The following is a 226,283-nucleotide window of genomic DNA, read 5'->3' on the forward strand; positions in this document are numbered from 1 at the left end:
CGCCGCTACCTGCAGGGCATTGATCTGCCCGTGGTGCCGGTCATCGTCAACACCTTCGACCCGCCCAATCAGCCCACGCCGCGGCGATGTATCCAGCTCGGCGCCACGTTGCGCGAGTTGATCGCGGGCTATCCGGAAGACCTGCGCGTGGGGGTGCTGGCATCCGGCGGGTTGAGTCATTTTGTCGTCGACGAAGCGCTGGACGAGGGCATCATCGACGCCATCCGCCGCAAGGACACTGCCTACCTGGCCGCGCTCGACCCCAAGCAACTGCAGGCGGGCAGTTCGGAGATCCGCAACTGGCTGATTGCGGTCGAGGCAGTCAAGGACCTGGACCTCGAGTGGGTGTCTTACACGCCAGGCTACCGCAGCCCGGCCCTGACCGGCACCGGACTGTGCTTTGCCGCCTGGCGCACGCTCGATTGAGCGCCGGCCGCGCCAATCATCGAAAAGAACACGGAGAACACGGAGAACACATCATGACTCAATACGATTCCCACGTGCAGCGGCTGCGCCGGCTTGACTGCTGCGCGGTTTCCGATGCGCTCGACAAATTGCGCCTTCCCGGTGTGGTGACAGGGCTGCCGCAGCGCTCCGGCGCCGGACGCATCGCCGGACGCGCCGTTACCGTCAAGCTCGGCACCGGCGCGCCACCGGAAGGCCCGGCGCGCCATCTGGGTTGCACCGCGATCGAGGCGGCCGGTCCCGACAACGTGATCGTGGTCGAGCAGCGCAGCGGCGTCGAGGCCGGCAGCTGGGGTGGCTTACTGTCGCTGGGCGCCAAGGTGCGCGGCGTGGCTGGCGTGGTCGCCGACGGCCCGGTGCGCGATATCGACGAAGCCATCGGCTTCGACTTCCCGGTGTTCAGCCGCGGGTTGACGTCGCTGACGGCGCGTGGGCGCGTGGTCGAGAAAGGTACCAACGTGGCCGTCGAGGTAGGCCACGTGACGGTTCATGCCGGCGATTACGTGCTGGCGGACCGTAGCGCGGTGATCTTCATCTCGTCCCAGGACATCGAGCGCGTGCTCGAAACGGCGGAGGCCATCGTGCTCAAGGAAGCTGCAATGTCCAAGGCGATCCTGGCCGGGACGCCGATTGGCGAGGTCATGGGCGGCAACTACGAACACATGCTGCAGAGCTGAGGAGGAGCAGGACATCATGAGCCAGAAAGAAGACATCAACATTGAACGGGCCGGCAGGCTGGATACCGCCACACTGAGCGACGCGCTCGACAAGCTCGGGATCGCCGGGCAGTGCTACCGCATCCAGGCGCGCGGCGAAGGCTTCGCCATGGCGGGCCGCGCCTTTACGCTCCAGTACGGCCCGGCGGCCAATCCGCCCGGCACGGTGGGCGACTACATCGACGACGTGCCGCCCGGCAGCGTGCTGGTGCTGGACAACGGCGGGCGCGACAACGCCACCGTATGGGGTGACATCCTGACCGAGATCGCCCACCGCCGCGGCATCGCAGGCACGGTGATCGACGGTGTCTGCCGCGACGTGGCGCTGTGCCGCAAGCTGGGCTATCCGGTGTTCAGCAAAGGCCATTGGATGCGCACCGGTAAGGATCGCGTGCAGGTGGAAGCGACCAACGTCCCGGTCAACATCGGTGACGCGCGGGTGCAGCCCGGCGACATCGTGCGGGGTGATGCGGATGGCGTGGTGGTCATTCCACGTGAACACGAGGCCGCGGTGCTGGATACCGCCGAAGCGGTGGAGCGCGCCGAGGAATCGATCCGCGAGGCTGTGCGTGGTGGCATGCGCCTCGACGAGGCGCGCCGGCAGTTCCGTTATCACCAACTGCAGACCAAGGGAGCCTGAGCATGAAGGAACACGACGCCGCGTCCACCACGCGGACAGCATTCGAGCGGGTGGCGCCGGCGCTGGTGGAGGCGGCGCGTGCGCTGCCGACCGCCACGCTGCATGAGGCCGGCGGCAAGGCCGGGGCCCTGCCGAGTGCCATCAAGCCGGTGGCCCCGTCCTTCCGGCTGAGCGGCCCGGCCCTGACCGTGCACTCACCGGGCGGCGACAACCTGTGGCTGCACCGCGCGCTGGAGATCGCCCGGCCCGGCGATGTGCTGGTGGTACATGCCAGCGGCGTCTTCGAGCATGGTTACTGGGGCGAGATCATGACTACCGCCGCCAAGGTGAAAGGCCTCGGCGGCCTGGTCATCGACGGCTGCGTGCGCGATGGTGTGCTGCTCGAGGAAATCGGTTTTCCGGTGTTCGCGCGTGGCTTGTGCATCCGCGGGACCGGCAAGGACTATGGCGCCATCGGCTGGCTCAATGAGCCGGTGCTGATCGGCGATGTGAGCGTGGCCGCGGGCGACCTGGTGGTCGGCGATGCCGATGGCGTAGTCGTGCTGGCGCGCGAGCGTGCCGAGGCAGTGGTGGCGAAGGCGCGCCAGCGCGAACTGGACGAGGCGGCCATCCTCGCGCGCGTGCAGGCGGGTGAGTCGACCATGCAGATTTATGGCTTTCACTGATTCCACCGACGGCGGACAAAGATGACGACGGACTCTCCCCGCGGCCTGCCGCCGCAGCTCGACATCGATGGTGCGATCGCCACCATCACCCTGCGCCGACCTGATGTGGCCAACCGCCTCGAACTGTCGGATCTCGAACAGCTGCGCCAGCAGCTCGCTGAGGTCGATGCCGCGCCTGGCGTGCTGGTGCTGCGATTGCGCGGCACGGGACGCCATTTCTGCAGCGGCTTCAATATCGGGGAGGTCGGCGGCAGCGAGGCCGGTGCGCGCTTCGAGGCGCTCGCTGCGGCGCTGGAGGCGGCCCGCCCTGTGACGATTGCCATACTCAACGGCGGTGTCTACGGCGGGGCGACCGATCTCGCGCTGGCCTGCGATTTCCGCCTCGGAGCACCAGGCTGCGAGATGTTTGTGCCGGCGGCTCGGCTCGGCCTGCTGTTCTACCGTGGGGGGCTCGAGCGCTATGTGTCCCGCCTGGGGCTTGGCATGGCCAAGCGAGTGCTGCTCGCCGCCGACAAGCTCGACGCGCAGCAGATGCTGGACTGCGGCTTCCTCGACAAGCTCCTGCCCGATAGCGCGGCGCTGGAAGCCGAGGCCGGGCGCCTTGGCGGGGAACTGGCCGGCATGGCACCGCTGGCGTTGCTGGGCATGAAAAAACACTTGAATCGCATCGCGGCCGGCCAGCTCGATGCGGGGGACATCGCACGGGATATCGCGCTGGCGGACGCCTCGGAGGATCTGGCCGAGGGCGCGCAGGCTTGGCGGGAAAGGCGCGCGCCGCGTTTTCACGGCCGCTGAAACCGATGGCGGGAGATTGGATATGAATCGGGAAGGTATCGGCCAGGACGGCTATTTCAAGCGATTGCAGCGCGGCGATGCGGCACCGCCGCCCGTGGCGACGCTGCTGGGCGGGAAGATCGGGACGGTGGATCTGGAGGCGGGCGCGCTCACCTCCGCCTACCAGGCGACGGAATCCTTCCTCAACCCGGCAGGCCAGGTTCAGGGGGGCATGCTGAGCGCCATGCTGGACGACGTGACGGCGATGCTGGTGACCGCCACGCTCGGGGAAGGCGAGGCCTGCGCCACCCTGAACCTGAACGTGACCTTCTTGCGCGCGGCGCAGGCGGGGCCTCTGCAGGGGCGTGCCACACTTGTACGCCGCGGCAGGGATATCTGTAACGTCGCCGGCGAGTTGCTGCAGGAGGGCCGCGTGGTGGCGTCGGCCGTCGCGACCTGCATGATCGTGCGCGGCGGCGATAGCCGTCGCGCGGCAGCGGCGTGAACGGTCGTCAAGAGCCTACGCCCGCCGGGGCGCGGGCCCACGTGCGCCGGGACGTGCGCAACACGACGCGCCGTGCGCTGTTGGCCGCGCGGAAGCTTGCCGCCTCCGCGCCGGTGACTGATGCGGCGGCGCTGTCGGGCTTGTTCGATGCCTGGATGGCGGCGGCCGACGGGCGGGGCCGACTGGTTTGCATGGCGTCGGCGGTGGAACTCGGCCTGCCCGTGGTGCGCTATCTGGCACCGTGCCGGCAGGCGGTCGCTGACGTGGATGACACGGCGCTACGGGCGCTGTTCTGGGCTGCCTGCCGGCGCTTGCAGGATACTTTGCAGGCCGCCGGGTGAGCGAAGCAACGCGCGTGGGTGGCAAGAGTGGTTCCGTCGGCAACGGCAGCAGACCGGCGCCTGGCGTTGGAAGAATGCAAGGAGACAAGGAAATGAAAGAACTGGCCGGGGTGGTGGCGGGTACAAGATCGTCGAAGCGCGGCCTGTACTCCACGTGGTTTCTGTTGCTGCTGACCCTCATCTATGCGTCGAGCTTCGTCGACCGCATCTTCCTGTCGGTGGTAGGGCAGGCCGTCAAGCTGGAGATGAACCTGTCGGATGCCGAGTTGGGCGTGCTCGGCGGGCTGGCGTTCTCGGTCTTCTACTCAGCATTGGGCATTCCCATGGCGCGCCTCGCCGAGCGCTACAGCCGCGTCATGCTCATTTCCCTCTCGATCGCGGCCTGGTCGGCCATGACCGCCCTGTGCGGCACCGCCGGGGGGTTCTGGCACTTGCTCGTTTACCGGCTGGGGGTCGGCATCGGCGAGGCCGGCAGCACCCCGACCGCTCATGCGCTGATTGCCGACCAGTTCCCAGAGGGGAGACGGGCGACGGCGCTGGCTTTGTACGCCTTCGGTCCGCCTATCGGTGTTCTGGCAGGGGCGATAGGCGGTGGTTGGGCGGCGCAGCACTTCGGCTGGCGCCACGCTTTTTTCGCCGTAGGCCTGCCGGGGATCGCGCTCGCCGTCCTCGCCTGGTTGACGCTGCGTGAACCTCGGCATGCGCAGGTCGACGCCGCACCACCCACTGCAGTTCCTCCGTTGCGCAGCGTGGTCCATCTGTTGATGTCGAGCCGCACCTTCGTGCAGATGCTGCTCGGCACCGTGATCGGCGCATTTGCGCAATATGGCATCAACCTGTTCCTGCCGGTCTATCTCGCTCGTGTCTACGGCATGGGGCTGGCTCAGGCCGGCATGGTATTCGGTCTGATCGTCGGGGTCGGCGGTATTGCTGGCAATGCGCTGGGCGGATATCTCTCCGATGCGCTGGGCGCGCGCGACAAGCGATGGTATGCCTGGGTACCGGCCATCGGGACGCTGCTCGGATTCCCCTTGGCCGCGATGGCGTTCACCCTGTCCGACTGGCGTCTGGCGGTGCCCCTGCTGCTGGGCTGCACCATCATGTTGAACGTGTGGAACGGGCCGACCTTCTCGATCGTGCAGGGGCTGGTGACGCCGCGTATGCGCGCGACCGCATCGGCCTTCGTGTTCCTGTTGATGAACCTGGTCGGGCAAGGCCTGGGCCCGACCACCGTCGGACTGCTGAGCGACCGCTTTGCCGCCAGCCTGGTCAAGGGAGGGGGCTACCAGGCCACTTGCCACGCCAGTGCGGCCGGGGCACAGGGACACGCTGCGGCGGGGGCGGTGTCTCAGGCTTGCACACAGGCTGCTGCCAGCGGCCTGCGCTACGCCTTGCTGCTTATGAGCGTCGTCCTTGTCTGGTCCGCATGGCACTACTTTTCAGCGGCGCGCCACATCGATCGCCGCTGAACGCCGCACCCGCCGGACCGGCAGTTCGGCGCGGTCCCGCAAGCGCTCGGCGATGCGCTCCCGCTCCCGTGTGGCCGTTCCGGGAAACTCAGCGAACGGCTTACGCTTCGACCACGGGGTTGGCCGGCTTGCGCCCGCGCCGGGCGCGCGGGCGCTCCGCAGCGGCAGTCGTCGTGGCTGCTGCCATGCCCGATGCTGTCTCCCCCTCCAGGTAGCTGGAGGGGAGCATCGAGAGGAACTCCGAGAAGCCCGTGGTGCCAATGGGGGCGTGATGCAGCATGGCTTCCTGCGCCGCGGCTTCGTCGCCGCGCAGAATGGCGTCGACCAGCGTCTGGTGCTCGCCCAGCACGCGCTGGCGCTGTGCCTGGGAGCCGAAGATCTTGGGCCGGTAGCGCTGCATTAGCCGCCGCATGCTCTTGATCTGTTCCGACAGGTATTCGTTGCGGCTGGCGTCGTAAATCAACTCGTGAAATGCCGCGTTGGCCTTGCCGAACTGCTTGCCGTCGTCCGCTGCGGACGCTTGCTCACACGACCGGGCCAGCGCCTGGAGTTCGGCGCGCTGGGAGTCATCCATCCGACGGGCCGCGAACTTGGCCGCGATGGCCTCGAGTTCGGCAAGGAGCTCCAGGGTTTCGCGCAATTGGGGGATGGAGAGGCGAGAGACGAATACTCCGACTCGCGGAGCAATCCTGACAAGATTCTGGACAGCCAGTTGCTGCAGCGCCTCCCGGACCGGGGTCCGCGACACGCTGAATCGTTCTGCCAGCGTGCGCTCGTCCAGAAGCGCGCCGGGCGGGAAGGCCCCGCTCTCGATCTCGGCCTGAATAGTGCTCTTGATTTCACTTGCCATGCTCGGCTTTTTCGACAAGGTCATTGAGTGCTATGCCAGTGATGTCGTTGATGGGCATTTCGCCGTATGCACGGCCGGGTTCGAGTATACCAAATCAATCTTTTGGCATTCACCGCCAGGCAGGATGGCGCGGTGAGCGGCGCAGATCCGCTACCCTGACGGCCCATGTGGCGTATTGCCTCGGATTGCGCGCACGCCCGGCCCGGGCCGCCCCGGGCGGTCTCCCAGGCAGGCTTTGCTGGCGGCGGAAGCGGTTCGATCGGTGCCCACCATCCGTCGTCGGTGATCGGCTTGCCCATCCCCTCTGTCCTGTTCTCACAACGGATGAGGTTAACAGGTCCGCAGGCCCGCAGGCCCGCCTTGCAGGTTCGCCTTGAGTACCCAGCAACTCTTTTTGAAACGGCTTCCTGGTTCTCCACGAATTCAAGACTCAGGACACTAGCGCCCTGTATCGCGATGTCGTCGACATGCGTCGATCAGGTAGGCGCGCGGCGCGCGCCTTGGCTACAATGGCGACCCGTCGCGGCGCAGGGGCGGAGGCCGGCGCGGCCGCTGCACCGGATTGGCGCATGACGGCATGTCCGGTGCGCTCCGGGCGCGCCCGCCGACCGCGGACAGCCGCGCACCGCCATTGGCCGGCGCTCGGCCATGCCCGCCTCTCACTCCGAACCCGCCTGCAGGCGCGATCCCATGGAAAGCATCGTCATCGAGATCTTCTACCGCCTGTCGACGGCATTCTTCTGGCCGGTGGCGGTGGCGCTGCTGGTGTTGTTCGCGCTGTCGCTGGCCGACCTCGGCGCGCTGCTGGTGCAGGCGCGGCGGCGCGCGCACACCGCCGCCACCGACCTGCCGGCGGTGGCGAACGCGCTGGCGGCGCGCTTGCCGGCGCCCGGCAGCGGCCGCTCGGCCAGCCTCGACGACGTCGCGCTGTCTCCCTCGCTGGCACGCTTCTGGGCCCTGCTGCAGCAACGGCTGGCCCAGCTCGATTCGCACGAGCACCTCGACCTGTGGCTGGACGAGACGCTGCAGCGCGAGGAGATCCGCATCGCCAACCGCCTCGACCTGTCGCGCACCCTGGTGCGCATCGCGCCCATGCTGGGGCTGGCCGGCACCATCATCCCGCTCGGGCCGGCGCTGCAGTCGCTGCTGTCGGGCGACATGGGCAGCATGGTCAGCCATCTGGTGGTCGGCTTCGGCGCCGTCGTGTGCGGGCTGGTGCTGGGTGGCATCGCCTACGTGCTGACGCTGACGCGCGAGCGCTGGGCACGCGCCGACCTGAAGGAGATGGAGAACCTCAGCGAACTGGTGCTGCGGGCCCTGCCGGCCGGCGCGGGGGCGGCCGCCTGATGGCGCGGCCGCTGCAACGCCGCTTCGTGCGGCGCCGCCGCGTGCTGGGCGAGCTGACTTCCATCCACCGCGAGGATCCGCTGGCCGGCGTCGCCAACCTGTTCGACGCCTCCATCGTCTTTGCCGTGGGCCTGATGGTGGCGCTGATGCAGGCCTTCAGCCTCGCCCAGCTGTTCAACCCCGAGGCGCAGTTCACCCTGGTCCAGCGCGACCCCCGCACCGGCGAACTGCATTTGACCGAGAAGAACCGCAAGGAGATCAAGGTCAGCCGCATCACGCCCGAGCAGAAGGCGGGCGAGGGCACGCGGCTGGGCGTGGCGTACCGCCTGCCCGACGGCAGCGTGGTGTACGTGCCCGAGGCCGGCGCTTCGCCTGCCGCCGCCGCCTCTGCCGCCGCCGCGCCGCTGCAGGCGGCACCTGCCGGCCCGCGCTGAACCGTGCCGCAGGGGCTTCCTCCATACCGCCATCCTGCGGCCGGCCCGGGCCGGTGGCTGGCATGGCTGGCCTGCCTGCTCTGGCTGGCGTGGCTGCCCGCCGCCTTCGCGGCGCCGGTGCGCGTGCTGGTGGTGACACCGAACACTCACCTGCTGCCCGCCGCCCTGGCGGCCTTCCAGCGCGCCCATGGCGGGCAGGTGGCCAGCCTTGACTTCACTACCGAGGCACCGGACGCGGCCCGCCTGCAGGCGGCCGACGTGGTCTACACCTATTACGCGCCGGTCGACGTGCTGCGCCGCATGGCGGACGGCGTGCGGCGCGCGCGCCAGCGTGGCGCGCTGGTGCTGGCGGCGCCGGCGCAGAGCGCGCAGGCCGCCTGGGGCATCGAACTGGACAGCGCCGCCGGCACGGCCGCGCAGGCGTACTGGGAGGCCGGCGGCAGCGACAACCTGGCGGGCTTCCTGGCTTATGTGGCGGCCGCGCGCCAGCCGCCGGGCGCGGCAGCCGCGCTGGTGGTGCCGCCGGTGCGGCCGGCGCCGGCGGCGGGTATCTATCACCCGCGCGCACCGGGACCGTTCGACAGCCTCGATGCCTACCTGCGCTGGTACCGCCAGGCGGGTCCGGGGCCGGGCGCGCCGCTGGTGGGCATCGCCTTCTATGCCACCAACTTCCGCCAGGGCGACCTGGCCCAGATCGACACCCTGGTCGACGCGCTCGAACGCGCCGGCATCGGCGCCGTGCCGGTGTTCGGCTGGCCGCTGTCCAGCCTCGACCGCTGGCTCGCGCAGGACGGCCGCACGCCGCTGCGCCTGCTGCTGGCGCTCAACCTGACCATCAGCCGCGACCCGGACAAGGCCTGGCTGGAGCGCCAGGGCCTGCACACGCTCAACCTGATCGCCACGCGCGACAGCCGGGCGGCCTGGCAGGCCGACGTGCGCGGCATCGCCGGCGAACGCTTGCCGATGCTGCTGAATACGCCGGAGCGCAACGGCGCCAGCGAACCCATCCTGTTCTCCACCCAGGAGGAGGTGGGCGGGGCCCGCGCCAGCGCCGCCGTGCCCGAGCGCGTCGACGCGGCGGTGGCGCGCGTGCGGCGCTGGCTGGCGCTGCAGGACAAGCCCGCGGCGGACAAGCACATCGCCATCCTGTACTACAACAACCCGCCCGGGCGCGGCAATATCGGCGCCAGTTACCTGGCCACGCTGCCTTCCCTGCGCGCCATCCTGCAACGCCTGCACGAGGCCGGCTACGACAGTGGCGACAACCTGCCGGACACGGCGACGCTGACCGCGCTGCTGGAGGCGAGCGGGCGCAATGTCGAGACGTGGTCGCCCGGCGAGCTGGCGCGCATGCAGGGGCAGGGCCGGCTCACGGTGCTGCCGCTGGCACAGTACCGCGCCTGGTTCGCGCAACTGCCGCCGGCCTTCCGCGCCGCGGTGCTGCGCGCCTGGGGGCCGCCCGAACGCAACCCGCTGATGCTGGCGGACGACGGGCGGGGCGGGCTGGGCTTCGTCATCCCGGGGGTGCGCTTCGGCAAGCTTTTCCTCGGCCCGCAGCCGCTGCGCTCCACCTTCGAACGGGCGATGGACACCACCCACGATACGGTGACGCCGCCGCCGCACTCCTATATCGCCGCCTATCTCTGGTACCGCCATGCCTTCGGTGCGGATGCGATGGTGCACGTGGGCCGCCACGGCACGCTGGAGTGGCTGCCGGGCAAGCAGGTGGCGCAGGCGGGCGATGACAGCGCGGAAGTGCTGCTGGGCGACCTGCCCAATGCCTACTACTACATCCAGGATGGCGGTGGCGAGGCGATCCAGGCCAAGCGGCGCGGCGCGGCGGTGCTGGTGAGCCACCTGGCGCCGTTGCTGGCCCGCGCCGGCTGGCCTGCGGCGCTGGCCGGGCTGGACCAGGCCATCGAGCAGGAGGAGGCGACCCGCGAGACCTCGCCGGAGCTGGCGCGGGTGTACCGCGAGCAGGCGCTGGCGCAGGTGCGCGCGCTCGGGCTCGAGCGCCAGCTCGGACTCGGCAGCGAGGCGCCCTGGGAGGAGATCGAGCCCGCCGTCCATGCCTTCCTGCACCGTGTCGAGGCGGAGCCGATTCCGCTCGGCATCCACGCGCTCGGCGAGCTGCCGGACGAGGCCGCGCAGCGCGATGGACTGGCCACCATGCTGGCCGGACGCTTCAGCAGCCAGGAAGCCGAGGCCATCGGGCCGTCCGCCTTCGCGCGCTGGGCGGCCGACCTGGTGGCCGGGCGCGAGCCGGCGGCACCGGCCGAGGCAGTGCCGCCGCCGCTGGAAGCCAAGGCCGCCGAGGCCTTGGCGGCGGGCCGGCAGTGGCTGGCCGCGCTGCGCGCTTCGCCGCGCGACGAACTCGACGGGCTGGTCACGGTGCTGTCGGGACGCTACCTGCCCAGCGCGCCGCTGGGCGATCCGGTGCGCACGCCGCAGAGCCTGCCGAGCGGGCGCAACCTGCACGCCTTCGATGGCGCCCTGATTCCCACCCCCGCCGCGTGGGAACTGGGCAAGACGCTGGCGGGGCAGACCCTGGGGCGCTACCAGCGCGAACATGGCAGGCTGCCGGAGTCGGTCTCGATGGTGCTGTGGTACGGCGAGACCGAGCGCCACCAGGGCGCGCTGGAAAGCGAGGCGCTCTACCTGATGGGAGTGGAGCCGGTGTGGAATGCGCGCGGCGTGGTCGACGACGTGCGCCTGATCCCCGACGCCGAACTGGGGCGGCCGCGCGTCAACGTGCTGTTCACCATCTCCGGCATCTACCGCGACGGCTTCGGCGACAAGGTCGCCCTGCTCGACAAGGCGGCGCGCCTGGCCGCCGCCGCCGGCGACAACGCGCTGAGCCGGCACGACCGGGCCGTGACGGCCGCTCTGCTTGCCGCCGGCACCGAGGCCGGCCTGGCCGGCAGCCTGGCGCGCGCGCGGGTGTTCGCCGCCAAGCCCGGCAACTATGCCATCGGCGTGTCGCAGATGGTGGAGCAGAGCCGCGACACCGAGGCGCCCGATGCGGTGGCGGCGCAGTACCTGCGCTACATGAACTTCGCCTATTCGGCCGAGGGCTGGGGCACCAGCGCGCCGCAGGCGCTGGCCAGCCACCTCAAGGACAACCAGGCGGTGCTGTTTTCGCGCGCCAGCACCTTGTACGGCGCGCTCGACAACGACGACACCTACCAGTACGCGGGCGGGCTGGCAGCCGCCACCCGCGCCGCCGGCGGGCAGGCGCCGGCCTTCTGGCTGCACAACCTGCGCACGGCCGGCGAGGCGCGCACCCTCGATGCCCGCGCCTGGCTGGCCACCGAGCTGAACGCGCGCAACTGGAACCCGAAGTGGATCGCCGCCATGCAGGCCTCCGGCTATGCCGGCGCGCGCGAGATGTTCAAGGAGATCGAGCACCTGTACGGCTTCCAGGCGGCCACGCCGGAACAGATGTCGGGCCAGTTCTGGCAGCGCACCTATGACGTCTACGTGGCCGACAGCGAAGGCCTGGGCATGGAGGCCTTCTTCCGCGCCAGCAATCCGCACGCCCAGCAGTGGATCCTGTCGCGGCTGCTGGAAGTCGACCGCCAGGGCAGCTACCGCTTCAGCGCGGCGCAGCGCGCCGACATGGTGCGCCGCTATGTGGCATCGGTGGCGCGCGACGGGCTCTCGTGCTCGGCCAACACCTGCGGCAATCCGGCGCTGATGCGCTACATCGAGGGGCTCGGGCGCGCGGCGGACACCGATGCGCAGGCCATGCGCCGCTTTGCCGGTGCGCTGGCGCAGGCGACCGCGGCGGGACCTGCCGCCGCGCCCGCGGGCACCGGGGCGGCGCGGGGCGGGCAGGCCGTGCCGGCGCGGCAGGCGAGGGACACACGGCAGGCGCTGCGCCGGCAGTCCGCCGCGCCGCCGCGCTCCGCGGCGAAGGCGGCCGATCCGCCGCGGCCGGCCGCGCGCGGCACGCCGGTGCGCGGGCAGGTGATGGAGACGCGCGTGCTGCGGCTCGACGCGCCGGCCCGGCCTGTGGCCGGCGGCGCGGCAGGCGCGCTCGGCGTCGGCGCGCTGATGCTGCTGGCGATCGGCGCCGGGGCCCTGGCCGAGTGGCGGCGCGGCCGGCGCCGGCGCCCGTGAGCGGCGCGCCGCCGCGCCCATGCCGCAGGCGGGGTGGACAGTCCGCGGCGATGTCATTATTCTGGTCGCCTTCGCCGGCCGGCGGCACCCCGCGTTCCCGCGCCGCGCGCCCCTTCCCCTGATCCATTCGATCCGATCGATCCATTCCCCGCCTTCGGGCCCGTGTGTCGGCGCCCGTGGAGTCCCAGCATGCAGACCAGCAAGATCCCGGCCACCATCGTCACCGGCTTCCTCGGCAGCGGCAAGACCACGCTGCTGCGCCACATCCTCGACCATGCCGACGGCCGCCGCATCGCCGTGATCGTCAATGAGTTCGGGGAGCTCGGCATCGACGGCGAGATCCTCAAGGGCTGCGGCATCGGTTGCGACGAGTCGGGCGAGGCCAACGGCCAGCTCTACGAACTGGCCAACGGCTGCCTCTGCTGCACCGTGCAGGAAGAATTCTTCCCGGTCATGGAAGCGCTGCTGGAGCGGCGCGGCCAGATCGACCACCTGCTGATCGAGACGTCCGGCCTGGCCTTGCCGAAACCGCTGGTGCAGGCCTTCAACTGGCCGAGCATCCGCAATGCCTTCACCGTCGACGCGGTGATCACGGTGGTGGATGGCCCGGCCGCCGCCGCCGGACAGTTCGCCGCCGACCCGGGCGCAGTCGATGCCCAGCGCCGCGCCGACCCCAACCTCGACCACGAATCGCCGCTGCACGAGCTGTTCGAGGACCAGCTGGCCAGTGCCGACCTGGTCATCCTCAACAAGACCGACCTGATGGATGCGGCGCAACGCGCGGCGGTGGAGGCGCTGATCCGGCCCGAGATCCCGGCCGAGGTCAAGATCGTGCCCGCGCAGTCGGGGCGCCTCGACCTGGAACTGCTGCTGGGGCTGCAGCGCGCGTCGGAAGCCACCATCCACCTGCGCCCCGACCACCACGGCTCGGCCGGGGATGGCGATCACGCGGACCATCACCACGATGAGTTCGACTCGGTGGTGGTGGAGGCCGGCACGGTGGAGCGGGAAGCCTTGCTGGCGGCCCTGCAGGCGCTGGTGGAGGGCAATACGATCTACCGCGTCAAGGGCTTCGCGGCGCTGCCGGGCAAGCCCATGCGGCTGGTGCTGCATGGCGTGGGGCGGCGCTTCGACAGCTATTTCGACCGCGCCTGGCGCCAGGATGAGACGGCAGCCACGCGCGTGGTGCTGATCGGCGCTGACCTGGAGCGCGAAGCGCTGCAGGCCGCGCTGGATGCCGCTCTCGCCGCGTCGCCCGCGGCCCCTGTATCGTCAGCGGCCTGAGGGCACCCGCATGCACCTGCTGTCGACCCGGCCCGGCGGCTTCGTCGAGGACGGGGCCGGCGTGCTGCGCATCGAGCAGACGCCGGCGCAGATCGTCATCCTGAGCGCGGCCGATACGACACTGTCGCTGCTGGCCGGTGTCTATCCGCGCCTGGGGCCCGGCTACCCGAGCGTGCGGCTGGCCAACCAGATGTACCTGCGCCAGCCGGCCTCGCTCGACCTGTACGTCGACGAGGTGCTGCAGCACGCGCGCGTGGTGGTGGTCGACCACCTGGTCGGCGGCAGCGACTGGTCATATGGCCTGGAGCGGCTGCCCGAACTGGCGCGTGCGCGCGGCCAGTTGCTGGTGATGCTGTCGGGCGACCTGGCCGAGGACGCCAACCTCGCGCGCCGCGGCAATGCGCCGGCGGCGCTGTCGCATGCGCTCTGGCAATACCTGCGCGAGGGCGGTGCCGCCAACGCCGAGCAGTTCTACCGCTGCCTGGCCCACCACGCCTTCGGCCTGGGCGCGCCGGCGCTGCCGCCGCAGGCGCTGCCGGAGGCTGCGCTCTACCATCCGGCGCACGGCGTGGCGACCGCGGCCGACTGGCAGCGCACCTGGCGGGAGCGCGGCGTGGCCGGCGCGCCGGTGGTGGCGCTGCTGTTCTACCGCGCCCACCTGCAGGCGGGCAATACCGAGGTGTTCGAGGCCCTGGCCGAGGCCCTGCTGGCAGCCGGGCTGTGCCCGCTGCCGCTGGCGGTCACATCGCTCAAGGCACCGCTGGCGCGCGAGGTCCTGCAATACCTGTGCGCGGAACATGCGGTCGCGCTGGTGCTGAACACCACGGCCTTCTCGGTGGCCTCGCTGGATGGTGGCGCCGAGGCGGAAGCGCCGCTGGCCGGCGACGCACCGGTGCTGCAATTGATCCTGAGCGGCGGCAATCGCGAGGACTGGCTTGCCGACGAGCAGGGCCTGGGTACGCGCGACGTGGCCATGCAGGTGGCGCTGCCCGAGGTGGACGGCCGCATCATCACGCGCGCGGTCAGCTTCAAGGGCCTGGCCTGGCGCTGCCCGCACACCGAGGTGGACGTGGTGCGCTACCAGCCGGACGCCGAGCGGGTGCGTTTCGTCGCCGAGCTGGCGCGGCGCTGGTGCCGGCTGCGCAGCTTGCCCAATGCCGACAAGCGGGTGGCGCTGGTGCTGGCCAACTACCCCGCCAGCGAAGGCCGCATCGGCAACGGCGTCGGGCTGGACACGCCGGCCTCGATGGTGCGCATCCTGGCCATGCTGCGCGAGCAGGGCTACACCACCGGCGCCTTGCCCGCCGACGGCGCCGCGCTGCTGTGCGGCCTTACCGCCGGCATCACCAACGACCCCGCGCAGCACGCGCTGCGCCCCGCCTTCCAGAGCCTGGCGCTGGACGACTACGAGGCGTGGCTGGCCACCTTGCCGGAAGGCAGCCGTGCCGCCATCTCGGCGCGCTGGGGCGAACCGGCGGCCGATCCGATGGTGCGGCAGGGCCGTTTCATGATCGCGGGCGTGCGCAGCGGCCGGCTCTTCATCGGCATCCAGCCCGCGCGCGCCTACGGTGTCGACGACTACGCCAGCTACCACGATGCCGAACTGGTGCCGCCGCACGGCTACCTGGCCTTCTACTGCTGGCTGCGCCAGGTGTTCGGCTGCGATGCCGTGGTGCACGTGGGCAAGCATGGCAACCTGGAGTGGCTGCCCGGCAAGAGCGTGGCGCTGTCGCCTTCCTGCTGGCCCGATGCCATCCTCGGGCCGCTGCCCCATCTCTACCCCTTCATCGTCAACGATCCCGGCGAAGGCGCGCAGGCCAAGCGGCGCACGCAGGCCGTCATCATCGACCACCTGATGCCGCCGCTGACGCGCGCGGAGAACTATGGCCCGCTGCAGGACCTGGAACGGCTGGTGGACGAGTACTACGAAGCGCTGGCGGTCGATCCGCGGCGCGCGCGGCTGCTGCGCAAGGAGATCCTGGCGGGCATCGTCGGCCAGCAGCTGCACCGCGAGCTGGGCTTCGACGGACAGCCGGCCGCCGCCGACGAGGATGAACTGCTGCGGCGTACCGATGCCTACCTGTGCGAGCTGAAGGAGTCGCAGATCCGCGACGGCCTGCACGTCTTCGGCCAGTCGCCGCAGGGCCGCCAGCGGCGCGACACGCTGGCCGCGCTGGCGCGCTTCCCGGCCGGCGACGGCAAGGGCGCGCAGGCCGGCCTGCTGACCGCGCTGGCCGCCGACCTCGGCCTGGGCGCGGGCTTCGACCCGCTCGACGCCGATTGGGCGGCGCCGTGGCAGGGCCCGCGCCCGGCGGCCCTGCAGGCGGTCAGCGGCGAGCCATGGCGCCACCATGGCGACACGCGCGAGCGTCTCGAAGCGCTTGCGCTGGAACTGCTGGCGGGGCTCGACGCCGAGGACAGGGGCGCGCCGGCGGCGCTGCCCTGGACCGCGCAGGTGCTGGCGCGGCTGGGCGGCGACGTGCTGCCGCGCCTGGACGCCTGCGGCGAACAGGAGCTGACGCAGCTCGCGCGCGGGCTGGCCGGCCGCTTCGTGCCGCCGGGCCCGAGCGGCGCGCCGTCGCGCGGCCGTCCCGACGTGCTGCCGACGGGGCGCAACTTCTATTCCGTGGACACGCGCGCCGTGCCCACCCGCATGGCGTGGACACTGGGTTTGCGCGCCGCCGACCAGCTCATCGAACGGCATCTGCAGGAACACGGCGACTACCCGCGCGCCATCGGCCTGTCGATCTGGGGCACCGCCACCATGCGCACCGGCGGCGACGACTTCGGCCAGGCCCTGGCGCTGATGGGGGTGCGCCCGCGCTGGGCGCCGGGCAGCCACCGCGTGGTGGATTTCGAGATCCTGCCGGCCACCGTGCTGGGGCGCCCGCGCGTGGACGTCACGCTGCGCGTGTCGGGATTCTTCCGCGATGCCTTCGCCAATCTCGTCAAGCTGTTCGACGCGGCGGTACGCGCCGTGGCCGCGCTGGACGAGCCCCCCGAGGTCAATCCGCTCGGCGCGCGCGTGCGCGCCGAGCAGGCCCGCCTCGAGGCGCAGGGCCTGGACGGCGCGGAGGCGGCCGAGCGGGCGGCTTGGCGCGTGTTCAGCGCGCGCCCCGGCGGCTATGGCACCGGCCTGCAGGAACTGGTCGATGCGCGCCGCTGGCAGGACGATGCCGATCTCGCCCATGCCTACCTGCAGGCCGGCGGCTACGCCTACGGGCAGCGCGCCGACGGCATCGAGGCCCGCGCGGATTTCGGCGCGCGCCTGGCCGGGCTCGACGCCGTGGTGCAGAACCAGGACAACCGCGAGCACGACCTGCTGGATGCCAACGACTACTACCAGTTCCAGGGCGGCATGGCGGCCGCCGTGCGGCACCTCGGCGGCGCGCAGCCGGCGCTCTACCATGGCGACTTCAGCTATCCCGCGGCGCCGCGCGTGCGCACGCTGGGCGAGGAGATCGCCCGCGTGATCCGTGCGCGCGTGGTCAATCCCAAGTGGCTGGCGGGCGTGCGCCGGCACGGCTACAAGGGCGCCTTCGAGATGGCCGCCACCGTCGACTACCTGTTCGGCTACGACGCCACCACGCGCGTGGTGGCCGACCACCAGTACGCGCTGGTGGCCGACGCCTACCTCAACGATCCCGTCAACCGCGCCTTCCTGGCGCAACACAATGCGCGCGCGCTGCACGCGATCTGCGAGCGCCTGCTCGAAGCCATGCAGCGTGGCCTCTGGCAGGAGCCCGGCGCCTACCGCGCGCAGCTCGAGGCGCACCTGCTCGATGCCGAGCAGCGCCTGGAAGGAAGCTGAGTCACCATGAGCCTGCCCCAACCCTTTCCATTCAGCGCCCTGGTAGGCCAGGCGCGGCTGCAGCGCGCGCTGATGCTGGCGGCGGTCGATGCCGGCATCGGCGGCGTGCTGGTCGGCGGCCCGCGCGGCACGGCCAAGTCCACCGCCGCGCGCGCGCTCGCGGAGCTGCTGCCGCAGGGGCGCTTCGTGCCCCTGCCGCTCGGCGCCAGCGAAGAGCAACTGGTCGGCAGCCTCGACCTCGACCACGCCCTGCGCGGCGGTGAGGTGCGCTTTGCGCCCGGCCTGCTGGCGCGCGCCCACGAAGGCGTGCTGTACGTGGACGAGGTCAACCTGCTGCCCGACCACCTGGTCGACCTGCTGCTCGACGCCGCCGCCAGCGGCGTCAACGTGGTGGAGCGCGACGGGGTCTCGCACCAGCATGCGGCGCGCTTCGTGCTGGTCGGCACCATGAATCCGGAAGAGGGCGAGCTGCGACCCCAGTTGCTGGACCGCTTCGGGCTGGCGCTGATGCTGGAGAACCTCACCGACGCCGCGCAGCGCCAGGCCGTGGTCAAGGCGCGCCTGGCCTTCGATGCCGATCCGGCGGCGTTCCGCGCCGCGGTGGCGGGGCGCCAGGCGGCGCTGGTGGCGCAGATCGCGCGTGCCCGCGCAGGGCTGGCGGCGCTGCGCTTCGACGATGCCGTGCATGGGCGGGTCAGTGCCTTGTGCCTGGCGGCAGGCGTCGACGGGCTGCGCGCCGACCTCGTCATGCTGCGCGCGGCGCGCGCGCTGGCGGCTCTGCAGGGCGATGCCGCCATCTCCACGGCACATGTCGACAGCGTGGCCGAGCTGGTGCTGCATCACCGGCGCCAGGCCGGCGCGCCGGCTCCGGCCGGTGATGGGGAGGATGACGGGCAGGGTGACGGGCAGGGGAGCGGACGCGATCGCGGGCAAGACGGCCATCCGGCCGCAGCGGCCGCAGCGGCCGCAGCGGCCGCAGCGGCCGTTCCTGGCCGCCCGGCGCCAGGGCAGGGCGAAGCCCCCGCGGGCGCTGCCGGCGGCTGGCAGCCCGATCCAGAGGGCAATCCCTGGGGCGCCATGCCGCCGCCGGCCGGCGGCACGGCCGTGGCGCCGGCGGCGGTCGCGCCGGTGGCGCCCTTCACCCGCCTGAAGGACCCGGCCTACGCCAAGGACGCCCCGCCAAAAAAAGCCTGAGCCACCAGGCCGCCGACGCCGGGATCCGGCGCAGCGGCCACCGGTGGCAAGCTCCCCGCCTGCCCGCGCCCGGCATCCTGCCCGGCTCCCGCGTGCACTGGCCGCGCACGCTCGCGGCCAAGGGCACGCAGCCGCTCGCGCGCGGCCACCTGCGCTGGCGTCCAGCCGCCTCGCGCGGCGGCGTGCTGCACTGCTTCCTGCTGGACTGCTCGGCATCGATGCTGCCGGGCGAACGGCTGGCGCTGGCCAAGGGTGTGCTGCTGCGCCTGCTGGAGCGTGCCTACCAGGCACGCGCCGAGGTGGCGCTGGTGTGCTTCGGCGGCGGCAGCGCGGAAGTCCGCCTGCAGCCGGCGCGGGCCCGCCCGTGGAGCGATGCCTGGATCCGCCCCATCGCCGGCGGCGGTGGCACGCCGCTGGCGCTCGGCACGGAGCGCGCCGGCCGGTTGCTGGCACAGGCCGCGCGCCGCCATCCGGCACAGCAGCGCTGGCTGTGGCTGCTCAGCGATGGCCGCAGCAGCGAGCAGCCGGCGCGTCCGCGCTGGGCGGATGCGGTGATGGTGGTGGACTTCGAACGGCAGGCGGTGCCGCTGGGGCGCTGCCGGCGGCTGGCGGAGGATTGGGAGGGGGAGTACCTGGTGGCGGATCGGCTGATCGGCTGACCGGCTGATCGGCTGATCGGCTGATCGGCTGATCGGCTGATCGGCCGCTAGGACTGCCGCCCTGGGGTCTTGCGGCAAGTGCTTCTTAGAGCCTTTCTTGCGGGTTGACGCAGGCACCATCCAGCGCTGTTCCTGCCTCGAACCTGATAGGCTAGACCAGTCTGTAGACCAGATGAGGTCAGCATGTTTGTCGAAGTCGGTTCCTACGATGCCAAGACCAGGCTCCCCGAGTTGCTTCGGAAGGTGGAGCAAGGCGAGCGATTCACCAATGCCCAGCGTGGGCGCCCGATTGCGGATCTGGTGCCGAGCGCTGACAACGCACGCCACAGCCGTGAGGAGGCCGTGGCGGCAATGCGCTCGATGAAGCGCCTAGTCGATGTCGCTCCCGACACGCTCGAACAATGGGTCGAGGAAGGCCGCCGATGACCTTGGTGCTCGATGCCTCCATGGCCCTTGCCTGGCTGTTCCAGAGCGCGGATCCGGCCCAGGTGGCATTGGCAGAGGCGATGCGCAATGCCGGTGGCGCAGTGTTCGAATGATCGGCATGCCGATCCCGCGCGGTGGCCCGGAGTCGTGAACGCCCGGGCCGGATGTATTGACCTTCGGCATCACGGCACGATGCCCGCGTCCTGCAGCCACGCGGCCATGTCGTCCACCACCTCGGCCATGTGAGATTGTCCATCGGGCCCGCGCAAGCGGTGGTCCAGCGACGCATAGGTCTTGTAGGTGATGTTGCGCTTGCCCGCCTGATGGAGCCGGGCAACCATGGCCAGCACGGCCTCGGGGGACACGGAATCGTCGGCGCCGGCCTGGATGATCAAGGCCGGAGAGCGGCTCGCCTGCAACACGGCCAGCTGATCCGTGTCGAGCGCGTCGCGCCACCAGCGGTAGCCGTGGCCGCTGGCCGCGATTGCCGCCCGCGCCGCGGGCGTGGCGGTGCGGACATGGCGGGCGAAGGCACGCATGCCCCGCTTCGATTCGGCCTTCTCGCGCGGGGTGCCGGGCGCGCTGGCGATGCTGTGCAGCACGTCGTCGAGGAACCATCGGCCGCCGCCATTGAAGGCGATGGTGGCCGAGATGCGATCCGAGCGCGCCGCCAGCAGGTGCGCGACCACTGCCCCTTCGCTGCCGCCGAGGGCCACCACCTGGCGATAGCCGTGCCGGCGCAGCACGTCGGCGATGACGGCGTCCAGGTCCGCGGCGCGTTGTGCGAGGCTGTCGTGCCGAACATAGGCAAGCGGGCAATCCGCGCGTGCGGGATCGTCGCTGTAGGGCAGGCTGGCATCGATACCGTACTTCTCCACCGTCAGGATGTCGGCTGCCGGCATCACCCGCGCAATGTAGGCGCGGATCGCCTCGACCCGGGTCACGCTGTTGCAATCCGAGCCCTGGATCACCACCAGCAGTTGGTCCGCCTGCGCGGAGGCATCGCGCTGGTCGAGGTAGAAGCGGATCCGCGAGCCGTCCGCACGGGCCAGGTCCTGGCTCCGGTCCGCTTCCTCCGCCTGTGCCCATGCGGACTGCAGCAGGCAGGCCAGCGCGCAGGCAAGTATCCGCAGCTTGGATTTCACCGGTTCTCCCAGGGCATGGAACTGTCGTCGAAGGGGGAGACTATAGGCCGCCGCGGAGCGGGAGCCGCGGACATTGCCGCGGTTTGGGAGGTATCCCGCGTCATCTTGAGATGGTTCCGCACCATGCCGCAGGCGGCATCGCACCGGCTCCGGGAGCGGCCGCTTCCTCTCCACCTGCACGCCGGCTTTGTCATGGCACTCACCCCAGCTTCACCTCGATCTCGTCATAGCGCTGCACGCGGTACACCACCATCGAGACCAGCCAGCTCAGCACGAACACGCCGATGATCACATAGCCCAGCATGCCGAAATGTGCGTTGAGCGCGCCGACCACGTCCCACAGGCCGCCTTCCAGGCCGAGCTTGTCGGCGATCAGGCCGAGTGCTTCGATGCCGCCGATGACCACCGCGACGATCACCGAGACCAGCGTGATGGTCATGTTGTAGTAGAGCTTGCGGATCGGCTTGGTGAAGGCCCAGCCGTAGGCGCCGAGCATGAGGATGCCATCGGTGGTGTCGACCAGCGACATGCCGGCGGTGAACAGCGCCGGGAACACCATGATGGTCCAGAACGGCACGCCCTTGGCGGCTTCCGCGGCGGAGAGGCCGAACAGGGCCACCTCGGTGGCGGTGTCGAAGCCCAGGCCGAACAGCAGGCCCATCGGGAACAGGTGCCAGCTGCGGCTGGCCAGGCGGAACAGCGGGCGGAACCAGCGCGCCAGCACGCCGCGCTCGTTGAGCAGCAGGTCGAGGTCCTGGGCGCGCAGCGTCTCGCCGCGCTTGACGGCGCGGAAGGCACGCCAGACCGAGACCAGGATCAGCAGGTTGAAGAAGGCCAGCAGGAACAGGAACAGCGCCGAGACGCTGGTGCCGATCAGGCCGCCGACCGCCTTCATCTCGCCGAAATGCGATTGCAGGGCGGCCGCCGCGATGGCGATGCCGATCGACATCAGCGTGACCACGGTGGAATGGCCGAGCGAGAAGAAGAAGCCCACCGCGACCGGCCGCTTGCCTTCGGCCATCAGTTTGCGCGTGACATTGTCGATGGCCGCGATATGGTCGGCGTCGACGGCGTGGCGCAGCCCCAGCGTATAGGCCAGCACGGCGGATGCCAGCAGCACCGGGTGGTCGCGGAAGGCGGCCAGGGCCCAGATCCAGGCCCCGGCATTGGCGGCGATCAGGATCGCGTAGAGCGCCACGGTCTTGCGGCGCACGTCGGTGGCTTCGTCATTGAAGATGCTGGCGATCAGGCGGAACGGGTGGGCTGGCATGGGGCGCAGGGCAGATGCGGGGTCAGGGAGCGAAGAGACGGTGCCGAAGCGGGGCGGGCATGCCTGCCCAGGCAGGGAGGCCATGAGAAGCGCCGCGACGGCGGCGGGGTGTGCTGGGCGCGCGGGCGGCGCGCCGAAGGGGCTGGCTTGCGGTCTGTCTTCATCGTGTCGTGCCCGGGCATCCCCGCCCGGGCGTGGCAACTGGTGCCGGAAAGGACGATGAAGCCGCGGCCGTGCGCGGGGCATGCCCCGGGGCTGCCCCGCGGCAGGGCCCGGCACGACACCCGGCCGCCCGTCCGCGGCTTCGGTGGTCGAAGTCAGGCCGGTATCCGGGCTGGCAGGCGATGCGCGCGGTGGGCGCCGCGTGCGCGTGGGGGATGGCCGCCTTCCCGCGCTGGCGCGCAGTGGCTGCCGGCACCAGGCCGGCGTGGCGATCCCTTGACCTGCTTACCGTTGCGGGGGCAGCACAGGCATTGCCGCCAGCGTCCCGAGTCCGCGCATGCAAGACTCAAGCCATTGGCGTTGGCGCACCTGTTTCCCGTTTAACCCGCGCCGCTGGCGTGGCGCGGGCACCTGTCATCGTGATCGGTAAATCACGCGCATTGTAATGGCGGGTGGCGCATGCCGCCAGCGCCGTGCCACGCGCTCCGGTGCGCCATGGCGGGCCGGGCGGCGCCGGCCTTGCCGGCCATGTGTTCTTGCAGGGTGGGGCGGGCGCGGCCCGGTTCGTGTTCCCCCGAGCCGCCAAATCGTCGTTTCGGACGACGCCCGGCGCCGGGGCGCTGCCGAGAATCGTCGTAACCGGCCAGGGCCGGCAGACAGACCGCCGGCGCCAGGCCAGGCGGCGGGATCCACCAGGAGACAGGCATGCGGGCGCCCGCGGGCGCAGGACTTCGTGCGCCGGCGAACGGCGGCACGCCGTCGCGCATGCCCGCTTCCGTCTTCGGCGAGGCAGGCATCGTGACGCAAACGCATTCCACAGACCCCGGGCAGCACAGCGAGGCGGCTTCCGTGCTGGTCGAGATCGATCCGGCCGGCTATGCGGTGCTGACCCTGAACCGGCCGCAGGCGATGAACGCATTGTCGGTGGCGCTGTGCCGGGCGCTGGCCGAGGCGGTGGCGGCGCTGCGCGACGATCCGCGTGTGCGCGTGCTGATCCTGACCGGCAGCGGGCGTGCCTTCTGCGCCGGGCTGGATCTCAAGGAACTGGCGGCCGGGCGCGAACTGTCGGCCTTCGTCAGCACCAGCGATCCGGTGCGCGTGCTCGGCACCTTCCGGGGGCCGGTGATCGGTGCCATCAATGGCGCGGCCATCACCGGCGGCTTCGAGCTGGCGCTGGCCTGCGACATGCTCATCGCCTCCACCGAAGCACGCTTCGCCGACACGCACGCACGCGTGGGCATCGTGCCGGGCTGGGGTTTGTCGCAGAAGCTGAGCCGGCTGGTCGGCCTGGCCCGGGCCAAGGAGATCTCGCTGACCGGCAACTTCGTCGGCGCGCAGGAGGCGGAACGCATCGGCCTGGTCAACCGCGTGGTGGCGCCGGAGACGCTGCTGCCGGCCGCCCGGCGGCTCGCCGAAGACCTGTTGTCGGCGGTGCCGGAGATGCTGCCGGAGATGAAGCAGCTGATCGACGAGGGCTATGCGCTGCCGCTGGGCGAGGCGCTGGCGCTGGAGCGCCGGCGCTCCAGCGCGTGGAGCCAGGCCATGCCGCGCGAGGAGATCGCGCGGCGGCGCGAGGCCGTGCAGCAGCGCGGCCGCGCGCAGGCGGCGGGCGGCTGAGCGGAGGCCCTGGCGGTGGGGCCGGCAGCGCGCAGGGACGGGACGGCAGGCGATGGCAGGCGCCGGCAACAGGCGCCGCAACCAATGCAGCGGGCAACGCAACAACCACGAGGAGGAAGGCATGGCGAAGCGGAAGATGGCGGCAGTGGGCAGGTGGCTGGCGGCGGCGGGACTGGCCGGCCTGGCTTGCCTGGCGCAGGCGCAGAAGGCCTACGATACGGGCGCGAGCGACAGCGAGATCAAGATCGGCAACACGGTGCCGTACTCGGGGCCGGCATCGGCCTACGGCACGGTGGGCAAGGCGGCCGCGGCCTACTTCCGCAAGGTCAATGCCGAGGGCGGCATCAACGGGCGCAAGATCCGCTTCGTCTCGGTCGATGACGCCTACAGCCCGCCGATGACCGTGGAGCAGACCCGCAAGCTGGTCGAGCAGGAGCAGGTGCTGCTGATCTTCGCGCCGCTGGGCACGGCCAGCAATGCCGCCACGCAGAAATACCTGAACATGAAGAAGGTGCCCCAGCTCTTCGTCAGCTCGGGCGCCCACCGCTGGGGCGATCCGGAGCATTTCCCGTGGACCATGGGCTGGAACGTCAGCTACCTGACCGAAGGCCATATCTACGCCAGGCACATCCTCGCCAACCGGCCGCAGGCGAAGATCGCGATCCTGTACCAGAACGACGAGTTCGGCAAGGACATGCTGCGCGGCTTCCTCGACGGCCTCGGCGACAAGGGCAAGGCGCTGGTGGTGGCGCAGGCCAGCTACGAGCTGAGCGATCCCACGGTGGACAGCCAGATGATCAGCCTGAAGAGCTCGGGCGCCGACACGCTGGTCGACCTGTCGACGCCGAAGTTCGCCGCGCAGGCGATCCGCAAGGCGGCCGCGATCGGCTGGAAGCCGGTGCACTACCTGGCCAATGTGTCGAGCTCCGTGACCGCGGTGCTCAAGCCGGCCGGGCTGGACAATGCCAAGGACATCCTCTCGGCCGCCTTCGTGCGCGACCCCTCCGATCCGCGCTGGCAGGGCACCCGCGAGCAGGCCGACTTCGCCGCCTTCATGAAGCAGTACTACCCGGAGGGCGACGCCAGCGACGCCTTGAACGTCACCGGCTATTCGATGGCGCAGACCATGGTGCAGGTGCTCAGGCAGGCCGGTGACAACCTGACGCGCGCCAACATCATGAAGCAGGCCGCCAGCCTGGACATGACCCTGCCGATGCTCTACCCGGGCATCAAGCTCAAGACCAGCCCGACCAATTTCCACCCGCTCGCCGGCATGCAGATGGTGCGTTTCAACGGCAGCGGCTACGACCCGGTCGGCGGCGTGATCGGGCAGTAGCGCCCCCTATCACGCCTCACGCCGCCGCGCCGCCAGCAGCCATTCAAGGAGACCAGACAGTCATGGCAATCGAGTTTCCACGCTCGTGGATGAACGAAGAACTGACGATGTACCGCGACACCGTGGTGCGTTTCGTCGAGAACGAGATGGTGCCCGGCGACGAGGCGGCGCGCCAGCGCGGCCACGTCGGCCGCGAGATCTGGCGCCGGGCCGGCGAACTGGGCCTGCTGTGCGCGGACATTCCCGAGGCCTATGGTGGCGGCGGCGGCGACTTCCGCCACGAAGCGGTGTTCTACGAGGAGATGGCGCGGCGCAGCCTGACCGGCATGGCCGCCTCGGTGCACAGCATCGTCGCGCACTACCTGCTCAACCACGGCACCGAGGCGCAGAAGCAGCGCTACCTGCCGCGCATGGCGCGCGGCGAGCTGGTCGGCGCCATCGCCATGACCGAGCCGGGGGCCGGCTCCGACCTGCAGGGCGTGCGCACGCGTGCCGAGCGGCAGGGCGACGGCTATGTGATCAACGGCGCCAAGACCTTCATCACCAACGGCTACCTGGCCGGCCTGGTGCTGGTGGTGGCCAAGACCGATCCGGCGCAGAAGGCCAAGGGCATGTCCATCCTGATCGTCGAGACCGAGGACCGTCCCGGCTACCAGGTGGGCAAGGTGCTCGACAAGATCGGCCTGAAGGCGCAGGACACCTCCGAACTGTTCTTCGACAATGTGCGCGTCGGCGCCGACTGCCTGCTGGGCGGCGAAGAGGGCAAGGGCTTCTACCAGTTGATGAGCGACCTGCCGTACGAGCGCCTGATCATCGGCGTCACCGCGGCGGCGGCGATGGAGGGGGCCTACGAGGCCACGCTGCAGTACACGCGCGAGCGCGAGGCCTTCGGCCAGCCCATCGGCCAGTTCCAGAACACGCGCTTCAAGCTGGCCGAGATCGCCACCCACGTCACGGTGGCGCGGGCCTACATCGACCGCTGCGTCGAGGACATCGTCGCCGGCCGGCTCGACACGGTGGGCGCCTCGATGGCCAAGATGTGGGCCAGCGAGCTGCAGAACCGCGTGATCGACGAATGCCTGCAGCTGTTCGGCGGCTATGGCTACATGAACGAGTACCTGATCGGCCGCATGTATGTCGACGCGCGTATCCAGCGCATCTACGGCGGCACCAGCGAGATCATGAAGGAGGTGATCTCGCGCGCGCTGTAGGCCGGGCAGGCGCCGGTGCGCCGGCGCCGCGGCACAGGGTCGGCGCGGCTGCGGATCAGCGGATCAGCGGATCAATTCCAGGCGGCGCGCGATGGCCACTGCCTGGGTGCGGTTCTGCGCGTTCAGCTTGCCGTTGATATTGCGCAGGTGCGTGCGCACCGTGCTGTCGGAGACGAACAGTTTCTCGGCCAGGGCGCTGTTCGAGTAGCCCTCGGCGACCAGGGCCAGCAGGCGGATCTCCTTGGCGGTGAGCGGCTCGACCAGGGCAGGGCAGTCCGGCGGCAAGGCCGCCTCGCCGGGCCCGGCGCCGCCGCATGCCTGCGCCAGCCGCTGCAGGTAGGCCCGGAAGATCGGGTCGGCGCCGGCGCCGGCCCCTTCTTCCTGCGTCATCGCTTCCACCTGCCGCACCAGCAGGGCGGCGTCGCCCCCTTCGTCGGCGAACAGGCGCACGAAGCCTTCCGCGCAGCCGTTGCGCAGCGCGCCGGTCATGGCCGCCAGCGCGGCCGGGGCGTCGCCGGCACGGGCCAGCGCCATGGCTTGCAGGACGCGCAGCTTGAGGGCGCGGCGGAAGCGCCGGCTGCGCACGGCGGCGTCGATGCCGTCGGCCAGGCGCGGCAGCGCCGACGCGGCGCGCCCGGCGGCGACCAGCCAGCGCAGTTCGGCCATCTCATGGGTCTGGAGATCGTGCGCGGGCAGGCGCAGGCGCGCCACGCGCGCCCACAGCGCGGCATCGTTGGCACGCTCCAGTTCCTCGCGGGCGCCTTGCAGGTGGCCTTGCATGGTCAGCAGGTGGGCGCGTTCCAGCTTGGCGCTGCTGACCACGCGCGGCAACTGGCGCTGGTGGCCCAGGTACTCCAGCTCGGTCAGGCAATGGAAGGCCTGGTCGACGTCGCCGTGGTGGAAGGCGATGCGCGACAGCAGCATATAGCCCTGGATCATGTGGTCGGCGAGGCCGGCATCCCTGGCCAGCGGCAGGTAGACCTGGAGCAGGTGCCGGGCCTGGTCGAGCTCGTCGGCCTCGTAGAGGCTGGCGGCGTACAGCACGCCGGCCCAGGCATTGCCGCCGGTATGGCCCTGCGACGCCGCATGGGTCGCGCCGACGGCGATGCGGAAGCGCGCGGTGGCCTGGCGCAGCCTGCCCTCCTCGAGATCGGTCAACCCGCCGACCGACTCCGAGTACATCTTGATGAAGTGGCTGGCCGCCGCGCCCGGGCTGCTGCGCGCGGCATCGAGCAGGCGGTGCGATTCCTGGTACTCGCCCATCACCGCCGACAGGTAGGCCATGCAGTTGGACAGCACGCCCTCGGCGAAGCCCTGGCGCGCCGGCATGTGGCGCAGCGCCTCGCGGCCGAGCGCGAAGGCCTCCTCGGCCTGGTCCATCACCGCCAGCAGGAAGGGCTGCAGCGCCAGCACGTGCGGCCGCACCTCCGGGTCCGGGTCGGCGGCGCAGCCGTAGCCGTCGAGCCTGGCCTGGGCCTCGTGCGGGCCGTGCGTCAGGCACAGGGCCCAGACATGGACCACCTGCAGCAGCGGGGAGCCGGCGATGCAGGCGGGCGGGATGGCGCCGAACCAGCGCGTCAGCAGGCGCATGCGGCCGCCCTCGAGCAGGGCAATGGCGTGCCGGGCCAGCAAGCGCACCGCGTGGTCGAAGCTGCCGCCTTCGAGCGCGTGGTCGATGGCCGGCACCGGCCGGCCGTGCGCCTCGTACCAGTGCGCGGCGGCGCGGTGCAGGCGCCGGCCCTCGTCGGGCAGTTCGCGCTGGAGCTGGGCGCGCAGGAAGTCGGCGAAGAGGCTGTGGTAGCGGTAGCTCGGCGCGTCGCCTTCCATCGGCGTCAGGAAGAGGTTGTCCGCCTCCAGCCGTGCCAGCATGGCGGCGCTGTCGACACCGGGCAGCAGGTGGTCGCACAGGCCGGCGTCGAGGTGCCGCAGGATGGCGGTGCGCAGCAGGAAATCCCGCACCGGCGCCGGCTGGCGTTCCAGCACGTCTTCGGCGAGGTAGTCGGCCAGGGCCTGGTTCGAGCCCGAGAAGCGGGCGATGAAGCGGTCCCGGTCGCGGTGGTCGTCGCGCCGTTCCAGCGCCAGGGAAGCCAGCCACAGCGCGGCCGGCCAGCCCTCGGCCTTGCCGTGCAGGCGCGCCACCTCGTCGTCGGGCAGCGCGCTGTCGCGGCGGCGGTTCAGCAGTTCGGCCGTTTCCGGCAGCGAGAAGCGCAGCAGGGCGGCGTCGATCTCGAGCAACTGGCCGCGTGCCCGCAGCCGGCCCAGGCCGAGGTCGGGCAGGCCGCGCGAGCCGATCACCAGGCGTCCGCCGCGCGGCAGGCCGTCGAGGATCTCGCGCACCAGGCGCAGCACGGCGGCCTCCTGCAGGGCCTCGAAATCGTCGAGGAACACAGCGAAGGGCGCGGTGCGCGCGGCCAGGCCCGCCATGATGGCGAGCGCCATGTCGGCCGGCGAGCGCAGGCCCGCGTCCGCCATCGCGGGGGCCGCGGCGGGTGCGTCCGCCGCCATGCCGCCGACCGCGGCGGCGAGGCAGGCGAGGAAACGGGACGGGTCGTTGTCGGCGCCATCCAGGGTCAGCCATGCCGTGTCGACGCCGCTGGCTTCCAGCAGCGAGCGGCACTGCACCATGGCGGTGGTCTTGCCGAAGCCGGCCGGCGCCCGCACCAGCACCACCCTGGCGGCGCCGGCGGCGCGCACGCGTTCCCGGATCTCGCCGCGCGCCACCTGGGCGACACTGGTGGTGGGCGGGCTGAGCTTGCTGGTGAGCGGGGTACGGGACGGGTCGACCGGGCTGGGCATGGGCAGGGTGAGGGGTTCCGGGCCATCGGGAAGCACGCGGCGGCGGCCCGGCGTGCCCGAGCATACAACGAGCGCGGCGTTCGGCCACGTCGCACAGCAGCATGGCGTGGCCGGCGCTCGCGGCCAATCGTCTTAAGCGACGATGTGGCGGCGCGCGGCGCTGCCTAACATGGCAGGCATCCTGCGCGGCGTATGCCGCCCCGCCTCCGCCCCTACTGCCTGCGAGCATGAAGAACGATTCCTGGCGCCAGGACCTGGCCTCCTACCGGCTCCGCTTCGAGCTGCCCACCCGCTACGCGGATGTCGACGCCGAGCGGCACGTCAACAATGTGGCGGTGCAGACCCTCCACGCCGAGGCCCGCTCGCGGCTGCACCTGTCGGTATTCGGCTGGGAGGCGTGGCAGCCGCTGACGGCAACCGTGCGCACGCGCGCGGTGCGCACCGATTTCCTGCAGGTGACCTACTATCCGGCGCCGGTGACCTGTGGCGCCGCCCTGGTGGAGGTGGATGCATCCGGCTACACGCTGGCACTGGGGCTGTTCCAGCAGGGGCGCTGCGTCGGCGTGCAGTCGTGCCGCATCGGCGCCTGGCGCGACGGCGAATGGCGGCCACTGCCGGCGGCGGTGCGCGAAGCGATGCTGGACTTCGGCCCCGATGCGGTGATGGCGGCCGGCCTGCCGGGCGGCGCGCCGGGCCCCGGCGCAGGGGACGATGCCGATGGTGGCGGTGCCGAGGCCGGCGGCTATCCCTGCGCGGACCGGCTGACCACCCGCTTCGGCGACCTCGACGCCGATGGCATGCTGAGCGAGCTCGCGCTGGCGCGCTACTTCGAGCAGGGGCGCTCGCACCTGCTGCTGGCGCTCGGGCAGGACTGCGGCGCGGACCTGCGCCACGGGCCGGTCGGCATGCTGATCGCCAGCACCGGCGCGCGTGTGCTGCGCCAGGTGCGGCCGGGCGCCGAGATGACGCTGGCATCGGGCGTGGTGCGCATCGGCCGCACCTCGGTCGTGCTGCGTACGGCGGTGTTCCAGGGCGAGGCCTGCGTCGGCATCGCCGACAACGTGATGGTCTTCATCGCGCGCGCCGATGGCCGGCCCACGCCGGTGCCCGCCGCGCTGGCGCGGCGGCTGGAAGGCCTCGCCTGCGCCGGCCTGCCGCGCTGAACCGGCCGGCCACGGCATTTCCCCCCAAACCAAAGCGCAGCGGCGCTGCCAGGAGCTGACCAATGACGGGTCCCTTGCAAGGCTTGAAGGTCGTGGAGATGGTCGGCATCGGGCCGGCGCCGTTCTGCGCCATGATGCTGGCCGACATGGGCGCGGAGGTGATCCGCATCGACCGGCCCGGGCCGGCGGGCGAGGTGATGCCCAAGACCGCGCGCTTCGATGTGCTGGCGCGCGGGCGCCGCTCGCTCGCGCTAGACCTCAAGCGCCCGGGCGGCGCCGAGGCCGTGCTGCAGCTGGTGGCCCAGGCCGACATCCTGCTGGAGGGCTTCCGCCCGGGCGTGATGGAGCGCCTGGGGCTGGGGCCGGACGCCTGCCTGGCGCGCAATCCGCGCCTGGTCTACGGCCGCATGACGGGCTGGGGCCAGCACGGGCCGCTGGCCCAGGCGGCCGGGCACGACATCAACTACATCGCGCTGAGCGGCGCCCTGCATGCGATCGGCCACGCCGACGAGCCGCCGGTGGTGCCGCTCAACTACGTGGGCGACTTCGGCGGCGGCGCCATGATGCTGGCCTTCGGCGTGCTGTGCGCGCGCCTGGAAGCGCTGCGCAGCGGCAAGGGCCAGGTGGTCGACGCCGCCATGACCGACGGTGCGGCGCTGCTGTCGGCGATGATGTACGGCTTCAAGGCAGCCGGCAGCTGGAGCAACCAGCGCGGCGAGAACCTGCTGGATGGCGGCGCGCACTTCTACGGTACCTATGCCTGCGCCGACGGCAAGTACGTCGCCATCGGCGCCATCGAGCCGCAGTTCTATGCCGAGCTGATCCGTCTCAGCGGCATCGACGATGCCGCCTTCGCCGCGCAGCGCGACGTGAACGGCTGGCCGGTGCTCAAGCTGCGCCTCGCCGACGTGTTCAAGACCCGCACCCGCGCCGAATGGTGCGAGCTGATGGAAGGCTCCGATGTCTGCTTCGCGCCCGTGCTGGACTGGGACGAGGCGCCCGCGCATGCGCACAACCTGGCGCGCGGCACCTTCGTCGAGATCGATGGCGTGACCCAGCCGGCGCCGGCGCCGCGCTTCTCACGCACGCCGCCACCGACACCGCGCGGCCCGGCCGCGCGCGGCGGCGACAGCGAGGCGGTGCTGCGCGACTGGGGCTTCACGGCGGCCGCGGTGGCGGACCTCAAGCAGCGCGGCGTGATCTGAGCCCACGGCGTGCCGGCATGGTGCCGGCGCCGCTTGCCGTGCGACGCCCGAATCGTCGTTTCCGACGAGCCTGCGGGGGCGGGCCGCGCCAAGAATGGCAGGCATGCGTGGCCGCCGGCCGGCCGGCACCGCGCCGGTTGCCGGCCAGCGTCCGGCAGCCAACCGTCAGCGGTCGCAGGTCGCGGGTCGACGCGGCCATCCCTTCCCATCCCTCCCGGAGCGCGCGCCATGCCACCCCTGCCACAATCGCCGCAGTCCTCGCCGCCGCAGTCCTCGCCGCCGCAGGGGGCCGTTCCCCTGCTGGAAGTCGACGCGGTCTCGGTACGCTTCGGCGGCATCCAGGCGCTCGATGCGGTCTCGTTCCGCGTCGAGGCCGGGCAGATCTGCGGCCTGATCGGCCCGAACGGGGCCGGCAAGAGCACCTTGTTCAACTGCCTGTCGCGCATCTACGAGTGCGGCGGCGGTGCCATCGCCTTCGAGGGCCGGCGCGTGTCCGGCCTGCGCCGCCACCGCATGGCGGGCATCGGCATCGGCCGCACCTTCCAGAACCTGGCGCTGTTCCGCTCCATGACGGTGCGCGAGAACGTGCTGGTCGGTTGCCACAGCCGGCACCACGCGGGCTTCCTGCGCGCGCTGCTGCGCCTGCCGGGCGAGCGCGGCGTGGAGCGCGCGGCGGCCCGGCGGGCGGACGAGATCCTGCACTACCTCGGCCTGCAGGAGGTGGCCGGGCGGGTCGTGGCGGACCTGCCGTTCGGCACGCAGAAGCGCGTCGAGCTGGGCCGCGCGCTGGCCGGCGGGCCGCGCCTGCTGCTGCTCGACGAGCCGGCCTGCGGGCTCAATCATGAGGAACTGGAAAGCCTGGGTGGGCTGATCCGCGATATCCGCGACCGCCTCGGCATCACGGTGCTGCTGGTCGAGCATCACATGAGCCTGGTGATGGCGGTGTCCGACAAGGTGGTGGTGCTGAACTTCGGGCGCAAGATCGCCGAGGGCACGCCAGCGCAGGTGCGCCAGCATCCGGAAGTCATCCGCGCCTACCTGGGAGGCCAGCATGCCGCCGCTGCTTGAAGTCGAGGGCCTGCATGCCGCCTACGGCGGCACCCGCGTGCTGCACGGCATCGACCTCGCCATGCGGCCGGGCTCGGTGACGGCGCTGCTGGGCGCCAACGGTGCCGGCAAGACCACCACGCTGCGCGCGCTGTGCCAGATGATGGTGCGCACCTCGGGCTCGATCCGCATCGGCGGCGCGCGCGCCGACGGCCGCGCCACCGAGGACATCGTGCGCCTGGGCGTGGCCCACGTGCCGGACGGGCGCGGCACCTTCCTCGGCCTGAGCACGGAGGAGAACCTGCGCCTGGGCGCCTACCTGCGCCGCGACAAGGCCGGCGTGGCCGAAGACTTCGAGCGCATCTATGCCTATTTCCCGCGCCTGAAGGAGCGGCGCGCCCAGCAGGCCGGCACGCTGTCGGGCGGCGAGCAGCAGATGCTGGCGATCGGCCGCGCGCTGATGTCGCGGCCGCGGCTGCTGCTGCTCGACGAGCCGTCCTTCGGCCTGGCGCCACTGATCGTGCGCGACATCTTCGACATCATGCGCCGCATCAACCGCGAGCAGGGCGTGTCGATCCTGCTGGTCGAACAGGACGCGGCGCTGGCGCTGGACGTCGCCGATTCGGTCTACCTGCTGGAGACCGGCCGCATCGTGCTGCAGGGAACGCCGCAGGAGATCCGTGCCAACGACGCGGTGCGCCGCGTCTACCTGGGCAACTGAGCGCCCGCGCCCCCGGAGGGCGCCAGGTTCGAACCCGCGGAACCCGCCGGCATGCATCGGCGGGCCGCCAAGACCCGTCCGTGAACGGAGGAGACACGATGGATGCCTTCCTGCATCAACTGCTGTCCGGACTCGCCACCGGCAGCATCTACGCCAGCGTCGCGCTGGCGCTGGTGATGATCTACCAGTCCACCCACCACGTGAACTTCGCCCAGGGTGAAATGGCGATGTTCTCCACCTACCTGGCCTGGGCCATGATCCAGGCCGGCCTGCCTTACTGGGCGGCATTCGCCTTGACGGTGGTGCTGTCCTTCGCGCTGGGCGCGCTGGTGGAGCTGGCGGTGATCCGGCCGATGCGCTCGGCGCCGGTGCTGTCGGTGGTGGTGGTCTTCGTCGGGCTGCTGATGATTTTCCACAGCCTGGCCGGCTGGCTGTTCGGCTTCACCATCCAGCCCTTCCCCAGCCCCTTTCCCGAGAGCGCCTGGTACGGGTCCAGCTACCTGTCGCCGCACGAGGTGGGCGCCATCGTGGTGACGCTGGCGGTGATGGCGCTGTTGTTCCTGTTCTTCCGCTTCACGCCGCTCGGCCTCGCCATGCGCGCGGCGGCGCAGAATCCGCTGTCGTCGCGCCTGGTCGGCGTCAATGTGGGGCGCATGCTGATGCTGGGCTGGGGGCTGGCCGGCGCGGTCGGCGCCATCGGCGGCATGCTGGTGGCGCCGGTGGTGTTCCTCGATCCCGGCATGATGAGCGGCGTCCTGATCTACGCCTTCGCCGGGGCCCTGATCGGCGGCATCGACAACCCCGCCGGCGCGGTGCTGGGCGGCTTCATCGTCGGCGTGCTGGAGAACCTGATCGGCACCTATGTGGTAGGGACCGAGCTGAAGCTGACGGTGGCGCTGGTGCTGATCGTCGCGGTACTGATCGTGCGGCCGTCCGGGCTGCTGGGCAAGACCATCGTACTGAAGGTGTGACCATGACGTCCTTCGATCCCGCCACTGCCGCTCCCGCTGCTCCCGCTGCTCCCTCCGCTGCCGGCGCCGGGGCGCGCGTCCTGCCCTGGTGGCTGGCGCTGCTCGCCGCCGCCCTGGCCGTGCCCTTCGTCGCGCAGGGCTACGTGGTGTTCCAGGCGACCATGGTGCTGTCCTATGCCGTGGCCCTGCTCGGCCTCAACATCCTGACCGGGTACAACGGGCAGATCTCGCTCGGTCACGGTGCTTTCTATGCCATCGGCGCCTATACCTGCGCGATCCTGATGGACCGCTTCGGTGTGCCCTACTGGGCCACCTTGCCGGCGGCGGCGCTGGCCTGCCTGGTGGCAGGCTACCTGTTCGGGCTGCCGGCGCTGAAGCTGGAGGGGCTCTACCTGGCGCTGGCCACCTTCGCGCTCAGCGTGGCGATGCCGCAGCTGCTCAAGTACAAGTACCTGGAGCCCTGGACCGGTGGCGTGCAGGGCATCGTGTTGAACAAGCCGGATGCGCCGTTCGGGCTGCCGCTGACGCAGGACCAGTGGCTCTACCTGTTCGCGCTGGCGGTGGTGCTGCTGATGTTCGTGCTGGCGCGCAACCTGCTCGACAGCGGTGCCGGGCGCGCCATCGTCGCCATCCGCGAGCATCCGCTCGCGGCCGAGGGCATGGGCATCGACAACCGCCACTACAAGGCCAGCGCCTTCGCGCTGTCGGCCATGTTCACCGGGGTCGGCGGCGCCTTGTCCGCCATCGCGGTGCAGTTCGTGGCGCCCGATTCCTTCCCCATGTTCCTGTCGATCTCGCTGCTGGTGGGCGTGGTGGTGGGCGGGGTCGGCACGCTGGCGGGCGCCTGGTACGGCGCGCTCTTCATCATGTTCGTGCCGAGTGCCGCGGAAAAGGTGTCGAAGGCCGCGCCGTGGGCGATCTACGGCGCGGTGCTGATCCTGTTCGTGTTCGTGCTGCCGGGCGGCGTGGCGGGACTGGTGCGCCAGGCGCGGGCGCGCTTCGGCGCGCACTGAGGCCCTGAGTCAACGAATCGAAGACTCAGGGCGCGGACGGCCGGACGCCACACGGGGCGCCAGCACCAGGCTGAGCACGGCCAGCAGCACGCAGCCCACCCCCGCCAGCTGGATCCAGCGCAGCGGCTCGCCCAGCCAGGCGAAGGCCAGCAGCACCGCCGAGACCGGTGCCAGCGCCGTGAACAAGGCGGCTTCCGAGGCGCTGGTGCGGGCCGAGCCCGCATACCAGAGCAGGAAGCCGCAGACGGTGGGGCCGAGCGCATACCAGGCGACCGCCGCCAGGGCCGGTGCCGGCCAGCTGGCCGGCCAGGTTTCCAGGCCGGCCGGCAGCAGGCAGACCGCCAGTCCCTGCGCGCTCATCAGCGTCGACAGCGCCAGCGGCGCGACCGGCTGGCGCAGGCGCCGGTTGAGCAAAATGAACAGCCCTTCGCAGACCACCGCCGCCAGCACCAGCAGCCGGCCCGCCGGCGAGCCGCCGGTGCCGGGGGCGAAGGTGATGGCGCCGACGCCGGCGGTCGCCAGCGCGATGGCCAGCAGCAGCCTCGGGCCGGGCCGCTCGCGCAGCAGCAGCATGGCGATGGCGGCCGAGACCACCGGCAAGGTACCGATGATGACGCCGGCATCGGCGGCCGGGGTCAGCCGCAGGCCCGCGATCAGCAAGGTGGTGTAGCCGACGCTGCCGGCCGCTGCCTGCAGCCACAGCAGGGCCAGGTCGTGGCGGTCCGGACGCGGCCACGGGCTGCGGGTGAGCCGCATCAGCAGCAGGAAGCAGGGCAGGGCCATGGCGAAGCGCAGCGCGGTGGCGGTGAAGGGCGGCAGTCCGGCGGCGATGATCTTGCTGCCGGCGACGGTGCTGCCGACCATGACCATGGCAAGGGCGAGGCAGGCATGGCCGAGGGATCGTTGTGGCATCGGGTTGGCGCGGAAGGAGTGGGACAAGGCACCAGCCTAGGTCCGTGCCGGCATCGCGTCTTGAACGGAATTGCAGGTCCGCTGCAGGAAATCGGACGGTACAGCACCGCTTTTCGCAATGGACTAGTTGTGCTCAAGCGAACCCGGAGTCCGATCGATCGTCAACGCCATGACCTTGGCGTGCACCTGTTGGAGTTGCAGCGAATCGATGGTTTGCCAGCCCAATCTCGCATACAAGCTCTCATTGCGAGGCGTAAAGAGGTACATGCGGGAAAAGCCGAAGCGGCTGGCCTCGCTTGCAAGGCGCTGAGTCAGCGCGGAGGCAATTCCCTGGTTGCGAAAGGCTGGCACGACAAAGACGGAAGAGACCCAAGGCGTAAGGTGCTGGTGCGTGATCGTGCCAGGGACCAGACTGGCTGCGCCTTGCAAGCTGCCTTCTGCCGTCAAGGCGACCAGGGTCAACGGCAGCGCGTGCCGGATGGCGGTCCGCTGGACGCGCAGCAGGCGTTCTTCCATGGTTAGCTGCGGGCTGAGATAGCCAAACAATTGATGCTGCCACTCGGCTACAAGCGGAATCAGTTCGTGATGATTCTCCAGATAATCAATATGCGTCAGCAATTCTTGCGTCTCCCGATGTCATCAGTCAGATGAATCCCTGGCGGCAATCCGTGCTGCCGTGAATCGCTCGCTCATGGCCCTACCGTTGGGAGCGGACTCTACACGCGTTCCTGCTTTCGAACCAAACGCGGCCAATTGGTCAATGTTGGCGCCGGATTGCTGGAAATAGGGGCGGCAAGAGGATGACTTGGCCGGAGTTGGGCGAATTTCTGTTATCGCCCCTCGTGTGGCCATCAGTGATTCCGTATCCACGACGTGGCAGGCAGCGATGGAATTGGCTGTCAAGCCACGGATGACTTTTGGAATCCCTGCCTTACGGCTTCCGCCTCCTGACATCCGGAGCCGCCCCGGCCGCGCGGGCGAAGGCGCCGGGCGCGATGCCGAAGCAGCGTGCGAACAGGCGCGACATATGGCTCTGGTCGGCGAAGCCGGCGGCGGCCGCGGCGGCGGCCAGCGGCGTGCCCCGTGCGATCAGGCTGCGCGCGCGGTGCAGGCGGCGCTGCATCAGGTAGGCGTGCGGCGTGAGCCCGGTGGCGCGGGTGAAGCCGCGTACCACCTGGAAGCGGCTCAGGCCGCTGGCGTGTGCCAGGTCGGCCAGCGTGTGGGCCGTGGCCGGGTCGTCGTCGAGCAAGGCCTTGGCGCGCAGGATGGCGGCGAGGGCAGACGCCATGGAAGGGGGCGCGGCGGCGCTGGAGCGGGTGAGGCGGGCCAGCAGGGCGAGCAGCAGGCTGTCGCGCGCCAGCGCGGCGGTGCCGGCGCCGCCGAGGCGGTCCGCGTCGGCGGCCGTCATCCAGGCGAACAGCCGGCGGAAATCGGCGGTGGCGGCGGGGTCCGCCAGCACGGGCCGCTCGAACTCCTGCGCGCCGCCATCGCCCGCGGCGAGCACTTCCTCGCGCGCCTGGGCGACCAGTGCCGGATCGAGGTAGAGCATGCGCCAGGCACGTCCGCCGTCGCCCAGCGGCGCGCCGTCGTGGACTTCGCCCGGATTGACCGTGATGAGCTGTCCTGCCTGTGCCTCCACCATGCCGCGGCCGCTGCGCGAGCGCTGGGCGCCGCGTTCGATCACGCCGAAGCCGAATTGCTCGTGGGTGTGCCGCGCGAAGGCCAGGCGCGTGTCGGCCGCGATCGCCAGCACGCCGGGCGCGCCGCAGGGAAGGAGCAGGAACGGGCGGGTCGTCATGCTCGTCAGCCCATCTTCGACGATGCCGATGCCAATGGTGCGGGTAGCCCGGCCAGGATCTCCGCGGTGCTGCGCTGGAAGCGGTCTACCAGGAAATCCAGCAGCACCCTCACGCGGGGCGTCATATACCGATTCCGGTGGAAGACGGCATAGATGCCCGGCTCGCTTTCGACCAGGTCCGGTAACAGGACCTCGAGCGCGCCGGCACGGATGTCTGCCGCAGCGTCCCAGATCGTCTTGCGGGCAATGCCGACTCCGGCGAGTGCCCAGGTGCGTGCCAGCGCGCCATCATTGGTTTCCCACGCATTGTCCATGGCGACGGTGTGGGTCGAGCGCTTTCCTCCCGACACGAAATGAAATTCGTTCAGCGGGCCAGCGGCGGTGACCAGGACGATGAAGCGATGCCCGGCCAGGTCTGCCGGGGTGCGCGGCGTACCGTGCCTGGCCAGGTACTCGGGAGCCGCGCATAAGACCCGCCAGTTCGGCGCGAGCCGGCGTGCAATCAGCGAATCGTTCTCCGGCTTGCCAAAGCGGATGGCAAAGTCCACGTCATCGTGCAGCAGCTCAGACAGCGAGTCGGTCAGAGTCAGGGCGATTTTCAGTTCCGGCTGCGCACGGATGAAGTCGTCCAGCCACTGGTTGAGCAGATGGCGGCCGAAATCGGCCGATGCTGAAATCCGGACCTTTCCGCGCACCGCGCCCTGGCTCGCCTGGAGCGCGGCCTCGCCATCCTCGATGGCTCTCAGGGCGATGCAGCAGTGCCGGTGGTACAGCCGGCCCTCTTCGGTCAGGCGCAGTTGCCTGGTGCTGCGGTCGATCAGCCTGGTGTGAAGCGTGGCTTCCAGCTTGGCCAGCCGGGCACTGGCGGCAGCAGGCGAAAAGCCCAGCTTGCGGCCGGCAGCGGACAGGCTGCCGAGTGCCGCCGCTTCCACGAACAGGCGCATATCGCCTAGCCGATCCGTCGCCATCTTTCATTTGGATTTGAATTGGATTCAAAAATGTAGCCAATTATCAAATCCAAGTCCACCCGCCAGACTGCTGCCTTGCAACGCCGGACGAGGGGCGACAGCCGACAGCCATAGGAGGGGCAACTCTATGGACGAAATCAGCAGAACAGCAGCAGCGGATAGCGGGCGCCAGGAGGTGGCGGGCAGGCTGCCGCTGGCAGGCTTGCTGGCATTGACGATGACCAGTTTCATTGCCACGGCGAACGAGGCCGTGCCGGCCGGCTTGCTCCCACAGATTGCGCAAGGATTCCATGTCACCGAAGCCTGGGCCGGACAACTCGTGACCCTTTGCGCGCTGGGGGCAGGCGTGGCGGCCATCCCGCTGACGGCCGCCACGCGTAGATGGCGACGCCGGCAGGTCCTGTTGCTGGTGCTGGCGGCATTTTTCCTCTGCAATGCCGTCACCGCGCTGTCCTCGCATTACGTGGTGACATTGGCCGCGCGTTTTGCCGTGGGACTTGCCACCGGGCTGGCGTGGAGTCTCCTGGCAACCTATGCGCGCGCCATGGTCCCTGCCGCGATGCAAGGTCGCGCGCTTGCGGTGGCCATGGTCGGCATTCCCCTGGCCTTATCGGTCGGCGTGCCGTTGAGTGCCCGGCTCGGCGTCATGATCGGCTGGCGCAGCGTGTTCGGCATCCTGTCGGGCATGGCGCTGATACTGATGGCCTGGGCGCGCTGGACGGTTCCCGATTATCCCGGCCAGGCGGCCGACAGCCGTCTGCCCGTGCGGCAAGTGCTGGCCATCCCGGGGGTACGGCCGGTGCTGTTGGTGGTGATGGCCTGGATTCTTCCGCACTACATTCTCTACACCTATATCGCCCCCTTCCTGGCCTCGGTTGGACTGGCCCGCCATGTCGATGCCGTTCTGCTGATCTTCGGCGTCTCGGCCATGTTGGGCATCTGGCTGGTCGGCTCATTGGTTGACCGCTGGCTGCGCCTTCTGGTGCTGGCCGGGCTGGGTGCTTTTGCCTCGGTCTCGCTGCTGTTCGGCCTGGGGGGCACGGCACCTGCGGTGCTTTGCCTGGGGGTGGCGGTATGGGGGCTGAGCTTTGGCGGCGCGCCGACCTTGTTGCAGACCGCATTGGCCGACGCGGCCGGCAGTCGGGCGGACGTTGCCCAGTCGATGCTGGTGACGGTGTTCAATCTCTCGTTCGCCGGCAGCGGGATGATCGGCGGTGTACTGCTCGAGACCACGGGTGTCGCGTCCTTTCCCTGGGTGGTGCTGTTGCTCGTGAGCATCGGCCTGCTTGCGGCCTGGCGCGCCAGTTCCCATGGATTCACGGCCGGCCGGCGTCGATACGCGCTGGATTCGGCAGCTGGTGCCCGGCCATAGCGCAAGCGCTTCATTTCAATGAATCCAGACTCGGCAAACTAGCGCGCGCGTGACTCCATCAGGTCCAGCTCCCGTACCAGCCGGCGCGCGGTATGGTCGGAGATGCGGTCCTGGCGGGCCAGCGCGAAGAGAGTCTCGCGTTCCGCCCGCAGCCCCGCCAGCCGCATCTCGCGCTCGGCCCGGTCGGCCTTGCGCAACTGCTCCGGATCGGTGTCGCCCGGCACGCTGCCGTCGAGCGCCAGCCGGTGCTGGTAGAGCGAGATGACGTGGGCGGCGGCATTGGCGTAGACGTCCGCGTCGGCGGCTTCGCGCAAGGCGTGGAACTGGGCCTGCTCGATGGCGGCGATGGCCGCCTGCGCGGCCTGGCGCCGGCCCAGGTCTTCCTCCTGGCGCTCGGCCGGCTCCTCGGGAAGCTCCAGCCCGTCGAGCAGGCGCGGCAGGCCGATGCTGGCGGTCAGCAGGGAGATCAGGATCACCGCGGTGGCCAGGAACACCGCCAGGTCGCGCGCCGGGAACGGCTCGCCGGCCGGCGTCAGCAGCGGCAGGGTCAGCACGCCGGCCAGGGTGATGGCGCCGCGCACGCCGGCCAGCGCGGTGGCCACCACCAGGCGCCAGTGCGGCTTGCGCACGGCCTCGCCGCGCCGCCGTGCCGCGTACATCGTGAGCCGCAGCGAGACCCAGACCCAGGCCAGGCGCAGCAGCGCCAGCCCCGCGTTGATCGCCAGCGCGTACACGGCCAGCCACCAGGGACTGAGATGCCCGCTCTGCTCGACCGAGGCCATCGCGCCCTGGAGGATGCGCGGCAACTGCTCGCCCAGCAGCACGAACATCATGCCGTTCAAGGTGAACTGCACCGTATCCCACACGGCGGCGCGCTGCACGCGCGTGGCGGCCGTGGTGCGCCCGCGCAGCTCGACGTAGCTGGTGGTGATGCCGGCCGCCACCGCGGCCAGGATGCCCGAGGCGTGGGCGGCTTCGGCGAGCAGGTAGGCGGCGAAGGGGGTGAGCAGGCTGAGCAGGATGGAGGAGCCGCTTTCCTCGCCCACACGCGGCGCCAGCCAGCGCTGGCCGAGGCTGATCGCCAGCGTGGTGCCGGCACCGACGGCCACGCCGGCCAGGGCCAGCCAGAGGAAGGTCAGCGCGGCGCCGGCGAGCGAGAAGGTGCCGGTCAGGGCGGCCGCCACCGCGAAGCGGAAGCAGACCAGGCCCGAGGCATCGTTGAGCAGGGATTCGCCCTCCAGGATGTGCATCAGGCGCTTGGGCATGCGTGTGCGCGCGGCGATGGCCGAAACGGCCACGGGATCGGTCGGCGAGACGATCGCCGCCAGCGCGAAGGCGACCGCCAGCGGCATGGCCGGGATCATCCAGTGGATCAGGAAGCCGGCGCCGAGCACCGTGAACAGCACCAGCCCGAGCGCCAGTTCCAGCACCACGGCACGGTCCCGGGCCAGTCCGCTCTTGGGGATGCGCCAGCCGTCGAGGAACAGCAGCGGCGGCAGGAACAGCAGGAAGAAGGTGGCGGGATCCAGCGTGACGCCGGCATGGAAGACCCCGGCGATCAGCGCGCCGAGTGCGATCTGGACCAGCGGCAGGGGCAGGGGCAGGGAAAGGGGCGACAGGCGTGCCAGGTAGCCGCTGGCGACGACGGCCGCCAGCATGGCCAGGATGACTTCGATGGCGTTCAATGCGGGTCCTTGTCTAGGCTCGTCCACAAGGGGGACGCTGCGCGGCGGGCGCCGCGGTACGGCGGAAGGAAGCGGAGACAGGGCGGTGGGCCCGACGCTTCCGGCAGGTTGCGGATTATATATACATTCAAGAGTGTATGTAAGTGGCGCCGGAGCGGATGATAGGATGCCGTCACAATTTCCAGCCTCGGCGCAAGCCGCGCCAGCCACTCGCCATGACCTGCCTACCGAATGTCACGATCGCCCTGGAGACGGCCGCGCAGCCCTGCGTTGCCGGCCTGATCGATGAACTGGATGCTTACCAGAAGCCGCTCTATCCGCCCGAGAGCCACCACGGCATCGATATCGAGTCGCTGTGCCGGCCCGAGGTGCTGTTCGCAGTGGCGCGCGGCGCGCAGGGGGAGGCGGTCGGTTGCGGCGCGATCGTGCTGTGCGGCGGTGCCGGCGAGCTCAAGCGCATGTATGTGCGGCCGGGCTGGCGCGGGCAGGGGATCGCGGCGCGCCTGCTCGCCTTCCTCGAGGCGCAGGCGCTGGCGCGCGGCTGCGGCGAGTTCGTACTGGAGACCGGCGTGCGCCAGCCGGAGGCGATCGCGCTGTATGCGCGCCTGGGCTATCGGGAATGCGGACCGTTCGGCGACTACCTGCCGGATCCGCTGAGTGTGTTCATGCGCAAGGCCGCCGGCTAGCATGGCGGCGGCGCGGCTCAGAGCCGCTGGCGCGAAATGACCCAGAGGTGGAGGCCGAGGCTGGCGAGGAACAGGCCGGCGAGGTCCATCCAGTGGGGGCCGCCGCCCAGGCAAAGGGCCACGCCGGCGAGTCCGGCAGCCGCACCGGCGCCGGCACGCCACGTCGCCGGACGGCCTCGGCAATCCGGCGCGCGGGCAACGGACTGGGGCGGAGCGAGGGGTTTGGAGGCGAGGCGGTTCGGCATGGGATTCCTTGCTGTCCCGGAGCGGGGCGCCGGGACGGGCGGCGGGGAAGCGGCTGGCATCCCTGCGCCGGGTCGCCGGCCGGCTGGCGCGGCGGAACCTGGACTCGCACTGTACGGGCGGCCGGAGACAGTTCGAACGAATAAGTTCGACGATGCTTATTTGCTTTTCGCATAAAGCGCGCAGGGCCGGAAGGCAGAAGGCGCGTGCAAGTGCCGGCCGGGGCGGGCGTTGTGAGAAAATCGCCACCTCCTGCTCCGCCGCCCGCCGCCATCCACATCCCGTGCCAAGTGCGGCAATCGACGGCCACCGCCTGCTTCCTGACATGACGCCAGATCCTCTCGATGCCGCCACCGCGGGCACCGTCCCGCCCGACCTGCAGCCCGGCATGCCCTATCGCCACTACAAGGGCGGTGCCTACCGCATCGTCGGTCTCGGGCGCATCGAGGCCGACCTGTCGCAGGTGGTCGTCTACGAGGCGATGCGCGACCGCTCGCAACTGTGGGTCCGTCCGCTCGATGTGTTCTACGAGGCCGTGGAAACCGCGGGCGGGGGCGCGCCGCGTTTCGCCCCGGATTGGCCGCCCGCGCTGGACTGCCTCGACTTCCTGCCGCGCGCGACCGTGCTGCAGGCGCTGGCCTGCTATGACGCGCCTTACCGTCACTACCATGACCGCCGCCATGTGCTGGAGATGTTCGAGGCGGCCCGGGCGCGCGGTATCCGGCTCACGCCCGCCCAGGCGCTGGCGGTCCTGTTCCACGACGCGGTCTACGTGCCGGGCTGCGAGCACAACGAGGCGGCATCGGCCGCGCTGCTGCCGAGCGTGGCCACGGGCGTGGCCGCGGACATGCTGGCGCTGGCCGCGCGCATCGTGCTGGATACCCGTGCCCATGTGCCGTCGGTGGACGAGGCGGAAACGGTGCTGGACCTCGACCTGCTGCGGCTGGCCGCGCCGGCGGATGCCTTTGCCGCCCATACCGAGGCCGTCTTTGCTGAGAACCGGGCCTTGCTGGCGGCGCAGACCGGGCTGCGGGACGAGGCGCTGTACCAGGACTTCCTGCGCCGGCGCATTGCCTTCCTGCAGGCGCTGGCGCAGCGCGAACGCTTGTTCCTGACTCCGGCCTTCGCTGACTGCGAGGCGGCGGCGCGCGCGAACATCGCCGCCATGGCGGCGGCCGCGCGGCGCGCTTGAGCGTCGCCGGCGTCGCCGGCGCTGCTTAGGCACAAGGGGCAGCTACTCGTCCTGCGCGTCCTGTGCGTCCTGTGCGTCGCCGGCGGGCGGGTCGGGTGTGTAGGCGAGCAGGTCGCCAGGCTGGCAGTCCAGGACCTCGCAGATCTTTTCCAGCGTGTCGAAGCGCACGCCCTTGACCTTGCCCGACTTGAGCAGGGACAGGTTCGGCTCGGTGATGCCGATGCGTTGCGCGAGTTCACGCGACTTCATCTTCCGCTGCGCGAGCAGCACATCCAGTGTGACAAGAATGGCCATGTCGATTCAGATAAAGGCCGCGTTCTCGCGCGCGATGCGCGTGGCCTCGACCTGCGCCCAGGCGATGGCCAGCAGCAGGCCGCTCAACAGCCAGAGCAGGCCGTCTCCCAGGTAGACCAGGACGAGCCAGAAGGGTTGTTGCCCGTTGTCGACCAGCAGCAGGGCGAGCAGGGTGCGCGTCAGCGGCAGCGCGGCGCCGAAGGCGGCGACCGCCAGCGCGATACGGCGCAGGCGCATGGCGCCGGCCAGCGTGAAGATCTCGCCGCGCGCGAAAGCGGTGGACAAGCGGCCGGCCTGCCACAGCGCCGTCAGCAGCGCGGTGGCGGCCAGTGCCGACACGGCCAGGCCGGCCACGCGGAACGGCAGGTCGAGCCGCAGGGCGTACTGCGGGCCGAGATCCCCGAGGAAACCGCGCACGGCGGGACTGAGCGCGGCGGCGGACAGGCCGAGCCAGAAAGCCGGCAGGAATGCGAGCGTCAACGCGGAGGCTGCCGGTGCGAGCCAGCGCAGCCAGCGGCTGATGGCCTGCACGCGCGACAGGGCCGCGCCATCGGTGGATGCGGTGAGGAGGGGGAAGCGGTTCATGCGGGCCTCTTCGGAGGGGTTTGCATCGGAATGGAAAGTATTGTACAACAGAAAAAGATTTCTGTTTTACGATAATTTTTCAGATCGGAATCCTGATGCCACTCTCTTTTGCCATGCCATCGCTCGCTACCGTCCGCCGCCTCGCCCCGCCCGCCGCCTGCCTCTGCCTGCTGTCCGCCTGCGCGCCGATCACGCCGTCGAACCCGGATGCCGCACGGGTGCGCGTCACGCAGGTCGAACCTGGTCCATCGTGCCGCTTTCTCGGCGATGTCACCGGCAGCCAGGGCGATTTCCTGCGCGGCGCGATCACTTCCAATGCGGACCTGGAAACGGGCGCGCGCAATGACCTGAAGAACAAGGCTGCGGCGCTCGGCGGCAATGTCGTCACCCTGCTCACCCAGCGCGCCGGGCAGACCGGTTCGCGCGACAACCTGGCGCAGACTAACGTGACCCTGACCGGCAATGTGTACCACTGCCCGCCGCTATGAGTCGTCACGCTGAGACGTCACGCGCGGAGCGTGCGCCATGAAAGCTCTGCTCGCCGTGATGCTCGGCGTGCCGCGGCTGGCCGCTTGCGGGGCCGATGCGCAGGAAGCCAGGCCGGCAGCCGTGGCGCCTGTGCAGGTTCGCGCGGCGTACGGCCCGACCGGTCCGCAAGGGCCGGTTCTGCCGCGGGCCTTGCCGGCAGCCGCCACCGTGCCGGTCGCGCCCCGCGCGACAGCCGCGCCGGGACAGCGGTGAGGGCAACAGCCGGCCGGCTCAGGTGCGCTGGTAGAGGATCACGCCGTCGTCGCGCACGGTCCGGCTCGCCTCGCCGCGATGCACCAGGTGGTTCAGGCAGGCGATGCTCTCGCCGGTCGCCAGGCCCAGCAGGGCGCGGTCGGATTCGGCGATGGGCCGCGAGAACAGCGCGCCGAACACGTCGACCGCGCGGCGCGGCTCGCCCAGGACCTCGCGCAGCCGCTGCAGGCTCTTGTCCTGCCCGCGGCGCAGCTTGTCGAGGCGGGCGTGCAGGCCGCGGAAGCACTCGTTGTGCGACGGCAGCACCAGCACGTCGTCCGGCACCTGGCGCTGGATCTTGTCCAGCGAGGCGTACCAGTCGGCGATCGGGTCGGCGTCTGGCTCCATCGGGTAGACCGAGACGTTGGACGAGATGCGCGGCAGCACCTGGTCGCCGGAAATGAAGAGCTTGAGCGCCGGGCTGTAGAGGCAGGCATGCTCGGGCGAGTGGCCCATGCCGATGACGACGCGCCAGGCGTGGTCGCCGATCGTGATCTCATCGCCGTCCTGCAGGCGGCGGAAGCTGTCGGGCAGGGCGTGGATGTGCTGGCCGAAGCGGCCGAAGCGGGCGCGGTAGGCCTCCAGGGCGGTCTCGCTCCAGCCGGCGGCGCGGTAGAAGGCCACGCCGTCGGGCGGTGCCTCGCGGCCGGTGTCGGAGGTCGTCACGCGGCAGTTGAGGTATTCGAGGCGGCTCATCCACAGCCTGCAGTCGAACTTGCGTGTGAGCCAGCCGGCCATGCCGACGTGGTCGGGGTGCATGTGGGTGACGAACACGCGCGTGACCTTGTCGAGTCCGGGGACGCTGTTGCCGAGGCTGCGCCAGATGGCCACGGTCTCGTCGGTGCGCACGCCGGTGTCGACCACGGCACAGCCATCGCCGTCGGCGATCGACCACAGGTTGATGTGGTCGAGCGAATACGGCAGCGGCATGCGGATCCAGTGCACGCCGGGGGCGACTTCGAGCACGCCGCCGGGCGCGGGCGGGGCGGCGAAGGGATAGGTCAGGGCTGTCTCGGGGGTGTCCTGCGGACGGTCTTGTTTTTCTGTCACGGTGTCATGGCCCGGCGGGTGCTGCGCACGCCCGCCGGATCGGTTGGGGATGCTGCAGCTTACTGCAGAACGGCCGGGACCGGAGCGTCCGCGTGCAGGGAGGGCCCGGCGCATCGCGTCGCGGGTCCGCGCGCGAGGCGGGCGGCACGCGGCCGCCGCGGCACACCGGCCGGGGGCGGCGGCCCTGCCCCGGCCGCTCTTATAATCCCGGCTCTGCCCCGCCGGCCGCCGTGCTGGCGCTGCCCGGGCAGCTTCCGTCTCTTCTCTCGCCGATGACAGTCCAGATGAACCTTGCCGCGCGGCTCGACGCGGCGCAGCGCTTTTTCGACAGCGGCCGGCTCGATGCCGCCGCGCAGCAGCTGGAGGCCGTGCTGCAGTCCGATCCCGGCCACGGCGATGCCCTCGAGGGACTGGCCTACATCGCGCTGCGTCAGGGGCAGCCGGCCGAGGCGGCCGCCTATTTCGAGCGCGCCCTGGCAGTGCTGCCGCCCGACGCGGAACGGCTGGGCGCGGCCGGCATGGCGCACCAGGCCGCCGGCAACCACGCGCGCGCGGTGGCGCTGCTGGACCAGGCGGGCGCGCAGGGGCCGCGCCAGGCAGGCGCCCTGCACGCGGCGGCCATGTCGCTGTCGGCCCTGGGCGACCACGCCGGCGCGCTGGAGCGCCTGCGCCAGGTGGCGGCGTGGCAGCCGGGTTCCTGGGAGGTCCACTACAACATGGGACGCGCGCTCGGCCTGCTTGAGCGCTACGAGGAGGAGGCCGAGGCCTACCGGCGCGCCATCGAGCGCAAGCCCGACAGTGCCGATGCGCATGCCAACCTCGGTGTGGCGCTGGCGGAGCTGCACCGGTTCGACGAGGCGCTGCGCCTGTTCAAGAAGGCGCTGCAGCTCGACCCGAACAATGCCGGCGCGCGTGCCAACCGCGCCAGCACCAACCTGCTGCTGGGCCAGTTCGAGCATGGCTGGCGCGAGTACGAGTGGCGCTGGCGCAGCGGCGCGCAGCCGCACCACGGACTGTCCGGCGAACCCTGGCTGGGCGACAAGCCGCTGGCCGGCAAGACGCTGCTGCTGCACAGCGAGCAGGGCTTCGGCGATACGCTGCAGTTCGTGCGCTACGTCGAGCGGCTCGCCGGCAGCGGCGCCACCCTGGTGCTGCGCGTCCAGGACGCGCTGTGCACGCTGCTGGAGGGCTATGCGGGGGTGGCCGCAGTGATCGGCCGCAGCGAGCCGCTGCCGCCGTACGACTACCACTGTCCCCTGATGAGCCTGCCGCTGGCCTTGTGGAAGGCCGCGCCGCAGATTCCGGACCGCGTGCCCTACCTGCAGGCGGATCCGGCGCGGCGCGCCGAGTGGACGTCCTGGCTGGGGCCGCGCGCGCGGCCGCGCGTCGGCATCGCCTGGGCCGGCAGCGCCACCAACCTGAACGACCGCAACCGCTCGATGCGCTTGCAGGACTGGGCGCCGCTGCTGGCCGCGCCGGCCGACTTCATCGCGCTGCAGAAAGACCCCAGGCCCGGTGACCTGGCCGCCTGGCAGGAGCTGCCGGCGCTGCGCGATGCCGCGCCGGGCCTGCATGCCTTCCGCGATACCGCGGCGCTGGTCGCGGAGCTCGACCTGGTCATCTGCGTCGACACCGCGGTCGCCCACCTGGCCGGCGCGCTCGGCAAGCCGGCGTGGATCCTGCTGCCGTTCACGCCTGACTGGCGCTGGCAGCTCGCGCGCGGAGACAGCCCGTGGTATCCGGGCACGCGGCTGTTCCGCCAGCCGCGCCGCGGCGACTGGGCGCCGGTGATGGCGCAGGTGCAGGCGGCGTTGCGGGAGCGCCTGGCGGAGTCCTGAGGCAGGCCGCGGTGCCGCCTGGCGTGCCGGCGCTCAGAGCGAGGCGCCGCCGCACATCACGATCTGCTGGCCGGTGACGGCGCCGCCGAACTCGCCCAGCAGGAAGGACGCCAGCGCGGCCACCTCTTCCGGTGCGACGAAGCGCCCGATCGGCGGCAGGCGCGGCGGCGTGCCGGCGCGGCCCGGATCGCGCAGGAAGGGCGTATCGGTGGCGCCCGGGGCGATCACGTTGACGGTGATGCCGCGCGGCGCCAGTTCGGCGGCCCAGGAGCGGGCCATGCCCACCAGGGCGGCCTTGGTGGCGGCGTACTGGCTGCGCGTGGGCGCGCCGTTGGCGGTGCGGCTGCCGATCAGCAGGATGCGGCCGCCGGCGTGCATGCGCGGCGCCAGCCGGTCGGCCAGGCAGGCAGCCGCTTCGACGTGGACCCGCCACATTGCCGCGCCGTCTTCCATCGACAGCTCGCCCAGCGCTGCCGTGCGCATGAAGCCGGCCGCATGCACCACGGCATCGACGGCACCGAGGCGCTCGCAGACCTGTGCCAGGCGGGCGAGGTCGCCGACGTCGACCGCCTCGCAGGTGAGGCCCTCGATGGCCTCGGACGGCGGCGTGCGGCACAGGCCGGTGACGCGCCAGCCCTCCTGCAGCAGGCGCATGGCGATGGCGTGCCCGATCCCGGACGAGGCCCCGGTCACGATGGCATGGCGCGCCCGAGCGGGGCGGCTTGGCGTGGCAGGCATGATGGAGCGGTGCATGATGGAGCGGTACTTGCTACGTCAGACCAAGATGAAGGGAAAAGGGCAGGGCCCGCTGCCTATCCGGCGGCGCTTGGCGTCCCGGGGCCGGACTGCCCCACCGTTTCCACGCGCACATCGCCGCGCGCCTCGAACGGCGCCAGTTGCTGCGGCGTGACGTCCTGGTCGGTGATCAGGGTCCAGGGCCGTTCGATCGGGGTCCAGTGTTGCTGGCTGGCGTGGCCGACCTTGTCGGCGGTGACCAGCACGAATACGTGCGCCGACTGGCGGATCACGCATTCCTTCAGGTAGGCCTGCTCGGCCGAGGCTTCGCACAGGCCGTTGCGGGCCACCACGCCGTCGGCGCCGAGGAAGGCCTTGTCGACGCTGATGCGGCTCAGCGAGAGCTGGGCCAGCGCGCCCAGCGTGCTCATGCTGGAGGCGCGCACCTCGCCGCCGATCAGCGTCACCGGCATCCCCGCGGCGGCCAGCGCGGCCACCACCAGCAGGTTGTTGGTGACCACGCTCACCTGTTTTCCGGGCAGGTGGGGGGCCAGCGCGGCCGTGGTGGTGCCGCCGTCGAGGAAGACCGTGTCGCCGTCGGCGATATGGGCGAACGCGGCGCGGGCGATGGCCGCCTTCTGCGCCTTGCCGCTGACGCGGCGCTCCTCCAGCGGCGCCTCCGGCTCGTGCGAGCCGACCGCGGCCGCGCCGCCGTAGGTGCGCAGGATGCGGCGGTCCGAGGCCAGCGCGCGCAGGTCGCGGCGTACCGTGGCTTCCGACATGCCGAAGTGCTCGCACAGCGTGGCGACATCGTTCATGCCGTTGAGGACGGCGTTCAGCATGGCCTCGCGGCGCTTGGTGACTTTCATTGGTGGCGTTCCTGTACCCGTGACGGCGCGGCCCGGGGGGGCGGGCCGCGGCAGGGGTCCAATGTAGCAAATCCCGCCGGCGCGGCGTCCGCCGCGTGGCCGCCCGCCCGCCCGCCTGCCGCCGCGCTCGGCGCGCTCAGCCGCGCACCCAGGACTCGGCCACCGCCACGTACTTGATGCGCTGGCGGAAGTAGGTGAAGGCGATATGCAGCGTGCCGTCGGGGCCTTCCACGATGGAGGGGTAGGAGTACTCGCGGTTGCGCTGGTCGGCCGAGTTGTTGGTCATGCAGTAGCCGTCGCCGATTTCCAGGTTGCGCCGGCGGCGCCAGGTGCGCCCGCCGTCCTCGGAAATGGCCAGCGACAGCGGCGCGCGCGGCGCGCCCCAGAAGGCGGTGCCGCGTGCCGATGCCTGCTGCTCGCGCAACTCGCCGCTGTCCTCCGAATCCTCGATGTCGTCGTAGAGGGAAGCGCGCCGCTCGCTGCTGTGGGAGGCATCGCTCTCGTTGAACACCAGCGCCAGATGGCCGTTGCGCAGCGCCACGAACTGGATCGAGGAGTTGTTGTTGGGCAGCCCGGTCGGCTCAGGCGCGCTCCAGTGGCGCCCGTCGCGCGAGCGGCTGGCGTAGATGGCATCGGCCCAGCGGCTGCGGTACAGCGCCAGCAGGCTGCCATCGGCGAGCGGCTGCACGTTCATGTGGACGCAGCCGACGCTGTCGGGCACCACGTGCTCGTGCCACGTCAGGCCCTGGTCTTCGGACACCATCACGGCGCTGACGTCGTCGTTGCCGACCCAGCGCTCGCCCGGCTGGGTGCGGCACAGGAACACCGGGCAGGCCCAGGCGCCGTCGGGCAGCACGGCGATGGGCTGGCGCACGAAGGTGCCGGGGCGGTCGAACAGGGTCTCGATCGGGCCCCAGCTGCGGCCGCCGTCGTCGGAGATGCGCCGGCGCACGATGGCGGTGTTCTGGTGGCCGGAGAGCTGGGCGGTGTAGAGCAGCCAGAGGCGGCCGTCCGGCGCGGCGAACAGCACCGGGTTCTGTTCGGAGCGCGCCGGATCCTCCGACAGCTTCAGCGGCGGCGTCCAGCGCCGGCCGCCGGCCGGCAGCCGGGACAGGTAGATCGAGACGTCGGGAATGCCTTCCTGGGTGCCGCCGAACCAGGCGCACAGCAGGTCGCCGCCGGGCAGGGCGAGCAGGTTGGCGGCATGGTTCTGCACGCAGGGCGTCGGCAGGAAGGCCTCGCGGCGGCCGGCGTCGGTGCTGGCGAGGTGCACTTCGCCGTCGCTGGCGGTGAGCGCGAGGGCGGCGGCGGGCTGGACGATGGCGTTCATGGCGTGTGTCGGGTGAGGGGTTGGGTCATTGCGCGGAGCCGTTCGGGCGGGCGCCGGCGGCGGGCGCGCCCTGGGCGGCGCGGGCCGGCGCGAACAGCTTCTCGACCACCAGGACCAGCGCCGGCGTCACCAGCGCGACGTACATATTGTCGATGCCGAAGGGGTTGCCCAGCAGGTACCAGGCGGTGGTGGCCACGGCCGCCAGCACCAGGCCGGCGACGGCGCCGCGGCTGCTGCCGAAGAAGGGCAGGTAGATGCCGATCAGGGCCACGATCGAGACCGACAGGCGCAGCGCGCGGGTGAAGAAGGACAGCGCCAGGATCTGCGGTACGAACAGCACGAACACCAGCGGCACGAAGCCGACCGCCAGCGAGATCCAGCGCGTCGCGCGCAGCTCCTGCTCAGGCGTGGGGCGGTAGCGCGGCACGTAGAAGTCCTTGACGATCAGCGAGGCGATGGCCAGGGCCACGGTGCAGACGCTGACGAAGATCGAGGCCACCAGCGAGGTGGTGACCACGCCGGCCAGCAGCGGGTGCATGTGCTGCAGGAAGACCGGCAGCGCGTACAGGCTCTTGATCTCGGGGTAGAGGTACTTGGCGGCGACGCCGATGAAGCCCAGCGCGATCGAGATCGGCACGCACAGCACGGCGGCCATCAGCGAGGCCTGGCGCGCCGCCGCCGGGCTCTTGGTGGCGGAAATGGCCTGGATGATGAACTGGGTGGAGAAGATGGCGCCCGCCGAGCCGATGATCCAGGCGCCGATGGTGCCGCCGCTGAGCGCGCCGTGCCAGGTGAAGTAATGCTCGGGCATGGTCTGCACCATCGGCGCCAGGCCGCCGGTGAGGCGCCAGGCCACGGCCACCAGGATGCCGATGCCGAGCAGCTTGACGGCGCTGTGGAAGATGGTCAGGTAGGCCACGCTCTTGAGGCCGCCCCAGGCAAAGTAGATGGTGCTGATGGCGGCGGTGATCAGCGCCGCGGTGGTCAGGTCGACGTGCATCACCGTGGAGATGGCCGCCGCGCCGCTGACATAGTTGCCGACGTTCACCAGCAGCAGGGCGTAGATCATGATGGCGGAGACCACCAGCTTGGCGCCGTTGCCGTACTTGCGGGCGATGAAGCCGGAGATGGTGAACTCGCCCGAGGCATAGAGCCGCTTGGCCATGAAGAGGCCGAACAGCAGGAAGCCGATGGCCGCCGAGATCACCGACCAGGACGCGGCGATGCCCACGTTGAAGGCTTCCTGGGAGGTGCCGACGGTGGACTTGGCGCCGATGTACTCCGACATCAGCAGCACCGCCACCACCACGGCCGGCATCGAGCGGCCCGCCACCATGAACTGCTCGGAATCGCGGCTGCGCAGGCGCACGCTGGCCACGCTGGTCACCACGATGTAGACCGCCACCATGGCGATGATGAGGACGGTGTCCCCATGCGAGAAGGACGTCATCTCTGTCTCCTGGTCAGGCGCGGGAGGATTCCCGCGGGGCCGGCTTGTCGGTGCCGGCTCTGGGTGCTGCGGTGTCTGTTCTGCGTTGCGCGGGGCCGCGGCGGCCCCGGCGCGAGGGTGAGAAAGTGCGTGCGTGAGAGGGATCAGGCAGCCTGCGCCGGCCGGGCCTGCTCGCGCCGCGTGGCCAGCTCGCAGGCCTGGCGCAGCGCCTCCAGCATGCTGCGTTCGTCCGCGATGCCCTTGCCGGCGATGTCGAAGGCGGTGCCGTGGTCGACCGAGGTGCGGATCACGGGCAGGCCGACGGTGATGTTGACGCCGGCTTCGAGCCCCATCACCTTGACCGGGCCGTGGCCCTGGTCGTGGTACATCGCCACCACCACGTCGAAGTCGCCGCGGCCGGCGCGGAAGAACAGGGTGTCGGCGGGCAGCGGGCCTTCCACCTGCCAGCCGCGCGCCTGCAGCGCCTGCACCGCCGGGATGATCTTCTCTTCCTCTTCGCCGTAGCCGAACAGGCCGTTCTCGCCGGCATGCGGGTTGATGCCGCACACGCCGATGCGGGGCTGTGCGATGCCGGCGCGCACCAGCGTGGTGTGGGCGCGCTCGATGGTGCGCTGGACCAGGCCCGGCTCGATGCGGCGGATGGCATCGAGCAGGCCGATATGGGTGGTCACGTGGATCACGCGCAGGTTCGGCGCCACCAGCATCATCGACACCTCGTCGATGCCGGTCAGGTGCGCCAGCATCTCCGTGTGGCCGGGGAAGATGTGGCCGCCGGCATGCAGCGCTTCCTTGTTGAGCGGCGCGGTGCAGATGGCATCGAATTCGCCGGCCGAGGTCAGCTCGACGGTGCGCGCGATGTAGCGGTAGGCGGCGTCGCCGGCCACGGCCGACAGCTGGCCGTAGGGCAGGTCGGCGGGAATCAGGCCGAGGTCGATGCAATCGACGATGCCGGGGCGGAACACGGCATCGGCCGGCTGCGCGACGGTGCGCACTTCCAGCGCCGTGCCGGCGCGGCGGCCGGCGTCGCGCAGGCGCACGGCGTCGCCGACCACGATCGGGCGGCATTGCTCGTAGACCGCGCGATGCGACAGCGCCTTCATGATGATCTCGGGGCCGACGCCGGCGGCGTCGCCCATGGTGATGCCGATGACCGGCCGGTAGCTCGTTGCAGTCATTGCAGGGTTTCCTTGGTTCGGATGGGCGCGCGCGGCGCGTCCACGGGCGTGGCGGCGGACAGGCGCCTCCACGCGGCATGCAGGGAGCCGGGCGTGCCGAAGCCGCCCGCCTTGGTTACCACCGCCAGCGGCGCGCCGGCACGGGCAGCGTGCAGCAGCGGCATGCCGGGTTCGACCTCTTCGGCGATCCGCAGCGCCTCGATGCCGGCCGCGGCCAGCAGCGCGCGCGCCGTTTCGCCGCCGGTGGCCACCAGGGCGCCGGCCAGCGGCAGGCCGGGCGCCAGCAGCGTGGCCAGGCGCCGGCAGTGGCGCAGGCCGTCGGCCGGGTCGGCGCGGGTGGCCTGGCTGAGCGTGACGAGCACGTCGCGGCGCGCGCGCAGCGCGGCGGCGACGGCCTGGCCCAGCGGCGCGACGGCTTCGTCGGGGCCGTCGACCGGCACCTCGAACGCCAGCAGCGCGTCGCCGGCGGCGTCGCGCAGGCGGGCGGCCTGGGTATGGGAAATGCTGGACATGCTGCCGACCACGGTCAGCACGGGGCCGGGGACGATCCCGGCATCGGTGCCGGCGGCGGCTCCCGCGCCATCGTGGTCGAAGGCATCGTGGCCGTCGGTATCTTCAGCGCCTCCGTCAGCGCCTTCGCCGGCGCGGCGGTCCAGGCCGAGCGCCTGCATCAGCGCGGGCGCGAGGCCGCCGGAGCCGGCCCAGAAGGCACGCTGCAGCGCGGCCGATGCGGTGGCGATGTGCGCGAGGTCATCCTCGCCCAGCGCGTCGCAGACCACGGCCTGGATTCCTTCGGCCTGCAGCGCGGCGAAGCGGGCGGCGAGCGCCGGCCGGCCGGCGCGGATCGCCTCCAGCGGCAGCAGCGCCGTGCGCAGCCCCTGTGCGCGCAGCATCGCGCCAAGGTCGGCGCGTCCCGGGATGCCTTCATTGCGCCACACCTCGGTCTGCTCGACCGCCACGCCGTGCAGCCACTGGCGGCCATCGCGGGTGGTGCGGCCGGTGGCCGGATAGGCCGGGGCGACGATGGCCAGCCCGGCCAGCGGCACCAGGGCGGCGATCTCGGCGGCGGCGTTGCCGCGCAGCGTCGAGTCGACTTTCTTGTACAGGCGCGTGCCGGCACCGGCCAGTGCCTGCCAGGCATCGAGCTGGCGCCGGGCGGCCTCGGCCGGCGCCGCGCGGCGCGAATCGGCATCCACCGCCAGCACGTCCTGCCCGGCCGGGCAGGCGGCGCCCGCGTGCAGCAGCACGGCGCTGCGCAGGCCCAGGCGGGTGCCGGCGACGGCGCAGTCGGCGGCGCCGGACAGGTCGTCGGCGACGATCAGCAGGCGGGCGCGGATGGCGGGAGCGTTCACGGCAGCAGGCGCTGGTAGACCGCCTCGATATCGGCGAGCGACATCGGCTTGGGATTGTTGGCCATCAGGCGCGTGACCTTGGAGGCGGCCACGGCCAGTGCCGGCACGTCCGCCTCGGACACGCCGTAGCGGCGCAGGTCCTGCGGAATGCGCAGCACTTCGGTCCATTCCGCCAGGCGGGCGATCAGCGCCTGGGTGGCGGCCTGCTCGCCGGTGGCGGCGTCGGCGATGCCCAGCGTGCGCGCCACGGTGGCCAGGCGGCCGGCAATCGCGCTCGCGTTGAAGGCCATCACATGCGGCAGCAGCATGGCATTGGCGACCCCGTGCGTGATATGGAACATGCCGCCCAGCGGGTAGGCCAGTGCGTGCACGGCGGCGGTGCCGGCGGCGGTCAGGGCCAGCCCGCCGTACATCGAGCCGAGCATCATGGCCTCGCGCGCCGGCGCATCGTGGCCGTCGCGGTAGGCGGTGACGATGTTGGCGCCGATCAGCCGCATCGATTCCAGCGCGAACATATCGCTGACCGGATTGGCCTTGGTGGAAATATAGGACTCCAGCGCATGCACGAAGGCATCGACGCCGGTCGCCGCCGTGATCGGCTGCGGCAGGTCGAAGGTCAGCGCGGCGTCCAGGATCACCAGCTGCGGCAGCAGGTGGCGGCTGACGATGCCGACCTTGAGGGCCTCGTCCGGCAGCGTGACGATGGCGTTGGGGGTGACCTCGGAGCCGGTGCCCGCGGTGGTCGGCACCAGGATCATCGGCACGCCCGGGTGGGCGATGCGGTCGATGCCCAGCCAGTCGCGCAGCGGGGCGTCGTTGGTCAGGCGCACGGCGAACAGCTTGGCCGCGTCCAGCACGCTGCCGCCGCCGATGGACAGCACGGCCTGCGGCGCGAACGGCGCGATCTGCTCGCGGAACACGGTCTCGATGTTCTCGATGGTCGGCTCCGGCTCGACGCCGCGCACGACGCGCACCTCGACGTCGCGTGCCGCCAGCGCCGCGACCACGCGCGCGATGGTGCCGTTCTCTTCCATCACCGGCTGGGTGATCAGGGCCAGGCGCGCGACCGGGCGGTCGAGCAGGGCCAGCTTTTCGGGCAGCAGGTCGAGGCTGCCGGTGCCGTGCACGAGGTGCTTGACGGTCTGGAAATGGTAGGTGGTGGTCATGGCCGGATCCGGTGGCTGGGTCGGGCGCCGCGGGCTCAGCGCGCGGCGGCGGTGCGGTAGACGGACAGGGCCTCGGCCAGGCGCTCGCGGGTCTTGGCGTCGAGCGGTCGGGCCGGGGCGCGGGCGGGGCCGGCGGGCATGCCGAGCATCTCGGCGGCGGTCTTCAGCACCACCGGCATGGTGCCGAGGGCGAAGGCGTCGCGCAGCGCGCGCAGCGATTCCTGGGCCGCGCGCGCGGCGGCGATGTCGCCGGCCTGGAAGCGGTTCCAGATCGACATCACGACGCCCGGCACGGCATTGGTGGTGGCCGCCACGGCGCCGTCGCCGCCGGCGATCAGCGTCCACAGGATCATCGAGTCGGTGCCGGTGAAGACGGCGAAGTCGTCGCGGCGCAGGTTGATCAGTTGCAGCAGGCGGTCGAAGTCGCCACCGCTGTCCTTGATGCCGCGGATATTCGGTACCTCGGCGAGGCGGCGCACGGAGTCGATGGTCAGCGTTACGCCGGCCTTGGCCGGGATGGTGTAGAGCATGACCGGCAGGGAGGTGGCGGCGGCGATGGCACGGTAGTGTTCGACCAGTTCCGCCTGGGTGGCGCCGTTGAAGTAAGGGGTGATCACCGACACCGCGTCGACGCCGGTGTCCAGCATCTTGCTGTTGAGGGCGATGACGTCGCGCGTGGCATAGGCGCCGGTGCCGGCAATCACCGGCACGCGGCCGCGCGCCTGCGCCACGGTGATGCGGGCGATGCGCAGCTTCTCTTCTTCGGACAGTGCGATGAATTCGCCGTTGGTGCCGAGCACGAAGAGGGCATGGACACCGGCGTCGACCAGGCGGTCGACCAGGGTGCGCAGGCCGGCTTCGTCGACCGCTTCGTCGGGGGTCATCGGCGTGATCAGGGCGGGGATGATCCCTCGGAACGAGATGGTCATGCTTGGCTCTCCTTGCCATGCGCGCCGCCCGATGGAAGGCCGGGCGGCTTGTTGTGCGGGGCGGTCGAGGGTGGCCTCTGCCATCGATGGCAAGGTCCGCACGATCCGTTGGTTTGATCGGTTCGGTCGCGATGCGCGGCACGTTCCGATCGGTTCCGTCATTGTAGTGGATGATCTGGTTGAATCGATCATCGTTAACCCGAGTTTGATTGAAACGATCAAAATAGGGAGGGGCGATCGATCAAGCTGCCGCAATGTGCGGGAAATGCGCGTCAAAGTGGCCTGGTGACTGCGCGCACCCGGTCCGCTGCATGTCTGCCCAGACACTTCCATCGTGCCGGAGCGGTGCCTGAGGCGGCCTTCCCTGTCGCTCCGATCAATGGCCGATAATCGAACTATCCGCGCAAGACGGGCATACAAGAACCTCTGTTTTCTGTGGAAAATACTGGCCTCGCCATGCATCCGACGGATGCACGGTAATCGCACAAAGAAGGCGATTGCCGCATGGAAAGGCATAGAACACCAACTGGAGGATTCTGATCGTGTCGACACGCATCCTGCGCAAGCTCGCCCTGGCCGCGCTGGCCACCACCACCTTCCTGGCAGGCGCCGTCCACGCCGCTTATCCGGACCGTCCCATCAAGCTGGTGGTGCCGTTCACGCCCGGCGGCGTGACCGATGTGATCGGTCGCAGCATCGCCCAGCGCCTTTCCGTGGCGCTGGGGCAGCCGGTGGTGGTGGAGAACAAGCCGGGCGCCAGCGGCATCATCGCCACCGACCTCGTCGCCAAGTCCGCGCCCGACGGCTATACGCTGCTGCTGGCGGCGATCGGGCAGGGCGCGGTCAACAACCACCTGTACCGCAAGCTGCCCTACGACCCGAAGGCCGACCTGGCGCCGGTGATGCTGGTGGCCGAAGGCCATAACGTGCTGGTGGTCAACGGCGCCGGCAGTCCCTACAAGTCGGTCGCCGACCTGGTGGCCGCGGGCAAGCAGGCGCCGGGCAAGCTGACCTACGGCTCCTTCGGCAACGGCTCGTCCTCGCACCTGTCCGCGGCCACCTTCGCCGCGTCGACCCACACCGAGTTCACGCACATCCCCTACAAGGGCAGCGCGCCCGCCATGGCCGACCTGCTGGCCGGCCATACGGCTTTCATGTTCGACAGCCTGAACACGGCGCTGCCGCAGATCCGCGCCGGCAAGCTGCGCGCGCTGGCAGTGACCGGCCCGAAGCGCTCGCCGCTGCTGCCCGACGTGCCCACCATGGCCGAGGCCGGCGTGCCGGGCTACAACATCACGGCCTGGTTCGGCATCCACGTGCAGGGCAAGACCCCGGCCGCCATCGTGCAGCGCCTGAACAAGGAGCTGGTGGCCATTGCCCACGCGCCGGACCTGCGCCAGCGCTTCGCCGAGCAGGGCGTCGACCTGGTGTCCGGCAGCCCCGCCGACTACGCCGCCTTCCTCGACGCGGAAAACCGCAAGTGGGCCGCCATCGTCAAGCAGGCCAACGTCACCCTCGACTGACGCCGAGGCGCGGCAGGGCCGCCGCCTGGAGGAGGCTCTGCGCCTCCTCCGTCCGTTTCCAACACTACTTTCCGCCGCCATGCCACGCCTTCCCGCGCTCCACGGCCTTCGTGTCCTCGACCTGACCCGCGTCCTCGCGGGCCCCTGGTGCACCCAGAACCTCGCCGACCTCGGCGCCGACGTGATCAAGATCGAACATCCCGGGCGCGGCGACGACACGCGCGGCTGGGGCCCGCCCTACCTGCGCGACGGGCAGGGGGAGGACACCAGCGAGGCCGCCTACTACCTCAGCATGAACCGCAACAAGCGCTCGGTAGCGCTCGATTTCACTACGGAGTCGGGCCGTGCCCTGGTGCGCGAGATGGCGGCGTCCTGCGACATCCTGGTGGAGAACTACAAGGTCGGCGGCCTGGCCAAGTACGGCCTGGACTACGAGAGCCTGCGCGCGCTCAACCCGCGCCTGATCTACTGCTCGATCACGGGTTTCGGCCAGGACGGGCCCTATGCGGCGCGGCCGGGCTATGACTTCATGATCCAGGGCATGGGCGGGCTGATGAGCATCACCGGCGAGCGCGACGACCTGCCCGGCGGCGGACCGCAGAAGGCCGGCGTGGCCGTGGTCGACGTGATGACCGGCATGTATGCCACGGTCGCCATCCTGGCCGCCGTGCTGGAGCGCCAGCGCAGCGGCGAGGGGCAGCAGCTCGACATCGCCCTGCTCGATTGCGAGGTCGCCATGCTGGCCAACCAGCCGCTCAACTACCTGACTTCCGGCCAGGCGCCGCGCCGTGCCGGCAACGCCCACCAGAACGTGGTGCCCTACCAGGTCTTCGCCGCCAGCGACGGGCACCTGATCGTGGCGGTCGGCAACGACAGCCAGTACCGCGCCTATTGCGAGGCGATCGGGCGCGCCGAGCTCGGCACCGATGCGCGCTTCGCCACCAACAGCCAGCGCATCGTCAACCGCGACGCGCTGATCCCGGAGCTGGAAGCGGTCATGCGCACGCGTCCGCGCGATACGTGGCTGGCCGCGCTGGCCGAGGCCGGCGTGCCCAGCGGTCCCATCAACGATATCGCCCAGGTGTTCGCCGACCCGCACGTGGTGCATCGCGGCCTGGCGCGCACGCTGGCGCACCCGCTGGCCGGCACGGCGCCCACGGTGGCCAGCCCGCTGCGCCTGTCGGCCACCCCGGTGGAATACCGTAAGGCGCCGCCGCTGCTGGGCGAAGATACCGACGCGGTGCTGGCCGAGTGGCTGGGCATCGACGGCGCCGGCGTGGCCAGGCTGCGCGAGGAAGGAACCCTGCGCTAGTCCGCTACGTCGTTCGCCCCCCGCCCGGGCGGCGGCGCGTCCAGGCCGCCGGCCAGGCGCAGGGCCGGCCGGCGCGCGACATCAACCGACGCGCGCGGCAAGGTCGCCGAGGCTGGCGATGGTGTCGTGCAGTTCGGTGTGCAATTGGACCACCAGCGCGCCGGCCGGCAGGGCGCGCGCCAGCGGCGCCGCCTGGCCGGCCCACTGGGCCGCGTATTCGGCGCTGCCCTGGGCCTTGGCCGCCGCGTGCAGGGCCTTGCCGGCGTCGTAGGCGATCGGATAGTCGGGGACCGCCGGCGCTTCGGCGGCCGCGCCGAGGGCTGTCAGCCGGTTGGCGAAGCCGCGCGCCGCGCGCCCCGAGATCGCGCGCGTCAGCGTGGTGTGGCGCGGGCGCGGCACCGTCAGCGCGGTGCGATAGGCGGCGTCGGCGGCCGATTCGGGGCAGGCGACGAAGGCCGTGCCGAGCTGGGCCGCCTGCGCCCCCAGTGCCAGCACCGCGGCGATGCCCGCGCCATCCATGATGCCGCCGGCGGCGATCACCGGCAGGGCGGTCTTGCGCACCAGCAGCCGCGTCAGCGCCAATGTGCCCAGCCCCTCGTCCTCGCCTGCCGGCTGGAAGATCCCGCGATGCCCGCCGGCCTCGATGCCCTGGGCCACCACCGCGTCGATGCCGGCGGCCTCGATCTGCCGTGCCTCGTCCAGCGAGGTCGCGCTGGCGAGCAGCACGATGCCGGCCGCGTGCAGGGCGTCGATGGTCGGCTGCGGCGGCAGGCCGAAGTGGAAGCTGACCACGGCCGGCTTCTCCTCCAGCAGCATGGCCAGCATGGCGTCGTCGGCGAGGAAGCTGCGGTAGATCTCGCGCAGGCCGGCCGGCGGCACGGCGCCGTGCTCGGCGAAATGGGGGGCCAGGTAATCGAGCCAGGCCTGCTCCCGTGCCGGGTTTGCCTGCGCCGCCGCGTGGCAGAACAGGTTGACCTGGAACGGCCGGGCGGTCAGGGCGCGGGTCTCGCGGATGGCCTTGCGCGCGGCGTCGGCATCCATGGCGCCGAGGCCCAGCGAGCCGAGTCCGCCCGCCTCGGAGACCGCCGCCGCCAGCGCGGGCGTGCTGACGCCGGCCATCGGCGCCTGGATGATCGGAGTCGTGATGCCGAGCCGGGTGAGCAGGTCGCGGCGGTCGTCGGTGGGGTGGGCAGGGTGCATGGCGCGGATTCCAGGTTGACGAGTGATGGGCAGGATGGCGGCCGCTCCGCGCGCTCAGGCCGGATGGCCTGTCCTGCGCGGGCAGCCGGACGGTGGCGGTCAGCGGTCGGTCAGGTGCGCAGCAGCTCCCGCTGGAAGGCCTCGTAGGCGGAAGTGGAAAATCCCTCGCGCCTGACCAGGAAGGTATGGACGGGGCGTACCGGCACGCACTGGAGGGCCGCGGTGTGGCGCTGCAGGTCCAGCAGCGAGCGCGGCACCACGGCGACGGCGGCTCCGGCCGCGACGCTGGCGAGGATGGCGTGATAGGACGGCATCTCGCGCACCGCCAGCCGCTGCCGCAGGTCTTCACCGCCTTCGGCCAGCCACGCTTCCGCGCACAGCCGATAGGTGCAGCCGCGCGCGAAGGCGGCCAGGTGGCGCAGTGCCACGTCCTCCGGCCGGCGTACCTCCGGGTGGTCGGCCGGCAGCACCAGCACCAGGTCTTCGGTGCACAGGTAGGTGCCGGCCAGGCCTTCGCCCAGTTCGCCGACATCGATGGCGGACGGCACCGCCGTCCCCGGGTGCGCCACCACGGCGCAGTCGAGGCGGTGGGCCAGCACGGCGTCGGCGAGGAAGCGCGAGGTGCCGGTGGCGATCTCCAGCGCCACGTCGGGCCAGGCGTGGTGGTAGCGGCCGAGCGGGCGGGGCAGCAGGGTTGCCGCAGCGCTTTCCATCGATCCGACCCGCAGCGTGCCGCTGGGTGCATCGGCGCGCATCGACTGGCGCGCTTCCTCGGCCAGCGTCAGCATCTGCTCGGCATAGCCCAGCAGGCGGTGGCCCTCGGCAGTCAGGATCATGCGCTTGCTGTCGCGCTGGAACAGCGCCACGCCCAGGCTCTCTTCGAGCTGCTTGACGCGCGTGGTCACGTTTGACTGCACGCGCTCCAGCCGCTTGGCGGCACGGGTGATGCTCTGTTCACGCGCCACGGCGCGGAAGATCTCGAGTTCTGCCAGGTCCACGATGGTGCTTCTCTTTTCGTTCTCGTTATGAGAATGAATATTATTGAAGTATCGTAATAGGAGAACTTAATGTCAAGGTGGAGAAAGCAGCAGGCGCGCAGGGGATGTCGTCGTTCTGGCGGATGCCCGCCCTCTCCCCCAGCCCTTCTCCCGCGGGCGGGAGAGGGGAGTCCGGTTGCCGTCAGGCAGAGAACGCGGCGCCTCAGACCGCCGACGTGCCCGCCTGGCCGGCGGCGGCGCCGAACACCGGCGGCGCGGTGACGATCGAGGTCAGCGCCGGCTCGGCCGGCTCGAGCAGTTCGGGGCGGGGCAGCGGGCGGCGCAGCGCCGTGCTGGCGGCGAAGGCCTGTTCCATCGCGTGGGCGACACCGAGCACCTGGCGGTCGGCGCGGAAGCGGCCCACCACCTGCAGGCCGAAGGGCATGCCGGCGTGGTCCAGCCCGCAGGGCAGGCTGATGGCGGGATGGGTGGTCAGGGTGACCACGTAGGTCGGGGCCAGCCAGCGGTAGTAGTTCTCCTGCGGCTCGCCGTTGATGGTCTCGGCGTAGAGCTGGGTCCAGGGGAAGGGCGAGACCGGCGTGGTCGGGGACAGGATCACGTCGTAGTCGGCGAAGGCGGCCTGGAAGCGCTGCAGGATGCGGGTCTGCTCGGCCTGCGCCCAGGCGCTGTCGAGCAGGCTCATGCGGGCGCCCATCTCATAGTTGGCGCGCGTGTTGGGGCCGAGGCTGGCGGGGTCGCGCTCGTAGGCGGCCTGCATGCCGGCGACGAAGCTTTCGGCGCGCAGCACGTCGAAGCAGCGGTGTACCTCGCCCAGGTCTAGCGCGATCTCGTCGCAGCGGCGGAACAGGTGCCGCATGGCGTCGATCTTGGCGCGGAAGGTGCGGCGGATGTCGTCATCGACGGCGCAGGCGCCGAAGTCCTCGGTGTAGGCCACGCGCAGCGAGCCGAGGTCGACCGGCTGCGGCACCAGGAATTCGAGCGGGTCGAGAGCATAGGTGAGCGGGTCGCTGGCCGAGGGGCCGGCGCTGGCGGCCAGCTGCAGGCAGGCGTCGGCGACGGTGCGGCCCATCGGTCCGACCACCGAGATCGGGGTCCAGCCGAGCAGCTTGCGCGAGCTGGGCACGACCCCGGGCGAGGGGCGGAAGCCGACCACGCCGCACTTGGCGGCGGGAATGCGCAGCGAGCCGCCGGTGTCGGAGCCGGTGCAGACCGGCAGCATGTCGCAGGCCAGCGCGGCGGCCGAGCCGCCGGAGGAGCCGCCGGCATTCAGGTTGGGATTGAAGGGATTGCCGGTGGCGCCCCACACCACATTGCGCGAATTGGCGCCGGCGCCCATTTCCGGGATGTTGGTCTTGCCGGTGACGATGGCGCCGGCGGCGCGCAGGCGCGCCACCAGCACGTTGTCCGCGGCGGGCACGTGATCGCGGTAGAGCGCCGAGCCATAGGTGGTCAGCAGGCCGGCGGTGGCCTCGAGGTCCTTGACCCCCAGCGGCAGGCCGTGCAGCAGGCCGAGGGGCGCGCCATCCAGCACCGCGCGCTCCGCCGCGCGCGCTTCCTCGCGGGCACGTTCGTAGCAGGTGGCGGTGATGGCGTTGACGAGCGGATTGACGGCCTCGATGCGGGCGATGCAGGCCTCCAGCAGCTCGACCGGCGAGATCTGCTTGCTGCCGATCAGGCGGCGCAGTTCGATCGCGGACAGCGCGGGCAGGCTTGGGTCGGAAGACATGGAATTGGGCTCCGGAGTGTCAGGTCGGGCAAACGGTGCGGCGCGGCGCGAGGCGCCGGCCGGGGGGGGCGTCCTAGCGGCTGTGTCCGCGCGCGGCCACCGGCCACAGGCCGGCGACGGTGCCGCCGCGCACCGTTACCAGGGTCTCGTACAGGTTGAGGGTCGGATCGCAATGGCCCGGTACCAGCAGCATCTGCTCGCCCAGGGCAGGCAGCGCGTCGGCGCCGGCGCCGGCGCCGGCGGCAGGGGCCACGATGCCGTGCTCGTCGTTGGCGGCGAGATAGTCGAGGCGGCCGTCGCGGGCCCCGTCGCGCCAGGGCAGCGGCAGGCCGGAGTCGGTCGCCACGGACTTGAGGCCGGCATCGACGATCACCCTTGGCTCGGCGCGGCTGGCGGCGGCCACGCTCATCACCGTGGCGGCGAGGAAGAGGCTGTGCTCGAAGCGCAGCCCGTCGGCCGCGGCGGCGCCCTGGTTGCGCCCGTAGTCGGCATCCATGAAGACGTAGGAACCCGGCTGCAGTTCGGTGTAGACGCCGCTGGCGAGGTCGAATTCGACGCTGCCGGTGCCGCCGCCGGTGACCACTTCGCTGCGCACGCCCGCGCCCTGCAGGATGCGCAGGGCGGCGGCGGTGCGCTGGGCCGCGCGCGCCGCGGCCTCGCGCCGCTCGCCGTGGCCGCGCAGGTGCTGGATGCCGCCGTGGTAGGCCTGCAGGCCGCGGAACACCAGCTGCGGATGGCGGTCGATGGCCTCCACCAGGCGCAGCGCGGCGGTGCCGTCGGCAACGCCGCAGCGGCCCTGGCCGATGTCGATCTCGACCAGCACGCTGAGGCGGCTGCCGGCAGTGGCACAGGCCTCGGCCAGCGCCTCGACCTGGCGCGCGTCGTCGACGCAGACGCTGAGGTGGGCATGCCGAGCCAGGGCGGCCAGCAGCGCCAGCTTGGACCCGCCCACGACCTGGTTGCTGACGTGGAGGTCACGGATGCCGGCGGCGACGAAAGGGAGCGCCTCGCTGACCTTCTGGCAGCAGATCCCGACCGCGCCCCGCGCCACCTGGGCAAGCGCGATGTCGGGGCACTTGTGCGCCTTGGCATGCGGGCGCAGTTGCACGCCGGCGCGGTCGCAGGCCGACTGCATGCGTTCGAGGTTGCGCGCGAAGGCATCGAGGTCGAGCACCAGGGCGGGGGTGTCGACGGCGCGGAGCGGCTGGCCGGGCAGGGCCGGTGGCGGCAGCGCGGGCAGCGTGGGCAGCGCGGGCAGCGTTGAGGCGGTGCCGGAGGGATTCGGGGCGGTCGGAAGCGTGGTCATGGGGCAGTCTTGCGCGGCGGGGCGCGCCATGGGCGGCGGCACCGGCCATCATGCGGCGGTGCCGCCGCCGGTGTCAAACCGGGCGGCGGCGGCGCCTTGGACGGTGCCGGCGTGCCGGCGGCGGGCCATGGTGATGTTCGGTCGGCGTGGTTCTGCGGACCTTGGTCAGTCGGCGTCGGCCAGGCGGCGCCGCTCAGTCGGCATGGATCTGCGCGCGTTCGGCGATGGCGCGCATGCGCGGCAGCTCGCCGGTGATCAGCGCGGTCACGGCGGCGCCGTCGGCATAGCTGGGCTCGAAGCCGACTCCCACCAGCTTCTCGCGCGTCTCGGGATCGGCCATGGTTTCGGCCAGGGCCTTGCTCAGCCGGGCCTTGACGTCGGCAGGCAGGCCGCGCGGTGCCACCACCGCCAGCCAGGTGTCCATGTCGATGGCGGGGAAGCCGCTTTCGGCCACCGTCGGCACCTGGGGCAGCAGGCTGGAGCGCTTGGCGGTGGTCACGGCGATGGCCTTGACCTTGCCAGAGCGCACCTGCGGGATGGCGGCCGAGACGGTGTCGACGGTGAAGGGGATCTGCCCGCCGATCAGGTCGGTCATGGCCGGCGAGCTGCCGCGGTAGGGCACGTGCAGCATCTTGATGCCGAGGTCGTGCAGCAGCATCTCGCCGGCGAACTGCGCCGTGGTGCCGGTGCCGAAGGAGCCGTAGGAGTACTTGCCCGGCTGCGCCTTGACCGCCGCCACCAGTTGCTTGAGATCGTGGACGGGGACGTCGCGGTTGGCCAGCAGGATCAGGCCGGTGCGCCCGGTCAGGCCGATCGGCTCGAAGCTCTTGAGCGGGTCATAGGGCAGGCGCGGATGGATCGCCGGATTGACGGTGAAAGTGGTGCCCGAGCTGACCAGCAGCGTGTAGCCGTCAGGGGCGGCCTTGGCAACGAAGCCGGCGCCGACGATGGTGCCCGCGCCCGGGCGGTTGTCGACCACCACGGTCTGGCCCAGGCGGTCGCCCAGCTTCTTGGCGAGCAGGCGGCCGATCACGTCGGTGGCGCCACCCGGCGGGAACGGAATCACCATCTGCAGCGGGTGGCTCGGATAGGTGTCGGCCAGTGCCGCGCCGGCGGGCAGGACCAGCGTGGCGGCCGCGAGGCAGGCCGGCATCCAACCCGGATTCGACTTCGACTTCGACTTCGCTTTCATCAGTGCTCTCCTGCGTGGCAGTGGCGTGCCGCTGGGGCCCGTCCGCCTGCCGCCTGCTTCGTGGCTTCGTGGTTGGGGGGCGTGGTCGGGTCAGGCCGCTGCGAGTCGGGCTGCCTTGGCAAGGAAGCCCTGGTACTCCTCCGGCGGCACGAGCAGGCCGCCGGTGGTCCAGGCCAGGTGGGTGGCGCGTGGCAGCGCGCCGGCCAGGCCATGGTGTTCGAGGTAGGCGCGCCCGGCCGCGCTGCGGCACAGCATGTCGGGGCCGCTGAAGCCGGCCGCGGCCGAGGGCTCGATGTGCAGGCCTTCGCTGGCATCGAGCTGCGCGAGGTGGCGGAACAGGGTCGCATCGGTCACGGTGAAGACGCCCGACAGCAGCGGCGTCATCACCTGGGCGGCCAGTTGCGAGGCGCGCGGCACGGCCAGGCCGTCGGCCTCGGTGCGGTTGTCCAGGCCATAGTCGTAGACCGAGGGATGGCCTTCGCCGGCCAGCATCTGCACCAGGAAACAGGGCGAGCGGACCGGTTCGGCGAAGAAGCAGTGCACGTGCGCGCCGAACAGCTGGCGCAGGCCGAAGGCGATGCCGGCCGGTGCGCCACCGACGCCGCAGGGCAGATAGACGAACAAGGGGTGGTCGGCGTCGACCGCCACCCCGGCAGCGGCGAGCTGGTCGCGCAGGTGCAGCGCGGCGGCGCTGTAGCCCAGCAGCAAGGACAGCGAGCGCTCGTCGTCGACGAAGTAGGCGAAGGGATCGGCCGCGGCCTCGCGGCGGCCGGCGGCCACGGCCTGCTCGTAGTCGCCGGGGTGCTCGACCACGCGCACGCCGCGGCGGCGCAGCCGCTCCTGCTTCCACGGCTTGGCGTCGGACGACATATGCACCTCGGCCCGGAAGCCGAGCGCCGAGGCCATGACGCCGATGCTGAGGCCGAGGTTGCCGGTGGAACCCACCGCGACGCGGTAGCGGCCGAAGATCTCGCGCGCTGCCGGGCCGGCCAGGCGCAGGTAGTCGCTGGCGCCATCGGTACGATCGCTGCCGCCGGCGCCGGGCAGGCCGTGTTCGCGCGCCAGGCGCTCGGTGAACTCCAGCACCTCGTGGATGCCGCCGCGCGCCTTGATCGAGCCGGCCACCGGCAGGCTGTGGTCGGCCTTGAGCCAGAGCGCGCCGAGCGCCGGTTCCAGTCGCAGGGCCTGCTGCATGGCCGGCGCGCGCTGCAGGGCCGATTCGATGATGCCGCCGCTGGCCTGCAGTTCCGGGAACAGCTGTGCCAGCAGCGGGGCGAAGCGGGTGAAGCGGTCGCGGGCGGCTTCAATATCAGCCAGACTAATGTGCTCGCTGCCGGCGGCGAGCGCGGCGGGCGGCACGTCCAGGCGTGCGGGGTTGGTCCAGAGGACCGGCTCCGCAGCCCGCAGGTGGTCCGAAAGGTCCAGGGCCCTCGTGTCGGAGAGGGGGGCAGCGGCGGTGGTCGGGGTCATCTGGGAATCTGGCGTACAAACAGTCATGTCTGGCATTGTTGGCGGCGCCAGGCCCGGTGACAATCCATTTATACTGATTCGGTCATTAGTCAGACTAATTCCGATGCACGGATTTGACACATGAGTGCGATGCTCTCCTCCTCGCTGCTGAGCTGGTTGCGCTGCTTCGAGGCCGCCGCCCGCCATTGCAGCTTCACCCAGGCCGCCGGCGAGCTGTGCGTGACGCAGGGGGCGGTCAGCCAGCAGATCAAGCAGCTCGAACAGTGGCTGCAGCGCCCCCTGTTCCTGCGCACGCCGCGCGCGCTGGTGCTGACGCCGGAAGGCGAGCGGCTGCGCTTCGTGCTGCGGGAGTCCTTCCAGGCCATCGAGAGCACGCTGACGCAGTTGCGCAGGACGCGCGCGCCCGGGCCGCTGGCGCTGAGCTGCGCGCCGTCCTTCGCCATGCGCTGGCTGACGCCGCGGCTGGGCGAGTTCTTCCGCGAGCACCCCGAGGTGGGCCTGCGCGTCTACGGCGAATTCCACGCGCTCGACCGCGCGCGCATGGTGCGCGACGGCATCGATGCCGGCGTGCGCTTCGACCTGGGCGGCTACGCCGACCTCAAGGCCAGTGTCTTCCTGGAAGAATGGCTGCTGCCGGTGGCCAGCCCCGCCTTCCTTGCCGCGCACCCGCGGCTGCGCTCGCCGCGCGACCTGGAGGCCGGCTGGCTGCTGCATGACAGCAGCCCCTGGGATGGCGCCGACGAGTTCGCCGAGTGGCGCCACTGGCTGGCCGAGGCCGGCGTCACCGTGCCGGGCCTGGAACAGGGGCAGCGCTTCAACCTGTCGCAGCTGGCGGTGGGCGCGGCGCTGGCCGGCCAGGGCATCGCCATGGGCCGCTCCGCGCTGGTGCTGGAAGACATCGAGGCCGGCCGGCTGGTCGACCTGTTCGGGCTGCATGTGCGCTCGCAGGCCTCCTATGTGTTCGTCTCGGCCCACGGGCAGACCCCGGATATCGCCAAGGTCGAGGACTGGCTGGTGGGCGAAGGCGCGCGCTTCGACGCGGCCAGGGCACGCCTGCTGGCGGCGACACGGCGCTCCGGCTGAAGGGGAGCGGACCGCGCGCGAGGCTCCTCAACGGCCGGCCGTCGCCACGGGCGGGGCCGTGCTTGCGGTGTCCTTGGCGCCCCCACCATCCTCAGCATCCTTGGCGCCCGCCCCGCCCCAGCCGCCGCCGAGCGCCTTGACCAGCATCACGCTGGCCACCAGGCGCCGGCGCCGCACGGCTTCCTCGGCGCGGGCGCTGGCCAGGGCATTGCTCTCGAGCACGCTGACATCCAGGTAGGCGACCGCGCCCTTGCGGTAGCGTTCCAGTCCTTGCGCCAGGGCCAGTTCGGAAGCTTCGGTGGCGGCACGCTGGCTGGCGGCTTCTTCTCCCAGCGCCGACAGGGCGGCGAAGTTGTCCTCGACGTCCTGGAAGGCGCGCAGCACGGTGGCGCGATAGTCGGCGGCGCTGGCGTCGAAGCGGGCGCGCGCGCTGTCCGCCAGGGCGTGCCGGCGTCCGCCGTCGAACACGGTGCCGGCCAGCGCCGGCCCGAGCGCCCAGAAGCGGCTGGGCGCGCTCAGCCAGCCGGCCAGGCTGGTGCTCTCCAGGCCGAGGCCGGCGGACAGCATCAGGCTGGGGAAGAAGGCCGCGCGGGCCACGCCGACCTGCGCATTGGCAGCCGCCACACGGCGCTCGGCGGCGGCGATGTCGGGGCGCCGCCGCAGCAACTGCGAGGGCACGGCCGAGGGCAAGGGCGGCAGCGGCGGTGCCGCCGCCACCAGCGGCGCCAGCGTGAAGCGCGCCGGCGGCACGCCCAGCAGGGTGGCGATGGCGTGCTCGAGCTGGGTGCGTGTCAGCCGTACCTCGGCAAGCTGGGCCTTGGCGTTCTCCAGCTGGGCGCGCGCCTGCGCCACTTCGCCTTCGGTGGCGATGCCGCCGCGCCAGCGGTTGCCGACCAGCTCCAGTACCGTCGCGTCGCTGTCGACCGTGCGCGCCAGCAGGTCGCGCTCGCGCTCGGCAGAGCGCAGGCTGAAGTAGTCCGCCGCCAGTTCGGCCTGCAGGCTCAGGCGCATGGCGGCGACGTCATCGGCACTGGCCTCGGCGCCGGCCTGCGCGGCATCGACGCTGTTGCTGACGCGTTGCCAGAGGTCCGGCTCCCAGGTGGCGCTGAGGCCCAGCAGGTGGTCGGGCTCGGTCTTGCCGGCCAGCGAGCGGCCGACCACATTGGCCGAGACGTGGCTGCTGCCGCCGCTGGCGCCGGCGACCAGGGTGGGAAAGTAGGCGGCGCGCGCGGCGCGGGTCTGGGCGCGGGCGTCGTCGAGCAGCGCCCGGGACTTGCGCAGGGTCTGGCTGGTGGCGTCGAGCCGGGGCATCAGCGCGTCCAGGGTGGTGTCGCCATAGGCGCGCCACCATTGCGGGGACGGCGCGGCCGCAGCGTCGGCTGGCGCCGCGCCGGCTTCCTTGAAGGCCGGCGGCAGGTCGACCCCGGGCACACTGTAGGGCGGTGCGGTGGCGCACCCGGCCAGGTTGCCGAGCGCGGCGAATGCGAAGAGGGTGAACAGGGTGCGGCGGCCGCAGAGGGTGGCGCGCAAGGCCTGCGGGCGTGACGCGCGCGGGCCGCTAGGGCTAGGGGAGGCGCCCGCATGGCTGGTGCGGCGGCCTGGGGGCGAGGCTGGGAAACGGCAGGTGTCGTCTGGCATGGCGCGCAATCCCTCGTTCACTGGTCGCCGCGGCTCGCCACGAGCCGGACATGCGCGCCGGCCATCAGGCCGTCGCCCGGGTTGGCCACGACCTGTTCGCCACCCTGCAGCCCGCTGGCGATCTCGACATGCGAGCCGAAGTCGCGCCCGAGCGTGACGGGGCGCAGCTCGATCGTGCCGGCCGCACCGACCACCGCCACGCGCGGGCCCTGCGCGCGGAACAGCAGGGTGCTGGCGGGCAGGTCCCAGCCCGCCTGGGCGACCGGCGCGCTCAGATGCGCTTCGGCGTAGGCGCCGGGCAGGATGCGCCCGCCGGCGCTGGCGGCCTCCAGCTCGACACGCAGGCTGCGGGTGCCGGCATCGATGGCCCCGGCGCTGCGCGTCACCGTGGCCGCGAAGCGCTGGCCGGGGTACTGCGGCAGCGACAGCCAGGCCGGCATGCCGGGCGTGACCAGCACGCTGTCGTCCTGCGGCACCTGGATATAGATGCGCAGCTTGTCGCCGGCCGACAGGTGGAACAGCTCCTTGCCGGGGCCACCGTTGCCGCCGGCGTCGACCAGGGCGCCGGTGTCGACGTTGCGCGCTGTCACCACGCCGTCGAAGGGCGCGACGATCCGGGTGTAGGCGGCCTGCTGCGCCAGGCGCGCGACATTGGAGCGGGCCGAGGCCAGCGCGGCCGCCTTGGCCTGCATGTCGGCGCTCTTCTGGTCGGCCTCCTGCTGCGCCACCGAGCGCGAGCGCAGCAGGTCCTGCCAGCGTTCGGCGGTGCGCCGGGCCAGGTCGTAGTTGGCGGCCGCGACGGCTTCCTCGGCGCGCGCCTGGCGCAGCTGGTCGCTGATCTCGGGGGCGTCGATCTCGGCCAGCAGCTGGCCCTGGCGCACCGGCGTGCCGATATCGGCAACCCAGCGGCGCAGGTAGCCGCTGACGCGCGCATAGACCGGCGCGTCCTGGTAGGCACGGACATCGGCCGGCAGCACCAGTTCGGTCTGTGCGCTGGCGCGCCGCGGCCGCACCGTGGCCACGGCGGGCAGGCTGCCGTCGGCGCTGCTGTGCGCCAGCGCGGCGCGTGCCTGCAGGCGTGGATAGATGCCGGCCGCCAGCATGGCCGCGACCGCGGCCAGGGCCAGGCAGGCAGCCTGCCCGCGGCGTGGGCGGCGCGTGCCGGTGGCGGCCGGCGTGGCCGCCGGTGCGGCGGGCAGGGCAGGAGGCGTGGGAGGGTTGGGCGGAAGTCGGGTCATGCCTGGCCTCGGGAAGTCGGGGTCGGAGTCGGGGGGAGGTCGGGGAGCGTCGCGGCGGCCGGGCGGCGCCGCGCCAGCCAGCGGTGCAGCAGGGCGAACAGCGCGGGCACCAGCACCAGCGTGCTGACCGTGCCGGCCGCGAGGCCGCCGACCACGGCGCGGCCGAGCGGCGCGTTCTGGGCGCCGGCGGCACCGGCGCCGAGCGCCATCGGCAACATGCCGATCAGCATGGCCAGGGCGGTCATCAGGACCGGGCGGAAGCGGCCGGCGCCGGCCTGCAGCGCGGCCTCGGCGGGCGCCACGCCAGCGGCCAGGCGCTCGCGCGCCAGGCTGACCACCAGGATGCTGTTGGCGGTGGCGATGCCGATGCACATGATGGCGCCGGTCAAGGCCGGCACGCTGATGGTGGTGTGGGTGGCGAACAGCATCCAGGCCATGCCGGCCAGTGCGCCGGGCAGCCCGCCGAGGATGACCAGGGGGTCGAGCCAGGACTGGAAGTTGACCACCATCAGCAGGTAGACCAGCACCACGGCGATGGCCATGCCGGCCGCCAGTCCGGCAAAGGAAGACTGCATGGTCTGCACCTGGCCGCGCACCACCAGCTCGGAGCCGGGCGGCAGCTCGCGCCGCGCCTCGTTGACCAGGCGGCCGATGTCGTCCGCTACCGCGCCCAGATCGCGCCCGCGCACCGAGCCGAAGATATCGATGACCGGCTGCACGTTGTAGTGCGACACCACGCCCTGCTGGCTGCCGCGCACCACGCTGCCGAAGGTACCCAGCAGCGCGCCGGCGCCCGGCGCGGCGCTGCTGCCGGTCAGGCCGGGGAGGCCGGCGCCGAGCGGGATATTGTCCAGCGCCTGCAGCGAACCCATGGCGTACTGCGGCACCGACACCATCAGCGGATAGCTGACGCCGTTGCGGGGATTGAGCCAGAAGTTGGGCGTGGTCTGGCTGCTGCCGGACAGCGAGATCAGCAGGTTCTGCGCGACTTCGCGCTGCGACAGGCCGGCCTGCAGCGCGCGCGTGCGGTCGACCTGCACGGTCAGGGCGGGCTGGTCGTCGGGCTGCTGCAGGTGTACGTCGACCAGGCCGGGCACGCCGCGCAGGCGGGCGGCGAGCTTGCCGGCCAGCGCCCGGTTGGCCTCCAGCTTGTCGCCCACGACCTGGATGTCGATCGGGGCCGGCAGGCCGAAGTTGAGGATCTGGCTGATGATGTCCGCCGGCAGGAAAGAGAAGCTGATGCCGGGGAAGGCGGCCGGCAGCAGCGCGGCGAGGCGCGCGCTTTCGTGCGCGGCGGAGGCGCCGGGCTTGAGCGAGACCAGGATCTCGGCGTCGGCGCTGCCGATCGGCAGCGCCGAGTCGTAGGTCAGGTTGATGCCGCTGACCGGCAGGCCGATGTTGTCGAGGATGCCGGCCACCTGCGCGGGGCCGATGGCGGCGCGGATGCGGCCTTCGACGGCGTCGGCCAGGCGCGCCGTTTCCTCGATGCGGGTGCCGGTGCGGGCGCGCATGTGCAGGCGGATCTCGCTGCCGTCCACGGCGGGGAAGAAGTCGCGGCCGAGCCAGGGCAGCAGCGCCAGCGAGGCCAGGCAGGCGGCCAGGCACAGCGCGGCCAGGCGGCGCGGCCGCCGCAGCGCGTGGCCGAGCCAGACGGCATAGGCGTCGCGCAGCGCGCAGAAGGCCGCCTCGAAGCGCGCCTGCAGCGCGGCGCAGCGGCGCTGCCAGGCGCGTCCCGGCGCGCTGCCCTCGGCCCGCAGCAGGTAGTGCGCCAGCGTCGGCACCAGCGTGCGCGAGAAGAAATAGGAGGCCACCATGGCGAACACCACCGCTTCGGCCATCGGCACGAACAGGTAGCGCGCCACCCCGCTCAGCAGGAACATCGGCAGGAACACGATGCAGATGGCCAGCGTGGAGACCAGGGTGGGCAGGGCGATCTGCGCGGACCCTTCCAGGATGGCCGCCTCCAGCGGCTTGCCCAGCTCGCGATGGTGGGTGATGTTCTCGATCGCCACGGTGGCGTCGTCGACCAGCACGCCGACCGCCAGCGCCAGCCCGCCCAGGGTCATGATGTTGAGCGTCTGCCCGAGCGCCGACAGCGCCATCAGCGAGGCCAGCACGGACAGCGGGATCGATACCGCGATGATCAGCGTGGCGCGCCAGCTGCCGAGGAAGAGCAGGATCATGCAGGCGGTCAGGCAGGCCGCCACCAGGGCCTCGTGCAGCACGCCGTGCACCGCCGCGGTGACGAACACGGACTGGTCGGAAACCGGCTGCACGCGCAGCGCGGCCGGCAGCCCGGCGGTGATGCGCGGCAGCATGGCCTTGACCTGCGCGACGATGGACAGGGTCGAGGCATTGCCGCTCTTCTCGATCTCGAGCAGGGCGGCGCGCTTGCCGTCGCGCCGTACCACGTTGGCCTGGGGCGCGTAGCCGTCGCGCACCTGGGCCACGTCGCGCACGTAGACCACGCCGCCGGGACCGCTGCGGACCGGCAGGTCGTTGAGCGCGGCCACGGTGCCGGGGCTGCCGTTCAGGTCCACGCGGTATTCGAGCGCGCCGATCTTGGCGGTGCCCCCGGGCAGCACCAGGTTCTGGGCGTTGATGGCATTGACCACGTCGAGCGGCGACAAGCCGCGCGCCTGCAGCGCGCGCGTGTCGAGGTCCACCATCACCTGGCGTACCTTGCCGCCGTAGGGCAGCGGCACGGCGGCGCCCTGCACGGTGGCGAGCCGGGTGCGGATGAAGTTGTTGCCGAGGTCGTAGAGCTGCTGCTCCGGCAGGCTGTCGCTGGACAGCGCCAGGCGCAGGATCGGCACCGTCGACGCGCTGTAGCTGAGGATCAGCGGCGGCGTGGTGCCCGGCGGCATGTTGCGCAGCATCGACTGGGCGCCGGACGAGGTCTCGGCGATGGCGCGGTTGATGTCGGCGCCGGGATGGAAGAAGATCTTGATCACCGCGACCCCGGCCAGCGATTGCGACTCGATGTGCTCGATATCGTCGACGCTGTTGGTCAGCGAGCGCTCGTAGCCGGTCACGATGCGGTGCGCCATGTCCTCGGCCGACAGGCCGTTGTAGGTCCAGACGACGCTGACCACCGGGATGTCGATGGCGGGAAAGATGTCGGTGGGCGTGCGCATCAGCACCAGCGGGCCGGCCAGCAGCAGGCACAGCGCCAGCACGACGAAGGTGTAGGGGCGGCTCAGCGCGAGCCTGACGATCCACATGGACGGGTTCTCCGGCTGGCGGCGGGCCGGGCGCGGCGGGCGCCGCGCGCCATCCGTGCCCCGGCCCGACCGCGGGCATTGGTTCGGAGCCGATTCTAGGAAGGGGTGGGGGCCGGAAAGCCTGACGATCGCATTACAGAATTGTCATTTCCGCCCCCGGCGGGCGCCGCTATCATCGGCGCAGGCGGTGCACGGTGCACCGCCCGCGCGGTGCGCGCGACATGAGGCAGTGACGAGGCAAGCCATGAAGATCCTGGTGGTGGAGGACGAACCCAAGACGGGGGAATACCTGCGCAAGGGACTTAGCGAGTCGTCCTTCGTGGTCGACCTGGCGGTGACCGGCCGGGATGGCCTGCACCAGGCGCTGGAAGGCGACTACGACCTGGTCATCCTCGACGTGATGCTGCCCGGCCTGAGCGGCTGGGAGGTGCTCAAGGGCCTGCGCGAGCGCAAGGACACCCCGGTGCTGTTCCTGACCGCGCGCGACGAGGTGGAGGACCGCGTGCGCGGGCTGGAACTCGGCGGCGACGACTACCTGGCCAAGCCCTTCGCCTTCGTCGAGCTGCTGGCGCGGGTGCGCACGCTGCTGCGGCGCGGGCCGGTGCGCGAGGCCGAGCGCATCGAGATCGAGGACCTCGAGATCGACCTGATCCGCCACCGCGTGACACGCGCCGGCCGGCGCATCGACCTGACGCCGCGCGAGTTCTCGCTGCTGCATTTCCTCGCCCGCCGCCAGACCGAGGTGCTGAGCCGCACCCAGATCGCCTCCCATGTGTGGGACATGAACTTCGACAGCGACACCAATGTGGTCGACGTGGCGGTGCGCCGGCTGCGCGCCAAGATGGACGACGATTTCCAGCCCAAGCTGATCCACACCGTGCGCGGCATGGGCTACGTGCTGGAGAGCCGGCGGCACTGATGCGCAGCCTGTCCCTGACCACCCGCCTGGCGCTGGCCTTCGGCCTCGTCGCCGCCCTGGTGTTCGGCGGCGCCGGCACCTACCTGTACCGCGCGCTGGCGACCCAGGTGATCGAGCGCGACGATGCCGAGCTGCTGCGCAAGGCCGAGCGGGTGCGCCGCGAGGTCGCGGCGCAGGACGGCATCGACTGGCAGGAACTGCGGGGCGTGGTGTCCGGTAACGACGAGTTCGGGCTGCTGGTGCGCGATGCCGCCAGCACCACGCTGCTGCGCGCCGACGCGGCTGGCAGCGGCTCGGGCGACGGCGCATTGCCCGCCGTGCCGCCGCTGGCGGCCGACGCCATGCTCGGGGCGGCCGCCATCCGGGGCTGGACCGACGCGCGCGGCTACCCGGTGCGCGGCGTGCGCGCGCTGGCGCGCGACGGCCACGGCCGCATGCTGGACTATTTCCTCTACCAGACCGGTGCGGCGCGCGCCCAGCTCATGCGGGCCTACCGCGCCCGGCTGCTGCTGACCGGGCTGGTCGGCTCGCTGGCGGTGGCCGCGCTGGGCTACCTGGCCCTGCGCGCGGCCATGGCGCCGCTGCGCCGCATCGCGGCCGGCGCCTCCGACGTCACCGTGCGCCACCTCGCGCTGCCGCTGGATCCCGCCCGGCTGCCGCCCGAGCTGCGCGAACTGGCCGCTGCGCTGCAGCAGATGATGGACCGCCTGCGCGACGGCTTCGAACGCCTCAGCCAGTTCTCCGCCGACCTGGCCCACGACTTCCGCACACCGATCGGCAACCTGCTCGGGCAGAGCCAGGTGGCGCTGGCCAGCGAGCGCAGCGTGGAGGAATACCAGGCGCTGCTGGCCTCGAACATCGAAGAGTACGAGCGGCTCGCGCGCATGATCGAGAACATGCTGTTCCTGGCCCGCGCCGAGAACGCGCGCGTGGCGCTCAAGCCGGCCGTGCTGGACCTGGAGCGGGAACTGGCGGGCCTGGGCGACTACTTCGAGGGCCTCGCCGAGGCCGCCGGCGTGGCGCTGGCGGTCGACGGCCGGGGCCAGGTGCTGGCCGATGCGCTGCTGCTGCGCCGCGCGGTCGGCAACCTGCTGGCCAACGCGATCCGCTTCACGCCCGCCGGCGGCACCGTCACGCTGCGCGGGTACGCGGAGCGGCAGGGCAGCGCCATCTCGGTGGCCAACCCGGGCCCGGGCATCGCTTCCGAGCACCTGCCGCGCCTGTTCGACCGCTTCTTCCGCGCGGATCCGGCGCGCGCCAATTCCGGCGAGTCCTCGGGGGTGGGGCTGGCCATCGTCAAGTCCATCATGGACCTGCACGGCGGCAGCGTGGAGGCGGTCTCGCCGCCCGGCGGCATGACGGTGTTCACGCTGCACTTCCCGGCACAAGGGGAGCAGGGGTCCGCATCGCCGGGCAGTTGAAGCGGGGCACCGGACGCGGCGTGTTCCAGCCTGGCGTGGCCAAGGCCCGCTGCAGGAAGGCGGCCAGCGCGGCCGCCGCTGCGCCCATGCCAGCGGCCGGACGCGGCACGCCGAGCGGCTCGGTCGGCCTCGCCCAGATCGACTTCGCGCAGATCGACTTCGCGCAGGTCACCGCTGTCGGGCAGGTGGCCAGCCAGGCCGGCCCAGGCCGGCCAGCAGGAAGGTGACCGGTTCGCGCCGCAGCAGCAGCGAACCCGTCAGGTTGGCCGAGCGCCCGCCTGGCGCCGCGCGTAGGCCTGCAGGCCGCTGTAGGCCACGCGCAGCAGCGGCGCGTCGACACCGAGGCGCGCGCCGGTGGCGATCATGTCGCCGACGATGGCGTCGGCCTCGATGCGGCGCGCCTGGGTGGCGATATCGCGCATCATCGAGGCCGCCCAGCCCGAGCCCGGTGCCAGCAACTGCGCGCGCATGGCGGCCAGCGCCTCGGGACGCGGCACATGACCGGCGGCGCTGGCGATGGCCACGCATTCGTCGAGCAGGCGGCCTGCCGCCTCGGCGCCATGGTCGGTGCCCATGATCTCGCCGATGGTGGCGCGCAGCAGGGTGGTCACCGCCGCGCCGGCGCAGATCATCACCCATTTCTCCCAAATATCCTGGTCGATCTGCGCGGACAGCAGGCGTGTGCCGGGCGCTTGCGCGGCCAGTGCGTGGAAGCTGGCCGCGGCGGCAGCCTGGGCGTCCGCGCGGGCCCCGACCAGCAGCCGGTCGCCGGGGCTCAGGTGGCGGATGGTGCCGTCGGCGGCGAGCGTGGTGGCGATGTAGGCGACGCCGCCCAGCACGCGCGCCTTGCCGAAGGCCGCGTCGAGGCGCGGGTAGACGGCGCCGCCGTTCAGCAGCGGCAGTACCACCGTGGCCGGGCCGAGTGCCGGGGCGATGGTGGCGATGGCATCGTCGAGATCGAAAGCCTTGCAGGTCAGCAGGACCAGGTCGAAGGCATGCCCGGATTGCGCTACCTGCCCGGCCGGTACGGTCTGCACCGGGCGCGCGATGTTGCCGAGCGGGCTGTGCACGGCCAGGCCGTCGCGGGCGAGCTGGGCGGCGCGGCCGGGGCGCACGGCGAAGCGCACGTCGGCGCCGGCCGCCAGCAGGCGCGCGCCGTAGTAGCCGCCCAGTGCGCCGGCGCCGAGGACGAGGATTCTCATGGTGGATGTCTCCGTAGAGGCTGCGGTCGGGATCGGATCAGGCCAGGGCCCGGCGCCGCGTGGCCCGGGCCGGGGCGCGCGGCCTGTCCCAGCCGCCGCCGGCGATCGACCACAGGATGCAGCTGCCGTAGACCGTCATGGCGAGCGCGCCGAGGGCGAAGTAGACGGGCAGGCCGGCGCCCCAGGCCAGGGCCAGCGAACCGGCGCCGGCGAACAGCAGGAAGCGCAGCACGCCGGCCGCCAGCGGCCATTCGAGGCGGCCCGCGCCCTGGCTGGCGAAGTACAGCGAGAAGCCCATGGCGAAGAAGCCGTAGAACGGCCCGACGATATGCAGGTAGGTCGAGCCGGTCGCCAGCAGCTGTGCATCGGCACCGAACAGGCGCAGCCAGGCCTGCGGCCATAACGATGCGGCCAGCCCGACCAGTTCGGCCAGCACGAAGGCCATGGCGCCGCCGGTGATGGCGATGCGCCGCGCGCGCGCCACCTGGCCGGCGCCGATATTGGCGCCGACCAGGGCGACCATGGGCGCGCCCAGGCCGAAGGCGATCGGGATCAGCAGGTACTCCAGCCGTGCCGCGGTGGCATAGCCGGCGAGGGCGGCGGTGCCGCCGTGGCGCCCGACCTGGGCCGTGGTGACGGCGATCAGCGCATTGGTGAGGATGGGATTGAGGCAGGCCAGCGCGCCGATCGTCAGGATGCTGCGCATCGGCCGCCAGTGGAGCCGGCCGGCGGCGAGGCGCGCGGCGCAGCGCCCCGACAGGCAATACCAGCCGAGCACCGCCGTGCCCGCCGCATAGTAGGCCACCAGGGCCCAGGCGCCGCCCGCGACGCCGAGCCGCGGCAGCGGGCCGAGGCCGAAGATCAGGCACGGCGAGAGCGGGATCAGCAGCGCGGCGCCGCAGCAGATCACCAGGCCCGGCACCGTCATGTTGCCGGTGCCGCGCACCACGCTGGCCAGCGCGTTCATGGCCCACATCAGCGGCAGCCCGGCGAACAGCACGCGGCCATAGGCGCTGGCGGCGTCGAGCGCGGCGCCATGCGCGCCGAGCAGGGCGAACAGCGGACGCGCGCCCAGCCACAGCAGCAGCGAGAACAGCACGCCGATCAGCAGATTGATGGCCAGCGCATGGCGCGCCAGCTGCGCGACCAGGCCGCTGTCGCCGGCGCCGAGCGCGCGCGCCACCGCCGAGGAGATGCCGCCGCCCATGGCGCCCTGCGACATGTTCTGCATCAGCATCAGCACCGGCACCACCACCGCCACGCCGGCCAGCACGTCGGTGCCGAGCCTGGCCAGGAACCAGGTCTCGATCAGCCCGGTCGACGACTGGGCCAGCATCATCAGCATATTGGGCCAGCTCATGCGGGCCAGGGTCGGGGCGATCGGGGCTTCCAGCATGGCGCGCACGCGCGCGTCCGGCGCGCGCGGCGTGGCCGTGCCGCCAGTGCGGTTGGAATGGCTGCTCATGTTCTGTTCTCCCGCGGCGAGGGCGGCCGCGTCGTTGTCATCCGGGGCATGAAGATATTTGCATATGCACGTATGTGCCGATCCAATTTACTTGCATATGCCCGTATTGGTCAAGGTGGATTAGAATGCAGACCATGCCGCCGCGCGATCCGCGCGGCCCATCCGCCACCGGAGCGCCGCATGCGGCGCGCGGGAGGCGGGTCTGGCGCAGGGCGCCATCAGGCATCGACCCCATGCCACCAGTGCCACCAGTGCCACCAGCACATGCCATCCGCAGGGAAGAAGGAAACCGACCATGCCGTCATCGACCATCAAGGACCCGCTGGTCTGCAACGGCGCCGCGCTGCGCAAGGCGACGCGGCGCATCAGCCAGCTCTACGACGCCGCGCTGGCGCCATGTGGCCTGAGCGTGTCGCAGCGCTCCGTGCTGCTGCACATCGCACGCGGCGGCAGTCCCACCATGACCGAACTGGCGCACGCCATGGTGCTGGACCGCTCGGCGCTGGCGCGCAATATCCAGCCGCTGGAGCGCGACGGCTACCTGGTGCAGCGGCGTGACGAAGAAGACGGGCGCAGCCGGCGCGTGGAACTGACCGCGGCCGGCCGCGCCAAGCTGGCCGAGTCGAACCGGTTGTGGCGGGGCGCCCAGGACCGTTTCGAGACTGTCTACGGCAGCGAGCGGGCGGCGGCGCTGCGCGTGGCGCTGGCCGAGATCTACTCGGACGAGTTTGCGCAGGCGTTCGAGCAGGGCACGCCGTTGCCGGCGGGGCGTGGCGCGGAGGCCGCCTAGGCGGCCGCTTCGGTCAGGGGCCGCCGCGGCGGCCCCGGTCGACACCTTGGCGAGGCAAGACCCTGGTTGCGCTTCGCTCGTCGTGTCCTAATCACAAATTCGTGGACTCCGTCAGCCCTGAGTCCGTCCATAAGCCGCGCGATGCGTCGTCACCAATGCGCGCAAGGCTCCAGCCCTGCCGCGCTTTGCTCCTGGCCTCGCACGTCCGTCCATAAGCCGCGCGATGCGTCGTCACCAATGCGCGCAAGGCTCCAGCCTTGCTGCGCTTTGCTCCTGGCCTCGCACGTCTTCGTTTTCCCGACAGACTGAGTTCTTCCCCGAATTCAAGGCGCCGGACCCTGGCCGGGCACCCACCAGCGCTGCAGCCGCCGCGCGGCGCCGTCGAGCGCGAAGCCGAGCGCGCCGATGACCAGGACCGTGGCGAGCAGCTCCGAGTAGGCGAGGCGGTCGCGGGTATCGAGGATGAAGTAGCCCAGGCCGGCGTCGATGCCCAGCATCTCCGCCGGTACGAGGACGATCCACACCACGCCGATGGAGAGGCGCAGCCCTGTCAGCACATGGCTGAGCACGCCCGGCAAGATCACGCGGCACAGCAGTTCGGCGCGCGTGGCGGCCAGGCTGCGTGCCAGCAGCAGCCAGCGCGGATCGAGCTGGCGCACGCCGGCGGCGGTATTGAGCAGGATCGGCCAGACGCCGGCGAAGGCCAGCAGGAACAACACCGAGCGGTCGCCCACGCCGAGCACCATGACCACGATCGGCATCCACGACAGCGGCGAGACCATGCGCAGGAACTGGAAGGCCGGCGACAGCGCCGCATCGACCCGCTGCAACCCGCCTACCAGCAGACCGGCCGGCACGCCGGCCAGAAGGGCGATGGCCAGCGCGGCGAGTACGCGGCGCAGGCTGGCCCAGGCGTGCTGAAAGAAGTCGGGCTGTTGCAGCAGCCCGGCCAGGCTGGACAGGGTGGCGGCGGGGCTGAAGCGTGCCGCCAGCACGCTCGTGCCGTGCGCGCCGGCGGTCGCCCACCACCAGGCCAGGGCCAGGGTGCCCAGCCCGCCCAGGCCCAGGCGCAGCCCGGCGCTGCGTCGCCACAGCGCGGCGGCCGTCATACCGCGATTTCCTCCCGGCGCGCAAAGTCCTCGACCATGCCGAAGGCACCGGGGCCGCCAGCGGCTGCGATCGCCTGGCGCACGAAGCGGTCATCGACCAGTTCGCGCGCGGCCTGGCGCGGGTCCAGGCCCGCCAGGAAGGCGCTGTTGCCCTCGATCAGGGTTCCTTGCAGCCGCCGCACCAGTTCCTCGGTGTAGCTCGGGTAGGGATAGGGCTGGAAGTCGATGCGCTTGTCGTTCCAGCCGGCGTGCCGGATTGCTCCGCTGGCCAGGTAGCGGCCGCGCTCGGCAGGGTCGGGGTCCAGCACCTTGCGCAGCACCGGGAGCGCGTGCGGCGTGTAGCGGTTCGGGCCGTCCTTGGACAGCAGGGCAGCCGCCTCCGCGCGATGGTCCCGCGTCCAGCGCTGTGCCTTGACGATGGCGTTGACCACCTTCTGCGACCAGGCCGGGCGGCCATCGAGGTCGTGCTGGTGCATGAATACGACGCAGCAGGCGTGGTTGCGCCAGACGTCGCCGGTAAAACGCAGGATCTTGCCGATACCCAGGGTCTCCGCGGCGGCATTGAACGGCTCGGCCACGATATAGCCTTCGATCTGCCGCGCGGCCAGTGCCGGCGGCATGTCCGAAGGGGGCATCACCACCAGCTTGACCTCGCCGGGGCCGGCCGCGCCGCCCTTGCGTGCCACCGGTGTCAAGCCTTCCTGCCTGAGCAGCGCCTGCAGTACCACGTTGTGGATGGAGTACCAGAACGGGATGGCGACGGTCTTGCCGCCCAGGTCGCGCAGCGAGGAGACCTGCGGCGCCACCGTCAGGCCGGAGCCGCCCACATGGTTCCAGGCCACCACCTTGGCGGGCACCCCGCTGCCGAAGCGCGCCCATACCGTCATCGGCGAGAGCAGGTGCACCACGTTGACCTGGCCGGCGATGAAGGCTTCCACCAGTTGCGCCCAACTGCGCAGCAGCACCGGCTTCTCGGCGCGGATGCCCTGCTGGTCGAAGTAGCCATTGTGATGAGCCACCAGCAGCGGCGTGGCGTCGGTGATCGGCAGGTAGCCGATGCGCACCGGCGCATCGGGCTCCGTGGCCGCGCGCGCCTGCAGGGATCGCAGCAGCGGCAGGGCGCCGCCGGCGGTGAACAGGGCGGAGAGCTTCAGCCACTCACGCCGCGAGATCGGTACCTGGCACATAGTGTTCCTCAAGCGGTTCGGTAAGGGGGGATGCGCTTGGCGCCCGGCGCGGCGGCATGGCTTGCCGCAGTGCCTTGACCAGCCCCACGCGCAGCTCGCCCAGGGCTTCGACGCTCGCTTCGCGCGGATGGGGCAGGGTCACCGTCCACTCCTGCACGATGCGCGCCGGCGTGCCGCCGAGCAGCACGATGCGGTCGGACAGCAATAGCGCTTCGTCCAGATCGTGCGTGATCAGCAGCACGGCCGGCCGTCGCGGCCCGGCGCCGGCGCCGACGAGTTGTCGTAGCAAGGCCTGCATGTGCGCACGCGTGACCTCGTCGAGCGCACCGAAGGGCTCGTCGAGCAGCAGGACGCGCGGCTGCCGCGCCAGGCAGCGCGCCAAGGCCACGCGTTGCGCCATGCCGCCCGAAAGCTGGGCCGGGAACAGGTGCAGCGCATGGCCAAGGCCCACGGCATCCAGCATCTGCGCGACACGCGCCTGCCGCTCGTGGCGGCTGCTGGGCGGCTGGTGGCGGAAATCGAGGCCGAAGCCGGCGTTCTGCCCGACCGTCAGCCACGGCAGCAGGCAGGGATCCTGGAAGGCCACGGCGACGCCCGGATGCGGTCCGCCGAGGAGCTCGCCATCGAGGCGAACGCTGCCGCGGGTAGCCGGCTGCAAGCCGGCCAGTACCCGCAGCAGGGTGGACTTGCCGGCGCCGCTCGGGCCGATCAGCGAGACGATCTCGCCGGGGCGCAGGGTCAGTCCGACCCCCGCGAACAGCGCCGGCGCGCGGTCCGTGCCGTAGTGCAGGGCCAGGCCCTCGGCCTGCAGCCGCACGGTGCTCATGCGGCCTGGCGCGCGCTGCCGCGCGCGAGTTCCGTCCGCAGCTGGACCAGGCTGGGCGTGACGATGGGCAGGAAGGCGGCCTCGCGCCAACGCCGCGCGAAGCCGCCGTGACGGCCGTGCAGGTAGCCGGCGCCGCCGCGCGCCTGCAGTTCGAGCTGGGCCGCCTGCTGGGCCAGCTCCGCCAGCTGGATGCGCAGCAAGAACAATGCGCGCGGGGCGTCGACGAAGGCGCCGGCATCGACGCCGGCGCTCAAGCGGGCCGCGGCCGCGTCGAGGTCGGCCGCGATCGCCCCGGCCGGCTCGGCCAGCAGCGCTCGGCCGCTATCCTCGCTGCCGCGTACCGACGCCAGGCAGCGCCGCGCCAGGCCGATCGACAGGCCGCATTGCATGCCGAGGAAGGCCGGCCGCACGCGCGGCAAGTAACTGCGCGCGTCTTCGTGCAGCAGGTGTTCCGGGCCGAGCGGGACCTGGCTCAATGCCAGGGCCGCGGTGGCGGTGCCGCGTAGCCCGACCAGGTCGAGGTCGGCGCTGCGCTGCACACCGGCCTGCGTGGCTGGCACGGCGAACACGGCCGGCGCGCCGCCGGCCACGTCGCTTGCCGCCACCGCCACGACGAAACGCTGGGCGAGCAAGTTGGTGGCCCAGGGCAGGCGGCCGTCGAGCTGCCAGCCGTCCGTTCGGCGCCTGGCCTCCACCTGCAGCGCTTCGATGCCGCCAAGGAATTTCATCGCGTTCGACAGGCCGCTGGCACCGGCCGTGGTGCCGGCGAGCAAGCCGGGCAGGTATGCCTCGGCCAGGGCGCGATTGGGGGACTGCAGCAGATATTCGATGAAGACCCGCTGTGCCCACAGCACGAATGCGGCCGCCTGGGAATGCCGGGCCAGTGCGGCCACGGCGCCGATGGCCGAGCTGCAGCTACCGCCGCTGCCTCCGGCGGCGATGGGCACGCCGGCACCGATCAGGCCGGCGGTGGCGAGGCGCGGCAGCAGTGCCGCGGCATCGGTGCTGCCGCAGTCGAGGCCGTCGGCGTGCGCGTCGAGCCAGGCGGCAAGTTCGGGGTCCAGCGTCATCGCTACCTCCATTGGGGGCTCAGGCAGTGGCCGGCGCCCAGCGGTAGGGCTCCAGTTCGGCATTCAGCGGTGATTGGGCGAGGTTGTTGGCAAAGTTGCAGAGCGTGGCCAGGCTCACGCCGAGCACCACGTCGAGTGCCTGGCCGGCCTCGAAGCCAGCGTGGAGGAAGTCCTGGAGAGCGGCGTCGGGCACGGCGCCGCGCGTGGCGATGATGGCCCGCGTGAAGGCCGCCAGGGCCTCGTGGCGCGCTTCGCGCAGCGGTGCCTGTGTGCGCAGCGCCTCGACCTGGTCCGTTTCCAGCCTGGCCTTCTTCAAGGCCACGGCGGTATGTCCGGCCACGCAGAAGGCGCAGCCGTGCACGGCCGCGGCGGTGATCTGCACCACCTCGCGCTCGGCCAGCGTCAGTCCGCTGCGGCCGTTGATCTCGCCCACTGTCAGGTAGGCCTCCAGGGCAGCGGGCGAGTGGGCCAGCGCGGCGATCAGGTTGGGCAGGAAGCCATTGTTGGCGATGGCACGCTCGACGAAGGGGCGGCTGGCCGTTGGCGCGTTGTCGGCGCTCAGCAGAGGGAGTCGGCTCATGGCAGTTGCGGCGGGGGTTGAACGAGCGCCCAGTGTCGCGTGCGCAGGCCAGCGGCACCATGCGCGCGCGTCGCCAATTCCTGCGCGTTCGTCTACATCTGCGTGGCGGCGAGCGAGGCCGTGGTGGAGGCCTGTGCCCGTCGCCGCCAGGCTCCCGGTTGCAGCCCGGTGGCCCGGAGAAACGCCTTGGCGAAGGCGGATTCCGAGCGGTAGCCGACCCGTTCCGCCACCTGGGCGATGGCAGCCCCATCGTCCAGCAAGCGCGTGGCGATTTTCATGCGCAGCAACTGCAGGAAGGTCGCCGGCGGCTCGCCGCAGGCGGCGGCGAAGCGTTTGCAGAAGGTGGCGCGCGACATGTGCACGCGTGCCGCCATGGCCTCGATCGACCAGTCGCGTTCGGGATGGCGGATCAACTCCAGCACCAGCGCCGAAAACTCGGCGCTGCGCAGCATCGGCCACAGGCCGCGGGCCACTTCCTCGCGCGCGGACAGCGCGCGGATCACGTAGAAGAACAGCAGCTCGACCAGGCGCGCCACCAGCGGCGAGGCTTCCGCGCCGCTGTGGCGGGCTTCCTGCTCGATCAACTCGAACAGCGCGCGGATGCCGGGGGCGGCCGGAGCGTCCGCCGGCAGGACCAGATAGTCGGGGAAGGGGGCGAGCAGGGCCTCGGCCATGCCGGCGCGAAAGTCGAAGAACCCGCATGCCAGCCCGGTTCCACCCGCGAGCGGGACGCCCAGCGGCTGCATGACCGCCACCGGCAGGCAGGCCGCCGCGTCGTCGGAAGGGCCCAGGTGGTGGGGGATGTCACGCAGGAAGAAGACGGCGTCGCCGGCACTCAGCCGCAGCGGTGCCTGGCGGCCCGGCACGTGCAACCAGCATTGCCCGTGCAACACCAGGTGGTAGCCGGCGCGAGCGCGGCCGGCCAGCGAAGCGCGCCATTGCCCGCAGTACTGGCCGAGATGGAAGACCGAAGTTTCGAGAGCCAGGCTGCTCAGGACCCAGTGGATGATTCTGTCGACATGCTGCATGACATTGCTTGCGGGAGCACCGCGCCCGGGACGAGGGGCGCTACAGGCTAGCGGATGCCGGCGGTGCCGCGAAGGAAGGAGTTGTCATGTCGATATGCGGCGGGCCCCGGGGCGTATGCCGTGGATGCCGGCAGCGACGCGGCGGTACGGGTGCCTTTGCAGCCGTCAGGAAGCGTTCTGCATGCGTTGTGTGCCGCCGATGGGAGCGCCGCCGTCATCCAGCCAGCCGAGAGGTCGCTCGCATGCCTGTCGTCTGGTGATCGCGAGGGCGGAGCAAAAAGGGCGGGAAAATAATCTCCCGGATTTTCCGTGAGCTGAGAAACGAGCGGCTGGAATTGTAGGCAGGACATTAATACAATGATGTTCGGTTGTGAAGGTATTAATGTATTGCATTGTTTATGGTTTTATGCGGCTGGGGCGCGCTGATCGGCATGTTTTCGGCTGAATAGTGTGGGTATTGATGAATTTTGACCGATATTTGCATGGGCGCTGGCTGCTGGTGCAGACATGGAGGCATGCTTTCACATGAGACATTGGTTCTCTGTAATGTCATCTTTTCGGGTTTGAAACTGAAATACTAAGGAAGTCACGGAAACGTCATTTCTCAAAACTAGACTTCGCCGCCGAACTCAACGCCGTTTGCTGATTTTGGCAAATCTGGCATTTTCAGAAGCGATGTCCTCAAGGAGTGGGAAATGGAGTGGAGCCAAGCACGACAGTCGGCGGTATTGCTGACGTCGATCGCGAGCGCCTGCCTGCTGGCTGCATGCGGCGGCAATGGTGACGGCAGTTCCAGCAGCACCGGCGGTACCACCAGCGCCGCGACGACGTATGGCGGCGTGGTCCTGGCCACCGCCTACGTTCCCGGCAGCACCACGGGCAATCCGACCATCCAGCCCGGCTACTATGCCGGCGCCACCGTTTGCGTGGACGCCAACAGCAACGGCAAGTGCGACAGCGGCGAAGCCTCGGCCAAGACCGACGCCAACGGCCGCTTCAGCCTGCAGAGCAGCGCTTCCGGCCAACTGGTGGCGGATATCCCGACTTCGGCCACCAATACCGCCGCCGGCAAGGCAGTCTCCAGCCACCTGATCCTGCGCGCCTCGGCGGCGCAGGTGGCGGACCAGGGTGCCACCGGCGTCGTCATCAGCCCGATGTCGAGCGAGGTGCAGCGCCTGGTCGAGGCGAACAACACCAGCTATGCCACCGAGAAGGCCAACCTCGCCGCCCGCCTGAGCGGTCCGGCGCTGGGCACGGCATCGGTGACGGTCAGCGGCGCCGATGCGCTGGCCGACGCCAACAAGCTGTCGGGCGCGGCGCAGCAGGCGCTGCTGTTCGAGGACAACCAGCTCGTACAACGCTACACCTACGCGACGACCAAGTTCGACCGCGGCGACATGTACCCCGACAACCTCGCGGTGGCCGGTGGCGACCCCTCGCTGCCCGCCCTGGCCTCGGCCGGCAAGGTGAGCACGGCGACCGCGGTGACGCCGTCGACGGCACAGCAGACCATCACCTTCGCGCAGGCGCAGCAGGCTGCCTTCAACGTCGAGGGCGTGCCGCGCTACGACAATATCTTCGTCATCATGATGGAGAACAAGAGCACGAACACCATCCTCGGCTCCGCTTCCGCGCCCAACATCAACAACCTCCTGAGCAGCGGCAACCAGTTCAGCACCTACTACGCCACCGGCAACCCGAGCGAGCCGAACTACACGGCGCTGGGCGGTGGCGATGACTGGGGCATCACCGACGACGCCTGGTGGGGCTGCGGCGCGGGCGCGCCGGGCAGCGCTACCAGCAACGCGCCGACCGATGCGGCGTTCGCCGGTGGTACCGCATCCGACGGCCAGCCGCTGCCTGCGCTGGCCGCCACGCCGCCGCTCGACTCGAACCACCTGTCGAACTATGGCTCGGTCGGCTGCAGCGTCGGTTCCACGGCGAACCACAACGTCTCGGCCCCGAGCCTGTTCACGCTGCTGTCGCAGGCCGGCATGACCTGGCGCACCTACAGCGAGTCGATGAACCCGGGCCAGGATCCGCGCGCCGACAGCATCGCGGACGCCGCGGTGACGGATACCTACACCGGCGCGGGCGGCCCCGGCACCGCCAACTACGCGGTGCCTAAAGGCCTCTACAAGACCAAGCACCACCCGGGCATGGCCTACCAGAGCACGCGCAACCTGCCGGAGTTCATGGCCAACAACCGCACCGTGGGCGGCTCGCAGTACTCCGCCACGGACTGGGCCAAGTCGACCGCCTACACCATCCCGACCGGCTACAACTACGACCAGCTCGGCACCGACCTGGCCAAGGGCGACGTGGGCAACCTGAACTTCGTCATGCCCGACCAGTGCGATGACATGCACGGCGTGGGCTCGGATGCGTCCTGCTCGGGTACCAACCTGATCCTGCGCGGCGATGCCTACGTGCAGCAGCTGGTCACCAAGATCCAGTCCTCGCCGCTGTGGAAGAACCCGCTGCGCCGCGTGGCGATCGTGGTGATGTTCGACGAAGGCGCCGGCAGCAGCACCTCCTGCTGCGGTTGGAATGCCACCGGCAGCAGCGGCGCCCCCCAGCCGATCCAGCAGGATTCGAGCGGCAAGTGGGCGGCGGTGGCCACCCCGGTGACCAACTACAACAAGGGCAATATCGGCCACGGCAACTCGATCTTCGGCGTGCTGACCAATCAGCCGAACGCGCCCAAGGGTATCGTCGACAGCGACGCGTACAGCCACTTCTCCTTCGTGCGCACGCTGCAGGACATGTTCCAGATCGCCGACCCGCAGACGCCGTCGACCTACCTGGCCCGCGCCAAGTACACCGAATCGTTCATCGCGCAGAACATCCTGGTCCTGCCTGAGTTCGCTGGTAGCGCGGATACGCACTTCGACTCGGTCCGTCCGATGAACCACGCCTACGTGATTCCCAAGACGTACTCGCAGCGCCTGAACCCCGGCGATGTCACCGGCACCTCGCTGGCGACCGCCCAGGTCGGTCCGGACGCCACTCAGGCCAACGCCTGGGCGCTGTCGAAGTAAGCTGCGGCGACAAGAAGCGCTAAGAAGAAAAAAGAAGCGCCAAGAAGCAAGAAGAAGTACGAAGAATGGCCTTGCCTCAGTGGGACTACCCCCCGGGTAGTCCCGCGCCGGAGGCAGGTGCCATGCCGTTACGGCGGGCCGCATTGACCGGCGGCCCGTTATCACGATCGGTCTCGCATTGCATTTCTTCCGGCGTGCCGGCTCCGCGGCATGGAGCGCGTGCGCGGAAGTGCCATCAAGCAGAGGGAAATCCCCATGGAAATGCCACGTGCCGTCAGGCTGGGAGTGCTGGTCCTGCCGCTGTTGCTTGCTGCCTGCGGCGGCGACGGTGGAGATGGCGCCGCCTCCGGCAGCGCTTCCGCCTCCCCGGGGGGCGGATCTTCGTCCTCGCCGGGCGGTGGAACCTCGTCGACGGGCACCCCCTTGAGCCTGGCGGCCCAGGTCGGGCAGAAGGTGTTCTTCGACAAGACCCTGTCGGGCGGCCAGAACATGTCGTGCGCCAGCTGCCACGATCCGGCCTACGCCTACGGCCCGCCCAACAGCCTGGCCGTGCAGCTCGGCTCGGATCCCACCCGGTCCGGCCTGCGCGCCGTGCCGTCGCTGCGCTACAAGGAGGCCACGCCGGCCTATAGCGACAGCGCTTCCAACCCGGACGGCGTCACGCTGAGTGCGCCCGGCGGCGGTTTCATGTGGGACGGCCGCGCCGACTCCCTCGCCAGCCAGGCGGCGCTGCCGCTGCTGAACCCGGTCGAGATGAACAACACTTCCCAGGCCGCCGTGGTCACCGCGGTACAGAAGGGCAGCTATGCCGCGCTGTTCACGCAGGCCTTCGGTGCGTCCGCCTTCAGCGACACCGCGGCCGCCTTCGCCAGCATCGGCCAGGCCCTGCAGGCCTTCCAGATGGAAGAGCCGAGTTTCCACCCGTACAGCAGCAAATTCGACCTCTACCTCGGCAACAAGATCGGCGGCACGCTGACCGCCGCGGAGCTGCGCGGGCTGGCGGTGTTCAACGACACCGGCAACTGCTTCGCCTGCCATTACTCCGGTGCCAATTTCAACGGCACGCGCGGCCTGATGACGGACTTCACCTACCAGGCGCTCGGCGTGCCGCGCAACGACAACTCGATCCCGGGCAATCCGTCGCCGATTCCGAAGAACAGCGACAGCAGCTACTTCGACCTGGGTTTGTGCGGTCCTGAGCGGACCGACCACACGCCCAGCCCGGCGGGCAGCGCGAGCGCCTTCTGCGGCTTGTTCAAGGTGCCCACGCTGCGCAACATCGCCTCGCGCACGGCGTTTTTCCACAATGGCGTGCTGCACTCGCTGCAACAGGTCGTGCATTTCTACAACACGCGCGACACGCATCCGGAGTACTGGTATCCGAGCACGGGCGGCAGCGGCTCGCCGACCGCCAATCCCGGCTATGCCTTGTTCACGCAGACGTTGCCGGGCGCCACGCCGCAGAAGTTCAACGACCTGCCTGCCACCTACCAGGGCAATGTCGACGAGGAGGTGCCGATGGGCACCGGCAAGGGCGGCAGCAATACGCTAGGCAGCGGCACGCAGCCGCGCCTGCCCGGCGATACCCCGGCCATGACCGAACAGGACATCTCGGACCTGATCTGCTTCCTCAACACCCTGAGCGACGGCTACCAGGCGCCCGCGACGCCGCCGACCAGCGGCACCTGCGTCAATTGAGATTGAGCGCGCGCCGCCGACCCATGCCGCTACCGACGATTTCACCCGATTCCGCAATCACGCCTACCATGACCCGACGCTTCCATGCCGCCCGCTACGCCTGCGGCGCCCTGTCCCTGATCGCCGCGGCCCTGCTGGCCGCCTGCCATGACAAGGCGGCAGTCAGCCAGGAGAATTTCACCAAGACCATCAATGACTACCTGGCCAGGCGCGGCAATCTCTGCGTCGGCAAGTTCGACTGGCCGATCTATGTCACGACCGATGACGAGGCCGCGCGTACCCGCGACGCGCAACAGATGCCGGTGCTGGAAAAGCTGGGCCTGGTGGCAGGCAAGAGCGTCACGGTCGAGCGCAAGGGCGAGGACGGTGAAAGGATCACGGCGCAGGCGCGCCAATATGACCTGACCGCCGAAGGGCAGAAATACTATCTGCACGTGCCGGTGGTGATCGCCACGGCCGCCAGGCAGGTCACCCATTCGGCGGACTTCTGCGTGGCCAAGCTGACGCTCGACAAGGTGGTCGGCTGGGAGCCGCCCCAGCAACGCGATGGCGAAACCAAGACCTCGGTGCTGTATACGTACAAGGTCGAGCCCGCGGCATGGACCCAGGACGCCGACGTGCGGCGGGTGTTTCCGATGGTCCAGCGCGTGATCGAAGGCGCTGGCACGATGCAGTTGCGCGCCGGCGTGAGGCTGACCCAGGATGGCTGGGTGGCCGAGGAGTTCTTCCAGCGCTGAGCAGCTGGGAACGGGCCGGCCCTTGCCGCTGGCAGGCCCGGATCCCGGACCGCACGACAAGGGTTGGCGAGCGGCCCGCCGCGCCTGTCAGTCCTGGGCGGCACCGCGCGGCACGAAGCGGCGCGAGCGGATCCACTTGGTGGCCACCCATTTCTCGCCGGCCGTGACCGGCGCAGCGGCGTGCAGCGACAGCGGGTCGCTTTGCCCGAATCGGTTGCCGTATTCGAAATAGAAGGACTGGCCTTGCTGCGGCACGACCGCATAGCCGATCTGGGGGAAGACCGTCTCCCCGCCGCCGGGCACGTCGTTCAGGTACATCAGCAAGGTGCCCACGCGCTGGCCGCTGCGCGCGATCGATTCCCGGTTCGCCTCGTTGCCCGGCTGCAGGTAATCGACATGCGGGGTGGACTCGGCGCCCGCACTGTAGTGCAGCATTTGCAAGCCCTCACCGTTTTCCGCCGGGATGCCGGTCAGCTTGGCGACGCGGTCTTCGAGGGCAGCGATCAGCGGGGTCTCGCGTGGCAGGAAGAACATGCCGTCGCTGCTGCGATGACCGGCCACGATATCGCGGCCGGTCACCGGGTCGACCACGGTCGAGCGGCGCAGGCGCGGGCGGGCCAGGGCAATCAGCGCCTCGCATTCGGCGGTGCTCAACAGGCCCGACATCAGTACGCCCGCCGGGCGCTGCAGCCGTGCCAATACGCGGACCTCGCGCTCGCCCAGGCGAAAGCGGGCGCCTTCCGGCACGCGCAGGGGCTCGAGGCGGTAGGGCGCGTCGTCTGCGTCGATCTCCAGCGTGTCGCCCGGCATCGGGCCGCCATGCGCCAGCGCGGACGCGACGGCGCCGACCATCGCCTGTGCCAGTTCGGGCTTGGCGTTGCGGTTGACCAGTTCCTGGATAAGAGCCTGCGGTTCGACGCCGCGCCTGAGGTTGTGGGCGATCCAGTCCCTGACCTCGGGCGCGAAATTGACGGTGATGGACATCGCGGGCAGCCGGCGAGCGTAGCGGCAGGCCGGGCAAAATACCGATTGTGGCGCTGTCCCGGGTCAGATGTATGACAGGGCGAAGGTGACGCGCCCCGCCATGGGGACGGCTGCGGTCGCGGTGGCTCGGAACGTGGGCAGGGCTCTATCGGCTCTATCTAATAGGCAGGGATCGGGCGTCAGCGATAAGTGATTAATCGGACGCTTCTGATCAGTTTAGGAAAGACCTTGCAAGTTTCGCTGCGAGGTATTAGTATTCGCCCCCTCGCAACACGAAGCGCAGCGGCAAAGCCAGCAGCGACGCGGGTTGCGGGGTTGGCAGGGTGGTGGGTAGTGCTGCAAAGCGCGACTGACCGAAGCGAAAAAGATGCTTCGAGCCTGTTGACGAAACGCAGAAAGTTGTTCATAATCTCGTTTCTCTGCTGCTGACAACGCAGCGGCGCGGTAAGCAAAGCGAATCGCGTGAGTTCTTTAACAAACAAACAGCCGATAAGTGTGGGCGCTTGATGCGGGAAGCGGAAGACCTCGGTCTTCTAGCTTACAAGTTATCAGTGCTCGCACAGTAAACATGTTTGGTTTCGTCTTCGGACGGAGCCAGTCAGTTTTCTGAGAGTGAGCGACCGCTCGAAAGAGCGAGGTTTGCGCAGGCAACTGCGCGGAACCACACAGAGATTGAACTGAAGAGTTTGATCCTGGCTCAGATTGAACGCTGGCGGCATGCCTTACACATGCAAGTCGAACGGCAGCGCGGACTTCGGTCTGGCGGCGAGTGGCGAACGGGTGAGTAATACATCGGAACGTGCCCTGTTGTGGGGGATAACTAGTCGAAAGATTAGCTAATACCGCATACGACCTGAGGGTGAAAGCGGGGGACCGTAAGGCCTCGCGCAATAGGAGCGGCCGATGTCTGATTAGCTAGTTGGTGAGGTAAAGGCTCACCAAGGCGACGATCAGTAGCTGGTCTGAGAGGACGATCAGCCACACTGGGACTGAGACACGGCCCAGACTCCTACGGGAGGCAGCAGTGGGGAATTTTGGACAATGGGGGCAACCCTGATCCAGCAATGCCGCGTGTGTGAAGAAGGCCTTCGGGTTGTAAAGCACTTTTGTCCGGAAAGAAATCCTTTGGGCTAATACCCCGGAGGGATGACGGTACCGGAAGAATAAGCACCGGCTAACTACGTGCCAGCAGCCGCGGTAATACGTAGGGTGCGAGCGTTAATCGGAATTACTGGGCGTAAAGCGTGCGCAGGCGGTTTTGTAAGACAGGCGTGAAATCCCCGGGCTCAACCTGGGAATGGCGCTTGTGACTGCAAGGCTAGAGTGCGTCAGAGGGGGGTAGAATTCCACGTGTAGCAGTGAAATGCGTAGAGATGTGGAGGAATACCGATGGCGAAGGCAGCCCCCTGGGACGTGACTGACGCTCATGCACGAAAGCGTGGGGAGCAAACAGGATTAGATACCCTGGTAGTCCACGCCCTAAACGATGTCAACTAGTTGTTGGGGATTCATTTCTTCAGTAACGAAGCTAACGCGTGAAGTTGACCGCCTGGGGAGTACGGTCGCAAGATTAAAACTCAAAGGAATTGACGGGGACCCGCACAAGCGGTGGATGATGTGGATTAATTCGATGCAACGCGAAAAACCTTACCTACCCTTGACATGCCACTAACGAAGCAGAGATGCATCAGGTGCCCGAAAGGGAAAGTGGACACAGGTGCTGCATGGCTGTCGTCAGCTCGTGTCGTGAGATGTTGGGTTAAGTCCCGCAACGAGCGCAACCCTTGTCTCTAGTTGCTACGAAAGGGCACTCTAGAGAGACTGCCGGTGACAAACCGGAGGAAGGTGGGGATGACGTCAAGTCCTCATGGCCCTTATGGGTAGGGCTTCACACGTCATACAATGGTGCGTACAGAGGGTTGCCAACCCGCGAGGGGGAGCTAATCCCAGAAAACGCATCGTAGTCCGGATCGTAGTCTGCAACTCGACTACGTGAAGCTGGAATCGCTAGTAATCGCGGATCAGCATGCCGCGGTGAATACGTTCCCGGGTCTTGTACACACCGCCCGTCACACCATGGGAGTGGGTTTTGCCAGAAGTAGTTAGCCTAACCGCAAGGAGGGCGATTACCACGGCAGGGTTCATGACTGGGGTGAAGTCGTAACAAGGTAGCCGTACCGGAAGGTGCGGCTGGATCACCTCCTTTCCAGAGCGTGCTTCCCAAGTGAAGCGTTCACACTTATCGGTCTGTTTGCTGTTACAGCCAAGGGTCTGTAGCTCAGGTGGTTAGAGCACCGTCTTGATAAGGCGGGGGTCGTAGGTTCAAGTCCTACCAGACCCACCAAGTTATCCGAGGGGGATTAGCTCAGCTGGGAGAGCACCTGCTTTGCAAGCAGGGGGTCGTCGGTTCGATCCCGTCATCCTCCACCATCGACCTTGGGTTGGACAAGCCAAATGCAAGCGCTTAGCGTTGAGCGCTTGCATTTGGCGTTGGCCAAGCGATGCGAAAGCATCGGCTGTTCTTTAACAATATGGGATGTAGTAAAGGTGTCACGGCGTGTTGATGAGACGCGCAGTAGTTTAACGTGATACCGGGTTGTGATTGTATCAACCAAAGTATTTAAGTGATCGAAAGATGACTTGGAATACGGCACAAATGCGAGAACTCAACCTGTAATGAGCGTTTCAAGCGCGAGCTTGAGACACACTCGTTATAGGGTCAAGCGAACAAGTGCATGTGGTGGATGCCTTGGCGATCACAGGCGATGAAGGACGCGGTAGCCTGCGAAAAGCTTCGGGGAGCTGGCAAACGAGCTTTGATCCGGAGATGTCCGAATGGGGAAACCCGGCCCGTATGGGTCATCCCTTGCTGAATACATAGGCAAGGGAAGCGAACGCGGCGAACTGAAACATCTAAGTAGCTGCAGGAACAGAAATCAACCGAGATTCCCAGAGTAGTGGCGAACGAAATGGGAAGAGCCTTGTACTCTTTAGCAGCATTGTTAGCAGAACGGGATGGAAAGCCCGGCCATAGCAGGTGATAGCCCTGTATGCGAAAACAGCGTTGTGGAACTAGGTGTACGACAAGTAGGGCGGGACACGTGAAATCCTGTCTGAAGATGGGGGGACCATCCTCCAAGGCTAAATACTCGTGATCGACCGATAGTGAACCAGTACCGTGAGGGAAAGGCGAAAAGAACCCCGGGAGGGGAGTGAAATAGATCCTGAAACCGCATGCATACAAACAGTCGGAGCCTGGAGACGGGTGACGGCGTACCTTTTGTATAATGGGTCAGCGACTTACATTCAGTGGCAAGCTTAACCGATTAGGGCAGGCGTAGCGAAAGCGAGTCCGAACAGGGCGTTCAGTCGCTGGGTGTAGACCCGAAACCAGATGATCTATCCATGGCCAGGTTGAAGGTGCGGTAACACGTACTGGAGGACCGAACCCACTAGTGTTGAAAAACTAGGGGATGAGCTGTGGATAGGGGTGAAAGGCTAAACAAATCTGGAAATAGCTGGTTCTCTCCGAAAACTATTTAGGTAGTGCCTCGTGTCTCACCTTCGGGGGTAGAGCACTGTCATGGTTGGGGGGTCTATTGCTGATTACCCCGCCATAGCAAACTCCGAATACCGAAGAGTGCAATCACGGGAGACAGACATCGGGTGCTAACGTCCGGTGTCAAGAGGGAAACAACCCAGACCGCCAGCTAAGGTCCCAAAGATTGGCTAAGTGGGAAACGAAGTGGGAAGGCTAAAACAGTCAGGAGGTTGGCTTAGAAGCAGCCACCCTTTAAAGAAAGCGTAATAGCTCACTGATCGAGTCGTCCTGCGCGGAAGATGTAACGGGGCTAAGCCAGTCACCGAAGCTGCGGACGCGCGTAAGCGCGTGGTAGGAGAGCGTTCTGTAAGCCTGTGAAGGTGTCTTGTAAAGGATGCTGGAGGTATCAGAAGTGCGAATGCTGACATGAGTAGCGATAAAGGGGGTGAAAGGCCCCCTCGCCGTAAGCCCAAGGTTTCCTACGCAACGTTCATCGGCGTAGGGTGAGTCGGCCCCTAAGGCGAGGCAGAGATGCGTAGCTGATGGGAAGCAGGTTAATATTCCTGCACCGTCGTATGATGCGATGGGGGGACGGATCGCGGAAGGTTGTCCGGGTGTTGGAAGTCCCGGTCCCTGCAGTGGAGAAGGCGCTTAGGCAAATCCGGGCGCAGGATTCAAGGCTGTGGGGCGAGCGACCATGTGTCGCGAAGCAATCGGAAGTGGTTCCAAGAAAAGCCTCTAAGCTTCAGTCATACGAGACCGTACCGCAAACCGACACAGGTGGGCGAGATGAGTATTCTAAGGCGCTTGAGAGAACTCGGGAGAAGGAACTCGGCAAATTGGTACCGTAACTTCGGGATAAGGTACGCCCTGGTAGCTTGACTGGCCTGCGCCAGAAGGGTGAAGGGGTTGCAATAAACTGGTGGCTGCGACTGTTTAATAAAAACACAGCACTCTGCAAACACGAAAGTGGACGTATAGGGTGTGACGCCTGCCCGGTGCCGGAAGATTAAATGATGGGGTGCAAGCTCTTGATTGAAGTCCCGGTAAACGGCGGCCGTAACTATAACGGTCCTAAGGTAGCGAAATTCCTTGTCGGGTAAGTTCCGACCTGCACGAATGGCGTAACGATGGCCACACTGTCTCCTCCCGAGACTCAGCGAAGTTGAAGTGTTTGTGATGATGCAATCTCCCCGCGGCTAGACGGAAAGACCCCATGAACCTTTACTGTAGCTTTGCATTGGACTTTGAACCGATCTGTGTAGGATAGGTGGGAGGCTTTGAAACCGGGACGCTAGTTCCGGTGGAGCCGTCCTTGAAATACCACCCTGGTTTGTTTGAGGTTCTAACCTTGGCCCGTGAATCCGGGTCGGGGACAGTGCATGGTAGGCAGTTTGACTGGGGCGGTCTCCTCCCAAAGTGTAACGGAGGAGTTCGAAGGTACGCTTGGTACGGTCGGACATCGTACCTAAAGTGCAATGGCAAAAGCGTGCTTAACTGCGAGACCGACAAGTCGAGCAGGTGCGAAAGCAGGACATAGTGATCCGGTGGTTCTGTATGGAAGGGCCATCGCTCAACGGATAAAAGGTACTCTGGGGATAACAGGCTGATACCGCCCAAGAGTTCATATCGACGGCGGTGTTTGGCACCTCGATGTCGGCTCATCTCATCCTGGGGCTGTAGCCGGTCCCAAGGGTATGGCTGTTCGCCATTTAAAGAGGTACGTGAGCTGGGTTTAAAACGTCGTGAGACAGTTTGGTCCCTATCTGCCGTGGGCGTTGGAATCTTGACGGGGGCTGCTCCTAGTACGAGAGGACCGGAGTGGACGTACCGCTGGTGTACCTGTTGTCTCGCCAGAGGCATCGCAGGGTAGCTATGTACGGAAGAGATAACCGCTGAAAGCATCTAAGCGGGAAACTCGCCTGAAGATGAGGATTCCCTGGAGGCTTGACCTCCTTGAAGGGTCGTTCGAGACCAGGACGTTGATAGGCTGGGTGTGGAAGCGCAGTAATGCGTTAAGCTAACCAGTACTAATTGCCCGTAAGGCTTGATCCTATAACCAGTGTGTTTCACTGGTTGACGTATCGCGTGTGCCCAGAACGGTGCCGATACCTCACAACCAAGACTACATCCCTATTCGCTGCGACGGCTCAACCCCGGCGCAGCAACCCCTTATGCCTGGTGACCATAGCGAGTCGGAACCACCCCTTCCCATCCCGAACAGGACCGTGAAACGACTTTGCGCCGATGATAGTGCGGACTACCCGTGTGAAAGTAGGTCATCGCCAGGCTCTCCCTCCCGCAAAACCCCTCGACAGCAAACGCTGCGAGGGGTTTTGTCTTTGCGGCGGCCGGAATGCCAGCGTGCGGCGCGCCGGAGTGATCGCTCCCGGTGGAGCGTTCGAGCAGGTCATGGGAAAGTCCTGCGGACTGAAACCCGCCGAGCGGAAACCTGCCGCGGATTCGCCGCGGAAACGAGGAAGAGCGGGATGAGACCTGGAGAAGAACCTGGCAACCAGGTGCAAGCAAGGGCTGATCAGGGTGCATCAAGGGGGGAAGCAGGGACAGCAACGCCTGGCCGGCGGGCGTTGCGCACAGGACCCCTGCGCAACGCCCGGGGTTCAGCGGGCGATCAGCTTCAGTCCGGCGGGCAGGGCCTCGCCGAATACCCGCCCTTCGTCCGCGACGTCGAGATCCACTGCCTCGTGGACCATGGCAATCCAGCTTTGCGGCGCACTGGCGGCCGCCAGCCTTTGCACCACGGTAGCGCGGATCTCTTCGGGCAGGTCGCGGCTGCGGTCGCCGCTCATGCGTGCGATCTGCGCGGCGGCGAAGGCGGCGGGTTCCACCTTTTTCCAGTCGAGTGCCAGGATGGCTTCGACCCAGGTGACGGCAATCTCGGCCGGTACCACGTGGTGCGCGCTGCCATAGAACGGCCGGCGGGCGCCGAGACGACCCACCGCCCACCAGCTCTGGATGTTCTCCGACGGCTTGCGCAGCCGCGCCAGCAGCCATCCAGCCACTTCGATCTTGCGTTCGGCGGGGACCTGCTCGAGCGAGCCGGCCAGCCGCACCATGTCGGCATAGCCCATTCTCGCCGGACCGGCGGGCCGCTTGTACAGGCCGCTACCCGACGGTTGCAGGTAGAAGGCCAGCTCGTCCAGCACGCGCAGTTGGGCGTTCTCGTCCAGGCCACCGGCCGCGCGGCGCCATAGCGTCCACCATTCCGACCAGTTCTGGCTTTCGTTGACGTACTGGATGCCCTGTTCGTAGAGCGTCCACAGCTGTTCCACACGCCATTCGTCGAGCGGGTAGCCGAATCCCGGGCGCACGCAGTAGCCGATCAGGTTCAGCCACAGTCGCTCGTGGTCGGCACTGCGCCGCCGTCGCTTGGCGCGCTCCCAGAAGGCGCCGAACAGTTCGCGCAGCAAGGCGCTGTCCCATTGCACGCGCGTGCCGAGCAGGTGCTCGAGCTGGCCGCGCAGGCCCTTGACCTCCTTGGGGCCGACGTCCTGGGCGCGCGCGCCGAAAGTGCGGTCGATGGCCTCGATCGCCTGCGGCAAGGCGGGGTGTGCCGCCTCCGCGACCGACGTGGGCGAAGGGGTTTCGTTGCCACGGAGCTGGAATTCGAGACGCCAGCGTCGCGTGGCATCCGCCACCTCGCTGCAATGGACTTCCAGCGTGCCGACTTCGGTGAGCGAGGTGCTGAGCTGCACCTGGGTTTCCCGCGCGCTGCTCGCGCCACGGGCTTGCACCACGGTGGCGATCGGCGGCAGGCGCACGAAGTCGCCGCTGGCGAGGTCGGTCAGTTCTCCCGGCTGGTAGACCGTGTCGGCGACCGAGGAGGCCAGGTGGAATTGCACCGGATGGCCGAGCCGCAAGGCGAAGATCCGTTCCGACAGATGGACTTCCTGGCCTTCTTCGGTCCCCTTCGGCAGCAGGCAGATCCCCTGCTGGCCGCTGCCCGGGTCATCGAGCACGAGAAAATAGCTGCGCGGAGAACCGCCGCCGATACGTGGTGCCTGGCCGCTGCGCGCGCGCGCATAGGCCACCGCGCCACGCGCGACGGCGAGATCGGTGCTGTCGTTGTGCAGGACATTGAGCGCCGCGCCGCGCCAATTGCCCAGGACCTCGGCGAGGCGTCCCGCCAGCGCCTCGGAGCGGAATACGCCGCCGTTGAGGAGCAAGGTATCGGGCATCGGCAGGCCGGTGCCCTGCGCGGGCATGTCCAGCGCCGCGCGCGACTGCGCTGCGTGCTGGCCCAGGAAGGCCGCGACGTGCCGCGTAACGGCGGGGTCGGCTGCATAGGGCAGGCCGAATTCGACGATGGCCCCCCGAGCGCGTGCCGGACGTTCCTCCGGCCCGGAGCGGGGAAAGAAGCCGTCGACGACGAGCTGCTCGATCTCCTGCCGCGATACTTCGACGGAGCGTGCGCCGCCGATCAGCCGCGATCCCGCACCCAGCAGCGTCACCGCCACCGAGGCGGGCGGCTGCGCGCCGAGCAATTCTTCCTTGGCGACGCGGCAGCGCGCGACGAGTTGGGACAGGCCGCTGGCTGACAGCCGCGCCGGCGCGGGCCCGAGCCGCTGCTCGACCAGGTGCGCCAGGGCGAGGTCCATATTGTCCCCGCCGAGCATCAGGTGGTTGCCCACGCCGATGCGGGTCAGTTGCGGCTGGCCATCGGCCATCTCGACGCGGATCAGCGTGAGGTCAGTGGTACCGCCGCCGACGTCACAGATCAGCACCAGGCGCGTTTGCGCCAGGTCCTTGTCGAGCGTCAGGCGGTGCCGGAACAGCCAGTCGTAGAGCGCGGCCTGCGGCTCTTCGAGCAGGCGCACGGAGGGCAGGCCGGCCAGGCGCGCTGCCTCCAGCGTCAGGGCGCGGGCGCCTTCGTCGAAGGACGCGGGCACCGTCAGCACCACGTCCTGGTCTTCGAGCCTGGCTTCGGGAAAACGATGGTTCCAGGCCGCGCACACATGGCCGAGGTAGCTGGCGCTGGCCGCCACCGGCGAGATCTTGCCGACTTCCTCGTCGGCGCCCCAGGGCAGGATGGGCGCGGTACGGTCGACCGAGGCGTGCGACAGCCAGCTCTTGGCGCTGGCCACCAGCCGGCCGGGCACCTGTGCCCCCAGCGAAGCCGCGAGGCGGCCGACCACGGTGCGCCGTGCGGCCGCGCTGGCGGCGCTCTGCCAGGGCAGTTGCAGGTCGTCGCCGCTCAGTTCGCCGGGTGCGGCGTGGTAGCGCACGGATGGCAGCAGCGGTGGGGCCGCCACTTCGCCGAGGCCGACCAGCTGGTCGATGCCCAGCACGTGGATCTCGTCGGAGTCCGCGCTGGCATAGGCGACCACCGTGTTGCTGGTGCCGAGGTCGATGCCGACGATGTACTGCGCCATCGCTAGCGGGCCCGGTGCCGGGTCAGGCTTTGGCATGCGCGTTGCCGCGCACGTCGAACTCGACCTTCCAGCGTTCACCGCCGCCGCGGGGTACGGCTTCCAGTTCGAGCGTGCCGGTTTCGGTCACGCGCGCATGCAGCCTGACCGGAACCACGTCGCCGGGCGTGCGCCCGTCGGCAGGCAGCGTCGCCTGGATCTCCTCGAGTTCCTGCAGTTCCTCCGGGCCCCAGAAATCGAGCAGGGTACCGACCTGGTCCTGGCGGCGCACCGAGGAACCGAAGAAGCGGAAGTGCACGGGCTCGCCTACCACCAGGCCGAACTCCTGCGCCGGCAAGGCCGCTTCGCTGCCTTCCTCCATGCCGAACGGGGCCACGCAGAGTGCCTGCAGCGGCGGCTCGAAGCCGGGTACGGCGGGCATCGACGATTCGATGGCGATGTAATAGGAGCGGGCGGTGCCGCCACGGATGCGCACGCCCTTGCCGCCGCGCACGTAACCGTAGTAAGCCGCGCCGCGCGCGACGGCGAGATCCAGTTCCGCGCCGTCGAGCAGGCGGGCCGGGGCCGCGCCTTCCGCGGCCAGCCAGCCGTTGAGCGTCTGCATGACGCGTTCGGCCAGCAGGCCGGACTTGAACACGCCGCCGTTGAACAGCACGGCGGTCGGGTGCAGGAAGGTCGCGCCGGCAGGCTGCGCGGCCGCCACGCCGTCGAGCTCGCCGAGCGCCGCCACCTGGCGGCCGAGGAAGGCGGCCAGGTGGCGCGTGACGGCGGCATCCTGCGCGTAGGGCAGGCCGAGCTGGGTGAGGCCGGCGCGCGCGCGGTTGAGCGGGCGCGCCGAGGCATCCACCTGTGGGAAGAAGCCTTCCAGGATGATCTGCGTCAGCTCGGTGCGGGTCAGTTCAGTGCGGATCGAGCCGCCGATCAGCTTGGCGCCCCGGCTGGGCACGACCAGCGGCACGGCGTCGACGTCCGGCTGCGTGAGCAGCGTTTCCTTGGCAGCGCGGCAGGCATAGGTGAGCGCGCGCAACTGCCACGGATCGGCCTGGGTGCCCTGCGCCGCCAGTTTGCGCGCGACCACGTGGGCGAGCGCCAGGTCCATGTTGTCGCCGCCGAGCAGGATGTGCTCGCCCACGGCCACACGGTGCAGTTCGAGATTGCCGTCGCGCTCGACCACGGCGATCAGGGACAGGTCTGTGGTGCCGCCGCCGACGTCCACCACCAGGATGATGTCGCCGACCTTGACCTGCTTGCGCCAGTGTCCGCCGCTCTTCTGGATCCAGCTGTAGAGCGCCGCCTGGGGCTCCTCGAGCAGGGTCAGGCGGGCGAAGCCTGCTGCCGCGGCCGCCGCCGCGGTCAACTCGCGCGCGGCCGGGTCGAAGGAGGCGGGGATGGTCACGGTGACGTCCTGCTCGGCGAGCGGCGCCTCGGGGTGGGCGTGGTCCCAGGCTTCGCGCAGGTGCGTGAGATAGCGCACCGAGGCTTCGAGCGGCGAGACGCGCTGCACCTCGGGCGGGGCATCGCTAGGCAGGATCGGCGCGCGGCGGTCCACGCCCGGGTGGCACAGCCAGCTCTTCGCGCTCGACACCAGCCGGATCGGCGTGGCCGCGCCGCGGCTGCGTGCCATCTCGCCCACGGCGAAGTCGCGCCCGGTGTTCCACGGCAGCGCCAGGTCGCCCGGCGCGAGTTCGCTGGCATGCGGCAGGTAGAGGAAGGAGGGCAGCAGGTCACGCTCTTCGATGGCGCCCGGCGCGGTCAGCTGCGTGACCGGCAGCACGCCGAGGCGGGTCGTCTCGCCATCGCTGGCGCTGCGGTCGACGTAGGAAACGGCGCTGTGGGTCGTCCCCAGGTCGATACCGATGGCATAGCGCGGCTCGCTCATAGCTCGACCTCGGCGGGGGCGATCACGCTGGCGTCATGGCGCTCGGCCAGGCGCGGCAGGCGCACCTCTTCGACCATCCAGCCGCGGTGGCTGAGGCTGCCGTGGAAGGGCGCGCTGCCCACCACGTTGCCGGTCAGGCGTACGGCGGTGGCGTCGAAGCCTTCGGGCAATGTCACGCGGCTGCCTTCGGCCTCCGCGCGTACCGGCCGGATGGTGAAATGCTCGCGCAGCACCGCGCGGCATCCTTCGTGCACGACGCGGGCGGCGGCGCCGATCTCGGCATCGGAATATCCGGCGATGTCCTCTTCGACGAAGTCGACCAGGCGCGCGTCGCGTTGCAGCAGGCCCAGCAGTTGCAGGGCGGCGGCGGGACTCGCTTCCTTCAGCACAGGAGTCGGGGCCGGGGCAGGCGCCGGAGCGGGGGCCGGAGTTGCTGCCGCGGCTGCGGGCGCCGCCGGCACGCCGTCACGGATACGCACCACGCCGCGCGCGAACTCGCGGTCGCCGAGGATGCGGAAGAAGGTCCCTACGGCCAGCGAGATCCTGCCGAGGAAGGATGGGTTCGAATCAGTCATCGAATACTCCTGTGTGCTCTGTCATGGGGCCCGCCGCCAGGGCGGCACGAACCAGGCGCGAGGGCCTGGCGGTCCCGCGGGCCGCGGCGCCATGCCGGCGCGCCCGCCTTCGGTCGATGCAATTCCGCTCGGGATTGTGCCTGAACGCAGGCGGGCAAGGAGCCCGGCTCCGGTTCCGCTTGCCGGGAGCGCTTGCCGGAGGGCGGGCCTGGCGGCCGCGGCCGGTCCGCTCACACCGGAGCCCGGTCCTGGTGCCGGGCGGGTGGCGGCCTGGAGGGCCGGCCGGCACGGTGGCCGGCGCTTGGCGGGTGCCTGTGGCGCCTCAATTTTCCCGCAGATAGGTGATCAGCTGGTCTGCGCGGCTGGGGTGGCGCAGCTTCTTCATCGCCTTGCTTTCGATCTGCCGGATGCGCTCGCGGGTGACGTCGAACTGCTTGCCGACTTCTTCCAGCGTGTAGTCGGTCGCCATGTCGATGCCGAAGCGCATGCGCAGCACCTTGGCCTCGCGCGGCGAGAGCTCATCGAGCAGTTCCCGCACCACTTCGCGCAGGCTGGCCTGCATGGCGGCATCGGCCGGCGTGGCCGTGTCCGAGTCGGCGATCATGTCGCCGAGGTTGGTGTCGCCATCCTCGCCGACCGGCGTCTCCATCGAGATCGGTTCCTTGGCGATGCGCAGGATCGAGCGGACCTTCTCCTCGGTCATTTCCATGCGCTCGGCCAGTTCCGCCGGATCGGCTTCCTTGCCGGTGCGCTGCATGATCTCCCGCGCGAAGCGGTTGAGCTTGTTGATCTGCTCGATCATGTGCACCGGCACGCGGATCGAGCGGGCCTGGTCGGCGATGGCGCGCGTGACGGCCTGGCGCACCCACCAGGTCGCGTAGGTGGAGAATTTCCAGCCGCGGCGGTACTCGAACTTGTCCACCGCCTTCATCAGGCCGATATTGCCTTCCTGGATCAGGTCGAGGAACTGCAGGCCGCGGTTGGTGTACTTCTTGGCGATCGAGATCACCAGGCGCAGGTTGGCCTGGGTCATCTCGTGCTTGGCCTGGCGCATCTGCCGCTCGGCGGCCAGCATCCTGCGGTTGACGGCCTTCAGCTCGGGCAGCGGCAGGGCGGCGCGGGACTGGATGTCGATCAGCTTCTGCTGGTACGACTCCAGGTCAGGCAGCGCGCGCGCCACGGCGTTGCTGTACGGGCGCGCGTCGGCGACCAGCGACTTGCCCCAGGCAAGATTGGTCTCATTGCCGGGGAAGCGGGCGATGACATCTTCGCGCGGCATGCCGCAGCGCTCGACCAGCAACTGGAGCACCTGGCGCTCGACCACGCGCACGTCGTCGACCATGCCCTGGATGTCGGCGCACAGCCGCTCGATGGTGCGTGCGGTGAAGCGGATCGCCCGCAGTTCTTCGCGCACGGCATCGCGGGCCGAGGCGGCTGCGCTGGCGCCGGCGTCCTCGCGCATGCGCGCGAAGTGCTCGGCAACACGGCCGAAGCGCGTCAGGCACTCGTCGCGCAGCTGGCGCAGGTCGGACTCCGCGCTCTGGCCGGAGCTGTCGTCGTCGTCGCTGTCGTCGGCGTCCCCGTCCTCATCGTCGGCGCGTTCCTCGCTGTCGGCCGTGTCGGCGCTGTCGACGGCGGCACCCACGGCGGCCTCGGCCACGCTTTCGTCGCTCAGGCCATCCACCAGGTCATCGATGCCCATTTCCTCGGCGGACACCTTGGCCGACAGGTCGAGGATGGTAGCGATGGTCGAGGGACACGCCGAGATCGCATGGATCATGTCGGCCAGGCCGTCTTCGATGCGCTTGGCGATCTCGACTTCCTGCTTGCGCGTCAGCAGCGTCGCCGAGCTCATCTCGCGCATGTACATGCGCACCGGGTCGGTCGTACGGCCGAACTCGGAGTCCACCGTCGAGAGCGCGACCTCGGCTTCTTCGTCGGCCTGGTCATCGGCCACGACCACCGCGTTGTCGCTGAGCAGGAGCGTCTCGGCGTCGGGGGTCTGCTCGTAGATCTTGACGCCCATTTCGGCGAAGGTGGCTACGATGCCCTCCATCGCCGCGGTGTCGGCGAAGTTTTCCTGGAGGTGGTCGCTGATATCGGCGTGGGTGAGGTAGCCTCGCTGCTTGCCCAACTGGATCAGCGCGCGCAACTGCAGGCTGCGTTCAGCGGCATCCAGCGTGGGATCGGGCCGTGCCGTGCCCCCCGCGCCGGTTCCATCGAGGCCCTTGCTGGCCCCAGCCTGTCCTGTTCTGGCCGCCGTTCGTTGTGCGCCGCTCGTCATTTACCGTCTTTTTCCTTGCTCAGTCGCTTGTCCTGGCGGCAGCGCGCACTGACAGGTGCGCGGTCTGGGCTGCCGCCGGGATTCGTTGTAATGGGGATCCGCGTAGGGAATCGCTGTGCCCGCGCCCCGCACTCGGGGCGAGTGGGATTTTCGGCCGGGGCCCGTATTCTACAGCCCCCGCTGCGTCGCAGCACGTCCCGTCGCAGGAAGTACACACGACAAGGATCGCCCTGAGCCTTCATCTGGGGGCAGCAGGGCGCACTTTCAATGCCAGTTGCGCATTGCCCGGTCCTTGGCGCAACGCCGGGCCGCCGCGCGAATGCCGGTACTACCGACACTATATAGCGAGCACGGGCGGGTATCCCTATATAGTAGTGGCAGGCCAGCCCCGGGGGGGAAGTCAGCCATGAAGACGAAGGAAGCGAACGACCATCCGTCTGCATCCGAGCAGATCGACGCGAGGATACAGCAATTGGGCGACTGGCGGGGCGAGATGCTCGCCCACCTGCGCCGCCTGGTCAAGGAGGCCGATCCCGGCGTGGTGGAAGAGTGGAAGTGGCGAGGCGTGCCCGTGTGGTCGCACCACGGCATCCTCTGTACCGGCGAGACCTACCAGCGCGTGGTCAAGATGACCTTTGCCAAGGGCGCGTCGCTGGCCGATCCGGCCGGTCTTTTCAACGCCAGTCTCGAAGGCAATACACGGCGTGCGATCGATTTCCACGAGGGCGGGCCGATCGACGAGGCGGCCCTCAGGGATTTGATCCGGGCAGCCGTGGCGCTGAACCGGTCCAAGGCATGAGGCAGCGGCTGTCGACGGCTTCCTGAACCGGCGGGCCGGCGTGGAATCAGTCCAGCCGCAGCGCCGCCCGCCACAGGTCCAGGAAATGCGCCTTCTTCAAGGGATCCTGGTAGACCAGCAGGCCGACGCCCAGGCCGACCGGCCGCGCGCGCGGCACCGGGGCCGCACCGCTGCGCACGGGCCGCATGCCCGACTCGCTGGCGATCACCGCCTGGCCTTCCCTTGACAGCAGGTAGTCCAGGAAGCGCGCGGCCAGGTCGGGGCGCCTGGCCTGGCGGGGGATCAGGGCCGCGTGGGACAGCACCAGCGTGTAGTCGTCCGGGTAGACGATGCGCAGCGGGGTGCCGCGGTCGATACGCTTCTGCGCATAGGAATCGAGCACGTTGTAGGCCATTGCCGCCTTGCCTTGGGCCAGCAGGTCCAGCATGTCGTCGGACGAGTCGCTGACGATGACGTTGCTGCGTCCGAAGGCGGCCAGCAGGGCACCGGCCATGCTGTCCAGGCGTGCGTCCTGGGTCGCGGCAAGATAGCCGATGCCGCTGCGCCGCACGTCGTAGGTGGCCAGGCGGCCCGCCAGCGGCTGCGCCGGGTCCTGCAGCCGCGACAACAGTTCGCGGCGGCTGCGCGGCACCTGGCCTGGGCCCAGCTGGCGCGGATCGTAGACCATGACCAGCGCCTCGACCGCGATGCTGAAGACCTCGTCGCGCCAGTTGGCCCAGGCCGGCAGGTCGCGTGTCTGCGCCGAGATGTGCGGCAGGGCGCGGCCGTCGTTGACCAGCTTGGTCTGCAGATCCATGCTGCTGCTGACGACGAGATCGGCGCGCGGCATATCGGCGGGGCCAGGCCGGCCGCCGGGAGCGGCCTGGCGCGCATACAGTTCCTGCGTGGGCAGTTCGGTATAGACCAGGCGCAAAGCGGGGTTGCGCCGCCCGAAGTCTTCCAGCACGCCACGGAATACGCGCAGGCTGGTGGAGCCCTGCACCACCAGCACGTCGGCGGCATCGCGCGGTCCCAGCACCGCGGTCTCGAAATCCGCCGCGCCGCAGCCGGCGCTCCAGAACAGCGCCGCGATGACCGCCAGGGCATGCCGGCGCCGCGGCCGCCCGGCAGGAAGAGGGAAGGGACGGGCGTTCATGATGGCAGGGCCGGCAGGGTCAGGATGGCATCCAGCCCGCCCTGCGGGCGGTTGCGCAGGGTCAGGCGGCCCTGGTGGCTGTCCGCCACCCGCTTGGCGATCGACAGGCCCAGGCCGGCGCCGGCCGTGCGCGGGCCGGGCCCGCGCACGAAGCGCTCGAACACCGAATCTTCCAGCTGCGGCGGAAGGCCCGGCCCCTGGTCGGAGATCGTGACCTGCCAGTCGCTGCCGGCGCGCGCCAGCCGCACGTCGAGCCTGCCGCGCGCGGCGGCGCCGTGGCGCAGGGCGTTGTCGAGCAGGTTCTTCAGCGCTTCGCGCAGCATCAGGCTGTCGCCCAGTACCCATGCCTGCCCGGCCCCGGCCCCGTTCTGCGGGAGGTACAGGCGTACGTCGGGCCGTGGCTCGGCCTGGGGCACGCTGTCGTGCAGGGCTTGCGGCAGGATCTCGGCCAGGTCGATGCGCGCGAAGTCGTGGGCATTGCTGCGGTGGAGAACACTGGCGTCGCTCAGCAGCTGGTTGACCAGGCGCGACAGCCGCTCGGCATTGCGCAGCACGGCCTGCAGGCTGTGCCGCTGTTCGTCGCTGTCGTCTTCCTCCAGCGCCAGCTGCAGTTGGGCGCGCAGTGCGGCCAGCGGCGTGCGCAACTGGTGCGCGGTCTCGGCGATGAACAGGTGCAAGGTATCCAGGTTCTCCTCCAGCCGCGCCATGAAGCCGTCCAGCGCGTGCACGAGATTACCCAGTTCCTCGGGCACCGGCGCCGCGATGGGGTGCAGGTCGGACACCGTGCGCGCCGACAGTTCGTCCTCGATGCGCCGGATCGGCGCCAGCGAGCGGTGCAGTCCCCAGTAGGCCAGCCCGAGCGCGGCGGCGGCGAAGGCGACCAGCGCCAGCGTGCCGTGCCACAGGATGCGCCGGGCCAGCGCATCGTGCGCCTCGCGCGTCTGCCCGACCTGGACCCGCGCCACGGCGGCGCTTTCGGGGCCGGCCACGTGCCGCTCCATCCAGGCGAAGCGCACCGGCTGCCCCTGGTAGACTGCGTCGAACAGCTGCGGCGTGCGCGCCGCCTCGGATGTCGGCGCGCGCGGCGGCGCGGGCAGGTCCGCATAGCCGGTGACCAGGCTGCCGTCGCGCGCGCTGACGCGGTAGAACACACGGTCGCGCGGCGCCTGTTCGAGCAGGGCGAGGGCGGCGTAGGGCATGTCCAGCTGCCAGCCATGCTGCCCGTACTGCAGGCTGTCGGTGATCGACAGCACCGAGGCCGTCAGCAACTGGTCATAGGTGATGCTCGCGGTCTGGTAGGCATAGCCGCGCACCATGGTGTAGAGCGCGCCGAGCCCCAGTGCGAACAGGGCCAGCAGCATGGCCAGCAGGCGGCGCCGCACCGACAGCCCGGTCCGGCGCGGCACCGGCGGCGCCGCGCCGGCGGCAGGCATCACGCGGGCTCCTGGCTGCCGCCGGCATCTTCCTCGCGCACGCTGAGGAGGTAGCCGACACCGCGCTGGGTCTCGATGCGCAGGGGCGAGCCTTCGAGCTTGCGGCGCAGGCGGGCGATGTACACCTCGATCGCATTGGGCGCGGCGTCGTCGTCGAAGGCGAACAGCTTGAAGGCGATCTCCTGCTTGCTGACGGTGCCGTTGAGGCGCGCCAGCAGGATCTCCAGCAGGCTGTACTCGCGCTTGGGCAGGTCCAGGCGCTGCCCCGCCAGCCGCACCTGGCGCGCCGTGCTGTCGATGACCAGCTCGCCGAAGCGCTGCACGCCGGAGGCCTGCGCGCCAGGCCGGCGCAGCAGGGCGCGGCAGCGTGCCTCGAGTTCGCGGAAATCGAAGGGTTTGGCGAGGTAGTCGTCGGCGCCGGTGTCGAGCGCGTGCACGCGGTCCTCGATATCCACCCGCGCCGTCAGCGCCAGCACCGGGGTCTTGCTACCGCGCTCGCGCAGCCGTTGCAGGACCTCGAAGCCGGACAGGCGCGGCAGGCCGATATCCAGGATCACCAGGTCGAAGGCCTCGTAGGCCAGCACGCCGTCGGCGCTGAGGCCGTCGTGCTGCCAGTCGACCGCATGGCCGATGCGGCGCAGCCGCCGCACGATGGCGTCGGCCAGGTCCTCGTCGTCTTCGATCACCAGAATTCGCATCGCGCGATTTTCGCACAGGGTGCCAGCTGGCGGCCCGGAAAGCCGGCCGCTGCGCGGCGATGACAGGTTGATGACAGGTTTTCTGTCCTAACCTCGCGCCTCCGCCGCCCGCCACCCGGCCGGGCAGACAATACCAATGTGCACCAGGAGACAGTTCCCATCATGCTTCTGACCTTGCTCGGCTTCGGCATGGTGATCACGTTCATGACGCTGATCATGGCCAAGCGGCTGTCGCCGCTCGTCGCGCTGATACTCGTTCCCATCCTCTTCGCGCTGGCCGGCGGCTTCGGCACCGGCATCGACAAGATGATGCTCGACGGCATCCGCAAGATCGCGCCAACCGGCGTCATGCTGATGTTCGCCATCCTCTATTTCGGCGTGATGATCGATGCCGGCCTGTTCGACCCCATCGTCGGCCGCATCCTGCGCGCGGTGAAGGGCGATCCGCTGAAGATCGTGGTCGGCACCACAGTGCTGGCGCTGGTGATCTCGCTGGACGGCGACGGCTCCACCACCTACATGATCGTGGTCGCCTCGATGCTGCCGCTATACCGCCGCCTCGACATGAACCCGCTCTCGATGACCTGCCTGGCCATGCTCGCCAGCGGCGTGATGAACCTGACGCCCTGGGGCGGGCCGACCGCGCGCGCGGCCAGCGCGCTGCACGTCGACGCGGGCGAGATCTTCGTGCCGCTGCTGCCCGTGATGGGCCTCGCCGTCGCCGCCATCCTGCTGCTGGCCGTCAAGCTCGGCCTGCGCGAGCGCCGGCGTCTCGGCGTGCTGGCCTTGCCCGACGGCGCTGCGCTGCACGCGGGCTACGACGAGGACTGCGCGGTCTCCGGTCCCGCCGCCGCGGCCGAGGAAGACGCGGACCTGCGCCGTCCCCGCCTGCTGTGGGTGAATGCCGCGCTGACGCTGGCGCTGATGGTCAGCCTGATCCTGGGCGTGCTGCCGCTGCCGGTGCTGTTCATGATCGGCTTCGCGGTCGCGCTGATCATCAACTATCCCGATCTCGCCGAGCAGCGCCGGCGCGTGGCGCACCATGCGGGCAACGCCTTGTCCGTGGTCTCGCTGATCTTCGCCGCCGGCATCTTCACCGGCATCCTGTCCGGCACCGGCATGGTGGAGGCGATGTCGCGCAGCCTGCTGGCGGTCATTCCCGACGTGCTGGGGCCGTACATGGCGGTGCTGACCGCGCTGCTGAGCCTGCCCTTCACCTTCTTCATGTCGAACGATGCCTTCTACTTCGGCGTGCTGCCCATCCTCGCCGAGGCGGCCCAGGGCTACGGCATCTCGCCGGCGGAGATGGCACGGGCATCCCTGATCGGCCAGCCGGTGCACCTGCTCAGCCCGCTGGTGCCGTCCACCTACCTGCTGGTGGGCCTGGCCGGTGTCGAGTTCGGCGACCACCAGCGCTACGCGCTCAAATGGGCCGCCATGGTGTGCCTGGTCATGCTGGTGGCTGCGCTCGGGTTTGCGCTCTTTCCCCTGGTGGGGCGGGCAGGCTGACCATCGCCGTGCGCCGCGGCGAGATCCGCGCGGACGTCGTTCCGGCGGCGGAATCGGAAGTCGTCAAGCTGGTCAAGACGCCGCAGATGGCGGCCTTGCATGGTGGCGCCTGTTTTTGCCTCGCGGGCGTGGTGCAGGGATGGAACGGGGAAACGACGCCGCAGGCGAATGGCCTGGAGATCCCTTGCACCATGATCTGGGGCGCCTACGCCGTCCGCTTCGCCCTGAGCGGGGCTCTGTTTCCGCGACAGGGCCGTCGCCGTCCCGCGGGCGCGGCATGCCGACGGGAAGTTGGAGGGCCGATCCGATCATGACGGCCGTGCTAGAGTCGAACCTCCCTCTCGACCGCGCATCCCTATGCCGCCATCCGTCGAACATGAGCCCGTCCATTCCGCAGGCGATCAAGCCGGCATGGAAAGTGCCGCGGCTAGGCAGGTTCCGGCAATCGTTCCCACGCAGACCGCCCTGGTGGTGATGCACTACCAGACCGACATCCTGCAGCTGTTTCCATCGGTCGCGCCCGTCTTGCTCTCCAACACTCGCAAGCTGTGCGATGCCGCGCGCGCCAAGGGTGTCAGCGTCTATTTCGCCAAGATCCACTTCGGCCCGGGCTATCCGGAAGTCAGCCCGCTGAACAGGAACGGGCAGGGAATCAAGCAGCTTGGACTTTTCGTCGACGACCAGGTCTCGCCGGAACTCGGCCGGCAAGCCGCGGAGCCGCTCATCATCGCGCACCGTGCCAGCGTGTTCTTCGGGACCGACCTGCAGGTGCGGCTTTCCGCGCAAGGTATCAATACCCTGATCATGGCGGGCATTGCGTCGACCGGTGTGGTGCTGTCGTCGGTCGCGTATGCGAGCGATGCGGACTTCCGCCTGTTCACCGTCAAGGATTGCTGCTACGACCCGGATCCGGTCGTGCACGATCATCTGTTTGCCACGGCGTTCGATTCGCGCACGACGGTGCTCTCGCTCGCTGATGCCTTGCGGCTGCTGGCGTAGGCCAGCAGGGCGGGCAGGCCGGCCGGGATGGCCGCCATCTCGATCCTCTTGCTTCCGCACGATGAAGCACCTATGCCGAGAGCAGAAATCGGCAGCATTCGCCGGACTTCGCGTAGACTGCGCCAGATCCCCGTTCGCCGATGGATGGTTCCGCTCGTGGCGACGGTCGAAGCTCCCCCTATGCAAGGAGGCGTCACGCATGCATGCAGTGCCGTTGCCGGATACCAGTGCCATCGACCCGCCCGCCAGCGCGCCCGTGCGCGACCTGCGCCGTGTCCCCATCCATCCCGATCATTGGTATCCACTGGCCTGGTCCAGCGAGGTCAAGCGGGGCAAGGCCCTCGGCGTGCACTTTGCCGGCGAGCCGATCGTACTGGTCCGTACCGAGTCCGGCGCCATCTTCGCACTGGAAGACCGTTGTGCGCACCGGCAGGTGCCGCTCCATGCGGGCGTGGTCGAAGGCGAGTCCCTGCGCTGCGGCTATCACGGCTGGACCTATGACGGCACCGGCCGCTGCGTCGACGTGCCTTACCTCGGGCGGGAACGCCTCCCCAACGGCGTGCGAGCCTATCCCTGCCGCGAGGCGCACGGCCTGATCTTTGTCTTTCCCGGCGCGGCGGCGCTCGCCGGCGAGCGGCCGCTGCCGGACCTGCCATCGGTGGCTGACACGGCGTACAAGACGCGCCGCTTCGGTCGCGAGGTCAAGTGTCACTACTCGTTCATGCACGAGAACCTGATGGACATGAACCACCAGTTCCTGCACCGGCGGCAGATGGGGCAGATGCGCGCGCGTTCCCTGGGCCGGCGTCGCGGCGAGGACTGGGTGGAGGTCGATTACACGTTCTCGCGCCTGGAGGGCAAGCAGCCGGTGGGCGAGGCGCTGGTGTTCGGGGCCAGCAAGAACAGCGCCGACCAGAACGACAAGGACGTGATGACGGTGCGTACCGGCTATCCGTACCAGACCCTGAAGATCCGTTCGGGCGACGGCACCCTGGTGATGGACCTGTGGATCGTCTACGTGCCGCTGGATGCGGCGCAGCGCACCAACCGGACCTTCGGGCTGCTTTCCATCCGCAAGCCTGGCATTCCGTTCGCCCTGGACCTGGCCTGGCCGCTGCTGGTCTGGTTCACGGAGCGCATCTTCAAGGAAGACCGCTGGATCGTCGAGCGCGAACAAGAGGCCCACGACAGGCAGGGAGCCGACTGGAACCAGGAGGTGTTCCCGGTCATCAATGAACTGCGCGACCTGTTGCGCCACTGCGGCGGCCGCACCGTGATCCCCATTCGCGAGGTGAGCGGAGCGGCATGAACCGAGCCAAGGCAGCCGCGGTTTGCGCCGGTTCCGGGGCCGGCGCAGCCTGGGCAGGGTTTGCCGGCTGGAGTTTCAGGTGTGGCGCGGCCGCCTCTTCGGCCAGTAGCGCCGGCCCAGCGGCTCGATGAGAAGGTGGTGCTCCTTCACCTCGACCACGCGATAATCACCGACCCTGTGCTGGTGTCCAGCCAACAGCTTGACTGGCCACATGCGGTTCTGATATTCCACCAGCGTTTCGTCATAGTGGTTCCAGTGGGCGATATGCACGCGCGCGCCATCATCGGAAACGATGTTATGGCCGGTTTCCTCATACCGCAGCAAGGCATCATCCGCGCCGAGCTTGTTGCCGATCCAGCGGGCCAGGACGAATGACGCCAGCGCGATGCCGATGGATACGACCGAGTCCGCCCCGAGCAGCGTCGATACCGCGCCGGATATCGCGGCAAGTGTCACGCAGAGGAACAGGCCGGACATCGTGACCACGTCCATGACAAGGGCCAGAAGGCCGATGGCTCCCCACAGTTCAAGACTCATTTCTGCCTCCCACGCTTGTCGGGTACTGCTTTCCCCCATATTGAGGGGAATGCCATGGACGCGGATTGATGCAAGGCAAGGATTTCGGTCGCGGCCGTAGCCGCCCCGGTGCCGACCACTGCCGCCGGTGCGCGCCCTGCCAAGGTGCCTTGGCGCTTGCCGGCCGGTCAGCAGGGGAAGGCAAAGCTGTCGCGCGGCTGGCAATCCGAGCGAGGCGGCTGTTCCGCATAGGCGGCGCGAGGGCTGGGCGCGCCCTCAATCCATGCCTTTACTCCTATCGGAGACGGCACCTGTTTCGTCATAGGCCACGATGCATAGCGCCTCGGATGGATGCGGCGGTACGAAGTAACTGGTGATCCGCTCGAACTCCGCGTCCGACGCCTGGAAAGGATGGTCCCCCCGCGCATTCCGCGCGCGCAGGCGCGCCTTGCAGACCGCATCGCTCACATCGAGATAGTGAAGCCGGTGTCCGCAGCCGGCGGCCTGCGCAATGGCGAGGCCCCAGGCGCGAGCGGCCACTGTGTTGAACGGAACATCGAGCACCACGGACACGCCGGCGCCAAGCAGGGAACGGATGTGGTCCGCCAGGACGTCCTTGATGCACCTGGCGCGGTGGACGTAGGCATCGATCGACAGGACCTCGCCCGGATAGAGGCGAGACAACCAGACATCTTCGCTGATCAGTACCGTGCGCGCATTGCGCGCGAGCAGCGCGGTGAGCGTCGATTTTCCGGCCGCGATCTTCCCGCACACCATATGCAGCAATACCGCATCATCATGGGTAAGCGCCTCACCATCCTTGCTCGCAGTCTGCATTTCCAGGCTCTCCATCAGGTCTCTCCATCAGGTGCCCAGAAAGCAGAAACCCGCCTCCTGGGCGGGTTGTCGTGACATAGTTGCAGTCGAAAGCTATCCCGCCGGGTCAATGTCGGCGCGAATAATCGAGTGGGTAGGCGATCGGTGCATCGGCATAGGTTAAGCAATCCCGGTCCCAAGTGCAAGCGGTCCGCAGCGCGTCAAGCGCCTGCGTGGCGGCCGCTCAGGCCGGCTTGATCATGTCTCGCGCATAGGCGAGGCCTGTGCCATACCCGCCGCCATGCTCGACCACGATGGCGCGGGCCTTTTCATAGGTGTCGTGGCGGGTCCAGTCTCTCTGGAATTCGAGAAGCAGTTGGAGCCAGGAAGTCATCACGGCGCCAGCAGAAGCCATCCGCCGCAAGGCCAGGTCATGGCTTGTCGGCGTCAGTCCGCCGCAAGCATCGGCAACGACGACGACCTGATAGCCCTCGGACAGCGCCGACAGAACCGGAAAACTGACGCAGGCCTCCGTCAGCAGGCCCGCAATGATCAGCGTGCGCTTTCCGGTCGCCGTGATCGCGCTGCGCACCGCGTCGTCTTCCCATAGGTTCATATTGCGGCGCTCGATCGGCGTGATGTTCGGCAGCACTTCGCGGAAAGCCGGCATCAGCGGGCCGCTGTATACCTTCGAGGCTGAAGTGGAAACCACCACCGGCAGGTCAAAGGCGACGGCCGTCTTTGCGACCGCAAGCCCGTTGCTGCGCAGGATCTGGGGGTCTTGAGAGCCTGCGGCGAAGGCAAGGCCTGCTTGTTCATCGACGAGGATCAACGCGCAATCGGCGGGTTCGAGCAACGGTAGCTTGGACATGGGAGTTCTCCTGTTTATCTGGGAATGCGATCGAGCTTCAGGCCGCGGCCTGCGACCAATCCGCCCACCGCCAGCGTGCCGGCGAGGATGCCGAGAGAGGATGAGGTATGAGCATGCCTCAGGAATCCGCTGGCAAACGCAAACGCAGTGAGTTCCCAGCTGCTGGCAATCTTCTTGATGCTCTTCATCATCAGTCCGGAAGGAAGTGGATGGTCGGTCAGGCCTTTGCATTGGGATGACCGGGCGCGCTATGGAGCGGAGCGCCCGGTCGGTGCATGCAGGATCAGCGTTCGATCACCTGCGCATGGACGGGCGCCAGCGACTCGTGCCTGGTGGCGGTGCGCTGCTCTGCCTTGTGGACCATCGTGTAAGCGTAGTCCACGCCCATGCCGTAGGCACCCGAGTGTTCCTTGACCACCTGCATGACCGCGTCGTACGTATCGCGGTTCTTCCAGTCGCGCTGCCATTCGAGCAGCACCTGCTGCCAGGTCACCGGCACCACGCCGGCCTGCACCATGCGCTGCATCGCGTAGTCGTGCGCTTCCTTGGTGGTGCCGCCCGAAGCGTCGGCCACCATATAGATCTCGTAGTCGCCTTCGAGCATCGCGCAGAGCGCGAACGTGGTGTTGCAGACCTCGGTCCAGAGGCCGGCGACGATCACCTTCTTGCGGCCGTTGGCGGCCAGCGCGTCGCGCACCTTCTGATCGTCCCACGAGTTCATCGAGGTGCGTTCGAGCGTCTGCTTGCCCGGGAACACATCGAGCAGTTCGGGGTAGGTATAGCCCGAGAACGAGTCAGACTCGACCGTGGTGATGGTGGTCGGGATGTCGAAGATCTTGGCCGCCTTTGCCAGGCCGACCACGTTGTTCTTCATGGTCTGGCGGTCCATCGACTGCACGCCGAAGGCCATCTGCGGCTGGTGGTCGATGAAGATGAGCTGGCTGTTGTGCGGAGTCAGGACTTCGAGCTTGGCGTTGGTCATGGGGTTCTCCCTGTGCGGTCTGATTCAATGGAATTGAAGTTTTCTGCCGGCGTCGCTTTCTTTTGTGCGCTGCCATGGGGAGAACTATAGTGGCGATAGCTTTACTCAAAGCGATCGTTTGACGGATATTTTATTCAAATATTTTGAATTTGCAGGGAACGGCTTCTGGAGCAAAGGTGAGGGGGCAGCGATTCGGTGCGAAAGCGCCCCGGGTCGATGGATCGGTCGTGCCGCGTGGTGTGAGGCAGGGCGGTGCTGCCGGCATGCCACCCTGCCACGATGATGCTCCCCGGGGCAGGCCACCACAAAGTCGCGCCCGATGTTTCCGCCATATCCATGGCAAGCCGTTGATTGACATGAAAATCACGCGATTCGCCTGGCCGGGCGGACGGCCGGAGAGGGGGGCGGTTACCGGGGAATTTGCTCCCACTCGATGCCGAAACGCGCAAGATACTTCCTCAGGCGGTCGGCATCGTTCGCTTGCTTCTTGCTCTGGCGAGACACGGCGAACAGCACGCGCCCAGCTTCGGACAGGCTGGCAGATGACCGGCATACCTCCAGCACTTGCTCCAATTGCACGCGATCGAACAGGTCCAGTTCACCGGCCTGCGCACCAAGAACGGTGTCGACCAGGCCCTGCTCGCCGTCCATGCTCCACGTTCCCTGAAGCCGCTGCACTTCCTCGCTGGCCACCGCCTCGGTGATGCGGCCGGCATCCGCCAGCGTAGCCATGCGCGTTACCGATGCGGATAGCTCACGGAAGTTGCCAGCCCAGGCTGCCTGGGTTGATGTGGCAAACGCCAGGTAGCGGCGCTTTGCCTCCACGTTGAAACGCACCAGTTCGCCTTGTTCCCGGCCGATACGGTCCAGCTCGAAGTCCAGGTTCGGTTCAATATCCTCGCGCCGCTCGGCGAGTCCCGGCAGCGCATAGGTCCAGAGATTGATTCGCGCGTACAGATCCTCCCGGAACGAGCCGGCAGCGACCATGCGCCGTAGATCACGGTGCGTGCCGGCGATCAACTGGAAATCGCTCTCGATTTCCTTGTCGGCGCCGACCGGCAGGAAGCGCTTTTCCTCGATGGCCTTGAGCAGCATGGCCTGCTCGTCGAGCCCGAGTTCGCCGATCTCGTCGAGGAACAGCAGGCCTGCATCCGCTGCCCGCAGCAGGCCGGCCCGCGCACTCTGTGCTCCCGTGAAGGCGCCCTTGACATGGCCGAAGAGCGTGGACATTGCCGCATCGCCGCGCAAGGTGGCGCAGTTGATCTCGATGAAGGGGCCTGATATCTGGTGGCGCCCGCGTTTCAACTCGTAGACACGCTTGGCCAGGAATGACTTGCCGGCCCCGGTCGGGCCGACCAGCAGCATCGGTGCGCGCGAGCGGGCGGCGACCCGCTCCAGTTGCTCGATCAAGGCATTGAAGCGTGGGTTCCGTGTGGCGATGCCGGCCTTGAGGAACGACACCGTTTCGTCCCGTTCGCGGCGAAAGCGTTGGGCGATGCGGTTGTATCGCGAGAGATCGAGGTCGATCACGGAGACGCTGCCCGGCCCGCCAGGCCCCTCGTCGGTAGGCGGAGGTGGAGACGTCTGCACCAGTCGGGCGGGAAGGTATCGCGCCTCCGCCAGCAGGAACCAGCAGATCTGCGCGACGTGTGTGCCCGTGGTGATGTGCAGCAGGTAATCCTCTTGCTCCAGGTCGAAGGGGTAGTCGCGTGCGAAGTCATGCAGCGTGGCGTAGACCTGCTCGAAATCCCAGGGATCGTGGATCGAGATCGGCGCGAGCCTGACTTCGGTGCGCGGCGAGCAAGTGGAGATGTCGTCGGCGATGCGCTGCGCCAGCCTGGCGTGACTGGGCGGGTGCAACAGTTCCAGCCGGTCGATGGGCAGGTCGGGCTGGCTGCAGAGGCTGATCGTTGGCCGCCATTTCCGCCAACGCTTGTCCCGACCACCGAGGTCGAGCACGGTGCCAAGGAAGCCGATGGCGACGGTCTTGCGCATAACGTATCTCAGAAGATAAGTAACGCGAAGATATTATCAAAGATTGCGATATGAGCTAGCCTGCCAACTGTTGCTGGATGGGGCTAAAATGCTTTTGAATCAATGGCTTAAGAATATCATCCGTTCAGTCCCTGGCTGTTGGCACACTCCTCGCTAAATCTGGTTCAGCCGGATGTCCCGCTGGCCCGCGAGCGAGGGTTCTCAACCGCCCTGCTCGTGCGCCATCGCCGAACCTGGGTTTGTTGCGACGGCGTATGCCGCCATGCGCGGAGGAAGGCGATCGGGGGCGCTTGGCGCTTCGCCTGGGCTCGATTCCCTGGGCATCCCGCACTGTTCGGAAGCTCATCGGGTAGAGCAGTCGGCTTCGGCCTGCAGGTGGCGGGTTCGAATCCCGCCCGAACACTGTCCTGAACGGGCAGTCTTGTTATTGGTGTATCTCGGAATTCAGAATTCAGGATTCAAGATGAGTGCAATCGACTATCAACTGATGGAACTGGCGCACGGTAAGCCAGTGAAGATGTGGACGAACGGCGTGGCCGTCGAGGACGACGCCCGCCGCCAACTGCGCAATACCGCCAGCATGCCGTTCGTGTTCCGCCATCTGGCGGTGATGCCGGACGTTCACCTGGGCAAGGGCTCGACGATCGGTTCTGTGATTCCCACGCAGGGGGCCATTATTCCGGCCGCGGTCGGCGTCGATATCGGCTGCGGCATGATGGCCGTGCGCACGACGCTGAAGGCAGCCGATCTGCCCGATTCGCTGGCGGCGCTGCGCCGCGCGATCGAGCGCGCCGTACCGCACGGCCGCGCACCGGGCCGACGCGATCCCGGCGCGTGGGGAGAGCGTGCGCCGCACCACGTGGACGAGGTGTGGAAGACGTTGGCTCCGGGCTTCGACCAGATTCGCCAGAAGTATCCGAAGCTGGAGAAGACCAACAACTACGTCCACCTGGGTACGCTCGGTACCGGCAATCATTTCATCGAGGTCTGCCTGGACGAAGCCGGCAGTGTCTGGTTCATGTTGCATAGCGGCTCGCGAGGCGTGGGCAATGCCATTGGCTCACTGTTCATCGAGCTGGCGCAGCAGGACATGCGCCAGCACATCGCGAACCTGCCCGACCGCGATCTGGCCTACTTCGAGGAGGGAAGCCGGCACTTCGATGACTATGTCGAGGCGGTCGGCTGGGCGCAGGAGTACGCCCGCCGCAATCGCGAGGTGATGATGGCGGCCGTGATCGCCGCTGCGCGCGGGGTGATCGGCAAGCCGTTCAGCGTCGACGAGCACGCGGTGAACTGCCATCACAACTACGTGCAAAGGGAGCGCCACTTCGACACCGATGTGTACGTGACCCGCAAGGGCGCCGTATCGGCGCAAAAGGGACAACTCGGAATCATTCCGGGGTCGATGGGAGCGAAGAGCTTCATCGTGCGCGGCCTGGGTAATCCGGAGAGCTTTTGCTCATGCAGCCACGGCGCGGGACGCACGATGAGCCGCACCGAAGCCAAGCGCCGCTTTACGGTGGCGGATCAGGTGAAAGCCACCGCGCATGTGGAGTGCCGCAAGGACGAAGCCGTGATCGACGAGATCCCGATGGCATACAAGGACATCGATGCGGTCATGGCAGCGCAACGCAGCCTGGTCGAAATCGTCCACACGCTACGCCAGGTGGTGTGCGTGAAGGGGTAGGGCAAGAAGGGGGGAGGGCGCAGTCCGTCCCCCGTCGACAGAGAGAGGAACCATGCAGTTTGCCGAACCACAAACTTTGCGCAGCGCCCATCCGGTGGCGCCGGAGGTGCGCGCGCGCTTCATGGCGGAACTGGAGAACGTCGAGCGCCATCACGGGGTGAAGATTCCTCGACGATGTTGTTCAGGTATTTGATCTGGCGGATAACGATAGGAGCTTCACGTTCGGTCGATCTTACATGTGGCTGGACTGCTGAATCGGCATCCACCGATTCAATGAGGGACGAGCTTTTTCTTGGCGAGTTCTAGCGAGTCAAGAAAGGCCCGCCTTGTCGACTGCCCGGTACAGATACTTCCACTGGCCGCGTACCAGGATGTAGGTTTCATCCATGCGCCAACTCTTTCCCGCCGGGCGTTTGTGCCGGCGAAAGAGTTTGTTAAGCACCGGCAGCATCTTGAGCGCCCAACGATGTACGGTCGAGTGATCGACCGAGACGCCGCGCTCGTCCATCATCTCCTCGAGATGCAGCAGGCTCAGCGGATAGGCGACGTACCAGCGCACGCAAGTCAGCATTACCTCCAGCGGGTAGTGCAGACGCCTCAAGACCTTCGCCATTTCCAGATTCATGTCTGCCAATGCGCACTGTGTTCAACATCGGCACAGTCTACCGGATGCTTATTGCGACAGAACCCTGCGGCGCATCGAGTTGCAGTTCAGCACGCCTACGTGGACCGAGACCTCGGTTGCCTGGGAGCCGATCTCGCGTGCCCGGAATTCAGTTGGTAACTGGTGGTTCGAAATCATGCTACTAGCCGATGAGGTCGATTATAAATGCCATCGAACGGTAGAATCTGCCCCGCCTTGCGCAGTATGGAAGGTGAGATAGACTATAGAGCCATTCAAATGGCTATCAGTACGAAACCTGGTAATAATCCCGCAAGATTTCCGAAATGCGATGAGACACCAATTCGCATTCGGTGCGCGTCAACGGTATGAATTTCGCTGCCCAGGCTCCCTTATGGACGTAGTCCGGAAACCTTGGTGACTCACCCCACCGCCAGTCGGGGTGATGTGCTTGGCGACTTCGACCCAATACGTGAAGATGTACACGACGGTGATCCTGAACATTCTTAGGGCCAACTGGCGGTGCAGCGTCATTGAGAGTCCAGTTTCCCGCTTCCCAATAGTTCAGGCATCCATCTCGCAGTTGAGGAAGGGTCTCGAGCATAGCTCGTCCCGTCGCAGCTACCAAGTACGACCATTGCGCGAGCTCTTCTGGCGTAAGTTCGCTTCGTTCCCATACAGGTCGCGGCGGATGAACGAGGAGGTGGCCGCCATCGGCTCGATCACAAAGGACGGTGTTGGGGAGGGCGACATTGCCACCAGAGAAAGAGAAGAGATTTGAATCCATATGCAGAAGCTTGATCCCGTGAGTAACGATATTCGCTGCCGGAGGGTACGGCAGCAGACACAGCAAGAGGTTGATCTGACCTATCGAAGGAACCTGGATTCGATGCTGCGCATGTGTTCATCACCTTGGAGGGCAATGATCTCCTTCACAGACGGTAGATATGAGTCGACCTGGCGAATCCCTCTATCTCTCCGAATCGTTGCAAAGACATCCTTCATGGCGCCAACGGCCGCGCGGATCGCGTGGTTTCCGTAGATCACGATGCCAACCTTCCGAAGAGCCTCAATGTCCGGCTCGGTCAGTTGGGGATAGGCAGTAGGGACCAAAACCAAAGGAATCCTTCCAGGCCAGGCACGGATGAAGTCGAGCACCTCGTCAGGCGTCTTCTGTTTGGAGTGAATCAGAATCGCGTCTGCGCCAGCTTCCTCGTACGCCAAGCCGCGTTCGATAGCTTCTGCCTGGCCTCGGCCGGCAATCAACGCCTCGGTACGTGCTACGACGACAAGATCGGCATCCCGACGTGCATCTACTGCTGAGGCGACTTTCCCCTGAAACTCTTCAATCCTCACAAGATCCTGGCGGCCGGCCTCGCGCAAGCTCGTGTCCTTGGGGAACGTCTTGTCCTCCATGACAATTGCGGATGCTCCGGCCTCTTCATATTGCCGAACGATGTAGTTGACATTTACTGCGTTCCCAAAGCCGGTATCGATATCTGCAATGAGAGGGATGGACACCACGGAGGCAATTGCCCGCATCATCTCCAGATGGAGTCCCATCGAGAGGATGTTGGCATCGGGCACGGCGTAGCTGGCAGAAAGCTCAAAGCCGCTGCCCCAAATTCCGCCAAAGCCGGCTTCCTCTGCCAGTTTTGCGCTAAGAGGATTGTGCGCCGCCATGGCAGTGAAGAGCTTGCCGTCTTCGAGGGCCCTTCGAAGAGTCTGGTTTTTTGTCATCTGCAAAGTTCTGTGTTTGGTGAGGGTCTCAAGAATCGAGCTCATAGTTCCCAGCGCAATTGAGCGCATGCAGTAGCGATCCGATTCATCGCCTCTTCGAGCTCACTGTCGGACGCGGCATAAGAAATGCGGAAGTGTCCGGGCAACCCGAACGCAATACCGGGCACCACTGCTACCCCAGCCGTCTTCAGAATGAACATCGCCAGATCGCTGTCGGAAGAAATCAGGTTGTTGGCTGCATCGCGTCGGCCAAGCAGATCGTGGCATCCGGGGAATGCATAGAAGGCACCTGGCGGGACGTCGCATGTGATGCCGTCAATGGAACGAAGACGCGCAACAATGCTATCCCGGCGCTGGCGAAACGTCTCAACGAAGCCGGGCAGGAAGTCCATCGGACCATCCAGTGCGGCGATTGAGGCGGCCTGGCTAATTGAGCTGGTGTGTGACGTCGACTGCGACTGAACCAGGTTCATGGCCTGGATGAGTTCCAATGGGCCAGCTCCAAATCCCACCCGCCAGCCTGTCATGGCGTAGGCTTTGGAGACCCCGTTAATGGTCAGGGTACGTGCAGCAAGTTCCGGCGTGACCGCTGCGGGCGTGGCGAATGGCGTATCGTCATAGCGAATCAACTCATAGATGTCGTCGGCCAAGATCCACACGTGCGGATGCCGGAGCAGTACTTCCGCTAATGCGGCGAGTTCGCTGTGGCTGTAGACCGCACCCGACGGATTGGATGGAGAGTTGAGCATCAGCCATTTGGTCCGTGGTGAGAGCGCTTCTTTGAGCTGATCCGGTGTCAACTTGAAGCCAGAGGCTGCACTACAGCGGACGATGACTGGCTGGCCCCCTGCAAGCTGGACCATCTCCGGATAAGAAACCCACGCTGGGGTGGGGATCACCACTTCGTCGCCCGGATTGACGGTTGCCTGCAGCGCGTTATATAGCAGTTGCTTAGCCCCGCATCCGACCTGAATTTGCTGTGGGCTGAAGGTCAGACCATTGTCAAGCTGGAACTTGCGGACGACGGCTTCGCGCAGTGCAAGCGTGCCGGCAACATCCGTGTATCGCGACTCATTGCGGTCGATGGCAGCTTTAGCCGCCTCACGAATATGCTCGGGCGTCGGAAAATCCGGTTCCCCCTGGCTGAGCGTAATGACATCGTGGCCTTCTCGCTTGAGCTGCGCAGAAAGGCGAGTCATCTCTTTCGTGGCCGATGGCTTGGCCCCAAGGACACGATGTGCCAGGAAATTCCTGTGGAAGTTGTCGGTGGCTGTCATTCAATCGCTCCTATTTTGAGGTGGAGTGCCCAGCGATCAAGCGCCAGCGGGATGAAGATTGTCAGGAGAAGCAGCAAACTATATGCACAGGCAAGTGCAAGGCGGCCGCTGTCGATTTGCTGAAAAATCTCGATAGGCATTGTGTTCATGCCTCCGAAGTACAAGACAGCCAACTTCCTGTCAGCACGAGCCAACCGCTGTTGAAGTAGTTGGTCAGCGCGATGCCAAAGACTGTTCCCGCAACTGCCAGCGGCAGCATTACAAGTCCGTCCAGGGTGCGACTGAGAAGATAAGCCCGTTTGACGACCAGGTAGGCCGTGGAAACTGAGAACAACACACCGGCGACGGTTACAACTGTCGCCAAGGTTAGGGAATTAAATAGTGGCTCCGGTGCACGGAAAAGCGCGTACTGAATGTGGCTCAGTGTGAAGCCGCCATACTGCAGCACGGGGCCGACCGACGGAGTGATTGCCGTGACAGTCACCACGAGTGTCGGCAGCAGCGATAGCCCGACCACGGCGAGTACGCAAGTAATAGCGAGCTTGGCTCGCCAGCCGGAAATGGTCAGCGGTGCTGGGGTCCGACCTGACTCCATCTGGAACTGTCTACGTTCAACAATACCCTTCTGAATCAGCAGCATTCCGATGCCAAGGAACACAAGCAGGGAAGCCACGGTCGGGTTGCCACCCATCTCGCTGACGAACTCGTTATAGGCTTTCACCGCAAGTACTGGCGTGCGAGCACCAAGGATCGCTGGTACTCCGAAGCCACCGATTACATGTGCGAAGACAATCAATGCACCGGAGAACACGGAGGACAAGACCAGCGGTGTTGTGACGCCAGACAGGACCTTCCCGAGTGGGCGCGCCAAGCTAAGGGCTGCTTCCTCCAGGTTCCTACTGGCACGTACTACTAACACCTTGATGCCGGGATTCTCTTTGGTGAACTGCTCGACGACACGGTTGACCGTCTCGACGTCGTTAGATGAGTACAGGACAACTTCCGCGGCAACTGAACTTCGAATGCCAAGACTCTCCAGTATGAGCATTCCGCATGGCATTGATGCACGCTTGAACTTCACCTTCGTCTCCTTGTGGGTTTTGGCGGCGAAGGAATCGTAGGCGTTTGTTCAAGGCTATACTATGCTCTCTCCCGCTGCCCATCAGGCTTTCATTGGGAAACAATGAGTTTTACTCATGCTGAAAAACGCAGATGTACCCCTGATAGCAATCCGCGTGTTCGTTACTGTTGGTAGACACGGGAACTTCACGCGGGCAGGTGAGGCCTTGGGCATCACCCAAAGCGCGGTGAGCAGGCACATTGCCACCCTGGAGGCTCTGGCGGATCGCCCATTGTTTGAGCGAAAAGGTTCAAACATTGCAATGACACCGGCAGGTACCCAGTTCTATGACGCGGTAAAGGACGCTGTCTCGACGATTGAATTGGCCACGCAGCAGATGGCGCAAGCACGGTATACGCCGGACCGATTGACGGTGCGTACCTCGATGCCGAGCTTCGCGATGACGGTCATCGTGCCTGTGCTGGGAGCCTTCACAGCTCGGAATCCCGTACAAGTCGACCTGATAACGTCGCTATCTGCTCCTCAGGCGCAGGAACTCTTTGATGTGCTAATCACCCGTGACCAGAGCCTGCCAGGTACGGAGAGTTGGGAGCTGATTCGCGAGGAGTTGGTGTGCGTGGGTTCGCCTTCTGTCGCTACAACACATCGCGCGGTTGCGCCGTCCCGGTGGCCACTAATCGCAGCCAGGTCAAGGCCGGATGCAATTCCAGTGTGGGCTGTAGCGAAGGATATTTCGCCTGAACGCCTTCATGTCAGCGCAGTCTACGACCATCTGTTCTTGGCCGTGGCCGCCGCAATTGGTGGTGCTGGCCTGCTGATTGTCCCGAGTATTCTTGTGCGGGATCAACTGCGTGACGGTACGCTTGTGCTGGCGGATGACCAGCGCGTTGCTTCGGGCGCGAGCTATACAGCGTATGTTCACCCGCAGGGTAAGAACGTTCGGGTGGCTCAGGAGTTCTGTCGTTGGTTCAAAGGTGCCCTCCGAAGGCGCCTGCAGGACGAATAGTGTGTTGACACATTTACGGTCGCAACGGTGACAGATTTAATACGGTTTGCGGCCTTCGGCGGCCAGCACATCGGCACATGCAAAGCCCAGCCCTTTGCTCGCGCCGCATACCTGGCATGTTTGCCTTGCAGTCCGAAGTCCATTGTTGCGCTTCTTTGGAGGACCGCCGCAGCTTTGCTAGAACCGGACATTACCGCGTTGCTCCTACAGTTAGTGTCTAGGCGGTTCTCAGGTGTCGCGTGGCTGGCTGTCGGCACGAGCGTGCTTTTTATGCGGAGTGGGAGGCTTTGGCAGGGTTTCGGTGGGGCGGTGGGGCTGGCCTGACGCGACGGCGTCTCGCGCCGGGTGGGGCGGTGGCGGCGCGGTGGCGCCAAGTTCAACTGTCCGCATGCTGGCGGGGGACCGCGGAGCCGCGTGCCCGGCCGGGGCTATCGCTCGGACGCCGGCAAGGTGTCGCGCCTCGGCCAGGCCGGTTAGGGACGCTTGGCTCAGATCGGTGGCGACCAGGCGGTTGCCGACCGGGTTCGGCCAGAAGCGGTCGTTCAAGTCCATGCTTTGTCGTGGCCGCGCTCGCAGCGACAGGCGAGCAGTTTGATTTGATATTCCCAGAGGGGACTGACATTGCATTCATCGACGAGGTTTATGGTCGATCCGATGAGGCGTTGTTGGATGCTGCCTTCGCCGATATATGGACTCGTCCGGTGAGCGTGGTCGCTCCCGTTGATCTGCACCAGCTCGCCCAGGCAGGCGCGGCGGTTCCTCGGGTGGTGCACCTTAGGCGGGCGCAGTTTCCGGGGCACCCAGAAGCCGGCATCGATCATGATCCGGCGAACACAAGCCTTGGAAATCTCAATACCGTGCCGCTCGCGCAGCTTCTCGGCCGCCAGGGTCGGGCCAAAGTCGGCGTAGCTGTCACGGATCAGTCCGCGCACGCGAGCCTCCAGGCCGGGCGGCAACTGGCGGTTGCTGGGGCGGCCGCTGCTTGCGCGAAGCGAGGCCGCTCGGCCCATCCGCCCGGTACCGCTGCGCCAAGCGCTCCACCTGCCGGCGCGACAAGCCCAGCTTCTCGGCGGCGCGCCAGACCGCCAGGCCGTGCTCCACCACGGCCTGTATCACCTTGAGTCGGTCCAGTTCGCGCATCGTCACGGTCAGGATCTCGGGCTTGCCCATGGCGGCCTCCAGTCTCGGACGGACGGAAAGCCGCCAGCTTGCCAGGGCCGACAAGCGCTGCGACAGTTCTAGTTGGCCCAAGTACGACAATACTATTTGGCCGTAACATCCTTTGTCCAGGCTAAGTTGAAATGTCCGGTCGCTGGCTAAGTTAAAATGTCCGAAATCCAAGCCGGCAGAATGAGCAATGACGGTAGAGCGCAGTGAAATCATTGATGCAATTGGCATAGATGCAGTGACAGGTGCGGTTCATCTAAGCATCATCGACCCGCTCCCCTGGGACTTGAAACACCTGCAACTACTTCAAGAGAAAATCAATACATATCTCGGCTTTATCGAGTCTGGTGAGATTTATGCATCCTATCCTGAGGCAAAGCGTCGCCAGCTTATCGTGGACGTCATCTCAAGGTTCCGACCAGATGAAAGCGCGATGCAATTCTTGGTGCGAGCCAACGAGATCGTAGAGACCTATGGAGCTTCACTCCTCCTGCGTCACTCAGGCAAAGGATACGATGGCGATATGTCTTAGGCTTCAGCGGTGGTGGTTCTCTTGGTCTAGTCGTCAGTACCGTTTAACGGCCATGGCTGTTGCTGCAAACGCGTCAGCGCCTCTAGCATGTCGTTCTGATCCAGCGATCGCTGCGACTTCTTGCCGGGCGGTCGCCCACGCTTGCGCGGAACCCCGTCCGTGCTTGGCACAGATTGCGACCGCGTGTTGTCGCGCTTCTCCTGAACGTATTGCGCCAACTGCAACACGTGCCCCAGCCGCTTGTTATCCACGATCGCCCCCTGATCGACTTCCGACAGCTTGTCGTAGGTGGTGTAGGGCAGGGCAGTGCCATTGGCCCGAGGTTCGATCTTCCCGTCCGGGTAGTGGTAGACATCGATGTAGCGACCGGCCAGCTTCCGATGTTCCGGGGTGTCAGTCAGCAGGTAGAGCATCTTGTCGTACTGAATCGTCAGACTCTTCGACACGCAGCGTGGCTCGCGCCAGGTGAAGATCAGGTCCAGGTCCTCGTCGGGTCGCAGCGGACGATGAGCGTTATGGCTGTTCCGGGGCACCTTGGCGAAGCGTGTGTTGTAGTCGGCGATGAACTCCGGCATGAAGGCATTGGCGGCCTCCATCGAACTGATCCCGCGCAGACGCAGTTCCTTGACCAGGCGGTCCTGCAGCGTTAGGTGGGTCCGCTCGACGCGGCCCTTGGCTTGGCTGCTGTTGGCGCAGATGCTCTCGATGTTCAGCTCGAACAAGGCCCGGGCAAACTGGGTATGACCGTCGCCACCGGTCGCGTTCGGCTTGTTGTTACGGAAGACGCTGGCCTTGTCGCTATAAAAGGCCACCGGCTTTCCATGCCGATCCAGATAGGCTCGGGTCGCTGCAAAGTACGTGAACGTGGCCTCAGAGTGGGTGAAGCGCAGTTCCATGATCTGGCTAGTTGCATCGTCCACGTAGACCAGCAGTGTGCAAGCTGGTGCCCGGTCTTCGAACCAGCGGTGGTCACAGCCATCGATTTGGATCAGCTCGCCCAGGCACGCCCGGCGGTTGCGCGGCTGGTGGATCTTGGGCGGCCGCTGCTTGCGGGGCACCCAGAGGCCAGCGCCAACCATCAATCTCCGAACTGTCTCCTTGGCCAGGAACAGACCATGGACTTCGCGCAGTTTCTCCGCGGCCAACGTCGGCCCGAAGTCGATGTAGTGCTCCCGAATGAGGTCGAGCGCCGCAGCCTCGCGCTCCGCCGGCAATCGATTATTGCTGGGCCGCCCGCGTCGGCGAGAAACCAATCCCGAGGCGCCTTCCTGCCGGTAGCGATCCAGCAATCGCCGGAATTGCCGACCTGTGATCTCCAACCGCTCGGCGGCCACACTGGGCCGCAATTCGCCGTCTACGACCGCCTGGACGGTCTTGAGCCTGTCTAACTCGCGCATGCTTACCGTAATGACCTCAGATCTAGCCATCGCCTGGCGTCTCCATCGCATCTAACCGGGCAGGCTGGATAGCATGAACGACAGGCTAGGCGGACATTTCTACTTAGCCAGATCCGGACATTACAACTTAGCCGCTACATCCTTGTTACGCATAATTAGTCTTATGTTAAATATAAGACGAATCCGACCGAAACGATAGAAGCCGCCAAGCGCAATCCACGCGCGCCTTGCCCCATCACCAGGCTAGCCGGCGGCCGCCTGCAGCTCGAGTACCTCTCTCCTGAAACGCCCGCCACGCTCCTGCGCCGTTCCTGGCTGCGGCATGCTTCATGATGCACATTCGTGTAACGTAGAATACGCCGCAAAACGCTAAGAAAACCAATGCGCAGCCTATTCCTGCTAGCGATCCTCGCGGCCGCCTTCAATGTCCACGGCGCGAGCAAGTGCCGCAATGGCGGCCGCATCCTTTATCTCGACGACGTTTGTCCGCCTGGTTACACCGATATCACAAGCGGCCAAGGCGGGAGCGTGTCGGTCATCGGTAAAAGCGCCGAGGTAAAGCAGCAGGAGCAGGCCTTTCTGCAGGAGCGCAGGGTCTCGGAGTTGCAATACCAGGCCCAACTGGCCCAGGAACAACGGCAGCTCGTTGCTGCAGAGAACAATCGACAAGGCGTTTGCAGTGCGATCGATGGCCAGGTTCGGGCGGTCGAGATCCAGATGCGCCAGATCAACGGTTGGCAGTTCATGGACCAGCTCAAACGGACCCACCGGCAGCTGCGCGACCAGCAGTTTCAGCTGGGCTGCGGGAGGTAATCGGCTCGGCAAGGCCAGGCCCTGGCGCAAGCTGCCGGCTGGCCCCAACGACGGAAAAGCAATGCCGACTGGCCAGCGTGCGGCACCGCCGGATTTCCGCAGAGGTCGCAGCAAGGCCTCGGCTTGTCCGTTTCTCACCGCCTGGCACGCTTCCTGATCTCCGCGGTCTCCTGGCGGATCTGCTCGCCGATTTCGCGGAGCTGGGCCCGCAGGCTGGCGAGATGCGCTTGATCCGCTGGCTTCGGTTGACGATTGCCCGAGTCGTTCGCAGCGTCGAGGGACATGGCTTCGATCATCAACTCGGTCCCGCGCGTGATGTCGGCCACCAGTGGCTGCCGGGGGTCTCCGGGGCGGAGCTTGACGCCGCTGAGTTCGGTGTCGATCTGTCTGAGCGCGGGGATGTATTGGTTGCGTTCGCGTTCCGCGATCGCCTTGGTCGACAGGGTCCCGGCGCGCAGGGCTTGTTCGTCCGCCTGAACAGACTTGAGGATGCGGACGAATTCAAGCAGTCCGTGCTTCATGTGGTCTTCGCTGGCGAGGGCCGCGCGCTGGTCCAGCGCCGCCTTGGGCGCAAGCATCGCCAGTGCGGCAATGGAAAGCGTTCCGAGGGCCAGTCCGGCCAGCAGGCTGACCGCCGCCGTGCGCTGGTAGCGGCTCATGTCCAGGCGCGCGGGCAACAGCCAGGCTAGCGCGCTGCCACCGATCAGGCCGCCGATATGCGCGGCATTGTCGATGCCTTGGCGCGAGAAGCCTTGCAGCAGCGCGTAGGCGATGAAGACTGCGAGTTGCACGATCAGGCGCTTGCTGAGGGTCTCGGGAATCTGCTCGCGGTTCTTTCCCACGGCGACCAGCATGGCACCGGTCACGCCGAAAACCGCGCCCGATGCGCCGACCGAGACCACGTGCTGAGCGGCGAAGTGCAGGCTCAAGGCGCTGCCGAGCAGTCCGGAGGCCAGGTAGATCAACAGGTAGGCGCGCGCGCCGTAGATCCGCTCGACCGTGACACCGGCGGTGTACAGGCCAAGCATGTTCATCGTCACGTGCATCAGGCTGGCGTGCAGGAAGATGGCGCTCAACAGCCGCCACCACTCGCCCTGCTGCACTGCCGATGCGGCATTTCCCCCCAATGCGAACAGGGTGCTCGCCGGTGTCTGCGCGATGCCCCCGCCCGAGCGCAGCGACAGCAGCCAGATGACAACGTTGGCGGCGATCAAGGCGCGGGTCATCCAGGGACGCGGGCTCAGCGCATGGAGTTTCTCGGCAAATTGCCGTTCGGCGGCGAACTGGTTGGTCCGTATCCTGGCGACGACCGGCATCTGGCCGGTGGCATCCAGGCGGCAGTGGATGGCGTCGAGCAAGCGCTCGCGGTCGGCATTGTCGAACGCCGCCAGGGGCAGCGCCACCCTGCCCGCGCATGGCTGGCTCCAGGGCAGGATGCCGCTGCCGGCGGTGCCCGCATCCGGCTTGAGCTGCAGTTCCAGGAACGCCCCGCCTCGCCGCATGCGCACCGTCACCTGGTCGATCTCGCCCCAGTCGACGCGCTGGCTCTTGCCCTGGAACCGCGGCGACGCGATCGACTCGCTATCGAGCGTGACCAATGGCTTGCCCTTGCCGAGCTGGCGGCGCATGGCCAGCTCGGCGTACAGCAGGATAGACAGGATCACACCGGCCAGCGGGGCGAGAAGCTGGGGATGGCCGCGTAGCTTGAGCACAAGCAGTAGCAAGAGCGCGGTAAACGTCAGGCGCAGCGTTAGGCGGTTGGTCCGCAGCGGGCTCTTGGGGGAGGCAGAGAAACGTTCCTCCGCGACCTCGGCGTGCATCAGTTGCTGGCGCATGCCTTGCATCTGGCTCGACGGTTCCATGGTCCTCCGCCCTCCCCTGGTTTCCGCGTCGGCTCCCAACGCCTGACGCGGCAAGGTGTTGAGTGTGTTGAGTGTGACTGGATGAGCGTGACTGAGACAGCCCTCCGCGATCGGGCGAACCGCGTGCCGCTCCTGCACGCAGGGTGCGGACTTGCGCCGCTGCACTTTTCAGGGACGCGGCCTGCATGCCGCGCTCGCGCCGGATACCGGCAAGGCGCGCCGTTTCGGCGAAGCGGGCGCCATCGCGCGAGAGAGCAGTGTGGCGGGCCGGCGGTGGCTTGTCGGTCTGCCGCCGCACGCTGCAGGGAGTCCGGCGCGCGTATGCTGTATACACAACAGACCGGCGCCGGTGCGCGCTGTGTTGCCGGCGGACCTGGCACAGGACTGCGCGCGGCGGCGCCGTGCCCTCTCCTGCCCTGCCTAGATCACTGTCCCGCCGTTCGGGCTGATGACCTGGCCGACCAGGTAGTGCCGGTCGCCGGCCAGGTGGACCACGGTCGACGCATACTCGGCCATGGTACCCAGGCGCCCGGCCGGGCAGATCTGCCAGAACTGGCGGGTCTTCTCCTCTCCTGCACTGGCCAGGTAGTCTTCGAAATCTGGCGTCAGTACCCCGCCCGGCGCCATCGCGTTGACGAAGATGTTGGCACCGGCGACCTCGGCGGCGACCGACTTGGTGAAGGCGATCACCGCGCCCTTGGTGGCGCTGTAGTGCGGGCTGTGCGCGCTCATCGCCGACAGGCCGGCGACCGACGCGATGTTGACGATGCGGCCGTAGCGCTGCGTCTCCATCTGCCGCAGCGCGGCGCGCGTGCAGTAGAACACGCCGTGAACATTGACGTCCCAGAAGCGATGCCACTCCTCGTCGCTCAGCGCGCTGGTGAACTGCAGTGACTGCCGCGGCAGCGGTGTGGTCAGGTAGGCATAGTGGCGGTTGCGCCGTTCGACGTCGGCCGGCCGGGTCGGGATCACGGCGGCGTTGTTGATGAGGATGTGCAGGCTCCCGCATTGCCGCACGATGTCGTCGACCATGGCATCGACCGCCGCGCTGGCGGAGACGTCGCAGGGGAAGGCGAGGCAGCGGGCACCGGTGGCGGCCACCGTCGCGCGGGTATGCTCCAGCGCCGGCAAGTCGATATCGCACACGGCGACGGTGGCGCCGGCCTGGCCGAGCGCCAGCGCGATTGCGCCGCCGAGGCCGCGTCCTGCTCCGGTGACGAGCGCCACGCGGCCGTCCAGGGCCCGGTTTTCCTGAAGCATGGTGCTGTCTCCTTCAGCGTGTGGCGTGGATGCCGGCAAGCGCCGGCCGGCGGGCACAGCGAGCGGCACAGGCAAAGGCGATGGCGGAAGCGATCGCCACCAGGTCGGTGCCCAGCAGGACGTAGGTGATCGGCGACGCGGTCCCTTGCCGGCCGAGCAGGTCGATGGCCCAGCCGGCCAGCAGGTTGCCGGCCGAGATCGCGAACACATTGATGCACAGCATCGAGAAGCCGGTCATCGTCGAGCGCGTGTGCGCCGGCACGCGCGCCATGATGGCGGCGTTCGCCGGCCCGTAGACCGCCAGCGGCAGGAAGGCGCCGGCGCACATGCCGGCATAGAAGGCCGGCGAACCCGGTTCGGCGAAGCGGTAGGCGATCATCAGCGGTGCGCACAGCAGCACCAGCAAGGCCATCAGCGCGGCGTGCCCTCCCGGCAGGCGGCGCGCCGCGCGGTCGCCGAGCATGCCGCCGACGACGGCGCCGAGCGTGCCGAACACCAGTTGCAGCAGCCCGATGCGGGTGGCGATGACGGCCGCATCCATGCCGCGTTCCTTGACCAGCCAGAGCTGCGTGAACGACAGCCCGGCAAAGACCACATGCACCAGCACCACGCCGGCGAGCAAGTGGCGCAGCGGCCGGCTTTCCCGTATCAGGCGCAACACTGCTGCCATCTGCTGCAGGAAGGGGGCGCCGCGCTCCGTGATCGCCTGCGCCGTGCGGTCTTCCCGCAGGCAGGCCAGCGGCAGGGCCAGGGCCATGCCGGCGGCACCCAGTGCATAGAAGGTGGCGCGCCAGCCGTGGCTGGCGCCGAAGGTGCCGGCCAGCAGGAAACTGCAGCCCACGCCCATCGGGATGCCCATGAAGAACACCCCCATGGCGGTGCTGCGGCGCCGCTCGCTGAACAGCTCGGCCAGCAGGCTCACTGCCGCCGGCACCAGCGCCGCTTCGCCGCTGGCGACGAAGAAGCGCGCCAGCACCAGCTGGCCGAAGCTCTGCGCATGGCCCGAGGCCCAGGTGCAGAGGCTCCAGATCAGCACGCCGGCGGCAATCACGCGGGTACGGCTGAAGCGGTCGGCCAGCGACCCCAGCACCAGCGCCATCGCACCGAAGCTCAACACCCATACGGCGCCGACCAGGAAACCGTACTGGGCATTGCTGAGGTGGAGTTCCGCGATCACTTGGGGCGAGAAGCCCAGCAGCATATTGCGGTCGATGTGCGCCAGCAGGTGGATCACCAGCAGGCAGGCCAGCACGGCCGGGGGGCGCTTCTTCCAGTCCATCAGTCGTCTCCGTTCAGGGCAAAGACCGCGCCCGCGGGCGCGCCGGCGCGGCGGCACACTGCCGCCGCTGGCCGGGGTGCGGCAGGGTTGCCGTCAGGCTGCCTTGCGCAGCGGTACGCCACGCTGCGCCGTGCCGCGGTTGGGCACCATGCCCAGGTGTGCGAGGGTCTCGTCGGCGCCGCTCCAGAAGGTGCCGGTCCGGTAGATGCGGTGAGCATCCTCGCCGCTGGCCACCTCGCGGTGCAGTTCGCGCGCGATGCGCACCATCTGCTCGACCTGCCGGACCGAGCTGGCGCGCTCGCCGTCCGGGCCGAACAGGGTGTCTTCGATGCCGACTCGTACATGCAGGCCCAGCGCGATGGCCATGGTGTTCATCGGCACCACGTTGCGGTTCAGCGTCTCGATGGTCAGCACGGCGCCGTCGGGCGTGCGGCGCGCGAACTCGATCATGTCGGCCGGATGCAGGCCGGCGGCGCCGCCGCCGATCGCCACGTAGTTGAGCACCAGCGGCCCGCAGTAGTCGCCACGGCGGATCAGCCGCTCGACCGTCTCCAGCGAGGTCAGGTTGCCCAGCATGAAGTGCGGCTGGATGCCGTTGGCGACCAGGCGGCGGATGTGCTCCACATGCCAGGATGGATTGGACGGCACGATCATGTCGCGATAGGCGGCCTGCAGGGCGGGACTGGCGAGCGAGGTGCCGGCGACGTCCGCCGCGGTCATCAGCTCCATCACGTTCATCTGGCTGGTGTTGATGGCCACCGTGACCTGGTCCGGGCGCGGCTGCAATTCGGCCAGCATATGGCGGGTGTCGTCGTTGAGCCAGCGTGCGGCCTGGCCGTCGTCTTCCGGCGCGAAGGAGATCGAGCCGCCCACCTGCAACACCATCTTCGGCACGGCTTCGCGCAGGCGCGCCAGCATCTCGTTGAACATCGACAGCCGCTTGCTGCCCTTGCCGTCGGCCTCGCGCACATGCACGTGCAGCACCGTGGCGCCGGCGTTGTAGCAATCCACCGCCTTCTGCACTTGTTCGTCCAGGGTCACCGGGATGTCATCGGAGTCGCCCGGCAGCCACTGGGGGCCGTAGGGCGCGACCTGGATCACCAGCTTCTCCTGGTTTTCGGGCAGCAGGGAATCATCGAGGAAATGCATGTTCTGTCTCCTTGTGGTTCGGGATCGGGCTGGCGCGGCACGCTGCCGTGCCAGCAGAAACTCGCGGAAACCCGGGCAGGCGCGCCGGCCTCAGGCCGCGGCGGCTCGCACCGTGTCCTCGCTGTGCGCCGGCTCCAGCGCGGCCAGTTCTTCCAGCAGCATCGGCATGCCCAGGCTGGCCGAGTGGATGCCCAGCACGCTGACCGCCTGCAGCACGGCAGCGATCTCTGCGCGGGTGGCGCCAAGTTCGAGGGCCTTGCGGATATGGCGGCGGGTACCCGGCGCGTACATATGGGTGCACGAGGCATCGACGGCGATGGCCAGGAACTCCAGCACCTTGGGCTCCAGCACGCCGGCGAGCACCGGGTGCATGCCCATCGCCATGAACTTCTCGGTCCACGCCGGATCGACTTCCGCCAGCGCGTCCCAGGCCGGATTCCAGTTGCCCGTGGCACGCAGTTGGTCGCAGATGGGGGTGGCGCCGGGGGTGCTCACTTGGCCTTTGTCGATCGGCATCGTCGGTCTCCTTGCAGTCCCGGCTGGCGGGGCGCTGTGTCTGGTGTGGGGGGGGCGGCCCCGCCGGACGCTGTTTCCGTGCCGTGGCCGTGGTCGAAGTATCGCCGTTTGACCCGTCGTAATTTGACGTTTTGGGAAATTGACTTTACATTTTGGGAGAGTCCGGGAAAACACCATGCCTTACTTCGTCCGCAGTGCGAGCCTGATCAACTATGTGGAAGTCGCGCGCTCCGTGGGCCTGGAGCCGAACCGGCTGTTGCGTGCCGAGGGCATCAGTTCCTACGCCCTGCTCGATCCCGACAGCCGCATTCCGGTGGATGCCGTCGGCAGGCTGCTGGAAGCCTCGGCACGTGAAGCGGGCATCGAGGACTTCGGCCTGCGCATGGCGCAGACGCGGCAGCTTTCCAACCTGGGCCCGCTTGCCATGGCCGTGCGTGAAGAACCGACGCTGCGCCGCGCGATGGAGGCGATGGCGCGCTATATGCGGCTGCACAACGAAGCACTGGTCACACGCGTGGAGGAAGCCGAAGGCCTGGTGATGATCCGCGAGGACCTGATCGACCAGGCCGCGGTGCCCTTGCGCCAGTCGACCGAACTGGTGATCGGCGTGCTGTTCCGCACGCTGCAGCTGTTCCTCGGTGCGGGCTGGAAGCCGCGCAGCATCTGCTTCACGCACGGCCCGCCCGCGAGCACCGCCACCCATCGGCGCCTGTTCGGCATGCCGGTGCTGTTCCACCAGGAGTTCGACGGTATCGTCTGCCGGGCGGCGGAGCTGGAAACGCCGCTGCCCGGCTACGACGCCGCCATCGCGCAGCAGGTCCGGCAATACATGGATGCCATGCTGGCGCAGTCGAGTTCCAGCATGGCCGATAAGGTGCGTGAACTGGTGCTGGCGATGCTGCCGCTGGGCATCTGCTCGGTGGAGCGGATCGCCGGCCAGCTCGACGTGGACCGGCGTACCGTCCATCATCACCTGAGCGCGTGCGGCGAGAGCTATTCCTCCATCCTGAACGCGGTGCGCGTCGACCTCGTGGTGCGCTATATCGAGAACCGCGAGCGGCCGCTGTCCGAGGTGGCGACCCTGCTGGGCTTCGCTTCGCTGAGCGCCTTCTCGCGCTGGTTCGGCGGACAGTTCGGCTGCAGTGTGTCCAAGTGGCGGACACGCCAGGGACGATGACCCGCTGCGGCCTTGCCGGTGATGCCGGCGGCGCTGATCTGCATCAAGCCGCCCACGCCTTGCACGGCGCACAATGGCCGCAGGCGCTCACACAGGGTGAGTGGCCATTGCAGGCAGGACACGCCAGGAGGAAAGCGGATGTTTCCCGAGTATCGCGAGCAGATTTCGGTATTGAAGACACAGGATGCGCACTTCGCGCGCCTGTTCGACCGTCATAACGAACTGGACCAGCAGATCAAGAACATGGAGGCCGGCATCGTCCCGGCCGACGAGCTGGCGATCGAGCAGCGCAAGAAAGAGAAGCTCCACCTGAAGGACCAGCTCTACGTGATCTTGCGAAAGACGGCCGGAGACTGATATCTGATATCGCGCTGCCGCGCGCGGCACTTCAATTGGTGCGGTGGCGCGGCCGGGCCGGATGATGATGCCGCGAACGGAGCAGCCCGCGCCGGTGGCTGAAGATCGAGCGTACGGCAAACACGTAGACGGCAAGGATCAGCAATGCCAGGAGCAGGAGCAACACGAACGGTGTCGCCATGGCAATCCCTCCGGGACCGCGCGGTCCCTGTGCGTGACATGGATGAGGCACATTGGCGCCGCGGCGCCGGGGACGGCGCCGTCGGATGCGGGCCGGGCACCATGCGCCCGGCCGGAGTGGGCTGGCGCCGCAGACGATCGCCCGCGCGCCAGACACGGTGCCCTTCCAGTGTAGTGCGCCGGCGCACCGACGGCGGCCGCCGGCCTGCGTTGGCAGGGTTAACCAGCGCATGCGCGCTGGCGTCGCGAGCCTGCCGGCGGGGCTGCGTGCTGCATCCTGCCCTGCTGCCGCGCGCGCCGCGCGGTGCCGGGGTTTCACCCACCGCCTAAGCTAAGTCGAAACGATCAGTTCGCGCCGGCGCGGCCGCTTCCTATACTCGCCCTCCTCGCGGCAAAAGCCGCATACCGATCCCCGGGGAGAGCGATGTTGAAATCATTGGGCAAGCTGGCGGCACTGGCCGCCCTCGTGCTGGCGGTCGGCGCCGTCGCCGCGCAGGAGCGCACGCGTATCAAGGTGGGCGTGTCGGTGGGCAACGCCGAGCAGACCTTCGAGGTCGTCAAGAAGGTGGCCGCGCGCGACGGGCTGGACATCCAGGTCGTTGTCTTCAGCGATTACCTGCAGCCCAACGAGGCGCTCGCCGCCGGCGACCTCGACGCCAATGCCTTCCAGCACAAGCCCTTCCTCGACAGCCAGATCAAGGCGCGGGGCTACAAGATCGTGCCGGTGGGCCTGACCTTGACGGCACCGCTGGGCATCTACTCCAAGCGCTACAAGTCCGTCGACCAGTTGCCGGCGGGGGCGCGTATCGGCATCCAGAACGATCCGTCGAACGGCAACCGCGCACTGCTGCTGCTGCAGAAGGCCGGCCTGCTCAAGCTGCGGCCGGGCGTCGGCGAGAACGGCGTCAATGCCACGCCGCTCGACGTGGTGGAGAACCCGCGCAAGCTGAAGCTGATCGAGCTGGATGCGGCGCAATTGCCGCGCGCCCTCGACGATCTCGCCGCGGCCTCGATCAATAACGACTACGCCTTCCGCGCCGGACTCTCGCTGCAGCGCGACACCATCGCGGTCGAAGACGCGAAGGGGCCCTACGCGAACCTGATCGCCACACGTGCCGAAGACAAGGACAAGCCCTGGGTCAGGAAGCTGGTCAAGGCCTACCAGTCGGAGGAGGTGCGCCGCTTCATCGAGAGCGAGTTCAAGGGCTCGCTGGTACCCGCCTTCTGAAGCCGCCCCGAGCGGCGCGCCGCGCGGCATGCGCCGCGCGCATATGGATTCCCGCAATGCTTCGTTGTCCGGCGCTGCGGGTTTCGCTACCGTGTCTCGTCAGCAGACACCTCCCCAACGCCTGAGCAGCCGGCCGCAAGCGGACCCAGACCGCGGCCGAGGGCGGCGCTCATCGGCAACCGACAGCAGGAGCCGCGCATGGCAAGCAATGGATTCGGATTCGATAGGCAGACCGGCCACGCGGACACCGCGGCCGACGTCCTGGTGATCGGCGGCGGACCCGCCGGCACCTGGGCCGCGCTGGCGGCCGCCGAGGCCGGTGCGCGCGTGGTACTGGCCGACAAGGGCCATTGCGGCACCTCCGGCGCCACGGCGGCGGCGGGCACCGCGATCTGGCACGTGCAGCCCGAGCGCGCCGCGCGCGAGGCCGCCAAGGCGAGCCGCTACGAACTGGGTGGACGGCTGGCCGAGCCGCACTGGATGGACCGCGTTCTCGACCAGACCTATGCCGGCCTGGAGCGGCTGTCCCAGTGGGGCTACCCCTTTCCGCGTGACGCGTCCGCACGCGAACAGCGTGCCTCGCTGCAGGGGCCGGAATATATGCGGCTGATGCGCAGGCGCGCCAAGGCGGCCGGCGTGCGCATCCTCGACCACCATCCCGCGCTCGAACTGCTGCGCGACGAGGCCGGCGCGGTGCGCGGCGCGCGCGGACTGCACCGGCAGGCCGCCGACGGTGCTCCGGCGCACTGGACGGTGCGCGCCTCGGCGGTGGTGATCGCCACCGGCGGCTGCGCCTTCCTGAGCCGCGCGCTCGGCTGTAATGTGCTGACCGGCGACGGCTACCTGATGGCGGCGGAGGCCGGCGCGGCGCTGTCCGGCATGGAGTTCTCCAGCGCTTATGGCCTGGGCCCTGCGTTTTCTTCGGTCACGAAGTCGCTGTTCTACCAGTGGGCCACCTTCTACGACGGCCTCGGCCAGGAGATCGAAGGCGCAGGCTCGGCGCGCGGCCGCGGCTTGATCGCCAAGACGCTGCAGACGCAGGCCGTCTACGCCCGGCTGGACCGTGCCGATGCGCGCGTGCGTGCCTGGATGCGCGCGTCCCAGCCCAACTTCTTCCTGCCCTTCGACCGTCTCGGCATCGATCCTTTCACCCAGCGCTTCCCCGTCACCCTGCGCCTGGAGGGCACGGTGCGCGGCACCGGCGGCCTGCGCCTTGCCGATGCGCACTGTGGTACCGGCGTCGCCGGCCTCTACGCAGCCGGCGACGCCGCCACGCGCGAGCTGATCTGCGGCGGCTTCACCGGGGGCGGCAGCCACAACGCCGCCTGGGCACTCTCTTCCGGCTGGTGGGCCGGCCAGGGCGCAGCGGCGCATGCCGCCCGCCGCGCCCCGCCCGCGGCGGCCGGATTGCAGGGCGCCGGCAGTGCCGGCCTGCGTGGCGAGCCGGTGGCCGAGGCCGACAGCGCGGCACTGGTGCAGGCCGTGCAAGCCGAGGTCTTCCCCTATGAGCGCAACTGGTTCCGCGACGGCGAGGCGCTGGCGCAGTCGCTGCAGCGGCTGGATGCGCTGTGGCAGCACTGGCGCGGCATCGTGCCGGGCGCGGGGACGGCCTTGTCCACTACCGGACAGGCGCTGCGCACGCGCGAGGCGATCGCCATGCTGGCCACCGCGCGCTGGATGTACCGCAGTGCCCTCGCCCGTACCGAGACGCGCGGCATGCACCGCCGGCTCGACCATCCCGCCCTCGACGAAGCACAGCGCTACCGCCTGCTCAGCCAGGGACTGGACGAGATCCGCATCACGCGCGAGCGGGTGGCTGATGCGGCCGATGCAGCCGATGCAGCCGATGCAGCCGATGCAGCCGATGCAGCCGGCTGGCAGGAGGCCGCATGATCGAGGCGCTCGACCCGGCCCGCTGCACGTCCTGCAATATCTGCGTGCGCGTCTGCCCTACCAATGTGTTCTCGCCCCAGCCGGGCGGCACGCCGCGCATCGCGCGCCAGCTCGATTGCCAGACCTGCTTCCTGTGCGAGGTCTACTGCCCTGAGGATGCCCTGTTCGTGTCGCCGCTGGCCGACAGCTGCGTGCCGGCGGACGAGGCGGCGGCCAGGCTGCCGGTCCATGCGGGTGCTTACCGTGCCGCGGTGGGCTGGGGCCGCGGACGTTCGCCCGGGGCGGCCGAAGACCGCAGCCACGCGCTGCTCGCGCTGGTGCAGCGTTAGCAGCCGGCGCAGCGCCTGGCCTGCCCTCGGAGCCCCGCCATGAAAGACCTGCTCGATTGGATCACCGCCATCGGCGCCGGCTTGGTCGTCTACGCCGCCCTCAGCCATCCGCTCTATCCACCGGGATCCGCCAGTGCGCGCAAGGCGTCGCGCCCGCCGCCCCAGCGCGGCGGCGACGCGGAAGACGCCGCCGCGGAGCCGCCGCTGCGCTGATGCCCGCAGGGTCGCGCGCGTTCATCTCATTCACCTTACTCACCTGCCGCGCAGCGATGCGCGTCGATGCTGCGCGGTGACGCAGGGTGTCGATGCGCGCCGGACCGAGTAAGCATCTACGCAAATATTCGTGGGAAGCGCCACCCTTGCCATGCTGCAATGCCAGCATGGCTGCGGGCCTCCAGCAAGCACCGCAAGCCGCTGCGGCAACACCCTCCGGCAGCGGCAGGCGCCGCCGGGCGTTCGCCCCGGGCTGGTTCCCACCGGGCCCCAAGGCAGCCAGGCCGGTCCGCCGGCCATGATCGAACCGCGACTGCCATGACAACCTTGTCCGATTTCCCGACCCATGCCATTCCCGTGCCGCCGGCACGGCTCCCCGAACCTCACCGCGTGCGCCGCATCGCCGATGACGCCGAGGCCCTGCAGCGCGCCCACGAACTTGCCGCGGTCTTTGCCGCCGGCGCCGCCGAGCGTGACCGCGAGCGCCGCCTGCCGTGGCAGGAACTCGACCTGTGGTCGGAAAGCGGCCTAGGCGGCATCACCGTGCCGCGCGCGCACGGTGGCGCCGAGGTGTCCTACGCCACGCTGGCGGAGGTCTTCGTCATCCTGTGCGCCGCCGACCCGGCGCTGGGCCAGATCCCGCAGAACCATTTCGGCCTGCTGGGCGTGCTGCGCGAGATCGGCAGCGAAGCGCAGAAGCGCCGTTTCTACGGCGAGATACTGGCCGGCGCGCGGCTGGGCAATGCCGGCCCCGAACGGCGCTCGGCCGACAGCCCCACCGTCCTGCACGGCACCACGCGCCTGGTGCGCACCGAGCACGGCCTGCGCCTGAGCGGGCGCCGCTTCTACTCCACCGGCGCGTTGTTCGCCCACCGGGTGCCGGCCCGCGCGCTCGACGAAGCCGGCCGCGCGGTGCAGGTCTGGTCGCCGCGCGAGGTGCGCGGGCTCAGCGTCATCGATGACTGGTCTTCCTTCGGCCAGCGCACCACCGCCAGCGGCACGGTGGTGTTCGACGACGTGCCCGTGTCCCCCGACGACGTGCTGCCGCTGTGGCAGCTCGCCGAGCAGCCCGGTCTCTACGGCCCCAATTCGCAACTGATCCAGGCCGCCATCGACCAGGGCATCGCCGAGGCCGCGCTGGCCGACGCCATCGCTTTCGTGCGCGAACGCGCGCGTCCCTGGATGGATTCGGGCCTGGCGCGCGCCGCCGACGACCCCTACATCATCCAGGACGTGGGGCGCTTGCAGATCGATGTGCACGCCGCGCGCGAGGTCCTGCTGGACGCCGGCCGCACGCTCGACGCCATTGCCGCCGGCCCGCTCGACGCCGCGGCCAGCGCGCGCGCCTCGGTGGCGGTGGCGGAGGCCAAGGTGCTGACCACCGAGGTCGCGCTGGAGGCCAGCCAGAAACTGTTCGAGCTGGCCGGTTCCTCGGCCACGCGCGCCGCTTACAACCTCGACCGCCACTGGCGCAATGCGCGCACCCATACGCTGCACGATCCGGTGCGCTGGAAGACCCAGTTGATCGGCAACTACCACCTGAACGGCGTGCTGCCCGCGCGCCACTCCTGGAACTGAGCCGGAGCCCTGCCATGTCCCTGCTATCCCAACCCCTGCCGGAGGCCGCCGGTGCCAGCCGGCCCGCGCCGGCGGCGCCCCCGGCCCCGCTGGCCCGCTTGATCCGCGACGACACCGAGGCGCTGGCCGTCGCCCAGGCGCTGGCGGCCCGCTTCGCGCCCGAAGCCGCTGCGCGTGATCGCGAGCGGCGGCTGCCGTGGGCCGAGCTCGACGACTTCAGCGCCAGCGGCCTGTGGGGCATCACGGTGCCGCGCGAGTACGGCGGTGCCGGCGTGTCCAATGTCACGCTGGCCCAGGTGGTCGCCACCATCGCCGCCGCCGACGGCTCGCTGGGCCAGATCCCGCAGAACCACTTCTATGCGCTGGAAGTGCTGCGCGTGGGCGGCAGCGAGGCGCAGAAGCGCTTCTTCTTCGCCCGCGCGCTGGCCGGCGAACGTTTCGGCAACGCGCTCGCCGAGATCGGCCACAAGGACTTCAAGCGCCGCACGCGGCTGAGCCGCGAGGGCAGCGGCTGGCGGATCGACGGCAAGAAGTTCTACTGCACCGGCGCGCTGTACGCGCACTGGATCCCCACCCTGGTGGTCGCGCAGGAAGACGGGCGCGAGGTCAGCTACCTGGCCTTCGTGCCCCGCCGCGCGCCCGGCGTCACCATCGTCGACGACTGGGACGGCTTCGGGCAGCGCGTCACCGGCAGCGGCTCGGTCAGCTTCGAGCATGTGCACGTGGAGGCGGATTGGGTGGTGCCGTTCCAGGCATCTTTCGACACGCCGACCACCATCGGCCCGGTGGCGCAGCTGTTGCACGCGGCCATCGATCTGGGCATCGGGCGTGGGGCTTTCGCCGCCACGCTGGAATTCGTGCGCGAGCACGCCCGGCCCTGGGTCGATGCCGGCGTCGAGCGTGCCGCCGACGATCCGCTGGCGATCCAGCAGGTGGGCGACGTGGCAGTGCGCCTGCGCGCGGCGGAAGCGCTGCTGCACCGGGCCGGGCGCATCGTCGATGCCACCCAGCGCGGGCCGGACGCCGACAGCGTGGCCAACGCATCGGTGGCGGTGGCCGAAGCGCGCGCGCTGACCACCACCGCTTCGCTGCTGGCCGGCAGCAAGCTGTTCGAACTGGGTGGCACCGGTGCCACGCTGGACCATCTCGGGCTGGACCGTTTCTGGCGCAACGCGCGCACCCATACCCTGCATGATCCGGTGCGCTGGAAATACCACGCGGTGGGGAACTTCTACCTGAACGACCGGAACCCGCCCCGGCACGGAGCCCTGTGATGGCCGCCAAGCCTATCCTGCTCAACGCCTTCAACATGAACTGCGTGGGCCACATCAACCACGGCCTGTGGACCCATCCGCGCGACCGCTCGCTCGACTATCACACCCTGTCCTACTGGACCGAGCAGGCCCGTATCCTGGAGCGCGGCCTGTTCGACGGCCTCTTCCTCGCCGACATCGTCGGCGTCTACGACGTCTACCAGGGCAATGTCGACGTGACGCTGCGCGAATCGATCCAGCTCCCGGTCAACGATCCCCTGCTGCTGGTTTCGGCCATGGCCGCGGTCACGCAACACCTGGGTTTCGGCGTCACCGTCAATCTCACCTACGAGGCGCCCTACCTGCTGGCGCGCCGCTTCTCCACGCTGGACCACCTGAGCGGCGGCCGCGTCGGCTGGAACATCGTCACCGGCTATCTCGACAGCGCCGCGCGGGCCATGGGCCTGGACGGCCAGATCGCCCACGACGAGCGCTACGACCGTGCCGACGAGTATCTGGAAGTCCTGTACAAGCTGTGGGAAGGCAGCTGGGAGGACGGTGCCGTGTGGCGCGACAAGGCGGCGCGCGTGTTCGCCGACCCGGCGCGGGTGCATAAGGTGCGCCATGCCGGCCGCTACTACCAGGTCGAGGGCTACCACCTGGCGGAGCCCTCGCCGCAGCGCACGCCGGTGCTGTTCCAGGCCGGCAGTTCCGGGCGCGGGCAGCGCTTCGCCGCACGCCATGCCGAGTGCGTCTTCATTTCGCCGCCCACCAAGGAGGCTGCGCGCCAGACCGTCAAGACCCTGCGCGAACAGCTGGTGGCGGCAGGCCGGCGGCCTGACGACGTCAAGGTCTTCATGGGCACCGCGGTGGTCACCGCCCGCACCGAGGCCGAAGCGCGCCAGAAGCATGCCGAGTACAAGGACTACGCCAGCCGCGAGGCCGGACTGGCGCATTTCGCCGCCAGCACCGGCGTGGACTTCGGCCGCTACGACCTCGATGCACCGGTCGACTATGGCGGCGGCAACGCCATCGAATCGGCCACCCGCACCGCCCAGCAGCACGGCTGGACCCGGCGCAAGCTGCTGCAACTGTTCGAACTGGGCGGGCGCTATCCGGCCATCGTCGGCGATCCCGGCCAGGTGGCCGACGAACTGGTGTCCTGGATCGACGAGACGGGGATCGATGGCTTCAACCTGAGCCGCACGGTGGTGCCGGAGAGTTATGCCGACTTCGTCGAGCTGGTGGTGCCGGCCCTGCAGGAGCGCGGCCGCTACAAGACCGCCTACGGGGAAGGCAGCCTGCGCCAGAAGCTGTTCGGCGCCGGCGACCGCCTGCCGGCGCGGCATGCGGCCGCCGCCTTCCGTGTGCCGCCGGGCTGAGCCGGCCCCCGGCGCTACAGGCGCTTCGGGCGCTTCGGGCGCCGGCGATTCTTTCCCCTTTTCCTTGCTTGCAGACTCCGCATCATGAACCAGAAACGACGACTGTTGTGCTCCCTCCCCGCCCTGCTGCTCGCTGCCGTGGCGGCGCTGGCGCCGCTCTCCGGCGCCCGTGGCGCCCAGGCGGGGCCGCTGAAGATCGGCGTCACGCCGGGCGCCCTGGCCGACTCGGTCGAGGTGGCCGCGGCCGAGGCCCGCAAGAAGGGCCTGGATGTCAAGGTGATCGAGTTCACCGACTGGACCACGCCCAACGTGGCGCTGGCCTCGGGCGATCTCGATCTCAACTACTTCCAGCACCAGGCCTTTCTCGACAATGCCGTCAAGGAGCGCGGCTACGCCTTCCGCAGCGTCGGCATCGGCGTGCTGCCCAATATCGGCCTCTACTCCAGCCGTATCCAGCGCTTCGACCAGCTCAAGCCGGGCGCGCGCGTCGGTGTCGCCAGCGATCCCGTCAACCAAGGGCGCGGCCTGCTCCTGCTGCAGAAGGCCGGCCTGATCACCTTGCGCGCCGGCGTCGGCGCGCGCGGCGGGCTGGATGACGTGACGGCCAACCCGAAGCAACTCAAGTTCGTCGAGATCGAAGGGCCGCAACTGGTACGCGCGCTCGACGACGTCGACCTGGCACAGGGCTATCCGGCCCACTTCGTCAATGCCGGCAAGGCGAAGATCGCCGGCTCTGCCCTGCTCTACTCGGGCGTGGACGACGCCTACTTCGCCATCCGCTTCGTCAGCCGCCAGGACAATGCCGCCGATCCGCGCATCGCACGCTTCGTCAAGCTCTACCAGTCGTCGCCCGCGGTGCGCAAGCAGCTCAGCGCCTCCTATGCCGACGACGACAAGCTCTACAGCCTGCCCTGGCTGAAGCCCTGACAGCCGACGCCATGAGCCACGTGTCATGAGCAACGCAAGCGCAATCGAACGGCGCGGCATCGCCGGCATCCCGCGCGGTGAAGCCGCGCGTCCGCAGGCAGCCATCGAAGCGGCGGCGGACCGCCGCGCTGCCGGCACCATCGCCTTCCAGGGCGTGGGCAAGGTCTACCAGGCGGGGGCCGGCGCGGTCCATGCTCTGCAGGACGTCGACGCCGAGATCCCGGCCGGCAGCATCTTCGGCATCATCGGCCGCAGCGGGGCCGGCAAGTCGAGCCTGCTGCGCACCATCAACCGGCTGGAGCAGCCCAGCCGCGGCCGCGTGCTGGTCGACGGCGCGGACATCGCCGGCCTCGACGCCGCCGGCCTGGTGCGGCTGCGCCGGCGCATCGGCATGATCTTCCAGCACTTCAACCTGTTGTCGGCCAAGACGGTGCGCGAGAACGTGGCGCTGCCGCTCAAGGTCGCCGGCGTGCCGCGCGCCGAGATCGAGCGCCGCGTCGGCGAACTGCTGGGGCTGGTCGGGCTGGCCGGCAAGGAAGACAGCTATCCTGGCCGCCTGTCGGGCGGGCAGAAGCAGCGCGTCGGCATCGCGCGGGCACTGGTGCATCGCCCGGAGATCCTGCTGTGCGACGAAGCCACCTCGGCGCTCGACCCCGAAACCACGCAGTCGATCCTGGCGCTGTTGCGCGATATCAATCGCCGCTTCGGCCTGACCATCGTGCTGATCACGCACGAGATGCGCGTGATCCGCGACATCTGCGACCGCGTGCTGGTGCTGGAGGGAGGCCGCGTCGCCGAGCAGGGGGCGGTGTGGCAGGTGTTCGGCACGCCGCGCCATGCAGCCACGCGCGCCTTGCTGCGGCCGCTGGAATCCGCGCTGCCGGAGGACCTGGCCCTGCTGCTGCGGGCCGAGCCGCCGGCCTCAGGCCGCTACGAGCAACTGGTGGAGCTGCGCTACGCCGGCGGGGCGTCGGAGTCCGACCTGCCGGCCGCCGCACCCGACCTGGCCCGCATCGCCAGCGCACTGGGCGGCCGTGCGCGCCTGCTCCACGCCGGGCTCGATCGCATCCAGGCCCGCACGCAGGGACGGCTGCTGGTGGCGGTGCCGTCCGGCATCGCGCTGCCGCCCGTCTTTGCCGCCCCCTCTCCCACCCACGCCAAGGTCCTCGGCTATGTCCCCGCTTACGATTGAACGCATCTGGCAAGGCTTGTTCGACACCCTCACCATGGTCGGTGCCTCGGCCCTGGTGGCCGTGGCCGCCGGCATTCCCCTGGCCCTGGTGCTGGTGCTGAGCGCGCCCGGCGGCGTGCTGGCCGCGCCGCGCCTGCATCGTGCACTGGGCAGCGTGGTCAACGGCTTCCGCGCCACCCCCTTCCTGGTGCTGCTGGTGGCGCTGCTGCCTTTCACCCGGCTGGTGGTCGGCGCCACCATCGGTGTGTGGGCCGCGGTGGTGCCGCTCGCCGTCAGCGCCACGCCCTTCTTTGCCCGCATCGCGGAGATCAGCCTGCGCGAGGTCGACCGCGGCCTGGTGGAGGCGGCGCAGGCCATGGGCTGCAGCCGCTGGCACATCGTCTGGCATGTGCTGCTGCCGGAAGCCTTGCCGGGCATCGTCGGCGGCTTCGTGATCACGGTGGTGTCGCTGATCGGCGCCTCGGCCATGGCCGGTGCGGTGGGCGCCGGCGGCCTGGGCGACATCGCCATCCGTTACGGCTACCAGCGCTTCGACACCACGGTGATGGCGGTGGTGATCGTGCTGCTGATCGGCCTGGTCAGCCTGGTCCAGTGGGCCGGGGACCGCTGGGTGCGCTATCTGCGGGCACGCTGACAGGCCGATCGCCAGGCCGATCGGCTCGCCGTAACGTAGCGGCCGGAACGGGCCGGGCAGCGTCGGGACGGATACTACGGATACGGAGGCGGCGCAGTTCGCAGATGGCGCGGCGGAAGGCGGGGCAAAGGCCCCGCCTTCCGCTGCCGCTCCGGAATGGTCGCGCAGGCTGGGCCCCGGGGCTGCCGCGCTCAGGCCGCTCGCGCTCAGGCAGCCCTCAGGCAGCTCTCAGGCAGCCCTCAGGCAGCCTTGACGCCGACCGACCAGTAGTAGGTCGGCGCGGACCCGTTGATCAGGTTGTCGCCCAGGGCGCGCGCCTTGTAGATGACCGGATTGTGCGAGGCCAGCGTGCGCGCGTTGCGCCAGTGCCGGTCGAGGCGCCGGTCCTCGTCCAGTGCCGAGGCGCCGCCGATGTCGAACAGCCGGGTGGCCGCCGACAGTACCAGCTCGGTGACGCCGACCTGGGCCCTGGCCACGCGCAGTTCGAGTTCGTCGAGGCGTTCGCCCGGCACCGGCACGCCTTGCTCGCGCAGGCGGTCGATGTCGCCCAGGCCGCGCGCCAGGTCGGCGGTTGCCGCCGCGCTGAGGTAGGCGGCCGCGCCGATCTGGCCGACCACCTGCTGCACCAGCGGGTCCTGCGCCGCGGTGGCGGCGCTGCCGTGGCTGTAGACGCGCGTGCGGGCCCGCACGAAGGCGGCCGCGTCGCGCTCGATGGCGCGGGCGATGCCTGCCAGCGTGGCCAGGTGGCAGAGCTGGAAGTAGGCGGTCATCGAGGTCGGCGCCTGGCGCGGAATCGCCAGTACCTGCTCGTCCGCGACGGGCACGCCGCGCAGGCGCGTGGTGCCGGAGCCGGTCAGGCGCTGGCCGAAGCCACGCCAGTCGTCGACCCGCTCCACGCCCGGTGCGTCGGCCGGAACCACGGCGTAGACCGGATCGCTGTCACCGGGCCGGCTGGCCACCACCACGATCCAGTCGGCATACAGGGTGCCCGTGCTGTAGAACTTCTCGCCATCCAGGCGCCAGCCGGCGCCGTCGCGCGTCAGCGCGGTGCGGTGGCGGCCCAGCGCGCCCTCGCCACGCTCGGTGGTGGCATTGCCGAAGATCGCGCCCTGTCCGGCCAGGCGCAGCCAGCGTTCGCGCTGCGCAGCCGGCACCTCGGCATACAGGCGCTCGATGAAGCCGAAGTGGGCGCGCAGGATCTGCGGCAGGTTGGAATCGGCCTCGCCCAGTTCGACCAGCAGCGCGAACAGTTGCTCGACCGAGGCGCCCAGGCCGCCCAGGGCCGGCGCCACGCGCAAGGCGCCGAAGCCGGCCTCGCGCAGCCAGGTGACGGCGTCATGGGCCAGCTCGCGTTCCTGCTCGCGCTGCGCGGCCCGCGCCGCGATGCGGGCGAAGATCGGACGGAAGCGTTCGGCCAGCGCCTCGCTGGCGGGAGGGTGTGCGGTCATCGTGCTCACGCTCCCGTCAGGCGGCATGCTGCAGGGCGACCTGGCGGCTGGCGGGGAACAGCGGCGCGGCGCGGTCGGCGGCCAGGCGGATGCGTGCCGCCAGCGCCGCGCTGCTGACCTGGTAGCTCTCGAAGTCGGCCGGCCCCGCGAAGACGCCGATCGGCAGCGTCAGCGCCTGCAGGAAGCCGAACAGGGGGCGCAGCTGGTGCTCCAGCACCAGGGCATGGCGGTCGCTGCCGCCGGTGGCGGCGAGCAGCACCGGCTTGTCCACCAGCGCCTCCTGGCCGACCAGGTCGAACAGGTGCTTGAAGTGCCCCGGATAGGAGCCCCGGTAGACCGGTGCCGCCACCAGCAGCAGGTCGGCGCTTTCGATCGCGCGCAGCTCGCGCTCGACGCTCTCCGGCAGTTCCTGGCGCGACAGCGCGCCGCCGAGCGGACGGGCGATCTCGCCCAGGTTGACGATATGGCTGCGCAGCAGCAGGCGGCCCTGCAGTTCGGCGATCAGTGCCTGCAGCAGAGCGAGCGTGCGCGACGGTTGTTGGGCGCTGCCGTTGACGGCAACCACGTTGAGCTGGACGGCCATGGGGAGATTCTCCGGTCGGATCAGGATGAGGGCATTTCCCGGAGGGTGCGCGGCGCCTCGCTGGCGGGTGCGGCCCGGGAACAGCGGCAGCAGCGACGGCATCAGTCACAGCAAGAGCAACGGCCGGCCGCTGGCGATGACAAAACGATAGCGCAGGGCCGGCGCGCACCGAAGGACGCATTTCGACTATGCATAGACGCGGCCGGCGCATATCGCCATGCGGCAGGCGGCCCGGCTGCCGCTCGACGTCACAGCCGGAAACGTTGCCGGCCGCGATCGCGGGCTAAGCTTGGATGCCAGTCCGGGCCGCCTTCGTCCGCCGCCTGCGGCAGCCGTGTTCTTTGACCGCTTTCCTCAGCCACCGCCCGGAGATCCTCGCCCATGCGCGTCCCTTTCCCCGTCCCTCTCCCCTTCCCCGTCCCTCTCTGCTGTGCCGCCGCGTTGCTGCCGCAGCTGCTGCTGTGGCTGCTGGGGTTGTCCGCCGGCGCGGCGGCGCAGGGCGCCGTGGCCACCAAATGTCGCGACGGCGCCCGCATCCTGTATCAGTTCGGGCCATGCCCGCCCGGCCATGTCGAGATCACGACCGCCCCGGGCGGCACGCTGTCGGTGCTCGGCAAGAGCCCGGCGCAGCGGGCCCAGGAGGAGGCCTTCCTGGCGGAGCGCGAGCGCCAGCAGCGGCAGGAACAGGCATGGCTGGCGCAGCAAAGCCGCAGCCTGGAGCTGGCGGAGCAAAGGCGCCACGAAGCTTGCCAGCGCCTCGCGCGGCGCCTGCGTGATCACGATGCGGCCGCGCAGCGCACCAGGAATGCGGAGCGTCGCGAGGCCCTGCAGCGCGGACGGCGCGCCTTGCAGGAAGCACAGCGCCGGCAGGATTGCCGCCCGTGACGGGCCCGCAGTCCTCCATCCTGAAGCCGCGCGAGAGCCGGCCCAGGCAGGCCATCGGCGAACTGGCCGTGGCGAGGCCGGGCGTGGAGATCCTGGTCGTGGAGATGCCGGGCGAACAGGCGCCGCGCTGGCGCGGCCCGCCGGCGGCAGCCGACGCCGCGCCAGGTCTCGATCCGGAGGGCAATGCCGCCGTGGCCGACACCTTGCTGCCGGCGCTCCTTCACAGCTGCACCTAGACCATCTTAGGCGGGGCGGCCGAGGTCCGGCTGGACATCATCGCCAGGACCGCGCTCAGCCGTGCCAGCCGCCGGCCAGCAGCGCCTTGGCCACCATGCCCAGCGCCACCAGGCCGGCGATCACGGCAAAGCCCTGCTGCAGGCGCGGGCCGCTGATGCGCTTGGAGACCAGGCGCCCGCCCAGCATGCCGGCGATGGCGCCGCCGGCGAAGGGAATGGCAACCGGCCAGTTCATGCGGCCGGCAATGGCGGTGGACACCACGCCCGAGGTCGACACCAGGGTGATGACCGCCAGCGAGGTGGCCACGATGGCGTGCATCGGTGCATTGGTGGCGCGCCGCAGCGCCGGCACGATGACGAAGCCGCCGCCGACGCCGAGCAGGCCGGACAGGAAGCCCGCGCCCACGCCCGAGGCGGCCAGCGCGCGCGTGCAGGCGGCGGTCCAGACGAAGCGGCCGCTCTGCGTGTCGAGCTGGCAGGGCTGGGGCGGGCCGCTGAAGGCCGGCTGCGGTGCCCCCTGCCCGGCCGGCGCGGTGGCCTGGCGGTACATGCGCACCGAGACATAGGCCAGCACGGCGGCAAAGATCAGGGTCAGCGGGCCGCTCGGCAGCTTGTGCGCCAGCCACAGGCCCAGCGGTGAGAAGACCACGCCGGCGGCCGCCATCAGCGCCGCCGCACGGTAGCGCACGATGCCGGCGCGCAGCCCGATGGCGGCGCCCACCGCCGCCGACACGCCGACCGCGAGCAAGGCGATCGGGCCCGCCTCGGCCACGCCCAGGTGCAGCACGAACAGCAGCAGGGGCACGGCCAGGATGGCACCGCCGGCGCCAGTCAATGCCAGGATCAGGCCGACCACGCCGCCCAGGATCGCACTACTTCCCATGGTTCTCTCACTTCCTTTTGTCTTATTTCCTGGTCCGGTCGGCCGTCTGTGATGGCGCCGATCCTGCCAGTGCATGTCGTCTTGGCTGCGCCGCGGCGCAGCCTCGCGCCGGCGCGGCTCAGCCCGCCAGGCGCAGTGCCACGGCCAGGGCCAGCGCGAGCGCGCAGGCCCAGCCCGAAAACAGCCAGCGCCACAACCAGAAGCGCGGCAGGAAGCCGACGCCGCGCACGAAGCCCGCGCTCATGGCCCAGAACATCAGCGCCGCGATGCCGTGGTCGGCCTGGCCGGCCGCGTTGGACATCGCCTGCGGATAGACGGTGGCACCCACCATCAGCAGCAGCGCCGCGCCCAGGCAGGCCAGATGCAGCCGCGCCTGCCCGGCGGGGCTTTGCTCGCCATCGTGATGCTCGCGGCCGTCACTGTTCACCGCTCGTCCTCGCTCCGCATGCGGGCGTCGCTGGCTTCGCCCCACATCGCGTTGAGCACGGCCAGCAGCACGGCGAAGCCGACGCCCAGAACCCAGCTGAAGTACCACATCGTCGTTTCCTCCTGTCTGTGGGAGATGCTGCGGGAGATGCCGGCCCGGCTCAGTAGGCCGAATGCTCGTTGGCGCGGATATGCTCGGCGGTGACCTTGCCGCGCATCACGCGGTAGGCCCAGCCGGTGTAGCTGACCACGATGGGCACGAAGATCAGCGCCACCCAGAACATCAGGCCCAGCGTGAAGTGGCTGGACACGCAGTCCCAGATCGTCAGGCTGGCCTGCGGCAGGCTGGAGGACGGCATCACGAAGGGGAACATGGCCGCTCCGGCGGTGCCGATGATGCCCGCCAGCGACAGCGCCGAGGCGACGAAGGCCAGCAGCGTGCGCCCTGCCCCGGACAGCGCGGCTCCGGCCAGTGCGCCGGCCACGCCCAGCGCGGGCAGCAGCCACAGCGCCGGCACCTTGCCGTAGTTGGCCCACCAGGCCCCGGCGCTGCGCGCCACGGTCTTGGCCATCGGGTTGGACGGCGCGGCCGGATCGATGGCCGAGGTGATGGCGTAGCCGTCGATGCCGCCCCAGCGCAGCCAGGCGCCGGCGGCCAGGAAGGCCAGCACCGCCACCAGCGCGGCCCAGGCGGCGGCGCGCCGGGCGCGGCGCTGCACCTCGCCCTCGGTGCGGTGCGCCAGGTAGATGCCGCCGTGCATGGTGATCATGGCGCTGGACAGTACCCCGCACAGCAGCGCGAAGGGGTTGAGCAGCTGCCAGAAGGTGCCGGTGTAGGTGGAGACCATGAAGGCATCGAACTGGAAGGGCACGCCCTGCAGCAGGTTGCCGAAGGCCACGCCGAAGATCAGCGGGGGCACCGCGCCGCCCACGAACAGGCCCCAGTCCCAGGCGCTGCGCCAGGTGGGATGGTGGATCTTGCTGCGGTAGTCGAAGCCCACCGGGCGGAAGAACAGCGCCCACAGCACTGCCAGCATGGCCCAGTAGAAGCCGCTGAAGGCGGTGGCGTAGACCAGCGGCCAGGCGGCGAAGATGGCGCCGCCGCCGGTGATGAACCAGACCTGGTTGCCGTCCCAGTGCGGGCCCACGGTGTTGATGATGACGCGGCGCTCGTCGTCGCTGCGGCCGACGAAGGGCAGCAGCGTGCCCACGCCCATGTCGTGGCCGTCCATGATGGCGAAGCCGATCAACAGCACGCCCACCAGCAGCCACCAGATGATTTTCAGGGTTGGATAGTCAAGCATGGCGGTCTCCTCAGGCGTGGCTCGGCTCGAACTGGTAGCGGCCGGTGCCGAGGCTGCCCGGGCCCTGGCGGGCGAACTTCACCATCAGGTAGACCTCGACGACCAGCAGCAGCGTGTAGAAGCCGAGGAAGCCGGCCAGCGAGCCGTACAGGCTCTGCACGCTCAGCGTGGACACGCTCAGGTGGGTGGGCAGCACGCCGTAGATGGTCCACGGCTGGCGCCCGTACTCGGCCACGATCCAGCCCAGCTCGATGGCGATCCAGGGCGCGGGCAGCATGCACAGCGCCCAGCGCAGCAGCCAGCGCGGCGCCAGCCGCTGCGGGCGCAGCGTGGTCCAGAAGGCCAGGCCGAACAGCGCCAGCATCAGGAAGCCCAGGCCCACCATGATGCGGAAGCCCCAGAACATCGGCCACACGCGCGGCACGGTGTCGTTGACCGCCTGCTCGATCATGGCCGGGGTGGCCTGGCGCACGTCGGTGGTGTATTTCCGCAGCAGCAGGCCGAAGCCCAGGTCCTGCTGGTGGCTTGCCAGGGTCTGGCGCGCGCTGGCGTCGTCCGGGTTGGCGCGCAGCGCCTCCAGCGCCAGCACGGCCGGGATGCCGTTGCGGATGCGCTCGCGGTTGCGCACCTTGATGTCATGGATGCCCGGGATCTCCTTGGTCACCGAGCGCGTGCCGATCAGGCCCATCACCCAGGGGATCTCGATGGCCCAGTCGTTCTTCTGCGCGGCCTCGTTGATGCCGGCCACCAGGTTGAAGCTGGCCGGCGCCGGCTCGGTCTCCCACATGGCCTCGATGGCGGCCATCTTGGTCTGCTGGGCCTCGCCCACGGTGTAGCCGGACTCGTCGCCGAGCACGATCACCGAGCACACGCTGGCCAGGCCGAAGGCTGCCGCCACGCGGAAGCTGCGCCGGGCGAACTCGAGGTCGCGCCCGCGCAGCAGGTACCAGCTGGAGACCGACAGCACGAACATGGCGCCGGTGACGTAGCCGGCCGAGACCGTGTGCACGAACTTGGCCTGGGCCACGGGGTTGAACACCACGGCCCAGAAGTCGGTCATCTCCATGCGCATGGTCTGCCAGTTGAAGGCGGCGCCGACCGGATTCTGCATCCAGCCGTTGGCGATCAGGATCCACAGGGCGGAGAGGTTGGTGCCGACCGCCATCAGGGTGGTGACCAGCAGGTGCTGGGTGCGCGAGAGGCGGTCCCAGCCGAAGAAGAACAGGCCGATGAAGGTGGATTCGAGGAAGAAGGCCATCAGGCCCTCGATGGCCAGCGGAGCGCCGAAGATGTCGCCGACGTAGTGGGAGTAATAGGCCCAGTTGGTGCCGAACTGGAACTCGAGCGTGATGCCGGTGGTGACGCCGAGCGCGAAGTTGATGCCGAACAGCTTGCCCCAGAAGCGCGTCATGTCCTTCCAGATGACCTTGCCGGTCATCACATAGACGCTCTCCATGATGACCAGCAGCCAGACCATGCCCAGGGTGAGCGGCACGAACAGGAAGTGGTACATGGCGGTGGCGGCGAACTGCAACCGGGACAGGTCGACCAGGTGCTCCGAGATCACGGCTGTGCTCCTTGTGCTGTTGGGGGCGGACCCAGGCGGTCGGCGGCGCGCCGGGCATCCACGGCAACCCGCTGGTCGGCCACGAAACACCACCAGAGCAAGGCCAGCACGGCAATCTTCACCGCGACGGCGAGCAGCAGGTGGCGCAACAGTCGTCGATCGTTGGGGGTCATGCCATGGAGCTGATCAAGAAGCGTGCCAGTGGCGACGTTCTCGAAAAGTCATATCGATTCAGTAGCTTAGTCGGCACAAGGCCACTTTGCCAGTCGGCGCGGCCCTGGCAATCTGGCAGAAGATGGCAGTCTGGCAGTGTGCTGGCAGTCGCCTGACAGTGATCCGACCGTGATGCGTCAAGGATCCGGCCATGATCCGGCCATGATCCGGCGGAGGCGCGACCACGTGGCCTGCGCCCTGCCGCTCAGGCCAGGCCGAGGGACTTGAGGCGCCGGTAGAGCGTGCGCTCCGACAGGCCGAGGGCGGCCGCCAGTTCGCGCCGCGTGCCGCGGAAGGCCGCCACCTGGCGCCGCAGTTCGGCCTCGTCCAGCACCGGAGCGATCGCCGCCGCCACCGCGGCTGTCAGCGCCGCCCTGCCCGCCGGTTCGGGCGGCGGTGCCAGGCCCAGTCCCGGCGGCAGCGCCTCCACCCCGATCACGCTGCCTTCGGCAAACAGCCTGGCGCGCTCCAGCACATTGCGCAGCTCGCGGATATTGCCGGGCCAGCGGTGTGCCTGCAGGCGCGCCATGGCGGCCGCGTCCACGCTCAGGCGGCGCCCGCCCGCGCCGCCGCGCTGCAGGAAGGAGTCCACCAGCAGCGGGATATCGTCCAGCCGTTCGCGCAGCGGCGGCAGGTGGACCGGGAAAGCGCTGATGCGGTAGTAGAGATCCTGGCGGAACTCTCCCTCGGCCACCATCTTCTCGAGCGGCTTGTGAGTGGCCGCCACCAGGCGGAAGTCGGCCTGCTGGGTGTCGACGCTGCCGACCCGGCGGAAGGTGCCCGATTCGATCAGGCGCAGCAGCTTGACCTGCATCGACAGCGGCACGTCGCCGATCTCGTCGAGGAACAGCGTACCGCCCTGGGCGGTCTCGACCAGCCCCTTCTTGCGTGCCACCGCGCCGGTGAAAGCACCCTTCTCATAGCCGAACAGCTCGCTTTCGAACAGCGTCTCTGTCAAGCCCGAGCAATCGACCACCACCAAGGGGCCGCCGGCGCGCCCGCTGGCTTCGTGCACGGCGTGGGCGAACAGTTCCTTGCCGGTGCCCGATTCGCCCAGCAGCAGCACCGGCAGCATCGACGGTGCCACGCGCTGCACCGCGCCCAGCGCGGTGTTGAAGGCCGGCGCCCGTCCGACCAGGCCGTCCGCGCTGGCCTGGGCCGAGGCATTGCGCACGGTGGCCAGGCGCTCGACGAACGCCACCACTTCGCGCCGGGCGTTCAGGATGGGCCGCAGTTCGACATCGACATGCTCGGGGCCGCGCGGCGTGTGGTGGATATGCAGGACCCGGTTCGGCCCCATGGTCTCGCGCGCCTTGCGCATCGGACAGTGCTCGCCGGCCTGGTCGCAAGGCATGTCGTAGTGATGCGAGATGCGGTAGCACTTATGGCCGATATAGGGCCGGTCGACCGCGCCGAACTGGCGCCGGTAGGCCGTGTTGGCGGCCAGGATGTTGTACTCGGTGTCGAGCACGATCATCGGCTGCGGATCGTGCTCGAGATAGGAGATCAGCGCCTCGACGGGCGCTTGCGCGTCGGCGGCAGGGGCGGCGACGACGCTCGGGAGATCGGCCATGGGGGGCTAGCCTGGGGCGAAGGACAAGGCATTCTAGCAGGCGCTGCCACCACTGCCAAACTGGCAGTGGTGGCAGTTCGCGGGGCCTGCCACGTGCCGTCGAGCCGTACCGGCCAGGTGCGCGCATCGGCCCGGCTGCGCTCCAGGATCCTTCATGAATTCAATGACTTGGCTTTTCCCGTGGAGCCTTCCGGTGGGATGGCATGGATCTTGAGAATCCAGGCCAGACCGTGCCCGCGGCGCCATCGACACGCCCGGGCGCCGCTTCGCACACATGGCGGCGCGTGAACCCCGCCGCCCTACCAGGAGATACCGATGCCAACCCGCTCCCGCATGCAGGTCGAGGGCTTTTTCGACCCCGATACCTGGACCATCAGCTACCTCGTGCTGGACCCGGCCACGCGCGCGTGCGCGCTGGTCGACAGCGTGCTGGACTACGATCCAAAGTCCGGCCGCACCCGCACCGCCAGCGCCGACCGCCTGGTCCAGCGCGTACGGGAACTGGAGGCCGGTGTGCAGTGGATCCTGGAGACCCACGTGCATGCCGACCATCTCTCGGCGGCACCCTACCTGCGTGAGCGGCTTGGCGGCCGTATCGCCATCGGCAGCCACATCACCACCGTGCAGCAGGTATTCGGCCGCGTCTTCCATGCCGAGCCCGCTTTCCGCCGCGATGGCAGCCAGTTCGACCACCTGTTCGAAGACGGCGAGCCGTTCCGCATCGGCAGCCTGGAAGCGCGCGCCATGCACACGCCCGGCCATACGCCGGCCTGCATGACCTATGTGGTCGGCGATGGCAGCGAAAGCGCCGCCTTCGTCGGCGACACCCTCTTCATGCCCGACTACGGCACCGCGCGCTGCGACTTTCCCGGCGGCGACGCACGCACCCTGTACCGCTCCATCAACAAGGTGCTGAGCCTGCCGGCCGAGACCCGGCTCTATATGTGCCACGACTACCAGCCGGGCGGCCGCGAAGTGCGCTACCTCAGCACCGTGGCGGAGCAGCGCGAACACAACGTCCACGTGCGCAACGGCATCAGCGAGGACGAGTTCGTCGCCATGCGCCAGGCGCGCGACGCCACCCTCGGCATGCCGACGCTGATCCTGCCCTCGGTGCAGGTGAATATGCGCGCCGGCCAGTTGCCGCCCGCCGAGGCGGACGGCGTGCACTACCTGAAGATCCCGCTCAACGTCCTGTAAACGTCCTGTAGCCGACGCCGCCAGCCGGGCCGGGGCCGCCCTCCGGCCTGCCAGGCCCGCTCTTCCCTCGGCCTGCCCGCCCCACCCTCCGGGTCCCGGCCGCCCCCACTGGAGACTCCCATGAAGATCCGCCCCCTCTCGGACGCGCTGTCCGTATCCGACCAGATCACGCCCGCCGACGTTGCAGCGATCGCCGCGCAGGGCTTTCGCGCCATCGTCTGCAACCGACCTGACGGCGAGGCGCCCGACCAGCCCGGCGTCAAGGAGATCGAGCGCGCTGCCGCGGCCGCCGGGCTCGCGCTGTCCTACCTGCCGGCCGCGCCCGGCCGGATCGACGACGAACAAGGCCGTGCCTTCGGCACGCTGCTGGCCGGACTGCCCGCACCGGTGCTGGCTTACTGCCGCAGCGGCACCCGCTCGGCCACCCTGTGGGCGCTGTCGCAGGCCGGACGGCTGCCACCGCGTGAGATCCTGGCGCGCACGGCCGCCGCCGGCTGCGACCTGCAGGGCCTGGCGCCCCGCCTGGGCGATGGCGCCGGCGCGGCGCCGGTGCGCGTGGACGAAGCCAGCCACGAGGTCGTCATCATCGGCGGCGGCGCCGCCGGCACGGCCGTGGCGGCCAGCCTGCTGGCGCGCAGCCCCGGACTGGACGTCGCCATCATCGACCCGGCCGACGTGCACTACTACCAGCCGGGCTGGACCCTGGTCGGCGGCGGTGTGTTCGAGGCAAGGGTCACCGCGCGCGCGATGGGCTCGGTGCTGCCGCGCGGCGTGCGCTGGATCCAGGCGGCCGTGGCGGCCTTCGAGCCGGAGCGCAATGCCGTGGTGCTGGATGGCTGCCGCGTGGTGCGGTATCGGCAGCTGGTGGTCTGCCCGGGGCTGAAACTGGACTGGTCCGGCATCAAGGGCCTGCCCGAGACACTAGGCCGCAACGGCGTCACCTCGAACTACCGCTATGACCTGGCGCCCTACACCTGGCGCCTGGTGCAGCAGCTATCCGGCGCCGGCGGCGGGCGCGCCGTCTTCACCCAGCCGCCGATGCCGATCAAGTGCGCCGGCGCTCCGCAGAAGGCGATGTACCTGTCGGCCGACCAGTGGCGGCGCGACGGCGTGCTTGGCCGCGTCGATATCCAGTTCTGTAACGCCGGTGCGGTGCTGTTCGGTGTGCCCGACTACGTGCCCGCGCTGATGGAGTATGTCGGGCGCTACGGCATCCATCTCAACTTCGGCCAGACCCTGGTGAGCGTGGACGGCGCCGCGCGCCAGGCTACCTTCAGCCGTGCGCTGGCGGATGGCGGCAGCGAACTGGTGACGCGCGAATTCGACATGCTGCACGTGGTGCCGCCGCAGAAGGCACCGGACTTCATCCGCGCCAGCCAGCTGGCCGACGCGGCCGGCTGGGTCGAGGTCGATCCGGCCACGCTGCGCCATCCGCGCTACGAGAACATCTTCGCCCTGGGCGATGCGGGCAACACCAGCAATGCCAAGACGGCTGCGGCCGCGCGCAAGCAGGCGCCGGTGGTGGCGCACAACGTGCTGGCGCTGCGCGGCCAGGCGCAGGGCGAGGCGCGCTACGACGGCTACGGTTCCTGCCCGCTGACGGTGGAGCGCGGCAAGGTGGTGCTGGCCGAGTTCCTGTACGGCGGCAAGGTCGCCCCCAGCCTGCCGCGCTGGCTGCTCGACGGGACCCGCCCCACCCGCGCCGCCTGGCTGCTCAAGGAGCGCATCCTGCCGCCGCTCTACTGGGACGGCATGCTCAAGGGCCGTGAATGGCTGGCGCAGCCGGCCGTCGGCGCCTGAGCGGTATCCGGGGCCCCGGTGGGCCCCGGCGGCCCTTGTCCTGGCGCGGGCGAGGCGGCAGAATACGTCCCCAAAACCAACCAGCAGAATCGTCCGCCCCGCCGCGAGGCAGGGCGGCAGGACAGGGAGAAGGGATGGGAAACCGGGGCCGGGCCGCCATCAGCGCGGCCGCCGAAGCCGTTGCGGCTGCACGCTCCGGCCAGGGCGCGCCACGCGCAGCGGCAGCCGCGCCGCAGGCGCCGGCATGTCGCCGGCGTAGCGGCGCCCCCGTGCCATCGCCCTGAGGCCTGTCATCTCGCATCCACCCTGTCGGATGCGCTTCCCTTCCCCACAGTCGCTCCCCGCAGCCGTGCCGCACGTTCGCTCCTTTCCCGCACTCCGATCGATGCCAAGTCCGTTCCGCCCCACCTCGCTGGCCACGCTGCTGGCATTGCCCACCCTGGCGGCGCTGGCCGTGCCTGCCGTCGCGCAGGCCGCCGGCCCCGACCTGGCCGCCGTGCGCGCCAGGGTTTCCGCCAGCGTCTACGCCGTGCGCGCGCTCGGGGCGAACGAGGCGCCGCTCGCCGCGGGCTCGGCCGTGGTGATCGGGCCCGGGCAGCTTGTCACGGCCTGCCAGGTGCTGGCCGGCGCGCGCGCGATCTCGGTGCGGCGCGATAACGTCAGCTACGGTGCCACCCTGGAGGCGCCGGACATCGAGCGTGACCTCTGCCTGCTGCGCGTGGCCAACTTCCAGGCCCCCGCCGCCAGCGTCAGCACCAGCGCCGCGCCGGCTTTCGGCCAGCGTGTGCTGGCCGTGGCCAGCGCGGATGCCAGCGGCGTGACGGCGGTCGAGGGCACCGTCTCCGGCCTGCAGGCCGGCCCGGATGGCAAGCTGGTGCGCATCGAATCGACCGCGGCGCTGCCGAATGCCATCGGCGGCGGCCTGTTCGACGACAGCGGCAAGCTGATCGGCGTGATGGCCGGACAGGGGCAAGGCGCGCAAGGTGGCCAAGCCGGCCAAGGAGGACAGGCACCGCTCCGGGCCGTACCGGCCGCCTGGATCGGCATGGTGGGCGAACGCGGCGCCGCCGCGCTGGCCCAGTACCGCGCCGGGGCGCCGGCGGCCCGTCCGGCGCCCTCCGCGCCCGCGGCCCAGGCAACTTCGGCAGCGCCCGCCGCCGACGGCATGCCGCGCGTGGGCGAGCAGTGGCGCTACGAACTGGTCGACAAGATGACCAAGGCCCGGCGCGAGGTCTCCTACCGCGTGGACCGCATCGAAGGCGAGCGGGTGGTCTTCAACCAGGGTGCGCGCGTCGAGAGCGGCGACGGACGCGTGGTGCGCATCACCGCGGCCACCGGCGGCGATTTCGACGAGGCCTCGCCGCCGGGCGGATGGGTGCCGGAGGACGTGCGCGCTGGCCTGCGCTGGAAGCTCAGCTACCGGCAGCCCGTCACCGGCCTGCAGACCGACCTGACCGGCGAGGCCGGCGGAGAATCGACCCTCACCGTGCCGGCCGGCACCTTCCGTGTGCTGCGTCTCAGCTTCAAGGGCTACGTGTCCCGTCCCTTCTATGGCTTCACCGGTGGCGGCGCGGCCAGTTCGGTGCCTTACAGCGCGGTGGCCTGGTATGCGCCGGAACTGAAGCGCGTGGTGCGCTTCGATGCCCAGTACTCTTCGCGCTGGTCCCACCTGGACGAGAGCCTGGTACTGGTCGAACACCGGGTTGACTGACGGCCGACCGCCCGGGATGCGCGGCCGGACATCGCACTGCCCCGCCCCGTACCCATCCTGGGCCGCGCACGTCGCCTCTCAGCGGCCAACGTGGTGGCGTTCCCACGGCGGCTGCGTGCCAAAGCGGGCCTCCAGGAAGTCGATGAAGGCGCGTACGCGCGGCGGCATCAGCCGGCGCTGCGGCATCACGGCGTAGATGCCGGTCTCGGGCAGGGGGAATTCCGGCAGCACCGGCTCCAGTTGGCCGCTTTCCAGCTCGCGCCAGACATGCCAGACGGAATGCAGGGCGATGCCCAGGCCGGCCACCGCGGCGTCGGCCAGCAACTCGCCGGTATTGGCTTCGATGCGCCCGTCGACCGGCACCGCGATCTCGGCGCCGCCGTCCCCCTGGAAGCGCCACACGTCCTGCCGGCCCTGGTGGCCGGTCAGGAGCAGGCAGTCGTGCTTCGCCAGGTCCTGCGGCACGCGCGGCCGGCCGCGCCGGCGCAGGTAGTCGGGCGAGGCGCACAGCAGGCGGCGGTTGGGCGCGAGCTTGCGCGCCACCAGGCTCGAGTCCTCCAGCGCACCGATGCGCACCGCCAGGTCGAAGCCGCTGCTGACCAGGTCCATCACATGGTCGCTCAGGTTGACGTGGATGCGCAGCGCGGGATGGGCGGCGAGGAATTCCGGCAGCAGCGGCGAGATGTACAGGCGCCCGAACGAAGCCGAGGTGGTGACGCGCAGCGTGCCGCTGACGCCGGTGCCGGCCCCGCGCAGCGAACTGCCGAGGGCCTCCAGGTCGTCGACCAGGGCCCGGCCCTGCTCGGCCAGCAGGCTGCCCTCCGGGGTTGGATGCAGGCGCCGCGTGGTGCGGTGCAGCAGCCTCACGCCGAGGTCGGCCTCCAGGCGCTTGAGCCGCTGGCTGGCCACCGCCGCCGAAAGGTCGAGGCTGCGCGCGGCGGCGCTGATCGAGCCCAGGTCCAGGACGCGCAGGAACAAGCCGATATCGCCGATCCGGTCCATGATTATCAATATTTTCTTGAAAGTGATTATCGATCATGCCGGTTTCCGCGTCGGATGACCAGGGGCAAACTGCGAACTCCATTCGCTTACCGCTCCGATCATGTCTTCCGCCTCTCCCCGCGCCCTGGGCTCCGGTGCCCCCGCCGGCCGGTTGCCCATCGCGCTGTATGCGCTGACCGCCGGCTCCTTCGGCATCGGCTGCGCCGAATTCGTCATCATGGGCTTGCTGTTGCAGGTGTCGGCCGATCTCCAGGTCTCCATCGCCGCCGCCGGCATGCTGGTCTCCGGCTATGCCCTGGGCGTGTTCGCCGGCGCACCGGTGCTGACCCTGCTGACCCGGCGCATGCCGCGCAAGGCCGTGCTGCTCTCGCTGATGGTGATCTACACGATCGGCAATGCCGCCTGCGCCCTGGCGCCCGACTACACCACGCTGATGGTGGCGCGCGTGCTGACCTCGCTCACCCATGGCACCTTCTTCGGCGTCGGCGCGGTGGTGGCCACCAGCCTGGTGCCGGAAGCACGCAAGGCCTCGGCGATCTCGATCATGTTTTCCGGCCTGACCCTGGCCACGCTGCTGGGCATGCCGGCCGGTGCCTGGCTGGGCCTGCATTTCGGCTGGCGTGCCACTTTCTGGGCCATGAGCGTGATCGGACTGGTCTCGCTGCTGGTGATCGCCCTGCTGGTGGCGCGCAGCCGCGATGCCGCGCCCGCGGTGCCGCTGCGCGAGGAACTGCGCACCATGGCGCGCCCGCAGGTGTTGCTGGGCCTGGCCATGACGGTGCTGCAATCCATGGGCATCTTCGCCGTCATCACCTATGTGCAGCCGCTGCTGACGCGTGTGACCGGCTATGGCGAAGGCGCCGTCTCGCCGATCCTGCTGCTGTTCGGCGCCGGCATGATCGTCGGCAATATGCTCGGCGGCCGCTTTGCCGACCGCAGCCCGGTGCGTGCGGTGCTGGTGAGCCTGGGCGCGCTGGCCGTGGTGCTGGGGCTGATGACCCTGGCCGTGCCCAGCCGTATCGGCATGGTGGCCTTCGTCGGGCTGCTCGGCGTGGCGGCCTTCGCCACGGTGTCACCACTGCAGTTGCGCGTGCTGCACCATGCGCGCGGTCCGGGGCAGAACCTGGCCTCCAGCTTCAATATCGCCGCCTTCAACCTCGGCAACGGCCTGGGCGCCTGGCTCGGCGGGCAGGTCATCGACCACGGCCCCGGGCTGGCCTCCCTGCCCTGGGTGGCCGCGCTGCTGCCGCTGGCTGCGCTGGCCGTGGCGCTCTACAGCGTCCGGCTCGAAAGCCATGCGGCGCGTACGGCGCCCGGCGCGGTGGCCAATTCCTGCTGAGGTCCGGCGTCGACCGCCTCAGCCATCCTGCCGCCCTTCGTAGGCGGCAAGTTTCTGCATGGCGCGCGCGGCGCTGGCCAGCGTGGCGCGTTCCGCGGGGTCCAGCGTCTGCTCCAGCGTGGCGGCGAGCCAGCGGCCGCGCGCCGCCATGTCCTCGGCCAGCACCGCGCGGCCGTGTGGCGTGACGGCGAGCCGCGTTTCGCGCCGGTCCGCCTCGCTGCGCGTGCGCGTGATCCAGCCCGACTGCTCCAGCTCGGCGAGGATGCGCGTCAGCGACTGCGGCCGCAGCCGCTCCCGCTCGGCCAGCCGCACCGCGCTCATCGGTCCCTCGCGATTGAGGGTGCTGAGAGCACCCAGTGCCGACAGTGCCGGGCCGCCTTGCGGGCGTTCCGCGCGCAGGCGGCGCCCCAGTGCCAGCACGGCGCGCATGATGGATTCCACCGGATCGTTCTGCATTCCCGAAATATACTACGCATTGCGTAGTAATATCCGCGAATACCTTGCCCGGCAAGAGCATGCGGCTCGGACACGGGAGACAAAGTGGGAACGAAGACACATTTTGCGCAGGTCCTGCGCTGGTCGGCCGAAGGCCGCGCCAGCCGCGCCGAGGCGCTCGCGGCCGGCCTCGGCATGGGCCTGCCGATCCTGCTCGGGGGACTGGCCGGCGCCCTGCCCGCCGGCATGGCGGCCGGGCTCGGCAGCATGGCCGTCAGCGCTACCGTGCGCGGCGCGACGCTGGGGGAGCGCTGGCAGGCCTTCCGCGCGGCCTTCGTTCCGGTCCTGCTGGCGGCCGCCAGCGCGGTCTTGCTCGCCGGCCACGGCCAGCTCAGCGGCGTGCTGACGGTGGCTGTCGTCGGCAGCGTGGCGCTGGCGAGCAGCTACAGCCGCGAGCTGGCGGTGGCGGCGACTCGCTATCTGCTGTTCCTGCTGATCTCGATGGGCCTGGGCGGCGGTGCCCGCGTGCACGCAGCGGTATTGCTGCCGATCGCCGCCGGCGCGCTGTGGACCGCGCTGCTGGGGATGCTGCTGGCGGCCCTGGCCGGGCGCCTGCGTTCCGCCACCGCCCCTGTCGGCGCAAGGGCAGGACCGGCCGCCGCGGCACAAGCGACAGCGGTGACCGCGGCCCAGCGCTGGCGGCGCTGGCGCCAGTCGCTGCGGCAGGCAGCGGGCTGGCAATATGCCGTGCGACTGAGCCTGGCCCTGGCCGCGGCCACCGCGCTGCAATGGACCTGGCCGGCCCATCATTTCACCTGGAGCGCCATGACCGTCGCGCTGCTGACGCAACGCCAGCCCGAGCCGATCTCGGCCAGGTCGACGCAACGCGTGCTAGGCACCGTGCTGGGCGTGGGCCTGGCCTCGCTGATCGTCGGCCATCATCCCGCCTTGTGGCTGCTGGCGCTGGGCGCCGGCGCGCTGGCGTCCGCGCGTCCGGTGCTGCGTGCCGGCAACTACCTCGCTTACTCGGCGGTGATGACGCCGCTGATCCTGCTGATCCTGGAGGCGCATGCGCCGCTGGGCAGCGGGCTGCTGTGGGACCGCGTCGCCGCGACGCTTGCCGGCGCCGGGCTGGTGCTGCTGGTCGACCTTGCCGCTGTGCGCCTGCTCGCCGGCAGCGCCAGGGCTACAAGCGCGGCTACAACTGGGGGCACAACTGCGGGCACAACTGCGACTACAACGAATCGCAGAGATACGCCGGCTTGAGCGCGCGGAAGGCGCGCTGGGTCGGGTCCGCCTCGGCCGGCGCGTCCGACCGGGCCGGCGTGCCCAGCCGTGTCACCAGGATGGAGCAGGCCTTGGCGTCCGCTTCGCGCCAGTAGCGCAGCTGGTATTCGGCGCCGGCCAGCGGCACGAACGACACCCCGGCCGCGCAACGGTATTTCGTACCGTCCTGGCTGGACGCCGAGACGGCGGCGATATAGAGCCGTTTGCCTGCCGCCAGCCAGCGCTCGCGTGTGTGCGCCGGCGGCTCCGGGGAGTCGCCGCCGATGTCTAGCTTCTGCGGCGGCCCCAGCGCCGCAAGCTGCTGCCCGGTGCCGGCCAGGATGACCACATGGGGCGTCTCCGGGCAGCGCGCCGGGTCGAGCACGGTGAAGGTCGTATTGTCGTCGGTGCTGGTCAGCAGGCGGACCTTGGCGGCGGGTGCGCCGGCCGCGACGTGGTAGCGGGGGGCGCACGCGGCGAGCGGAATGGCGGCAGCCGCCAGCAGGGCGAGGCCCGGGCGGCACCGCCCCGGCCAGGCTGGCGATGGCGGCGGCAGGTGCGGGATGTCCTTCGGCATGGCGGCAGCGGGGAGTGGCGCACGCGCCAAGCATAGCCGCTCGCCGCCTCGGGTGGTGTGCAGGCAGGGCCGCGCGAAGGCCAGACATGTGCGGCAAGGCACATGGCGGGACGGCCCGATCGCGCACGGTGCCAGCGCAGGTACTAAGCATCTGAGCAAATATTCGTGGGCAGCCGGCAAGTGCCATGCTGCAATGCGCGCATGCCCAGTCCCGCCCCGCCCCCCTCTCCTGCGGCCGCCGCGGCCCCGCCCCTGCTCGACATCCGTGCGCTCACGGTGCGTTTCCCCGGCCGGGACGCCGTGCGTGCGCTCGACCTGCGCATCGACAGCGGCGAGATGCTGGCGCTGGTCGGCGAGTCGGGCTGCGGCAAGTCGACCACGGCATTGGCGGTGATGCGCCTGCTGCCCGCCGCGGCGAGCGTCGGCGGCAGCATCCTGCTCGACGGGCGCGATTTGCTGGCGCTGCCGGAAGCGGCCATGAGCGGCACGCGTGGCAGCCTGGTGTCGATGATCTTCCAGGAGCCGATGAGTTCGCTCAACCCGCTGCAGCCCATCGGCCGGCAAGTGATGGAGGCCATCCTGCTGCATCGTCCACAGGCGCGCGAGGCAGCGCGCCGCGAGGCGGAGGCACTGCTCGAGCGCGTGCGCTTGCCGCAAGCGGCACGCCGTGTCGGCGCCTATCCGCACGAACTCTCCGGCGGGCAGCGCCAGCGCGTGATGATCGCCATGGCGATTGCCTGCCGGCCGCGCCTGCTGATTGCCGACGAGCCGACCACCGCGCTGGATGTCACCACCCAGGCGGAGATTCTCGCGCTGATCGACCAGCTCCGGCACGAACTCGGCATGGCGGTACTGCTGATCACGCATGACCTGGGCGTGGTCTCCCAGGTGGCAGACCGTGTCGCAGTCATGCATGGCGGCAACAAGCTGGAGGAAGGCCGCACCGGGCGGATCTTCGCCGCGCCCGCGCACGCCTACACGCGTGGCCTGCTCGCCGCCTCGCTGCACGGCGGCCGCGCGCTGCACTACACGCGCGACCGCCTGGCCGAGATCCGTGCCAGCGCCGACGGCAGCTTCCACCTGGCGCAATCCCCGCAACCCGCGCCGCAGACGCTCACGCGCCGCCCCGACGCGCCGGACCCCGCCGTGCCCTGGCTGGTGGTGCAGGACCTGCGCGTCAGCTATGCCGGCGGTGCCGGCCGGCACACCGCGGTGGACGGCCTCGGCCTGAGCCTGGCGCGCGGCGAGACGCTGGGGCTGGTGGGCGAATCCGGTTGCGGCAAGTCGACGCTGTCGCGCGCGCTGATGCGGTTGGTGCCGGCCGAGGCGGGCCGCATCGAACTGGAAGGGCGCGACCTGCTGGCATTGCCGCCGCGCGAACTGCTGCCGTGGCGCAAGCGCGTGCAACTGGTCTTCCAGGACCCCTACGGTTCGCTCAATCCGCGTCACCGCGTGGAGGACATCCTCGGCCACGCGCTGGCCATCCACGGCTTGCGCGCCCGCGCCGAACGCGTGGCCCGCATCGCCGCCATACTCGACGACGTCGGCCTGCCGCGCGGGGCGCAGCGCCGCTATCCGCATGAATTCTCCGGCGGGCAGCGCCAGCGCATCGCCATCGCACGTGCCTTGGTGCTGCGTCCCGACCTGGTCATCTGCGACGAGCCCGTCTCCGCGCTCGACGTCTCGATCCAGGCCCAGATCCTGAACCTGCTGGTCGACCTCAAGGCCGAATACGGCTTGACCTATCTGTTCATCTCGCACGATCTTGCCGTGGTGCGCTACATCGCCGACCGCGTGGCGGTGATGCAGGCCGGGCGCATCGTCGAGAGCGGTTCGCCGCAGGCGCTCTGGTCGGCCCCGCACCATCCGTACACGCGCGCCCTGCTCGACGCCGTGCCGGGTCGCCGCGGGCCGCGCGGGGAGGGCCTGGCGATGCCGCAGCCTGCCCCGCGCCAAGCCCTGGCGGATGCGCTCGCTACTTGCTGAGGTCGTCTCTGCCCGTACCCATGTCCGTGTCCGGCCGCCGTGCCCTCGTGCCGCCGTTCCACCGTTCGCCCTTCTTTCGTCAGCCTTTCCTGTCTCCGTCATGACCGATCACGATACGCCCGCGGCCGCGTCCGCCAGTTCCAGCATCACCCTCGCCTCCCAGGCGGATCCGGCCGCTCCCGGCGCGCCGGCCAACCTGCGCCGCCGCGGCGTGCTCGGCGCCACCGGCGCCCTGCTGGCCGGAGGCCTGCTGCCGCTGTGGCTGCCGGATGCGCTGGCGCTGGACAAGGCCTTGCCCGATACCGAGCAAGGTGCGCAACGCGGCGGTGCGCTCGACGCCGTGGTGCATCCTGAGCCGCCCACGCTGGCTTTCTTCATCAACACCGCCACGCCTGGCCGCACGGTGGTGAGCAAGATCTTCGACGGCCTGCTCGACTACGGCCCGGACCTCAAGCCGCGCCCGCAGCTGGCGGAAAGCGTGGAGGTGTCGCCCGACGGTCTGAGTGTGCGCCTCCGCCTGCGCAGGAACGTGTCGTGGCATGACGGCAAGCCCTTCACCGCGGCCGACGTGAAGTACTCCGCCGAGGAGATCTGGCCCAAGTACGCCCCCACCGCGCGGCGCGTGTTCCAGCACCTGCGCAAGGTCGAGGCGCCCGACAGCCACACCGTGGTGCTGACGCTCGCCAAGCCGACGCCGGTGATCCTCAACGCGCTCGACGTGGTCGCCGCGCCAGTGCTGCCCAAGCACTTGTACGCCGGCACCGACGTGCCCAACAATCCCTACAACAACAAGCCGGTCGGCACCGGCCCCTTCGTCTTCCGTGAATGGGTGCGCGGCCAGCATATCGCGCTGGAGCGCTTCGACAAGTACTGGGCACCCGGCCTGCCCTACCTCGACCGGATCACCTTCAAGATCATTCCCGACGTGGCAGGCCGCGCCGCCGCGCTGGAGACCGGTGCCGTCCAGTACGGCGAGCGCAACCCGGTCACCTTCGCCGATGCCGACCGGCTCGCGCGCTCGCCCAAGCTGGTCGTCAGCACCGGGGGCTATAACGGCTTCGCCGGCTGGCTCTGGCTGATCCCCAACCTGCGCGACCCCATCCTGGGCAACCTGAAGGTGCGGCAGGCGCTGTTGCACGCGATCGACCGCGATGCCCTGACCAGGACGGTCTGGGGCGGCTACGCGGCACCGGCCACCGGCCCGGTGTCGTCGTTGCTGAAGACCTTCTACACCAAGGACACGCAGCAATATCCGTACGACAAGAAGAAGGCCGAGGCACTGCTCGATGAGGCGGGCTTCCCGCGCAAGCCCGATGGCTGGCGTTTCAAGCTCAACCACGACTACATTCCCTTCGGCGACGACTACCGCCGCACCGGCGAATTCGTGCGGCAATCGCTGCGTGCGATCGGCATCGACGTCACCCTGCGCGGGCAGGACCTGGCGGCCTGGACCAAGAACGTCTTCTCCGACTACAACTTCCAGCTGGTCAGTTCCTGGGGCATCAACTGGCAGGACCCGCAGATCGGTGTCGAGCAGCACTACTGGTCCAAGGCCGAAGCCAAGGGGACGCCGTGGCAGAACGCCTCCGGCTACGCCAGCGCCGAGGCCGACCGGCTGCTCGAGGCCGCCCAGGTCGAGCGCGATCCGGCCCGGCGTGTCGAGCTGTACCGGCAGTTCCAGGGCGTCGCCCAGCGCGACCTGGCCCTGCTCAACCTGTTCGAGTTCCGCTGGTTCGGTGTCTGGGATAAGCGCCTGCGCAACGTGACCGACACCTTCGACCACAGCCAGAACAACTTCGCGCGCGTCTGGCTGGCGACAAAGTGAGCCGGGCATGAACCGACGCATCCTGGCCCGCTTGCTGCAGCTCGCCGGCGTCGTGCTGGCCACCGCGGTGCTGAATTTCCTGCTGCTCAAGGCATTGCCGGGCGACCTGGTCGATACCATCGCCAGCGAGAGCGGCAGCGTGCCGGCCGAGTACGTGGCGCAGCTGCGCAGCCTGTACGGCCTCGACCGCAGCACGCCGGCCCAGCTGCTGGCCTATCTCGGCCAGCTTACGCACGGTGACTTCGGCTACTCCTTCCGCTTCGGCGAGCCGGTCCTGCACCTGGTGCTGGCACGTCTCGGGCCCACCGTGGCGCTGGTCGGCACGGCGCTGCTGTGCTCGACCGTGGCGGGCGTGCTGCTCGGCGTCGCCGCGGCGCGCCGGCCGCACGGCCTGGTGGACACCGCGCTGTCGGCGCTGGCCACGGCGGGCTACTCGGCGCCGTTGTTCTGGACCGCACTGATGCTGATCGTGCTGTTCGGCGTACGGCTCGAATGGCTGCCGATCGCAGGCGTGCGCGAGGTCAATGCCGGCTACCACGGCCTGCGCTTGCTGCTGGACTACGCCGCGCACCTGGCGCTGCCGGCGCTGACGCTGTCGATCTACTACGTTGCGGTCTACATGCGGCTGACCCGCGCCGCCATGGTGGAGACGCTCGCCGAGGACTTCATCCGCACCGCCCGTGCCAAGGGTGCGCGCGAGGCGCGCGTGCTGTTCGGCCATGCGCTGCGCCATGCGCTGTTGCCGGTGTTCACGATGCTGGGCGTGCAGAGCAGCGCGCTGCTTGGCGGTTCGATCGTGGTGGAGACGGTGTTTGCCTGGCCGGGACTGGGGCAGCTTTCCTTCGAGGCCATCAAGAGCCGCGACCTGCCGGTGCTGCTGGCGGTGCTGCTGTGCAGCGGCGCCCTGGTGGTGCTGGCCAACCTGCTGGTCGACCTGGTGCAGACCTTGCTCGACCCGCGCGTGCGGCGCCAGGGCACCGCGCATCCCGAGGAGACGGCCGCATGAAGCGCTGGTACCGGCAACCCGCCCTGCTGATCGGGGGCGCCATCCTGAGCGTGGTGGCGCTCGCGGCCGTGCTGGCCGGCACCTTGTTCCCCGGCGACCCGCTCGACATGGTCGGGGCACCCTATGTCTGGCCCGGCGGCGATGCCCGCACGCCGCTGGGCACCGATCTGATGGGGCGCGATCTGCTGGCCGGACTGGTGCACGGCGCGCGCGTCTCATTGCTGGTGGGCGTCGGCTCGGCCCTGGCGGCGCTGGTGCTCGGCATCGCCGTCGGGGCCGCCTCCGGTTTCTATCGCGGCCGCGTCGATGCGGTGCTGGGCCGCGTCACCGAGTTCTTCCAGACCATCCCCTCGTTCCTGCTCGCCATCATCCTGGTGGCTGTCCTCAAGCCCACGCTGGGTACCATCGTGTTCGCGCTCAGCGTCACCGCGTGGCCCAGCGTGGCGCGGCTGGTGCGAGCAGAGTTCATCTCCCTGCGCGAGCGCGAATTCGTCAAGGCCAGCATCGCCGTCGGGGCCAGCGACATGCACCTGATCTTCCGCGAGATCCTGCCCAATGCCTGGACGCCGGTGATCGTCTCGACCGGCTTGCTGGTGGCCAACGCCATCCTTTCCGAGGCGGGCCTGTCCTTTCTCGGACTGGGCGATCCCAATGTGGTGAGCTGGGGGTCGATGATCGGCCTCGGCCGCGACGCCCTGCGCACCGGCTGGTACATGACGGCGCTTCCCGGCCTTGCCGTGGTGGTCACCGTGCTGGCGCTGAACCTGCTGAGCGACGGCCTGCATGCCGCGCTCAATCCCAAGCTGAGGCGTACCGTGCGTGAGTCCTAAGGGCTCAAGCGCTTAAGCGCTCAAGCGTCAAGCGCGCCAGTGCAGCGCCGCCCGCAGGTGTGACGCGAGGATCGAATGCGCCGCGCCGACGACTCTGGCGGCGATAGTGGCTACACCGGCGCGCGGCATCGAATATGGGCCCTGGTCCGCTGCGTCATTCGAAATCCCCCCGATCGACAGCACCTGCGGGCCGTATGCGCGTTGCAGATGCTCGCCATCGCCGTGCCATAGCCGTGCTTTGCGCCTAGCCTATGACCCTGAGACCCTGAGACCCTGAGACCCGGAGACCCGGAGACCCGGAGACCCGGAGACCCGGAGACCCGGAGACCGGATGCACCGCAGCTTGGGTGCGTTTTCCTTGACGCAATGGGCTAATACCATGGCATGGATTCGATCGCCTCGACCACCTCCGCCTGGTGCTCGATAAAGAACTCCCCGTGGTTGCTGTTGGCAATGACGATGCGACGGCTATCCGGCAGGGCTGCGGACAACGCTTCGAAATTGCGCTCGCGATCCTGGCGTGACTCGCGCAAGCGCATCTGCGCGTCTTCCCGGGTCTGTGCATCGACAGGCTCCGTAAGCCAGGGGAAGAGGTCCCGCAGCCCGCGGGGGTCCGCCTGCAGGATAAGCGCAGGAGCACGGACCGCACTGTAATCCGGTGAAAACCGCATCGCCTCCGTGAGCGTCACGATGGATACCTCGGAAGGAGTGGCGGGGCGCACGCTACCGTTGGGCAGCACTTCGCAGGCATCGCGCAAGTTCGCCTCGATTGCAGGCGACCAGGTTTTGTGGATGCGCTTGGCAAAGGCGACGGCGGCGGCAAACGATGCGCCGTCGGCCGCCTGCGGGTCCGGGCTCAGCAAGGCCGGGTTGCGCGGCACCCGGGACGGATCCCGCTTGGCGAGTGAGTAGTCGTAGGTGGTGTCCATGTAGACGAGCCCGCGTACACGCTGCGGATATCGGCCGGCAAACAGGGTCAGTTCGTTTCCGGCAATGGAGTGGCCGCATAGCACCACGCTGCCGACATGCAGGGCAGCCAGAAGGCCGTCGAGATCGTCGACCAGTGCGGCGGTATCGTAACGCCAGCCGCGGCTTGGCAGCGGCTTGTCCGATTGGCCAAAGCCGCGCCGGCTGACTGCGAGGACGCGCGCGCGATCGGCCAGTGCGGCGGCCAGTCCATTGAAGAGCTGGGCGGTCTCCCCCTGTCCCGCCAGCAGGACGACGACCCGTTCTGCATTGCCGGGATTCCAGTCGCGCACATGAAGGGCCACACCGGTCCGAAGTGGCACGCGCCGGTCCTGAACGGTGGCTTGCGGCGTTGCGCCGCGGTCTGCGTCGCCGCCGCCGCAGGCGCTCAAGGCTGGCAGCATAAGCGTGATGGGCCAGCAGGCTAGCGCCTGCATCAGGCGACGGCGGTCGTGGCTCGAAGAGGGGAAATCCATCGGATCGTGCGCTCCAATCATTGGGGTCAAGGCCGGGACCAAGGCTGGCAATGGGCCATCCTGTAAGCGCTGAGCAAGAAGGCGGGGATCGTGACGCGCACATGCATGCGCGCGCGCCGCCAACAAGATGGCTTTGGTCATGGGAGCGCCAAGTCTAGGGAGAAGCGCGTGCCGCATGTGTGCGGAGTTGTGGCGAACTGTGCGGATCCCTGTGCGCTGGCGCTGTCGAGGGATGTCTCGGCACCTCGTTGCCGTGGCGCTGATGGATTCGCACAAAGATGCGCAGATTCGAGACAGAGCGATGGTCCAAGCATCGATGCGATGCTCTGCGCGCTCGCCGGACCGGATGGCATTGGCGGAGCAGGCCTGAAATCCAGGCGGCCCAGGGAGGCATCGCCGATGTCCCGTGGCGTAGTGCTACCGTGCCATCACGGCGTGCACGCGGCCTGATGGTCAGGCGCGGGAAAAATCCAGCAGGTCCTGCGGGCGGACAAGGAGTGGCGTCGCGCAGTGCGTCTGTAACGCCGCCGCGGCCGTGTAGCCCCAGGCTACCCCGCGGAACGCCATGCCGGCGGCGCTGGCGGCCTCCGCATCGCGGATTTCGTCGCCAACGTACAAGGCTTCGTCCGGACGCACACCAGCGGAAGAGACCAACGCCCGAAGCTTGCGCGCCTTGCCGAACATCGAGATGCCGCAGCTGAAATCGGCGATCCGGCCGCTGACGGCGGGACCGAGGATCGCGCGCACGACGTCCTCGCCGTTCGACGTGGCAACGGCAAGCCTGATGCCACGCCGTGCCAGCGTATCCAGCGTCTCGGCCACGTTCGGGAATAGCGAAACCTGCGCGATGCGCTCGCGCATCAGCTTCCTGACATCGATGGTAATGGCCGGCGCCTTCCACAGCGGCACGCCAAGCAGCCGCATGATGTGTTGCGCGGAGCTGCCGCGCGCCTGCTCGAGCAACTCGCCCTCGAGCGGGCGAAACCCGTGTTTGCGCGAAGCGACTTCAACGGCTTGCAGAAAGCACGCCATCGAATCGGCCAACGTGCCGTCGAAATCAAACGCGATGAGTTTGTAGGTCATGAAGAGTGCAGCAGCGCTGCGAGGCAAATGTAGAACGCATCAAACGTGTCAGCGCTTTGTAATCATCACGGTCGCTTCGAGGCCATGGCGCCCATGCCGGCAGCCACTCCCTTACGAATCCATGCGTGATCGGTGGGCATTTTCGCATTGCTTGGCCCAGCCAGGCGAGCATGAGAAGGCTCCACTGGACGGGACTTCGGGGAAAGCGCTTCACAGAGAGAGAAAACCTATGGGGGCGCTGAGCCGGTAAGCGTCCAACGCCTCGATCCCTTCCTTGGATCCGCAAGATCCGCAAACATCGACACAAATACGCACAATTTCAACATGGACAATCCATTAGGCTCTGTCAATGCTGCATCGGCCGCATCGACGCTCCCACTGTTTTTTCAGGCTTGGAGATGCGCGGCCTACTCTGATTCGTCACGTCAAGCCGATTCCTTATGAAGCCAGTTCGCTTGGTTGGGCCTTCGTGGCTCTCTTCTCCGGACCGCTTCTTTCCATCGCGCAGCAGCAAGGAAGACTGGCGACGCGAGCCCACTGTTACGCTTCCAAGAGGCCAATGAACGAGAATCCGATCCGTTTCGATATCCAACAGGTCTTGAGACTGTTGCCACACCGCTATCCCTGCTTGTTGATCGATCGCGTGCTTGCCTTGGAGCCGCGTGCGGCGGTGACCGCGCTCAAGAATGTGACGGTCAACGAGCCCTATTTCGTTGGCCACTATCCGGCAAGCCCCGTGATGCCTGGCGTGCTGTGCATCGAGGCATTGCTGCAGACCGCCGCGATCCTGGTCGCTGTCGAAGGGGACGCTGACGTCGAGAGTAAGCTGCATCGGTCGATCGAGATCGAAAGGGTGCGCTTCAGGCGATCGGTCTACCCAGGGGACCAACTGCTGCTCCACGTCGAGCTCGAGCAGGATCGGGACGGAGCCATGCGGTTCAAGGGTACGGCCACAGTGGACGGCGCCATCGCCGTCGAGGCAACCATTTCAAGCAGATGGGGCGGGCCGGGAACAGCACCGAACCCGACCGGTCGCGCGCAATCCGGTGCCTAGCCTCACGTGCCACCGACGCCTGCGCCCTCCCCTTCGCGGTCAACCTGACTGGTGCGAAGCGTAACGACATTGGTCTGCTCTCCCGCTTCGTGCATCGCGCCGACATGCACGGAGCTTTCCTCAAGCGCGGGCAGCAACGTTGAGTGCCGGCCCGCCGTGCATGATGTCAATGCAATCCACCAATGAGCCGGTCATTCCAAAGTTCGCGCCGCGGCATTGCCTCCATTGGCGCGGCGGGACTTCATCTTGAATGAGTTCTTAGTCAACGGAACAGATAATCAACGCCCAAGACGAATGCTTGACTCTTGACCTCGGCGCCGTTGCCTCCTTTCCATTTCAACTTGTCGTAGTTCGTGTATTGCGCGCGTATGCGCCAATTCGATGAGATGGCATAAGCCGCTCCGGCTCCGAATGTGATCACCGCCACGGAGCGGCTGCTCGAATCGATGTCTCCTGTGCGCTGCCCGTGCTCCAATCCTAGCCCAACGAGGGCCAGCAAGGAGAAGCGGTCGGTAATTGGCAGATGCCCGACGACGCTCGCCGTCATCCCGCCGATGGCGAAACGGTCCTTTTGACCATCAGTTCTCGCTTCAACGGAACCCAGGGTGGTGACTGTGCTTTCGACTGATAGGTAGCGCGAGAACTGATAGCCGCCCCGCAGTCCGACGGCGACGTGATTCGATGAAGCGTCCGTCCATCCCGGACTGGATGGGCTGACTCCGATACGCGCATACCCGAGGTCCGCGCCGAGGTAAAAGAACTCCTCGGCAGGAGGGGACTGGCGTGCCTGTGCGCTTGGCGCTCCGGCGCCAAGTACTGCCATGATGAACGTTACCCCGCCAAAAAGTGATCGATACGACATAAGTATAGATTTGCGATAAAAAATATCTGTAATACAATAAAGTTTTGTTGTTATACAATACGCAAAGTGACGTCCGCAACCTTTTTATGGAGATCAGCATCTTGAGTTCTTATGCAGCCTCGCATCCGGAGAGCACAGCCATGCGGCGCATCCGCAAGTTGTCTGACAGGATGCGGTGTCTGACCACCAGCGGCGCGGTGATCGCGCTTGCGTCCATGGTGTGGATCTGGTTTGGGTTGCCCGACGCGACCCTGGAAAAGGTGGTGCGCCAGCACATCCCGGCAAGTTCTGCCTTTGCCGTGCACGTTTCCCTGTGGCACCGGGTCGAGGGCTTTCTTGCCACCAGTATCAGCTTGGGGCTGCTCAGCTGCGCGCTGTATCAGGCTCGACAGATGTTCGTGACCTTCGGGCGTGGCGAGGTCCTGACGGTTGAAGTCGCCAAATGCCTACGCCGCCTGGCGATGGCTTCGATATCTCTGGGACTGTCCAGTCCGCTGGTTAAACTTCTGGTGGGCCTATTGCTGATTGGTGAACCAGGCAAGCCCTACTGGATTTTCATACTCACGCTGGGGGACTATTTCGTGTGCCTGCTTGGCGGCCTGCTGCTGGCAATTGCGTGGGCGTTGGTTATCGCTGCACAGGTTGCGGAGGAGAACAAGGGCTTTGTCTGAAGGACGATGGCAGTGCTGGTCCACTGCGTCATGCGAAAGGCACCCTTGCTCGACGGCGCCTCCAGGCCGGACAGGCATTCAAGGCCTGAGCCGCGCTCCAAGTCGCCGGGCCATGGAAGTGCAGGCGCCCGGCCCCGGCCACCGATGAGCCGGTCGCCGGGTTGGGGCGCTATCGGCGTGCCCAGGGGGCTTCCTGTGCGAATGGCATGCCCTGCTCAGGACATGTGATTCAGCAGCCAGGAGCCGGGAATCTGGAGTACTCCATGCGCTGCCATATGGCCCAGCATGGCCGCCTCCAGGCCGCGCCGCCAATACAAGAAGCCGAACACGACGCCTGCAAGCCCATTCAGCACCAGTGCTCGCAACACCAACATCGGTGTCAGAGGAACCACGGCGGCCGTTGCCGGCAGGTGAGCCAGTGCGAAAAGCAGCGCCACAAGGCCAATTGCTGTCCGGAATGCCCCGGGAGCCGGCATGCCATCGGCCTGTTTCCACCATCGCCCCGCAAACCAGACCAGGAGCGGCAGCAGGAACAAACGCATCAGGAGTTCCTCGGTCAGCCCGCCATACAAGACGCCCGCCAGTAAGCGTTTCCACAACGGCACCCTGAACAGCGACTGCATTGGCGCGGGAAGATGAGGGAAGAAACACAGTGCATCGACCGCAACTAACACGGCTCCCAGGATTGCCCCGGCCAGCAGTCCTGCCCGCAAGCCCACCGGCGACGGTGTCCCCCTGCCTTCCGTCCAGGCCTGGAGAAGCGGCATTCGCAGTCCCACCTTGCTGGACAAGCGCATCCCCAAGAGAATAACGACCGCAAGCAAGAACCCGTTCTGCACCAGGACCACTGCTACCAGCCACGGCAACGGTACAGCGGACTTGGCAATCGGGGCGGTCCCGGCCACCGCCAGCATATCGGCCATATCGGCCATATAGGGCATGCCGGCTATCACGCCCGACAATCCTGCCAGCAGCAGGATGGCGAAGATCTTCTTGTTGATCGTCTTGAACATAGGATCTGCAAACAGGTGGACAAGCACGGAGGGAGGCTCCGAGCTTCTACCCACGAAGCTCAGAAGCGTGTGCGCCCTGGAAACATCCTTCACTTATCGCTGCGCCTGATCGAGGCCGACTGCGCTTCGCGGCGGGCGGGCGCGGCTATCGCGGCCGCTCGCCGCTCCCTGCCCCGGTCCGGTCTCCCGGGTTGTCCTGGGACCGCGCCGGCTCGCTCCTGGGGAACATCTTCCTGTTCAGCACGCCGGTGGGTTCCTGGTCCTGGGTTTCATTGAAACGCCACTTCCTGGCGGTGCCTTCCCTGTCGAACAGGATGACGAGCTCCTTGCTGTCGTTCTCCTGGCCACCCAGCAGGACACTGGCGTTCCTGTAGAAGTTCAGCAGGCTGGGCGTCGATTCGCGGTAGCTGTAGATCCAGACCTCGGCGCCGCTCGCGAACCGGATTTCGTTCTGCGTATTGCCGAGCCAGTCCTTGATGTCCGCCTTGGTCATCGACTTTCCAGACATCCGGTTCTCCAGTCTGGCCGGGGTCATCTCGGCGACGTTCTTGTTTCCGGCGGAGGCACATGCGCCTGACAGCAGCGCGGCCATGACGATCGCACATGCCTTGCCTGACGAAGTCCCGGGCAGCGGATGGAGCCATGGCATGCGGCTCGGATGAATGGTCAGGTCAGGCTCAGGCATCGTCCATGTATTCGAATGTGACCAGTGTGTCGTCGGGCCACTTGCTGCGTTCCAAGGGCAATTCATAAAGGCGATCTTTCAGGTAAGGCGGATCGTGAAACGGGTTATGCATCGCCAGGCCGCCATACAGCCAGATGGTGGGCAGCACCAGTTGTTTGCCGCCGTGGCGCAGCGTGACGCTGAAGATCGGCCTGTCGGCGATGAACAGGTAGCGAAAGCCGCCATGCTCATAGGCGGTTTTCACCTCGTTCAGGGGAACCACGCTACTCAGCAGGAAGCCGCCAAGCGCGGCGGGCGCGTGGGCCAGGCACTGGCCGGGTTCTTCCAGGCAAGTGGCTTCGGCAGCCGAGCCGGAGCAGACCTGGCGCAATTCGCTTGGCCGGCTGGGATCGCTGTCGATGTCGACCAGGCACTCCAGCCGCAGGTCTCCAAGGCGCCGGCTGCCGCGTGGCAGGCCGGGGGTACGGACTTCGGGGCGCCAGGTCAGGCTGCCTGCGGGCTTGTTGCTTACCACGGTGGCCTCGCCTTCCAGCGCAGCATGTTCGCGCGGTATCGAGAACGTCTGGTCGGGGGCGACCCGCAGCGGCGCTTGCGTGGCGTTGCCTGTCAGGCTTAGCGCGATGTCCGCCATGGCGATGTTGGGCTGGCGCGCATGGAGCCGGAAGCGCAGCACACCTTGCGGTGACAGTTCATGGTTTTCCGTGAAGGTATTCATGCCTTTGAGGATGGCCCGGAACGACCTCTCATCAGGCGGATAGGGCTGCTCGGCGGGCGCAGGGGGGCGAAGTGCTGCCTGCGCCAGAGGCCGCTTGCCACCCGGCGCGCCGGGCGCGCCGCATGCGTGCGGTGCCGCAAGCGCGGCCAGCGCCAGGGCGGCCGTCAGGACAGCCAGCTTGCTTGCCGGCGAAGGTCTAAAGGGGGGGCTTCGTCTCACCGCATATCCTCAGGTTTCTTGTCTTCGTCGTGCACCAGGCGCTGCCTGGTGCCATCTCGTCATCGATTCCGCTCAGCGCGGCAAGCGCATCACGAAGCAGCAACCACCTGTTGCGGGGCAAGTCAGAAGCAGATCTCCGCCATGCAGCCGTGCGATGTCGCGCGCGATCGCCAAGCCGAGGCCGCTGCCGCTGGTGTGTGCCGCGCTGCGCCCGCGCTCGAAGCGGTTGAAAATGCGCTCCCGCTCGTCAGGGGCGATGCCGTGGCCATCGTCTTCCACGAAAATCTCCATGCTCGTCTCGAACTGGCGGCAGCCCAGGCTGACGGTGCCCCCGGAAGGGACGTAGTGGATCGCGTTGGCGATCAGATTGTCGAGCGCGCTGATCAGCAGGTCCTCGTCCGCCTCGATCCGGCAAGCGGGAGACGGCTTCAGGCCCAGGTCCAGTGCCTTCGCGATGGCCAGGGGGGCGTATTCGGCGATGCGCGCCTGCAGCAGCTCGGGAATGTCGACCGCGAGTTTTCGCGGTACGCGCTCCAATGCGTCGAGCCTTGCCAGCGTCAGCACCTTGGTGAGGACCTGGGCCGAGCGCTGCACGCCGCGTTGCAGGGCCGCCTGCAACTGCGCCAGGCGGGCCGGGTCGCGTTCTTGCGCCAGCACGTGGACCTGGGCGCTGATCACTGCCAGCGGCGTGCGCAGTTCGTGGGCGGCATCGGCGAAGAAGCGCCGTTCTGTGCTGCGCAGCCGCGCGACCTGTGCAGCCTGTGCATCCAGGGCGGCGATGATGGGTGCCAGTTCCAGCGGGTCATCGCGCAGCCGCGCCAGCGGCGTCGGGTCATCGGCCGTGCGCTGCCGGATACGCTCGGACAAGCTGGCCAGCGGCTTGAGTCCCATGCGTGTGGCAAGCCACAGCCCGCACAGCAGCATCGCATGCAGCACCAGCAGCGCGAGCAGGAACACGTGTGCCAGCTCAGCGTTGTTACGCTCATAGAAGGCCTGGGACAGGCCGACCACGGCCCAGATTTTCCGGTCGGGGCTCCAGGCCCCGAGCCAGTACCAATGGCCTAGCTGCGTGCGAGTCTCCACGGGCGCGCTGCCGGGGCGAGTCAGGGGCAGCGTGTCGGTGAGCGCGTCGCGGGCCAGCAAGGTGCCGTCGCGATCCCAGATCTGGATAGCGAACTCATGGGGTTTCACCGTGATCCCCTGCGTTGCCACGATTTCCTGGAGCTGCCGGGCTACGGCCTGGGCCCGCTCCGGCCGGGTGTCGAGACTGGCAAAGCGGGCGCCGGCGCCGGCGATCATCGACAGCTCGCGTGCGAGGGTGCCGCCTTGCGGTGCCTGGCTGCGCCAGAGCTGCCCCAGGGTGACCAGGCTGTATAGCACCAGCACGCTGGCCGCCTGCCACAGCAGCAAGCGACGGAACAGGGAGGGCTGGCACAGGAGCCGCAGCAGCGGCAGCTGTTCCAGCCAGTGCCGGATGATCTTCATGGCGCGCTCAGCATGTAGCCAACGCCGCGGATGGTCTGTATGGCGCTGGCGCCCAGCTTGCGCCGCAAGGCGTGGATCTGGAACTCCAGCGCGCCGGCGCTGGGCACCGCCTCGTCAGGCCAGACCCGCAGGCATAGTTGCTCGCGTCGAACCACGCGGCCACTGGCAGCCGCCAGCTCGCGCAGGATGGCGTACTCGCGCCCGGTCAGCCCGATCGGCTCACCGCAGCGCGTGACCGATTGCGACACCGTATCGATCTCCAGCTCGCCCACCCGCCAGCGCGGCGCGGCATGGCCCGCAGAGCGGCGCATCAGGACATGCACGCGTGCGATCAGCTCGGGCATCATGAAAGGCTTGATCACATAGTCGTCGGCGCCGCCATTGAGCGCGCGCAAGCGGTCGTCCAAGGCCTCGCGTGCCGAGATCACCAGTACCGGCGTGGCGATGCCACGGCGGCGGATCCGCTCCAGCAGCGAGAAGCCTTCGCCATCGGGCAGGTTCAGGTCGAGCAGGATGCAGTCGAATTCCCGGGTTTGCAGATGGGCATTGCCATCCACCAGCCTGCGCACCCATACCGTCGGCAGATCGGCTTGGGCGAGCGCCAGTTGCAGGGCATTGCCGAAATCAAGGTCGTCTTCAATCAGGAGCAATTGCATGGGGTGGTTTGCGATGCGCCGGGGTGTGGGCGGGCTGGGAGGGCGGTCCGCCTTGGCAGAGAACGGATTGTTCCCGAACGGGCTTTGAATTGGCTTTGGAAGCGCCGCTGAAGCGGCCGGGGAAAGCCGAGGTGGATCCCGGCGGCCAAGCCCAGAAGCCCATGCAGGGCGCCAGTGGAAAGAAGGCTGACCGGGATGGGCAAAAGATCCTCCACATCGCCGGCGACCCTGAGAAAGCCGGCCATGGATCAAGCACCGGTTGGCGTCACTGAAGATCCGGCAGGTCGTCGCGAAGCCGGCTGGCGGGCCGGCCATCGCTGCTTCAGGTCATCGAGCCCGGCTTGAACTTGGTGCGTCGGACTGCCACCGGCCGCCGCGGCGCCACCGGGTGCCGGGCTGCTGCGGCTTCGGCCCGCTCGCGTTCGGCCCGCCGCCGCGTTTCGTCCAGTTCGCCGTGCAGTGCCTGCCGCGCGGCGTCCGCCTCGGCGCAGGCCTGCTTCCAGGCGCCGGCCTCCTTGGTCGCCGCGTCGCGTTCGGCCTGCAGCGCGGCGCGGGCTTCGGCGGCTTCCAGCGCCGCCTGCTGCGCCCTGCCCTGTTGCGCAGCCAGCTCGCCCCGCAGCTCGGCCGCTGCTTTCTCGGCGGCCTGGCGGGCGCCGCGTTCCTGGTCGATCTCACGCAGCGCGCGCCGTTCGCTCGCGGTTGCGCGCTCTTGTGCGAGCCGGACCTGCTCACGCATCTGCTCCAGTTCTTGCGAGAACTGTGTGCGCAATTCCAGCAACTGACGTTCGAGCGCAGCGATCTGCTGCTGTGCGGCCTCGTGGCGGGCACGGCTGGCGGCATGGGCCTGCTTTTCCGCTTCCAGCTCGCCCTGGCGCGCGGACTCGGCCAGCCTGGCCTGCTCCAGCGCCGCGCGCACGGTGGCGGTTTCCTCCTCCGCGGCAACTCGCGCCGCCTTGGCCTGGTCGCGCTCGGCCTCGGCGTCCGCAGCCTGCAGGCGGGTCTCGGCGCGCAAGGCGGCCAACTCGGCCGCCGCGGCTTCGTTGGCCGACTGCCAGATGGTCTGCACCGCCTCCGCCGCGATCTGCTTGAGCGCGTCCGGCAGTTCCGGGTGATCGATCTTCACGCGCGTCTTCTCGCGCAATTCCTGCCAGAACTGCGCCAGCACCTCGGTCGGCGTACCCATGCTGCCCTTGCGCACCAGTCCGTAGAGCTTGTTGGCGGTCGGCGTGATGCCGTAGCGGAAGAACAGCAGGCCGCAGACTTCCTTGTACAGCGCGCGCGTTTCGGTGAAGCGTGCCCGCAAGGCGGCCACGTCGGCTTGCAGGGCGGTGTCCAGCGGGGGCGATTCGGGGCTTGCGCTCATGACGATGGAGATGGCTTCGAATTTAAAAATATTACTACGTAAAACGTATATTTTCTATTTCTTTGATCTAGTCTTTAGACATAAGTGTGCTTCTGTCTATAATGCTGAATCGGTCGCAATCCGACCCTCCCGCCTCGCAAGATGGACCACGCCACGCCCTCCCTGCCCTCGCCTTCGCCCTCACCCGCGCAGCTCGCGACGCTTCCCGCCATCCCGTTGGAGCGCCTGCGCCTGCCTGCCGATCTGTCCGGTGCCCTGGGCGCGAACCGGGCCGCGGGTGCTGGGGCGCAGATCGCCGCGCAGGACGACGTGGCCGCCATCACCGCCTGGCTGGCGCGCTACGCCGACAGCCAGGCGACCTTGCAGACCTATCGGCGCGACGTCGAGCGCCTGCTGCTGTGGGCCGTGCAGCAGCGCGGCAAGCCGCTTTCCTCGCTGACGCACGAGGACCTGTTGCTGTATCAACGCTTTCTCGCCGACCCCCAGCCGGCGGCGCGCTGGGTGATGCCGCCGGGCAAGAAGCTGGCGCGCAGCCATCCGGGCTGGCGGCCTTTTGCCGGACCGTTGTCGCCGGCCAGCGCACGGCAGGCCATGGTGATCCTGAACGCCTTGTTCGCCTGGCTGACCGAGGCCGGCTACCTGGCTGGCAATCCGCTGTCGCTGGCGCGCCGGCGCCGCAGCCAGACGCCGCCGCGCGTGACCCGCTACCTCAGCCATGCCATGTGGGATGCCGTCAAGGAAGCCATCGAAGCCATGCCTGGCACGGCCGCCGAGGCCTCGGCGCGCGAACGGCTGCATGCCGCCCGCTGCCGCTGGCTCTGCACCCTGCTCTATCTAGGTGGCCTGCGTGCGGCCGAAGTGCTGGACACCAGCATGGGTGCCTTCTTCTGCCGGCGCGATGCGCTGGGGGTGGAGCGCTGGTGGCTGGAGGTGGTGGGCAAGGGACGCAAGACGCGCCTGGTGCCGGCCACCGATGAGCTGGTCGCGGAGCTGGCGCGCTATCGCCGCGCCCATGAGCTGCCGGCCATGCCGCAGTTCGGCGAAGAGCGGCCGCTGGTACTGCCGGTGATCGGCCGCGACAAGGCCTTGTCGCGCGGCGCCCTGCACCTGATCCTCAAGGAGGTCTTCGCCATGGCGGCGGCGCGGATGCGCGCGCGCGGTCCCCAATGGGAAGCCCAGGCGGCGGTGCTGGAAAGCGCATCGGCGCACTGGCTGCGCCACACCGCCGGTTCGCACATGACGGACCGGCAGGTCGACCTGCGCTTCGTGCGCGACAACTTCGGCCATGCCTCGATCGCCACCACCAGCGCTTACCTGCACAGCGAGGACGATGCGCGGCACGCGGCCACGCAGGAGCGTCACCAGATCGGCTGGGGGCGCAAAGGCTGAGCCCCGCAGCGGGCGCCCGGGCTGCCCCGGGGCGGATGGGGCATGAACGATGGCTGTTGCCTGGCTCCTTGGGCGCCGCCGAGCGGATGGCGGTGTGGAGTCCCTGCCGGCCAGGCGATCTGCAATCCGCCAGCCGAGCATTCCAGGACGGCATCCACCTTCTCGCTCTTGTGTCCGCGATGACCTGGCTGGAGTGCCGCCGGCGAGGTGTCGCCGGGGAGTGACAAGCCCGATGCTCTGCGCCGGGCTCCGGTCGGACCCGGCCCGATGCCGGGGCCGCACCCAGATAAAAAAAACCCGCCGGTCCTTGCGGCCGGCGGGGTCTTCAGTACTGCCACGAAGACAGGGAGTGTTGTCGAGGTTCAGTCTGCGTGAATGCCGCGCGACTTGATCAGCGGGCCCCACTTGGCCATCTCGCGCGCCAGGTAGTCATGCAGCGCCGCGGGCGTGCTGCCGATCGGCTCGGCGCCGATGCTCGCCAGCTTCTTCTGCACGTCGGGCTTCTTCAGCGCTTCCACCATGGCCTTGTTCAGCTTGTCCACCACGGCCGGCGGCGTGCCGGCGGGCACGAAAGCTCCGAACCAGGGCGACAGTTCATAGCCGGGCACGCCGGCTTCCGCCACGGTCGGCACATTCGGCAGGGCCGAGGAGCGCTTGGCCGTGGTGACGGCGATGGCGGTCAGTTTGCCGGAGTCGATCTGCGGCTTGGCCGAGGTGATGCTGTCGAACATGTAGTCCACCTGCCCGCCCAGCAGGTCGCTCATCGCCGGGGCACTGCCCTTGTAGGGCACGTGCAGCATATTGACACCCGTCATCGAGGTGAACAGCTCGCCCGCCAGGTGGATCGAGGTACCGTTGCCGGCCGAGGCGTAGGTGTATTTGCCAGGATGCGCCTTGGCCTGGGCGATGACTTCGGCGATGGTCTTCTCGGCGTGCTTGGACTTGTTGGTCACCAGCACGTTGGGCACCACGGCCAGCAGCGAGACCGGCGCGAAGTCCTTGACCGGGTCATAACTGAGGCGGCCGTAGAGGAAGGGGTTCACCGCCATGCCGTTGGCGACGATGATGAGGGTGTAGCCGTCGGCAGGGGCGCGCGCGACCATCTCCGCGCCGATATTGCCGCCGGCGCCCGGACGGTTTTCCACCACCACGGCGGCACCCATCGAGCGGCCCATTTCCTGGCCCAGCACGCGTGCGATGTTGTCCATGGCGCCGCCGGCCGGGAACGGCACGATCCAGCGCAGGGGCTTGTCCGGATAGGCCGCGTGGGCGGCGCCGGCGCTCACGGCCAGGCCGGCCAGCAGCGCGGCCGCGCAGGCCTGGTGAAGGCGCGCGGACAGGCGCGCGAAAGGTTTTGCGTTCAAGGTCTCCCCCCGTGTTTGGTTGGTTTGTCGTCGGTGCCGGTGTCGCTGACGGTGTCGCGCGCTCAGCGGATCGACGACGGATGCTTGGCCAGCGGCGTCACGTGGATCTTCATGTACGGGAACAGGGGCAGCCCGGACAGCAGGGTGTGCAGCTCATCGTGGGATTCCACGTCGAAGATGCTGTAGTTGGCGTACTCGCCGACCACGCGGTAGATCTGTGGCCACTTGCCGCTGCGCTGCAGTTCCTGCGAGTAGGCCTTTTCGCGGGCCTTGATCTCGTCGGCCTGCGCTGCGGGCATGTCGTGCGGGATGTTGACGTCCATCCTGACCAGGTAAAGCATGGCGTGTCCTTCTGTACGATGAGTGGGTCGGGGCGCGCGGCTCAGGCGGCGCGCCGGTAGAACTTGAGCTTGTCCTCGTCCAGGACCAGGCCGAGGCCCGGGCCTTCGGGCAGATGGAGGCTGAAGTCACGGTAGGCCGGGCGCTCGACGACGATGTCGTCCTTGAGCAGCAGCGGCCCGAACAGTTCGGTGCCCCAGGCCAGCTGCGGCAGCGTGCAGAAGCCATGGGCGGCGGCGATGGAGCCGACGCTGCCTTCCAGCATGGTGCCGCCATACAGCGCGATGCCGGCCGCATCGCCGACCGCGGCGGTGCGCAGCATGGCGTGGATGCCGCCGGCCTTGGCGATCTTCAGCGCGAACACGTCGGCGCCGGCGATGCGCGCCAGCTCCATGGCGTCTTCCGGGCCGCACACCGCCTCGTCGGCCATGATCGGTACCACGAAGCGCGCCGCCAGCCGGGCCAGCGCGCCACGGTTGTCGCGCGGCGTGGGCTGTTCGATCAGGTCGATGCCGGCAGCTTCCAGCATGGCGATGCCGGTGGCGGCTTCGGCCTCGTTCCAGGCCTGGTTGACGTCCACCGTGATGCGTGCGCGCTCGCCCAGTGCCCGCTTGATGGCCGACACGTGTGCCACGTCCTCGCGCAGCGCGCGGCGGCCGATCTTGAGCTTGAAGGTATCGTGGCGGCGTTGCGCCAGCAGCGATTCGGCTTCCTCGATATCGCGGCCGGTATCGCCGCTGGCCAGGGTCCACAACACCGGCAGCGTCGGCCGCACGGCGCCGCCGAGCAGTTCCACCAGCGGCACGCCGAGGCGCTTGGCCTGCGCGTCGAGCAGCGCGGTCTCGATGGCCGACTTGGCGAAGCGGTTGCCGCGCGCCACCTTGCCCAGGCGCTGCATGGCGCCGTGGACATTGGTCGCATCGACGCCGGCCAGTGCGGGGGCCAGGTAGGTGTCGATGGTCAGCTTGATGCCTTCCGGGCTTTCGTCGCCATACGACAGGCCGCCGATGGTGGTGGCTTCGCCGATCCCCTCCACGCCGTCGCTGCAGCGCAGGCGCACGATCACCAGCGTCTGCCGCTGCATGGTCGCCATGGCCAGCTGGTGGGCCCGGATGGTGGGCAGGTCGACCAGGATGGCCTCGATCGCGCTGACGCTAGCTTTCATACCTGAAGGATTGGGTTTGGACGTTGAAAGAATGACCTCCGCAGTATGCAGGTTGACTTTGTGAGTGTCCAAGACCGATCATGTCTCGAATGATACCTTGGAGGTATGAGTGGAGCTTCGCCACCTGCGCTATTTCCAAGCGGTCGCAGAGGAGCTGAATGTGACGCGCGCCGCCGCGCGGCTGCACATCGCCCAGCCGCCGCTGTCGCGCCAGATCCGCCAGCTGGAGGACGAGATCGGCGTGCCGCTGTTCGACCGCGTCGGGCGCGGCCTGCGCCTGACCGAGGCCGGGCGCTTCCTGCTGGAGCAGTCGGTCCAGCTGACGGGGCGCATCGAGGAGGTGGTGGAGGGCACCCGCCGCATCGGCCAGGGCGACAAGCGCTGGTTCGGCATCGGCTTCGTGCCCTCGGTGCTGTACGGATTCCTGCCCGAACTGATCCGGGAACTGCGTGCCGCCGATGCCCAGGTCGAGGTCGGCTTGTCCGAGCTGATCACGGTCCAGCAGGTGGAGGCCTTGAAGGCCGGACGCATCGATATCGGCTTCGGCCGCATCACCCTGAACGACCCGGCCATCTCCCGCGCCGTAGTGATGGCCGAGCCGCTGGTGGCCGCCCTGCCGGCGGCACATCCGGCCAGCGGGCAACCGTCCTTGTCGCCCGAGGCGCTGGCGCGCCAACCCTTCATCCTCTACCCGGCCCGCCCTCGCCCGAGCTATGCCGACCACGTGCTGGGCCTGTTCCGCGCGCGCGGCCTGCAGTTGCGCGTGGTGCAGGAAGCCAACGAGCTGCAGACGGCGCTCGGGCTGGTCGCCGCAGGGCTGGGCATCACCCTGGTGCCGGCTTCGGTGCAGCGCCTGCATCGCGACGATGTGCGTTACCAGGCGATCGATGCGCCCGGCTTCACTTCGCCGGTGATCATGAGCTACCGCGCCGGCGATTGCTCGCCATTCCTGGCGCGCGCCATCGCCTGGGTCGAGCGGCAGGCCAAGCTGCACGCCGCTGCGCACGACGCCTGATACGCGCGTCGCGCGGTGCCGCCCATCGTTTGCTGCATAGCAACAATTCCAGCAGCAATGCCTCGTGAATTCGGGCATTGTTGCAGGATCTGATCGCAATACGCCAATGCATTGACTTGACCGGCCGGTCGGATATCTCTAGCATCCTCGCACTGCCGCAATATGTTCGCAATGAGAACATGAGTTCTATATGCGGCAATTTTAAGTTGACTTGTCTGGGGACACAGAGTGAACAAGATCGCCGGGTTCTTCACGGAACTGATGCGCCGGTACCTGCCGGATCCTTTCGTTTTCGCCATCGGCCTGACGCTGCTGACCATGGTGATGGCCATTGCAGTGGAGGGACAGCCGGTTCCCGCCGTGATTACCAGCTGGGGCAAGGGTTTCTGGAGCCTGCTGGCCTTCACCACGCAGATGGCCGTCATCCTGGCCATGGGCTATGTGCTGGCCACCGCGCCGCTGACCGACCGCCTGCTCGACCGCATCGTCGGCGCGGTGCGCACGCCGCGCACCGCCATCATCGTCGCCACTCTGGTGGGCGGCATCGGCAGCTACCTGAACTGGGGCTTCGGCCTGGTGATCGGTGGAATTGTCGCCAAAAAGCTGGCAACGCGCGTCAAAGGTGTGCATTACCCGCTGATCATCGCGGCAGCCTATAGCGGTTTCACGCTCTACGGACTGGGCCTGTCGGCCAGCATCCCGGTGCTGATCTCGACCAAGGGCCACCCGATGGAGAAGCTGATGGGCGTGGTGCCGCTGTCGGAGACCATCTTCTCCACGCCGATGCTGCTGACCAGCCTGGTGGTGATCGTCACCCTGCCGCTGCTGAATGCCTGGCTGCATCCGCGCAACCCGGCCGACATCGTCGAGATCCGCCCCGCCGCCAGCGACGGCCAGGACGAGGGCGCCGCGCCGGTGCACAGCATCGGCGGCGAGAACACGCTCGCCAGCCGCCTCAACAACAGCCGCCTGCTGAGCCTGCTGATCGGCCTGTGCGGCATCGCCTATGCCGTATTCCATTTCCGTGACGGCGGCTCGCTCGACCTGAACCTGATCAACTTCTTGATCCTGTTCCTGGGCGTGCTGCTGCTGGGTACGCCGGCCCAATACGTGGCCAAGCTGAACGAGGGCATCAAGACCATTTCCGGCATCATCCTGCAGTACCCGTTTTATGCCGGCATCATGGCGATCATGGCCGGGTCGGGCCTGGTCGACAGCATTTCGCGCGTGTTCGTCGACATCGCCACGCCGCAGACGCTGCCGTTCTGGGGGCTGATCAGCTCCTTCGTGATCAACTTCTTCGCGCCGTCGGGCGGCGGCCACTGGGTGATCCAGGGCCCGTTCATGATCGATGCGGCCAAGGCGATCGGCAGTTCGGTCAGCCAGACCTCGATGTCGGTGATGCTCGGCAATGCCTGGAACGACCTGGTGCAGCCCTTCTGGATCCTGCCGGCGCTGGCGTTGTCCAAGCTCAGCCTCAAGGACGTGATGGGCTACACGGTCATCATGATGTTCTGGGTCGGCCTGGTCTACATCGGCGCCATGCTGCTGTGGGGCGCCCAGATCGGCTGAGCCAGGAGGGCGGCCGCCTGCGCGGCCGCCGCTGCTACCCGAGGCGGCTCAAGGCCGCCGCCACCAAGGAGACCCGCATGCCTTTCCTGATCGAAACCTGGGACAAGCCCGACCACCAGGCGGTGCGCCAGGCCCACCGCCCTGCCCACCTCGACTACCTGGAACAGAACAAGGCCCTGCTGCTGGCCAGCGGCGCCAAGCTGCACGACGACGGCGGCGATGCCGGCGGCGGCATCTACATCGTCGACCTGCCGACCCGCGAAGCGGCCCAGCAGTTCATCGACGCCGATCCGTTCGCCCGCGCCGGGCTGTTCGCCGAGGTGCGCGTCACGCGCTGGCGCAAGGCCTATCTCGACGGCCGCTGCTTCCTCTGACACCGGCGCGCCGCGCCCGCTCCCTGTTCCATGACCGACGCGACCCTGCCACCCATGCGCTGGAAACATCGCCCAGAAGGGGCCAACTGGGGCGACTTCGGCCCTGACGACCAGCTCGGCCGCCTCAACCTGATCACGCCGGAGCGGGTCCGCGCGGCGGCGGCCGAGATCCGTGCCGGCCATACTTTCTGCCTGTCGCTGCCGCTCGATTTCCCGGGCGGCAACGCCCTCAATGCGCGGCGCAACCCGCCGCGGCTGCGGCCCACTTTCCGCGACGGCGCCGCCTACGTCAATTTCCCGCTGGCCAAGCTGGAGCCGGGTGCCGTCGACGTGCTCAGCGACGACCAGGTACTGCTGTCGCTGCAGTACTCGACCCAATGGGATGCGCTGGCGCACGTCGGCGCCCTCTTCGATGCCGACGGCGATGGCATTGCCGAGCGTGTCTACTACAACGGCTACCGGCCCAACCAGGACATCGTCGGCCCGGTCGACTATCCCGAAGCCGCCGCCTTCGCCGACCATCCCTGCGGCCACGAGCACAGCCACGCGCACGCGCTCGGCATCGAGCGCGTGGCCGAGCACGGTGTGCAGGGCCGGGGCGTGATGGTCGACCTGGCCGAGTATCACGGGCGCGAGTTCCGCACGATCGGCTACGACGACCTGATGCGTGTGCTGGAGGCCGACGCCGTCGAGGTGGAGCCCGGCGACATCCTGGTGCTGCGCACCGGCTTCGCCGAGATGGTGCTGGAGATGCAGCGGCAGCCTGACGCCCACGCGCTCCACCACAGCTGCTGCGCCCTCGACGGACGCGATGCCCGCCTGCTGCAGTGGATCACCGATTCCGGCATCGCCGCGCTGGCGGCGGACAACTACGCGGTCGAACGCTACCCGGCCCGGCCGGCACCCGATCCGGCGCCGCGCCTGCCGCTGCACCATCATTGCCTGTTCAAGCTCGGCCTGCCGCTCGGCGAGCTGTGGTACCTGCGCGAGCTGGCCGCCTGGCTGCGCACGCAGCGGCGCACTCGCTTCTTCCTGACCGCCCCGCCGCTGCGGCTGCCCGGCGCCCTGGGTTCGCCCGTGACGCCAGTCGCGACCGTCTAGTATCCTGCGTGGCCGATGCTGCCGATGCACACTGCCCCAGGACACCCGCAACCTGCCGGCCGCCGGGCGCGGCCGCTTCATCCCCTACCGCAAGGAGCTTCGCATGCTGTTCATGGCCCAGATGACCGTCCGTATTCCCCATTCGCTCGCCCCGGCCTTCGTCGAGCAGCTCAAGGCCGACGAGAAGGCGCTGTCGCAGCAACTGCAGCGCGAAGGCAAATGGCGCCACCTGTGGCGCGTGACCGGGCAGTACGCCAACGTCAGCATCTTCGACGTTGCCTCGAACGATGAACTGCACACGCTGCTGACCTCGCTGCCCCTCTACCCCTACATGGACATCACCGTGACGCCGCTGGCACAGCACGGCTCGGCGATCGTCCAGAACTGAGCGGGCGCCGGCGCCCGCATCCTTCCACTCCAACCATTCCGTACGCGACCATGCCCTACGCTGACCTTCCCGGCGTCCGCCTGCACTACCGCCTCGACGGCGATGCCGGCCTGCCCGTCCTCGTGCTGTCCAACTCGCTCGGCACCAACCTCGACATGTGGACGCCGCAGGTCGCCGCATTCAGCAAGCATTTCCGCGTGCTGCGCTATGACACGCGCGGCCACGGCGCTTCGTCGGTGCCGGCCGGCCCCTACCAGGTGGAGCAGCTCGGCGCCGACGTGATCGGCCTGCTCGACGACCTGCAGATCGAGCGCGCGCACTTCTGCGGCCTGTCGATGGGCGGCATCACCGGCATGTGGCTGGCGCTGGCGCATCCGCAGCGCTTGTCGAAGCTGGTGCTGTGCAATACCGCGGCCTATATCGGCCCGCCGGAAAACTGGACCAACCGCGCGGGCGCGGTCGAGCGCGACGGTGTCGGCTCCATCGCCCCGGCCGTGGTCGACCGGTGGCTGACGCCGGATTTCGCCGCCAAGCGCCCGGAACTGGTCAAGTACCTGCGCCAGATGCTGAGCGCCACCGATGCGCGCGGCTATGCCGCCAACTGCCTGGCTGTGCGCGACGCCGACCTGCGCGAGCGGGTGCGCGACATCCAGCTGCCGACGCTGGTGATCGCCGGCTCGGGCGACCTGCCCACCCCGCCGCGCGACGGCCAGTACCTGGCCAAGGCGATCCCGGGTGCGCGCTATGTGGAACTGGAAGCCGCCCACATCTCGAACCTGCAGCAGGTCGAGCCCTTCACGCGGACGGTGCTGGAGTTCCTGCCGGGCTGAGGCCCGCCGCGGCTGGCGCGGCAAGGTAAAAAAAGGCCGGGCATGTGCCCGGCCTTCTTCTTTTTTCCGTGTTCGCTTCCATCGGCGCGGACCCTGGCCGAGGCCCCAGGTCCGCGCCGCGCCGTGCAGCGCCGTGTCGTCAGAACGACGGCACCATGGCGCCCTTGAACTGGCTCTTCATGAACTGGCGCACGTCTTCCGACTGGTAGGCGGCCAGCAGCTTCTTGACCCAGGGCTTGTCCTTGTCCTGCGTGCGCACCACGATGATGTTGGCGTAGGGGCTGCGGATGTCCTCCAGCGCGATGGCGTCGTGGGTCGGCTGCAGGCCGGCGGCCAGCGCATAGTTGGTGTTGATGGCGGCGGCGGCCACGTCCGGCAGCGCGCGCGCAAGCTGGGCGGCGTCAAGCTCGACCAGCTTCAGCTTCTTGGGGTTCTCGGCGACATCCAGCGGCGTGGCGTTGCTGCCGTTGGTGCCGGCACCCGGCTTCAGCTTGATCACACCCTGCGCGGCCAGCAGCAGCAGCGCGCGGTTCTCGTTGGACGGATCATTGGGAATCGCGACGCGGGCGCCTTGCGGCAGGTCCTTGGTCGCCTTCACCTTCTGCGAATAGATGCCCAGCGGCGAGATATAGGTGAAGCCCACGCTGGTCATCTTGTAGCCGCGCTGCTTGATCTGGCTGTCCAGGTAAGGCTGGTGCTGGAAGCTGTTGGCCTCCAGTTCGCCGGCGTCCAGCGCGGCGTTCGGCTGCACGTAGTCGTTGAACTCGATCACCTTGACGTTCAGGCCTTCACGCTTGGCCACCTTCTGCACCACCTTCCACACGTCGGCGTCGGGGCCGCTGACGGTGCCGACGCGGATGGTCTGCTCCTGGGCCGCGGCGCTGCCGGCGACGGCGATGCCGAGGGCGGCGACCAGGAAGGTAAGGGTCTTGGAAATCGCGGAAACGCGCATGGGAATCTCTCTTGTCTAGTCAGCCGGCGCGGATGGCGCCGGACCCCGCCTGCCGACGGCCGGGGGCGCTTGCTGAGCGCCCCCGGCCCCGCGCGGCGCGCCGATGGGCGTGCCGCCGGAATGGCCAGGACAGGACGGGAACGGGAAGGAATCACGATATGTGAGCCATCCGGCGCTTGGTGGCGCCGGACAGGCCACAGGGTACCTCAATGCGTGCCGGCCGTGGCGCCCTCGTGGTCGCTCTCGTGGTCGCTCTCGTGGCGCGAGCGTTCGGTGGCGAGATGCTCGTGGACCTTGGGTGCCCCCTGCCAGCCGCCGCCGAGGGCGAGGAAGAGGCTGATCTGGTCCATCGCCACCTGGCCGTCCGAGGCAGCCAGCGCGGCGTCGTTGTTGGCGAGCGTCCGATCGGCGTCGAGGCTGTTCAGGTAGGGCGCGCGGCCGGCCTCGTACAGCAGCCGGTTCTGGTGCGCGGCCTGGTCAGCCTTGTCGCGCGCGGCCCGCAGTGAGGCATTGCGCTCCAGTTCGTGCGTGTAGGCGCTGAGGGCCGTGTCGGTCTCGCGCAGGGCCTTCAGCACCACCCCGTCGAAGTGCGCCAGCGCGGCGTCGGCGCCTGCTTCCATATTGTGGATGCGCGCCCGGGTGCCGCTGGTGGGGATATTCCAGGTGATCGCAGGACCGATGCCCCAGTGCGCCGTCTGTGCCTGGCCCAGGTGATCCAGGATGCCGGTGAAGCCGGCCGAGGCGCCGATGGAGATGGACGGATACAGATCGGCGGTGGCCACCCCGATCTTGGCGGTGGCCGAGGCCAGCTCGCGTTCGGCCTGGCGCACGTCGGGGCGGCGCTTGAGCAGCGCCGCGCCGTCGCCGACCGGCAGGGCCTGGCTCAGCTTGGGAATCGCGTGGCAGGCATAGTCCTGCACGGCACCGGCGGCGGGCGGCTTGCCCAGCATCACCGCCAGGCGATAGGCGGCGGCTTCCCGGCCCGCGCGCAGCCTGGGCAGCGCGGCGCGCAGGCTGTCGGCCTGCGACTGGGCGCGCAGCAGGTCAAGCGGCTGTCCGCGGCCCGCCTCGACCAGGCGGCGCGTCAGCTCGACGCCGCGTTCCTGCAGTGCGAGCTGGTGCTCGGCCACTGAGAGTTCATGCGAGGCGGCGCAGCCTTCCACATAGGAACGCGCGGTCTCTGCGGCCACGACCACGCGCGTCTGGTCGAGCGCGGCCTGACTGGCCTGGGCGCCGGCCAGTGCGGCCTCGTCGGCGCGGGCCAGCTTGCCGAAGAAATCGATCAGGTAGGACACGCCGAAGCCGACGTTGCCGAAATTCATGACCGGAATCTTCTCTTCATGCAGCAGCGGTTCGGCCGCGATCTCGCCACGCTGGGCGCCCGCCTCGACCCGTGCCATCGGCAGGTTCTCGGCTTCGACCTCGTGGTAGGTGGCGATGGCGCGGCGCAGGTTGGCAGCGGCCACGCGCAGATCGGTATTGGCGGCCAGGGCTTCCTGTACCAGCGCGTCGAGCCGCGGATCGTCGTACAGGCGCCACCAGCCGTCCGGCACGGGGGCGATCGAGACGGCCGGGTTGCCGGCGCCGGGCAGCGGGCCGTTGGCTTCCGGCGACTTGACCGCGGCTTGCTCCGGCAGGTGATAGTCGGGGCCGACCGTGGTGCAGGCGGCGAACAGCAACGGCGCCAGCGCCGGAATCAGGGCTAGCGTAAAGCGTTTCACTGGATGGACTCCTGCTTGCCGGCCGGGGTCTGGGCGACCGCATGGCCGGACTGGGGGGCGGCGCCGGCGGCGGCCGGGGCCGCATCGCCCTTGCCGCCGCGCGCTTCTTCGACCGACACGGTGGCCGTGCGGCCCGCCACCAGGCGGATATCGGCCGGCATGTCGTCCAGCGCGATGCGCACCGGCACGCGCTGCGCCAGCCGCACCCAGTTGAAGGTGGGATTCACGTTCGGCAGCAGCGAGGAGCCGGCGCTGCGGTCGCGGTCCTCGATACCGGCCGCGATGCTCTGCACGTGGCCGCGCAGCACCTGCGACTCGCCCATGATGCGGATGCGCACCGGGCTGCCCAGGTGGATGCCGCCGAGCTTGGTTTCTTCGAAATAGCCTTCCACGTGGAAGGACTGCTCGTCGACCATCGACATCACCGGCTTGCCGGTGCTGACGTAGTCGCCCAGGCGCGGCAGGCGGTCGTTGACGTAGCCATCGACGGGGCTCAGCACGCGCGTGCGCTCCAGGTTCAGCTTGGCCAGGTTGACCGCGCTCTCGGCCTGGGCCAGCGCTGCCTCGCCCTGCTGCACCTTGGCCAGCCCTTCTTCCACCACTTCCTTGGCGACGATGTCCGACAGCTTCTGGCTGCGTGCCGCCTCGCGGCGCGACTGGCCCAGCGTGGCGCGGATCGCCGCCGCATTGGCCTCGGCTTGCTGCAGCGCCAGGGCGAAGCGGTCGCGGTCGATCTCGAACAGCGCGTCGCCGCGCTTGACGCGCTGGTTGTCCTTGACCAGCACGCGGGTGACCAGGCCTGACACGTCGGGGGCGATCTGCACGACGTCGGCCCGCACATGTCCGTCGCGCGTCCACGGTGCGATCGTGTAGTAGTCCCACAGGTGCTTGGCGACGACCGCCGCTCCGGCGGTCAGGGCCAGCGTGAGCACGACCGGCCCGATGGATTTCAGTCTGAGTTTCATGATTGCAGATGCGTCGCCAGCCACACCACCCCACCCAGGATGAGGGCGTACAGCGACAGGTTGAAGAGGGAACGGTGCCAGACCAGCCGGTAGAAGCCTACGCGCGACAAACCGGCGCGCAGGCCCGCCATGATCACGAAGGCCAGCAGCATCCACACCAGCAGGCTGGGAACGTAGACGCCGTAGAGGTTGACTTCACCGCTCATCATTGCTTCCCGTTGACGGGAGAGGTTGAAAACAAGGCCACTTCCATTTCGACGAGGGCCGACATCGCCGTACGCGAGGCCTGGTCGGCCCGCTCGGCCACCCCCTGCATCGCGCGCATCAGGCGCCGCTGCAGAGCTTCCGGCGGTGCGTCGGCCTTGGCTTCGAGGCGGTCGCGGTAATAGCCGGCCACGCTTTGCAGCACGCGGCGCACTGCATGCTGGGAGGCCTCCGGCAGCGCCGGCAGCTCGCGCTGCAGCGCCAGCGTGCTCAGTTCCACCCGTACCTCGGTGAAACCGTCGGTGGAGCGCTCGTTCTCGCTGGCCGCCAGGCGCGGCACCAGTTGCGCCAGCCGGTCCAGCATGCGGGCGCGCAGGTGGTCGTGCTCATGGGGAGCGCGTCCGGTGGCATTGCGCGCGATGTCGCCCCAGCTTGCCCGCACCAGGCGGCGTGCCGCCGCGGCGGTGCCGAAGGGCCGGACCAGCAGCGTCCACACCAGCGCGAACAGAATGCCCGCCACGCCGGCCACGTTGGTGTTGAAGAAAGTCTGGAAATCGGCGTTGTAGCTGCCTTGCAGGCCGATGTCGGTGGCCGTGACCATGGCCAGCGGCACGGCGATCAGCGCCAGCCTGGGTTGGGCGATCATCACGCCGAACAACAGGTAGGGGATGGCGAACATCGCCACCAGCATCTCGAAGTCGTGCGCCCGCGGCAGGATCATGAACAGGTAGACCATGGCCAGCAGCACGCAGACCACGTTCCAGATGAAGAAGGAACGGATCATCGGCGCGGGTTCGTCCAGCGCGGCGAAGAAACAGCAGGACACCGCGCCCAGGGCCACCGCGCTGGCGCCGTCGGCCCAGCCGGACAGGATCCAGACCATGCCCATGCAGAAGATGCCCAGCGCGGTGGTGCCGGTGGAAAACAGCAGCATGCCGTGGTCGTAGTGGCGAGCCGCGCCGACGTTCCAGCGCCGGAATACGGGCTGCCAGTCTCCGGCCGGCGCGGCTTCACCCAGGCGCCGCTGCAGTGCCACGCAATCCTGCCACAGGGCGGTCAACTCGCGCAGCCGCTCGTAGGCGGTGGACGCCACCGCGGTTGCCAGCGCAGGCGGTGTGTTCTCCTCGAGCGCGGGAGGGGCCGCAGCCTCGCCGCGGATCCAGGCGGAAACGGCGGTCATGCGGGCGGCCAGCTGGTCCGGTACGCCGGCTTCGTCGCGCTGCATGGTCTCGACCAGGCTGGCCAGGGAGGCCAGCACCGGCAGCAGCATGGTCATGCGGCCGCGCAGTTCCTTGGCATCGCGGATGCGCGCGGCGGTCTCGGTGTCGTAGGAAAGCTGGCTGATCAACTGGTCGAGCGCCAGGATGTCGGCGGCCATGCGGTGCCGGCTCTGGTGAAGCGATACCGCCGCACCGGCATCGCGCAGCGACAGCATGTCGCCGGCCCACTGCGCCGCGTCGCCCATCCACTGCGCCAGGCGGTCGCGCAGCACGTTGGAGACCTTGGCGGGGAAGACCACGGCGCCGACCACGCTGGCGCAGATGATGCCCAGGCAGATCTCTTCGGAACGTGCGATGGCCAGGTCGAAGACGCCGCCCGGGTGGTCCACTGCCGGCAGCGCCACCATCGGCAGCGTGTAGGCGGCCAGCATGAACAGGTAGCTGCGCGGGGAGCGGTCGAGCAGCGCCACGTAGAGCAGCACCGCGACCCAGACAGCCACTGCCGCCATCAGCAGCGGTGGCGTATTGACCAGCGAGGGCACCAGCGCCACCGAGGCGGCCGCGCCCAGCAGCGTGCCGAGCACGCGGTACATGGATTTGGAGCGGGTCGCGCCGGTCAGCGGGTGCGCCACCACGTAGACGGTCGCCATGGCCCAGTAGGGGCGCGGCAGGCCGATGTAGAGCGCGATGAACAGGGCCAGCATGGAGGCCACGAAGGCCTTGGTGGAGAAGATCCAGTCGCGCGCGGACGGCCAGGTACTGCCCATCACGTCAGGCCTCCTGGCTCGGTGCCGGGCTCTGCGGCACGACCACCGAATCCGCGGCGCGCGCCAGGGCATCCAGCACGCGCAAGGCGCCCTCGAGGTCCTGCGCCGGGATGTGGGCGAAGACCTGCGAGCGGATGCGCTTGAGGTCCACTTCGATCTTGGCCGCCAGTTCCTCACCTGCCTCGGTCAGCCACAGGGCATTGGCACGGCGGTCGCTGGCGTCCACCTCGCGGCGTACCAGGCCCGCGGCGCTCAACTGGTCGAGCAGGCGCACCAGCGAGGCGCCTTCCAGGCCGACGTAGTCGGCCAGCGTGACCTGGCGCACCCCTCCTCCGAGGCGGCGGATGAACAGCAGGGGGCCGGCGGCGGCGGCGGAGATGCCGTAGGACGTCACGGCTGCCTGGGAGATCTGGCGCCACTGTCTCCCTGCCAGCATCAGCTGGCCGGTAAAGGCAAAGCGCAGCGCGTCTATCGAGTTCATGGGCAGAATGATAGTTGTGAAATAATTAGAATGCAAACTATTTTTGTGGCATTGCAGCAACCGCGGCCGCCGACCTGCCATCCGGGTGCGGCAAGCCGTGGCGCGCACATTCTGCGTGTAACCTATCGCGCACATCACGCGCGTCACGCGCATCACGCACGTTTGATCGCAACATCCTTCTGCCGTCCCGCCGCATCACCGGCAGGCCCCGTACCCTGCCCGCGTTCAGGACAGCGACAGCGCCGCGAGGGTCCCAAGCCAGGTGGCCCCGGCGGCGGCCACCAGCCCGGCGCCTACCTGCAGCGCGAAGCGGGATCCCCCGGCCGCCGTGGCCAACCCGATCTTGGTGAGGGTATTGGTGCTGAACGCCGCCAGCACGGGCCACATCGCGCTGCCGACCGGCAGCCGCCCTGCCGCCACCTGGGCACCGATCGAGGCGGTGGCGGCGTGGGCATCGGCAAAACCGGCGACGGCAGCCACGGCGACCAGGGCCGTTGCGCCGAGCCAGGCCTGCGCCGCGGCGGCCAGCCACAGCAGGAATGCCGTCATCAAGGCAAAGCCGGCCGCCACGCGCCAGTCGAAGGCCCGGCCTTGCGGTGACTCTTCCGGCGCTTGTTCCGCATGCGTGGAGCGCCAGGCCCAGAGGCCGCCGAAAGCGGCGATCACCGCCAGCCCGGCCGCGAGCGGGATGGCAAGCTGGCGCAAGGTGGCGAGGCTGGTGGCCGCCAGCAGCAGGATCATCTGCACGAAGGTGGACACCGTGGACAGCAGCGCCGCGGCGACCGCCGCCTGCGCCTTGTCGGGCTCCTTGCGCGCCAGCGCCGCCATGCTGGCGATGGTGGCGCTGCTGGAGACGAAGCCCCCGAACAGGCCGGCCATCGGCAGCCCGAGCTGGCTGCCCAGCCAGCGCACGGCGATGTGGCCGGCGGCGCCCATCAGCATCACCAGCACGGCGATCAGCCACAGTGTGTGCGGGTTCCAGGCCTTGAACGGGCCGAGGTAACGATCCGGCAGCAGCGGCCAGACCACCAGCGCGGCGGCGGCCAGTACCAGGGCGTCACGCAGTTCCTGCTCACTGAGGATCTGGCGGGCGAAGTGGTGCAGCCAGGCCTTGCCGTGCAGCAGCAGCAGCACCACCGTGGCGGCGCCCGCGGCCAGCGTGGCCTCGCTGGTGGCGAGTGCGCCCAGCAGCACCACGCACAGCAGCGCCAGCTCGGTGGTCATGCCGGGATCGCGATCCGAGGTGCGGTGGTAGGCCAGGCAGGCCAGCGCGCCCGTCGCCAGCAGCACGGCGGGCAGCACCAAGGGACCGGGCAGGCGCGCGGCCACGGCACCTGCGAGGCTGGCGACGGTGAAGGTGCGCAGGCCGGCCGGCACCTGTTCGTCGCCACCGGCATTGCTGCGCTCGCGCTCGAGCCCGATCGCCAGGCCGATGCCCAGTGCCACAGAAAATGCCACGTAGTCGTGTTCCATCGCATCTCCGTTGCGCCGCGGTGCGCATCGCGCCCGCCAGGACCCACAGGCTACCTTGACTCCGCCCGTCCGTATATGCGCCGGGCCGCACGTTGCGCCCGCCCTTGATGCTTCTCAAGAAAGCGGCCGCCCTTGTCTCCTACCATGACCGCAGGCCCGCGCGGCGGGCACGGCTCGGAGGATGGCATGGACGATGGCGCACTGACGCGGGCCCTGATGCACGGCGCGGCCTATCCGCACGCGGCGCCCGGGGTGCGCTGCATCGAGACCCATCTTTCGCGCGTGTTCCTGGCCGGCGAGTATGCCTATAAAGTACGCAAGCCGGTGCGCTTCGATTTCGTCGATTTTTCCACGCTGGCGGCGCGGCGCGCCGATTGCGAGGAAGAACTGCGCCTGAACCGCAGGCTGGCCGGCGCGCTGTACCTGGACGTGGTGCCCATCGCGGCCGTCGCCGGCGGTGCGGGCGGGCATGAGGACCGGGAAGCGGACGGCAATACGCCGGTCCGCCTTGGCGGCAGCGGCCCGGCCCTGGACTATGCCGTGCGCATGCGGCGTTTCGCCCAGCACGACCTGCTGGCCGCGCGCGTGCAGGCCGGCAACGTGGACGGGGCGATGATGGACGCGCTCGGCCGGCGGCTTGCCGATTTCCACGCGGACGCGCCGCGCTGCGGCAGCACGGACGCCACCGACTACGGTACGCCCGCGCGCGTTGCCGCCACACTGGAAGAATGCCTGCAAGGCGTCGCACGCCTGGCCGACGCCGACGGCGCGGAGGCCATCCAATGCCTGGGCCGCGCCATGCGCTCGGAGGCGCTGCGCCTGGCGCCGGCCATGGCGGCGCGGCGCCGCAGCGGCCATGTGCGGGAGTGCCATGGCGACCTGCATCTCGGCAACGTCGTAGTCGTCGACGGCGAGGCGCTGCCCTTCGACTGCCTGGAGTTCAATGCCGGCCTGCGCTGGATCGATTCCATCAGCGATACCGCCTTTCTCTATATGGACCTGATCCACCATGGACGGCGCGACCTGGCCTACCGCTTCCTCAATGCCTACCTCGAACGCGGCGGCGACTATGCCGGGCTCGGCCTGCTGCCTTTCTATGCCGCACTGCGGGCACTGGTGCGCGCCCGCGTGGGACTCGAACGCAGGCACCAGTGCGCGGCCGCCGGCGCGGACGCCGCGCCCGCGGCCGGCTGGCGCGCCCTGCTGGAGCTGGCCGAGACGCTGCTGTCCAGGCGCCGCGGCGCCATCCTGCTGATGCACGGCCTGTCCGGCAGCGGTAAGTCCACCGTGGCGGCACGGCTGGCCGAGCGCGGCGGCATGGTGCGTGTGCGTGCCGATGTCGAGCGCAAGCGTCCGGGCGCGCCACCCGCCGGCGGCTGGTATGCGCCGGCCGCAGGCGCCGCGACCTACCGGCGCCTGCTGGCCGCGTGCCGCCTCGGGGCCTGCGCCGGCTTTCCGATGATCGCCGACGCCACCTTCCTGGCGCGCGCGCGCCGCGAGTGCTTCGCCGCACAGGCGGCGCGGCTGCGCCTGCCCTTCGTCATCGTCCACTGCGAGGCGACGGTCGACACCCTGCGTGCGCGCATCTCGGCACGGGCCCAGGCGCGCAACGATCCGTCCGATGCCGACCTCGAGGTGCTTGGCCGGCAGTTGCGCGAGCAGGAGCCGCTGTGCGCGGCCGAGCTTCGCGCCACCACCAGCGCGAGCGATGCGGACACGCTGGCGGCGCGCTTCGCCTGAGGCGGCGCCGGTGCGGCGGATCCCGGCGGCAGACCGTGCCCGCTGGAGCCGAAAACCGAGGCAAGACTCTACGACTCGCTTGCCGGCAATCAAAGACACGGCATTGCCGGCCGCTGCCCCCTCGGCGTGGGGCTTGTGCAGCGCAGCGCGAAGTGTAGGATGGAGCGCATCGCTTGATCGTGGCAGCACCGGCGCCGAGCCGGTCCCACGGCATTCCTGCAACGATCCGACAGGTGGTGAATGAAGAACCGATTCCGCTGGGCCCTCCTTGGCCTGCTCGTCATCCTGCTCGCGGGCGCGGGCTTCTGGTGGGAAACCGCCCACCGCACGCGCTGGCCGGCGGATATCGCTTACGCCAACGGCCGCCTGGAAATGGCGAGGGTCGACGTCGCCGTCAAGTATGGCGGCCGCGTGGTCGAGCTGCCGGTGCACGAAGGCGACGTGCTGGCGGCCGGGGCCCTGGTGGCCCGCCAGGACGACAGCGAACTGCGCGCCCAGCTGGCGGCGGCCAATGCAGCCCGGGCACGCGCGGCCGACGCGATGCTGCGCGCCCGCGCCGAGACCGATGGCCGCGCCGCACGCCAGCGCCTGGCGCGGCTGGAATGGTCGGAAACCGTCAAGCTGTTCGACGAGGGCCAGGTCTCCGCAGTGGAACGCGACCGCCGTCGCCTGGCCCTGGAGGGTGAACAGGCGGGCGTCGACGGGGCACACGCCGCGCTGGGCGAAGCCCGCGCGGCGGAGGCCGAGGCCGAGGCCCAGATCGCGCGGCTCCAGGCCGTGCTGGACGAGACCGCCGTGCGCGCGCCGGTGGCCGGGCGCGTCGAGTACCGCGTGGTCGAGGTCGGCACGGTACTGCCGGCCGGCGGCCGCGTCGCCTCCATGCTGAATCCGGACGACATCTACTTCACGATCTTCCTGCCGGGCCCGCAGGCAGGCCGGCTCGCCATCGGCGCCGCGGCCCGTATCCTGCTGGATGCCTTCCCCGGCGAGGCCATCCCGGCCAGGATCGGCTATGTCGCCAGCGAGGCCCAGTTCACGCCGAAATATGTCGAGACCGAGGGGGAGCGGGCCAAGCTGATGTATCGCGTCAAGCTGCAGCTGCCGGTCGAGGTGGCGCGGCGGCTGGCGCCGCGGCTGAAGGCGGGCATGACCGGCGCGGGCTATGTCCGGCTGGATGCGGCCCGCTCCTGGCCGCCGGCACTCGCCGTGCGCGGGGAATAAGGGATGGCCATGAGCGGCGGCGCGCTGCCGGGCGCCATCGAGATCACCGGGCTCGCGCACCGCTACGGCGCCGTGCAGGCGCTGGAGACGGTGTCGCTGACGCTGCCGGGCCAGAGCACCATCGGCCTGATTGGTCCCGACGGTGTCGGCAAGTCGACCCTGCTGGGGTTGATCGCCGGCGTCAAGCGCATCCAGCAAGGCCAGGTGTCGGTGCTGGGCGCCGACCTGCGTGAGCGTGCCCGTCGCGAGGCGATCCTGCCGCGCGTCGCCTTCATGCCGCAGGGCCTGGGCCGCAATCTTTATCCCACGCTGTCGGTCTACGAGAACGTCGACTTCTTCGGCCGCCTGTTCGGCCTGGACGGCGCCGCGCGCGCGGCGCGCATCCGGCGCCTGCTCGAGGCCACCGGCCTGGCGCCCTTCCCCGACCGCCCGGCCGGCAAGCTGTCGGGCGGCATGAAGCAGAAGCTCGGCCTGTGCTGCGCGCTGGTGCACAACCCCGACCTGCTGATCCTCGACGAACCGACCACCGGCGTCGACCCGCTGTCGCGGCGCCAGTTCTGGACCCTGGTGGACGAGCTGCGTGCCGAGCAGCGTGGCATGACGGTGATCGTGGCCACTGCCTATATGGAAGAAGCCCAGCGCTTCGAGCACCTGGTGGCCATGGACGCGGGCCGCGTGCTGGTCAGCGACAGCACCGCCGCCGTGCTGCAACGGGCCGGCACCCGCGACCTGGAGCAGGCCTATATCTCGCTGCTGCCACCGGCCCGGCGCGGCGACGGCGCCGGCCTGCAGATCCCGCCGCGGCCGCCCGTGGACGGTGAGCCGGCGATCGAAGCCGAAGGCCTGACACGCCGCTTCGGCGACTTCGTCGCGGTGGACCACGTCAGCTTCCGCATCGAGCGCAGCGAGATCTTCGGCTTCCTCGGCTCCAACGGCTGCGGCAAGACCACCACCATGAAGATGCTGACCGGCCTGCTCGATGCCAGCAGCGGCAGCGCGCGCCTGCTCGGCCAGCCGATCGACGCCACCGACATGCGCACGCGCATGCGTGTCGGCTATATGTCGCAGTCCTTTTCGCTCTATGAAGAACTGAGCGTGCGGCAGAACCTGGACCTGCATGCCCGCCTCTACCGCATGGAGGGTGAACAAGCGCAGCAGGCGGTCGCGCAAGCGCTGGACGGCTTCGAGCTGGCCCCCTATGCCGACGAGCGTCCGGCGGCGCTGTCGCTGGGCATCCGCCAGCGCCTGCAGCTGGCGGCCGCCTGCCTGCACCGGCCCGAAGTGCTGATCCTGGACGAACCGACCTCGGGCGTCGATCCCGGCGCGCGCGACATGTTCTGGCGCCACCTCGTCAAGCTGTCGCGCGAAGCGCGCGTCACCATCTTCGTCTCCACCCACTTCATGAACGAGGCGGCGCGCTGCGACCGCATCTCCTTCATGCACCGCGGCCGCGTGCTGGCGGTGGGCACGCCGGAGGCATTGCGCCGGCAGCGCGACGCCGCCACGCTGGAAGATGCCTTCGTCGACTACCTGCTGGAAGCCGAGGGGCAGGATGCGCCCGCGGCCACGCCTGCCGCAGCCGCTGCCGGGACCAAGGCCACCACCGGGCCGGCCGGCCACGGCCTGCCGGGCGGCGACGCGGCGGCACCGGCGCCATCTGCCCTGGCCGCGCCACTGGCGCGCATCTGGGCCTTCGCCCGGCGCGAGTCGATCGAACTGGCGCGCGACAAGCTGCGGCTGGCCTTCGCCATCCTCGGTCCCGTCATCCTGCTGCTGGCGGCGGCATGGAGCGTGTCCTTCGACGTCGAGAACGTCCGTTTCGCCGCGCTCGACCGCGACCAGAGCCTGGCCAGCCGCGAACTGCTCGAACAGTTCGCGGGTTCGCGCTATTTCGTGCCGGCCGGCACGGTGCGGGACGAGACCGAGGCGCAGCAGGCGCTGCGGGCCGCACGCGCCTCGCTGGTGGTGGAAATCCCGCCGGACTTCGGCCGCGACCTGCTGGCCGGCCGCCGGCCGGAAGTCGCCTTCCATATCGACGGCTCCAGTCCCTTTCCGGGCGCCACCGTGCGCACCTACGCCAACGCCGTGCTGCTCGGCTACGTGCAGGCGCGCGCCCGCGCCCTGCCGGTGGCGGCGCCCGCGCTGCCAATGGGTGTGGAGACGCGCTTCGTCTACAACGAGCAGTTCCGCAGCATCTACGCCATCTCGCCGGGCATCGTCATGCTGGCATTGATCCTGATCCCCACCATGCTGACCGCGCTCGGCGTGGTGCGCGAGAAGGAGATGGGCTCGATCACCAATCTCTATGCCTCGCCGGCCGGCGTCGGCGAGTACCTGCTGGGCAAGCAACTGCCTTATGCCGGCCTGGCGATGGTGGCTTACCTGGCTCTGGTGGCGTTGACCATCACGGTGCTGGGGGTACCGCTCAAAGGCTCCTTCCTGGCGCTGTCGCTGGGCGCGCTGCTGTTCATCCTGGCCGCCACCAGCCTCGGCCTGCTGGTGTCGACCTTCGTGCGCTCGCAGGTAGCGGCCATCTTCGGCACCGCCATCCTGTGCCTGATCCCCTCGGTCAACTTCTCCGGCCTGCTCTACCCGGTCTCCACGCTGACCGGCAGCGGCTACTGGGTCGGGCTGGGCTTCCCGTCGTCCTGGTTCCAGCTGGTCAGCCTCGGCAGCTTCACCAAGGGCTTGGGCGCGGACAGCTTCGGTGCCATGTACCTGGCGCTGCTGGGCTTCGCCCTGGCCTACCTGGCCGGCGCGCGCTGCCTGTTGCGCAAGCAGGAGGCCTGACCGTGCGCCAGTGGCTCAAGAACGTCGCCCGCCTCAGCCGCAAGGAGATCTTCAGCCTGTTCAGCGATGCCACGCTGATGATCCTGATCGTGTTCGCCTTCACGCTGGCGGTGGTCTCGGTGGCCAAGGGGATCAAGGCGGAGGTCTCGAACGCCTCGGTCGCCATCGTCGATGGTGACCAGTCGGCCTTGTCGCGCCACCTGCGCGACGCCATCCAGCCGCCCTACTTCAAGCCGCCGGTCGACGTGGACCGGCGCGCCATCGACGCCGAACTGGACCGCGGCCGCTATATCTTCGCCATCGAGATCCCGCCGGACTTCGAAGCCAACGTGCTGGCGGGGCGATCGCCGTCGCTGCAGGTGCTGGTCGACGCCACCGCCATGACCCAGGCCGGACTGGGCGCGGCCTACCTGCAGGAAATCCTGACCGGCGAGACCCTGGCCTTCCTGCGCGCGCGGAACCTGCAGGCGCAGCTGCCCGCGGTGGCGGTGATGCGTGTCCAGTTCAACCCCAACACGGAATCGTACTGGTTCACCTCGACGATGCAGATCGTGGTCAATATCACCGTGCTCTCCATCATCCTGGTGGGCGCGGCGGTGATCCGCGAGCGCGAGCACGGCACCATCGAGCACCTGCTGGTGATGCCGGTGCGCGCCAGCGAGATCGCGGCGGCCAAGATCATCGCCAACGGCTCGGTGATCTTCCTGGTCTCGCTGCTGTCGCTGTGGCTGGTGGTGAATCTCTGGCTGCGGGTGCCGCTGCAAGGCTCGCTGGCCTTGTTCGCCCTCAGCACGGCGCTCTACCTGTTCTCGGTGACTGCGCTGGGCATGTGGCTGGCCACGCTGGCGCCGGCCATGCCGCAGTTCGGCCTGCTGGCGGTGCCGACCTACGCGGTGGCCTACCTGCTGTCGGGCGCGGCCACACCGGTGCAGAGCATGCCGGCAGCGATGCAGCCGGTGGTGCAGTTCCTGCCTACCACGCAGTTCGTCACCCTGACCCAGGCCATCCTGTTCCGCGGCGCGGGGATCGACATCGTGTGGCCGCAGCTGCTCGGGGTCACCGCCGCCGGCGGGCTCTTCCTGGCGCTGGCGCTGGCGCGCTTCCGCGCCATGCTGGCGCAGCAGGGCTGAGGCCGGCAACGGCCGCCGCCCTCACCGAACCCACCGAACCCACCGAACCTACGGAATCCATTCGGAGCAAGCTAGTGAAGCAGACCAAGGCAAGATTCGCGGCAGGTGCCGCCGCCCGGCCGGAACCCGGTGCCGCGCTGCTGGCGGCCGCCGCCGCCTGCCTGATGGCCGCCTGCAGCACCGTCCAGGTGGACATGCCGGCCGCGCCGGCCGCGCCTGCGGCCTTCCAACAGGTGCCGCAGGCCGGCGGCAGCCAGGCCGACCTGGCACGCTGGTGGCAGGATTGGCACGACCCTGAACTCACGCGTCACGTCGAAGCCGCGCTGCGTGCCAACACCGACCTGCGCGTGGCCCGCGCGCGGGTGCTGGAGGCCCGTGCCTGGGCCGCCGTGGCCGATTCGGCCCGCTATCCCACGCTGGCGGCACAGGCCGGTGCGGCACGTGGCTTCGGCGACCTGCGCAGCCCGTCGCCGGTGCCGGACCGCTCGCCCGACCTCGAGGCCTATGCCGGCGGTGTCAGCGCCGCCTGGGAGGTGGACGTGTTCGGGCGCCGCGCCAGCGATGCCGAGGCCGCCGCCGGCATGGCCCTGGCCGCCGAAGAGCAACTGCACGGCGTGCAGCTGGCCATTGCCGCCGACGTGGCTCAGAACTACCTCGAAGCGCAGGGGCTGCAAAGGCGCCTGGCCCTGCTAGACCGCAGCCTGGCGACGCTGGGTGAACTGGAGCGCTATGTCCAGGCGCGCTTCCGTGCCGGGCAGGCACTGGGCTACGACCTGGAGCGGGTGCGCGAGCAGGTTTCGGCGCGCGAGGCGGAGCGGCCGGTGCTGCAAAGCCAGATCGAGGTGCGCCAGCGCCGCCTGGCGGTGCTGGAGGGGCAGGCGGCGCAGGCGGCGCCTGCGCTGGGCGAGCCGGGGCCCTTCCATGTCCCGCCCGTTCCTGCCGGCGAGTTGCCTTCGTCTGTGTTAGATCGGCGACCGGACGTGCGCGCAAGCGCCGCCCTCGTCCGTGCGCAGGCCGCCCGCCTGGGCAGCGCCAAGGCCGAACTGCTGCCGCGCTTCTACCTCAGCTTCGTCGGGCTGGACGGACGCATCCGCATCGACGGCCTGCCCGCGCTCAGCGGGACTGGCGGACTGCTCGGCGTCGGGGTGGACCTGCCGCTGTTCAACGCCGGCCGCATCCGCTCCACCATCGCCGCCAACGACGCCCGCTTGCAGGCGGCCCTCGCGGAACACGACAAGACCGTGCTGCGCACCCTGGAGGAGGTCGACAGCGCCTATGGCGTGCGCAGCGGCCTCGACCAGCGCGAAGCCCGCCTCGGCGGCACCCTTGCCATCGCCAGGCGCAACGCCGACCAGTCCCGGCGGCTCTACGAGGCCGGGCGTCGCACGTTCGAGGACGTGCTCTCAGCCCGCCTCGGCGCCCTGCAGCGCGAGGACGAACTGTTGCAGGCGCAGACCGGACAGGCGCTCGCCACAGTCCAGCTCTACCGTGCCCTGGGCGGCGGCTGGTCGCCCGCGGCCGGCGCCGCCGCGGGCTGAGGCTGGCGCGCAACGGCCGGCCAGCGCTGCCGACCCGCCTGCGGCATTCGGTGTCACAATGGCGGCCGCATCGCCCGGCGGCAAGCCGCCCGGCGCCTGCCTGGTGTGCTGAGCCGACGGGCTCCAGGCACCCGCCGAACCCGAACACGCGATCCCGCGCCCTGTCTCGCCGCCGTCCATGCTTGCCTCCAGCTACGATCAACTGCTTGTCCTGTTCTCCGTGCTGGTGGCCATGCTGGCCTCGTATACCGCGCTCGACCTGGCCGGCCGGCTGACGGCGGCGCGCGGGCGCGCCGCGCAGATGTGGCTGCTGGCCGGCGCCGTGGTGATGGGACTGGGCATCTGGTCGATGCACTTCGTCGGCATGCTGGCGTTCCGCCTGCCGATCCGCCTGGGCTACGATCTGCCCATCACGCTGCTCTCACTGCTGATCGCGATCGGCGCATCCGGCTTCGCCCTGCGCCTGGTGACGCTGCCCTCGCTGCCGCCGAGCAGGCTCGCGCTCGGGGCGCTGCTGATGGGCGGCGCGGTGGCGGGCATGCACTATACCGGCATGGCTGCCATGCGCATGCGGCCGGGTATCGACTATGAACCTTGGTGGTTCGCGCTCTCCCTCGTCATTGCCGTGGCCGCCTGCGGCGCCGCCTTGTGGATCGCCTTCCGGCTGCGCCATCAGGGCCGCCATACCCATCGCCTGCGCGTCGGCGCGGCCGTGCTGATGGGCCTGGCCATCGCCGCCATGCATTACACCGGCATGGCGGCTGCGCGTTTCCCGCTGGGCACCATCTGCGGGGCTGCCACCGATGGCCTGGCGGGCGAGGCGCTGGCGCTGCCCATCCTGGTGATCACCATCTGCGTGCTCACCATGGCGCTTCTGACCTCCATCCTCGACCTGCGCATGGAGATGCGTACCGCGGTGCTGGCCGCATCGCTGGCCGCCGCCAACGAGGAGTTGAGCTATCTCGCCCTGCATGACAAGCTCACCAAGCTGCCCAACCGCGCCCTGCTTGAGGACCGCTTCGAGCAGGCACTGCGCTCCGCCGCGCGCACCCGCAGCCGGCTTGCCATCCTCTTCATCGACCTGGACGGCTTCAAGGCCATCAACGACTCCTTCGGCCACCAGATCGGCGACCAGGTGCTGGCCGAGGCGGCCGGGCGCATCCGTGCCAGCGCGGGCGCGGGCGACATCGTCGGGCGGCTGGGCGGCGACGAGATCGTGCTGGTGAGCCAGTCGGATGCGCCGGAGGATGCCGGCGCGCTGGCCGCCCGCATTCTCGGCAGCCTGCGCGATGCCATCACGGTGTCGGGACACGCGCTGCATATTTCGGCCAGCATCGGTATTGCCCTCTATCCGGACAATGGCACCGACCAGCGCACGCTGCTGCGCAACGCCGATGCCGCGATGTATCACGCCAAGGCCTCCGGACGTGACACCTGCTGCTTCTTCACCCATTCGATGAATGCCGACGCCCAGGCGCGCCTCGAGCTGGCGCAGGACCTGCGCATGGCTCTCGAACGCCACGAACTGGAACTGCACTACCAGCCCAAGTTCCAGGCGCCCGACAACACCGTCTGCGGTGCCGAGGCGCTGTTGCGCTGGCGCCACCCGCGCCGCGGGCTGCTGTCGCCCGACCAGTTTCTCGCCCTGGCCGAGAAGACGGGCCTGATCCTGCCGATCGGCACCTGGGTGCTGGACGAGGCCTGCGCCCAGCTGGCGCGCTGGCATGCCGAGGGGCGGGCGCAGCTGACCATGGCCGTCAACCTGAGCGCCACCCAGTTCTGCCATCCGGCGCTGGTGGGCACGGTGCGGGCGGCCATCGAACGCCACGGACTGGCGCCGCAGTGCCTGACCATCGAGATCACGGAATCCACGGCGATGCGCGATGTCGAGACCAGCCTGGCCATTCTCCAGCGGCTTGACGAAATGGGCGTGCGCATCGCCATCGACGATTTCGGCACCGGCTATTCCAGCCTGCTCTACCTCAAGCGGATCCCCGCCAGCGAGCTCAAGATCGACCGCGGTTTCGTGCGCGAACTGGCGCAGGATGGGGAAGACGCCGCGATCGTCTCGGCCATCATCGCGCTGGGTCAGACCCTGAACCTGAAGATCGTCGCAGAAGGGGTCGAAACCACCGCCCAGCAGGACTTCCTGACCCGGCTCGGTTGCGACACGCTGCAGGGCTACCTGCTCGGCGCACCGGTTCCTGCGGTGGATTTTCCTGGCCAGGCCATCCCTGCCGCCGCCTGATGGCAGGCGTCCGGCAGCCGCGTGCGTCTTGCCAGGATACCTGCCCGCACCAGAATGACGCTCCACCCACCCGTGGGGTGGTCCATAAGTTGCGGTGCAAGCACAATCAATCACGACAGGACTTGACCCCCCTGTCGTTCCCGATAGCCACGGCCCTCGTTGCCGTGGCTTTTTTTTCGCCTGGATCGACCGCTTCCCCGCGCGGTGTCGCGGGCGAAATCGCTCCTTTCCTTGGCCTTTTTCCAGCCTAATCACGGCGTTCGCGCTGCCGGGCGGCATTAGCTTATGACGAAGTAATGTTTGTCCGCCGCCGCTCCGGCCGGTAGTCTTCGCACTTTTACCGCTTCTTCCCATGTCGTTCTTCGCCGTTCCCGTACGCGCCGCCATGTTCCGCCGCCTTGGCGCCTTCGCCTCCCTGGCCACCGTGGCCGCCGCTTTTGCCATGCCGGCCCAGGCTCAGAGCCCCGTGCTGCAGAAGATCCGCGATACCGGCACGATCACGCTCGGCTACCGCGAATCGGCGCTGCCGTTCTCCTTTGCCGACGACAAGGGCCAGCCCGCCGGCTACGCTGTCGACCTGTGCCTGCGCGTGGCGGAAGCCGCCAAGCAGAAGCTGGGCCTGCCTGAACTCAAGGTGCGCTGGCTGCCGCTGACGCCGCAGAACCGGGTGCCCGCCGTCGTCAACGGCCTGGTCGATCTCGACTGCGCACCGAACACCAATACCCTGGAGCGCCAGAAGCAGGTTGCCTTCAGCGTGTCCCACTATGTATCGACGGTGCGTCTGCTGGTGCGCGCCGATTCCGGCATCCACTCCTTCGCCGACCTGCGCGGCAAGACCGTGGTGACCAGTGCCGGCTCCACCGGCGACCGCCACGTGCGCCGCCTGAAGGCTGAGTACGGCTATCGCGACGTCTATGCCAAGGACCACGGCGAGTCCTTCCTGCTGCTCGAATCCGGCCGTGCCCAGGCCTTCGTGATGGACGACGTGCTGCTGGCCGGCCTGCGCGCCCGTGCCAAGGACCCTTCGCAGTACGTGATCGTCGGTCCGGCCCTGTCCGTGGAGCAGAACGCCCTGATGATGTCCAAGGCCGATCCTGCCTGGAAGCAACTGGTCGACCAGACGCTGGCCAAGATGTTTGCCGGCCCGGATATCGCGGCGCTGCAGAAGCGCTGGTTCCAGGAGGCGATCGGAGCGCGTGGCGTGAACCTGGCACTGGTCCCCTCCGACCAGGTCCGGGCTGCCTGGAAGCATCCGTCGGACGCCGTCACCGAGTAAGGCGCCGGCGTGGCGCTGGCGCGTCCTTGTGCGCAAGACAAGACAATGAGGCGCCAGCGACGACCGTTGCGTCGGCGCCGCCCCTGGCTGACAAGAAAGTTGACAGCCAGGCGAAATGTTAGCGAAACTGCTTTCAAGCGGCGCCCGCCGGCTCCGGAAAAGGGCTGGCAAGGCGCCGCGTATTCGATCGACCGCCGGAGGGGCGGCATTTTCCAGGAGATATCATGAATAAAGTTGTCGCAACGGCCGTCGCTCTCACGCTCGGTACTGCGTCGCTGGTAGCCTTCGCTCAGAACAGCGGTAAGCAGTTCGACCCCTACAGCCAGGGTGCCAAGGCTGGCGAGAAGTTCGATCCCTACAGCCAGGGTGCCAAGGCCGGCGACAAGTTCGACCCCTACAGCCAGGGCGCGAACAAGAGCACCCGTGCCGACCTCGCGGCTAGCGACGCCTCGGCGCCGGCGGCCAAGAAGAGCCACAAGAGCAAGAAGAGCAAGAAGTCGAAGAAAGCCGCATCCGCTGCTGCAGCGAGCTGAGCACTCGCGTCCGGCCTTTCCTGCAAAGGCCGGTGCAGCCGGAAGAAAGAAGCCCGCTGACGCGGGCTTTTTTCGTGTTGCCGTTCAGGCCGCGGCGTAGTCCGGGTGGTCCCCCAATGGGCTGCCATGCTCCGCCGGGGCAAGCCTGCCGCCGGACCGGGCGACAGGCAGGCGGAAGAAGGCGACTGCCTCCTTCAGGCGGCGGGCCTCCTCCTCCATGGCCCGCGAGGCCGAAGCCGCCTCACTGACCAATGTGGCGTTCTGCTGGGTGACGTGGTCGATCTGGCTGATGGCCTGGTTGACCTGCTCGATGCCCCGGCTCTGTTCTCCGGATGCCTGGGCGATCTCCTCGATGATGCGGTTGACGCGCGCCACCGCCTGCGTCACCACTCCCATGGTTTCCCCGGCCTCTCCGGCCAGAGTGGAACCGGCATGGACCTGCTGCACGGACACCGAGATCAATTCCTTGATTTCCTTGGCGGCGCTCGATGAACGCTGCGCCAGGCTGCGCACCTCGCTGGCGACCACGGCGAAGCCGCGCCCCTGCTCGCCCGCGCGCGCCGCCTCTACCGCGGCATTGAGTGCCAGGATATTGGTCTGGAACGCAATGCCCTCGATGATGCCCGTAATCTCCGCGATCTTCTCGGAACTGGCGCTGATCTGCTGCATGGTATCGACAACGCGGCCGACGGCGGTGCTGCCCTTCTGCGCGACGTCCGCAGCGTCGTGTGCCAAGGTGCTGGCCTCGCGCGCATTCTCACTGTTCTGGCGCACGGTGACTGTCAATTCCTCGATGCTGGCGGCGGTCTCCTCCAGCGATGCCGCCTGCTGCTCCGTGCGCGCGCTGAGGTCGACGTTGCCTGCCGCGATCTCGCCCGTGGCCCCGGTGATACGGCCGCTGCTGTCGCGCACGCCATTGACGATCTGCGCCAGGCGCGCGGTCATGTCCCGCAGCGCACGGAGCAGGCGGCCGGTCTCGTCATCGCTTTCGACGTCGATGCGTTGCCCCAGTTCGCCCTGCGCCACCGCGCGCGCGGCATCCACTGCGCGCTCGATCGGGCGCGTGATGGCGCGCGTCAGCAAGAGGCCACCGATCACGGCCAACGCGACCGCGGCGATCGAGATGCCGATCAGCAACTGCCGCTGCAAGGCGTAGTCCGCTTCCATCTGGCGGATGGTCTCTTCCTGGCGCGTGCGCGTGAAGGCGGCATAGGCTTCGGTTGCCTTGACCAGCGCAGCCAGCAGGGGCCGGCATTCATTGTTCATCTTGGCGATCGCTTCGTCATTGCGCTTGGCCAGCGCCAGGCTGACGATGTCCAGCGCAACCGGGCCGTAGCGTGTTTCCACCCGGTCGATCTCGGCGACCAGTTCCTGCGCCCCCGCGGGCGCCGACAGCGCCATTTCCTTCAGCCGGCGAAGGTTGTTCTTCACATCCTCATGTGCCTGCGCGACATCGGCCTTCTCGATGTCCAGATCGGCCTGCTGGGTGACCAGGACCAGGTTGCGGGCGGCGATGGCGCGCCGGTCGACCGCGGTACGTACCTTGACGGCCATCTCCGCGCGCGCGTCCAGGCCATGGATATAGGCTGAAAAGGCTTCGGTGGTCTGGCTCAAGGCCCGCAGCGACATCGCGCAGATCACGATAGCGATGGCGGCCAGCGTGCCGAATCCGAGCAGCAGCTTGGTCTTGATGGTGAGGCTGGACAATTTCACGGTCACTCCTTCCGCTTGGGGGGCGTTGTTATACGGATCGGTCAGACAATGGGAGTCCGCGATGCGTCGATCGCGCATCGGGCCGCTGCGTGTCCCGTTCCGCTCGTACGGAGATGACGCCGTGAGAGTGGCGTACGCATGCGGCGTGCATGTGCGCCGCATGGCTTTATGCCTCTGGCTAACGACAGCCGTGGCAGGGAGTTTCTCCCCACTGCGGTGGGGAGGGATGTCCCGGATAGGCGCTCGGATAGGCGCTCGGATAGACGCTCGGATGGAGGGGCGGAAGGCGTCAGTTGTCGCCGGAATCGAGCGTCATCGACGTTACGTCGATGCGCTGCAACTGATCCAGCTGGCGGATATCCGTGCGCAGCACGAAGGCTTCGGTGGGGCAGTACCAGTCGGTGATATGCATCACGGTCGGTTCGACCTGGATGACCTCGTCGCCGACCATCAGCGGTCCGAGCGAAGTGCGTTTGTCATAGGTGATCGGCAGGCAGCTCTTGCGGCCGAGCACGGTATCGATCACCTGCCGCTTGCCCACGCGGCGCGACCCCACGATGATCGAGGCATGCAGCGCGCGCATGCTGCCGACCACCTCGTCGGACCCCGCCGGCGAGATATCGAGCGCCACGCTCGATTCGAAGGTCTCGCCTGCCAGCGTGGTGCCTTCGCGAATGTCCATGCCGGCGTAACTGAACACGCCTTTGCCCTTGAAGGCGGCCTCGCCGAACATGCGCGCATAGCGTCCCCGCGCGTTGATCACGGCGTGCTGGCTCTCGATTTCGCTGGCTGCGTCCGGCGCGGTCTCGTTCGGATGACGGTCGATCGAGACCTCGTGCACCTGGTCCATCACTACCGGCGGGCCCATCAGCGCCGACAGCGCGGATTTCGACATGACCTCGAGCACCGCGCGGCAGCCTTGCGGCGTCTGGTCGGTATCGCGCAGTGTCATCGTGATCGACATCGGCATCGCGCCATCGCCCTCCATCTGCACGCGTGCCCCCGAGCGGAACCAGGGGGCATCGCATAGCACCGCCCGGGCCGACGGCACGGTGATGGCAGGAGCCTCGCCGGCGCCGCCCGCCGCCGCCTGCGCGCCGCGGCCGTCCAGCGCTTGCGCCGAGGCCGGCGCGAATGCCCAGAGATAAAGCCAGGCCAGCGCCAGCGGCAAGCCATGTAGCGACTTCTTCTTCACATGAATCCTGTCTAGAATGAAACGACCATCCGCATCCATCACGTCGTCCACCTGCCGGCATCGGCGCGCCGTTGTGTTCGTTGTATTCGTTGTGTTCCACCAGGCGGTCGCAGAGGGAAAGTAACGCGTTTCGGGCGGCTTGTCTCGTCGAGCATCCCGTGACCATCCCGTCAGGCCCGCCCGCATCCCTGGGAGATTCTATGCTTCTGTACTACGCGAAACTGTGGTGGGTCGTGGCGCTGCGAGGTATTTTCGCAGTGCTGTTCGGCCTGTGCGCCTTTTTCGCGCCGATCGCGACGCTGGCCGTGCTGATACTGATCTTCGGTGCCTACGCCGCCGCCGACGGGGTGGTCGCCCTGGCCATGGCCATCTCGGGCAAGGAGCGCGACGGCAGCGACCGCTGGATCCTCGCGTTGCAAGGGGTGCTCGGCCTCGGCATCGGCGCGCTCACCTTGTTCAATCCAGCCGTCACGGCGCTGTCCCTGCTGCTGTACATCGCTGCCTGGACCCTGGCCACCGGGGTGCTGCAGATCGTTGCCGCGGTCCGCCTGCGCAAGGAGATCCCGAACGAGTGGTGGATGATCCTGGCCGGGCTGGCCAGCATCGCGCTCGCCTTCCTGCTGCTGTGGAATCCCGTTGCAGGCGCACTCGCCGTCCTGTGGATGATTGCAAGCTGGGCCACTGTGTGCGGCATACTGCTCATTGGCGTCGCATTCCGGCTGCGGCGCGCGCATCACGACCACCTGCACGGAAAACCCCTGGCGGCCTGATCCCGGCGGGAAAGCCGCCTCGGCAGGCGTTCCGCCGGGAGGGGGGCGACGGTCGTGCTACCATTGCGCGCCGCGCGCCTCAGGCAGCATTGTTGCGCGCGGTATAAGTGCTGCATGAATCACCTTTTTGCCGCTACTCGACGCAATCCGCGGATCCGATGTCTACCGGATCCGATGCGAATGCGTTGAGCCTCTCTTCCGTCCGGCCCCGTGGCCGCCCGGAAGGATCGCCCGGCCCGCCTAGCGCCGGAGAGGCGTGGCCCCATGCAGCGCCGGACGACCATCAAGCCAGTTTCTCTTCAGGAGATTTATGCGTAGTTCATCGACCTCGCGCTATGCCGGGTTACCTGTCGCTGCTATCGCGCTGGTAAGCCTGTTCATTCTGCTGGTCTGGTTCGGCACGCTCGATGCGCGCCACCTGCTGCGCTCCGACGAGGGACGATATGCCGAGATCGCGCGCGAAATGTTCGCCAGTGGCGACTGGGTGACGATCCGCTACAACGACCTGAAGTATTTCGAGAAGCCGCCTTTCCATATGTGGGTCACGGCGCTGACCTACACGCTGTTCGGCCTCGGTGACTGGCAGGCACGGCTGTGCGTGGCCTTGTCGGGCATGATCGGCCTGGTGGCCTCGATGATGGCGTCCACCCGCTGGTTCGGCGCGCGAGCCGGCCTGCTGACCGGCCTGGTGCTGGTCGCCGCGCCGATGTGGAGCGTGGCGGCACACTTCAATTCGCTCGACATGACCTTGTCGGGTGCCATGGCCTGCGTGCTGGCCTTCATGCTGCTGGCACAGCATCCGGATGCCAGCCCGGCCGCGCGGCGGGGCTGGATGTGGGCCTGCTGGCTGGCCATGGGTGTGGCCATCCTGACCAAGGGCCTGGTGGGCATCGCCCTGCCCGGCCTGGTGCTGGTGCTCTATACACTGATCTCCCGCGATTTCGCCTTGTGGCGGCGTATCCACCTGTTTTCGGGCATCGCGCTGATGCTGGTGGTCACGGTGCCCTGGTTCTGGCTGGTTTCCGAGCGCAACCCGGAATTCCCGCAGTTCTTCTTCATTCATGAGCACTGGCAGCGCTATACGTCCAAGGTGCACTCGCGCAGCGGCCCCGTGTATTACTTCGTGCCCCTGTTGATCGCCGGTTTCCTGCCCTGGCTCGGCCTGTTCCCGCGCATGTGGCAGGTGGTCCGAGGTGAAGGCCAGGCGCTCCGCTCCGGCGCGCGGCCGTTCCGCCCCGCGTTGCTGACGGCTATCTGGGCCATTGCCATCTTCGTCTTCTTCAGCCTCTCGGACTCCAAGCTGCCCGGCTATATCGTGCCGATCTTCCCGGCCCTGGGCATCCTGGCCGGGTCGGCGCTGGAGCACATCACCGAGCGCTCCTGGCGGCGCCAGATGCTGGCGATGGCGGTGATCTGCGCGATCGGCCTCGCCGCCAGCCCCTACGTGGCTACCCTCAACTCGGACAACACGCCGAATGCCCTCTACCGTCCTTTCGCGGTCTGGGTCGGCGCCGCCTTCGTCGCCCTGCTCGCCGGCATCTGGCTCAGCTATCGCGTGCTGCGCCGCCGTGGCGTCTTCGCCAGCGTCGTGACCTACTCCGTCGCCATGTTCTGCGGCTTCACCATTGCCCTGCTCGGCCACGAGGTGATGGGCCGCAAGTCGTCCGGCGCCGATATGGTGCCCGCCATCAAGGCGGTGCTGACCGACGACATGCCGCTCTACGGCGTGCGCATGCTTGATCACACCCTGCCGTTCTACCTGCAGCACACTCTGGTCATGGTGGAAGCGCCGGACGAACTCGACTTCGGCACCAAGCAGGAACCCCAGAAATGGGTGCCGACGCTGGATGGCTTCGTCGCCAAGTGGCAGGACGGCCAGCATGCGATGGCGATCATGGGTGCCGATACCTATGAACACCTGCGCCAGCGCCATGTGACGATGTACAAGATCGCTCAGGATACGCGCCGCGTGGTGGTGTCGAACTTCGCGCCGCCGGGCCAGGCGCAGGCTGCGCCGGCCGCCTCCGTCGAACCGGCCGCTTCCGCCCCGCAATGAGTGCCGCATGAGCCTTTCTACCTTTGCCTTCATCTTTACCGGCGTGCTGCTCAACGCCTGCGCGCAACTGCTGCTCAAGGCCGGCGTCAACGCCGTCGGTGCGATCACGCTGGATCGCGCCACGCTCTTCGCCACCGCCCTGCGCGTGCTGACGCAATGGCCGGTGCTGGCCGGCCTGACCCTGTACGTCGTCAGCGTGGGGGTGTGGATCGTCGGCCTGTCGCGCGTCGACGTGTCGATCGCCTACCCCATGCTGTCGCTCGGCTATGTGGTCAACGCGCTGGCAGCCTGGTGGCTGTTCGGCGAGATGATCGGTCCCTTGCGCGTCGCCGGCATCCTGTTGATACTGGCTGGCGTTTTTCTGATTGCCCGTTCCTAGGAGCCCGCGCCCATGTCCGCATCCGTTTCTCCCGCCGAGGCTTTCCTGCCCTTCGTGCGGCCGAGTATCGATGAAGCCGCCATTGCCGAGGTCGGCAAGGTGCTGGCGTCCGGCTGGATCACCTCAGGCCCCAAGATGCAGGCCTTCGAGGAAGCCCTGTCGGCCCTGTTCGGCGGCCGTCCGGTGCGCACCTTCGCCAATGGTTCGGCAACCATGGAGATCGCGCTGCGCATCGCCGACATCGGCCCGGGCGACGAAGTGATCACCACGCCGATCACCTGGGTGGCGACGGCCAACGTGGTGCTGACCGTCGGTGCCCGTCCGGTGTTCGTCGACATCGACCCGCGCACCCGCAACATCGACCTCGATGCCGTCGAAGCCGCCATCACGCCGCGTACCCGCGCCATCATGCCGGTCTACCTGTCGGGCCTGCCGGTCGACATGGAACGGCTCTACGCCATCGCCGCGCGCCATCAGCTGCGCGTGATCGAGGATGCCGCCCAGGCCATCGACTCGCGCTGGCGCGGCCAGCGCATCGGCGCCTTCGGCGACCTGGCCAGCTTCAGCTTCCAGGCCAACAAGAACATCACCTGCGTCGAAGGCGGCTGCCTGGTGATGAATTCACCCGAGGAAGCCCTGCGCGCCGAGCGCCTGCGCCTGCAAGGCGTGATCCGCACCGGCATGGACGGCATGGACGTCGAGGAGCCGGGCGGCAAGTTCAACCTGACCGACGTCAATGCGGCCATCGGCCTGGCGCAGCTGGCGCACCTGGATGCCATCACGGCGCGCCGGGCGGCGCTCGCCGAGACCTATTTCCGCTGCGCGGAGGCCGCCGGCCTGCGGGATCTGGGCATCGGCCTGCCCTTGCCGCTCGACCCGCACGAGGCCACCACCAACTGGCATATGTTCCAGGTGGTGCTGCCCGTCGAGCGCTTCGCCGGCGAGCATCCGCTGGGCGCGCGCGCCGCGGTGATGGAAGCGATGCGCGAGCAAGGCGTCGGTACCGGCGTGCACTATCCGCCGGTCCACCTGTTTTCTTACTACCGTTCCCTCGGCTGGCGCGAGGGCATGCTGCCGCACGCCGAGCGCATCGGCCGCGGCATCGTGACGCTGCCGATGTTCCCCGCCATGCGGGATGCCGACGTGGAACGTGTCTGCGCAACCCTAAGCAAAACATGCAAACGCCTCTTCAAATGAGCCCCGTGGAGGTCTCGGTCATCATCCCCGTCTACAACGAGGAAGACGGCCTGCAGGCCCTGTTCGACCGCCTCTACCCGGTGCTCGACGGACTCGGCGAATCGTACGAGATCATCTTCGTCAACGACGGCAGCCGCGACCGCTCGCCGCAGTTGCTGGCCGCGCAGTTCCACCGCCGCCCGGACGTGACGCGCGTGGTGCTGTTCAACGGCAATTTCGGCCAGCATATGGCGATCCTGGCCGGCTTCGAGCATTCGCGCGGCAAGATCGTCGTCACCCTCGACGCCGACCTGCAGAATCCGCCGGAAGAGATCCCGCGCCTGGTCGCCTCGATGCGCGAGGGCCACGACTACGTGGGCACCATCCGCCGCGAGCGCAACGACTCGGCCTTCCGCCGCATCGCCTCCAAGGCGATGAACCGCCTGCGCGAGCGCATCACCCGCATCAAGATGACGGACCAGGGCTGCATGCTGCGTGCCTACGACCGCAACATCGTCGACACCGTCAACGCCTGCCGCGAGGTCAACACCTTCATCCCGGCGCTGGCCTACACCTTCTCGGCCAACCCGATCGAGATCGTGGTCGAGCACGAGCAGCGCCATGCCGGCGAGTCGAAGTACTCGCTGTTCCAGCTGATCCGGCTCAACTTCGACCTGGTAACCGGCTTCTCGATCGTGCCGCTGCAGTGGTTCTCGGCCATCGGCACGCTGCTGTCGATCGCCTCCGCCGGCCTGGTGGTCCTGCTGCTGGCACGTCGCTTCCTGTTCGGCGCGGAAGTCCAGGGTGTCTTCACCCTGCTGGCCTTCAACTTCTTCCTGGTCGGCATCATGCTGTTCGGCATCGGCCTGCTGGGCGAGTACATCGGCCGCATCTACCAGGAAGTGCGCAACCGCCCGCGCTTCCGCATCCAGGCCGTGCTCGAGGCCGGCCCGGAAGGCGCCGCCAGGCCCGCCAGTACGGAGGCACCGTGCGCGCAGTAGTCTTCGCCTACCACAACGTCGGCGACCGCTGCCTGCGCGTGCTGCACGCGCGCGGCGTCGAGGTGGCGCTGGTCGTCACGCATCGCGACCGCGCCGACGAGAACATCTGGTTCCGCCGCGTGGCAGACACCGCGGCCGAGCTGGGCCTGCCCTGCATCTATGGCGAGGATCCGGCCGACCCTGCGCTGGCCGAGGCCGTCGCGGCCGCGCGTCCGGACATGATCTTCTCGTTCTACTACCGCGCCATGATCCCGCAGGCGGTGCTGTCGCTGGCGCCGCGCGGCGCCTTCAACATGCACGGCTCGCTGCTGCCCAAGTACCGCGGCCGCGTGCCGGTGAACTGGGCGGTGCTGCACGGCGAAAACGAGACCGGGGCCACGCTGCACGCGATGGAAGCCAAGCCGGATGCCGGCTACATCGTCGGCCAGACCGCGGTGCCCATCCTCCCGGACGACACCGCCGCCCAGGTCTTCGACAAGGTGACGGTGGCCGCCGAGCAGACGCTCTGGGGCGTGCTGCCCGAGATGCTGGCCGGACGCACGCCGCAGCATCCCAACCGGCTCGAGCAAGGCAGCTATTTCTCCGGGCGCAAGCCCGAGGATGGCCGCATCGACTGGTCCCAGCCGGCCGCGGCCGTCTACAACCTGATCCGCGCGGTGGCGCCGCCCTACCCGGGCGCGTTCACCGATCTCGGCGGCAGGCGTTTCGTGGTGGCGCAGGCGCGCCGCCCCGCTCCCGCCCGCCAGGCATCGCTGGCAGCCGCCCTGCAAGGCGGCGCGCCGGGTCTGCACGTGGTGCAGGACAGTATCGTCGGCCTGTGCGGCGATGGTGGCCTGGTCCTCGTCCATGAACTCCAGTCCGACGGCGCCACGCTGGCACCGGCGGCATTCGCATCCCTTCTCACCGCATCGACCAAAGAGGAAAACCGATGAAAAAGGTCCTGATTCTTGGCGTCAACGGCTTCATCGGCCATCACCTGACGCGTCGCATTCTCGAAACCACGTCGTGGGAAGTCTACGGCATGGACATGTCGTCCGACCGCCTCGGTGATCTCGTCGAGCACCCGCGCATGCACTTCTTCGAAGGTGACATCACCATCAACAAGGAGTGGATCGAGTACAACATCCGCAAGTGCGACGTGGTGCTGCCCCTGGTGGCCATCGCCACCCCGGCCACCTACGTGCGCCAGCCGCTGCGCGTGTTCGAACTCGACTTCGAGGCCAACCTGCCGATCGTGCGCGCCGCCGTCAAGTACGGCAAGCACCTCGTGTTTCCGTCGACCTCCGAGGTCTACGGCATGTGCACCGACGGCGAATTCGATCCCGAGTCCTCCTCGCTGGTGTACGGCCCGATCAACAAGCCGCGCTGGATCTACGCCTGCTCCAAGCAGCTGATGGACCGCGTGATCCACGCCTACGGCATGGAACAGGGCCTGAACTACACGCTGTTCCGCCCCTTCAACTGGATCGGCGCCGGCCTCGACTCGATCTTCGAATCGAAGGAAGGCTCCTCGCGCGTGGTGACCCAGTTCCTGGGCCACATCGTGCGCGGCGAACCGATCAAGCTGGTCGACGGCGGCGAGCAGAAGCGCGCCTTCGCCGACATCGCCGACGGCATCAGCGCGCTGATGCGCATCATCGAGAACCCGAACGGCGTGGCCAGCGGCAAGATCTACAACATCGGCAACCCGGGCAATATCCACTCGGTGCGCGAGCTGGCCGAGATGATGCTGAAGATGGCCGGCGACTACCCCGAGTACGCCGAGGAAGCCAAGAAGACGCAGATCATCGAGACCTCGTCCGGCGACTTCTACGGCAAGGGCTACCAGGACGTGCAGCACCGCGTGCCGAAGATCGACAACACCATGACCGAGCTGGGCTGGAAGCCCGAGTTCAACATGGAACAGGCGCTGCGCCGCATCTTCGAAGCCTACCGTGGCAAGGTGGTGGAAGCGCGCACCCTGGTCGACTCGGCTTCCTGAGTACGGCGCCGATGGCACGCATTGCCCTGAAGGTGGACGTCGACACCCTGCGCGGCACGCGCGAGGGGGTGCCGGCCCTGCTGAACATGCTGGAGAAGGTGCGTGCCGAAGCCACCTTCCTCTACAGCCTCGGCCCCGACCACACCGGCTGGGCGCTGCGGCGCGTGTTCCGTCCCGGTTTCCTGAAGAAGGTCTCGCGCACCTCGGTGGTGTCCAACTACGGGCTGCGCACGCTGATGTACGGCGTGCTGCTGCCCGGCCCGGACATCGGCCGGCGCGGCGCCGCCCAGATGCGCGCCGCGCAGGCGGCCGGCCACGAGTGCGGCATCCACACCTGGGACCACGTCTACTGGCAGGACAATGTGCGCGGCCGCGACGCAGCCTGGACGCGCCGGCAGATGCAGAGCGCCTTCGACCGCTTTGTCGACATCTTCGGCGAAGCGCCGCCGACGCATGGCGCGGCCGGCTGGCAGATGAACGACGAGGCCTTCCTGCAGATCGACGACTGGGGCATGGCCTATGCTTCGGACGGCCGCGGCGTCTCGCCCTACATCCCGACCGTGGGCGGCCGGCCCTGCCGCCACGTGCAGATGCCGACCACACTGCCGACCCTGGATGAACTGATCGGTGTCGACGGCCTGACCGAGGACAATGTGCACGAAGCCGTGCTGAAACT

General features: G+C 68.9%; 195 protein-coding genes, 3 tRNA genes, 3 rRNA genes, 3 pseudogenes and 1 riboswitch (2 of these 205 running past the window's edge). Of the genes and pseudogenes, 105 read left to right on the forward strand and 99 right to left on the reverse strand.

Going from position 1 to position 226,283, the window contains the following annotated elements; all coding sequences use genetic code 11:
• The 8 genes from BKK80_RS26595 to BKK80_RS26630 form a co-directional block, all read left to right on the forward strand.
• Positions 1-426, forward strand: the 3' portion of a protein-coding gene (locus BKK80_RS26595) for a DODA-type extradiol aromatic ring-opening family dioxygenase (RefSeq protein WP_071020438.1). Its footprint begins 573 nt before the window's first position; only the last 426 of its 999 coding nucleotides appear in the window; the start codon falls outside the window, past its left edge; the stop codon is at positions 424-426.
• A gap of 53 nt (positions 427-479) precedes the next feature.
• The gene (locus BKK80_RS26600; RefSeq protein WP_071020437.1) at positions 480-1,142 is read left to right on the forward strand and encodes an RraA family protein; all 663 of its coding nucleotides are present in this window, start codon (positions 480-482) and stop codon (positions 1,140-1,142) included.
• Positions 1,143-1,158: 16 nt separating this feature from the next.
• Entirely contained in the window at positions 1,159-1,821 is a 663-nt protein-coding gene (locus tag BKK80_RS26605) for an RraA family protein (RefSeq protein WP_071071952.1), read from the forward strand.
• Between the two features lie 2 nt (positions 1,822-1,823).
• A complete protein-coding gene (locus BKK80_RS26610) occupies positions 1,824-2,486 on the forward strand; it encodes an RraA family protein (RefSeq protein WP_071039904.1) in 663 nt (220 codons plus the stop codon).
• A gap of 21 nt (positions 2,487-2,507) precedes the next feature.
• Positions 2,508-3,281, forward strand: a complete 774-nt coding sequence (locus BKK80_RS26615; protein ID WP_071020428.1) for an enoyl-CoA hydratase/isomerase family protein — start codon at positions 2,508-2,510, stop codon at positions 3,279-3,281.
• 22 nt (positions 3,282-3,303) lie between these two features.
• Positions 3,304-3,765 (forward strand): PaaI family thioesterase, encoded by a 462-nt coding sequence (locus BKK80_RS26620; RefSeq protein ID WP_071071954.1) that lies wholly within the window; start codon positions 3,304-3,306, stop codon positions 3,763-3,765.
• A gap of 53 nt (positions 3,766-3,818) precedes the next feature.
• A complete protein-coding gene (locus BKK80_RS26625; protein WP_156811492.1) occupies positions 3,819-4,106 on the forward strand; it encodes a hypothetical protein in 288 nt (95 codons plus the stop codon).
• A 92-nt stretch (positions 4,107-4,198) separates the two neighbouring features.
• Positions 4,199-5,575 (forward strand): spinster family MFS transporter, encoded by a 1,377-nt coding sequence (locus BKK80_RS26630; RefSeq protein ID WP_084545771.1) that lies wholly within the window; start codon positions 4,199-4,201, stop codon positions 5,573-5,575.
• 100 nt (positions 5,576-5,675) lie between these two features.
• On the opposite strand, the gene BKK80_RS26635 is transcribed toward BKK80_RS26630, so the two are convergent.
• On the reverse strand, positions 5,676-6,449 hold the full coding sequence (locus BKK80_RS26635) for a GntR family transcriptional regulator (protein WP_071020420.1): 774 nt from the start codon (positions 6,447-6,449) through the stop codon (positions 5,676-5,678).
• Between the two features lie 666 nt (positions 6,450-7,115).
• Here BKK80_RS26635 and BKK80_RS26640 point away from each other — a divergent pair.
• The 8 genes from BKK80_RS26640 (at position 7,116) to BKK80_RS26675 (ending at position 19,702) form a co-directional block, all read left to right on the forward strand.
• Positions 7,116-7,772 carry a MotA/TolQ/ExbB proton channel family protein gene (locus BKK80_RS26640; RefSeq protein ID WP_071020417.1) on the forward strand — a complete coding sequence of 219 codons (657 nt, stop codon included), beginning with the start codon at positions 7,116-7,118 and terminating at the stop codon, positions 7,770-7,772.
• Complete coding sequence (locus tag BKK80_RS26645; RefSeq protein ID WP_084545772.1) at positions 7,772-8,206, forward strand: DUF2149 domain-containing protein; 435 nt, start codon at positions 7,772-7,774, stop codon at positions 8,204-8,206. Before BKK80_RS26640 ends, BKK80_RS26645 begins: the two co-directional genes overlap by 1 nt.
• 3 nt (positions 8,207-8,209) lie before the next feature.
• Complete coding sequence (locus tag BKK80_RS26650) at positions 8,210-12,328, forward strand: cobaltochelatase subunit CobN (protein ID WP_071071959.1); 4,119 nt, start codon at positions 8,210-8,212, stop codon at positions 12,326-12,328.
• A gap of 189 nt (positions 12,329-12,517) precedes the next feature.
• Positions 12,518-13,612, forward strand: a complete 1,095-nt coding sequence (gene cobW, locus BKK80_RS26655; protein WP_071071961.1) for a cobalamin biosynthesis protein CobW — start codon at positions 12,518-12,520, stop codon at positions 13,610-13,612.
• A 10-nt stretch (positions 13,613-13,622) separates the two neighbouring features.
• Positions 13,623-17,423 (forward strand): cobaltochelatase subunit CobN, encoded by a 3,801-nt coding sequence (gene cobN / locus BKK80_RS26660; protein WP_071071963.1) that lies wholly within the window; start codon positions 13,623-13,625, stop codon positions 17,421-17,423.
• Positions 17,424-17,429: 6 nt separating this feature from the next.
• Positions 17,430-18,617 carry a magnesium chelatase ATPase subunit I gene (locus BKK80_RS26665; protein WP_084545773.1) on the forward strand — a complete coding sequence of 396 codons (1,188 nt, stop codon included), beginning with the start codon at positions 17,430-17,432 and terminating at the stop codon, positions 18,615-18,617.
• A 92-nt stretch (positions 18,618-18,709) separates the two neighbouring features.
• Positions 18,710-19,276, forward strand: a complete 567-nt coding sequence (locus BKK80_RS26670) for a vWA domain-containing protein (RefSeq protein WP_071071966.1) — start codon at positions 18,710-18,712, stop codon at positions 19,274-19,276.
• Positions 19,277-19,459: 183 nt separating this feature from the next.
• Positions 19,460-19,702, forward strand: coding sequence for a type II toxin-antitoxin system Phd/YefM family antitoxin (locus BKK80_RS26675; protein WP_071071968.1), 243 nt, complete (start codon positions 19,460-19,462; stop codon positions 19,700-19,702).
• Between the two features lie 182 nt (positions 19,703-19,884).
• Here the strand turns inward: BKK80_RS26675 and BKK80_RS26680 are convergent, their stop codons facing one another.
• Together BKK80_RS26680 and BKK80_RS26685 are read right to left on the reverse strand one after the other, a co-directional pair.
• A complete protein-coding gene (locus BKK80_RS26680; RefSeq protein WP_236903975.1) occupies positions 19,885-20,847 on the reverse strand; it encodes a serine aminopeptidase domain-containing protein in 963 nt (320 codons plus the stop codon).
• 199 nt (positions 20,848-21,046) lie between these two features.
• The gene (locus BKK80_RS26685; RefSeq protein ID WP_071020398.1) at positions 21,047-22,117 is read right to left on the reverse strand and encodes a HoxN/HupN/NixA family nickel/cobalt transporter; all 1,071 of its coding nucleotides are present in this window, start codon (positions 22,115-22,117) and stop codon (positions 21,047-21,049) included.
• A 303-nt stretch (positions 22,118-22,420) separates the two neighbouring features.
• A riboswitch (cobalamin riboswitch) is annotated at positions 22,421-22,709 on the reverse strand.
• A gap of 275 nt (positions 22,710-22,984) precedes the next feature.
• Here BKK80_RS26685 and BKK80_RS26690 point away from each other — a divergent pair.
• From BKK80_RS26690 to BKK80_RS26700, 3 genes are all read left to right on the forward strand, one after another.
• Positions 22,985-23,896 (forward strand): enoyl-CoA hydratase, encoded by a 912-nt coding sequence (locus tag BKK80_RS26690; protein WP_198173360.1) that lies wholly within the window; start codon positions 22,985-22,987, stop codon positions 23,894-23,896.
• Positions 23,897-24,032: 136 nt separating this feature from the next.
• The gene (locus BKK80_RS26695; protein ID WP_071073341.1) at positions 24,033-25,232 is read left to right on the forward strand and encodes an ABC transporter substrate-binding protein; all 1,200 of its coding nucleotides are present in this window, start codon (positions 24,033-24,035) and stop codon (positions 25,230-25,232) included.
• Between the two features lie 62 nt (positions 25,233-25,294).
• Positions 25,295-26,443, forward strand: coding sequence for an acyl-CoA dehydrogenase family protein (locus tag BKK80_RS26700; protein ID WP_071071971.1), 1,149 nt, complete (start codon positions 25,295-25,297; stop codon positions 26,441-26,443).
• A gap of 63 nt (positions 26,444-26,506) precedes the next feature.
• Here BKK80_RS26700 and BKK80_RS26705 read toward each other — a convergent pair whose 3' ends face one another.
• Positions 26,507-29,239: a winged helix-turn-helix domain-containing protein gene (locus BKK80_RS26705; protein ID WP_071071973.1), complete on the reverse strand. Its 2,733-nt coding sequence runs from the start codon at positions 29,237-29,239 to the stop codon at positions 26,507-26,509.
• Between the two features lie 227 nt (positions 29,240-29,466).
• Between BKK80_RS26705 and BKK80_RS26710 the strand changes: the two genes are divergently transcribed.
• The 6 genes from BKK80_RS26710 to BKK80_RS26735 all read left to right on the forward strand — a co-directional run bounded on the left by BKK80_RS26710 (position 29,467) and on the right by BKK80_RS26735 (position 35,359).
• Positions 29,467-30,402, forward strand: coding sequence for a thioesterase family protein (locus BKK80_RS26710; protein ID WP_071020390.1), 936 nt, complete (start codon positions 29,467-29,469; stop codon positions 30,400-30,402).
• Between the two features lie 62 nt (positions 30,403-30,464).
• On the forward strand, positions 30,465-31,607 hold the full coding sequence (locus BKK80_RS26715; RefSeq protein WP_071071975.1) for a CaiB/BaiF CoA transferase family protein: 1,143 nt from the start codon (positions 30,465-30,467) through the stop codon (positions 31,605-31,607).
• 228 nt (positions 31,608-31,835) lie between these two features.
• Positions 31,836-32,675 carry an ABC transporter ATP-binding protein gene (locus BKK80_RS26720; RefSeq protein WP_071071977.1) on the forward strand — a complete coding sequence of 280 codons (840 nt, stop codon included), beginning with the start codon at positions 31,836-31,838 and terminating at the stop codon, positions 32,673-32,675.
• Complete coding sequence (locus BKK80_RS26725; protein ID WP_071071979.1) at positions 32,659-33,375, forward strand: ABC transporter ATP-binding protein; 717 nt, start codon at positions 32,659-32,661, stop codon at positions 33,373-33,375. Before BKK80_RS26720 ends, BKK80_RS26725 begins: the two co-directional genes overlap by 17 nt.
• A gap of 98 nt (positions 33,376-33,473) precedes the next feature.
• Entirely contained in the window at positions 33,474-34,346 is an 873-nt protein-coding gene (locus tag BKK80_RS26730; RefSeq protein ID WP_071020380.1) for a branched-chain amino acid ABC transporter permease, read from the forward strand.
• Positions 34,347-34,348: 2 nt separating this feature from the next.
• Complete coding sequence (locus BKK80_RS26735; protein ID WP_071071981.1) at positions 34,349-35,359, forward strand: branched-chain amino acid ABC transporter permease; 1,011 nt, start codon at positions 34,349-34,351, stop codon at positions 35,357-35,359.
• Between the two features lie 9 nt (positions 35,360-35,368).
• Here BKK80_RS26735 and BKK80_RS26740 read toward each other — a convergent pair whose 3' ends face one another.
• The 4 genes from BKK80_RS26740 to BKK80_RS26755 all read right to left on the reverse strand — a co-directional run bounded on the left by BKK80_RS26740 (position 35,369) and on the right by BKK80_RS26755 (position 39,037).
• Positions 35,369-36,271: a DMT family transporter gene (locus tag BKK80_RS26740; protein ID WP_071071983.1), complete on the reverse strand. Its 903-nt coding sequence runs from the start codon at positions 36,269-36,271 to the stop codon at positions 35,369-35,371.
• Between the two features lie 123 nt (positions 36,272-36,394).
• Positions 36,395-36,889, reverse strand: a complete 495-nt coding sequence (locus tag BKK80_RS26745) for a GNAT family N-acetyltransferase (RefSeq protein WP_071071985.1) — start codon at positions 36,887-36,889, stop codon at positions 36,395-36,397.
• A gap of 313 nt (positions 36,890-37,202) precedes the next feature.
• On the reverse strand, positions 37,203-38,069 hold the full coding sequence (locus tag BKK80_RS26750; protein ID WP_071071987.1) for an AraC family transcriptional regulator: 867 nt from the start codon (positions 38,067-38,069) through the stop codon (positions 37,203-37,205).
• 5 nt (positions 38,070-38,074) lie between these two features.
• Positions 38,075-39,037 carry a LysR family transcriptional regulator gene (locus BKK80_RS26755; protein ID WP_071039924.1) on the reverse strand — a complete coding sequence of 321 codons (963 nt, stop codon included), beginning with the start codon at positions 39,035-39,037 and terminating at the stop codon, positions 38,075-38,077.
• A 127-nt stretch (positions 39,038-39,164) separates the two neighbouring features.
• Between BKK80_RS26755 and BKK80_RS26760 the strand changes: the two genes are divergently transcribed.
• Positions 39,165-40,409, forward strand: coding sequence for an MFS transporter (locus BKK80_RS26760; protein WP_071071989.1), 1,245 nt, complete (start codon positions 39,165-39,167; stop codon positions 40,407-40,409).
• Positions 40,410-40,447: 38 nt separating this feature from the next.
• On the opposite strand, the gene BKK80_RS26765 is transcribed toward BKK80_RS26760, so the two are convergent.
• Complete coding sequence (locus BKK80_RS26765) at positions 40,448-42,094, reverse strand: Na+/H+ antiporter (protein ID WP_071039926.1); 1,647 nt, start codon at positions 42,092-42,094, stop codon at positions 40,448-40,450.
• Positions 42,095-42,309: 215 nt separating this feature from the next.
• Here BKK80_RS26765 and BKK80_RS26770 point away from each other — a divergent pair, with 215 nt between their 5' ends.
• A complete protein-coding gene (locus BKK80_RS26770) occupies positions 42,310-42,780 on the forward strand; it encodes a GNAT family N-acetyltransferase (protein ID WP_071020362.1) in 471 nt (156 codons plus the stop codon).
• Positions 42,781-42,797: 17 nt separating this feature from the next.
• Here BKK80_RS26770 and BKK80_RS26775 read toward each other — a convergent pair whose 3' ends face one another.
• Entirely contained in the window at positions 42,798-43,025 is a 228-nt protein-coding gene (locus BKK80_RS26775; protein WP_071071993.1) for a hypothetical protein, read from the reverse strand.
• Positions 43,026-43,348: 323 nt separating this feature from the next.
• Between BKK80_RS26775 and BKK80_RS26780 the strand changes: the two genes are divergently transcribed.
• Positions 43,349-44,215 carry a DUF1653 domain-containing protein gene (locus tag BKK80_RS26780; protein WP_236903977.1) on the forward strand — a complete coding sequence of 289 codons (867 nt, stop codon included), beginning with the start codon at positions 43,349-43,351 and terminating at the stop codon, positions 44,213-44,215.
• Between the two features lie 42 nt (positions 44,216-44,257).
• Here the strand turns inward: BKK80_RS26780 and BKK80_RS26785 are convergent, their stop codons facing one another.
• Both BKK80_RS26785 and BKK80_RS26790 read right to left on the reverse strand, forming a co-directional pair.
• Entirely contained in the window at positions 44,258-44,509 is a 252-nt protein-coding gene (locus BKK80_RS26785) for a helix-turn-helix domain-containing protein (protein ID WP_071071995.1), read from the reverse strand.
• 6 nt (positions 44,510-44,515) lie between these two features.
• Positions 44,516-45,094, reverse strand: coding sequence for a DUF2975 domain-containing protein (locus tag BKK80_RS26790; RefSeq protein ID WP_071071997.1), 579 nt, complete (start codon positions 45,092-45,094; stop codon positions 44,516-44,518).
• Positions 45,095-45,189: 95 nt separating this feature from the next.
• Here BKK80_RS26790 and BKK80_RS26795 point away from each other — a divergent pair, with 95 nt between their 5' ends.
• Positions 45,190-45,582, forward strand: a complete 393-nt coding sequence (locus BKK80_RS26795) for a DUF4156 domain-containing protein (RefSeq protein WP_083384536.1) — start codon at positions 45,190-45,192, stop codon at positions 45,580-45,582.
• 37 nt (positions 45,583-45,619) lie between these two features.
• A complete protein-coding gene (locus tag BKK80_RS36725) occupies positions 45,620-45,835 on the forward strand; it encodes a hypothetical protein (RefSeq protein WP_157903347.1) in 216 nt (71 codons plus the stop codon).
• 18 nt (positions 45,836-45,853) lie between these two features.
• On the opposite strand, the gene BKK80_RS26800 is transcribed toward BKK80_RS36725, so the two are convergent.
• Entirely contained in the window at positions 45,854-46,924 is a 1,071-nt protein-coding gene (locus BKK80_RS26800) for an MBL fold metallo-hydrolase (RefSeq protein WP_071039931.1), read from the reverse strand.
• Positions 46,925-47,208: 284 nt separating this feature from the next.
• Between BKK80_RS26800 and BKK80_RS26805 the strand changes: the two genes are divergently transcribed.
• Entirely contained in the window at positions 47,209-48,762 is a 1,554-nt protein-coding gene (locus tag BKK80_RS26805; RefSeq protein ID WP_071039932.1) for a tetratricopeptide repeat protein, read from the forward strand.
• A 33-nt stretch (positions 48,763-48,795) separates the two neighbouring features.
• Here BKK80_RS26805 and BKK80_RS26810 read toward each other — a convergent pair whose 3' ends face one another.
• The 8 genes from BKK80_RS26810 to dapA all read right to left on the reverse strand — a co-directional run bounded on the left by BKK80_RS26810 (position 48,796) and on the right by dapA (position 57,768).
• Positions 48,796-49,500 carry an SDR family NAD(P)-dependent oxidoreductase gene (locus tag BKK80_RS26810; RefSeq protein ID WP_071022605.1) on the reverse strand — a complete coding sequence of 235 codons (705 nt, stop codon included), beginning with the start codon at positions 49,498-49,500 and terminating at the stop codon, positions 48,796-48,798.
• Positions 49,501-49,574: 74 nt separating this feature from the next.
• Positions 49,575-50,366, reverse strand: coding sequence for a DeoR/GlpR family DNA-binding transcription regulator (locus tag BKK80_RS26815; protein ID WP_071071999.1), 792 nt, complete (start codon positions 50,364-50,366; stop codon positions 49,575-49,577).
• A gap of 136 nt (positions 50,367-50,502) precedes the next feature.
• Complete coding sequence (locus tag BKK80_RS26820) at positions 50,503-51,696, reverse strand: sialidase family protein (RefSeq protein WP_071020334.1); 1,194 nt, start codon at positions 51,694-51,696, stop codon at positions 50,503-50,505.
• A gap of 25 nt (positions 51,697-51,721) precedes the next feature.
• Positions 51,722-53,146: a sodium:solute symporter family protein gene (locus BKK80_RS26825; RefSeq protein ID WP_071072001.1), complete on the reverse strand. Its 1,425-nt coding sequence runs from the start codon at positions 53,144-53,146 to the stop codon at positions 51,722-51,724.
• A gap of 143 nt (positions 53,147-53,289) precedes the next feature.
• Positions 53,290-54,321: a 4-hydroxythreonine-4-phosphate dehydrogenase PdxA gene (gene pdxA / locus BKK80_RS26830; protein ID WP_071072003.1), complete on the reverse strand. Its 1,032-nt coding sequence runs from the start codon at positions 54,319-54,321 to the stop codon at positions 53,290-53,292.
• The gene (locus BKK80_RS26835) at positions 54,318-55,673 is read right to left on the reverse strand and encodes a four-carbon acid sugar kinase family protein (protein ID WP_071072005.1); all 1,356 of its coding nucleotides are present in this window, start codon (positions 55,671-55,673) and stop codon (positions 54,318-54,320) included. Before BKK80_RS26835 ends, pdxA begins: the two co-directional genes overlap by 4 nt.
• Positions 55,670-56,839, reverse strand: coding sequence for an iron-containing alcohol dehydrogenase (locus BKK80_RS26840; protein ID WP_071072007.1), 1,170 nt, complete (start codon positions 56,837-56,839; stop codon positions 55,670-55,672). The genes BKK80_RS26835 and BKK80_RS26840 overlap by 4 nt, the downstream gene beginning before the upstream one ends.
• Positions 56,840-56,874: 35 nt before the next feature.
• On the reverse strand, positions 56,875-57,768 hold the full coding sequence (dapA, locus tag BKK80_RS26845; RefSeq protein WP_071020312.1) for a 4-hydroxy-tetrahydrodipicolinate synthase: 894 nt from the start codon (positions 57,766-57,768) through the stop codon (positions 56,875-56,877).
• Between dapA and BKK80_RS36730 the strand changes: the two genes are divergently transcribed.
• The 3 genes from BKK80_RS36730 (at position 57,767) to BKK80_RS26855 (ending at position 60,603) form a co-directional block, all read left to right on the forward strand.
• The gene (locus tag BKK80_RS36730; protein ID WP_157903348.1) at positions 57,767-58,057 is read left to right on the forward strand and encodes a hypothetical protein; all 291 of its coding nucleotides are present in this window, start codon (positions 57,767-57,769) and stop codon (positions 58,055-58,057) included. The two genes, dapA and BKK80_RS36730, sit on opposite strands and share 2 nt — an antisense overlap.
• 253 nt (positions 58,058-58,310) lie before the next feature.
• Positions 58,311-59,291 carry a tripartite tricarboxylate transporter substrate binding protein gene (locus BKK80_RS26850; protein ID WP_084545774.1) on the forward strand — a complete coding sequence of 327 codons (981 nt, stop codon included), beginning with the start codon at positions 58,311-58,313 and terminating at the stop codon, positions 59,289-59,291.
• A gap of 79 nt (positions 59,292-59,370) precedes the next feature.
• Positions 59,371-60,603: a CaiB/BaiF CoA transferase family protein gene (locus BKK80_RS26855; protein ID WP_071020303.1), complete on the forward strand. Its 1,233-nt coding sequence runs from the start codon at positions 59,371-59,373 to the stop codon at positions 60,601-60,603.
• An 81-nt stretch (positions 60,604-60,684) separates the two neighbouring features.
• On the opposite strand, the gene BKK80_RS26860 is transcribed toward BKK80_RS26855, so the two are convergent.
• The 6 genes from BKK80_RS26860 to BKK80_RS26885 all read right to left on the reverse strand — a co-directional run bounded on the left by BKK80_RS26860 (position 60,685) and on the right by BKK80_RS26885 (position 68,495).
• The gene (locus tag BKK80_RS26860) at positions 60,685-61,803 is read right to left on the reverse strand and encodes an NAD(P)H-dependent flavin oxidoreductase (RefSeq protein WP_071020301.1); all 1,119 of its coding nucleotides are present in this window, start codon (positions 61,801-61,803) and stop codon (positions 60,685-60,687) included.
• A 110-nt stretch (positions 61,804-61,913) separates the two neighbouring features.
• Complete coding sequence (locus tag BKK80_RS26865) at positions 61,914-62,801, reverse strand: LysR family transcriptional regulator (RefSeq protein ID WP_071020299.1); 888 nt, start codon at positions 62,799-62,801, stop codon at positions 61,914-61,916.
• 202 nt (positions 62,802-63,003) lie between these two features.
• Entirely contained in the window at positions 63,004-64,527 is a 1,524-nt protein-coding gene (locus tag BKK80_RS26870; RefSeq protein ID WP_071039941.1) for an amidase, read from the reverse strand.
• A gap of 73 nt (positions 64,528-64,600) precedes the next feature.
• On the reverse strand, positions 64,601-65,833 hold the full coding sequence (locus BKK80_RS26875; RefSeq protein ID WP_084545775.1) for a DSD1 family PLP-dependent enzyme: 1,233 nt from the start codon (positions 65,831-65,833) through the stop codon (positions 64,601-64,603).
• A 193-nt stretch (positions 65,834-66,026) separates the two neighbouring features.
• Positions 66,027-67,025 (reverse strand): Bug family tripartite tricarboxylate transporter substrate binding protein, encoded by a 999-nt coding sequence (locus tag BKK80_RS26880; protein ID WP_205683747.1) that lies wholly within the window; start codon positions 67,023-67,025, stop codon positions 66,027-66,029.
• Between the two features lie 90 nt (positions 67,026-67,115).
• Positions 67,116-68,495, reverse strand: a complete 1,380-nt coding sequence (locus BKK80_RS26885; RefSeq protein ID WP_418235917.1) for a D-serine ammonia-lyase — start codon at positions 68,493-68,495, stop codon at positions 67,116-67,118.
• Positions 68,496-68,615: 120 nt separating this feature from the next.
• Between BKK80_RS26885 and BKK80_RS26890 the strand changes: the two genes are divergently transcribed.
• Entirely contained in the window at positions 68,616-69,578 is a 963-nt protein-coding gene (locus tag BKK80_RS26890; protein ID WP_071020289.1) for a LysR substrate-binding domain-containing protein, read from the forward strand.
• A gap of 27 nt (positions 69,579-69,605) precedes the next feature.
• Here the strand turns inward: BKK80_RS26890 and BKK80_RS26895 are convergent, their stop codons facing one another.
• From BKK80_RS26895 to BKK80_RS26905, 3 genes are all read right to left on the reverse strand, one after another.
• On the reverse strand, positions 69,606-71,108 hold the full coding sequence (locus BKK80_RS26895) for an efflux transporter outer membrane subunit (RefSeq protein ID WP_236903980.1): 1,503 nt from the start codon (positions 71,106-71,108) through the stop codon (positions 69,606-69,608).
• Positions 71,109-71,233: 125 nt separating this feature from the next.
• Positions 71,234-72,454, reverse strand: a complete 1,221-nt coding sequence (locus BKK80_RS26900) for an efflux RND transporter periplasmic adaptor subunit (protein WP_071020287.1) — start codon at positions 72,452-72,454, stop codon at positions 71,234-71,236.
• Positions 72,451-75,678 carry an efflux RND transporter permease subunit gene (locus BKK80_RS26905; protein ID WP_071072011.1) on the reverse strand — a complete coding sequence of 1,076 codons (3,228 nt, stop codon included), beginning with the start codon at positions 75,676-75,678 and terminating at the stop codon, positions 72,451-72,453. The genes BKK80_RS26900 and BKK80_RS26905 overlap by 4 nt, the downstream gene beginning before the upstream one ends.
• 244 nt (positions 75,679-75,922) lie before the next feature.
• On the opposite strand from BKK80_RS26905, the gene BKK80_RS26910 reads away from it, so the two are divergent.
• Genes BKK80_RS26910 through BKK80_RS26920 form a run of 3 tightly spaced genes read left to right on the forward strand, consistent with a single transcriptional unit; the run spans position 75,923 to position 78,245 of the window.
• Complete coding sequence (locus BKK80_RS26910) at positions 75,923-76,597, forward strand: heavy metal response regulator transcription factor (protein ID WP_071020281.1); 675 nt, start codon at positions 75,923-75,925, stop codon at positions 76,595-76,597.
• On the forward strand, positions 76,597-78,018 hold the full coding sequence (locus tag BKK80_RS26915) for a heavy metal sensor histidine kinase (RefSeq protein ID WP_083384529.1): 1,422 nt from the start codon (positions 76,597-76,599) through the stop codon (positions 78,016-78,018). The genes BKK80_RS26910 and BKK80_RS26915 overlap by 1 nt, the downstream gene beginning before the upstream one ends.
• Entirely contained in the window at positions 78,015-78,245 is a 231-nt protein-coding gene (locus BKK80_RS26920; RefSeq protein ID WP_071072013.1) for a hypothetical protein, read from the forward strand. The genes BKK80_RS26915 and BKK80_RS26920 overlap by 4 nt, the downstream gene beginning before the upstream one ends.
• A gap of 30 nt (positions 78,246-78,275) precedes the next feature.
• On the opposite strand, the gene BKK80_RS26925 is transcribed toward BKK80_RS26920, so the two are convergent.
• Together BKK80_RS26925 and BKK80_RS26930 are read right to left on the reverse strand one after the other, a co-directional pair.
• Positions 78,276-79,220 carry a 2-dehydropantoate 2-reductase gene (locus BKK80_RS26925; protein ID WP_071072015.1) on the reverse strand — a complete coding sequence of 315 codons (945 nt, stop codon included), beginning with the start codon at positions 79,218-79,220 and terminating at the stop codon, positions 78,276-78,278.
• A 37-nt stretch (positions 79,221-79,257) separates the two neighbouring features.
• Positions 79,258-80,616 (reverse strand): MATE family efflux transporter, encoded by a 1,359-nt coding sequence (locus BKK80_RS26930; protein WP_071022590.1) that lies wholly within the window; start codon positions 80,614-80,616, stop codon positions 79,258-79,260.
• Between the two features lie 364 nt (positions 80,617-80,980).
• Between BKK80_RS26930 and BKK80_RS26935 the strand changes: the two genes are divergently transcribed.
• Complete coding sequence (locus BKK80_RS26935; protein WP_071020272.1) at positions 80,981-81,475, forward strand: MarR family winged helix-turn-helix transcriptional regulator; 495 nt, start codon at positions 80,981-80,983, stop codon at positions 81,473-81,475.
• Between the two features lie 323 nt (positions 81,476-81,798).
• On the opposite strand, the gene BKK80_RS26940 is transcribed toward BKK80_RS26935, so the two are convergent.
• From BKK80_RS26940 to BKK80_RS26965, 6 genes are all read right to left on the reverse strand, one after another.
• Complete coding sequence (locus BKK80_RS26940; protein WP_084545778.1) at positions 81,799-82,584, reverse strand: ABC transporter permease; 786 nt, start codon at positions 82,582-82,584, stop codon at positions 81,799-81,801.
• Entirely contained in the window at positions 82,581-83,771 is a 1,191-nt protein-coding gene (locus BKK80_RS26945) for an ABC transporter substrate-binding protein (RefSeq protein ID WP_071072018.1), read from the reverse strand. Before BKK80_RS26945 ends, BKK80_RS26940 begins: the two co-directional genes overlap by 4 nt.
• Entirely contained in the window at positions 83,743-84,597 is an 855-nt protein-coding gene (locus tag BKK80_RS26950) for an ABC transporter ATP-binding protein (protein ID WP_071072021.1), read from the reverse strand. Before BKK80_RS26950 ends, BKK80_RS26945 begins: the two co-directional genes overlap by 29 nt.
• The gene (locus tag BKK80_RS26955) at positions 84,594-85,667 is read right to left on the reverse strand and encodes an acyl-CoA dehydrogenase family protein (RefSeq protein ID WP_071072023.1); all 1,074 of its coding nucleotides are present in this window, start codon (positions 85,665-85,667) and stop codon (positions 84,594-84,596) included. Before BKK80_RS26955 ends, BKK80_RS26950 begins: the two co-directional genes overlap by 4 nt.
• A 19-nt stretch (positions 85,668-85,686) precedes the next feature.
• Entirely contained in the window at positions 85,687-86,247 is a 561-nt protein-coding gene (locus BKK80_RS26960; RefSeq protein WP_071020263.1) for a carboxymuconolactone decarboxylase family protein, read from the reverse strand.
• A 92-nt stretch (positions 86,248-86,339) separates the two neighbouring features.
• On the reverse strand, positions 86,340-87,275 hold the full coding sequence (locus BKK80_RS26965) for an AraC family transcriptional regulator (RefSeq protein ID WP_071039951.1): 936 nt from the start codon (positions 87,273-87,275) through the stop codon (positions 86,340-86,342).
• Between the two features lie 695 nt (positions 87,276-87,970).
• Between BKK80_RS26965 and BKK80_RS26970 the strand changes: the two genes are divergently transcribed.
• The 3 genes from BKK80_RS26970 to BKK80_RS26980 all read left to right on the forward strand — a co-directional run bounded on the left by BKK80_RS26970 (position 87,971) and on the right by BKK80_RS26980 (position 92,751).
• Positions 87,971-90,316 (forward strand): alkaline phosphatase family protein, encoded by a 2,346-nt coding sequence (locus BKK80_RS26970; protein WP_071039952.1) that lies wholly within the window; start codon positions 87,971-87,973, stop codon positions 90,314-90,316.
• 255 nt (positions 90,317-90,571) lie between these two features.
• The gene (locus tag BKK80_RS26975) at positions 90,572-92,014 is read left to right on the forward strand and encodes a cytochrome-c peroxidase (protein WP_236903981.1); all 1,443 of its coding nucleotides are present in this window, start codon (positions 90,572-90,574) and stop codon (positions 92,012-92,014) included.
• Between the two features lie 68 nt (positions 92,015-92,082).
• Positions 92,083-92,751 (forward strand): hypothetical protein, encoded by a 669-nt coding sequence (locus BKK80_RS26980; RefSeq protein ID WP_071072025.1) that lies wholly within the window; start codon positions 92,083-92,085, stop codon positions 92,749-92,751.
• An 87-nt stretch (positions 92,752-92,838) separates the two neighbouring features.
• On the opposite strand, the gene BKK80_RS26985 is transcribed toward BKK80_RS26980, so the two are convergent.
• Positions 92,839-93,735 carry a 2OG-Fe(II) oxygenase gene (locus BKK80_RS26985; RefSeq protein WP_071072027.1) on the reverse strand — a complete coding sequence of 299 codons (897 nt, stop codon included), beginning with the start codon at positions 93,733-93,735 and terminating at the stop codon, positions 92,839-92,841.
• Between the two features lie 674 nt (positions 93,736-94,409).
• Between BKK80_RS26985 and BKK80_RS26990 the strand changes: the two genes are divergently transcribed.
• The 5 genes from BKK80_RS26990 to rrf all read left to right on the forward strand — a co-directional run bounded on the left by BKK80_RS26990 (position 94,410) and on the right by rrf (position 99,567).
• Positions 94,410-95,941: ribosomal RNA gene (locus BKK80_RS26990) — 16S ribosomal RNA — on the forward strand.
• A gap of 61 nt (positions 95,942-96,002) precedes the next feature.
• Positions 96,003-96,079 (forward strand) — tRNA-Ile (locus BKK80_RS26995).
• Positions 96,080-96,089: 10 nt separating this feature from the next.
• Positions 96,090-96,165: transfer RNA gene (locus BKK80_RS27000), tRNA-Ala, on the forward strand.
• Between the two features lie 287 nt (positions 96,166-96,452).
• Positions 96,453-99,331, forward strand: a 23S ribosomal RNA gene (locus BKK80_RS27005).
• Between the two features lie 122 nt (positions 99,332-99,453).
• A 5S ribosomal RNA gene (gene rrf, locus BKK80_RS27010) occupies positions 99,454-99,567 on the forward strand.
• The 16S, 23S and 5S rRNA genes sit together here with 2 tRNA genes alongside, the layout of an rRNA operon.
• 330 nt (positions 99,568-99,897) lie before the next feature.
• Here the strand turns inward: rrf and BKK80_RS27015 are convergent.
• From BKK80_RS27015 to rpoD, 4 genes are all read right to left on the reverse strand, one after another.
• The gene (locus BKK80_RS27015; protein ID WP_071020248.1) at positions 99,898-102,669 is read right to left on the reverse strand and encodes an Hsp70 family protein; all 2,772 of its coding nucleotides are present in this window, start codon (positions 102,667-102,669) and stop codon (positions 99,898-99,900) included.
• 22 nt (positions 102,670-102,691) lie between these two features.
• Positions 102,692-104,545 carry an Hsp70 family protein gene (locus BKK80_RS27020; RefSeq protein WP_071072029.1) on the reverse strand — a complete coding sequence of 618 codons (1,854 nt, stop codon included), beginning with the start codon at positions 104,543-104,545 and terminating at the stop codon, positions 102,692-102,694.
• Positions 104,542-105,120, reverse strand: coding sequence for a DUF2760 domain-containing protein (locus BKK80_RS27025; protein WP_071072030.1), 579 nt, complete (start codon positions 105,118-105,120; stop codon positions 104,542-104,544). The genes BKK80_RS27020 and BKK80_RS27025 overlap by 4 nt, the downstream gene beginning before the upstream one ends.
• A 322-nt stretch (positions 105,121-105,442) precedes the next feature.
• Positions 105,443-107,404: an RNA polymerase sigma factor RpoD gene (rpoD, locus tag BKK80_RS27030; RefSeq protein WP_071020241.1), complete on the reverse strand. Its 1,962-nt coding sequence runs from the start codon at positions 107,402-107,404 to the stop codon at positions 105,443-105,445.
• 406 nt (positions 107,405-107,810) lie between these two features.
• Between rpoD and BKK80_RS27035 the strand changes: the two genes are divergently transcribed.
• A complete protein-coding gene (locus BKK80_RS27035; protein WP_071020239.1) occupies positions 107,811-108,203 on the forward strand; it encodes a DUF1801 domain-containing protein in 393 nt (130 codons plus the stop codon).
• Positions 108,204-108,249: 46 nt separating this feature from the next.
• On the opposite strand, the gene BKK80_RS27040 is transcribed toward BKK80_RS27035, so the two are convergent.
• The 3 genes from BKK80_RS27040 to BKK80_RS27050 are packed head-to-tail and all read right to left on the reverse strand — an operon-like array spanning position 108,250 to position 111,469.
• Entirely contained in the window at positions 108,250-109,338 is a 1,089-nt protein-coding gene (locus BKK80_RS27040; RefSeq protein WP_071072032.1) for an ABC transporter substrate-binding protein, read from the reverse strand.
• A complete protein-coding gene (locus tag BKK80_RS27045) occupies positions 109,335-110,771 on the reverse strand; it encodes a sensor histidine kinase (protein ID WP_071072034.1) in 1,437 nt (478 codons plus the stop codon). Before BKK80_RS27045 ends, BKK80_RS27040 begins: the two co-directional genes overlap by 4 nt.
• Positions 110,771-111,469, reverse strand: a complete 699-nt coding sequence (locus tag BKK80_RS27050) for a response regulator transcription factor (RefSeq protein ID WP_071020232.1) — start codon at positions 111,467-111,469, stop codon at positions 110,771-110,773. The genes BKK80_RS27045 and BKK80_RS27050 overlap by 1 nt, the downstream gene beginning before the upstream one ends.
• A gap of 162 nt (positions 111,470-111,631) precedes the next feature.
• Here BKK80_RS27050 and BKK80_RS27055 point away from each other — a divergent pair, with 162 nt between their 5' ends.
• The 3 genes from BKK80_RS27055 to BKK80_RS27065 all read left to right on the forward strand — a co-directional run bounded on the left by BKK80_RS27055 (position 111,632) and on the right by BKK80_RS27065 (position 115,286).
• A complete protein-coding gene (locus BKK80_RS27055) occupies positions 111,632-112,978 on the forward strand; it encodes a CitMHS family transporter (RefSeq protein WP_071020229.1) in 1,347 nt (448 codons plus the stop codon).
• Between the two features lie 411 nt (positions 112,979-113,389).
• Positions 113,390-113,977 (forward strand): cysteine hydrolase family protein, encoded by a 588-nt coding sequence (locus BKK80_RS27060; RefSeq protein ID WP_071020226.1) that lies wholly within the window; start codon positions 113,390-113,392, stop codon positions 113,975-113,977.
• A 199-nt stretch (positions 113,978-114,176) separates the two neighbouring features.
• The gene (locus tag BKK80_RS27065) at positions 114,177-115,286 is read left to right on the forward strand and encodes an aromatic ring-hydroxylating oxygenase subunit alpha (RefSeq protein ID WP_071020224.1); all 1,110 of its coding nucleotides are present in this window, start codon (positions 114,177-114,179) and stop codon (positions 115,284-115,286) included.
• A gap of 75 nt (positions 115,287-115,361) precedes the next feature.
• On the opposite strand, the gene BKK80_RS27070 is transcribed toward BKK80_RS27065, so the two are convergent.
• The 6 genes from BKK80_RS27070 to rtcR form a co-directional block, all read right to left on the reverse strand.
• A complete protein-coding gene (locus tag BKK80_RS27070; protein ID WP_156811486.1) occupies positions 115,362-115,823 on the reverse strand; it encodes a hypothetical protein in 462 nt (153 codons plus the stop codon).
• A gap of 255 nt (positions 115,824-116,078) precedes the next feature.
• Positions 116,079-116,654 (reverse strand): P-loop nucleotide/nucleoside kinase family protein, encoded by a 576-nt coding sequence (locus tag BKK80_RS27075; protein ID WP_231908131.1) that lies wholly within the window; start codon positions 116,652-116,654, stop codon positions 116,079-116,081.
• 208 nt (positions 116,655-116,862) lie between these two features.
• Positions 116,863-117,489 carry a hydrolase gene (locus BKK80_RS27080; RefSeq protein ID WP_071039961.1) on the reverse strand — a complete coding sequence of 209 codons (627 nt, stop codon included), beginning with the start codon at positions 117,487-117,489 and terminating at the stop codon, positions 116,863-116,865.
• 14 nt (positions 117,490-117,503) lie between these two features.
• A complete protein-coding gene (locus BKK80_RS36735; RefSeq protein WP_156811485.1) occupies positions 117,504-117,680 on the reverse strand; it encodes a hypothetical protein in 177 nt (58 codons plus the stop codon).
• A gap of 92 nt (positions 117,681-117,772) precedes the next feature.
• Positions 117,773-118,471: a hydrolase gene (locus BKK80_RS27085; protein WP_071020217.1), complete on the reverse strand. Its 699-nt coding sequence runs from the start codon at positions 118,469-118,471 to the stop codon at positions 117,773-117,775.
• 408 nt (positions 118,472-118,879) lie between these two features.
• The gene (gene rtcR / locus BKK80_RS27090) at positions 118,880-120,466 is read right to left on the reverse strand and encodes an RNA repair transcriptional activator RtcR (RefSeq protein WP_071020214.1); all 1,587 of its coding nucleotides are present in this window, start codon (positions 120,464-120,466) and stop codon (positions 118,880-118,882) included.
• A 331-nt stretch (positions 120,467-120,797) separates the two neighbouring features.
• On the opposite strand from rtcR, the gene BKK80_RS27095 reads away from it, so the two are divergent.
• From BKK80_RS27095 to BKK80_RS36740, 3 genes are all read left to right on the forward strand, one after another.
• Positions 120,798-120,869 (forward strand) — tRNA-OTHER (locus BKK80_RS27095).
• 60 nt (positions 120,870-120,929) lie between these two features.
• Positions 120,930-122,153: an RtcB family protein gene (locus BKK80_RS27100; RefSeq protein ID WP_071020211.1), complete on the forward strand. Its 1,224-nt coding sequence runs from the start codon at positions 120,930-120,932 to the stop codon at positions 122,151-122,153.
• 52 nt (positions 122,154-122,205) lie between these two features.
• The gene (locus BKK80_RS36740; protein ID WP_157903349.1) at positions 122,206-122,346 is read left to right on the forward strand and encodes a hypothetical protein; all 141 of its coding nucleotides are present in this window, start codon (positions 122,206-122,208) and stop codon (positions 122,344-122,346) included.
• A gap of 126 nt (positions 122,347-122,472) precedes the next feature.
• Here the strand turns inward: BKK80_RS36740 and BKK80_RS27105 are convergent.
• From BKK80_RS27105 to BKK80_RS27125, 5 genes and pseudogenes are all read right to left on the reverse strand, one after another.
• Positions 122,473-122,778: pseudogene (locus BKK80_RS27105) on the reverse strand (IS6 family transposase); the annotation flags it as partial.
• A gap of 864 nt (positions 122,779-123,642) precedes the next feature.
• Positions 123,643-124,515: a phosphonopyruvate hydrolase gene (locus BKK80_RS27115; RefSeq protein ID WP_071022580.1), complete on the reverse strand. Its 873-nt coding sequence runs from the start codon at positions 124,513-124,515 to the stop codon at positions 123,643-123,645.
• 41 nt (positions 124,516-124,556) lie between these two features.
• Positions 124,557-125,792: a pyridoxal phosphate-dependent aminotransferase gene (locus BKK80_RS27120; RefSeq protein ID WP_071072038.1), complete on the reverse strand. Its 1,236-nt coding sequence runs from the start codon at positions 125,790-125,792 to the stop codon at positions 124,557-124,559.
• Positions 125,789-125,932, reverse strand: a complete 144-nt coding sequence (locus tag BKK80_RS37570) for a hypothetical protein (RefSeq protein ID WP_232346377.1) — start codon at positions 125,930-125,932, stop codon at positions 125,789-125,791. The genes BKK80_RS27120 and BKK80_RS37570 overlap by 4 nt, the downstream gene beginning before the upstream one ends.
• A gap of 5 nt (positions 125,933-125,937) precedes the next feature.
• Positions 125,938-126,873 (reverse strand): ABC transporter permease, encoded by a 936-nt coding sequence (locus tag BKK80_RS27125; protein WP_236903799.1) that lies wholly within the window; start codon positions 126,871-126,873, stop codon positions 125,938-125,940.
• A 115-nt stretch (positions 126,874-126,988) separates the two neighbouring features.
• Between BKK80_RS27125 and BKK80_RS35890 the strand changes: the two genes are divergently transcribed.
• Positions 126,989-127,879: a LysR family transcriptional regulator gene (locus BKK80_RS35890; RefSeq protein WP_231908129.1), complete on the forward strand. Its 891-nt coding sequence runs from the start codon at positions 126,989-126,991 to the stop codon at positions 127,877-127,879.
• Between the two features lie 51 nt (positions 127,880-127,930).
• Here BKK80_RS35890 and BKK80_RS36745 read toward each other — a convergent pair.
• Positions 127,931-128,022, reverse strand: a pseudogene (locus tag BKK80_RS36745) (SDR family oxidoreductase); the annotation flags it as partial.
• Between the two features lie 564 nt (positions 128,023-128,586).
• Positions 128,587-129,049 (reverse strand): annotated as a pseudogene (locus BKK80_RS27130) (helix-turn-helix domain-containing protein); the annotation flags it as partial.
• 187 nt (positions 129,050-129,236) lie between these two features.
• Here BKK80_RS27130 and BKK80_RS36750 point away from each other — a divergent pair.
• Complete coding sequence (locus tag BKK80_RS36750; protein WP_156811483.1) at positions 129,237-129,578, forward strand: DUF6572 domain-containing protein; 342 nt, start codon at positions 129,237-129,239, stop codon at positions 129,576-129,578.
• Positions 129,579-129,604: 26 nt separating this feature from the next.
• Here the strand turns inward: BKK80_RS36750 and BKK80_RS27135 are convergent, their stop codons facing one another.
• A complete protein-coding gene (locus tag BKK80_RS27135; RefSeq protein ID WP_071072043.1) occupies positions 129,605-131,005 on the reverse strand; it encodes an ISNCY family transposase in 1,401 nt (466 codons plus the stop codon).
• Positions 131,006-131,356: 351 nt separating this feature from the next.
• Between BKK80_RS27135 and BKK80_RS27140 the strand changes: the two genes are divergently transcribed.
• Entirely contained in the window at positions 131,357-131,788 is a 432-nt protein-coding gene (locus tag BKK80_RS27140; protein WP_071039964.1) for a hypothetical protein, read from the forward strand.
• Between the two features lie 134 nt (positions 131,789-131,922).
• Here BKK80_RS27140 and BKK80_RS27145 read toward each other — a convergent pair whose 3' ends face one another.
• The 5 genes from BKK80_RS27145 to BKK80_RS27165 form a co-directional block, all read right to left on the reverse strand.
• Positions 131,923-133,623, reverse strand: a complete 1,701-nt coding sequence (locus BKK80_RS27145) for a rhomboid family protein (protein ID WP_157903350.1) — start codon at positions 133,621-133,623, stop codon at positions 131,923-131,925.
• A gap of 447 nt (positions 133,624-134,070) precedes the next feature.
• Complete coding sequence (locus BKK80_RS27150) at positions 134,071-134,910, reverse strand: SDR family NAD(P)-dependent oxidoreductase (RefSeq protein WP_071072045.1); 840 nt, start codon at positions 134,908-134,910, stop codon at positions 134,071-134,073.
• Positions 134,911-134,923: 13 nt separating this feature from the next.
• A complete protein-coding gene (locus tag BKK80_RS27155) occupies positions 134,924-136,189 on the reverse strand; it encodes an MFS transporter (RefSeq protein ID WP_071020190.1) in 1,266 nt (421 codons plus the stop codon).
• A 93-nt stretch (positions 136,190-136,282) separates the two neighbouring features.
• Positions 136,283-137,338 carry a beta-keto acid cleavage family enzyme gene (locus BKK80_RS27160; protein ID WP_071020187.1) on the reverse strand — a complete coding sequence of 352 codons (1,056 nt, stop codon included), beginning with the start codon at positions 137,336-137,338 and terminating at the stop codon, positions 136,283-136,285.
• A gap of 90 nt (positions 137,339-137,428) precedes the next feature.
• Positions 137,429-137,854, reverse strand: a complete 426-nt coding sequence (locus BKK80_RS27165) for a carboxymuconolactone decarboxylase family protein (RefSeq protein ID WP_084085485.1) — start codon at positions 137,852-137,854, stop codon at positions 137,429-137,431.
• Between the two features lie 175 nt (positions 137,855-138,029).
• Between BKK80_RS27165 and BKK80_RS27170 the strand changes: the two genes are divergently transcribed.
• Positions 138,030-139,031 (forward strand): AraC family transcriptional regulator, encoded by a 1,002-nt coding sequence (locus BKK80_RS27170; RefSeq protein ID WP_071072047.1) that lies wholly within the window; start codon positions 138,030-138,032, stop codon positions 139,029-139,031.
• 138 nt (positions 139,032-139,169) lie between these two features.
• Positions 139,170-139,388: a YdcH family protein gene (locus BKK80_RS27175; protein WP_071020179.1), complete on the forward strand. Its 219-nt coding sequence runs from the start codon at positions 139,170-139,172 to the stop codon at positions 139,386-139,388.
• A 31-nt stretch (positions 139,389-139,419) separates the two neighbouring features.
• Here BKK80_RS27175 and BKK80_RS36755 read toward each other — a convergent pair whose 3' ends face one another.
• Complete coding sequence (locus BKK80_RS36755) at positions 139,420-139,569, reverse strand: hypothetical protein (protein ID WP_156811482.1); 150 nt, start codon at positions 139,567-139,569, stop codon at positions 139,420-139,422.
• A 423-nt stretch (positions 139,570-139,992) separates the two neighbouring features.
• On the opposite strand from BKK80_RS36755, the gene BKK80_RS27180 reads away from it, so the two are divergent.
• The 10 genes from BKK80_RS27180 (at position 139,993) to BKK80_RS27220 (ending at position 150,197) form a co-directional block, all read left to right on the forward strand.
• Complete coding sequence (locus BKK80_RS27180; protein ID WP_071020176.1) at positions 139,993-140,796, forward strand: MetQ/NlpA family ABC transporter substrate-binding protein; 804 nt, start codon at positions 139,993-139,995, stop codon at positions 140,794-140,796.
• Positions 140,797-140,994: 198 nt separating this feature from the next.
• The gene (locus BKK80_RS27185; RefSeq protein ID WP_071072049.1) at positions 140,995-142,689 is read left to right on the forward strand and encodes an FAD-dependent oxidoreductase; all 1,695 of its coding nucleotides are present in this window, start codon (positions 140,995-140,997) and stop codon (positions 142,687-142,689) included.
• The gene (locus tag BKK80_RS27190) at positions 142,686-143,018 is read left to right on the forward strand and encodes a 4Fe-4S dicluster domain-containing protein (RefSeq protein ID WP_071020172.1); all 333 of its coding nucleotides are present in this window, start codon (positions 142,686-142,688) and stop codon (positions 143,016-143,018) included. Before BKK80_RS27185 ends, BKK80_RS27190 begins: the two co-directional genes overlap by 4 nt.
• 39 nt (positions 143,019-143,057) lie before the next feature.
• Positions 143,058-143,231 carry a hypothetical protein gene (locus tag BKK80_RS36760; protein WP_157903351.1) on the forward strand — a complete coding sequence of 58 codons (174 nt, stop codon included), beginning with the start codon at positions 143,058-143,060 and terminating at the stop codon, positions 143,229-143,231.
• A 318-nt stretch (positions 143,232-143,549) separates the two neighbouring features.
• Positions 143,550-144,809: an SfnB family sulfur acquisition oxidoreductase gene (locus BKK80_RS27195; protein ID WP_071072051.1), complete on the forward strand. Its 1,260-nt coding sequence runs from the start codon at positions 143,550-143,552 to the stop codon at positions 144,807-144,809.
• 14 nt (positions 144,810-144,823) lie between these two features.
• The gene (locus tag BKK80_RS27200) at positions 144,824-146,083 is read left to right on the forward strand and encodes an SfnB family sulfur acquisition oxidoreductase (RefSeq protein WP_083384524.1); all 1,260 of its coding nucleotides are present in this window, start codon (positions 144,824-144,826) and stop codon (positions 146,081-146,083) included.
• A complete protein-coding gene (locus tag BKK80_RS27205) occupies positions 146,083-147,444 on the forward strand; it encodes an LLM class flavin-dependent oxidoreductase (protein ID WP_071072053.1) in 1,362 nt (453 codons plus the stop codon). Before BKK80_RS27200 ends, BKK80_RS27205 begins: the two co-directional genes overlap by 1 nt.
• An 84-nt stretch (positions 147,445-147,528) precedes the next feature.
• On the forward strand, positions 147,529-148,371 hold the full coding sequence (locus BKK80_RS27210) for a MetQ/NlpA family ABC transporter substrate-binding protein (RefSeq protein WP_071072055.1): 843 nt from the start codon (positions 147,529-147,531) through the stop codon (positions 148,369-148,371).
• Between the two features lie 25 nt (positions 148,372-148,396).
• Complete coding sequence (locus BKK80_RS27215) at positions 148,397-149,563, forward strand: methionine ABC transporter ATP-binding protein (protein WP_084085491.1); 1,167 nt, start codon at positions 148,397-148,399, stop codon at positions 149,561-149,563.
• Complete coding sequence (locus BKK80_RS27220) at positions 149,544-150,197, forward strand: methionine ABC transporter permease (protein WP_071072057.1); 654 nt, start codon at positions 149,544-149,546, stop codon at positions 150,195-150,197. Before BKK80_RS27215 ends, BKK80_RS27220 begins: the two co-directional genes overlap by 20 nt.
• 239 nt (positions 150,198-150,436) lie before the next feature.
• Here the strand turns inward: BKK80_RS27220 and BKK80_RS27225 are convergent, their stop codons facing one another.
• Complete coding sequence (locus BKK80_RS27225) at positions 150,437-151,645, reverse strand: acyl-CoA dehydrogenase family protein (RefSeq protein WP_071072059.1); 1,209 nt, start codon at positions 151,643-151,645, stop codon at positions 150,437-150,439.
• A 16-nt stretch (positions 151,646-151,661) separates the two neighbouring features.
• The gene (gene msuE, locus BKK80_RS27230; RefSeq protein ID WP_071020155.1) at positions 151,662-152,228 is read right to left on the reverse strand and encodes an FMN reductase; all 567 of its coding nucleotides are present in this window, start codon (positions 152,226-152,228) and stop codon (positions 151,662-151,664) included.
• A gap of 381 nt (positions 152,229-152,609) precedes the next feature.
• On the opposite strand from msuE, the gene BKK80_RS27235 reads away from it, so the two are divergent.
• Together BKK80_RS27235 and BKK80_RS27240 are read left to right on the forward strand one after the other, a co-directional pair.
• Positions 152,610-153,113 carry a hypothetical protein gene (locus BKK80_RS27235; RefSeq protein WP_157903352.1) on the forward strand — a complete coding sequence of 168 codons (504 nt, stop codon included), beginning with the start codon at positions 152,610-152,612 and terminating at the stop codon, positions 153,111-153,113.
• A complete protein-coding gene (locus tag BKK80_RS27240; RefSeq protein WP_157903353.1) occupies positions 153,110-153,349 on the forward strand; it encodes a hypothetical protein in 240 nt (79 codons plus the stop codon). Before BKK80_RS27235 ends, BKK80_RS27240 begins: the two co-directional genes overlap by 4 nt.
• Positions 153,350-153,404: 55 nt before the next feature.
• Here BKK80_RS27240 and BKK80_RS27245 read toward each other — a convergent pair whose 3' ends face one another.
• The 7 genes from BKK80_RS27245 to BKK80_RS27270 all read right to left on the reverse strand — a co-directional run bounded on the left by BKK80_RS27245 (position 153,405) and on the right by BKK80_RS27270 (position 159,315).
• Complete coding sequence (locus BKK80_RS27245) at positions 153,405-154,232, reverse strand: sulfite exporter TauE/SafE family protein (RefSeq protein ID WP_071020149.1); 828 nt, start codon at positions 154,230-154,232, stop codon at positions 153,405-153,407.
• A 118-nt stretch (positions 154,233-154,350) separates the two neighbouring features.
• Positions 154,351-154,659: a cyd operon YbgE family protein gene (locus tag BKK80_RS27250; protein WP_071039970.1), complete on the reverse strand. Its 309-nt coding sequence runs from the start codon at positions 154,657-154,659 to the stop codon at positions 154,351-154,353.
• A complete protein-coding gene (gene cydX, locus BKK80_RS27255; RefSeq protein ID WP_071020146.1) occupies positions 154,656-154,769 on the reverse strand; it encodes a cytochrome bd-I oxidase subunit CydX in 114 nt (37 codons plus the stop codon). Before cydX ends, BKK80_RS27250 begins: the two co-directional genes overlap by 4 nt.
• 50 nt (positions 154,770-154,819) lie before the next feature.
• Positions 154,820-155,962: a cytochrome d ubiquinol oxidase subunit II gene (gene cydB / locus BKK80_RS27260; RefSeq protein ID WP_071012623.1), complete on the reverse strand. Its 1,143-nt coding sequence runs from the start codon at positions 155,960-155,962 to the stop codon at positions 154,820-154,822.
• A 10-nt stretch (positions 155,963-155,972) separates the two neighbouring features.
• Complete coding sequence (locus BKK80_RS27265) at positions 155,973-157,529, reverse strand: cytochrome ubiquinol oxidase subunit I (protein ID WP_071020144.1); 1,557 nt, start codon at positions 157,527-157,529, stop codon at positions 155,973-155,975.
• A complete protein-coding gene (gene cydP, locus BKK80_RS37125; RefSeq protein WP_167366696.1) occupies positions 157,526-157,702 on the reverse strand; it encodes a cytochrome oxidase putative small subunit CydP in 177 nt (58 codons plus the stop codon). Before cydP ends, BKK80_RS27265 begins: the two co-directional genes overlap by 4 nt.
• Before the next feature lie 245 nt (positions 157,703-157,947).
• Entirely contained in the window at positions 157,948-159,315 is a 1,368-nt protein-coding gene (locus BKK80_RS27270) for a sigma-54 interaction domain-containing protein (protein ID WP_071039973.1), read from the reverse strand.
• Positions 159,316-159,630: 315 nt separating this feature from the next.
• On the opposite strand from BKK80_RS27270, the gene BKK80_RS27275 reads away from it, so the two are divergent.
• From BKK80_RS27275 to BKK80_RS27285, 3 genes are all read left to right on the forward strand, one after another.
• A complete protein-coding gene (locus BKK80_RS27275; protein ID WP_071039974.1) occupies positions 159,631-160,515 on the forward strand; it encodes an MBL fold metallo-hydrolase in 885 nt (294 codons plus the stop codon).
• Positions 160,516-160,635: 120 nt separating this feature from the next.
• On the forward strand, positions 160,636-162,315 hold the full coding sequence (locus tag BKK80_RS27280; RefSeq protein WP_071072063.1) for a bifunctional protein tyrosine phosphatase family protein/NAD(P)/FAD-dependent oxidoreductase: 1,680 nt from the start codon (positions 160,636-160,638) through the stop codon (positions 162,313-162,315).
• A gap of 385 nt (positions 162,316-162,700) precedes the next feature.
• Positions 162,701-164,026: a S1 family peptidase gene (locus BKK80_RS27285; protein WP_071072065.1), complete on the forward strand. Its 1,326-nt coding sequence runs from the start codon at positions 162,701-162,703 to the stop codon at positions 164,024-164,026.
• Positions 164,027-164,104: 78 nt separating this feature from the next.
• On the opposite strand, the gene BKK80_RS27290 is transcribed toward BKK80_RS27285, so the two are convergent.
• Positions 164,105-165,028 carry a LysR family transcriptional regulator gene (locus BKK80_RS27290; RefSeq protein ID WP_071072067.1) on the reverse strand — a complete coding sequence of 308 codons (924 nt, stop codon included), beginning with the start codon at positions 165,026-165,028 and terminating at the stop codon, positions 164,105-164,107.
• 100 nt (positions 165,029-165,128) lie between these two features.
• Here BKK80_RS27290 and BKK80_RS27295 point away from each other — a divergent pair, with 100 nt between their 5' ends.
• On the forward strand, positions 165,129-166,367 hold the full coding sequence (locus BKK80_RS27295; RefSeq protein WP_083384522.1) for an MFS transporter: 1,239 nt from the start codon (positions 165,129-165,131) through the stop codon (positions 166,365-166,367).
• 18 nt (positions 166,368-166,385) lie between these two features.
• Here the strand turns inward: BKK80_RS27295 and BKK80_RS27300 are convergent, their stop codons facing one another.
• Positions 166,386-166,823, reverse strand: a complete 438-nt coding sequence (locus BKK80_RS27300; protein WP_071020125.1) for a MarR family winged helix-turn-helix transcriptional regulator — start codon at positions 166,821-166,823, stop codon at positions 166,386-166,388.
• A gap of 84 nt (positions 166,824-166,907) precedes the next feature.
• Between BKK80_RS27300 and BKK80_RS27305 the strand changes: the two genes are divergently transcribed.
• A complete protein-coding gene (locus tag BKK80_RS27305) occupies positions 166,908-168,068 on the forward strand; it encodes an FUSC family protein (RefSeq protein WP_071020122.1) in 1,161 nt (386 codons plus the stop codon).
• Here the strand turns inward: BKK80_RS27305 and BKK80_RS27310 are convergent.
• Positions 168,037-168,645: a hypothetical protein gene (locus BKK80_RS27310; RefSeq protein ID WP_231908127.1), complete on the reverse strand. Its 609-nt coding sequence runs from the start codon at positions 168,643-168,645 to the stop codon at positions 168,037-168,039. The genes BKK80_RS27305 and BKK80_RS27310 overlap by 32 nt on opposite strands.
• A gap of 201 nt (positions 168,646-168,846) precedes the next feature.
• On the opposite strand from BKK80_RS27310, the gene BKK80_RS27315 reads away from it, so the two are divergent.
• The 4 genes from BKK80_RS27315 to BKK80_RS27330 all read left to right on the forward strand — a co-directional run bounded on the left by BKK80_RS27315 (position 168,847) and on the right by BKK80_RS27330 (position 174,292).
• On the forward strand, positions 168,847-170,631 hold the full coding sequence (locus BKK80_RS27315; protein WP_083384521.1) for an ABC transporter ATP-binding protein: 1,785 nt from the start codon (positions 168,847-168,849) through the stop codon (positions 170,629-170,631).
• Positions 170,632-170,731: 100 nt separating this feature from the next.
• Positions 170,732-172,456, forward strand: coding sequence for an ABC transporter substrate-binding protein (locus BKK80_RS27320; protein ID WP_071020119.1), 1,725 nt, complete (start codon positions 170,732-170,734; stop codon positions 172,454-172,456).
• Between the two features lie 7 nt (positions 172,457-172,463).
• Positions 172,464-173,462, forward strand: a complete 999-nt coding sequence (locus BKK80_RS27325) for an ABC transporter permease (RefSeq protein WP_071020116.1) — start codon at positions 172,464-172,466, stop codon at positions 173,460-173,462.
• Entirely contained in the window at positions 173,459-174,292 is an 834-nt protein-coding gene (locus BKK80_RS27330; protein ID WP_071020113.1) for an ABC transporter permease, read from the forward strand. Before BKK80_RS27325 ends, BKK80_RS27330 begins: the two co-directional genes overlap by 4 nt.
• Positions 174,293-174,663: 371 nt before the next feature.
• Here the strand turns inward: BKK80_RS27330 and BKK80_RS27335 are convergent, their stop codons facing one another.
• Positions 174,664-175,875 carry an alpha/beta fold hydrolase gene (locus BKK80_RS27335; protein ID WP_157903354.1) on the reverse strand — a complete coding sequence of 404 codons (1,212 nt, stop codon included), beginning with the start codon at positions 175,873-175,875 and terminating at the stop codon, positions 174,664-174,666.
• A 312-nt stretch (positions 175,876-176,187) separates the two neighbouring features.
• Positions 176,188-176,817: an HAD hydrolase-like protein gene (locus tag BKK80_RS27340; protein ID WP_071020103.1), complete on the reverse strand. Its 630-nt coding sequence runs from the start codon at positions 176,815-176,817 to the stop codon at positions 176,188-176,190.
• 559 nt (positions 176,818-177,376) lie between these two features.
• Here BKK80_RS27340 and fabZ point away from each other — a divergent pair.
• Positions 177,377-177,871 (forward strand): 3-hydroxyacyl-ACP dehydratase FabZ, encoded by a 495-nt coding sequence (gene fabZ, locus BKK80_RS27345; RefSeq protein WP_071020100.1) that lies wholly within the window; start codon positions 177,377-177,379, stop codon positions 177,869-177,871.
• A gap of 262 nt (positions 177,872-178,133) precedes the next feature.
• Here fabZ and BKK80_RS27350 read toward each other — a convergent pair whose 3' ends face one another.
• Positions 178,134-178,694 (reverse strand): porin family protein, encoded by a 561-nt coding sequence (locus BKK80_RS27350; protein WP_231908126.1) that lies wholly within the window; start codon positions 178,692-178,694, stop codon positions 178,134-178,136.
• Positions 178,695-178,819: 125 nt separating this feature from the next.
• Here BKK80_RS27350 and BKK80_RS27355 point away from each other — a divergent pair, with 125 nt between their 5' ends.
• Positions 178,820-179,404 (forward strand): DUF2975 domain-containing protein, encoded by a 585-nt coding sequence (locus BKK80_RS27355; RefSeq protein WP_071020098.1) that lies wholly within the window; start codon positions 178,820-178,822, stop codon positions 179,402-179,404.
• 215 nt (positions 179,405-179,619) lie between these two features.
• Here the strand turns inward: BKK80_RS27355 and BKK80_RS27360 are convergent, their stop codons facing one another.
• The 6 genes from BKK80_RS27360 to BKK80_RS27390 all read right to left on the reverse strand — a co-directional run bounded on the left by BKK80_RS27360 (position 179,620) and on the right by BKK80_RS27390 (position 185,540).
• A complete protein-coding gene (locus BKK80_RS27360; protein ID WP_071072069.1) occupies positions 179,620-180,417 on the reverse strand; it encodes a CPBP family glutamic-type intramembrane protease in 798 nt (265 codons plus the stop codon).
• Between the two features lie 145 nt (positions 180,418-180,562).
• Positions 180,563-181,102 (reverse strand): hypothetical protein, encoded by a 540-nt coding sequence (locus BKK80_RS36765; RefSeq protein ID WP_156811478.1) that lies wholly within the window; start codon positions 181,100-181,102, stop codon positions 180,563-180,565.
• Complete coding sequence (locus BKK80_RS27375) at positions 181,095-182,036, reverse strand: hypothetical protein (protein ID WP_156811477.1); 942 nt, start codon at positions 182,034-182,036, stop codon at positions 181,095-181,097. Before BKK80_RS27375 ends, BKK80_RS36765 begins: the two co-directional genes overlap by 8 nt.
• A gap of 72 nt (positions 182,037-182,108) precedes the next feature.
• A complete protein-coding gene (locus BKK80_RS27380; protein ID WP_071020081.1) occupies positions 182,109-183,521 on the reverse strand; it encodes a sensor histidine kinase in 1,413 nt (470 codons plus the stop codon).
• On the reverse strand, positions 183,518-184,177 hold the full coding sequence (locus BKK80_RS27385; protein ID WP_071020078.1) for a response regulator: 660 nt from the start codon (positions 184,175-184,177) through the stop codon (positions 183,518-183,520). Before BKK80_RS27385 ends, BKK80_RS27380 begins: the two co-directional genes overlap by 4 nt.
• Before the next feature lie 322 nt (positions 184,178-184,499).
• Positions 184,500-185,540, reverse strand: a complete 1,041-nt coding sequence (locus BKK80_RS27390) for a DNA-binding protein (RefSeq protein WP_071072076.1) — start codon at positions 185,538-185,540, stop codon at positions 184,500-184,502.
• A 141-nt stretch (positions 185,541-185,681) separates the two neighbouring features.
• On the opposite strand from BKK80_RS27390, the gene BKK80_RS27395 reads away from it, so the two are divergent.
• On the forward strand, positions 185,682-186,929 hold the full coding sequence (locus BKK80_RS27395) for a tyrosine-type recombinase/integrase (RefSeq protein WP_071072078.1): 1,248 nt from the start codon (positions 185,682-185,684) through the stop codon (positions 186,927-186,929).
• A 362-nt stretch (positions 186,930-187,291) separates the two neighbouring features.
• Here BKK80_RS27395 and BKK80_RS27400 read toward each other — a convergent pair whose 3' ends face one another.
• The 3 genes from BKK80_RS27400 to BKK80_RS27410 all read right to left on the reverse strand — a co-directional run bounded on the left by BKK80_RS27400 (position 187,292) and on the right by BKK80_RS27410 (position 189,797).
• A complete protein-coding gene (locus BKK80_RS27400) occupies positions 187,292-188,293 on the reverse strand; it encodes a tripartite tricarboxylate transporter substrate binding protein (protein WP_418235900.1) in 1,002 nt (333 codons plus the stop codon).
• Positions 188,294-188,355: 62 nt separating this feature from the next.
• Positions 188,356-188,634: a muconolactone Delta-isomerase gene (gene catC, locus BKK80_RS27405; protein ID WP_071020071.1), complete on the reverse strand. Its 279-nt coding sequence runs from the start codon at positions 188,632-188,634 to the stop codon at positions 188,356-188,358.
• Positions 188,635-188,675: 41 nt separating this feature from the next.
• Positions 188,676-189,797, reverse strand: coding sequence for a muconate/chloromuconate family cycloisomerase (locus BKK80_RS27410; protein WP_071020068.1), 1,122 nt, complete (start codon positions 189,795-189,797; stop codon positions 188,676-188,678).
• Between the two features lie 109 nt (positions 189,798-189,906).
• Here BKK80_RS27410 and BKK80_RS27415 point away from each other — a divergent pair, with 109 nt between their 5' ends.
• The 6 genes from BKK80_RS27415 (at position 189,907) to pcaD (ending at position 195,077) form a co-directional block, all read left to right on the forward strand.
• Positions 189,907-190,812 (forward strand): LysR family transcriptional regulator, encoded by a 906-nt coding sequence (locus BKK80_RS27415; RefSeq protein WP_071072080.1) that lies wholly within the window; start codon positions 189,907-189,909, stop codon positions 190,810-190,812.
• Positions 190,813-191,040: 228 nt separating this feature from the next.
• Complete coding sequence (locus BKK80_RS27420) at positions 191,041-192,384, forward strand: short-chain fatty acid transporter (RefSeq protein ID WP_071020062.1); 1,344 nt, start codon at positions 191,041-191,043, stop codon at positions 192,382-192,384.
• Between the two features lie 77 nt (positions 192,385-192,461).
• Positions 192,462-192,758 carry a YciI family protein gene (locus BKK80_RS27425; protein ID WP_071020060.1) on the forward strand — a complete coding sequence of 99 codons (297 nt, stop codon included), beginning with the start codon at positions 192,462-192,464 and terminating at the stop codon, positions 192,756-192,758.
• A 54-nt stretch (positions 192,759-192,812) separates the two neighbouring features.
• Positions 192,813-193,859 (forward strand): cyclase family protein, encoded by a 1,047-nt coding sequence (locus tag BKK80_RS27430; RefSeq protein ID WP_071073360.1) that lies wholly within the window; start codon positions 192,813-192,815, stop codon positions 193,857-193,859.
• 103 nt (positions 193,860-193,962) lie between these two features.
• Entirely contained in the window at positions 193,963-194,247 is a 285-nt protein-coding gene (gene catC, locus BKK80_RS27435) for a muconolactone Delta-isomerase (RefSeq protein WP_071072082.1), read from the forward strand.
• A gap of 50 nt (positions 194,248-194,297) precedes the next feature.
• Entirely contained in the window at positions 194,298-195,077 is a 780-nt protein-coding gene (pcaD, locus tag BKK80_RS27440; RefSeq protein WP_071072084.1) for a 3-oxoadipate enol-lactonase, read from the forward strand.
• A gap of 139 nt (positions 195,078-195,216) precedes the next feature.
• On the opposite strand, the gene BKK80_RS27445 is transcribed toward pcaD, so the two are convergent.
• The 7 genes from BKK80_RS27445 to BKK80_RS27475 all read right to left on the reverse strand — a co-directional run bounded on the left by BKK80_RS27445 (position 195,217) and on the right by BKK80_RS27475 (position 202,860).
• Positions 195,217-195,993, reverse strand: a complete 777-nt coding sequence (locus BKK80_RS27445) for a MetQ/NlpA family ABC transporter substrate-binding protein (RefSeq protein ID WP_418235919.1) — start codon at positions 195,991-195,993, stop codon at positions 195,217-195,219.
• 242 nt (positions 195,994-196,235) lie between these two features.
• The gene (locus BKK80_RS27450; protein WP_071072086.1) at positions 196,236-197,750 is read right to left on the reverse strand and encodes an efflux transporter outer membrane subunit; all 1,515 of its coding nucleotides are present in this window, start codon (positions 197,748-197,750) and stop codon (positions 196,236-196,238) included.
• A complete protein-coding gene (locus BKK80_RS27455; RefSeq protein ID WP_071020047.1) occupies positions 197,747-198,715 on the reverse strand; it encodes an efflux RND transporter periplasmic adaptor subunit in 969 nt (322 codons plus the stop codon). The genes BKK80_RS27450 and BKK80_RS27455 overlap by 4 nt, the downstream gene beginning before the upstream one ends.
• Complete coding sequence (locus BKK80_RS27460) at positions 198,712-198,921, reverse strand: DUF1656 domain-containing protein (protein ID WP_071020044.1); 210 nt, start codon at positions 198,919-198,921, stop codon at positions 198,712-198,714. Before BKK80_RS27460 ends, BKK80_RS27455 begins: the two co-directional genes overlap by 4 nt.
• Positions 198,921-200,906, reverse strand: coding sequence for an FUSC family protein (locus tag BKK80_RS27465; RefSeq protein WP_071020042.1), 1,986 nt, complete (start codon positions 200,904-200,906; stop codon positions 198,921-198,923). The genes BKK80_RS27460 and BKK80_RS27465 overlap by 1 nt, the downstream gene beginning before the upstream one ends.
• Before the next feature lie 4 nt (positions 200,907-200,910).
• Positions 200,911-201,387 carry a MarR family winged helix-turn-helix transcriptional regulator gene (locus BKK80_RS27470; protein ID WP_071020039.1) on the reverse strand — a complete coding sequence of 159 codons (477 nt, stop codon included), beginning with the start codon at positions 201,385-201,387 and terminating at the stop codon, positions 200,911-200,913.
• A 225-nt stretch (positions 201,388-201,612) separates the two neighbouring features.
• Entirely contained in the window at positions 201,613-202,860 is a 1,248-nt protein-coding gene (locus BKK80_RS27475) for an MgtC/SapB family protein (protein WP_071072088.1), read from the reverse strand.
• A gap of 186 nt (positions 202,861-203,046) precedes the next feature.
• Here BKK80_RS27475 and BKK80_RS27480 point away from each other — a divergent pair, with 186 nt between their 5' ends.
• From BKK80_RS27480 to BKK80_RS27515, 8 genes are all read left to right on the forward strand, one after another.
• Entirely contained in the window at positions 203,047-204,600 is a 1,554-nt protein-coding gene (locus tag BKK80_RS27480; RefSeq protein ID WP_071073363.1) for a bifunctional aminoglycoside phosphotransferase/ATP-binding protein, read from the forward strand.
• A 240-nt stretch (positions 204,601-204,840) separates the two neighbouring features.
• A complete protein-coding gene (locus tag BKK80_RS27485; RefSeq protein ID WP_071020035.1) occupies positions 204,841-205,821 on the forward strand; it encodes an HlyD family secretion protein in 981 nt (326 codons plus the stop codon).
• A 3-nt stretch (positions 205,822-205,824) separates the two neighbouring features.
• On the forward strand, positions 205,825-208,611 hold the full coding sequence (rbbA, locus tag BKK80_RS27490; protein WP_071020032.1) for a ribosome-associated ATPase/putative transporter RbbA: 2,787 nt from the start codon (positions 205,825-205,827) through the stop codon (positions 208,609-208,611).
• A gap of 2 nt (positions 208,612-208,613) precedes the next feature.
• Complete coding sequence (locus BKK80_RS27495; RefSeq protein WP_071020029.1) at positions 208,614-209,741, forward strand: ABC transporter permease; 1,128 nt, start codon at positions 208,614-208,616, stop codon at positions 209,739-209,741.
• A 74-nt stretch (positions 209,742-209,815) separates the two neighbouring features.
• Positions 209,816-211,279 (forward strand): TolC family protein, encoded by a 1,464-nt coding sequence (locus BKK80_RS27500; protein ID WP_236903800.1) that lies wholly within the window; start codon positions 209,816-209,818, stop codon positions 211,277-211,279.
• Between the two features lie 178 nt (positions 211,280-211,457).
• Positions 211,458-213,527 (forward strand): putative bifunctional diguanylate cyclase/phosphodiesterase, encoded by a 2,070-nt coding sequence (locus BKK80_RS27505; protein ID WP_071020027.1) that lies wholly within the window; start codon positions 211,458-211,460, stop codon positions 213,525-213,527.
• Between the two features lie 352 nt (positions 213,528-213,879).
• A complete protein-coding gene (locus BKK80_RS27510) occupies positions 213,880-214,803 on the forward strand; it encodes an amino acid ABC transporter substrate-binding protein (protein WP_071072091.1) in 924 nt (307 codons plus the stop codon).
• A 224-nt stretch (positions 214,804-215,027) separates the two neighbouring features.
• Positions 215,028-215,336, forward strand: a complete 309-nt coding sequence (locus BKK80_RS27515) for an amino acid ABC transporter permease (RefSeq protein ID WP_071020022.1) — start codon at positions 215,028-215,030, stop codon at positions 215,334-215,336.
• Between the two features lie 84 nt (positions 215,337-215,420).
• Here BKK80_RS27515 and BKK80_RS27520 read toward each other — a convergent pair whose 3' ends face one another.
• Together BKK80_RS27520 and BKK80_RS27525 are read right to left on the reverse strand one after the other, a co-directional pair.
• The gene (locus tag BKK80_RS27520) at positions 215,421-217,049 is read right to left on the reverse strand and encodes a methyl-accepting chemotaxis protein (protein ID WP_071039994.1); all 1,629 of its coding nucleotides are present in this window, start codon (positions 217,047-217,049) and stop codon (positions 215,421-215,423) included.
• Positions 217,050-217,338: 289 nt separating this feature from the next.
• A complete protein-coding gene (locus BKK80_RS27525; protein ID WP_418235901.1) occupies positions 217,339-218,244 on the reverse strand; it encodes a hypothetical protein in 906 nt (301 codons plus the stop codon).
• Between the two features lie 200 nt (positions 218,245-218,444).
• Here BKK80_RS27525 and BKK80_RS27530 point away from each other — a divergent pair, with 200 nt between their 5' ends.
• The 8 genes from BKK80_RS27530 to BKK80_RS27565 all read left to right on the forward strand — a co-directional run.
• On the forward strand, positions 218,445-219,014 hold the full coding sequence (locus tag BKK80_RS27530; RefSeq protein ID WP_071020017.1) for an HdeD family acid-resistance protein: 570 nt from the start codon (positions 218,445-218,447) through the stop codon (positions 219,012-219,014).
• A gap of 310 nt (positions 219,015-219,324) precedes the next feature.
• Positions 219,325-221,070: a glycosyltransferase family 39 protein gene (locus BKK80_RS27535; RefSeq protein ID WP_071020016.1), complete on the forward strand. Its 1,746-nt coding sequence runs from the start codon at positions 219,325-219,327 to the stop codon at positions 221,068-221,070.
• A gap of 7 nt (positions 221,071-221,077) precedes the next feature.
• Positions 221,078-221,449 carry a DMT family transporter gene (locus BKK80_RS27540; RefSeq protein ID WP_071020013.1) on the forward strand — a complete coding sequence of 124 codons (372 nt, stop codon included), beginning with the start codon at positions 221,078-221,080 and terminating at the stop codon, positions 221,447-221,449.
• Positions 221,450-221,461: 12 nt separating this feature from the next.
• Positions 221,462-222,646 carry a DegT/DnrJ/EryC1/StrS family aminotransferase gene (locus BKK80_RS27545; protein ID WP_071072093.1) on the forward strand — a complete coding sequence of 395 codons (1,185 nt, stop codon included), beginning with the start codon at positions 221,462-221,464 and terminating at the stop codon, positions 222,644-222,646.
• Complete coding sequence (locus BKK80_RS27550) at positions 222,625-223,626, forward strand: glycosyltransferase (protein ID WP_071020008.1); 1,002 nt, start codon at positions 222,625-222,627, stop codon at positions 223,624-223,626. The genes BKK80_RS27545 and BKK80_RS27550 overlap by 22 nt, the downstream gene beginning before the upstream one ends.
• Entirely contained in the window at positions 223,614-224,558 is a 945-nt protein-coding gene (locus BKK80_RS27555; RefSeq protein WP_071020005.1) for a formyltransferase, read from the forward strand. Before BKK80_RS27550 ends, BKK80_RS27555 begins: the two co-directional genes overlap by 13 nt.
• Complete coding sequence (locus BKK80_RS27560) at positions 224,555-225,607, forward strand: bifunctional UDP-4-keto-pentose/UDP-xylose synthase (RefSeq protein ID WP_071020002.1); 1,053 nt, start codon at positions 224,555-224,557, stop codon at positions 225,605-225,607. The genes BKK80_RS27555 and BKK80_RS27560 overlap by 4 nt, the downstream gene beginning before the upstream one ends.
• Positions 225,608-225,618: 11 nt before the next feature.
• On the forward strand, positions 225,619-226,283 hold the 5' portion of the coding sequence (locus tag BKK80_RS27565; RefSeq protein WP_071020001.1) for a polysaccharide deacetylase family protein. It continues 226 nt past the right edge of the window; 665 of the gene's 891 nt are visible here — the first part of the coding sequence; the start codon lies at positions 225,619-225,621; the stop codon falls past the right edge of the window.

This window comes from Cupriavidus malaysiensis, from assembly GCF_001854325.1.
Classification (GTDB): Bacteria; Pseudomonadota; Gammaproteobacteria; order Burkholderiales; family Burkholderiaceae; genus Cupriavidus; species Cupriavidus malaysiensis.

Coding starts and splice junctions, on each gene's coding strand:
- BKK80_RS27390 (WP_071072076.1), bottom strand. CDS start 185,540: ATGAGCGCAAGCCCCGAATCGCCCCCGCTGGACACCGCCCTGCAAGCC.
- BKK80_RS26940 (WP_084545778.1), bottom strand. CDS start 82,584: ATGACGGCCGCCGCGCTGTGGCGACGCAGCGCCGGGCTGCGCCTGGGC.
- BKK80_RS27355 (WP_071020098.1), top strand. CDS start 178,820: ATGGAGATCAGCATCTTGAGTTCTTATGCAGCCTCGCATCCGGAGAGC.
- BKK80_RS27535 (WP_071020016.1), top strand. CDS start 219,325: ATGCGTAGTTCATCGACCTCGCGCTATGCCGGGTTACCTGTCGCTGCT.
- BKK80_RS26890 (WP_071020289.1), top strand. CDS start 68,616: ATGAGTGCGATGCTCTCCTCCTCGCTGCTGAGCTGGTTGCGCTGCTTC.
- BKK80_RS36755 (WP_156811482.1), bottom strand. CDS start 139,569: ATGGCGACACCGTTCGTGTTGCTCCTGCTCCTGGCATTGCTGATCCTT.
- BKK80_RS26635 (WP_071020420.1), bottom strand. CDS start 6,449: ATGACCTTGTCGAAAAAGCCGAGCATGGCAAGTGAAATCAAGAGCACT.
- BKK80_RS27425 (WP_071020060.1), top strand. CDS start 192,462: ATGCCTTTCCTGATCGAAACCTGGGACAAGCCCGACCACCAGGCGGTG.
- BKK80_RS27300 (WP_071020125.1), bottom strand. CDS start 166,823: ATGCAGAACGATCCGGTGGAATCCATCATGCGCGCCGTGCTGGCACTG.
- BKK80_RS27510 (WP_071072091.1), top strand. CDS start 213,880: ATGTCGTTCTTCGCCGTTCCCGTACGCGCCGCCATGTTCCGCCGCCTT.
- BKK80_RS27485 (WP_071020035.1), top strand. CDS start 204,841: ATGAAGAACCGATTCCGCTGGGCCCTCCTTGGCCTGCTCGTCATCCTG.
- fabZ (WP_071020100.1), top strand. CDS start 177,377: ATGAACGAGAATCCGATCCGTTTCGATATCCAACAGGTCTTGAGACTG.
- BKK80_RS27505 (WP_071020027.1), top strand. CDS start 211,458: ATGCTTGCCTCCAGCTACGATCAACTGCTTGTCCTGTTCTCCGTGCTG.
- cobN (WP_071071963.1), top strand. CDS start 13,623: ATGCACCTGCTGTCGACCCGGCCCGGCGGCTTCGTCGAGGACGGGGCC.
- BKK80_RS26735 (WP_071071981.1), top strand. CDS start 34,349: ATGACGTCCTTCGATCCCGCCACTGCCGCTCCCGCTGCTCCCGCTGCT.
- BKK80_RS26720 (WP_071071977.1), top strand. CDS start 31,836: ATGCCACCCCTGCCACAATCGCCGCAGTCCTCGCCGCCGCAGTCCTCG.
- BKK80_RS27205 (WP_071072053.1), top strand. CDS start 146,083: ATGGCCGCCAAGCCTATCCTGCTCAACGCCTTCAACATGAACTGCGTG.
- BKK80_RS26860 (WP_071020301.1), bottom strand. CDS start 61,803: ATGCACCCTGCCCACCCCACCGACGACCGCCGCGACCTGCTCACCCGG.
- BKK80_RS36735 (WP_156811485.1), bottom strand. CDS start 117,680: ATGATGAAGAGCATCAAGAAGATTGCCAGCAGCTGGGAACTCACTGCG.
- BKK80_RS27350 (WP_231908126.1), bottom strand. CDS start 178,694: ATGGCAGTACTTGGCGCCGGAGCGCCAAGCGCACAGGCACGCCAGTCC.
- BKK80_RS26620 (WP_071071954.1), top strand. CDS start 3,304: ATGAATCGGGAAGGTATCGGCCAGGACGGCTATTTCAAGCGATTGCAG.
- BKK80_RS27465 (WP_071020042.1), bottom strand. CDS start 200,906: ATGGGCAGTACCTGGCCGTCCGCGCGCGACTGGATCTTCTCCACCAAG.
- msuE (WP_071020155.1), bottom strand. CDS start 152,228: ATGGCCGTCCAGCTCAACGTGGTTGCCGTCAACGGCAGCGCCCAACAA.
- BKK80_RS37570 (WP_232346377.1), bottom strand. CDS start 125,932: ATGCCTATCGAGATTTTTCAGCAAATCGACAGCGGCCGCCTTGCACTT.
- catC (WP_071020071.1), bottom strand. CDS start 188,634: ATGCTTTACCTGGTCAGGATGGACGTCAACATCCCGCACGACATGCCC.
- BKK80_RS27190 (WP_071020172.1), top strand. CDS start 142,686: ATGATCGAGGCGCTCGACCCGGCCCGCTGCACGTCCTGCAATATCTGC.
- BKK80_RS26950 (WP_071072021.1), bottom strand. CDS start 84,597: ATGAGCACCGTGCGGCTGCAGGCCGAGGGCCTGGCCCTGCACTACGGC.
- BKK80_RS27295 (WP_083384522.1), top strand. CDS start 165,129: ATGTCTTCCGCCTCTCCCCGCGCCCTGGGCTCCGGTGCCCCCGCCGGC.
- BKK80_RS26690 (WP_198173360.1), top strand. CDS start 22,985: ATGCGGGCGCCCGCGGGCGCAGGACTTCGTGCGCCGGCGAACGGCGGC.
- BKK80_RS26910 (WP_071020281.1), top strand. CDS start 75,923: ATGAAGATCCTGGTGGTGGAGGACGAACCCAAGACGGGGGAATACCTG.
- BKK80_RS27225 (WP_071072059.1), bottom strand. CDS start 151,645: ATGACCGCACACCCTCCCGCCAGCGAGGCGCTGGCCGAACGCTTCCGT.
- BKK80_RS26955 (WP_071072023.1), bottom strand. CDS start 85,667: ATGACGCTGGACCCCGAACTTGCCGCCTGGCTCGACGCGCACGCCGAC.
- BKK80_RS27290 (WP_071072067.1), bottom strand. CDS start 165,028: ATGGACCGGATCGGCGATATCGGCTTGTTCCTGCGCGTCCTGGACCTG.
- BKK80_RS27480 (WP_071073363.1), top strand. CDS start 203,047: ATGGACGATGGCGCACTGACGCGGGCCCTGATGCACGGCGCGGCCTAT.
- BKK80_RS27115 (WP_071022580.1), bottom strand. CDS start 124,515: ATGACAAAAAACCAGACTCTTCGAAGGGCCCTCGAAGACGGCAAGCTC.
- BKK80_RS26600 (WP_071020437.1), top strand. CDS start 480: ATGACTCAATACGATTCCCACGTGCAGCGGCTGCGCCGGCTTGACTGC.
- BKK80_RS26805 (WP_071039932.1), top strand. CDS start 47,209: ATGAACCTTGCCGCGCGGCTCGACGCGGCGCAGCGCTTTTTCGACAGC.
- BKK80_RS27545 (WP_071072093.1), top strand. CDS start 221,462: ATGTCCGCATCCGTTTCTCCCGCCGAGGCTTTCCTGCCCTTCGTGCGG.
- BKK80_RS27120 (WP_071072038.1), bottom strand. CDS start 125,792: ATGACAGCCACCGACAACTTCCACAGGAATTTCCTGGCACATCGTGTC.
- BKK80_RS27460 (WP_071020044.1), bottom strand. CDS start 198,921: ATGAGCGGTGAAGTCAACCTCTACGGCGTCTACGTTCCCAGCCTGCTG.
- BKK80_RS26825 (WP_071072001.1), bottom strand. CDS start 53,146: ATGACGTCCTTCTCGCATGGGGACACCGTCCTCATCATCGCCATGGTG.
- BKK80_RS27085 (WP_071020217.1), bottom strand. CDS start 118,471: ATGACCAACGCCAAGCTCGAAGTCCTGACTCCGCACAACAGCCAGCTC.
- BKK80_RS26700 (WP_071071971.1), top strand. CDS start 25,295: ATGGCAATCGAGTTTCCACGCTCGTGGATGAACGAAGAACTGACGATG.
- BKK80_RS27340 (WP_071020103.1), bottom strand. CDS start 176,817: ATGACCTACAAACTCATCGCGTTTGATTTCGACGGCACGTTGGCCGAT.
- BKK80_RS26790 (WP_071071997.1), bottom strand. CDS start 45,094: ATGAACCGCTTCCCCCTCCTCACCGCATCCACCGATGGCGCGGCCCTG.
- BKK80_RS27335 (WP_157903354.1), bottom strand. CDS start 175,875: ATGACCAAAGCCATCTTGTTGGCGGCGCGCGCGCATGCATGTGCGCGT.
- BKK80_RS27470 (WP_071020039.1), bottom strand. CDS start 201,387: ATGAACTCGATAGACGCGCTGCGCTTTGCCTTTACCGGCCAGCTGATG.
- BKK80_RS26960 (WP_071020263.1), bottom strand. CDS start 86,247: ATGAGCCGACTCCCTCTGCTGAGCGCCGACAACGCGCCAACGGCCAGC.
- BKK80_RS27380 (WP_071020081.1), bottom strand. CDS start 183,521: ATGAAGATCATCCGGCACTGGCTGGAACAGCTGCCGCTGCTGCGGCTC.
- BKK80_RS27035 (WP_071020239.1), top strand. CDS start 107,811: ATGAAGACGAAGGAAGCGAACGACCATCCGTCTGCATCCGAGCAGATC.
- BKK80_RS27075 (WP_231908131.1), bottom strand. CDS start 116,654: ATGGAGAGCCTGGAAATGCAGACTGCGAGCAAGGATGGTGAGGCGCTT.
- BKK80_RS27040 (WP_071072032.1), bottom strand. CDS start 109,338: ATGAACGCCCGTCCCTTCCCTCTTCCTGCCGGGCGGCCGCGGCGCCGG.
- BKK80_RS26970 (WP_071039952.1), top strand. CDS start 87,971: ATGGAGTGGAGCCAAGCACGACAGTCGGCGGTATTGCTGACGTCGATC.
- BKK80_RS26630 (WP_084545771.1), top strand. CDS start 4,199: ATGAAAGAACTGGCCGGGGTGGTGGCGGGTACAAGATCGTCGAAGCGC.
- BKK80_RS27410 (WP_071020068.1), bottom strand. CDS start 189,797: ATGAAAGCTAGCGTCAGCGCGATCGAGGCCATCCTGGTCGACCTGCCC.
- BKK80_RS27100 (WP_071020211.1), top strand. CDS start 120,930: ATGAGTGCAATCGACTATCAACTGATGGAACTGGCGCACGGTAAGCCA.
- BKK80_RS36740 (WP_157903349.1), top strand. CDS start 122,206: ATGCAGTTTGCCGAACCACAAACTTTGCGCAGCGCCCATCCGGTGGCG.
- BKK80_RS26675 (WP_071071968.1), top strand. CDS start 19,460: ATGTTTGTCGAAGTCGGTTCCTACGATGCCAAGACCAGGCTCCCCGAG.
- BKK80_RS36760 (WP_157903351.1), top strand. CDS start 143,058: ATGAAAGACCTGCTCGATTGGATCACCGCCATCGGCGCCGGCTTGGTC.
- BKK80_RS27430 (WP_071073360.1), top strand. CDS start 192,813: ATGCGCTGGAAACATCGCCCAGAAGGGGCCAACTGGGGCGACTTCGGC.
- BKK80_RS26715 (WP_071071975.1), top strand. CDS start 30,465: ATGACGGGTCCCTTGCAAGGCTTGAAGGTCGTGGAGATGGTCGGCATC.
- BKK80_RS36730 (WP_157903348.1), top strand. CDS start 57,767: ATGCTTGGCTCTCCTTGCCATGCGCGCCGCCCGATGGAAGGCCGGGCG.
- BKK80_RS27015 (WP_071020248.1), bottom strand. CDS start 102,669: ATGGCGCAGTACATCGTCGGCATCGACCTCGGCACCAGCAACACGGTG.
- BKK80_RS26930 (WP_071022590.1), bottom strand. CDS start 80,616: ATGCTGGAAGCCCCGATCGCCCCGACCCTGGCCCGCATGAGCTGGCCC.
- BKK80_RS27155 (WP_071020190.1), bottom strand. CDS start 136,189: ATGGACTGGAAGAAGCGCCCCCCGGCCGTGCTGGCCTGCCTGCTGGTG.
- BKK80_RS27070 (WP_156811486.1), bottom strand. CDS start 115,823: ATGAGTCTTGAACTGTGGGGAGCCATCGGCCTTCTGGCCCTTGTCATG.
- rbbA (WP_071020032.1), top strand. CDS start 205,825: ATGGCCATGAGCGGCGGCGCGCTGCCGGGCGCCATCGAGATCACCGGG.
- BKK80_RS27530 (WP_071020017.1), top strand. CDS start 218,445: ATGCTTCTGTACTACGCGAAACTGTGGTGGGTCGTGGCGCTGCGAGGT.
- BKK80_RS26875 (WP_084545775.1), bottom strand. CDS start 65,833: ATGACCACGCTTCCGACCGCCCCGAATCCCTCCGGCACCGCCTCAACG.
- BKK80_RS27395 (WP_071072078.1), top strand. CDS start 185,682: ATGGACCACGCCACGCCCTCCCTGCCCTCGCCTTCGCCCTCACCCGCG.
- BKK80_RS27315 (WP_083384521.1), top strand. CDS start 168,847: ATGCCCAGTCCCGCCCCGCCCCCCTCTCCTGCGGCCGCCGCGGCCCCG.
- dapA (WP_071020312.1), bottom strand. CDS start 57,768: ATGACCATCTCGTTCCGAGGGATCATCCCCGCCCTGATCACGCCGATG.
- BKK80_RS26975 (WP_236903981.1), top strand. CDS start 90,572: ATGGAAATGCCACGTGCCGTCAGGCTGGGAGTGCTGGTCCTGCCGCTG.
- BKK80_RS27020 (WP_071072029.1), bottom strand. CDS start 104,545: ATGAGCGAGCCGCGCTATGCCATCGGTATCGACCTGGGGACGACCCAC.
- BKK80_RS35890 (WP_231908129.1), top strand. CDS start 126,989: ATGCTGAAAAACGCAGATGTACCCCTGATAGCAATCCGCGTGTTCGTT.
- BKK80_RS26730 (WP_071020380.1), top strand. CDS start 33,474: ATGGATGCCTTCCTGCATCAACTGCTGTCCGGACTCGCCACCGGCAGC.
- BKK80_RS26795 (WP_083384536.1), top strand. CDS start 45,190: ATGCCACTCTCTTTTGCCATGCCATCGCTCGCTACCGTCCGCCGCCTC.
- rpoD (WP_071020241.1), bottom strand. CDS start 107,404: ATGACGAGCGGCGCACAACGAACGGCGGCCAGAACAGGACAGGCTGGG.
- BKK80_RS26815 (WP_071071999.1), bottom strand. CDS start 50,366: ATGAAAGTCACCAAGCGCCGCGAGGCCATGCTGAACGCCGTCCTCAAC.
- BKK80_RS27175 (WP_071020179.1), top strand. CDS start 139,170: ATGTTTCCCGAGTATCGCGAGCAGATTTCGGTATTGAAGACACAGGAT.
- BKK80_RS27280 (WP_071072063.1), top strand. CDS start 160,636: ATGAAGATCCGCCCCCTCTCGGACGCGCTGTCCGTATCCGACCAGATC.
- BKK80_RS27045 (WP_071072034.1), bottom strand. CDS start 110,771: ATGCCTGCCGCCGGCGCGGCGCCGCCGGTGCCGCGCCGGACCGGGCTG.
- BKK80_RS27150 (WP_071072045.1), bottom strand. CDS start 134,910: ATGCTTCAGGAAAACCGGGCCCTGGACGGCCGCGTGGCGCTCGTCACC.
- BKK80_RS26665 (WP_084545773.1), top strand. CDS start 17,430: ATGAGCCTGCCCCAACCCTTTCCATTCAGCGCCCTGGTAGGCCAGGCG.
- BKK80_RS27360 (WP_071072069.1), bottom strand. CDS start 180,417: ATGTTCAAGACGATCAACAAGAAGATCTTCGCCATCCTGCTGCTGGCA.
- BKK80_RS26725 (WP_071071979.1), top strand. CDS start 32,659: ATGCCGCCGCTGCTTGAAGTCGAGGGCCTGCATGCCGCCTACGGCGGC.
- BKK80_RS27550 (WP_071020008.1), top strand. CDS start 222,625: ATGCAAACGCCTCTTCAAATGAGCCCCGTGGAGGTCTCGGTCATCATC.
- BKK80_RS27170 (WP_071072047.1), top strand. CDS start 138,030: ATGCCTTACTTCGTCCGCAGTGCGAGCCTGATCAACTATGTGGAAGTC.
- BKK80_RS26780 (WP_236903977.1), top strand. CDS start 43,349: ATGACGCCAGATCCTCTCGATGCCGCCACCGCGGGCACCGTCCCGCCC.
- pdxA (WP_071072003.1), bottom strand. CDS start 54,321: ATGACTGCAACGAGCTACCGGCCGGTCATCGGCATCACCATGGGCGAC.
- BKK80_RS27215 (WP_084085491.1), top strand. CDS start 148,397: ATGAGCAACGCAAGCGCAATCGAACGGCGCGGCATCGCCGGCATCCCG.
- BKK80_RS26685 (WP_071020398.1), bottom strand. CDS start 22,117: ATGCCAGCCCACCCGTTCCGCCTGATCGCCAGCATCTTCAATGACGAA.
- BKK80_RS27050 (WP_071020232.1), bottom strand. CDS start 111,469: ATGCGAATTCTGGTGATCGAAGACGACGAGGACCTGGCCGACGCCATC.
- BKK80_RS27220 (WP_071072057.1), top strand. CDS start 149,544: ATGTCCCCGCTTACGATTGAACGCATCTGGCAAGGCTTGTTCGACACC.
- BKK80_RS27060 (WP_071020226.1), top strand. CDS start 113,390: ATGGAAAGTGCCGCGGCTAGGCAGGTTCCGGCAATCGTTCCCACGCAG.
- BKK80_RS26855 (WP_071020303.1), top strand. CDS start 59,371: ATGCCACGCCTTCCCGCGCTCCACGGCCTTCGTGTCCTCGACCTGACC.
- BKK80_RS27325 (WP_071020116.1), top strand. CDS start 172,464: ATGAACCGACGCATCCTGGCCCGCTTGCTGCAGCTCGCCGGCGTCGTG.
- BKK80_RS26885 (WP_418235917.1), bottom strand. CDS start 68,495: ATGACCCCGACCACCGCCGCTGCCCCCCTCTCCGACACGAGGGCCCTG.
- BKK80_RS27140 (WP_071039964.1), top strand. CDS start 131,357: ATGCGCAGCCTATTCCTGCTAGCGATCCTCGCGGCCGCCTTCAATGTC.
- BKK80_RS26870 (WP_071039941.1), bottom strand. CDS start 64,527: ATGTCTTCCGACCCAAGCCTGCCCGCGCTGTCCGCGATCGAACTGCGC.
- BKK80_RS26945 (WP_071072018.1), bottom strand. CDS start 83,771: ATGTGCCAGGTACCGATCTCGCGGCGTGAGTGGCTGAAGCTCTCCGCC.
- BKK80_RS26925 (WP_071072015.1), bottom strand. CDS start 79,220: ATGAGAATCCTCGTCCTCGGCGCCGGCGCACTGGGCGGCTACTACGGC.
- BKK80_RS26785 (WP_071071995.1), bottom strand. CDS start 44,509: ATGGCCATTCTTGTCACACTGGATGTGCTGCTCGCGCAGCGGAAGATG.
- BKK80_RS36765 (WP_156811478.1), bottom strand. CDS start 181,102: ATGCCTGAGCCTGACCTGACCATTCATCCGAGCCGCATGCCATGGCTC.
- BKK80_RS26820 (WP_071020334.1), bottom strand. CDS start 51,696: ATGAACGCCATCGTCCAGCCCGCCGCCGCCCTCGCGCTCACCGCCAGC.
- BKK80_RS26760 (WP_071071989.1), top strand. CDS start 39,165: ATGGACGAAATCAGCAGAACAGCAGCAGCGGATAGCGGGCGCCAGGAG.
- BKK80_RS27160 (WP_071020187.1), bottom strand. CDS start 137,338: ATGCATTTCCTCGATGATTCCCTGCTGCCCGAAAACCAGGAGAAGCTG.
- BKK80_RS26705 (WP_071071973.1), bottom strand. CDS start 29,239: ATGCCCAGCCCGGTCGACCCGTCCCGTACCCCGCTCACCAGCAAGCTC.
- BKK80_RS27180 (WP_071020176.1), top strand. CDS start 139,993: ATGTTGAAATCATTGGGCAAGCTGGCGGCACTGGCCGCCCTCGTGCTG.
- BKK80_RS26905 (WP_071072011.1), bottom strand. CDS start 75,678: ATGTGGATCGTCAGGCTCGCGCTGAGCCGCCCCTACACCTTCGTCGTG.
- BKK80_RS26710 (WP_071020390.1), top strand. CDS start 29,467: ATGAAGAACGATTCCTGGCGCCAGGACCTGGCCTCCTACCGGCTCCGC.
- BKK80_RS27285 (WP_071072065.1), top strand. CDS start 162,701: ATGCCAAGTCCGTTCCGCCCCACCTCGCTGGCCACGCTGCTGGCATTG.
- BKK80_RS27065 (WP_071020224.1), top strand. CDS start 114,177: ATGCATGCAGTGCCGTTGCCGGATACCAGTGCCATCGACCCGCCCGCC.
- BKK80_RS26980 (WP_071072025.1), top strand. CDS start 92,083: ATGACCCGACGCTTCCATGCCGCCCGCTACGCCTGCGGCGCCCTGTCC.
- BKK80_RS36750 (WP_156811483.1), top strand. CDS start 129,237: ATGACGGTAGAGCGCAGTGAAATCATTGATGCAATTGGCATAGATGCA.
- BKK80_RS27235 (WP_157903352.1), top strand. CDS start 152,610: ATGCGCGTCCCTTTCCCCGTCCCTCTCCCCTTCCCCGTCCCTCTCTGC.
- BKK80_RS27310 (WP_231908127.1), bottom strand. CDS start 168,645: ATGCCGAAGGACATCCCGCACCTGCCGCCGCCATCGCCAGCCTGGCCG.
- BKK80_RS27540 (WP_071020013.1), top strand. CDS start 221,078: ATGAGCCTTTCTACCTTTGCCTTCATCTTTACCGGCGTGCTGCTCAAC.
- BKK80_RS27475 (WP_071072088.1), bottom strand. CDS start 202,860: ATGGAACACGACTACGTGGCATTTTCTGTGGCACTGGGCATCGGCCTG.
- BKK80_RS27270 (WP_071039973.1), bottom strand. CDS start 159,315: ATGGCCGATCTCCCGAGCGTCGTCGCCGCCCCTGCCGCCGACGCGCAA.
- BKK80_RS26755 (WP_071039924.1), bottom strand. CDS start 39,037: ATGGCGACGGATCGGCTAGGCGATATGCGCCTGTTCGTGGAAGCGGCG.
- BKK80_RS26840 (WP_071072007.1), bottom strand. CDS start 56,839: ATGACCACCACCTACCATTTCCAGACCGTCAAGCACCTCGTGCACGGC.
- cydX (WP_071020146.1), bottom strand. CDS start 154,769: ATGTGGTACTTCAGCTGGGTTCTGGGCGTCGGCTTCGCCGTGCTGCTG.
- BKK80_RS26935 (WP_071020272.1), top strand. CDS start 80,981: ATGCCGTCATCGACCATCAAGGACCCGCTGGTCTGCAACGGCGCCGCG.
- BKK80_RS26900 (WP_071020287.1), bottom strand. CDS start 72,454: ATGACCCGACTTCCGCCCAACCCTCCCACGCCTCCTGCCCTGCCCGCC.
- BKK80_RS27320 (WP_071020119.1), top strand. CDS start 170,732: ATGACCGATCACGATACGCCCGCGGCCGCGTCCGCCAGTTCCAGCATC.
- BKK80_RS26965 (WP_071039951.1), bottom strand. CDS start 87,275: ATGCAGCATGTCGACAGAATCATCCACTGGGTCCTGAGCAGCCTGGCT.
- BKK80_RS36725 (WP_157903347.1), top strand. CDS start 45,620: ATGAAAGCTCTGCTCGCCGTGATGCTCGGCGTGCCGCGGCTGGCCGCT.
- BKK80_RS27385 (WP_071020078.1), bottom strand. CDS start 184,177: ATGCAATTGCTCCTGATTGAAGACGACCTTGATTTCGGCAATGCCCTG.
- BKK80_RS26640 (WP_071020417.1), top strand. CDS start 7,116: ATGGAAAGCATCGTCATCGAGATCTTCTACCGCCTGTCGACGGCATTC.
- BKK80_RS27145 (WP_157903350.1), bottom strand. CDS start 133,623: ATGCGCCAGCAACTGATGCACGCCGAGGTCGCGGAGGAACGTTTCTCT.
- BKK80_RS26915 (WP_083384529.1), top strand. CDS start 76,597: ATGCGCAGCCTGTCCCTGACCACCCGCCTGGCGCTGGCCTTCGGCCTC.
- rtcR (WP_071020214.1), bottom strand. CDS start 120,466: ATGCGCAAGACCGTCGCCATCGGCTTCCTTGGCACCGTGCTCGACCTC.
- BKK80_RS27165 (WP_084085485.1), bottom strand. CDS start 137,854: ATGCCGATCGACAAAGGCCAAGTGAGCACCCCCGGCGCCACCCCCATC.
- BKK80_RS26615 (WP_071020428.1), top strand. CDS start 2,508: ATGACGACGGACTCTCCCCGCGGCCTGCCGCCGCAGCTCGACATCGAT.
- BKK80_RS26695 (WP_071073341.1), top strand. CDS start 24,033: ATGGCGGCAGTGGGCAGGTGGCTGGCGGCGGCGGGACTGGCCGGCCTG.
- BKK80_RS27195 (WP_071072051.1), top strand. CDS start 143,550: ATGACAACCTTGTCCGATTTCCCGACCCATGCCATTCCCGTGCCGCCG.
- BKK80_RS26750 (WP_071071987.1), bottom strand. CDS start 38,069: ATGACGACCCGCCCGTTCCTGCTCCTTCCCTGCGGCGCGCCCGGCGTG.
- BKK80_RS26775 (WP_071071993.1), bottom strand. CDS start 43,025: ATGCCGAACCGCCTCGCCTCCAAACCCCTCGCTCCGCCCCAGTCCGTT.
- BKK80_RS27245 (WP_071020149.1), bottom strand. CDS start 154,232: ATGGGAAGTAGTGCGATCCTGGGCGGCGTGGTCGGCCTGATCCTGGCA.
- BKK80_RS27560 (WP_071020002.1), top strand. CDS start 224,555: ATGAAAAAGGTCCTGATTCTTGGCGTCAACGGCTTCATCGGCCATCAC.
- BKK80_RS26645 (WP_084545772.1), top strand. CDS start 7,772: ATGGCGCGGCCGCTGCAACGCCGCTTCGTGCGGCGCCGCCGCGTGCTG.
- BKK80_RS27330 (WP_071020113.1), top strand. CDS start 173,459: ATGAAGCGCTGGTACCGGCAACCCGCCCTGCTGATCGGGGGCGCCATC.
- BKK80_RS27185 (WP_071072049.1), top strand. CDS start 140,995: ATGGCAAGCAATGGATTCGGATTCGATAGGCAGACCGGCCACGCGGAC.
- BKK80_RS26740 (WP_071071983.1), bottom strand. CDS start 36,271: ATGCCACAACGATCCCTCGGCCATGCCTGCCTCGCCCTTGCCATGGTC.
- BKK80_RS26610 (WP_071039904.1), top strand. CDS start 1,824: ATGAAGGAACACGACGCCGCGTCCACCACGCGGACAGCATTCGAGCGG.
- cydB (WP_071012623.1), bottom strand. CDS start 155,962: ATGCTTGACTATCCAACCCTGAAAATCATCTGGTGGCTGCTGGTGGGC.
- BKK80_RS26810 (WP_071022605.1), bottom strand. CDS start 49,500: ATGCCTGCCACGCCAAGCCGCCCCGCTCGGGCGCGCCATGCCATCGTG.
- BKK80_RS26605 (WP_071071952.1), top strand. CDS start 1,159: ATGAGCCAGAAAGAAGACATCAACATTGAACGGGCCGGCAGGCTGGAT.
- catC (WP_071072082.1), top strand. CDS start 193,963: ATGCTGTTCATGGCCCAGATGACCGTCCGTATTCCCCATTCGCTCGCC.
- BKK80_RS27055 (WP_071020229.1), top strand. CDS start 111,632: ATGCTTCTGACCTTGCTCGGCTTCGGCATGGTGATCACGTTCATGACG.
- BKK80_RS27515 (WP_071020022.1), top strand. CDS start 215,028: ATGAATAAAGTTGTCGCAACGGCCGTCGCTCTCACGCTCGGTACTGCG.
- BKK80_RS27275 (WP_071039974.1), top strand. CDS start 159,631: ATGCCAACCCGCTCCCGCATGCAGGTCGAGGGCTTTTTCGACCCCGAT.
- BKK80_RS27210 (WP_071072055.1), top strand. CDS start 147,529: ATGAACCAGAAACGACGACTGTTGTGCTCCCTCCCCGCCCTGCTGCTC.
- pcaD (WP_071072084.1), top strand. CDS start 194,298: ATGCCCTACGCTGACCTTCCCGGCGTCCGCCTGCACTACCGCCTCGAC.
- BKK80_RS27200 (WP_083384524.1), top strand. CDS start 144,824: ATGTCCCTGCTATCCCAACCCCTGCCGGAGGCCGCCGGTGCCAGCCGG.
- cobW (WP_071071961.1), top strand. CDS start 12,518: ATGCAGACCAGCAAGATCCCGGCCACCATCGTCACCGGCTTCCTCGGC.
- BKK80_RS26770 (WP_071020362.1), top strand. CDS start 42,310: ATGACCTGCCTACCGAATGTCACGATCGCCCTGGAGACGGCCGCGCAG.
- BKK80_RS27080 (WP_071039961.1), bottom strand. CDS start 117,489: ATGTCCAAGCTACCGTTGCTCGAACCCGCCGATTGCGCGTTGATCCTC.
- cydP (WP_167366696.1), bottom strand. CDS start 157,702: ATGACCCCCAACGATCGACGACTGTTGCGCCACCTGCTGCTCGCCGTC.
- BKK80_RS26985 (WP_071072027.1), bottom strand. CDS start 93,735: ATGTCCATCACCGTCAATTTCGCGCCCGAGGTCAGGGACTGGATCGCC.
- BKK80_RS27455 (WP_071020047.1), bottom strand. CDS start 198,715: ATGAAACTCAGACTGAAATCCATCGGGCCGGTCGTGCTCACGCTGGCC.
- BKK80_RS26880 (WP_205683747.1), bottom strand. CDS start 67,025: ATGAAAGCGAAGTCGAAGTCGAAGTCGAATCCGGGTTGGATGCCGGCC.
- BKK80_RS27025 (WP_071072030.1), bottom strand. CDS start 105,120: ATGACTGATTCGAACCCATCCTTCCTCGGCAGGATCTCGCTGGCCGTA.
- BKK80_RS27135 (WP_071072043.1), bottom strand. CDS start 131,005: ATGGCTAGATCTGAGGTCATTACGGTAAGCATGCGCGAGTTAGACAGG.